The 226447-nt window shown below is 64.2% G+C and carries 213 protein-coding genes, 1 tRNA gene, 1 other RNA gene and 1 riboswitch (1 of these 216 cut by a window edge); of the genes, 96 read left to right on the top strand and 119 right to left on the bottom strand.

What is annotated here, in order from left to right; genetic code table 11:
* Positions 1–208: 208 nt before the first annotated feature.
* The 15 genes from GC1_RS15130 to ruvC form a co-directional block, all read right to left on the bottom strand.
* Complete coding sequence (locus tag GC1_RS15130; protein WP_019298087.1) at positions 209–784, bottom strand: MOSC domain-containing protein; 576 nt, start codon at positions 782–784, stop codon at positions 209–211.
* 163 nt (positions 785–947) lie between these two features.
* Positions 948–2861, bottom strand: coding sequence for an ATP-dependent zinc metalloprotease FtsH (gene ftsH / locus GC1_RS15135; RefSeq protein WP_019298088.1), 1914 nt, complete (start codon positions 2859–2861; stop codon positions 948–950).
* A gap of 78 nt (positions 2862–2939) precedes the next feature.
* Entirely contained in the window at positions 2940–4193 is a 1254-nt protein-coding gene (tilS, locus tag GC1_RS15140; protein WP_019298089.1) for a tRNA lysidine(34) synthetase TilS, read from the bottom strand.
* A complete protein-coding gene (gene ybgF, locus GC1_RS15145; protein WP_019298090.1) occupies positions 4190–5023 on the bottom strand; it encodes a tol-pal system protein YbgF in 834 nt (277 codons plus the stop codon). The genes tilS and ybgF overlap by 4 nt, the downstream gene beginning before the upstream one ends.
* A 4-nt stretch (positions 5024–5027) precedes the next feature.
* Positions 5028–5534: a peptidoglycan-associated lipoprotein Pal gene (gene pal / locus GC1_RS15150; protein ID WP_019298091.1), complete on the bottom strand. Its 507-nt coding sequence runs from the start codon at positions 5532–5534 to the stop codon at positions 5028–5030.
* Positions 5535–5625: 91 nt separating this feature from the next.
* Entirely contained in the window at positions 5626–6951 is a 1326-nt protein-coding gene (gene tolB / locus GC1_RS15155) for a Tol-Pal system beta propeller repeat protein TolB (protein WP_019298092.1), read from the bottom strand.
* Positions 6948–8075, bottom strand: a complete 1128-nt coding sequence (locus GC1_RS15160) for a hypothetical protein (protein WP_019298093.1) — start codon at positions 8073–8075, stop codon at positions 6948–6950. Before GC1_RS15160 ends, tolB begins: the two co-directional genes overlap by 4 nt.
* A gap of 15 nt (positions 8076–8090) precedes the next feature.
* Positions 8091–8582: a protein TolR gene (gene tolR / locus GC1_RS15165; protein ID WP_019298094.1), complete on the bottom strand. Its 492-nt coding sequence runs from the start codon at positions 8580–8582 to the stop codon at positions 8091–8093.
* Positions 8583–8586: 4 nt separating this feature from the next.
* The gene (gene tolQ / locus GC1_RS15170) at positions 8587–9282 is read right to left on the bottom strand and encodes a protein TolQ (protein ID WP_019298095.1); all 696 of its coding nucleotides are present in this window, start codon (positions 9280–9282) and stop codon (positions 8587–8589) included.
* 106 nt (positions 9283–9388) lie between these two features.
* Positions 9389–9772 (bottom strand): tol-pal system-associated acyl-CoA thioesterase, encoded by a 384-nt coding sequence (ybgC, locus tag GC1_RS15175; protein WP_019298096.1) that lies wholly within the window; start codon positions 9770–9772, stop codon positions 9389–9391.
* 62 nt (positions 9773–9834) lie between these two features.
* Positions 9835–10377 carry an RNA 2',3'-cyclic phosphodiesterase gene (gene thpR / locus GC1_RS15180; protein ID WP_019298097.1) on the bottom strand — a complete coding sequence of 181 codons (543 nt, stop codon included), beginning with the start codon at positions 10375–10377 and terminating at the stop codon, positions 9835–9837.
* The gene (locus GC1_RS15185) at positions 10377–11042 is read right to left on the bottom strand and encodes a hypothetical protein (protein WP_019298098.1); all 666 of its coding nucleotides are present in this window, start codon (positions 11040–11042) and stop codon (positions 10377–10379) included. Before GC1_RS15185 ends, thpR begins: the two co-directional genes overlap by 1 nt.
* Positions 11043–11277: 235 nt before the next feature.
* Positions 11278–12297: a Holliday junction branch migration DNA helicase RuvB gene (gene ruvB / locus GC1_RS15190; RefSeq protein WP_019298099.1), complete on the bottom strand. Its 1020-nt coding sequence runs from the start codon at positions 12295–12297 to the stop codon at positions 11278–11280.
* Between the two features lie 149 nt (positions 12298–12446).
* A complete protein-coding gene (gene ruvA, locus GC1_RS15195) occupies positions 12447–13136 on the bottom strand; it encodes a Holliday junction branch migration protein RuvA (protein ID WP_019298100.1) in 690 nt (229 codons plus the stop codon).
* Positions 13133–13630 (bottom strand): crossover junction endodeoxyribonuclease RuvC, encoded by a 498-nt coding sequence (ruvC, locus tag GC1_RS15200; protein WP_029205020.1) that lies wholly within the window; start codon positions 13628–13630, stop codon positions 13133–13135. The genes ruvA and ruvC overlap by 4 nt, the downstream gene beginning before the upstream one ends.
* A gap of 338 nt (positions 13631–13968) precedes the next feature.
* Between ruvC and GC1_RS15205 the strand changes: the two genes are divergently transcribed.
* Entirely contained in the window at positions 13969–14187 is a 219-nt protein-coding gene (locus GC1_RS15205; RefSeq protein ID WP_019298102.1) for a DUF1127 domain-containing protein, read from the top strand.
* A gap of 178 nt (positions 14188–14365) precedes the next feature.
* On the opposite strand, the gene GC1_RS15210 is transcribed toward GC1_RS15205, so the two are convergent.
* The 4 genes from GC1_RS15210 to GC1_RS15225 form a co-directional block, all read right to left on the bottom strand.
* Positions 14366–14710: a hypothetical protein gene (locus tag GC1_RS15210; protein WP_019298104.1), complete on the bottom strand. Its 345-nt coding sequence runs from the start codon at positions 14708–14710 to the stop codon at positions 14366–14368.
* 103 nt (positions 14711–14813) lie between these two features.
* The gene (locus GC1_RS15215; protein ID WP_019298105.1) at positions 14814–15686 is read right to left on the bottom strand and encodes a 50S ribosomal protein L11 methyltransferase; all 873 of its coding nucleotides are present in this window, start codon (positions 15684–15686) and stop codon (positions 14814–14816) included.
* Positions 15687–15822: 136 nt separating this feature from the next.
* A complete protein-coding gene (locus tag GC1_RS15220; protein ID WP_019298106.1) occupies positions 15823–17058 on the bottom strand; it encodes an MFS transporter in 1236 nt (411 codons plus the stop codon).
* A 203-nt stretch (positions 17059–17261) separates the two neighbouring features.
* Positions 17262–19457, bottom strand: coding sequence for a primosomal protein N' (locus GC1_RS15225; protein WP_019298107.1), 2196 nt, complete (start codon positions 19455–19457; stop codon positions 17262–17264).
* 81 nt (positions 19458–19538) lie between these two features.
* On the opposite strand from GC1_RS15225, the gene fsa reads away from it, so the two are divergent.
* The 7 genes from fsa (at position 19539) to GC1_RS15260 (ending at position 23838) form a co-directional block, all read left to right on the top strand.
* Positions 19539–20192 carry a fructose-6-phosphate aldolase gene (gene fsa / locus GC1_RS15230; RefSeq protein WP_019298108.1) on the top strand — a complete coding sequence of 218 codons (654 nt, stop codon included), beginning with the start codon at positions 19539–19541 and terminating at the stop codon, positions 20190–20192.
* Positions 20193–20195: 3 nt separating this feature from the next.
* Positions 20196–20735: a hypothetical protein gene (locus tag GC1_RS22505; RefSeq protein WP_152612247.1), complete on the top strand. Its 540-nt coding sequence runs from the start codon at positions 20196–20198 to the stop codon at positions 20733–20735.
* A gap of 130 nt (positions 20736–20865) precedes the next feature.
* Complete coding sequence (locus GC1_RS15240) at positions 20866–21573, top strand: DUF484 family protein (protein WP_019298110.1); 708 nt, start codon at positions 20866–20868, stop codon at positions 21571–21573.
* A complete protein-coding gene (locus GC1_RS15245; protein ID WP_019298111.1) occupies positions 21570–22490 on the top strand; it encodes a tyrosine recombinase XerC in 921 nt (306 codons plus the stop codon). Before GC1_RS15240 ends, GC1_RS15245 begins: the two co-directional genes overlap by 4 nt.
* A gap of 50 nt (positions 22491–22540) precedes the next feature.
* Positions 22541–22768, top strand: a complete 228-nt coding sequence (locus GC1_RS22970; protein ID WP_019298112.1) for a GDCCVxC domain-containing (seleno)protein — start codon at positions 22541–22543, stop codon at positions 22766–22768.
* A gap of 113 nt (positions 22769–22881) precedes the next feature.
* Complete coding sequence (locus GC1_RS15255) at positions 22882–23088, top strand: hypothetical protein (protein WP_019298113.1); 207 nt, start codon at positions 22882–22884, stop codon at positions 23086–23088.
* A 39-nt stretch (positions 23089–23127) separates the two neighbouring features.
* On the top strand, positions 23128–23838 hold the full coding sequence (locus GC1_RS15260; RefSeq protein ID WP_019298114.1) for a CDP-alcohol phosphatidyltransferase family protein: 711 nt from the start codon (positions 23128–23130) through the stop codon (positions 23836–23838).
* A 124-nt stretch (positions 23839–23962) separates the two neighbouring features.
* Here the strand turns inward: GC1_RS15260 and GC1_RS15265 are convergent, their stop codons facing one another.
* Positions 23963–24415, bottom strand: a complete 453-nt coding sequence (locus GC1_RS15265) for a methylated-DNA--[protein]-cysteine S-methyltransferase (protein ID WP_029205021.1) — start codon at positions 24413–24415, stop codon at positions 23963–23965.
* A gap of 179 nt (positions 24416–24594) precedes the next feature.
* On the opposite strand from GC1_RS15265, the gene GC1_RS15270 reads away from it, so the two are divergent.
* Both GC1_RS15270 and GC1_RS15275 read left to right on the top strand, forming a co-directional pair.
* The gene (locus GC1_RS15270) at positions 24595–24969 is read left to right on the top strand and encodes a hypothetical protein (RefSeq protein WP_019298116.1); all 375 of its coding nucleotides are present in this window, start codon (positions 24595–24597) and stop codon (positions 24967–24969) included.
* A 128-nt stretch (positions 24970–25097) separates the two neighbouring features.
* Positions 25098–25448 (top strand): hypothetical protein, encoded by a 351-nt coding sequence (locus GC1_RS15275; RefSeq protein WP_019298117.1) that lies wholly within the window; start codon positions 25098–25100, stop codon positions 25446–25448.
* A gap of 10 nt (positions 25449–25458) precedes the next feature.
* On the opposite strand, the gene GC1_RS15280 is transcribed toward GC1_RS15275, so the two are convergent.
* The 4 genes from GC1_RS15280 to ileS all read right to left on the bottom strand — a co-directional run bounded on the left by GC1_RS15280 (position 25459) and on the right by ileS (position 31648).
* On the bottom strand, positions 25459–26481 hold the full coding sequence (locus GC1_RS15280) for a transporter substrate-binding domain-containing protein (protein WP_019298118.1): 1023 nt from the start codon (positions 26479–26481) through the stop codon (positions 25459–25461).
* Between the two features lie 14 nt (positions 26482–26495).
* Positions 26496–27575 carry a transporter substrate-binding domain-containing protein gene (locus tag GC1_RS15285; RefSeq protein ID WP_019298119.1) on the bottom strand — a complete coding sequence of 360 codons (1080 nt, stop codon included), beginning with the start codon at positions 27573–27575 and terminating at the stop codon, positions 26496–26498.
* Positions 27576–27715: 140 nt separating this feature from the next.
* Complete coding sequence (locus tag GC1_RS15290; RefSeq protein ID WP_019298120.1) at positions 27716–28471, bottom strand: hypothetical protein; 756 nt, start codon at positions 28469–28471, stop codon at positions 27716–27718.
* A 234-nt stretch (positions 28472–28705) separates the two neighbouring features.
* Positions 28706–31648, bottom strand: a complete 2943-nt coding sequence (ileS, locus tag GC1_RS15295) for an isoleucine--tRNA ligase (protein ID WP_019298121.1) — start codon at positions 31646–31648, stop codon at positions 28706–28708.
* Between the two features lie 286 nt (positions 31649–31934).
* On the opposite strand from ileS, the gene GC1_RS15300 reads away from it, so the two are divergent.
* Positions 31935–32357, top strand: coding sequence for a group III truncated hemoglobin (locus GC1_RS15300; RefSeq protein ID WP_019298122.1), 423 nt, complete (start codon positions 31935–31937; stop codon positions 32355–32357).
* Positions 32358–32363: 6 nt separating this feature from the next.
* Here the strand turns inward: GC1_RS15300 and GC1_RS15305 are convergent, their stop codons facing one another.
* Genes GC1_RS15305 through GC1_RS15315 form a run of 3 tightly spaced genes read right to left on the bottom strand, consistent with a single transcriptional unit; the run spans position 32364 to position 35217 of the window.
* Complete coding sequence (locus GC1_RS15305; RefSeq protein ID WP_019298123.1) at positions 32364–33353, bottom strand: YcjF family protein; 990 nt, start codon at positions 33351–33353, stop codon at positions 32364–32366.
* Positions 33350–33805 carry a GNAT family N-acetyltransferase gene (locus GC1_RS15310; protein WP_019298124.1) on the bottom strand — a complete coding sequence of 152 codons (456 nt, stop codon included), beginning with the start codon at positions 33803–33805 and terminating at the stop codon, positions 33350–33352. The genes GC1_RS15305 and GC1_RS15310 overlap by 4 nt, the downstream gene beginning before the upstream one ends.
* The gene (locus tag GC1_RS15315; RefSeq protein WP_019298125.1) at positions 33802–35217 is read right to left on the bottom strand and encodes a YcjX family protein; all 1416 of its coding nucleotides are present in this window, start codon (positions 35215–35217) and stop codon (positions 33802–33804) included. Before GC1_RS15315 ends, GC1_RS15310 begins: the two co-directional genes overlap by 4 nt.
* Before the next feature lie 112 nt (positions 35218–35329).
* On the opposite strand from GC1_RS15315, the gene truA reads away from it, so the two are divergent.
* The 3 genes from truA (at position 35330) to GC1_RS15330 (ending at position 38042) form a co-directional block, all read left to right on the top strand.
* A complete protein-coding gene (gene truA, locus GC1_RS15320; protein ID WP_019298126.1) occupies positions 35330–36097 on the top strand; it encodes a tRNA pseudouridine(38-40) synthase TruA in 768 nt (255 codons plus the stop codon).
* Positions 36098–36291: 194 nt separating this feature from the next.
* Positions 36292–37026 (top strand): NYN domain-containing protein, encoded by a 735-nt coding sequence (locus GC1_RS15325; protein ID WP_019298127.1) that lies wholly within the window; start codon positions 36292–36294, stop codon positions 37024–37026.
* Positions 37027–37106: 80 nt separating this feature from the next.
* The gene (locus GC1_RS15330; RefSeq protein ID WP_019298128.1) at positions 37107–38042 is read left to right on the top strand and encodes an NAD(P)-dependent oxidoreductase; all 936 of its coding nucleotides are present in this window, start codon (positions 37107–37109) and stop codon (positions 38040–38042) included.
* Positions 38043–38059: 17 nt separating this feature from the next.
* Here GC1_RS15330 and GC1_RS15335 read toward each other — a convergent pair whose 3' ends face one another.
* The 3 genes from GC1_RS15335 to GC1_RS15345 all read right to left on the bottom strand — a co-directional run bounded on the left by GC1_RS15335 (position 38060) and on the right by GC1_RS15345 (position 40894).
* On the bottom strand, positions 38060–38776 hold the full coding sequence (locus GC1_RS15335) for a flavodoxin family protein (RefSeq protein WP_019298129.1): 717 nt from the start codon (positions 38774–38776) through the stop codon (positions 38060–38062).
* A gap of 135 nt (positions 38777–38911) precedes the next feature.
* Positions 38912–39271, bottom strand: a complete 360-nt coding sequence (gcvH, locus tag GC1_RS15340) for a glycine cleavage system protein GcvH (RefSeq protein WP_019298130.1) — start codon at positions 39269–39271, stop codon at positions 38912–38914.
* 174 nt (positions 39272–39445) lie between these two features.
* On the bottom strand, positions 39446–40894 hold the full coding sequence (locus GC1_RS15345; RefSeq protein ID WP_019298131.1) for a glutamine synthetase family protein: 1449 nt from the start codon (positions 40892–40894) through the stop codon (positions 39446–39448).
* Positions 40895–41108: 214 nt separating this feature from the next.
* Between GC1_RS15345 and GC1_RS15350 the strand changes: the two genes are divergently transcribed.
* From GC1_RS15350 to GC1_RS15360, 3 genes are all read left to right on the top strand, one after another.
* Positions 41109–41885 (top strand): IclR family transcriptional regulator domain-containing protein, encoded by a 777-nt coding sequence (locus tag GC1_RS15350; protein WP_036762673.1) that lies wholly within the window; start codon positions 41109–41111, stop codon positions 41883–41885.
* Between the two features lie 80 nt (positions 41886–41965).
* Positions 41966–42280: a hypothetical protein gene (locus GC1_RS15355; protein WP_019298133.1), complete on the top strand. Its 315-nt coding sequence runs from the start codon at positions 41966–41968 to the stop codon at positions 42278–42280.
* A gap of 121 nt (positions 42281–42401) precedes the next feature.
* Positions 42402–43385, top strand: coding sequence for a type I glyceraldehyde-3-phosphate dehydrogenase (locus GC1_RS15360; protein ID WP_029205022.1), 984 nt, complete (start codon positions 42402–42404; stop codon positions 43383–43385).
* A gap of 51 nt (positions 43386–43436) precedes the next feature.
* On the opposite strand, the gene GC1_RS15365 is transcribed toward GC1_RS15360, so the two are convergent.
* Positions 43437–44045, bottom strand: coding sequence for a hypothetical protein (locus tag GC1_RS15365; RefSeq protein WP_019298135.1), 609 nt, complete (start codon positions 44043–44045; stop codon positions 43437–43439).
* Between the two features lie 66 nt (positions 44046–44111).
* Positions 44112–44414, bottom strand: a complete 303-nt coding sequence (locus GC1_RS15370) for a hypothetical protein (RefSeq protein WP_029205023.1) — start codon at positions 44412–44414, stop codon at positions 44112–44114.
* A gap of 436 nt (positions 44415–44850) precedes the next feature.
* On the opposite strand from GC1_RS15370, the gene GC1_RS15375 reads away from it, so the two are divergent.
* From GC1_RS15375 to GC1_RS15390, 4 genes are all read left to right on the top strand, one after another.
* Positions 44851–46653 carry an autotransporter assembly complex protein TamA gene (locus GC1_RS15375; RefSeq protein WP_019298137.1) on the top strand — a complete coding sequence of 601 codons (1803 nt, stop codon included), beginning with the start codon at positions 44851–44853 and terminating at the stop codon, positions 46651–46653.
* A complete protein-coding gene (locus GC1_RS15380) occupies positions 46650–50279 on the top strand; it encodes a translocation/assembly module TamB domain-containing protein (RefSeq protein ID WP_029205024.1) in 3630 nt (1209 codons plus the stop codon). The genes GC1_RS15375 and GC1_RS15380 overlap by 4 nt, the downstream gene beginning before the upstream one ends.
* A 77-nt stretch (positions 50280–50356) precedes the next feature.
* Positions 50357–51394, top strand: coding sequence for a glycosyltransferase family 2 protein (locus GC1_RS15385; RefSeq protein WP_237754605.1), 1038 nt, complete (start codon positions 50357–50359; stop codon positions 51392–51394).
* Positions 51391–52341: a glycosyltransferase gene (locus GC1_RS15390; RefSeq protein ID WP_019298140.1), complete on the top strand. Its 951-nt coding sequence runs from the start codon at positions 51391–51393 to the stop codon at positions 52339–52341. The genes GC1_RS15385 and GC1_RS15390 overlap by 4 nt, the downstream gene beginning before the upstream one ends.
* 7 nt (positions 52342–52348) lie before the next feature.
* Here the strand turns inward: GC1_RS15390 and GC1_RS15395 are convergent, their stop codons facing one another.
* Positions 52349–53101 (bottom strand): WecB/TagA/CpsF family glycosyltransferase, encoded by a 753-nt coding sequence (locus GC1_RS15395; protein WP_019298141.1) that lies wholly within the window; start codon positions 53099–53101, stop codon positions 52349–52351.
* 193 nt (positions 53102–53294) lie between these two features.
* On the opposite strand from GC1_RS15395, the gene GC1_RS15400 reads away from it, so the two are divergent.
* The 8 genes from GC1_RS15400 to GC1_RS15435 all read left to right on the top strand — a co-directional run bounded on the left by GC1_RS15400 (position 53295) and on the right by GC1_RS15435 (position 72008).
* The gene (locus GC1_RS15400) at positions 53295–54758 is read left to right on the top strand and encodes a membrane protein (RefSeq protein ID WP_019298142.1); all 1464 of its coding nucleotides are present in this window, start codon (positions 53295–53297) and stop codon (positions 54756–54758) included.
* A gap of 261 nt (positions 54759–55019) precedes the next feature.
* Positions 55020–61469, top strand: a complete 6450-nt coding sequence (locus GC1_RS15405; RefSeq protein ID WP_019298143.1) for a type I polyketide synthase — start codon at positions 55020–55022, stop codon at positions 61467–61469.
* A 5-nt stretch (positions 61470–61474) separates the two neighbouring features.
* Positions 61475–62491 (top strand): glycosyltransferase family 2 protein, encoded by a 1017-nt coding sequence (locus GC1_RS15410; RefSeq protein ID WP_019298144.1) that lies wholly within the window; start codon positions 61475–61477, stop codon positions 62489–62491.
* A complete protein-coding gene (locus tag GC1_RS15415; protein ID WP_019298145.1) occupies positions 62488–67053 on the top strand; it encodes a MupA/Atu3671 family FMN-dependent luciferase-like monooxygenase in 4566 nt (1521 codons plus the stop codon). The genes GC1_RS15410 and GC1_RS15415 overlap by 4 nt, the downstream gene beginning before the upstream one ends.
* A complete protein-coding gene (locus GC1_RS15420) occupies positions 67050–67739 on the top strand; it encodes a 4'-phosphopantetheinyl transferase family protein (RefSeq protein ID WP_019298146.1) in 690 nt (229 codons plus the stop codon). Before GC1_RS15415 ends, GC1_RS15420 begins: the two co-directional genes overlap by 4 nt.
* On the top strand, positions 67736–68674 hold the full coding sequence (locus GC1_RS15425; protein ID WP_029205025.1) for a hypothetical protein: 939 nt from the start codon (positions 67736–67738) through the stop codon (positions 68672–68674). Before GC1_RS15420 ends, GC1_RS15425 begins: the two co-directional genes overlap by 4 nt.
* On the top strand, positions 68671–71175 hold the full coding sequence (locus GC1_RS15430) for a hypothetical protein (RefSeq protein ID WP_019298148.1): 2505 nt from the start codon (positions 68671–68673) through the stop codon (positions 71173–71175). The genes GC1_RS15425 and GC1_RS15430 overlap by 4 nt, the downstream gene beginning before the upstream one ends.
* Positions 71172–72008 carry a glycosyltransferase family 2 protein gene (locus tag GC1_RS15435; RefSeq protein WP_019298149.1) on the top strand — a complete coding sequence of 279 codons (837 nt, stop codon included), beginning with the start codon at positions 71172–71174 and terminating at the stop codon, positions 72006–72008. The genes GC1_RS15430 and GC1_RS15435 overlap by 4 nt, the downstream gene beginning before the upstream one ends.
* Positions 72009–72140: 132 nt before the next feature.
* Here the strand turns inward: GC1_RS15435 and GC1_RS15440 are convergent, their stop codons facing one another.
* Positions 72141–73349 (bottom strand): glycosyltransferase, encoded by a 1209-nt coding sequence (locus GC1_RS15440; RefSeq protein ID WP_019298150.1) that lies wholly within the window; start codon positions 73347–73349, stop codon positions 72141–72143.
* Between the two features lie 236 nt (positions 73350–73585).
* Between GC1_RS15440 and GC1_RS15445 the strand changes: the two genes are divergently transcribed.
* Positions 73586–74956, top strand: a complete 1371-nt coding sequence (locus GC1_RS15445; protein ID WP_019298151.1) for an oligosaccharide flippase family protein — start codon at positions 73586–73588, stop codon at positions 74954–74956.
* 65 nt (positions 74957–75021) lie between these two features.
* Here GC1_RS15445 and GC1_RS15450 read toward each other — a convergent pair whose 3' ends face one another.
* The 3 genes from GC1_RS15450 to GC1_RS15460 all read right to left on the bottom strand — a co-directional run bounded on the left by GC1_RS15450 (position 75022) and on the right by GC1_RS15460 (position 78039).
* Entirely contained in the window at positions 75022–76263 is a 1242-nt protein-coding gene (locus GC1_RS15450; RefSeq protein ID WP_019298152.1) for a chain-length determining protein, read from the bottom strand.
* A 116-nt stretch (positions 76264–76379) separates the two neighbouring features.
* Entirely contained in the window at positions 76380–77297 is a 918-nt protein-coding gene (locus tag GC1_RS15455) for a CpsD/CapB family tyrosine-protein kinase (protein ID WP_019298153.1), read from the bottom strand.
* A gap of 73 nt (positions 77298–77370) precedes the next feature.
* The gene (locus GC1_RS15460) at positions 77371–78039 is read right to left on the bottom strand and encodes a sugar transferase (RefSeq protein WP_237754606.1); all 669 of its coding nucleotides are present in this window, start codon (positions 78037–78039) and stop codon (positions 77371–77373) included.
* Positions 78040–78909: 870 nt separating this feature from the next.
* Here GC1_RS15460 and GC1_RS15465 point away from each other — a divergent pair.
* Positions 78910–79761, top strand: coding sequence for a 2-dehydro-3-deoxygalactonokinase (locus GC1_RS15465; protein WP_019298156.1), 852 nt, complete (start codon positions 78910–78912; stop codon positions 79759–79761).
* A gap of 63 nt (positions 79762–79824) precedes the next feature.
* Here GC1_RS15465 and GC1_RS15470 read toward each other — a convergent pair whose 3' ends face one another.
* Together GC1_RS15470 and GC1_RS15475 are read right to left on the bottom strand one after the other, a co-directional pair.
* A complete protein-coding gene (locus GC1_RS15470; RefSeq protein ID WP_019298157.1) occupies positions 79825–80625 on the bottom strand; it encodes a TIGR03084 family metal-binding protein in 801 nt (266 codons plus the stop codon).
* A gap of 98 nt (positions 80626–80723) precedes the next feature.
* Positions 80724–81842, bottom strand: a complete 1119-nt coding sequence (locus GC1_RS15475) for a THUMP domain-containing class I SAM-dependent RNA methyltransferase (RefSeq protein ID WP_019298158.1) — start codon at positions 81840–81842, stop codon at positions 80724–80726.
* A 267-nt stretch (positions 81843–82109) separates the two neighbouring features.
* Between GC1_RS15475 and GC1_RS15480 the strand changes: the two genes are divergently transcribed.
* The 9 genes from GC1_RS15480 to GC1_RS21985 all read left to right on the top strand — a co-directional run bounded on the left by GC1_RS15480 (position 82110) and on the right by GC1_RS21985 (position 91715).
* The gene (locus GC1_RS15480; protein ID WP_019298159.1) at positions 82110–83843 is read left to right on the top strand and encodes an ABC transporter substrate-binding protein; all 1734 of its coding nucleotides are present in this window, start codon (positions 82110–82112) and stop codon (positions 83841–83843) included.
* A gap of 157 nt (positions 83844–84000) precedes the next feature.
* Positions 84001–85065, top strand: coding sequence for an ABC transporter ATP-binding protein (locus GC1_RS15485; protein WP_029205027.1), 1065 nt, complete (start codon positions 84001–84003; stop codon positions 85063–85065).
* 7 nt (positions 85066–85072) lie between these two features.
* Positions 85073–86173: an ABC transporter ATP-binding protein gene (locus tag GC1_RS15490; protein ID WP_019298161.1), complete on the top strand. Its 1101-nt coding sequence runs from the start codon at positions 85073–85075 to the stop codon at positions 86171–86173.
* Positions 86173–87036: a carbohydrate ABC transporter permease gene (locus GC1_RS15495; RefSeq protein WP_019298162.1), complete on the top strand. Its 864-nt coding sequence runs from the start codon at positions 86173–86175 to the stop codon at positions 87034–87036. The genes GC1_RS15490 and GC1_RS15495 overlap by 1 nt, the downstream gene beginning before the upstream one ends.
* Positions 87037–87049: 13 nt before the next feature.
* Positions 87050–87847, top strand: a complete 798-nt coding sequence (locus GC1_RS15500; RefSeq protein WP_019298163.1) for a carbohydrate ABC transporter permease — start codon at positions 87050–87052, stop codon at positions 87845–87847.
* Positions 87847–88125: a DUF2160 domain-containing protein gene (locus GC1_RS15505; protein ID WP_019298164.1), complete on the top strand. Its 279-nt coding sequence runs from the start codon at positions 87847–87849 to the stop codon at positions 88123–88125. Before GC1_RS15500 ends, GC1_RS15505 begins: the two co-directional genes overlap by 1 nt.
* A 244-nt stretch (positions 88126–88369) precedes the next feature.
* On the top strand, positions 88370–88786 hold the full coding sequence (locus GC1_RS15510; protein WP_019298165.1) for a BlaI/MecI/CopY family transcriptional regulator: 417 nt from the start codon (positions 88370–88372) through the stop codon (positions 88784–88786).
* Entirely contained in the window at positions 88776–89918 is a 1143-nt protein-coding gene (locus tag GC1_RS15515) for a M56 family metallopeptidase (protein WP_019298166.1), read from the top strand. Before GC1_RS15510 ends, GC1_RS15515 begins: the two co-directional genes overlap by 11 nt.
* Positions 89919–90320: 402 nt before the next feature.
* Complete coding sequence (locus tag GC1_RS21985; protein ID WP_019298167.1) at positions 90321–91715, top strand: M10 family metallopeptidase C-terminal domain-containing protein; 1395 nt, start codon at positions 90321–90323, stop codon at positions 91713–91715.
* A gap of 33 nt (positions 91716–91748) precedes the next feature.
* Here GC1_RS21985 and GC1_RS15525 read toward each other — a convergent pair whose 3' ends face one another.
* The 10 genes from GC1_RS15525 to GC1_RS21995 all read right to left on the bottom strand — a co-directional run bounded on the left by GC1_RS15525 (position 91749) and on the right by GC1_RS21995 (position 103792).
* Positions 91749–92846, bottom strand: a complete 1098-nt coding sequence (locus GC1_RS15525) for a GNAT family N-acetyltransferase (protein WP_019298168.1) — start codon at positions 92844–92846, stop codon at positions 91749–91751.
* Positions 92846–93796, bottom strand: a complete 951-nt coding sequence (locus tag GC1_RS15530) for a sulfotransferase family protein (RefSeq protein WP_019298169.1) — start codon at positions 93794–93796, stop codon at positions 92846–92848. The genes GC1_RS15525 and GC1_RS15530 overlap by 1 nt, the downstream gene beginning before the upstream one ends.
* The gene (locus GC1_RS15535) at positions 93793–94845 is read right to left on the bottom strand and encodes a lipid II:glycine glycyltransferase FemX (RefSeq protein WP_237754618.1); all 1053 of its coding nucleotides are present in this window, start codon (positions 94843–94845) and stop codon (positions 93793–93795) included. Before GC1_RS15535 ends, GC1_RS15530 begins: the two co-directional genes overlap by 4 nt.
* A gap of 56 nt (positions 94846–94901) precedes the next feature.
* Positions 94902–96077, bottom strand: a complete 1176-nt coding sequence (locus tag GC1_RS15540; protein ID WP_019298171.1) for a GNAT family N-acetyltransferase — start codon at positions 96075–96077, stop codon at positions 94902–94904.
* A complete protein-coding gene (locus GC1_RS15545) occupies positions 96070–97233 on the bottom strand; it encodes a glycosyltransferase family 2 protein (protein WP_019298172.1) in 1164 nt (387 codons plus the stop codon). The genes GC1_RS15540 and GC1_RS15545 overlap by 8 nt, the downstream gene beginning before the upstream one ends.
* On the bottom strand, positions 97230–98453 hold the full coding sequence (locus GC1_RS15550) for a glycosyltransferase family 4 protein (protein WP_019298173.1): 1224 nt from the start codon (positions 98451–98453) through the stop codon (positions 97230–97232). Before GC1_RS15550 ends, GC1_RS15545 begins: the two co-directional genes overlap by 4 nt.
* Position 98454: 1 nt before the next feature.
* A complete protein-coding gene (locus GC1_RS15555; protein WP_019298174.1) occupies positions 98455–99897 on the bottom strand; it encodes an O-antigen ligase family protein in 1443 nt (480 codons plus the stop codon).
* On the bottom strand, positions 99873–101105 hold the full coding sequence (locus GC1_RS21990) for a polysaccharide deacetylase family protein (RefSeq protein WP_152612449.1): 1233 nt from the start codon (positions 101103–101105) through the stop codon (positions 99873–99875). The genes GC1_RS15555 and GC1_RS21990 overlap by 25 nt, the downstream gene beginning before the upstream one ends.
* A 70-nt stretch (positions 101106–101175) precedes the next feature.
* Positions 101176–102642: a hypothetical protein gene (locus GC1_RS15565; RefSeq protein WP_019298176.1), complete on the bottom strand. Its 1467-nt coding sequence runs from the start codon at positions 102640–102642 to the stop codon at positions 101176–101178.
* 85 nt (positions 102643–102727) lie between these two features.
* Positions 102728–103792: a sugar transferase gene (locus tag GC1_RS21995; RefSeq protein ID WP_162183417.1), complete on the bottom strand. Its 1065-nt coding sequence runs from the start codon at positions 103790–103792 to the stop codon at positions 102728–102730.
* A gap of 510 nt (positions 103793–104302) precedes the next feature.
* Between GC1_RS21995 and GC1_RS15575 the strand changes: the two genes are divergently transcribed.
* Both GC1_RS15575 and GC1_RS15580 read left to right on the top strand, forming a co-directional pair.
* Positions 104303–105868, top strand: coding sequence for a lipid II flippase MurJ (locus GC1_RS15575; RefSeq protein ID WP_019298178.1), 1566 nt, complete (start codon positions 104303–104305; stop codon positions 105866–105868).
* Positions 105865–106962: a DegT/DnrJ/EryC1/StrS family aminotransferase gene (locus tag GC1_RS15580; RefSeq protein ID WP_039498672.1), complete on the top strand. Its 1098-nt coding sequence runs from the start codon at positions 105865–105867 to the stop codon at positions 106960–106962. The genes GC1_RS15575 and GC1_RS15580 overlap by 4 nt, the downstream gene beginning before the upstream one ends.
* Before the next feature lie 7 nt (positions 106963–106969).
* Here GC1_RS15580 and GC1_RS15585 read toward each other — a convergent pair whose 3' ends face one another.
* Positions 106970–107737, bottom strand: coding sequence for a hypothetical protein (locus GC1_RS15585; protein WP_193748117.1), 768 nt, complete (start codon positions 107735–107737; stop codon positions 106970–106972).
* A gap of 85 nt (positions 107738–107822) precedes the next feature.
* Between GC1_RS15585 and GC1_RS15590 the strand changes: the two genes are divergently transcribed.
* Positions 107823–108986 carry a glycosyltransferase gene (locus tag GC1_RS15590; RefSeq protein WP_019298181.1) on the top strand — a complete coding sequence of 388 codons (1164 nt, stop codon included), beginning with the start codon at positions 107823–107825 and terminating at the stop codon, positions 108984–108986.
* 48 nt (positions 108987–109034) lie between these two features.
* On the opposite strand, the gene GC1_RS15595 is transcribed toward GC1_RS15590, so the two are convergent.
* Together GC1_RS15595 and GC1_RS15600 are read right to left on the bottom strand one after the other, a co-directional pair.
* Entirely contained in the window at positions 109035–110264 is a 1230-nt protein-coding gene (locus GC1_RS15595; RefSeq protein ID WP_019298182.1) for a polysaccharide biosynthesis/export family protein, read from the bottom strand.
* Between the two features lie 27 nt (positions 110265–110291).
* On the bottom strand, positions 110292–111422 hold the full coding sequence (locus GC1_RS15600) for a GNAT family N-acetyltransferase (RefSeq protein WP_019298183.1): 1131 nt from the start codon (positions 111420–111422) through the stop codon (positions 110292–110294).
* A gap of 321 nt (positions 111423–111743) precedes the next feature.
* Here GC1_RS15600 and GC1_RS15605 point away from each other — a divergent pair, with 321 nt between their 5' ends.
* On the top strand, positions 111744–111992 hold the full coding sequence (locus GC1_RS15605; protein ID WP_019298184.1) for a calcium-binding protein: 249 nt from the start codon (positions 111744–111746) through the stop codon (positions 111990–111992).
* A 117-nt stretch (positions 111993–112109) separates the two neighbouring features.
* Here the strand turns inward: GC1_RS15605 and GC1_RS15610 are convergent, their stop codons facing one another.
* From GC1_RS15610 to GC1_RS15630, 6 genes are read right to left on the bottom strand one after another with little or no spacing between them, the layout of a single operon-like run.
* Complete coding sequence (locus GC1_RS15610; RefSeq protein WP_019298185.1) at positions 112110–112334, bottom strand: hypothetical protein; 225 nt, start codon at positions 112332–112334, stop codon at positions 112110–112112.
* A complete protein-coding gene (locus tag GC1_RS22725) occupies positions 112331–112504 on the bottom strand; it encodes a hypothetical protein (protein ID WP_019298186.1) in 174 nt (57 codons plus the stop codon). Before GC1_RS22725 ends, GC1_RS15610 begins: the two co-directional genes overlap by 4 nt.
* Position 112505: 1 nt before the next feature.
* The gene (locus GC1_RS15615) at positions 112506–114386 is read right to left on the bottom strand and encodes a nitric oxide reductase activation protein NorD (RefSeq protein WP_019298187.1); all 1881 of its coding nucleotides are present in this window, start codon (positions 114384–114386) and stop codon (positions 112506–112508) included.
* Positions 114387–114390: 4 nt separating this feature from the next.
* A complete protein-coding gene (locus GC1_RS15620; RefSeq protein ID WP_019298188.1) occupies positions 114391–115185 on the bottom strand; it encodes a CbbQ/NirQ/NorQ/GpvN family protein in 795 nt (264 codons plus the stop codon).
* Between the two features lie 3 nt (positions 115186–115188).
* The gene (locus GC1_RS15625) at positions 115189–116532 is read right to left on the bottom strand and encodes a cbb3-type cytochrome c oxidase subunit I (protein WP_019298189.1); all 1344 of its coding nucleotides are present in this window, start codon (positions 116530–116532) and stop codon (positions 115189–115191) included.
* 13 nt (positions 116533–116545) lie between these two features.
* Positions 116546–116998 carry a c-type cytochrome gene (locus GC1_RS15630; protein WP_019298190.1) on the bottom strand — a complete coding sequence of 151 codons (453 nt, stop codon included), beginning with the start codon at positions 116996–116998 and terminating at the stop codon, positions 116546–116548.
* A 124-nt stretch (positions 116999–117122) separates the two neighbouring features.
* Here GC1_RS15630 and GC1_RS15635 point away from each other — a divergent pair, with 124 nt between their 5' ends.
* Together GC1_RS15635 and GC1_RS15640 are read left to right on the top strand one after the other, a co-directional pair.
* A complete protein-coding gene (locus GC1_RS15635) occupies positions 117123–117332 on the top strand; it encodes a hypothetical protein (protein ID WP_019298191.1) in 210 nt (69 codons plus the stop codon).
* Positions 117333–117573: 241 nt separating this feature from the next.
* Positions 117574–118986, top strand: coding sequence for a methyl-accepting chemotaxis protein (locus GC1_RS15640; protein ID WP_036762663.1), 1413 nt, complete (start codon positions 117574–117576; stop codon positions 118984–118986).
* A 30-nt stretch (positions 118987–119016) separates the two neighbouring features.
* Here the strand turns inward: GC1_RS15640 and GC1_RS15645 are convergent, their stop codons facing one another.
* On the bottom strand, positions 119017–119712 hold the full coding sequence (locus tag GC1_RS15645; protein WP_019298193.1) for a Crp/Fnr family transcriptional regulator: 696 nt from the start codon (positions 119710–119712) through the stop codon (positions 119017–119019).
* A gap of 241 nt (positions 119713–119953) precedes the next feature.
* Here GC1_RS15645 and GC1_RS15650 point away from each other — a divergent pair, with 241 nt between their 5' ends.
* The 6 genes from GC1_RS15650 (at position 119954) to GC1_RS15675 (ending at position 129557) form a co-directional block, all read left to right on the top strand.
* Entirely contained in the window at positions 119954–121186 is a 1233-nt protein-coding gene (locus tag GC1_RS15650; protein ID WP_019298194.1) for an NnrS family protein, read from the top strand.
* Positions 121187–121264: 78 nt separating this feature from the next.
* Entirely contained in the window at positions 121265–122266 is a 1002-nt protein-coding gene (locus tag GC1_RS15655; RefSeq protein ID WP_019298195.1) for a cytochrome-c peroxidase, read from the top strand.
* 25 nt (positions 122267–122291) lie between these two features.
* Positions 122292–124670 (top strand): ATP-binding protein, encoded by a 2379-nt coding sequence (locus tag GC1_RS15660; RefSeq protein ID WP_019298196.1) that lies wholly within the window; start codon positions 122292–122294, stop codon positions 124668–124670.
* 235 nt (positions 124671–124905) lie between these two features.
* Complete coding sequence (locus tag GC1_RS15665) at positions 124906–126993, top strand: peroxidase family protein (protein WP_019298197.1); 2088 nt, start codon at positions 124906–124908, stop codon at positions 126991–126993.
* A gap of 246 nt (positions 126994–127239) precedes the next feature.
* Positions 127240–129171 carry an acyl CoA:acetate/3-ketoacid CoA transferase gene (locus GC1_RS15670; protein WP_019298198.1) on the top strand — a complete coding sequence of 644 codons (1932 nt, stop codon included), beginning with the start codon at positions 127240–127242 and terminating at the stop codon, positions 129169–129171.
* Between the two features lie 311 nt (positions 129172–129482).
* Positions 129483–129557, top strand: a tRNA-Gln gene (locus GC1_RS15675).
* Positions 129558–129627: 70 nt separating this feature from the next.
* Here the strand turns inward: GC1_RS15675 and GC1_RS15680 are convergent.
* Positions 129628–130500, bottom strand: coding sequence for a LysR family transcriptional regulator (locus GC1_RS15680; RefSeq protein WP_019298199.1), 873 nt, complete (start codon positions 130498–130500; stop codon positions 129628–129630).
* 98 nt (positions 130501–130598) lie between these two features.
* Here GC1_RS15680 and GC1_RS15685 point away from each other — a divergent pair, with 98 nt between their 5' ends.
* The gene (locus GC1_RS15685) at positions 130599–130799 is read left to right on the top strand and encodes a hypothetical protein (RefSeq protein WP_019298200.1); all 201 of its coding nucleotides are present in this window, start codon (positions 130599–130601) and stop codon (positions 130797–130799) included.
* Here the strand turns inward: GC1_RS15685 and GC1_RS15690 are convergent.
* Positions 130780–130995 carry a hypothetical protein gene (locus tag GC1_RS15690; protein ID WP_019298201.1) on the bottom strand — a complete coding sequence of 72 codons (216 nt, stop codon included), beginning with the start codon at positions 130993–130995 and terminating at the stop codon, positions 130780–130782. The two genes, GC1_RS15685 and GC1_RS15690, sit on opposite strands and share 20 nt — an antisense overlap.
* A 40-nt stretch (positions 130996–131035) precedes the next feature.
* Here GC1_RS15690 and GC1_RS15695 point away from each other — a divergent pair, with 40 nt between their 5' ends.
* A complete protein-coding gene (locus GC1_RS15695) occupies positions 131036–131728 on the top strand; it encodes a DUF2270 domain-containing protein (protein ID WP_019298202.1) in 693 nt (230 codons plus the stop codon).
* A 6-nt stretch (positions 131729–131734) separates the two neighbouring features.
* Here the strand turns inward: GC1_RS15695 and GC1_RS15700 are convergent, their stop codons facing one another.
* The 5 genes from GC1_RS15700 to ccoN all read right to left on the bottom strand — a co-directional run bounded on the left by GC1_RS15700 (position 131735) and on the right by ccoN (position 136430).
* Positions 131735–132721, bottom strand: coding sequence for a calcium/sodium antiporter (locus GC1_RS15700; protein WP_019298203.1), 987 nt, complete (start codon positions 132719–132721; stop codon positions 131735–131737).
* Positions 132722–132992: 271 nt separating this feature from the next.
* Positions 132993–133862, bottom strand: a complete 870-nt coding sequence (gene ccoP / locus GC1_RS15705) for a cytochrome-c oxidase, cbb3-type subunit III (RefSeq protein WP_019298204.1) — start codon at positions 133860–133862, stop codon at positions 132993–132995.
* Positions 133859–134065, bottom strand: coding sequence for a CcoQ/FixQ family Cbb3-type cytochrome c oxidase assembly chaperone (locus GC1_RS15710; protein WP_019298205.1), 207 nt, complete (start codon positions 134063–134065; stop codon positions 133859–133861). Before GC1_RS15710 ends, ccoP begins: the two co-directional genes overlap by 4 nt.
* Before the next feature lie 11 nt (positions 134066–134076).
* A complete protein-coding gene (gene ccoO / locus GC1_RS15715; RefSeq protein ID WP_019298206.1) occupies positions 134077–134805 on the bottom strand; it encodes a cytochrome-c oxidase, cbb3-type subunit II in 729 nt (242 codons plus the stop codon).
* A gap of 14 nt (positions 134806–134819) precedes the next feature.
* Complete coding sequence (ccoN, locus tag GC1_RS15720; RefSeq protein ID WP_029205030.1) at positions 134820–136430, bottom strand: cytochrome-c oxidase, cbb3-type subunit I; 1611 nt, start codon at positions 136428–136430, stop codon at positions 134820–134822.
* Between the two features lie 205 nt (positions 136431–136635).
* Between ccoN and GC1_RS15725 the strand changes: the two genes are divergently transcribed.
* Positions 136636–137475, top strand: coding sequence for a universal stress protein (locus tag GC1_RS15725; RefSeq protein WP_019298208.1), 840 nt, complete (start codon positions 136636–136638; stop codon positions 137473–137475).
* A gap of 65 nt (positions 137476–137540) precedes the next feature.
* On the opposite strand, the gene GC1_RS15730 is transcribed toward GC1_RS15725, so the two are convergent.
* Both GC1_RS15730 and glyA read right to left on the bottom strand, forming a co-directional pair.
* Positions 137541–137798: a GlsB/YeaQ/YmgE family stress response membrane protein gene (locus GC1_RS15730; protein ID WP_029205031.1), complete on the bottom strand. Its 258-nt coding sequence runs from the start codon at positions 137796–137798 to the stop codon at positions 137541–137543.
* A 190-nt stretch (positions 137799–137988) separates the two neighbouring features.
* A complete protein-coding gene (glyA, locus tag GC1_RS15735; protein ID WP_019298210.1) occupies positions 137989–139308 on the bottom strand; it encodes a serine hydroxymethyltransferase in 1320 nt (439 codons plus the stop codon).
* Positions 139309–139425: 117 nt separating this feature from the next.
* On the opposite strand from glyA, the gene GC1_RS15740 reads away from it, so the two are divergent.
* Entirely contained in the window at positions 139426–140298 is an 873-nt protein-coding gene (locus GC1_RS15740) for a LysR family transcriptional regulator (RefSeq protein WP_019298211.1), read from the top strand.
* A 22-nt stretch (positions 140299–140320) separates the two neighbouring features.
* Here the strand turns inward: GC1_RS15740 and fnrL are convergent, their stop codons facing one another.
* Positions 140321–141061, bottom strand: a complete 741-nt coding sequence (gene fnrL, locus GC1_RS15745; RefSeq protein WP_019298212.1) for a transcriptional regulator FnrL — start codon at positions 141059–141061, stop codon at positions 140321–140323.
* Between the two features lie 61 nt (positions 141062–141122).
* Between fnrL and hemN the strand changes: the two genes are divergently transcribed.
* A complete protein-coding gene (gene hemN, locus GC1_RS15750; RefSeq protein ID WP_019298213.1) occupies positions 141123–142478 on the top strand; it encodes an oxygen-independent coproporphyrinogen III oxidase in 1356 nt (451 codons plus the stop codon).
* Between the two features lie 318 nt (positions 142479–142796).
* Here the strand turns inward: hemN and GC1_RS15755 are convergent, their stop codons facing one another.
* From GC1_RS15755 to GC1_RS15770, 4 genes are all read right to left on the bottom strand, one after another.
* Positions 142797–144389, bottom strand: a complete 1593-nt coding sequence (locus tag GC1_RS15755) for an ABC transporter ATP-binding protein (RefSeq protein WP_019298214.1) — start codon at positions 144387–144389, stop codon at positions 142797–142799.
* Between the two features lie 133 nt (positions 144390–144522).
* On the bottom strand, positions 144523–145629 hold the full coding sequence (locus GC1_RS15760) for an ABC transporter permease (RefSeq protein WP_019298215.1): 1107 nt from the start codon (positions 145627–145629) through the stop codon (positions 144523–144525).
* Positions 145630–145632: 3 nt separating this feature from the next.
* A complete protein-coding gene (locus tag GC1_RS15765; protein WP_019298216.1) occupies positions 145633–146718 on the bottom strand; it encodes a microcin C ABC transporter permease YejB in 1086 nt (361 codons plus the stop codon).
* A 10-nt stretch (positions 146719–146728) separates the two neighbouring features.
* A complete protein-coding gene (locus GC1_RS15770) occupies positions 146729–148642 on the bottom strand; it encodes an extracellular solute-binding protein (RefSeq protein ID WP_019298217.1) in 1914 nt (637 codons plus the stop codon).
* 216 nt (positions 148643–148858) lie between these two features.
* Here GC1_RS15770 and GC1_RS15775 point away from each other — a divergent pair, with 216 nt between their 5' ends.
* The gene (locus GC1_RS15775) at positions 148859–149095 is read left to right on the top strand and encodes a putative hemolysin (RefSeq protein ID WP_019298218.1); all 237 of its coding nucleotides are present in this window, start codon (positions 148859–148861) and stop codon (positions 149093–149095) included.
* A 99-nt stretch (positions 149096–149194) separates the two neighbouring features.
* Here GC1_RS15775 and GC1_RS15780 read toward each other — a convergent pair whose 3' ends face one another.
* Positions 149195–149704, bottom strand: a complete 510-nt coding sequence (locus GC1_RS15780; protein ID WP_019298219.1) for a c-type cytochrome — start codon at positions 149702–149704, stop codon at positions 149195–149197.
* Positions 149705–149822: 118 nt separating this feature from the next.
* Between GC1_RS15780 and GC1_RS15785 the strand changes: the two genes are divergently transcribed.
* The gene (locus GC1_RS15785) at positions 149823–150656 is read left to right on the top strand and encodes a prephenate dehydratase (protein ID WP_019298220.1); all 834 of its coding nucleotides are present in this window, start codon (positions 149823–149825) and stop codon (positions 150654–150656) included.
* 100 nt (positions 150657–150756) lie between these two features.
* On the opposite strand, the gene ffs is transcribed toward GC1_RS15785, so the two are convergent.
* Both ffs and GC1_RS15790 read right to left on the bottom strand, forming a co-directional pair.
* An RNA gene (gene ffs / locus GC1_RS22225) (signal recognition particle sRNA small type) lies at positions 150757–150855 on the bottom strand.
* A 63-nt stretch (positions 150856–150918) separates the two neighbouring features.
* On the bottom strand, positions 150919–152772 hold the full coding sequence (locus GC1_RS15790; RefSeq protein ID WP_019298221.1) for a 5'-nucleotidase C-terminal domain-containing protein: 1854 nt from the start codon (positions 152770–152772) through the stop codon (positions 150919–150921).
* 334 nt (positions 152773–153106) lie between these two features.
* Here GC1_RS15790 and nudC point away from each other — a divergent pair, with 334 nt between their 5' ends.
* Entirely contained in the window at positions 153107–154090 is a 984-nt protein-coding gene (gene nudC / locus GC1_RS15795; RefSeq protein ID WP_019298222.1) for an NAD(+) diphosphatase, read from the top strand.
* Positions 154091–154146: 56 nt separating this feature from the next.
* A complete protein-coding gene (locus GC1_RS15800) occupies positions 154147–154614 on the top strand; it encodes an SRPBCC family protein (RefSeq protein ID WP_019298223.1) in 468 nt (155 codons plus the stop codon).
* Positions 154615–154625: 11 nt separating this feature from the next.
* Here GC1_RS15800 and GC1_RS15805 read toward each other — a convergent pair whose 3' ends face one another.
* Positions 154626–155504, bottom strand: a complete 879-nt coding sequence (locus GC1_RS15805; RefSeq protein WP_019298224.1) for an alpha/beta hydrolase family protein — start codon at positions 155502–155504, stop codon at positions 154626–154628.
* A gap of 70 nt (positions 155505–155574) precedes the next feature.
* Between GC1_RS15805 and GC1_RS15810 the strand changes: the two genes are divergently transcribed.
* Both GC1_RS15810 and GC1_RS15815 read left to right on the top strand, forming a co-directional pair.
* Entirely contained in the window at positions 155575–156195 is a 621-nt protein-coding gene (locus tag GC1_RS15810; protein ID WP_019298225.1) for a TetR/AcrR family transcriptional regulator, read from the top strand.
* A gap of 18 nt (positions 156196–156213) precedes the next feature.
* A riboswitch (cobalamin riboswitch) is annotated at positions 156214–156435 on the top strand.
* A gap of 108 nt (positions 156436–156543) precedes the next feature.
* Complete coding sequence (locus GC1_RS15815) at positions 156544–156948, top strand: hypothetical protein (RefSeq protein WP_152612453.1); 405 nt, start codon at positions 156544–156546, stop codon at positions 156946–156948.
* Between the two features lie 54 nt (positions 156949–157002).
* Here GC1_RS15815 and GC1_RS15820 read toward each other — a convergent pair whose 3' ends face one another.
* A complete protein-coding gene (locus tag GC1_RS15820) occupies positions 157003–157518 on the bottom strand; it encodes a protein-tyrosine phosphatase family protein (protein ID WP_019298227.1) in 516 nt (171 codons plus the stop codon).
* A 180-nt stretch (positions 157519–157698) separates the two neighbouring features.
* Between GC1_RS15820 and GC1_RS15825 the strand changes: the two genes are divergently transcribed.
* From GC1_RS15825 to GC1_RS15835, 3 genes are read left to right on the top strand one after another with little or no spacing between them, the layout of a single operon-like run.
* Positions 157699–159552 carry a DNA polymerase III subunit gamma/tau gene (locus GC1_RS15825; protein WP_272946447.1) on the top strand — a complete coding sequence of 618 codons (1854 nt, stop codon included), beginning with the start codon at positions 157699–157701 and terminating at the stop codon, positions 159550–159552.
* Positions 159528–159926: a hypothetical protein gene (locus GC1_RS15830; RefSeq protein ID WP_029205032.1), complete on the top strand. Its 399-nt coding sequence runs from the start codon at positions 159528–159530 to the stop codon at positions 159924–159926. Before GC1_RS15825 ends, GC1_RS15830 begins: the two co-directional genes overlap by 25 nt.
* 10 nt (positions 159927–159936) lie before the next feature.
* Positions 159937–160281, top strand: coding sequence for a YbaB/EbfC family nucleoid-associated protein (locus tag GC1_RS15835; protein WP_019298230.1), 345 nt, complete (start codon positions 159937–159939; stop codon positions 160279–160281).
* A gap of 60 nt (positions 160282–160341) precedes the next feature.
* Here GC1_RS15835 and GC1_RS15840 read toward each other — a convergent pair whose 3' ends face one another.
* The gene (locus tag GC1_RS15840) at positions 160342–160845 is read right to left on the bottom strand and encodes a GNAT family N-acetyltransferase (protein ID WP_052260506.1); all 504 of its coding nucleotides are present in this window, start codon (positions 160843–160845) and stop codon (positions 160342–160344) included.
* A gap of 135 nt (positions 160846–160980) precedes the next feature.
* Between GC1_RS15840 and recR the strand changes: the two genes are divergently transcribed.
* On the top strand, positions 160981–161580 hold the full coding sequence (gene recR, locus GC1_RS15845; RefSeq protein ID WP_019298232.1) for a recombination mediator RecR: 600 nt from the start codon (positions 160981–160983) through the stop codon (positions 161578–161580).
* 72 nt (positions 161581–161652) lie between these two features.
* On the opposite strand, the gene ltaE is transcribed toward recR, so the two are convergent.
* Complete coding sequence (gene ltaE, locus GC1_RS15850) at positions 161653–162702, bottom strand: low-specificity L-threonine aldolase (protein WP_019298233.1); 1050 nt, start codon at positions 162700–162702, stop codon at positions 161653–161655.
* Positions 162699–163376 carry a hypothetical protein gene (locus tag GC1_RS15855; protein ID WP_019298234.1) on the bottom strand — a complete coding sequence of 226 codons (678 nt, stop codon included), beginning with the start codon at positions 163374–163376 and terminating at the stop codon, positions 162699–162701. Before GC1_RS15855 ends, ltaE begins: the two co-directional genes overlap by 4 nt.
* A gap of 137 nt (positions 163377–163513) precedes the next feature.
* On the opposite strand from GC1_RS15855, the gene GC1_RS15860 reads away from it, so the two are divergent.
* The gene (locus GC1_RS15860) at positions 163514–164401 is read left to right on the top strand and encodes a LysR substrate-binding domain-containing protein (protein WP_019298235.1); all 888 of its coding nucleotides are present in this window, start codon (positions 163514–163516) and stop codon (positions 164399–164401) included.
* A 103-nt stretch (positions 164402–164504) separates the two neighbouring features.
* Here GC1_RS15860 and GC1_RS22975 read toward each other — a convergent pair whose 3' ends face one another.
* Together GC1_RS22975 and GC1_RS15870 are read right to left on the bottom strand one after the other, a co-directional pair.
* Positions 164505–166649, bottom strand: coding sequence for an ATP-binding protein (locus GC1_RS22975; protein ID WP_082020137.1), 2145 nt, complete (start codon positions 166647–166649; stop codon positions 164505–164507).
* Positions 166650–166974: 325 nt separating this feature from the next.
* Positions 166975–167745 carry a DUF1013 domain-containing protein gene (locus GC1_RS15870; RefSeq protein WP_019298237.1) on the bottom strand — a complete coding sequence of 257 codons (771 nt, stop codon included), beginning with the start codon at positions 167743–167745 and terminating at the stop codon, positions 166975–166977.
* 146 nt (positions 167746–167891) lie between these two features.
* On the opposite strand from GC1_RS15870, the gene GC1_RS15875 reads away from it, so the two are divergent.
* The 3 genes from GC1_RS15875 (at position 167892) to GC1_RS15885 (ending at position 170143) form a co-directional block, all read left to right on the top strand.
* Positions 167892–168539: a ribonuclease T2 family protein gene (locus GC1_RS15875; RefSeq protein ID WP_019298238.1), complete on the top strand. Its 648-nt coding sequence runs from the start codon at positions 167892–167894 to the stop codon at positions 168537–168539.
* A gap of 75 nt (positions 168540–168614) precedes the next feature.
* On the top strand, positions 168615–169151 hold the full coding sequence (locus tag GC1_RS15880) for a hypothetical protein (protein WP_019298239.1): 537 nt from the start codon (positions 168615–168617) through the stop codon (positions 169149–169151).
* A gap of 134 nt (positions 169152–169285) precedes the next feature.
* Positions 169286–170143: a DUF2189 domain-containing protein gene (locus GC1_RS15885; RefSeq protein ID WP_019298240.1), complete on the top strand. Its 858-nt coding sequence runs from the start codon at positions 169286–169288 to the stop codon at positions 170141–170143.
* A 68-nt stretch (positions 170144–170211) separates the two neighbouring features.
* Here the strand turns inward: GC1_RS15885 and GC1_RS15890 are convergent, their stop codons facing one another.
* The 3 genes from GC1_RS15890 to GC1_RS15900 all read right to left on the bottom strand — a co-directional run bounded on the left by GC1_RS15890 (position 170212) and on the right by GC1_RS15900 (position 173003).
* A complete protein-coding gene (locus GC1_RS15890) occupies positions 170212–171195 on the bottom strand; it encodes an NAD(P)H-quinone oxidoreductase (protein ID WP_019298241.1) in 984 nt (327 codons plus the stop codon).
* Between the two features lie 138 nt (positions 171196–171333).
* The gene (locus tag GC1_RS22000) at positions 171334–172149 is read right to left on the bottom strand and encodes a methyltransferase domain-containing protein (protein ID WP_019298242.1); all 816 of its coding nucleotides are present in this window, start codon (positions 172147–172149) and stop codon (positions 171334–171336) included.
* 152 nt (positions 172150–172301) lie between these two features.
* A complete protein-coding gene (locus GC1_RS15900; RefSeq protein WP_019298243.1) occupies positions 172302–173003 on the bottom strand; it encodes a COQ9 family protein in 702 nt (233 codons plus the stop codon).
* 116 nt (positions 173004–173119) lie between these two features.
* Between GC1_RS15900 and rpsU the strand changes: the two genes are divergently transcribed.
* Both rpsU and GC1_RS15910 read left to right on the top strand, forming a co-directional pair.
* Complete coding sequence (gene rpsU / locus GC1_RS15905; RefSeq protein WP_005614280.1) at positions 173120–173326, top strand: 30S ribosomal protein S21; 207 nt, start codon at positions 173120–173122, stop codon at positions 173324–173326.
* 737 nt (positions 173327–174063) lie between these two features.
* Positions 174064–175251, top strand: coding sequence for a CAP domain-containing protein (locus GC1_RS15910; protein ID WP_019298244.1), 1188 nt, complete (start codon positions 174064–174066; stop codon positions 175249–175251).
* 67 nt (positions 175252–175318) lie between these two features.
* On the opposite strand, the gene ppk2 is transcribed toward GC1_RS15910, so the two are convergent.
* Positions 175319–176236 carry a polyphosphate kinase 2 gene (ppk2, locus tag GC1_RS15915; RefSeq protein ID WP_019298245.1) on the bottom strand — a complete coding sequence of 306 codons (918 nt, stop codon included), beginning with the start codon at positions 176234–176236 and terminating at the stop codon, positions 175319–175321.
* Between the two features lie 193 nt (positions 176237–176429).
* Here ppk2 and GC1_RS15920 point away from each other — a divergent pair, with 193 nt between their 5' ends.
* Positions 176430–177269, top strand: a complete 840-nt coding sequence (locus tag GC1_RS15920) for a CPBP family intramembrane glutamic endopeptidase (RefSeq protein WP_019298246.1) — start codon at positions 176430–176432, stop codon at positions 177267–177269.
* A 68-nt stretch (positions 177270–177337) separates the two neighbouring features.
* On the opposite strand, the gene GC1_RS15925 is transcribed toward GC1_RS15920, so the two are convergent.
* A complete protein-coding gene (locus GC1_RS15925; RefSeq protein ID WP_008556791.1) occupies positions 177338–177796 on the bottom strand; it encodes an Lrp/AsnC family transcriptional regulator in 459 nt (152 codons plus the stop codon).
* A 139-nt stretch (positions 177797–177935) separates the two neighbouring features.
* On the opposite strand from GC1_RS15925, the gene ald reads away from it, so the two are divergent.
* The 5 genes from ald (at position 177936) to GC1_RS15950 (ending at position 182339) form a co-directional block, all read left to right on the top strand.
* Complete coding sequence (ald, locus tag GC1_RS15930) at positions 177936–179054, top strand: alanine dehydrogenase (RefSeq protein ID WP_019298248.1); 1119 nt, start codon at positions 177936–177938, stop codon at positions 179052–179054.
* Positions 179055–179192: 138 nt separating this feature from the next.
* Positions 179193–179789: a LysE family translocator gene (locus GC1_RS15935; RefSeq protein WP_029205036.1), complete on the top strand. Its 597-nt coding sequence runs from the start codon at positions 179193–179195 to the stop codon at positions 179787–179789.
* A 193-nt stretch (positions 179790–179982) separates the two neighbouring features.
* Positions 179983–180876, top strand: coding sequence for a hypothetical protein (locus GC1_RS15940; protein ID WP_019298250.1), 894 nt, complete (start codon positions 179983–179985; stop codon positions 180874–180876).
* Between the two features lie 146 nt (positions 180877–181022).
* Positions 181023–181454 (top strand): large conductance mechanosensitive channel protein MscL, encoded by a 432-nt coding sequence (gene mscL, locus GC1_RS15945; protein ID WP_019298251.1) that lies wholly within the window; start codon positions 181023–181025, stop codon positions 181452–181454.
* A gap of 78 nt (positions 181455–181532) precedes the next feature.
* Positions 181533–182339, top strand: a complete 807-nt coding sequence (locus tag GC1_RS15950; protein ID WP_019298252.1) for a mechanosensitive ion channel family protein — start codon at positions 181533–181535, stop codon at positions 182337–182339.
* 98 nt (positions 182340–182437) lie between these two features.
* On the opposite strand, the gene GC1_RS15955 is transcribed toward GC1_RS15950, so the two are convergent.
* From GC1_RS15955 to GC1_RS15975, 5 genes are all read right to left on the bottom strand, one after another.
* Positions 182438–182974 (bottom strand): hypothetical protein, encoded by a 537-nt coding sequence (locus GC1_RS15955; protein WP_019298253.1) that lies wholly within the window; start codon positions 182972–182974, stop codon positions 182438–182440.
* A 175-nt stretch (positions 182975–183149) separates the two neighbouring features.
* The gene (locus tag GC1_RS15960; RefSeq protein WP_019298254.1) at positions 183150–183677 is read right to left on the bottom strand and encodes a GNAT family N-acetyltransferase; all 528 of its coding nucleotides are present in this window, start codon (positions 183675–183677) and stop codon (positions 183150–183152) included.
* Positions 183674–184123, bottom strand: a complete 450-nt coding sequence (locus GC1_RS15965) for a YtoQ family protein (protein ID WP_029205037.1) — start codon at positions 184121–184123, stop codon at positions 183674–183676. The genes GC1_RS15960 and GC1_RS15965 overlap by 4 nt, the downstream gene beginning before the upstream one ends.
* Positions 184114–184776, bottom strand: coding sequence for a phosphoribosyltransferase (locus GC1_RS15970; RefSeq protein ID WP_019298256.1), 663 nt, complete (start codon positions 184774–184776; stop codon positions 184114–184116). The genes GC1_RS15965 and GC1_RS15970 overlap by 10 nt, the downstream gene beginning before the upstream one ends.
* Positions 184777–184823: 47 nt before the next feature.
* Positions 184824–185459, bottom strand: a complete 636-nt coding sequence (locus GC1_RS15975) for a class I SAM-dependent methyltransferase (protein WP_019298257.1) — start codon at positions 185457–185459, stop codon at positions 184824–184826.
* 87 nt (positions 185460–185546) lie between these two features.
* On the opposite strand from GC1_RS15975, the gene GC1_RS15980 reads away from it, so the two are divergent.
* On the top strand, positions 185547–186440 hold the full coding sequence (locus tag GC1_RS15980) for a LysR family transcriptional regulator (RefSeq protein ID WP_019298258.1): 894 nt from the start codon (positions 185547–185549) through the stop codon (positions 186438–186440).
* A gap of 102 nt (positions 186441–186542) precedes the next feature.
* Here GC1_RS15980 and pheT read toward each other — a convergent pair whose 3' ends face one another.
* Positions 186543–188939, bottom strand: a complete 2397-nt coding sequence (pheT, locus tag GC1_RS15985; RefSeq protein WP_019298259.1) for a phenylalanine--tRNA ligase subunit beta — start codon at positions 188937–188939, stop codon at positions 186543–186545.
* An 89-nt stretch (positions 188940–189028) separates the two neighbouring features.
* Positions 189029–189844 (bottom strand): alpha/beta hydrolase family esterase, encoded by an 816-nt coding sequence (locus GC1_RS15990; protein ID WP_019298260.1) that lies wholly within the window; start codon positions 189842–189844, stop codon positions 189029–189031.
* Positions 189845–190023: 179 nt separating this feature from the next.
* On the opposite strand from GC1_RS15990, the gene GC1_RS15995 reads away from it, so the two are divergent.
* Positions 190024–191154 (top strand): DUF2652 domain-containing protein, encoded by a 1131-nt coding sequence (locus tag GC1_RS15995; RefSeq protein WP_019298261.1) that lies wholly within the window; start codon positions 190024–190026, stop codon positions 191152–191154.
* Positions 191155–191354: 200 nt separating this feature from the next.
* Here GC1_RS15995 and GC1_RS16000 read toward each other — a convergent pair whose 3' ends face one another.
* From GC1_RS16000 to GC1_RS16010, 3 genes are all read right to left on the bottom strand, one after another.
* Complete coding sequence (locus GC1_RS16000; RefSeq protein ID WP_019298262.1) at positions 191355–191858, bottom strand: hypothetical protein; 504 nt, start codon at positions 191856–191858, stop codon at positions 191355–191357.
* Positions 191859–192037: 179 nt separating this feature from the next.
* Positions 192038–193111: a phenylalanine--tRNA ligase subunit alpha gene (gene pheS, locus GC1_RS16005; protein WP_019298263.1), complete on the bottom strand. Its 1074-nt coding sequence runs from the start codon at positions 193109–193111 to the stop codon at positions 192038–192040.
* 124 nt (positions 193112–193235) lie between these two features.
* Positions 193236–194132: a LysR family transcriptional regulator gene (locus GC1_RS16010; protein ID WP_019298264.1), complete on the bottom strand. Its 897-nt coding sequence runs from the start codon at positions 194130–194132 to the stop codon at positions 193236–193238.
* A gap of 97 nt (positions 194133–194229) precedes the next feature.
* Here GC1_RS16010 and GC1_RS16015 point away from each other — a divergent pair, with 97 nt between their 5' ends.
* The 3 genes from GC1_RS16015 (at position 194230) to GC1_RS16025 (ending at position 195880) form a co-directional block, all read left to right on the top strand.
* Complete coding sequence (locus GC1_RS16015; RefSeq protein ID WP_019298265.1) at positions 194230–194682, top strand: PACE efflux transporter; 453 nt, start codon at positions 194230–194232, stop codon at positions 194680–194682.
* Positions 194683–194770: 88 nt separating this feature from the next.
* Positions 194771–195406 (top strand): DUF1326 domain-containing protein, encoded by a 636-nt coding sequence (locus GC1_RS16020; protein ID WP_019298266.1) that lies wholly within the window; start codon positions 194771–194773, stop codon positions 195404–195406.
* A 120-nt stretch (positions 195407–195526) separates the two neighbouring features.
* Complete coding sequence (locus GC1_RS16025; protein WP_019298267.1) at positions 195527–195880, top strand: GFA family protein; 354 nt, start codon at positions 195527–195529, stop codon at positions 195878–195880.
* A gap of 3 nt (positions 195881–195883) precedes the next feature.
* Here the strand turns inward: GC1_RS16025 and GC1_RS16030 are convergent, their stop codons facing one another.
* Complete coding sequence (locus GC1_RS16030; protein WP_036762705.1) at positions 195884–197050, bottom strand: sterol desaturase family protein; 1167 nt, start codon at positions 197048–197050, stop codon at positions 195884–195886.
* Between the two features lie 98 nt (positions 197051–197148).
* Complete coding sequence (locus GC1_RS16035; protein ID WP_019298269.1) at positions 197149–197916, bottom strand: AraC family transcriptional regulator; 768 nt, start codon at positions 197914–197916, stop codon at positions 197149–197151.
* A gap of 68 nt (positions 197917–197984) precedes the next feature.
* Here GC1_RS16035 and GC1_RS16040 point away from each other — a divergent pair, with 68 nt between their 5' ends.
* From GC1_RS16040 to GC1_RS16050, 3 genes are all read left to right on the top strand, one after another.
* Positions 197985–198587, top strand: coding sequence for a pyridoxamine 5'-phosphate oxidase family protein (locus GC1_RS16040; protein ID WP_019298270.1), 603 nt, complete (start codon positions 197985–197987; stop codon positions 198585–198587).
* A 150-nt stretch (positions 198588–198737) separates the two neighbouring features.
* Positions 198738–199787 carry a PAS domain-containing sensor histidine kinase gene (locus GC1_RS16045; RefSeq protein WP_237754611.1) on the top strand — a complete coding sequence of 350 codons (1050 nt, stop codon included), beginning with the start codon at positions 198738–198740 and terminating at the stop codon, positions 199785–199787.
* Positions 199788–199896: 109 nt separating this feature from the next.
* A complete protein-coding gene (locus GC1_RS16050) occupies positions 199897–201636 on the top strand; it encodes an adenylate/guanylate cyclase domain-containing protein (RefSeq protein ID WP_019298272.1) in 1740 nt (579 codons plus the stop codon).
* Positions 201637–201694: 58 nt separating this feature from the next.
* On the opposite strand, the gene rplT is transcribed toward GC1_RS16050, so the two are convergent.
* The 4 genes from rplT to pyk form a co-directional block, all read right to left on the bottom strand.
* On the bottom strand, positions 201695–202060 hold the full coding sequence (gene rplT, locus GC1_RS16055; RefSeq protein ID WP_008557989.1) for a 50S ribosomal protein L20: 366 nt from the start codon (positions 202058–202060) through the stop codon (positions 201695–201697).
* 15 nt (positions 202061–202075) lie between these two features.
* On the bottom strand, positions 202076–202276 hold the full coding sequence (gene rpmI / locus GC1_RS16060) for a 50S ribosomal protein L35 (RefSeq protein ID WP_019298273.1): 201 nt from the start codon (positions 202274–202276) through the stop codon (positions 202076–202078).
* A gap of 116 nt (positions 202277–202392) precedes the next feature.
* Entirely contained in the window at positions 202393–202614 is a 222-nt protein-coding gene (locus GC1_RS16065; RefSeq protein ID WP_019298274.1) for a hypothetical protein, read from the bottom strand.
* An 84-nt stretch (positions 202615–202698) separates the two neighbouring features.
* Positions 202699–204144 (bottom strand): pyruvate kinase, encoded by a 1446-nt coding sequence (pyk, locus tag GC1_RS16070; RefSeq protein WP_019298275.1) that lies wholly within the window; start codon positions 204142–204144, stop codon positions 202699–202701.
* Positions 204145–204264: 120 nt separating this feature from the next.
* Between pyk and GC1_RS16075 the strand changes: the two genes are divergently transcribed.
* From GC1_RS16075 to GC1_RS16085, 3 genes are all read left to right on the top strand, one after another.
* Positions 204265–205002, top strand: coding sequence for an N-formylglutamate amidohydrolase (locus GC1_RS16075; RefSeq protein WP_019298276.1), 738 nt, complete (start codon positions 204265–204267; stop codon positions 205000–205002).
* 157 nt (positions 205003–205159) lie between these two features.
* The gene (locus GC1_RS16080; RefSeq protein WP_029204690.1) at positions 205160–205399 is read left to right on the top strand and encodes a DUF6868 family protein; all 240 of its coding nucleotides are present in this window, start codon (positions 205160–205162) and stop codon (positions 205397–205399) included.
* An 80-nt stretch (positions 205400–205479) separates the two neighbouring features.
* Entirely contained in the window at positions 205480–205794 is a 315-nt protein-coding gene (locus GC1_RS16085) for a DUF1244 domain-containing protein (RefSeq protein WP_019294972.1), read from the top strand.
* Positions 205795–205903: 109 nt separating this feature from the next.
* Here GC1_RS16085 and GC1_RS16090 read toward each other — a convergent pair whose 3' ends face one another.
* The gene (locus GC1_RS16090; protein WP_237754612.1) at positions 205904–206392 is read right to left on the bottom strand and encodes a winged helix-turn-helix transcriptional regulator; all 489 of its coding nucleotides are present in this window, start codon (positions 206390–206392) and stop codon (positions 205904–205906) included.
* Positions 206393–206465: 73 nt separating this feature from the next.
* On the opposite strand from GC1_RS16090, the gene GC1_RS16095 reads away from it, so the two are divergent.
* A complete protein-coding gene (locus GC1_RS16095; protein WP_019294970.1) occupies positions 206466–207293 on the top strand; it encodes a dienelactone hydrolase family protein in 828 nt (275 codons plus the stop codon).
* Between the two features lie 34 nt (positions 207294–207327).
* Here GC1_RS16095 and GC1_RS16100 read toward each other — a convergent pair whose 3' ends face one another.
* The 6 genes from GC1_RS16100 to GC1_RS16125 form a co-directional block, all read right to left on the bottom strand.
* Complete coding sequence (locus GC1_RS16100) at positions 207328–208164, bottom strand: alpha/beta hydrolase family esterase (protein ID WP_019294969.1); 837 nt, start codon at positions 208162–208164, stop codon at positions 207328–207330.
* 170 nt (positions 208165–208334) lie between these two features.
* Positions 208335–208571, bottom strand: coding sequence for a hypothetical protein (locus GC1_RS16105; protein WP_019294968.1), 237 nt, complete (start codon positions 208569–208571; stop codon positions 208335–208337).
* A gap of 323 nt (positions 208572–208894) precedes the next feature.
* Complete coding sequence (locus GC1_RS16110) at positions 208895–209755, bottom strand: D-amino-acid transaminase (RefSeq protein WP_019294967.1); 861 nt, start codon at positions 209753–209755, stop codon at positions 208895–208897.
* A 10-nt stretch (positions 209756–209765) separates the two neighbouring features.
* Positions 209766–210731, bottom strand: coding sequence for an N-acetyl-D-Glu racemase DgcA (dgcA, locus tag GC1_RS16115; protein ID WP_019294966.1), 966 nt, complete (start codon positions 210729–210731; stop codon positions 209766–209768).
* Between the two features lie 152 nt (positions 210732–210883).
* On the bottom strand, positions 210884–211885 hold the full coding sequence (gene dgcN / locus GC1_RS16120) for an N-acetyltransferase DgcN (protein ID WP_019294965.1): 1002 nt from the start codon (positions 211883–211885) through the stop codon (positions 210884–210886).
* 110 nt (positions 211886–211995) lie between these two features.
* Entirely contained in the window at positions 211996–213267 is a 1272-nt protein-coding gene (locus GC1_RS16125) for an MFS transporter (protein ID WP_019294964.1), read from the bottom strand.
* A 174-nt stretch (positions 213268–213441) separates the two neighbouring features.
* On the opposite strand from GC1_RS16125, the gene GC1_RS16130 reads away from it, so the two are divergent.
* Positions 213442–214401 (top strand): L-malyl-CoA/beta-methylmalyl-CoA lyase, encoded by a 960-nt coding sequence (locus GC1_RS16130; protein ID WP_019294963.1) that lies wholly within the window; start codon positions 213442–213444, stop codon positions 214399–214401.
* 66 nt (positions 214402–214467) lie between these two features.
* On the top strand, positions 214468–215082 hold the full coding sequence (locus GC1_RS16135) for a hypothetical protein (RefSeq protein ID WP_019294962.1): 615 nt from the start codon (positions 214468–214470) through the stop codon (positions 215080–215082).
* Positions 215083–215519: 437 nt separating this feature from the next.
* On the opposite strand, the gene GC1_RS16140 is transcribed toward GC1_RS16135, so the two are convergent.
* Positions 215520–215972, bottom strand: coding sequence for an Lrp/AsnC family transcriptional regulator (locus tag GC1_RS16140; protein WP_019294961.1), 453 nt, complete (start codon positions 215970–215972; stop codon positions 215520–215522).
* Between the two features lie 73 nt (positions 215973–216045).
* Here GC1_RS16140 and GC1_RS16145 point away from each other — a divergent pair, with 73 nt between their 5' ends.
* Positions 216046–216642, top strand: a complete 597-nt coding sequence (locus tag GC1_RS16145) for a LysE family translocator (RefSeq protein WP_029204689.1) — start codon at positions 216046–216048, stop codon at positions 216640–216642.
* 88 nt (positions 216643–216730) lie between these two features.
* On the opposite strand, the gene GC1_RS16150 is transcribed toward GC1_RS16145, so the two are convergent.
* Positions 216731–217564 carry an AraC family transcriptional regulator gene (locus GC1_RS16150; protein WP_019294959.1) on the bottom strand — a complete coding sequence of 278 codons (834 nt, stop codon included), beginning with the start codon at positions 217562–217564 and terminating at the stop codon, positions 216731–216733.
* Between the two features lie 126 nt (positions 217565–217690).
* On the opposite strand from GC1_RS16150, the gene GC1_RS16155 reads away from it, so the two are divergent.
* Positions 217691–218653: an acetyl-CoA carboxylase carboxyltransferase subunit alpha gene (locus GC1_RS16155; protein ID WP_019294958.1), complete on the top strand. Its 963-nt coding sequence runs from the start codon at positions 217691–217693 to the stop codon at positions 218651–218653.
* Between the two features lie 107 nt (positions 218654–218760).
* Here the strand turns inward: GC1_RS16155 and GC1_RS16160 are convergent, their stop codons facing one another.
* Both GC1_RS16160 and GC1_RS16165 read right to left on the bottom strand, forming a co-directional pair.
* Positions 218761–219966 (bottom strand): tetracycline resistance MFS efflux pump, encoded by a 1206-nt coding sequence (locus GC1_RS16160; protein WP_019294957.1) that lies wholly within the window; start codon positions 219964–219966, stop codon positions 218761–218763.
* 93 nt (positions 219967–220059) lie between these two features.
* Positions 220060–220473: a winged helix-turn-helix transcriptional regulator gene (locus GC1_RS16165; protein ID WP_019294956.1), complete on the bottom strand. Its 414-nt coding sequence runs from the start codon at positions 220471–220473 to the stop codon at positions 220060–220062.
* An 89-nt stretch (positions 220474–220562) separates the two neighbouring features.
* On the opposite strand from GC1_RS16165, the gene GC1_RS16170 reads away from it, so the two are divergent.
* Complete coding sequence (locus GC1_RS16170; RefSeq protein ID WP_019294955.1) at positions 220563–221324, top strand: YdhR family protein; 762 nt, start codon at positions 220563–220565, stop codon at positions 221322–221324.
* Between the two features lie 31 nt (positions 221325–221355).
* On the opposite strand, the gene GC1_RS16175 is transcribed toward GC1_RS16170, so the two are convergent.
* The 4 genes from GC1_RS16175 to GC1_RS16190 form a co-directional block, all read right to left on the bottom strand.
* A complete protein-coding gene (locus GC1_RS16175) occupies positions 221356–223593 on the bottom strand; it encodes a tetratricopeptide repeat protein (RefSeq protein WP_019294954.1) in 2238 nt (745 codons plus the stop codon).
* 55 nt (positions 223594–223648) lie between these two features.
* Positions 223649–224305 carry a GntR family transcriptional regulator gene (locus GC1_RS16180; protein WP_019294953.1) on the bottom strand — a complete coding sequence of 219 codons (657 nt, stop codon included), beginning with the start codon at positions 224303–224305 and terminating at the stop codon, positions 223649–223651.
* Between the two features lie 53 nt (positions 224306–224358).
* Positions 224359–226215 carry an adenylate/guanylate cyclase domain-containing protein gene (locus GC1_RS16185; protein ID WP_019294952.1) on the bottom strand — a complete coding sequence of 619 codons (1857 nt, stop codon included), beginning with the start codon at positions 226213–226215 and terminating at the stop codon, positions 224359–224361.
* A gap of 84 nt (positions 226216–226299) precedes the next feature.
* Positions 226300–226447, bottom strand: the final stretch of a protein-coding gene (locus GC1_RS16190) for a M48 family metallopeptidase (RefSeq protein WP_019294951.1). Its footprint extends 539 nt past the window's final position; 148 of the gene's 687 nt are visible here — the last part of the coding sequence; its start codon lies off the right edge, out of view; it ends in the stop codon at positions 226300–226302.

Here is a 226447-nt window from a genome sequence, read left to right on the forward strand (position 1 = left end):
ATGTCACTCTTGTAGCTCATGGCAAGGTTCCTGCTGAGTTTGCATACAATCGCCGGCACGGGAATGCCGGTTTGGCGGTAGACTTAGCCAAAATGCGGCACAATACGCGCGTGATTTCCGACATTATCACGCCTTGATGCGGCGTGGGGTCTTTCGCAGGCCCTGCCAAGGTTCCTTAAAGGAAACGGAATTCCCCAAAACTAGCCGCCTAGGGCGCCCAGGCGCGCTGATCCGGTACAAAGAGCGCAAGTTCGCCGCCCAACTGCAGGGAGCCGGGACGTTCGACCCAGGCGGTGATTCCCCGGCGATTCTGTGCGGCGGGCTTGAAGCGCGCGCCAAAGCCTGTGTGGTCTTTCTCAATCTCGCGGCCCGGCAGCACGCAGGGACGGTTTTCCATGTCGACCGTCAGCGTTACCCCGTCCGGTCCCTGCAGACGCGAGGACGGCGGCACGAAGGTGAAGTCCGGGATGCCGCGCAGCACGATGGTTGCGCCCAGATGCGCAGGGTTAACGCTGTCCATCCCCATGTCCGCCGCGATTAGGGCCAGTTCCTCTTCCGACAGGATGGTCAGCTGGCGCACGTTGCGGATTTCGGTGCCTTCCGGGTACAGGTTCCTGACCCGCACGCAGGAGGGGCGGTTCCCGCCCTCGTGGCGCCCGCCGGCAATGCCGCCAAAGCCGAGGTCCAGATGATCTGCGGGCACCGCCTGCAGGCCGCTGTCCGCGGGCACATGGCCCAGCCAGGTAATCTGTCCTGTGAATTCCGTTTTCCGCAGCACCGGCATGCCCGCTCTCCCTCGCATAAATCTTTGACGTTGCAGTGAGCATACAGGCGGCGCGGACCGGCACCAGTGGTGCCGCGATGGTTTTTTGTGGTCCCGCAGTTCAGCGCCGGAAATGAAAAACCCCCGGAGGCCAGCGGCATCCGGGGGTCAAAGCCTTGGGTCATCAGGCGGAGGGCTCAGGCTCCATGCCGCCCTCTGGCGGGGTCTTTTTGGGCTTCGCCTTGGGGATCGCGGTGACCGAGGCGTTGCCCTGATCCTCGCTGTCGTCCTCATCGTCGCCGGCCTGCGGCGGCTCGCCGTTCATCACCCGCTTGATCTCGTCGCCGGTCAGGGTTTCGTATTCCAGAAGGCCCTGCGCCAGACGCTCCCATTCCTCGTTCTTGTCCTTGAGGATCTCCAGCGCCTGCTCATAGCCCTGCTGGATGAAGCGTTTGACCTCTTCCTCGATCAGCTCCTTGGTATTGGCGGACACAGAGAAACCCGCAGTGTTGCCGGAGTAGCCTTCGTGGGCCTCGGCATAGTCGATGTTGCCGACCTTGTCCGACATGCCCCAGCGCAGCACCATTGCACGCGCCAGCTGGCTGGCCTGCTGGATGTCGCCGGCCGGACCGTTGGAGACATGGTCCTCGCCATACTTGATGACTTCGGCTGCCTTGCCCGCCATGGTCATTGCCAGTTTCTGCTGGCACTCATCGCGGTGGTAGTTCAGCCGGTCCATTTCGGGCAGCGACACCACCATCCCCAGAGCGCCGCCGCGCGGGATGATCGTTGCCTTGTAGACTGGATCGCACAGCGGCAGGGCCAGACCGACAACGGCATGGCCGGCCTCGTGATAGGCGGTCTTTTCCTTCTGGTCCTGGGTCAGCACCATCGAACGGCGCTCGGCCCCCATCATCACCTTGTCCTTGGCGGATTCGAAATCCTCCATAGTGACAAAGCGGCGGCCGACACGGGCGGCCATCAGCGCCGCCTCGTTCACGAGGTTGGCCAGGTCGGCGCCGGAAAACCCAGGCGTGCCGCGGGCGATGATGCGCAGGTCCACATCGGGCCCGAGCGGAGTCTTGCGGGCATGCACGCCAAGGATCTTCTCGCGGCCCTTGATGTCGGGGTTGCCGACGGTCACGTTGCGGTCAAAGCGGCCGGGGCGCAGCAGCGCCGGGTCCAGCACGTCCTTGCGGTTGGTGGCGGCCAGGATGATGACGCCTTCGTTGGCCTCGAAACCGTCCATCTCCACCAAGAGCTGGTTCAGGGTCTGCTCGCGCTCGTCATTGCCGCCGCCATAACCGGCGCCGCGGTGACGGCCCACCGCGTCAATCTCGTCAATGAAGACGATGCAGGGCGCGTTCTTTTTGGCCTGCTCGAACATGTCGCGCACGCGGGAGGCGCCGACGCCGACAAACATCTCGACGAAGTCGGAGCCGGAGATGGTGAAGAACGGCACGCCGGCCTCGCCCGCAATGGCACGGGCCAATAGGGTTTTACCGGTGCCCGGAGGACCAACCAGCAGCGCGCCCTTGGGGATCTTGCCGCCGAGGCGCGAGAATTTCTGCGGGTTGCGCAGGAATTCGACGATCTCTTCCAGTTCTTCCTTGGCCTCATCAATGCCTGCCACGTCATCAAAGGTGACGCGGCCGTGCTTCTCGGTCAGCATCTTGGCCTTGGATTTGCCGAATCCCATGGCGCCGCCTTTGCCGCCGCCCTGCATCCGGTTCATGAAGTAGATCCAGACGCCGATCAGCAGCAGGAACGGCAGCAGCGTGATCAGGAAGGACTGGAAACCCGACTGCTGCTGCTTTTCAGCGCGCACCGGGATGTTCTTCTCGATCAGAAGAGCGGTGACTTCGGCATCGGCCGGTTTGATGGTCACATAGTTTTGCCCGTCCGAGGTCGTGTAGCGCACCTGTTCCCCATCCAGCGTGACAGTGCTGACCTTGCCGGTCTCCACCGAACTCACGAAGTCCGAGAAAGTGCGTTCACGGCTCTGCATCGTGCTGCCGGAACCGCTGAACAGATTGAACAGCGCCAGAATCAGCAGAAACAGAACAACCCAAAAGGCGATATTGCGAGCGTTGCCCAAGGAAAGTTCTCCCTATCAGTAAGGCGCACCTGTCAGGCCGCCTGCGTTGAGCTTAAAATAAGGATCATTCGGGCAGGTTCAATGCGATAAAAGGGATGCAAAGAACTCTTCTTCATTTGCCACCGGTTCGGCCGTCCAGCCATTACCCATTCCGGCCACCGGCGCAGCCGCCAGTTCGGCACCGCGCCACACCGCCGGCGACGACTCCAGCACGGTTCCCGGCACGCCGGTTGTCCGCCAGGACGGGCAGTCAAACAACCCTTCGCGTCCCAGGGGCCGTACTTCGCAACCCTTTGCGTCGCCTCCAAAAACCTTCCATCTGTCGTCCCAGATCTGGCCGGGAAGTGACGTGACGCCCGTGACCGCCTTGGCCTCGCGGCAGATCCAGATCTGCTTGGATGTTGTCAGCAGGTGGCAGCCGGACACCGTTGCCGCGCCGCCGCCGCGCGCGGCCAGGACCGCGATTTCCATCGGCACCCGGCGCGGCGGATAGGGGGCTCCCGAAACCCATTGAATCGCTTTGACCAGCAGGCGGTAGCCGGTTTCGCTGGGCAGAGTGCGGAATTTGCGCTGGCACAGGACCACGGCTCCCGCCTGCACATGGGCCATGTCGCGGGCGGCCAGAAACACGTACCAGTCCAGCGCCTCGCGGGCCTTGTTCATGTTTTCAGCAACCCGGGACAGCACCGTCGGCGTCAGGCCCAGCGGGGCCAGATCCGCCAGCGCGCGCCGGGCCCGGACCCGCTCATACCGCAAATCACTGTTGCTGGGATCCTCACACCATTCGATGCCGCGCTCCAGCAGGTACTGGCGCAATTCGGTGCGGGTGACTTCCAGCAGGGGCCGTACCAGGGTGACCCCCTTGTGCACCCGCCGTGCCGGCATGCCCGACAGCCCGGACACGCCAGAGGCACGGGCCATGCGCATCAGCAGGGTTTCGGCCTGGTCATCCGCCGTATGCGCCACACAGAGGGTGGTTATACCGTTGCGCCGGGCCCAGGCGCACAAAAGGTCATAGCGCGCCTCACGGGCCTGTTTCTGCAGGTTGCCCTTGCCGGGGCCATCCTCCCACTGGATCACCTCATGAGCGATCCCCAGCTCTGACGCGGCCTCGCCCACCCAACTGGCCTCAGCCGCCGATTCCGGCCGCAGGCCATGGTCTACCGTTGCGGCCATCAATTCGACCGGCTCACCCGCAAAGGCATCTTTCATCAGATGCAGCAGCGCCATGGAATCACTGCCGCCGGACACCGCAATGCCCAGTTTGCCGGTCAGCCCGGACTGGAACTGGCCGCGCAGCAGTCCCAGGATATCGCGCCGCAGCCCGGTCAAGAACAGCCCAGTTTGGCCATTTCTGCCGCGGCCTCAGCCTGCTGCGCAGCGCCGGGGAACCGCACTCCGACTTCAGACAGCGTGACACAGGCCTGATCGGTCTGGCCCAAGCGGCCCAGGGCCGCGCCCAGTTCGAACAGCGCCTTGGGGGCCACAGGCCCGGCGGAGTTTCCGGTAAACGCCGCCAGATAGGCCCGCGCTGCTTCGCGGGTGTCACCCAGACCGTCCAGCGCCTTGCCGCGGCTGAATTCGGCGGCGGGTGCCAGCGGGCTGCCTGGATAGGACTGGTTGAAGGCCGCGAATTTCTCTGCCGCGTCCTGATACGCGCCGTCCGCCAGAAGCTTTTCGGCGGCATCAAAGTCCGCCTGCTCGCCAATGGCCAGCTCTCCGGCCGCCGGTTCGGTGCCGGCCGTGCCGGCCACCGCACCCGAGCCGCCGGCGGCAGGCAATTCCCCGCCGCCCAGCGTGGTGGTTTCCTTCAGCGCGCCGACATCGCCGCCCTCCAGCTCAACCAGGCGGAACTCCAGGTCGCCGATCCGGTTGGTGCCATCAGTGACGATCCGGTCGACCCGGTGGCCCAGCTGCTCGGTCTGCAGCGTCAGCCGCTGCAGTTCGCTCTCGATCGCGGCAACCCGGTCCAGAACCGTGTCGCCTGACACATTCGCCGAGGGGGCGCCTGTCGTCGACATCTCGCGCTTCAGCCGCTGGATTTCGACATGCAGAACGGTCAGCTCCTGGCGGATGTCCGCCAGCGTTTGGCTGTCCTGCGCCGCCAGCGGCAGCGGCAGGGCCAGAACGGAGGCCAGAAGAACTGTGCGCAGGCGTTTCATCGCGTTACCCCGTCAGCCCGCCGGCCAGCACGGTGACCGCGCGGCGGTTCTTGGAATAGCAGGCCTCGTTTGAGCAGATCTCCAGCGGGCGCTCTTTGCCATAGCTGACGACCTTCAGGCGGTGGCCTGCAACCCCTTGCGAAATCAGGTATTCCCGCGCGGCATTGGCGCGGCGGGCACCCAGGGCCAGGTTGTACTCGCGGGTGCCCTGCTCATCGGCGTGGCCCTCGATGGTGACAACATAATCGGCGTTCTGGGTCAGCCAGCGCGCCTGGCCCTGAAGGATGCCTTGTGCCTCAGGCGTCAGCGTCGACTGGTCCACAAGAAACAGAACCCGGTCGCCGATGGACTGCTGGAAATAAGCCGGGCTTGCCGGATCCAAGGCCCCTGCCCCGGCACCCGCCCCTGCGCCGGCTCCGCCGCCGTTTGCCGTATCATCCCACCGGTTGTTGCTGCAGGCCGCAAGGCCCAGGACGGCAACAGCCGCAATTGCCAATTTCAAACCGCTCATGTTGTCTGCCTATCCCTTTGCGTTTCTTGACCGGAAATTAACATATGCCCGGTTCAGGTTCCATGCGGGTATCCCCGCCTTATAGATTCAATTAATTCTGCAATGGCGACCAGGCCGGGTCAGAGGCCCCGTCCGGTGTCTTCACAGGTTTAAGGTTGCGCCCGGTGATGTCCACCGAATAGAGCAGCGCCCGCCCGGCACTGCCCTGGCTTTCGCGGGTGAACATGATCACCCGGCCATTGGGCGCCCAGGTCGGCCCCTCGTCCAGGAAGGACGCTGTCAGCAGCCGTTCCTCGCTGCCGTCGGTGCGCATCACGCCGATGTGGAAACGGCCCTTGTTCTGCTTGGTAAAGGCAATCATGTCGCCGCGCGGCGACCAGACGGGCGTGCCATAACGGCCCTGGCCAAAGCTGATCCGCCGCGCCTCGCCGCCGCCTGCCGGCATGACATAGAGCTGCTGGCTGCCGGAGCGGTCGCTTTCGAACACGATCTGGCTGCCATCCGGTGAAAACGACGGCGCGGTCTCGATCGACGGGGCCGAGGTCAGCCGCGACTTGGCCCCGGTTTGGATATCCATCGAGAACAGGTCGGTATTGCCGCCCTGGGTCTGCGAATAGACGATGGTGCGCCCGTCGGGCGCAAACCGCGGCGCAAAGCTCATGGTGCCGTCTCCGCTGGACAGCACCTTGCGCTGCACCTGGCCCACGTCCAGCACATGGATCTGCGGGAAGCCGCTCTCATAACTGGTATAAAGCACCCGGTCGCCGGTGGGCGAGAACCGCGGCGCCAGCACGATCGAGGCGCTGTTGGTCAGGTACTGCACATTGGCACCGTCGTAATCCATCACCGCCAGCCGCTTGCGGCGGTCGTTCTTGGGGCCGCTTTCAGAGACATAGACCACACGGCTGTCGAAATAACCGCTTTCACCGGTGATCCGGCTGTAGATCGCATCCGCCACCTTATGCGCCATCCGCCGCCAGCCGTCGGTGGTGCCATTGAACTGCAGGCCGGTGCCCAGCTCTTTCTCGGCAAAGACGTCATGGCCGCGGAACCTGACCGTCAGCTGATTGCCGTTGACGCTGACTGCGCCGGTGATCAGCGCCTGCGCATTTACGGCTTTCCAGTCGGCGTATTTCACCGGATTGTCGAAGCCCGTCACCTTGGAGATATGGGCGCTGGCCGGCACTTCCCGGAACAATCCGGTGCCGCTCAGGTCCGCCGCGATCACCCGCGCGATCTGCGCCGCATATTCCGAGGCTGCCGGGGTTTCCGGCACGAAATCCGGCACCGCATAAGGCAAGGGTTCGATCACGCCCTGGTCGATCTCGATGCGAAGCGGGCCGTCCTGAGCCATGGCCGCGCCTGCGCCTGCCGCGGCTGCGGCTCCGATCAGAAGGGCTGCCAGTATTTTCCTCATTTGATCCGCATCCTTTCAGGATTGAATGTCATCTCAATATCGCGCCATTGCGCGTATTTTTCAGGGGGAAGCTGAAAGCCTGAGGACCCGCAGCGGATAATCGCCCGCCGGGCCGCCTCATAGGCCTGCTTTGCCGCCGCCGAAGACCCGCCGGTACTGGACAGCATCCGGATCGAGCCGGTGTCCGGCTTGCCGTCCTGGGACAGCGACACGCCAACTACCACAGTTGTCTTCAGCGCGTCGGTGGAGAGCGAACCGACGTTCCAGCAGCGCGACACCTCAACCCTCAGCGCGTCCTTTTCGCCCAGCGTCAGCGGCGGGCCGGAGGGTTCCGGCGCCTCCACATCGGCGCCGCCCGCCAGCGCCTCGGCCAGCGCATCCGCCACTGCATCGGCAGTATCCGTCTGCTCTGTTTCAACCGGCTGCGCCGCTTCTGTCACCTGCGGTTCCGGGTCCGGCTGGGGCCGGGCGGGCCGGGTCTTGGGCCGTTTGGAGACCGCCGGCGCAGCGGAGGCTGCCACATCCTCGCCCTCGTTTTCCTCGGTCACAATGCGGTCGCTGGCTGCTTCGCGCGCAGTGGCGTCCTGCACGTCCTGCTCAGTCTCGGCGCCTTCTTCCGGCGCCACCTCGGGCTGGACGATATCGTCGATCCTGGTGTCCGGTTCCGGCGGCGCAACCGGTTCCGGCGCCACCCGGTCCACCGGGCGCGGCGCCGTTTCGGGCCGGACCTGCGGTACCAGGGAGGCCACATCCGGCTCTTCCGCAGCAGAGGGCAGCTCGATCGGCACTTCCGGTTCAGGCGGCTTTTCCGGCAGCTCTGTTACCTGCGGATCCGGCTCTGCCGGGGCAATCGGTTCCGGCTGGGTGATTTCCGGTTCCGCATCCGGCTGCGGTGCCGGTTCCGGCGCGGGCTGCACCGCGGCGGGCTCGTTCAGCGGAGCAGGCTCCGGCGACACCTGCGGCGCCTCACGCTGCTGGCTCAGCTTCTCGAATTGCTCGGATGAAATCAGCGCGACCTGCTGCACGTTGGACGGCAAGGGTTCGGACGGAAACCAGGCACCGAAGACAACCCATGTCATCAGCACCCCGTGCCCGGCAAGTGAGATCTTGGTTCCGGTCTGCACCGTCCGCGTCCCCGCCTACTGCCCTGTGCTTTCAGCCCGCTGCCCGTCCAGCGCCGGGCCACCGGTGTCAGTGACCAGCCCCACGTTGGAAAAACCGCCCGCATTCAGCGCGCCCATCACCTGCATCACGTCCGAATAGGCAATCCGCCCGTCGGCGCGCAAGAACACCCGGTCCGAGGAGCGCTCTGCCGCAATCGCGCGCAGTTTGGCCACCAGTTCCTCGCGCGCGACCGGCGTGGTTTGGATTTCCACGCCGCCCTCGGCGGTCATGGTGACGGTCAGCGGTTCTTCCTCGTCGCCGGGCAATGCGCCCGCGGCGGTCTTGGGCAGTTCCACCGGCACGCCCACAGTCATCAGGGGGGCTGCCACCATGAAGATGATCAGAAGCACCAGCATGACGTCCACAAAAGGCGTCACGTTGATCTCGGACATCGGCCGGCCGCGTCCGCGGCGGCGGCCCCGGCGGCGGTTGCCGCCTCCCGAAGGCTGCTGGACTGCGGCGCCCATCGCCTCAGGAATCCAGCTGGCGGCTGAGGATGGTGGCGAACTCATCGGCAAAGGCCTCGTAGCCGCCAATGATGCGGTCGCTGTCCGCGCTCAGCTTGTTGTAGAAAACCACAGCGGGGATCGCCGCCAGCAGGCCCAGCCCGGTCGCCATCAGCGCCTCGGCAATGCCCGGCGCCACAACGGCGAGGTTGGTGTTTTGCTGTTCTGCGATCTCGATGAAGGCGGTCATTATGCCCCAGACGGTGCCGAACAGGCCAATGAAAGGCGCAGTGGAGCCAACAGTTGCCAGCACCGACAACCCGCCCTGCAAACCTTCTGTTTCCTTGGCAATCGCCACATCCATCGACCGGTCAATTCGCGCCTGCGCGCCGGGGATCAGCCCGCCGTCGCTGCGGTGGCTGCGCCGCCATTCGGTCATACCGGCCGAAAAGATGCGCGCCGCCTGGCCGGGCGGCTCTGCGCCCACTTGGTCAAACAGCTCATCCAGCGGATTGCCGGACCAGAAGGCGCGGTCAAAGGCGTCTGCCTCCCCGCGCGCTTTGCGGTAGTTTATCGTTTTCTGAATGATGATGCCCCAGGACCAGACCGAGGCCACGATCAGCATCAGCATCACCAGTTTCACGGTTACGGTGGCCCGCGCGAAAAGGCCCCACATGGAGAAATCAATCTCCTGCGCCAGCGCCAGAGTTTCTGCTTCCATTCGCCTGCTCTACGGTTTTCCCAGCCGTTTATCCGGCCTTATTTGGCAAGACGCTAGCGCAGTTCAATGGCAAAGGCCAATAAAACAGGCGGCCGGGCGCCAAATGTTACCGCAATGCGCGAATCTCTGCCGGAAGCCGGGCCGGTTTGCCGCCCGTGGTTATGCAAACAATGGTGACCTGCGCGCGGAACAGCACCTGGCCGTCCCGTGCGACCTCCTGATTCAGGACCATCCGGGCAGGGGTCACGTTGTGCATTGAGGTGATGACCAGCAACTCCTCGTCGAACTTGGCAGGTGCCAGGTAATCCGCCTCGATCCGGCGCACCACATAGATCAGCCCGGCCTCGCGCATGGCGTTCTGATCGACCCCGATGCCGCGCACCCAGTCACTGCGGGCGCGCTCGATGAAGCGCAGGTAGTTGGCGTGATAGACAATCCCGCCCATGTCGGTGTCCTCATAGTAGACCCGGACGGGAAATTGGTGGTTCATTGCCTGCTCTCCTGCGTTTGCCCGCGCACCCTATGGGCGGCGCCAAACCGCTGCAAGCCGGCTCATCCCTCTAGCGGATACTCCGCCAAGTTGTCATACCGCGCGCCCTCTGGCGCCAGCGTCGATTGGAACAGCGCGAAACTGTCTGCTTCGCATTCCAACCGGAACTCCGATGCCGCGGCCAGAAAACGGGCAATCTTCTGCACCTGCCCCGCCTCCATGTGCCGGGGAAAACGCGCCAGCGTCACATGGGGGCGGAAGCGTTCGCGGGACAGCTCGATCCCGGCAGTGCGGCAGGCGCTGCGGATTTGGCCGCGCAGATGGGTCAGTTGCGGCGTTTTCCACACCTCTGCCGCCAGCACCCGCGGCAGCTTGCCGCCAAAGGTGTCCAGCCCGTTGAAGGTCAGCTGCAGGGGCGGCACGCTGATCTCTGCCAGAAGCTGATGCAGGGCCTGCAGCGCGGCCTCCGGCTGGTCATCGAGGAAGGCCAGCGTCAGGTGCATGTTCTCTGCGGGGACTTGACGTCCCACGGTCAGCCGCTCCTGCACGCGTTCCAGCGCATCCAGGGCTGAGTCCGGCAGCGGCAGGCCGACAAAGGCGCGCATCAGCTCTGCGGCGGTTCCGCCGGCGCCTGAAGCCGCGCAAACAGCCGCAGAGCATGGGATTTATCCTCCGCCGCAACCGGCATCATCCGGTCGTAAGCGGCCGCGATTACTCCCGCGATTTCGGGCCGCAGGATGGTGGCGCCGGTCTCCGGCAGAACCGCCAGCGGCGAGGCCTCGGCGAAGGCGGAGTCGCCCCACATCAGCGCCACCTGCACCGCCTGAGTGAGCGCCAGCGTCTCGGCCGGCATCTGCGCCATTGGTCCTTTCATCCGCAGGAAAACAAACGCCGCCTTGATGCCGCCCTGATCGTCAAAGCGGAAGGCGCGGTACTGGCTGGCATCACCGTCTCTCAGCCGTGCGACCAGCGTCTGCAGCCCCGGGATCAGCCGGTCCAGGTCCGGCACCTCCAGCAGTTCCTCCCACTCGCGGAAGAAGAAGAACATCAGGTTGGAGCCCAGCTCCGGATCGGTTTCGGCCATCTGGTGGCCTGCCAGCGTCATCACTGCTTCCAGCGCGCCCTTGACGGTCTTCAGGGTCTCGTCCTGCACCCCGAACACAATCGGCGCCACCGGCCGGCCCCAACGGGCAAAGGCGTAGGCGCCGTCGTTGCGGGTGAACAGGGTTTCGATCTGCTCCGGCGTCAGGTCTGGCAGCTGGGCGGTCATGGGTGTCTCCTTGGTCCTGCCCCGTCTATGCCGTCTGTATGCCAGGACAGCAAGGGGAAGGCTCCCGCGCCTGGCCGGCCTCCTGGCTGCGCCAGGCCGCCGGCAGCAGCCTTGGGCCCGGCGCCGCAGGCGCGGCGCAGTGCATTCAGATAGGTCAGCAATATTGCCCGAATGTTTCGCGCGCGAAACATTTGAACAGAAAGACTGGCACAACTTATAGTGGCAAATCCCAGTTTTACCCGAACAGGTCGTTCTGGCTGCGCGGCGGTGGCATGCCGAGGTGGGTCCAGGCCTTTTGCGCCAGCATCCGTCCGCGCGGGGTGCGTTGGATCAATCCCTGTTGCAGGAGGTAAGGCTCGATCACCTCCTCCAGCGCATCGCGGCTCTCGCTGAGGGCCGCCGAGATTGTCTCAATCCCCACCGGTCCGCCGCCGTAGTTTTCCGCGATCAGCTTCAGATAACGGCGGTCGGCGCCGTCCAGTCCCAGCTGGTCCACCCCCAGCCGCGTCAGGGCACCGTCGGCCAGCTCCCGGGTGATGGTGCCGTCGCCCTCCACAACCGCGAAGTCCACCACGCGGCGCAGGAGCCGCCCGGCGATCCTGGGGGTGCCGCGGGCGCGCCGCGCGATTTCGCGGGCGCCGGCGTCATCGGCGGGGGCGCCCAGTTTGCGGGCGTTGCGGCTGACGATCTCAAACAGCTCGTCGATGGTGTAGAATTGCAGCCGGGTCGGGATGCCGAAGCGGTCGCGCAGTGGCGTGGTCAGCAGCCCCATGCGAGTGGTGGCACCAACGAGGGTGAAGGGCTGCAGTTCGATCCGCACGGTGCGCGCTGCCGGGCCTTCGCCAATCACAAGGTCCAGTTCAAAGTCCTCCATCGCCGGGTAGAGCACCTCCTCCACCGCCGGGTTCAGCCGGTGGATCTCGTCGATGAACAAGACGTCGCGGGCTTCGAGGTTGGTGAGGATCGCTGCCAGGTCGCCTGCCTTGGCCAGCACCGGGCCGGAGGTCATGCGGAAGTTCACGCCCAGCTCGCGCGCCACGATCTGAGCGAGCGTAGTTTTGCCAAGGCCCGGGGGACCGTGGAACAGCGTGTGATCCATCGCCTCGCCGCGGCGGCGGGCGCTCTCGATGAAGACGCGCAGGTTGGCGCGGGCCTCAGCCTGGCCGATGAACTCGCCCAGGCCCTGCGGGCGCAGGGCGCGGTCGTTGTCTTCCGGCAACGGCTCGGGGCGCAAGGCGGGGTCGGCGTCAATCATGTCAATGTTTCCGCAATTAGAGGGAACCCGGAAAGGGCAGCGCCCATCCCGGCGGGGCAGGAAGCGAAGCGCCCGCCCCGAGGGGGGCGGGACGGGCGCTGCCCGGCCTCTCGGCCGGGTCGGGCATCCGATATCCGCAACAACTTACATCACCCTTTCGGCGCCAGCAGGCGCAGCGCGGCGCGGATCAGTTCCGGCTCATCCGCATCCGGATAGGTCGCAGCCGCCTCCGCCACCGCAGCCGCGGCATCCGAGGGGCCGTAGCCCAGATTGCCCAAGGCCGACAGCGCCCCGGCTGAAGCAGCCGCCGCGCCCGAGGGTTTCTTGGGTGGCGCCTTGCGGGCCGGCTTGGCGGCGGGTGCGGGATCGGCATCCTCGACCACCTCCAGCCCTGGGCCGTCCATCGCGTCCACCACGGTGCCACCCATCGCCATCACGCCGGGCGCCTTGTCCTTGAGATCCAGCACGATGCGCTGCGCGGTCTTGGGGCCGACGCCCTTGGCGGCCTTTACTGTGGCCCAGTCCCCCAACGCAATCGCGCGGCTCACCCCGTCCGGCCCAAGCGCGCCGAGAATGGCCAGCGACACCTTGGCGCCGACACCTTGCACCGAGGTCAGCAGCCGGTGCCATTCCTTCTCCACCAGCGAGGTGAAGCCGTAAAGCTGCATCAGGTCCTCGCGCACCACCATGTCAGTGTAGAGCGCGATGGCTTCGCCCACACCCGGCAAAGCCGCCATGGTGCGGTCGGAGCAGTAGACGATGTAACCAACGCCGCGCACGTCGATCAGCACGTGATCCTGCGCCCGGTAGTCGAGCCGCCCTGTCAGCTTGCCGATCATGCGCGTTTCTCCCTTAGCTGGCGCTGCTGCGTGCCGCCGTAGTAGGCGTGGCAGATCGCAATCGCCAGCGCATCTGCGGCATCAGCGTTCTTGGGAAGGCACCCCGGCAACTGCAGCTTGACCATATGCATCACCTGCTCCTTCTCGGCGTGACCCACACCCACCACCGTTTTCTTGACCCGGTTCGGGGCGTACTCGCCCACCGGCAGACCCGCCTTGGCCAAGGTCAGCAGGGCCACCCCCCGCGCCTGGCCCAGCTTCAGCGTGCCGGCGCCGTCCTTGTTCACGAAAGTCTGCTCGATCGCTGCCTGGTCCGGGGCGAATTCGTCGATGATCTCGGAAACCTGGTTGTGCAACGACAACAGACGCTCGCCCAGATCGTCGCCGTCAGAAGTGCAAACACCATTGGCAACATGGCTCAGCCGGCTGCCGCGCGATTCGATTACGCCCCATCCAAGGTTCCGCAACCCCGGATCAATTCCCAAAATCCGCATGATCTGCCTGCCCTTGCCCGCGAGCCGGCCCGCTGGCCGGAAATTATTTTGACCCAGCACTAGCACAAAAGGCGAACATGTCCAATTGCTTTCATAGCTGATTGTTTCCGGGAATCCTGCAGCTGCGGCCTGGAAACGACCCTTCATACCGGCGGGAACGACATTTTCGGGCCCATTCGGAGCCTGGCCGTAAACCCCTTATTTACAAGGCAAACAGCTATGCAGTTAGCGCATATGACACATGCAATTTCAGGCCTTGCTGCGCTGATTTTTCGCCACTAGATGCCCGCCATCGCAATGACGCGACGGATGCTAACAGCTAATCAGAGGACACGGATATGGCCGCATTTGATACCACCCGCACCACCTATGGTTCCACCGGCCTGTTTGGCCGTTTCGGCGATCTGTTCGCCGCTGCAACCGGCGCCTTCGCCGCCTGGAACGACGCCCGCGTGACCCGCAACGCGCTGAACGGCCTGTCCGACCGCGAGCTGGCCGACATCGGCATGTGCCGCGGCGACATCGATGGCGTCGCCACCGGCAAAACCGTCTTCTGAGACATCCCAGATTTCCGCCCTGCCTCCTCCCTCGGGGCGATTAGGGAAACGCCGCGGACCTGCAATGGCCGCGGCGTTTTTTATTGGCGCGGCCGTGCAGCCAGCCGCCGGCACAGGAAAAGGCCGCCTGCCCCATGAGCAGCGGCCTTTCACACTTTTTCCTGCAGTTTGATCCGGGTCAGCGCAGCACTGGCCCGATCTTCTGAGCGATGTAAACGGAAGCAGGATCAGCCTGCATGATGAAGGCCCCCGCGCGCTCAAGCGCACTGCCTTCGGCAAGGGTCCTGACCCTTTCGTCATAGCTGCCAAAACCAAGCGCTGCCATCAGGAAGCCCTTGAACAGCAGGAAGGCCCCGGCAAAGATCACCACGGTGCGGGCCGAGATCCGGGACTGCACCCGGCGCGGCTGAATCACCAAGAGCCCGTCCGGCCGCATCTTCGCGGAAAAGCCTTCGGACATGGCCGTATGTTTGCGGTTGATATGCTTCAAACGCGATTGGAACGTATCACGATGTTCGCCCATCACTAGTCTCCGAACTGGCCCCCACCAGCGGATGGCCCATCATTGGCTAAAAATGCGGCAAAAGTGGGGCAAGCCCCTCAAATTTGCCGTAAACTTAGTTCAATCAGCCCGCTTTACGGAGAAGTAACGTTGTCCATTCACCAATTTCGTCCCGGCGCGCCAGATTGGCGCCGTTCTGTGCATAAACGCTGACCACGTCATCGGCCTGCTCGTTCAGGATTCCGGAGAGAATCGCATAACCGCCGGGACGCAGATTCGCCGTCAGATCCGGCGCCAGGGCCACCAGCGGGCCTTTCAGGATATTGGCGAAGATCAGGTCATAGGGCGCCTGCGCCTGCAATTCCGGGTTGTCGAAACCCGCTGCCTCTAGGCAGGTGACTTGGCCTTCCATACCGTTGGCCTTGAGATTGGCCTCAGCCACCTCGACCGCGACCTCGTCGATGTCGCTGGCCAGGATGGTGCCATCCCAAACGCGCGCTGCGGCCATTGCCAGCACCGCGGTGCCGCAGCCGATGTCAGCCACCTTTTCGCCGCGGAAGCCCTCGTCCAAAAGATGGTCCAGTGCCTTGAGGCAGCCCAGCGTGGTGCCGTGGTGGCCGGTGCCGAACGCCATTGCCGCCTCGATCAGCAGCGGGATCTTGTCTGCGGGCAGCTTGTCCGCGTCATGGGAGCCGTAAACGAAGAAGCGGCCGGCCTCGACCGGCGCCAGTTCGCGGCGCACATGGGCGACCCAGTCGGTTTCCGGCACCTCTGAGACCACAAAGGGTTTGGCCTCATGCATCGCAGCCAGCAGGGCGAGGCCTGCCTCGTCGGGGGCTTCGGTGAAATAGCCGCCAACCTCCCACAGGCCGGAGCCGTCCTCCATCTCAAAGACGCCGATGCCGGTAGGTTCCGGGATGAGCCGCTCCATGGCTTCGCCCAGCGCTTCGGCCTGGGCTTTTGCAGTGAGCGTGGTGAGGGCGGTGAATGTGGGCATGGCGTTGCTCCTGAAACTGTTGCCAAGCGCCTAGGCTGCCGCGCGGCCCGCGTCAAGCATCCGCCTGGCCTGAGGCCAGGCAGCGCCCGCGCTCACCCCGTGCGCGGGCGCTCCGCCCCTTGGCGGGGCGGAAGGGTCATTCCGCCGGCGCAGGCCGCGCGTATTTGCTGAAGATGGTCTCGTTCCCCGGTTCCGGGTGGCGCGGGATCAGCAGCGACAGGGACAGCGACACCAGCGCCATGGCGGCCGCCAACGCAAAGACCAGGCCCGGCTCATAGACCCAGAGGAGACCCAGCAGCACCGGCAGGAACACCGCCGCGATATGGTTGATGGTGAAGGCCACGGCGGCCGTCGGGGCGATATCGCCCGGGTCGGCGATCTTCTGGAAGTAGGTCTTGAGCGCCAGCGCCAGGGCAAACAGCACATGGTCCACCACATAGAGCACAGCCGCAATCACCACACCCCAGCCGAACCAGTAGATGCCGCCATAGGCCGCAAAGACGATGGCGAGCCCTGCGTATTCGAAAATCAGCGTGCGGCGCTCGCCAAAGGCGGCCACGGCCTTACCCAGAACCGGCGCAACGGTCATGTTGATCACCAGGTTGATCAGGTAAAGCCCGGTCAGCTCATGCACCTCAAAGCCGAACTTCTCGACCATCATGAAGCCTGCAAAGACCACAAAGATCTGCCGCCGGGCGCCCGCCATGAACTGCAGCGCGTAGTAGAGCCAGTACCGCTTGCGCAGGATCAGCTTCTTGGTCTGCGGGTGCGGCGCGTCGAACTGCGGATAGGCAAAGAGCGCAAATAGCGCGATGGCGGCGGTCAGCCCGCCTGCGGCCAGGAACACGGTGTTGTAGCTGAGGCCCAGGCTCTCCCAGGTCAGCACGATCAGCCCGTAGACCACCAGCGTTGCTGCCGAACCGGCCGCCACCAGCCAGCCCAGCGTCTGCGGCGCCCGGTCCTTGGGCAGCCATTGCAGCTGCAGCGACTGGTTCACCGTCTCGTAGTAGTGAAAGCCTATGGAGCTGAGAAGCGTCACCATCAGCAGGCCGCCGAGCGAGGGGAACCAGGCGGTGACTGCGGTGGCCACCCCCAGCATCACCAGCGAGATCAGCCCCAGCACCTGTTCGCGCACGAACAGGATCACCGCGATCACACCAACGGCCAGGAAACCGGGGATCTCGCGCACGGTATGCAGCAGGCCAATGTCGGCACCGTCGAAATTGGCGGCCTCAATCACGAAGTTATTGAGCAGCGCGCTCCAGGTGTTGAAGGCAATCGGCATCGCCAGCGCCATCAGGAACAAAAGCGTCACCGGGCGGCGCCAGAACGGGAGGCCCTGGGCCTCAGAAAGGGGCATCGGTTTGAACATGAGCAAGGGTTTACGCCTGTTCCGCCGGTCTGGCGAGGGGGAAAACCCGCCTGCACATTAAGCTCCGCATCAGCGCGCAGAGACTGGAAATGCGAGGCTCTGCCTCGCACAGGGATATGCCGGGCAAGAGAAAGGCCGCTTCTTTCTGGTCAGAAATACCCCGGGGGAGGCCGCAGGCCGGGGGCAGCGCCCCCTGCCCGGTCTCAGAAAAAGCTCTGCGGGTCGATGTCGATGCTGAGGCGCAAGTCGCCCTTCAGCCGCAGCGGCGCGGTCCAGCGGGCCAGCGCCTCCTGCAACGGCACGCCTTTCGGCGCCTTGACCAGCAGGCGCACCCGGTGGCGGCCGCGGACGCGGGCGATGGGGGCCGGGGCGGGGCCGAACAGCTGCGCACCGATCTGGCGCAGCGGTCCGTCGTTGCGGGCCATCGCATTGCCGAGGTCAAAGACCGCCGCCAGATCCGGCCCGGACAGGATGATCCCGGCCATCCGGCCATAGGGCGGCACGCCAGCGGCCTGACGCTCGGCGGCTTCTGCTTTCCAGAAGCTTTCCTCATCCCCAGACAGGATCGCCCGGATCACCGGGTGCTCCGGCTGGAAGGTCTGCATCAGGGCCTCGCCCGGGCGTTCGGCGCGCCCTGCCCGGCCCGCCACCTGGCGCATCAGCTGAAAGGTCCGCTCTGCCGCGCGCAGGTCGGAACCCTGCAGGCCAAGGTCGGCGTCAATCACCCCCACCAGCGTCAGCAAAGGGAAGTTATGGCCCTTGGCGACCAGCTGGGTGCCGAGGATGATGTCGGCTTCGCCTGCGGCGATTTCTTCGATCCGCAGCTTCAGCGCGCGGGCAGAGCCGAACAAGTCGGAGCTGAGCACCGCAATGCGGGCCTCGGGGAACAGGGCGGTGGCTTCCTCCGCCAGCCGCTCGATGCCGGGGCCGACCGGGGCCATCTTGCCCTCCACCTCGCAGGAGGGGCAGGCCTCCGGCACGGGTTTGGTCTCGCCGCACTGGTGGCACATCAGCCGCTTCATGAAGCGGTGCTCCACCATCCGCGCATCGCAATGGTCGCAGGCCACCTGCGCGCCGCAGGCGCGGCAGATGGTAACCGGGGCAAAGCCGCGGCGGTTGAGGAACAGGAGCGATTGCTCACCGCGTTCCAAGCGCAGTTTCATTGCCTGTTTCAGGGTTGGCGAGATCCAGGTGGAGGGCAGCAGGTCCTCTGACCGCATATCCACTGCGCGCATGTCCGGCAGCACCGAAGCGCCGAAGCGGGAGGTGAGGTTCAGACGGTTGTACTTGCCGGCCTCGGCATTGGCCCAGGTCTCAAGCGAAGGCGTGGCGGAGGCCAGCACCACCTGCGCCGAGCACATCGCCGCGCGCAGCACTGCCATGTCGCGGGCGTTGTACAGAACCCCGTCCTCCTGCTTGTAGGAGGTGTCGTGTTCCTCATCGACGATGATCAGGCCCAGGTCGCGGAACGGCAGGAACAGGGCTGAGCGGGCGCCGATCACCAGTTGCGCCGCGCCCTGCCCGACCATTTTCCAGACCCGGCGGCGTTCGGTCATGGTGGCGCCGGAGTGCCATTCAGCCGGTTTGGCGCCAAAGCGCGCCTCGACGCGGGTCAGGAACTCAGCGGTGAGCGCGATTTCGGGCAGCAGCACCAGCGCCTGCCGTCCAGCACGCAGGGCGGCGGCGACGGCCTCCAGATAGACCTCGGTCTTGCCGGAGCCGGTGACACCTTTGAGGAGCGTGGTGCCATAACGCCCGCTTTGGACGCCCTCGGCCAGGGCGGCGGCAGCCTTGGCCTGATCCTCGGTCAGCTGCTTGGAGGGCAGTTCCGGGTCGAGACGCGGATAAGGGGTGTCGCGGGGGGCTTCCTCCTCGCGCAGGGCGCCCTGCTTGACCAGCCCCTTCACCACCGAGGGTGTCACATCCGCCATATCGGCGAGTTCCCTGGGTGTGAAGGCAAGGCCGCCATACTCCTCCAGCACCTCCAGCACCCGGGTGCGGGCATCCGTCATCCGGTCCGGCACGCCCTCGCCCCGGCGCAGGATCTTGCGCATCGACGGCGGATCGGAAAGACCCGGCGCACGGGTGGCCAGCCGCAGCATCGCGGGCATGGGTGTCAGGGTGTAGTCGGCAGCCTTGCCAAGGAACTGGCGCATTTCGGTCCGCATCGGGGCCACATCCAGCACCCGGATCACCGCGCGCAGCTTGGCCGAATCGAAATCTCCGGCACCCGGCCCCCAGACCACGCCCAGCACCTTGCGCGGGCCCAAGGGCACCTCGACATAGGCGCCGAGGTAGCAGCCGCCCTCCGGCGCGCGGTAATCCAGCAGCCGGTCAAGGGGTTGCGTGGTCAGAACCCCAACCCTCTCGCCTGCCTGAAAGAACTCCTGCCCGCTCATACTGCTGCCTGTGTTGCCGCCCGTATTTCCATGAGGTAAAGGCTGTGGCGACCGAGGCCAACCCATCCAAAGGACTGCCCCATGAAATTCTTCGTAGATACTGCCGAGATCGGCGCCATTGCCGAGCTGAACGATCTGGGCATGGTGGACGGTGTCACCACCAACCCCTCGCTGATCAAGAAATCCGGCCGCGACATCATCGAGGTCACCAAGGAGATCTGCGATCTGGTCGACGGGCCGGTTTCTGCCGAGGTAACCGCCACAGATGCGGAAACCATGATCGCCGAAGGCCGCAAGCTGGTGGAGATCGCCGAGAACATCGCGGTGAAGGTGCCGCTGACCTGGGACGGCCTGAAGGCCTGCAAGACCCTGAGCGACGACGGCCACATGGTGAACGTGACCCTGTGCTTCTCCGCCAACCAGGCGCTGCTGGCGGCCAAGGCGGGCGCGACTTTCATCTCCCCCTTCATCGGGCGTCTGGACGACATCAACCTCGATGGCATGGAACTGATCGAGGACATCCGCACCATCTATGACAACTACGGATTCGAGACCCAGATCCTGGCGGCCTCGATCCGCTCCGTGAACCATGTGCTGGATTCGGCCCGTATCGGCGCTGACGTGATCACCGCTCCGCCTGCCGTGATCAAGGCGATGGTGAACCACCCGCTGACCGACAAGGGCCTGGACGCCTTCCTGGCCGACATCAAGGCGGCAGAGATCAAGATCCTGTAATCTGTGGCCGCCAAAAAGCCAAAGTTACAGCACAAACAAGCCTTTGCCATCCTATCTGACAGGCTGGCAAAGGCACTTTCGTCTTATGGCTATGTCCCGCACCCAGCTTGGAAGCCAGGCTGGGAACCACACAATCAGGAATATGAAGCTGATTTTCTGGGGCCGGTTCGTGAAGATGGCATCAGGATAGTGAAATGCCTGTATCTGCCGCACGGCAGGCAGCTTATTGTTGAAGCATGGCATTTTCACTGCGCGTCTGCTGAAAGTTCAGCTGCAGCTTTGGGTAGCGACCCGCAGAAGTGGGGGAAAGCGCTGATCTCTTTGCCTTGGCGGAAAGCCGAAACGCGGGACCACCTCGGCTTCTTATCTTTGCTAACCTTCCCCAAACAGGTGAAGTTCAAGGCGGACGGCAAGCCCTCCAATCTTGAACAGATTTGGAGTGCACACGACAAACTGTTGCAGCCGACTCTCGATCAGATTCATCAGGAAGTCAGGGATCCGGCACGATTCAATTCGCCACTCGCAGCAACGGCTGAAAATTAGCCGTTGAGCAATTCAAGCGCGCATCCATACAGCAATTTCCGTGCGCCCCGCATTTTTCCGCAGCATCAGGGAAATCCCGTGTTATAAACGGCACCAAACCCGTCAGAGGTCCGGAGCCGTAAGAGTTCACATGAGCACTTCAAGCAATACAGTCAGCCTGGAAGACCAGTTGCGCGAGGCGATCCTCGCCAAACCCGATGCGGTGCTGGAGGATCAGCACCTGATGAACGCCCTGGTTGCAGCCAATGAGCGGGCGATGGGGTCCAACGTGGTTGACCTGCGCGGCATCGCGATGGAACGGATGGCGGCGCGGCTGGACCGGCTGGAGGATACCCACCGCTCGGTGATTGCCGCGGCCTATGACAACCTGGCCGGCACCAACCTCATCCACCGCGCCGTGCTGCGGCTGCTGGAGCCGCGCGATTTCACCGCCTTTTTGGCCTGCCTTGAGCAGGACATGCCGGAAATCCTGCGCGTCCATGCGCTGGCGCTGGTGCTGGAGACCGCCCAGCCCGGCGGCGCCGAGGTGGAGCGCAAGTCCGGCGCACTGAAGCTGGCAGGCCCCGGCTTTACTGAAAGCTATGCCGGCCAGCCCGGCAGCGACCGCCCCGTGACCCTGCGCCAGACCCAGGGCGGCAGCCCGCGGGTTTACGGGGCTAAGGCCGAATGGATCCGTTCCGAGGCCTGCTTGATGCTGGATTTGGGCGAAGGCCGCCTGCCCGGTATGCTGGTGATGGGATCGGAAGACCCGCATCAGTTTTCGCCGATGCAAGGCACGGACCTCCTGACTTTCTTTGGCGGCGTCTTTGAACGCTCGATGCGCTGCTGGCTGTCATGACGCTGATCTCGCCTGCCTGCCGGGATGCGCTGCAGCTGTGGCTGGAGCGGCTGGGCGGGCTGGAGGACGCCTCAGAAAACACCCTCACTGCCTACCGCGGCGATGTGACCGCCTTCCTTGCCTTCATGACCCAGCACAGCGGCGGGCCGCAGGGGCTGGGGGCGCTGGCGCGGATCACGACTTCGGACATGCGGGCCTGGATGGCGTCGGAGCGCAACTCCGGCACCGGGGCACGGTCGCTGGCGCGCAAGCTGTCGGCGGTCAAGAATTTCTACCGCTGGCTGGCAGAGCGTGAAGGGTTTGAGCCGGCCGCGGTGCTGCTGGCGCGCTCCCCCAAGTTCCAGAAAAAGCTGCCGCGGCCGCTGGCGCCGGAGGCGGCCAAGGCCGTCCTCGAAACCGTTGAGCTGCAGTCGCAGCAGGATTGGGTGGCGGCGCGGGACGTCGCCGTGGTGACGCTGCTGTACGGCTGCGGGCTGCGGATATCCGAGGCGCTTGGGCTGACGGGTGCGGATGCACCGCTGCCGCCGGTCTTGCGCATCCTGGGCAAGGGCCGGAAAGAACGCGTGGTGCCGGTACTGCCCGCCGCCCGCGATGCAGTGGAGCGTTACCTGTCGCTGTGTCCGCATCCGCAGGAGGCGAAGGCCCCCCTGTTCCGCGGCGTGCGCGGCGGCGCGCTGAACCCGCGCCAGATCCAGGGGGTGATGGCCAGGACCCGCGCCCAGCTGGGCCTGCCCGCCACCGCCACCCCGCACGCGCTGCGCCACAGCTTTGCCACCCACCTGCTGGAGGCGGGCGGCGACCTGCGCGCAATTCAGGAACTGCTCGGGCACGCGTCGCTGTCGACCACCCAGGCCTATACTGCGGTGGACACCACCCACCTGCTGGAAGTCTACAACAAGGCCCACCCGAAAGCGTGACTTGACCCCGCCCGCCTTGCTGGCCTTTGCTGTCAGCAGGAGGGTCTGCCATGCCCGATGAACACCCCGCACAAGTGGAACTGACCAGTATCCTGACCTGCCCCGCCTGCGGGCATCAGGCGGCAGAGGAGATGCCGCAGAACGCCTGCCAGTGGTTTCATGAGTGCCCCGCCTGCAAAACCCTGCTGCGGCCAAAGCCCGGCGATTGCTGTGTTTTCTGTTCCTACGGGACCGTTCCGTGCCCGCCGGTGCAAAAGGGGGACGGCTGCTGCGGCTGACCGGTTTACCGCCCGGTTGAATAAAATCCGCACTAATTTCCGCAGCAGGCAGCAAGCCTCTGTTAAGGCGCTGCAGGCCAGATGGCAGAAACCGATCCAGAAAGGATTCTGCCATGACCCCCGCCGGCTTTGCCGTTTTGTTTGCCGATGGCGCCCCCGCCGCCCCTGCCCCGCCGCCTGATGTGCAGCCATGGCAGCGCGACAGGCCCGCACAATCCCCTTTCTCCTCGCCCGACATCACCGACCCGGCGCCGCATGGCCGCAGCATGGCGCGGATCCAGTTGGCGGCGGGTACGGAATTCCGCCCAATTCTGCACTGAACGGTTGCGGCTCCGGGGCAAATTCGCCATCACGGTCGCATGACACCTCAGATCCGCGCTCTTTCCGTTCACCTGCTCACCGCAACCGGCGCCGTATTTGCCATGCTGTCGATGCTGGCCGCCGCCGAAGGCAAATGGAGCCTGATGTTTCTGTGGCTCGTGGTAGCCTTTGCTGTTGATGGAATCGACGGGCCGCTGGCGCGGCACTATCACGTCAAGCGCTACTCGCCGGAGTTCGACGGGGTGCTGCTGGACCTGATCATTGACTACCTGACATATGTTTTCATTCCCGCCTTTGCCTTGTTCCAATCCGGGCTGATGGCGGGCTGGACAGGGTGGTTTGCGATCATCGTAATCACCTTTGGCAGCGCGATGTATTACGCCGACACCAGAATGAAGACCAAGGACAATTCCTTTTCCGGCTATCCCGGCGTGTGGAACATGCCGGTGCTGGTGATCTTTGCGCTGGAGCCGAGCCATTGGACCAGCCTGGTGCTGGTGACGCTGCTGTCGGTGGCGATGTTCCTGCCGCTGAAGTTCATCCATCCGGTGCGCACAGTGCGCTGGCGCAAGGTGTCGCTGCCGATGGCGCTGGCCTGGACCTTCTTTGCCGGCTGGGCCGCCTGGGTCGACTTCCACCCGGCCAGCTGGGCCCATTGGGGATTGGTGGTGACCTCGGTCTACCTGCTGTTTGTCGGCATCGCACAGCAGATTGTGCCGGAACGGCAGCGCACGTCCTCAAGGGCTTGAATACCGCTCTGCCACTTGAAGGGGCGCCGCCCCTCTGCGCCCTGCGGGCGCATTCACCCCGGGGTATTTTCAGCCAGAAAGAAGCGCCGCCGCGGCTGTCATAAAGACGCCTCTGCCGTAAAGATCAAATCAGCAGGCTGGCGGCGCCTTCGTGTTTCAGCAGAGCCACCTTGGTCTCCACCCCGCCTTTGCCGGAAAACCCGCCAAGGCCGCTGGCGCCCAGCACCCGGTGGCAGGGGATGATCACCGGGATCGGATTGCCGCCGCAGGCATTTCCGACCGGCTGCGGCGGTGCCCCCAGCTGTTTGGCAATATCGCCATAGGTGCGGGTTTCGCCAAAGGGAATCGCCAGCATTGCATCACAGACGGCGCGCTGAAAATCAGACCCGTCCACCTGCAGCGGCAAGTCGAACACCGTCAGCTCCCCCGCAAAATAGGCGCGCAATTGGTCCAGCGCCCGGGTCAGCAGCGCTGACTGCCCGCTGGCCTCCGCCGTCCAGTCCAGCCGCACGATGGCGCCGTCCCGCTCTGCCACGCTGAGCGGCCCGACGGGCGTCTCAAGACTTGCTGAATTCATCCTTCTCCTCCGGCCTGCTCCCGGCTGCATTCTCTGGTGCCGGTGCGCGGTCCGCAAGCCCGGACAGCGGCCTCGGGCAGCAGCATTAACGCTTTGTTAACCAGTGCTAACGGTTTACCGCCAGATTGCATCAAATTCGACTAAAGTGAGTTTCAAGAAGAGAGCTAAAGGTCAGTCACATGATTTCAGCAGTTTCCAACCCCGCCGGTTTCTACAACGGCATGAAGCAGATCCAGGCCCAGCGCCAGCAGGCACCGGCTTCGGGAACCACTGCACGGGAACCGGCTGATGCGTCTTTGATCAAAGGCATGACGCGCACTCCAGCGCGGGATGCCGTGCAGGCCGGCAGCCCTGCTGACGCCCTGACCGCCCAGTATGTCGGCCCGGCCCGGGAAATGGCGCGGGCCGAGGCGTTGGAACCGCGCCCGGCGAAAGGCATCGACATGGATGCCTACTATCAGGATCTGATGAATGGCTGCCAGGCAGGCCCGAAGCCGGTCAGTGTGCTGACCGCAGAGGCGAACTATGCCAAGGTGCAGCGCATCATTGGCTGACCCGCCAAACCAAGGCCCGTCTGCAAGGGCACATACCACGCCGCCTGAATGTGTTTACCTGCCGTTAAGCCTGTTGTGTTAAAACTGGTTAAAGAACGGTTCAGTGCCTCTGCGAAGGACCCTCTGTGATGTTTATACCAGTTTCGGGACGTATAGATCCCATCAGGCCAAACCGCGGTTTTCTGACCGCCCGCCCGGTTGTCCGCTCCGATGACCCGGACAAGAGCGAAACCGCCGACAACACGCCGCGCGGACAGGACGAGCATCCGCAGGATGCGCCGCATCCGGAAAACAGCGAGTTGTTCTGGGACGCCGCGGGACGCGAAACCGCTGCACCCGGAGATGAGCTGTTTCACGAAAACGCTGTGCTGGCAGAGCATCTGCTGATGCAGCGCGCCTGGCCGGCAGACCGGATCCCGCCCGGCGGGGCCCAGGCAGCCTATCAGGGCTATCAGGAGGCCAGGACGCTGACGGCCTGACCTCTCCGTCTTATTGCAGCTGTGCCCAGAACAGCTCCAGGTGCCGCGACATGATCTCTTCGAACCGGCCGCTGTCCCGCAGCTTCTGCAGTCCTGCGTTGATCCGGTAGAGATGGGTGGTGCCGCGCCAGTGGCGCTTGGAAATCACCACATGCAGGCCTTCTTCCGACAGCGGTTTTTCCAGCGGCACCACAGTGTCGCGCAGGTCCTCTGCCACGATGGTATTGGCACCCAGGAACAGGTTCACCGCCGCCGCGTCCACCTGCCCCTCTGCCACCATGCGGAAACAGTCGGCCGGGGTATCCGGTTGCACCAGGGTGATCTTTTCGCTGTCCAGCCAGCGCCGGTCCGCGCGGTTCAGGTCATGGGTGAAATAGCCCGCCGGGCGGCACAGGGTCTTGCCCTCGACATCGCTGTCGTCCTCATATTCAAAACCGCCGCCGGCCCGCACGAACAGCATGATGGGCATGGTCATGACGGGTTCGGAGAAATGGAAATTCGCGCAGCGCTCATTGCCAGGCTCTGCCGCGCAGTCGGGCTTGAGCCACGGAAATCCCATGTCGAACTCTTTCTTGTCCAGCATCGGGAACAGGTGCTTGGACCAGTCGTCCTCCCAGCTGACCGAATAGCTGACCGGTGCTGGTGCCAGCTCAAGTGCTGCGTTGATCAGCTCTGTCACCATGCCCTGCCCCGGCAGGCTGCGGTCGGTGAACGGGCCGTAGCCGCTGCCGGTCAGCAGCGTCAGCTCTGCCTTCTCCTGCCTGAGCGGCGTGGCATCCGGCGCGGTGGCGCCGGTGAGGCAGGGGATGAAAAGCTTGCGGCCCGGCAGCACCGTGGCACCCGCCAGCAGTTTCTGGTTGCGGTAGTAAACCATGGTCCAGCGGTTGCGGTCGCCGTAATGGGTCTCTGCGATGGAGAACAGCGTATCGCCGGGCTGCGCCACATAGTCCACGTCGCAGATCGCCCAGGCCGCAGCGGGTGCCATGGTGAACAGGGCGGCCAGCTGCAGGAGGCGTGAAAAAAGCCGTTTCATTCAGGCATCCCCCCTCAGAACCCGGCCCAGATCCGGGCCATGTGGTCTTCGACGATGGCCTGGTAGCTGCCGTCTTCCTGGATCGAACGCAGGCCCTTGTTGATCATTGCCAGCATTTCACCCGCGCGCGGATGGGTCTTGTGCACCACCACATAGATGCCCAGCACCGACAGCGGCTGCGGCAGAACCGTGAACTGGTCGGCAATGCCCGCCTCCTTCATCACGCTGCGGCCGGTGAATTCGTTGATCGCCACCGCGTCCGCCTCGCCCGCGGCCACCATGTCAAAACAGTCCTTCACCTTGTGCGGCTGTTTCAGGGTGATCTTCTTGTCGGCAATCCAGCGGCGGCCGCGCTCATCCAGATCAAAGGTCAGGTAACCCGCGGGGCGGCACAGGGTCTTGCCCTCGATGTCACTGTCGCTGGTGAACACAAACGGCCGGTCCTTATGCGCAAACAGCAGCATCAGGGTTTCGAACATCGGCTCGGAGAAGTGGAAATGCTGACAGCGGTAGCTGTCGGGCATGGTTTCGCAGTCAGGCTTGTACCAGGGGAAGCCCAGGTCCAGCAGCGCATTGGACAGCAGCGGGTCGAAGTGCGAGGACCAATCGTTGACCCAGTGGATGGCATAGCCCTCAGCCGGGGCGGCCTGGGTCATCGCTGCATTCACCACTTCGGTGATCAGGCCGCCGTTGTGGGACGCCTTGGAGGTGAAAGGCGCGTAGTCATCGCCAGTCAGAAGATTGATCTTCTGGCGCACCGCCGCGTTGCCCGGCGCCACCTTGACCGGCACCGCAGCAGCAGGCGCGGCGGCGGTGATTTCCTTGCCGCCCGGCAAGCCCAGAGGCAGCCCTTCGAGGCAGGCGAGAGACAGCTTCATGCCAACCCGGATCGCGCCAGGTTTAGGGCCAATCTGGTCGATGTTGCGGTTGTGGATGGCACTCCACTTGCCCGCGTCCTTGTAGAGTTTGTCGGCAATCACCGACAGGCTGTCGCCGGATTGCACGGTATAGATACCACCGCAGGTTTCGGCAGCGGCGGACGTGGCAAAGAGGCCGGACAGCCCGATGGCGGCGGCAGCGAAAAAGGTCTTCATGATCCCCCCGGAAGTGTGCAGCACCTGATCCGCAGAAATGGCGGGTGGCGCCTATTGTATTGATTTCTTGTTGATTGAGGTCCGCGGGCAGTGCGGCTGCCCGCGCGGCAGCGCCGTTCTGGCGCCGCAGCTGACGGGTCTTAGTTTCCGACGAACAGCGCCAGCAGCGTTGCGGTATCCACCCGCCCATCGGCGCCGATCAGGCTGGCCGGGACGGAGATTTCCTGACGCTCATAGGCGCCGTTCACCAGCTGGTCGATATAGGCCGCGGACTGGCCCTGCGCGGCAGCGGTCAGCACCATCTTGTAGAGCGCCGAGCCCTCTGCAGGCGCAGCCTGGACTGAAGCGGCGGGCTGAGCCTGCTTACTGCGCAGCGCTGCCAGCGTGCCTTCGGTGATCCGGGCGACCAGCGCGTCCTCGCCGCTGGCGGCAGTGCCCTCAAGCCCTGCCGCTGCTGCGGCACCAGCCGGGACCGCTTCCACGTTCTGCTCCACCGGCACTGCCACGGCCTGAACAGCCTCTGCAGCATCGCTGCCGCCGAACTGAAAATAGAGCAGCATCGCAGCCGCCACCGCAAGGCCGGCCGCCGCCAGACCCAGCTTGGGCAGCGCCGAGGGGCCTTCAGCCGCCACAGGCGCGAACTGCTTCGGTTCGGGAGCGGCTTTCGGCTCCGGCTTCGCAGGTACTGAGCTTTTGGCCGGCTGGCCTGACTTGGCGGCCTGGACCGCGCTGGCGGCGGCGCTGGAAGCGGGCTTTGCCTTGGCGGGCTCAGGGTGTGCCGCCACAAGCCCGATCTTGATATTCTTCGGAGCTGACACCCCGTCAATCCGCACTGCCTTGCCGCGCGCCTCACCCGGCTCAGCCGCCGGTTGCGCGTCCGCTTTCAGCTTCAGCATAGAAAACTGTCCCCCTGCCCCATGCCACTTATTGAAATGACGTTTTAAATCTACATGGAATTAACGAATTCTTAACCAATTGTAGAAAACCGGTCAACATCTAGAGGAATCCGATCCTGCAGGACACAAGGCATTTCCCGGAAAAAGTGTGAAAAATGCCATAACATCATCGCAAAAAGGACAACGCCCGGCGCGTGGCCGGGCGTTGCGTGCAATTCAGAGGTGAGGAGCGGCTTACCCCAGCGCGCTGTCGCAGCGGCCGCAGACGCCCTCATGCCCGTGGCTGCCGACATCCGGCAGGATCTTCCAGCAGCGCTGGCACTTGCCGCCGTCGGCCTTTTCAAACACCACCGACACGCCGTCCACTTCCGGCATCCGGAAGGCTTCGGCGGGGGCCGGGTCATTGGTCAGCGCGATGTCCGAGGTGATGCAGATATCAGCGAAATTCACCGATTTCAGCGCCGCCAGCGCCTCACCGTCGCGCACATGCACCACCGGAGCGGCCTCCAGCGAGGCGCCGATCACCTTGTCGGTGCGCTGCACCTCCAGCGCCGCGGTCACCACCCGGCGGGCCTGTCGGATCTTGGACCACTTGGCGGCCAGCGGCTCATTCAGCCAGTCGGCAGGCGTCACCGGGATGTCCTGCAGGTGCACGGAGCTGCCCTCACCCGGGTATTTCTCCAGCCAGACCTCTTCCATGGTGAAGACCAGGATCGGCGCCAGCCAGGTGGTCAGGCGGTGGAACAGGATGTCCAGCACGGTGCGCGCGGCACGGGCGTTCAGGGTGTCGCCGTCGCAATAAAGCGCATCCTTGCGGATATCGAAGTAGAAGGCCGACAGGTCGACGGTGGCAAAGTTGAAGACCGCCGAGAACACGCCCTGGAAGTCAAACGACTGGTAGCCGGTGCGGACCTTGTGATCCAGTTCGGCCAGACGGTGCAGCACCCACTGCTCCAGTTCGGGCATATCCGCAGGCTCAACCCGCTGATCCTCGCTGAAGTCACCCAAGGAACCCAGCATGAAGCGCATGGTGTTGCGCAGGCGGCGGTAGCTGTCGGCGGTGCCTTTCAGGATTTCCGGGCCGATCCGCTGGTCGGCGGTGTAGTCGGTCTGGGCCACCCACAGGCGCAGGATGTCGGCGCCGTACTGTTTGACGACCTCTTCCGGCACAATGGTGTTGCCGAGCGACTTGGACATTTTCATGCCCTTCTCGTCCAGCGTGAAGCCATGGGTCACCACATTGCGGTAAGGCGCGCGGCCCTTGGTGCCGCAGGCCTGCAGCAGCGAGGAGTGGAACCAGCCGCGGTGCTGGTCGGTGCCTTCCATGTAGACGTCGGCGATGCCGTCCTCGGTGCCGTCTTCGCGGTCGCGCAGCACAAAGGCATGGGTCGAGCCGCTGTCGAACCACACGTCCAGCACGTCGAATACCTGATCGTAGTCATCCGGGTCCACGGAGTTACCCAGCACCCGCGCTTTGAAACCATCCTGGTACCAGACGTCGGCGCCGTGCTCTTCAAACTCTGCGACGATGCGCTTGTTCACGTCTTCGTTGCGTAAGAGGAAGTCCGCATCGGTCGGCAGCGCACCCTTCTTCGTAAAGCACGTCAGCGGCACGCCCCAGGCGCGCTGGCGCGACAGAACCCAGTCAGGGCGGCTTTCGATCATCGAATGCAGGCGGTTGCGGCCGGTCTGCGGCCACCATTTCACCAGTTCGTCGATCGAGCGCAGGGCACGTTCGCGGATGCTGCTGCCCATCTCATCCATGCCGTCGTCCAGCTTGCGGTCGACGGAGGCGAACCACTGCGGCGTGTTGCGGTAGATGATCGGCGCCTTGGAGCGCCAGGAATGCGGGTAGCTGTGCTTGATCTTGCCGCGTGCCAGCAGGCCGCCAACCTCAACCAGCTTGTCGATGATGGTCTTGTTGGCATCGCCCTCGCCGCCCTTGCGGTTCAGGATATAGGTGCCGCCGAAGAACGGCAGGTCGGCCCGGAAGCCGCCGTCGTCCATCACGTTGTAGGTGATCATCTGCTCCAGCATGTTCAGATCACGGTAGAGTTCGAATTCCTCCATGCCGTGGCTGGGGGCGCAGTGGACAAAGCCGGTGCCTTCGGTGTCAGTCACGAAAGGCGCCGCGCGGAAGTCGCGGATACCGTCCCATTCGCCGATCGAGCCTTCGGCACCGTGCAGCGGGTGGGTCAGGCCGACGCCTTCGAGATCGGAGGCAGGAACATCGGCGACCCGGGTGTACTGGTCCTCGCTCAGGCGCGCGCGCTTGAACACCTCAGCCGCCAGATTGTCGGCCAGGATATACTTGTCACCCACGGCGGCCCAGCATTCATCCGGGGTGCCGGTGACCTCATAGAGGCCGTAGGCAATGTCTTTGCCGAAAACCACGGCCTTGTTCGACGGGATGGTCCAGGGGGTGGTGGTCCAGATCACCACCTGGGCGCCGGCCAGCTTGTGATCTGCAGGTTCGGCAACCTTGAACTTCACCCAGATGGTGAAGCTTTCCTTGTCGTGATACTCCACCTCGGCCTCAGCCAGGGCGGTCTTTTCGACCGGCGACCACATCACCGGCTTGGAGCCCTGATAGAGCGTGCCATTCATCAGGAACTTCATGAACTCGTCAGCGATAACCGCCTCGGCATGGTAGTTCATGGTGAGGTACGGATCATCCCAATTGCCGGTGATGCCCAGACGCTTGAACTCCTCGCGCTGGATCTCGACCCAGCTGTCGGCAAAGGCGCGGCATTCCTGGCGGAACTCGACAACCGGCACCGCATCCTTGTTCTTGCCCTTCTTGCGGTACTGCTCCTCGATCTTCCATTCGATCGGCAGGCCGTGGCAGTCCCAGCCCGGCACGTAACGGCTGTCAAAGCCCATCATCTGATGGGAGCGGACGATCATGTCCTTGATAGTCTTGTTCAGCGCGTGGCCGATGTGCAGGTGGCCGTTGGCGTAGGGCGGGCCGTCATGCAGGGTAAAGGGCTTGCGTTCCGCGTCGCCGCCCTTGGCCGCGACGGCCTTGTCGCGGAGTTTGTCGTAGACGCCGATCTGGGCCCAGCGTTCCAGCCAGGCGGGCTCGCGCTTGGGCAGGCCTGCGCGCATCGGGAAATCGGTTTTCGGCAGGTTCAGGGTGTCTTTGTAGTCAGGCGTCTGGGGCGTGTCGGCGCACATCGGGGGCGTCCTTTGGATGATCAAGGTCGGAAATTGGGATATTCGGTTCGGCGCGATGGCTCAAGCGCCTTTGCCCGGCGGCTCAAGGGTTTCAGAGCGCCGGGGATATAATTCGAATAATGATGGCCGCGAATAGGGACATGAAGCGCCTTATAGGACGGGCGCGCGGGAGGGTAAAGCGGCAGATGTGCCGCATTTTGATGAGGGCAGCGGCAGATACGCCTTCCCTCTTCCGCTTCCGCCGCCTTCACCCTATCTAGCGGATGATGGCAGGCCGGAGCAGACAATGACCGACACCGAAACACAGAACCCGCTGGCACGATTCGAGATCACCGCAGAGGAGATTTCCCGCGTGGTGGCGGTGTTCTACATGCAGGTTCGTGCGGACGACGTGCTGGGGCCGGTGTTTGCCGCCCATGTCACCGACTGGCCGGAACATGAAGAGAAGATTGCGGGCTTCTGGCGCAATGCGATCCTGCGCGAGCGCAGTTACAGCGGCAATCCGATGCGGGTGCATGTCTCACGTCCCGACGTGAAGGCAGAGCATTTCCCGCTTTGGCTTGGGCTGTTCCACCAAGTGCTGCGGGCGGAGCTGCCAGAGCGTACCGCGCTTCAATGGGGCGCCTTGGCCGACCGCATCGGCGAGGGCTTCCGCACTGGCGTGGTGGCCATGCGCCAACCCAAGAACCAGCCGCCTAAACTGTTCTGACAGCGCCTATTTTTCTTTTGAAAACAATCCCGTCAGCGCCCGCTGCACCACTTTGCGGGTGCTGGGTTTATGCTGCGCAGAGAACGGCATCGGGCGGCAGACCTCCATCGCGGCAATGCCGACACGGGCCGACAAGGCGCCGTTGACCAGCCCCTCGCCGAAGCGGCGGGAAAGCTTGGACAGCACTGACCCGCCCAGCACCGGCTCCAGCAGGTCATCGCCAGCGGCCACCGCGCCGGTGGCAGCCAGATGCGCCAGCACCGCGCGAGTCAGCCGCCAGGAGCTGAAGAACCCGGGGCGGCCGCCATAGATCCCCGCCACCCGACGGATCATCCGCAGCGAGGAGACCAGCGCCGTCAGGATATCCGCCAGCGCCATCGGCACCAGCGCCGTCACCGTCGCAACCTGCCGGGCTGCGGCCTCCACTTCGCGCAGGGCAATGGAGTCCAGCGGCACCAGCAGCTCTTCCTCCGCCAGCAGGAGGAGCGCGTCGCCATCCATCACCTCCACCTGCCGCTCTGCCAGCCGTGCCTGATGCCAGCTCAGGTCCTCGCGCCCGTTGTAGAAAGCTTCCAGCCGGGTGGTGAAGACGCGGGCGGCGGTCAGATCCGCAACCTCTGCTGCCTGATGGCGCAGCGCATCGACGCGGCGCAGCCGGGAGAGTGCGGCCAGTTCGCGCAAGACCATCGCCAGCGCCAGCAGCAGGAGCACCCCCAGCCCGGCTGTGACGGCCCAGCCCAGCACCGGCACCCGTGCAATCAGGCCGGCGGCAAAATCCCAGGCCGCGACCGAGGCCATGGCGCCAATGACGGCAACCAGCAGCGCCCAGAACCAGCGGGCCAGCCGCGAGGGGCGGCGCGCCGCAATGCGGGCGGCCTGTTCCATCGCGTTTGGCCGCGCTGCCATCGGTACGGGATCGGCCACCGGCGGCGCCTCTGCGACAGAGGGGGCGTCAGCCTCCTCCTCCAGATCAAACAGGACCGGCTTGTTACTCATGCCGCGGCCTCCTGTACTGCGCGCCACTCATAAGTGAAGTCAGGCAGGCCCTCTTCATTGCCAGAGCCATCGCCGCGGGCAACCTCGGCAAACCCCTCCCGCAGATAGAACCGCTGCGCCCTTGTATTGGCGGCAAAGGTGTTCAGCACCAGCCGCGGCGCTTCCGCCTTGGCCGCATCCAGCAGCATCTTACCCGCGCCTTGGCCGCAGGCACCGGGAGCGAGGTAGAGAGAGCAGACCTCCTGCTCCTTGCGGGCGAGGAAACCCAGAACTGCCCCGTCCCGCTCCGCCACGGTCACCCAGCCCCGGTCAATCATCATGCCGCAGAACATGATCGTTTGGGCCGATGAATAGAGCTTGGGCATCCAGGCGGTATCTTGCTGGAAGCGGTAGAGAATATCACCGGTCGCCCCCGCATCGAGAGGTGTGGCTGGGCGCAGGCAGAGGGTCACAGGGCATCTCCAATCAGGAAGTCTGCGGCGCGGTCGAGGCGGATATGGGGCGGGCCGCTGCCGTGTTTCAGGGTGAGCGGCGCGGGTGCAAATGCCATCGACTGGTAGTCGCCTTCCAGCCAGCGTTCAGCGCCTTGCCGCGCTGGGGTGAGCAGCTGGGCCGGGTCTTGCGGCAAAGCCCCAGGGTAAAAGGCCGCCTGCTTGCCGCTGTCCAGCAGGGTGCCGCGCACGCAGGGCAGTTCGCTGCCGTTGTGGGATCGCATCTCCTCCGTTGTGGTGCGCAGGGAGGCCAGCGCCAGCGCCGCGGTCTCAGCGCCGGCAAAACGCGCACGGTCCTGCGCCTCGCGGGTCAGGGCCTCGATGATGGCGGTCATCTGTGGATGCTGGGCGTGGTGCAAATGGTCGGCCTTGGTGGCGGCAAACAGGATCTTCTCCACCCGTTTGCCACCCAGAAGCCGGGTCAGAAAATGGTTGCGGCCCGGTTTGAAGGCGCTGAGGATATCCGTCATTGCATGGCGAAGATCCTCCACCGCCTGCGGGCCGGAGTGGATCGCCGAGAGCGCATCGACCAGCACCACCTGCCGGTCGATACGGGCGAAGTGATCGCGGAAGAAGGGTTTGACGACCTTGGATTTATAGGCCTCGTAGCGCCGCTCCATTTCCCGCCACAAGCTGCCGCGCGGCGGGCTGGCCTCAGCCGGAAGCGGGGCGAAGGTCAGCACCGGCGAGCCTTCCAGATCGCCGGGCAGCAAAAAGCGGCCGGGGGTGCAGTCATAGAACCCGGCGGTGCGGGCGGTTGTCAGGTATTCCGTGAAGGCGGCGGCGAGCGCCTGAGCTTGCGGCTCCTCATGTGTCCCAGCGGGGACAGCCTTGGATTCTTCGGCCAAGAAGCGGGTCGCCTGCGGGCGGCTGGCAATGCGGGACAGCACATCGGCAGACCACTCAGCGTAGGTTTTGTCCAGCAAGGCCAGATCCAGCAGCCACTCGCCGGGGTAGTCGACAATGTCCAGATGCAGCGTGCGCGGCCCCTGCAGGCCTGCCAAGAGGCCCGCGGGCCGCACCTTGAGACTGAGACGCAGCTCGGAGACCGCCCTTGTGCTATCCGGCCAATGGGGTGACGGCCCGGTCAGCGCCGCGAGGTGGTTTTCATAGTCGAACCGCGGCACGGTGTCGTCAGGCTGGGGCTGCAGGAAGGCGGCCTCGATCCGGCCCTCGCGCGCGGCGCCAAGCTGCAGCATCCGGCCCCGGTCCATGAGGTTGGCGACCAGCGAGGTGATGAATACCGTCTTGCCGGAGCGCGCCAGACCGGTGACGCCGAGCCGGATGGGCCGGTCGAACAACGCTGCGGAGAAGCCGCTTGTGACGCTCTCCACCCCGTTCATCACCCCGTCTGCAAGGGAGGTTATCACCAAGGCCCTGATCCTGCTCTGTTCTTGCTGAGCACAAGATAGGCAGCATCCCGCCGGGATACCAGAGCGCACGCGGGGCTTGCCCCGGCTCGGCCCTGTTGCTACTTGCCCGGCCATGCCGCGTTTTGCTTTGAAAGTCGAATACCACGGGAAGCCTTTTGCCGGCTGGCAAAGGCAGAAGGAACTGCCGTCTGTGCAGGGCGCGATCGAGGCTGCGCTGGCACGGCTGGAGCCGGGGGAGCACACCATTGCCGCCGCCGGGCGCACCGATACCGGCGTGCATGCGCTGGGACAGGTGGCGCATTGCGATATGGCCAAGGAATGGGACCCGTTCCGCCTGTCTGAGGCGCTGAACTACCACCTGAAGCCCGATCCGGTCGCCATCGTCGATTGCACCCGGGTGGACGACGACTGGCACGCGCGGTTCTCAGCTGTGGAGCGGCAGTATCTGTTCCGCATCCTGATCCGCCGCGCACCTGCCACCCATGACGCGGGCCAGGTCTGGCAGATCAATCACGATCTCGATGCGGAGGCCATGCAGGAAGCCGCCAACCATCTGATCGGAAATCATGATTTCACCACCTTCCGCTCCTCGATCTGCCAGGCGGCAAGCCCGGTCAAGACGCTGAATGAGCTGCGGGTGGAGCGGGTGCAGGGGTTCTCCGGGCCGGAGATTCACTTCCACGTCCGCGCCCGCAGCTTCTTGCACAACCAGGTCAGGAGCTTTGTCGGCACGCTGGAGCGGGTCGGTGCCGGAGCCTGGGAACCGGCGGACGTGAAGGCCGCGCTGGACGCTTGCGACCGCGCTGCCTGCGGGCCGGTCTGCCCCGGGCACGGGCTGTATCTGGCGCGGGTGGGATACCCGGACGATCCCTTCGGCTGAAGCTTGAAATCCGGGGGGGGTGCCATCCGTACACCCCCTGTGCACCCCCTGTGCACCGGGCCGCTGCCACACCCCTGCCATTCTATCGCCACACCCCTCCCTCACACTGACGCAGGACCTGACCAACCGGCAGCGTTCCTGCGGCGGCACTGCGCGCGGCGGGGCTGCCCAAATACACGAAGCAGAGACCCCGAATGCCCGCTACAGCCAAACCGCCCCTTCTGGCCGTCCTGATCGACGCCGACAATATCTCTGCCAAATACGCCGAGGCGATGTTCGAGGAGATCGCCTCCTTTGGCGAAGCCAGCATCCGGCGCATCTATGGCGATTTTGCCGGCGGCGGCCCGCAGGGCTGGAACAAGGAGAAGCTGGCGGCACTGGCGATCGTGCCGCATCAGCAGTTTGCCAATACCACCGGCAAGAACGCCTCTGACATTGCGCTGGTGATCGACGCGATGGACATCCTGCATTCCGGCCGCTTTGACGGCTTTGTGCTGATCTCCTCGGACAGCGATTTCACCCGGCTGGCCAGCCGCATCCGCGAACAGGGGGTGGATGTTTTCGGCATGGGGATGCGCAAGACGCCCGCGGCCTTTGTGCAAGCCTGCAAACGGTTCATCTATGTGGAGAACCTGCTGGAGGAGCCGGCAAAGACCAAGCCGAAGCCCAAGAAGGAAGAGGGCAACGGCAATGCGCCGGCGGAGTTGGCGGACCCGACCAAGCTGGTGGTGCGGGCAATGGATGCGATCGGCCAGGAGGACGAGTGGTTCACCCTGGGCCAGATCGGCCAGTATATCACCGCGGCGTTTCCGGATTTTGACACCCGCAGCTATGGCAAGCGCAAGCTGAGCGAGCTGATTGCAACGCTGAAGCTGTTTGAGACCAAGCGCGGCGAAGGCAACCAGATCCTGGTGCGGCGGTTGGACTGAGGTTGCGATTACCGTCTTTCGTTTGCGCGCAAACCGTGGCTTAGTCCCGTCAAAGGGACGCGGCGACGGGAGGAACGCGCATGGCAATGCTGATCAGCATCGGCCACGACGGCTGGTACACCGAGGAACAGCTGGCGGAGGAACTGCGGGCGATGGCGCCCGGCGCCGATATCCGGCCGATATCAGCCCCCGGCAATCTGGATGAGGTCACGGTGCTGGCAGTCTCCGCGCTGAAGGGAGATCTGCCTGCGCAATTGCCGAACCTGAAGCTGGTGCAGAAACTGGGCGCCGGGGTGGACACCATCGTGGCGCACCCCAGCCTGGCAGCGCATGTGCGCGTCGCCCGGCTGAGACCGCTGGAGCCGGCGCATGAGATTGCGGAATTCTGCCTGGCCTATGTGCTGCGCGATCAGCGCAACATGCTGGCCCATGCGGCCTCGCAATCCCGCAGCGCCTGGGAGCCGCGGGCGCCGGGGCGCCCGCAGGAAACCACGGTGGGTATTCTGGGCCTGGGCCATATCGGCGGCCTGACGGCGCAGCTAATGCGCGACTTGCGGTTCCGGGTGCTGGGCTGGAGCCGCTCGCCCAAGGAGATCGAGGGTGTGGACTGCTGCCACGGCGATACGGCGCTGGTGCAGATGCTGGGCGAATGCGACTATGTCTGTTCGATCCTGCCCTCCACCCCCGCCACCCGGCAGCTGATGAATGCGGACACACTGGCGGCGATGAAGCCGGGCGCGGTGCTGATCAACGCGGGCCGCGGCGATCTGGTGGATGAACCGGCGCTGCTGGCGGCTCTGGACAATGGCACGCCCGGCCATGCGGTGCTGGATGTGGTGAGCAAAGAGCCGCTGCCCGCGGACAACCCGCTGTGGTCGCATCCGCAGGTCACCCTTACGCCGCATGTGTCCGGCTGGCATCTGGGTGACGCGCTGAAGGACGTGGTGGAAAACCTGCGGCGGCTGGAGGCGGGCGAAGACCTGCTGCACGAAGTGGACCGCGAACGGGGGTATTGAGCCCTGGCAGGCTAGGGTCAGGATCGGTAATCCGGGTTCTCGTAGTCGAACCGGCAGCCCGCGGACCAGGCGTTACGGTCGTTGCCTTCGTTCGGGTAACCGCCCGCGTCGCGCAGCATTGCCGCCAGATGCATCAGGTTCCAGGTCATGATCGTGGTGTTGCGCTGGGTGAATTCATTTTCGGAACCCGCGGGCTTGCCCTCTACCTCGTCGCCATAAGACGGCCCCGGCCCGGCCTCGCCGATCCAGCCGCAATCGGCCTGCGGCGGGATGGTGAAGCCAAGATGGCTGAGCGCGTAGCAGATTGTCATTGCGGTGTGCTTGATGCCGTCTTCATTGCCGGTGATGATGGTCCCGCCGGTCTTGCCGTAGAAGATCGACTGCCCCTTATCGTTCAGCTCGCCGCTCATACCGTAGAGGCGTTCGATCAGGACGCGGCAGACAGAGCTTTCCTCACCCAGCCAAAGCGGCGTGCCGATCACAAGGATCTGCGCTGCCAGCACCTTTTGCCACAGATCGGGCCAGTCGTCCTGCGGCCAGCCGTGGCCTGTCATGTCCGGGTAGACGCCGGGCGGCACCGTGTGGTCGAGCATGTGCAGATGCTCCACCTCCACGCCGTTCTTTTCCATGATGGCGGCAGAGGCGTCCATCAGCAGGCGGGTGTGGCTTTTGCTGCCGTCTTTCTTGAGGGAGGTATTGATGAAAAGGGCCTTGAGGCCTGAGAAACCGGTCATTTCTGCTGCTCCTGTCCGGGCTGCGGGTTCCGCCCGGAGTGTAGAGCGGCGCCAGCCGCTGGACAGCGGTCTGGCGCAATTGTGACCATCTGTGCATTTTGCCCTGCGCGCACGTGGCGCGTCAGGGCAGCCGGATCAACTGATGAAATCCTTATACCCGGCCTCATCCATATAATCGTCCATCGGCGACAGGTCCGACGGCTTGATCTTGAAGAACCAGGCGTCGCCCTCGGCGTCCTCGTTCACTTTGCCGGGGTTGTCGGCCAGCGCCTCGTTCACCTCGACGATCTCGCCGTCCAGCGGGGCGAGAATGTCGGAGGCGGCCTTGACCGATTCAATCACCACGATCTCGTCATCCTTGGAGACTTCGGTGCCCGGCTCGGGCAGCTCGACATAGACCACTTCGCCCAGCTGCTCGGCAGCGTGGGCGGTGATGCCGACGGTGATCAGGTCGCCCTCGGGCAGCAGCCACTCGTGTTCCTCGGTGTATTTCATGGGGATGTGTTCCTTCGAAGAGGCGTGGGTTTTCAATGTCTCTGGCCGCCGGAAATGGCGCCGCACATGGCAAGGGAGCCCCTCGCATACGCGGGTATACGGTATCAACGGGGGGGCCGGGCGATCAAGACGGCAATTCACCCGGGGATGGAGAATTTGCTGCCCTGCCACGAGTCAGAACAGGTTGAAATACTCCGCCTGCTCCCATTCGCTGACGGTATCAAGGTAGCGTTCCCACTCAAAGGTCTTGAGCTGCAGCAGGTAGTCAGCAGTGTCCGCGCCCAGCGCCTCGCGGCAAAGCGTGGAGTTTGCGAACCCGTCCAGCGCCTGGCCCAGCGAGCGCGGCAGGCGGTCGGCGTCTTCGCTGTAGGGCGACAGGGTGGGTTTCGGGGCCTCCAGCCCCTCCCGGATGCCGGCAGCACCTGCGATGATCTGGGCGGCGAGCGCGTAATAGGGGTTGGCGGAGCTGTCGGGGGCGCGGTTCTCGATCCGACTGGCGGGGTCGCGGGGCTGCATCAGCGCGCGCAGCATGGCACCGCGGTTGTCCTCGCCCCAGCCGATGCGGCTGGGGGCCAGCTGGAACGGCAGGTAGCGTTTATAGCTGTTCACCGTGGGGGCGATCAGCAAGGAGGTCTCGGACGCGTACCTCAGCAGGCCCGCCATCCAGGCGCTGGCGGGCGGGCTGAGCATCCCGGCGGTTTCCGGCATGAACAGGTTGCGGCCCGTGGCCAGATCCTGCAGCGACTGATGCACATGCCAGCCGTTGGCCATGGCATTGTCCAGCCGCGGCTTGGCCATGAAGCTGGCGTGCAGACCGTTCCGGGCGCAGACCTCCTTGACCATTGTGCGGAACATCACCATCGCGTCGGCCTGCGCCATGGCGCCGTCGGGGGCAAAGGTGAACTCGACTTGGCTGGGACCCATCTCGATTTCCACCGAGCGCACCGGCAGGCCCAGTTTCTGGGCGTTGCGGCGCAACAGATCCAAGATGCCTTCCGCCTCGCCATAGCGGGTTTCGGTCAGATACTGGTAGCCCTGCGTCAGGTTACGGGTCTGCACCGGGGCGCCGGGGCGGGTGGCCTGGGCATGAGCGTCCGCCTTGTCGGCCAGCTCAAACAGGTGGAACTCCACCTCCAGCCCGAAGGTGGCGGCCATGCCTTGCCCCGCCAGCATCTCCACCTGCTGCTGCAGCACCGCGCAGGGGGCAAAGGGGATGGGCCGACCGTCCGGGTAGACCGGGGTGCAGAAGATCCAGGCGGAATGGCCGGACCAGGGCAGCGCGCGCCAAGTGTCCGGGCGCGGCACCAGCAGCACGTCGCCCGCCCCCTGCATCGGCCCGGCCAGATCGGCGCCCTCCTCCCACACCGGGAAGGCGGTGCGGTGCGAGGTGTCCTTGAGCAGCAGGGTTGCAGGCACGTTGAGGCCGCGGTCAAAGACGGAAGCAAAAGCTTCCGCCATCACCGTCTTGCCGCGCAGCAGCCCGTGCTGGTCGGGGAACAGCACCCGCACCGTCTCGATTCCGTCGAACTGGGCGCGGGAGGTGATTTCCGCCGCCTTGCGGCAGTCCTCAGGTGACAGCAGCCCCAGGCGGGCCAGTTTGCCGGATGTGAAATCTTGTGCCATGGGCGGCCTCTCGGGTGTGGAGCTAATTGAAATTGCACCGGAAACACCTGCACGTCCAGCCGGCGGCGGGATTTGCCGCAACCCGTTGCGCAATCTGGATATTGCGGAGGTTTTGCGCCTTGACAGCGTTCGCAAAGCGAACATTGTTGCCAGCATTCGCACAAAACTGCTGCAGCCAGCGGTGACTACAGGATCAGAACGGGACGGCCAGGTAATGACAGCGGCAGATCAGGACAGGAATATTTCGTCGAGCTTTGCCAAAGGGCTGGCGGTTCTGGCGGTGTTTGACGCAGAGACTCCCAGCATGACCCTGGCAGAGATTGCCCGGCGCAGCGGCCAGGACCGCGCCACCGCCCGCAGGGGCGCGCTGACGCTGGTACAGGCGGGCTATCTGCGCCAGGACGGTCGGATGCTGTCCTTGACGCCGCGGGTGCTGGCGCTGGCGGGCGGGTTCCTGCAGGCCAACCAGTTCGGCCGCCGGGTGCAGCCGGTTCTGAACCGCCATGCCCGGCAGATGCAGATCGAGGTGACGCTGGCGATGCTGGATCAGGGCCGGGTGCTGCTGCTGGCGCAATCCACTGTCGAGCACGGTCATGTCACCTATGGCTTCACCGCTGGGTCGCATATTCCGCTGGCCCACACCAGCCTGGGGCGGATGCTGCTGGCCGGGCTGCCGGAGGAAGAGGCAGCGGCGGGGCTGGCGGAAACGGACCTGCCGCGCCACACCGAGGCCTCCCTGACCGATCCCGCTGCCATTCTGGACCGCGTGGGTGAAGCCCGCGCGCAAGGGTATTGCCTGACGGACAGCGAGTTCGAGGCCGGGATCACCGGCTATGCAGTTCCGGTGTCACGTCCCGGCCAGACGCCGATTGTGGCTGGGTGCTCTGCGCCGCGGGGCCAGCAGCCGGAGGCGGATGCCGAGCGGCTGCTGCGCGGGCTGCAGCTGTGCGCGGCAGAGCTGCGCCAGGCGGAAGCGGTGGATCACCTTTAGGGTCCTGACCCGAAGCAGCACCTTGCAAAGCCCCTGCCCTGCGTTAGGCTGAGGCCAGTGATTTCCGCAGGAGCATTTCGATGATGAAACAGACTGCATTGGCAGCGGCCCTCTGCGCCGCGCTGGCCCCGGCTGCAGGCGCCAAGGGCGTGGAAGGCAAGCAGGTCACCGTGCTGGGCCGCGATTGGGTGGTGGCCCCGGTGGAAGACGCCCCGGGCCGCTACAGCGCCACCCGCACCAACCGGGAGCATCTGGCCTTCCGTCCGCCCGCGGTGCTGACCGCGCGCCAGGCGGTCCGGGCCATTCGCACCGCCACCGGCTGCAGCGTCAACTTGGACACGATGGTGCGCAACATCACCGGCACCTATTACGCCCAGGTGATCTGCCGCAAATAGGCACTCCCCTGACGCTTGTGCGGTTTAGCAGCGTTTTTCTGAAACATCCTCTTGGGAAATGTGATCATTTTCCGGGAGCCCATGGATTGAGCGGTGCCGGAGCGCCTGCCATAGATTGCGCATGAAACTTGCTATCAACGGATTCGGCCGCATCGGCCGCGCCATCCTGCGCCAGATTCTGACCACCTCGCGCGGAGACGGCATCGAAGCGGTGCGGATCAATGATATCGCGCCCTTGGACATGTGCGCCTATCTGTTTCAGTACGACAGCACCTTTGGACCTTTTGCCCATCCGGTAGAGCATTGCGATGACGCGCTGCAGGTGATGGGGCGGTCCATCCCGGTGAGCCACGAGCCCGATTTAACCAAGGTGGATCTGTCCGGGGTCGATCTGGTGCTGGAATGCACCGGTATTGCGCGGACGTCCGATGTGGCGGAACGCGGATTGAAAGCGGGCGCTGCCAAGGTACTGATCTCCGGCCCCTCCCCCGCGGCTGAACTGACTGTGGTGCTGGGCGCCAACGAGGAGACGCTGGGTGATGCGCGGATTGTCTCCAACGCCTCCTGCACCACCAACGGGCTGACACCGCTGGTCAAGCTGCTGGACGGGATCGCCGGGATCGACACCGCGCATATGACCACAATCCATTGCTACACCAACTCGCAGCCGATGGTGGACGCGCCGCGCGGCGATTTTGCGCGCTCGCGCGGCGGCGCGCAGTCGATGGTGCCGACCACCACCTCTGCCATGCATTTGATCGACGAAGTGCTGCCGCATCTGAAAGGCCGTGTGAGCGGCGCGGCAGTGCGGGTGCCGACGGCCAGCGTGTCTGCCATTGATCTGGTCGCACATCTGAAAACCCCGATGAACGAGGCAGAGTTCACTGCTGCACTGCGCGAGGGCGTTGCCGCGTCAAAGGTGCTGGGCTGGACCGATATGCCGCTGGTGTCCTCCGACCTCAGGGCGCGGCCGGAGTCGCTGGTGATTGCCGGGCCGGAAACCCGCATGGCCGGGGACGCCCAGGTGCGGGTGTTCGGCTGGTATGACAATGAATGGGGCTTTTCGGCACGGATGCTGGATGTGGCGCGGCTGATGGCCGGGTAGACCGGACGCTTTGCACCGCCCTTGCTGCAAGCCCGCCGCCGGCGGGCTTTGCTATTCCTGCGGGCAGCGCCGTTTGCCTGCCAGACGGATCCAGCGGAAGATCAGCGTCAGCGCCAGCATGCAAACGGCCAGGCCAATCAGATCGCCGGCGGCATAGACCGCCATCACCGGCAGCTGATCGCCGGGAAAGATCAGGCCGGAGAAGACCACCGACTGCCCCGACGAATTGATCAGGGAGGCCAGCGCGCCAACCGCCAGCAGGCTGGTCCAGGCAATCCGCCGCTGCTGGCCGGCGTACAGGTTCCACCCGAACATCCTGGCAATTTCAAAAGCCGCAAAGGCTGAAACCGCACTGACAGCGATGGATTGCAGCAGCACTGATTCCATAACCTGCCGCACACCGGCGTCGGTGAATATCAATTCAGAGAGGAAAGCGCCTGCGGCCAGCGGCAGAACCGCCCGCCAGCCCAGCAGCCAGACCGCCAGCACCCGCACCCCGTGCGGCAGGTAGACCAGGCTGGCAAAGACCGTCACCTCCGGCAGGAAAAGACCCTGCACAGGTGTGACCACCCAGGCGGTCAGCCCGTGGCAGATAACATAGGCGGCCGTGATCACCGCAAAACTTTGAAGGCCAGCAAACAGCTGAAAAACTCGTCTCATGCCGCCCCCTTTAGACAGGAGCGGAGAAACCTGCAATCCGTGGAATGTATGAATGACGCAGCGCCGTCACTTTGCCGCAGAATCGAAGCTCACCACATAGTGCTTGGCCTTGCTGCCGCCGGCCCGTTTGATCAGTCCCAGCTCGAGCAGCGATTTCAGCGTGCGGTGGAATGTGGCCTGGGCCAGCCCCTGGACCAGCCGGTGATTGCGGATCTGTTCGGATTGCACCGGCTCACCCGGCGTCCTTGTCAGCGCATTTGCCGCCAGCAGCACATCGCGTTCCGACCGGCTCAGGCTGTCCAGTCCAAGGTCACGCTCCATCTGGTGAAGCATGTCGCGAAGTTCGAATATTGGTCTTAACCGGTCCAAAACCGCTCTCCTGGGTCCTCAACACCTGCATCCCGGCCTGTCCCGGGAGAAATGATACCACGCAACTTTATCAAACTGACAATTATATGGACAGTAAAATCATGCGTGGTATCATTCCAGTCAGGCTGGCTGCTTTGTGAGTGGTGGCTGCGCCTGACGTTACTTTTGTTCTTTGTTAAACAGTGACAGCTCCGGCGGGCCTGCCCGCCGGAGCTGGTTTAATCTATCACACACCTCCTTTGGCTTGCCAATCCTCATTGCCCGCGAGGCCGGTAACACGGGGCAATGCGCGGCAATCCGCCATCGCGCGGGGCCGGCGGATTGCCGCCGCTTTGCCGGTTCCATCCGGCAATTTTCCCGTGCTAGGCTCACCTTCAAGGCGCCTGTGCCCCTGTTCGGGTCCAGGCGGATTTTTACGCCCGCTGCCGGAGCAGACATGAATTTTCCTTTCCGCCCCCGCCCCTTGGCGTGCGCTTTAGCCTTCAGCCTTCAGACCCTGCTGCCGCTGCAGGCCAGCGCCGCCGAAGCAACGCTGCAGGCGCCCGGTGCAGATCAGGCCCTGACGGAAAAATTGCGCGGCTCCTCCGCCTCGGTCGCGGCCAGCGGCGAAACCAATGTGCAGGAACTGCTGGCGGCGGCGCTGTCGGATTACCGCACGCTGGTGCAGGTCCTGTATGATGCCGGGCATTTCTCGCCGGTGGTAAGCATCCGCCTGGACGGACGTGAAGCGGCGCAGATCCAGCCATTGAACCCGCCAAGGAGCGTAAAAACGGTGGAAATCACCGTGAGACCCGGCCCGCAGTTTGCCTTTGGCAAGGCGGAGCTGGCACCGTTCCCGCAGAACAGCGATGTGGAGATCCCCGAGGGCTTTGCCCCCGGCAAGCCCGCCGGCACCGGGGTGATCCGCGATGCGGCCATTGCCGGCGTCCGGGCGTGGCGCCGCAGCGGCCATGCCAAGGCGGATGTGGCGGAGCAGAACATCACTGCCAACCACCTGCAGGCGCGGCTGGATGCCCAGCTGCGGCTGGCGCCGGGACCAAAGCTGCGGTTCGGGCAGATGCGGATCACCGGCGACACAGCCGTGAGCCAGGATGCGATCCGCCGCATTGCGGGTTTCCCGGCGGGGGAGGAGTTCCACCCCGATCTGATCTCCAAGTCCGCCACCCGGCTGCGCCGCACCGGCACGTTTTCCAGCGTGGTCCTGCGTGAAGCGGAGCATCCAAATCCGGACGGCACACTGGACTTTGTGGCGCAGGTGGAAGACTTGCCACCGCGCCGCCTGACCTTTGGCGCCGAGGTCAGCTCCTCCGACGGACTGGAGCTGTCGGGCAGCTGGATGCACCGCAACCTGTTCGGCAACGCCGAGAAGCTGCGGATCGAAGCGCGCATCAGCGGCATCGGCAGCAGCAACGACATCGACGGCCGCGTCGCAGTGCGGCTGGACCGGCCCGCGAAACTGGGGCCGGACGACCTGATCTTCTATCTTGCAGAAGCCGAGCGGCTGGACGAGGAGCATTACACCGCCACCCGCGTCTATGGCGCCATCGGCGCGCGGCGGACGTTTTCGGAGACGTTTTATGCTGAAGCCGCGCTGGGCGTGTCCTCCACCCTGGCTGAGGACGTGTTCGGCAAACGCAGGTTCAAATACGTGGCAGGCAGGTTCCGGGCCGAATATGACGCCCGCGACAGCCGGGTGAACCCCACCGACGGCTATTTCCTGCAAGGGACTGCCACGCCTTTCATCGGTTTTGGCGGCAGCAAGTCCGGCTTGCAGATGAAAGGCGACGGGCGCGCCTATTATGGATTGGGCGCTGACGACCGGATCGTGCTGGCAGGCCGCTTGCAGCTGGGCTCTGTGGTCGGCCCATCGCTGAGTGAGGTCTCCCCCACGCTGCTGTTCTTCTCTGGCGGTGCGGGCACCGTGCGCGGGCATGAATACCAGTCGCTGGGCGTGCCAGCGAATGGCGGCACCGCGGGCGGGCGCAGCTTTGCCGCCCTGTCTGCCGAAGTTCGCGGCAAGGTCACTGACAAGATCTCGCTGGTCGGTTTCTACGACCTCGGCTTTGTCGATGCGGACAGTTTCGTCTCCGGTTCATCAGCACGCCATGCAGGCGCGGGCATCGGTGTGCGCTATGATGTGGCCGGGATCGGCCCGATCCGGCTCGACCTTGCCTATCCGGTGGACGGCGGGTCCGAGGACGGGCTGCAATTCTATATCGGGATAGGACAGGCGTTTTGAGACAGGTTCTTGGCTATACGCTCGCATTGGGCCTGACGGCACTGCCTGCTGCGGCGCAGGAAACCACCGAGGAAGATGCTGGCGGGCTGCTGGTCGACTTCCTGGAGGACACCCTGTCCGGCGACAGCCGCTATATCAGCGTATCGGGGCTGGAAGGCGCATTTTCCTCTGAAGCCAAGATCAAGAAGATCACCGTAGCCGACGAGAGAGGCATCTGGCTGACCGTCGAGGGTGCGGTGCTGGACTGGAACCGGCTGGATTTGCTGCGCGGGCGGTTCTCGGTCAATGAGCTTTCGGCGGAGCGCATTGCAGTGGAGCGCGCACCGGAGCCGCTGCCGCCGGACCCGGAGCTGCCGGAGGCAGAGACCACGCCCTTTGCACTGCCGGAATTGCCGGTGGCCATCGAACTGGGCCAGATCAAGGCGGCCCGGATTGAGCTGGGCGAGGACCTGACCGGAACAGCCGCCAGCCTGCGGGTCGAGGGCACGCTGAAACTGGCGGACGGGGCGCTGGACACCAAGCTGGAGGCCGCACGGCTGGACAAGCCCGGCGACCACATCCGGCTGGAAGCGGGATATGCCAATGAAACCCAGCAGATCACCCTGGACCTTTCGGTTGACGAGGCCGCGGGCGGGCTGATCTCGCGCGGGCTGAATCTGCCGGGTAACCCCGACTTGCAGCTGACCGCCAAGGGCAGCGGCCCGGTCACGGATTTCACCGCCGATATCGCTTTCAGCACCAATGGCACCGAACGCCTTGGCGGCCAGGTGGTGCTGGCGGCCCGCCCCTTGCCTGAGGATGCCGCCCCCGAAACCCCGCGCGACATCGGGTTTTCTGCCGACCTGGGCGGCAATATCGACGTGCTGCTGCCGCCGGTGCACCGCCCGTTCTTTGGCCCCGGCCTGCGCCTGAACGTCAAAGGCCTGCGCGAGGGCAGCGGCGCCGTAACGTTGGATACGCTGGTCCTGCGCACCAATGCCCTTCGGATCACCGGCGCCGCAGCGCTGGATGCGGGCGGCAAGCTGGCCACCGCCAACCTGAAGACCGCGATCTCCCCGCCCGCAGGCCAGGCTGCGGTCACGCTGCCAACCAGCGACGGCCAGACCACGCTGGCCAAGGCCGACCTGCAGCTGCAGAAGACGCTCGAAGGCCGCTGGGTGCTGGACGGGGTGCTCAATCAGCTGAGCCATCCAGGCGCGCTGGTGGATACCGCCGAAATTCTGGGCCGCGGCACCTTGGATCAGAGCAGCGGCTTTGCGCTGGAAGGCCGTCTGACGGCCGGCCTCAGCGGCTTTCTGCCGCGCGACCCGGCATTGGCCAAAGCGACCGGCAACGAAATCCGCTTTGAAGGCACGCTCAGCACTGACGGCCCCGGTGCGCTGCATATCACGGACATGGAGCTGCGCGGCAGCGACTACCAGGCCGCAGGCGATGTCGCCTTTGATGGTCTGGAAGAGGGGTTGAAAGTCACCGCAGACCTGACGGCGGGTGCTGCGGATCTTGGCCGTTTTTCCGAGCTGGCGGGCCGCCCGCTGGGCGGTGCGGTTCAGGCCGTGGTCAAGGGATCCTTCATCCCGCTGACCGGCGGGTTCGACACCGATCTTTCAGTGCAGGCGCAGGACTTGTCAGCGGGCATCGCCCAGGCGGATGAGCTGCTGGCAGGCACCACCACCGTCGCCCTTAAGGCGGCGCGGGATGAAAACGGCATTGCCATCGACCGTTTTGCCCTGGCTGGCAGCGCGCTGGAAGCCGCTGCGGCAGGCACGCTCAGCAACCAGTCCGGCCAGCTGGACATCACGGCCCGTCTGAACCGGCTGGAGGTTTTGGTACCGCAAGCGCCCGGCACGCTGGAGCTGGCAACCACCCTCAGCCGCACCGGCGATACCTTCAGCGGCGTGGCGGAGCTGAAGGGGCCGCATACCTCCAGCGCCAAGCTGGACGGGTCGGTGACGCTTGAGGGGGACGCTGATTTCACCTTTGCGGCAGCCTGGAACGAGCTGGAACGCTTTGTGCCGCAGCTCGCGGGCCGGCTCAGCGCCGAAGGCATGGCGGAACGGCGCAGCGGCGAATGGCAGGCAACCGTCCAAGCCGAAGGGCCTGCAGGTATTTCGGTAGAGACCGAAGCCCGCTTCACGGAAAGCAACGGCAGCACCGATCTGAAGTTCGACGCGGTGATGGCTGAGCTGCAGCGGCTGGTGCCAGACCTTCCCGGCCGGCTGGCCGCCACTGGCACCGCAACCCGGCGCGACGGCACCTGGACCGTAGACAGCACCGCCAGCGGCCCGGCCGGCATCGACAGCCGCATCGAGGGCAGCTGGAACGAGGCGAAGGGCACTGCCGATGTGACGGCCAAGGGCACCCTGCGGCTGGAAGGCCTGAACCCTTTCATCTCCCCCAATCTCATGCAGGGGCCTGCGAATTTCGACATGGCGCTGCGCGGGGTTCCGGCGCTGGACGGGGTCAGCGGCACCATCTCCGTGCCAAGCGCGTCGCTTGCCATCCCGGCCGCGGCGCAGCGGGTGGACGATATCAACGCCACGGTCTCCATTGCCCGCTCCAATGCGCAAGTGCAAGTCTCGGCCCGCCCGCGCGACGGCGGCACGGTGCAGATCAGCGGCCCGGTCGGGCTGCTGCCGCCATTCAACGGAAACCTGCAGATCGCGATTGGCGACGTGGTGGTGACAGACCACCTGTCCTATGAGTCCCTGCTGAACGGCAGCCTGGCGATGTCTGGCGCCATGGCGGGCAGCAACCGGATTGCAGGCCAAATCAACGTGGGCGAGACCAGCATCAACCTGAATACCGCAGGCGGCTCTGTATCCTCTGCGCCGATCCCGCCGATCCGTCATGTGGGCGCACCGCAAGAGGTGCGCCGGACCCTTGCCCGCGCCGGGCTGACCGGCAGCGGCAGCAGCGGGGCGGGCGGCTCCGGCAGAACAGACCTGGACATCATGATCAGCGCCCCATCGCGGATCTTTGCCCGCGGCCGCGGGTTGCGCTCGGAGCTGGGCGGCCAGATCCATCTGCGCGGCACCACCGCGCGGCCCTCCCCCTCCGGCCAGATCAGCCTGATCCGCGGCACCTTCGATATCCTCGGCCGGCGGCTGGAGCTGGACGAGGGCCGCATTACCCTCTTGGGCGACCTGAAACCCTATCTGGAGTTCAAATCCACCGCCGCCACCGAACAGGGCACCGCGACGCTGGAAATTTCCGGCCGGGTCGACGCGCCGGAGATCAAGGTGACCTCCGACCCGCCCCGGCCCAGTGAAGAGGCCTTGGCACTGCTGCTGTTCGGCGACAACATCGGAGATATTTCACCGCTGGCGCTGGCGCGGCTGGCGGGCTCTGCCCTGACCCTCAGCGGGCGCGGCGGCGGCGCCCAGAGCAAGGTGCGGCAAGCCACCGGAGCAGATGACGTCGACATCGGCACCGACAACCTGGGCGCAGGACAGCTGGGGCTGGGCGGCTATGTGGCGGAGAACGTCTATACTGATTTCAACGTCAACACCCAGGGCGACAGTGAACTGAGCATCAACCTGGACGTCACCAAAAGCCTGACGGTTCAAGGCACTGTGGACAGCGAAGGGGAAACCGGCGTCGGCCTTTTCTTCAAACGGGACTACTGACAGGCAGGGCTTGCAGCGGAGGGAATATGCCGGCAAGCTGCAAGCAGAATTCCGGGCAACCGCAGATTGGGGACGCTGTGGGAAGAACACTCACCCAGAAACTGGCGGACCGCGCCAGCCGCATGGCACACAGGGTCAGATTCCGCGCCTCGCTGCGCCATCTGCACGGGCCGGCGGGGTGTTTTGCTGCGCCGGACCAGGTGGTTCTGATCGCCCTCGTGCGCGACGGCGCCTATTACCTGGATGTGTTCTTTGACCACTACCGGCGGCTTGGTGTCTCGGCGTTTGTGTTTTTTGACAACGGCTCTGCTGACGGCACAATCGAACGGATCCGGCAGGAGCCGGATACTGCGGTGCTGCAGTCCCCCCTGCCCTGGCTGGAGTTTGAAAACACCTTTCGCGCCTATGCAGCGGAACGCTATGGCCAGGATCGCTGGTGCCTGTTTGCCGACATGGATGAGCTGTTCGATTTCGAAGGCAGCGAAACCGCCGGGCTGGCCGGGCTGACCCGCTACCTGGCGCAGCAAGGGTACACGGCTCTGCAGGCCGAAATGCTGGAAATGTTCCCCAAAGGCCCGCTGTCCGCGGCGCGCGGACTGTCTTACGCCGAAGCGGTGCAGAGCTTCCGGTATTCTGACATCAGCACGGTGCGGGCGGTGGATTATACCTCCGGCGACACCGGCTTTGCCTATTACCTGCGCCAGAACACCCTGCCGCCCGGCGGCGCGCAGATGCTGTTCGGCGGTGTGCGCGGCAAGGTGTTTGGCGAGAACTGCTGCCTCAGCAAGCACCCGCTGGTGTTCAACGGGCCTGGCGTCCAGGCAGCAGCGCATCCGCATGCCTCGTCAGGTGTGCGGGTGGCAGATCTGGAAGGCCTGATCCGCCACTACAAATTTGCCGGCGACAGTCTGGCGCGGGATCTGCAGAGCCAGGCGGAGGCCGTGTCGGAACACGGCGAGGACCGCCAGCGCAGCAGCGCAATGCAGACGCAGCCGGACCTGAGCCTGTGGTCTTCGGACGCGGTAGAGGGCGCGGGGATTTCAGAGCTGCAGCGCCGGGGCTTCCTGCGCAGCTCGCCCGCGTACCGGGCTTTTCTTGCCGGAGAGGCCGCATGAGCGCGGCCGCCATCGCCGCGGTTGTCATCGGCCGCAACGAAGGAGAGCGGCTGATCCGCTGCCTGCAATCCCTGCGAGGCCAGGTGCAGCAGCTGATCTATGTCGACAGCGGCTCCACGGATGGGTCCGCAGCTGCCGCGCGGGATATGGGTGCGGAAGTGGTGGCCCTGGACCTCAGCCAGCCCTTCACAGCCGCCCGCGCCCGCAACGCCGGGCTGGCGGTGCTGGAGACCGGGATCGAGTTTGTGCAATTCGTGGATGGCGATTGCGAGGTGAACCCGGACTGGATCGCCACCGCCGCGGATTTCATGCAGGCAAATCCCAAGGCAGCGGTGGCCTGCGGACGGCGACGGGAGCGGTTCCCGGAGATGTCCGTCTACAACCGGCTGTGTGATGCGGAATGGGACACGCCCGTTGGCGAGGCCAAGGCCTGCGGTGGCGACGCGCTGATGCGGGTGGCGGCGGTCTATACCGCGGGCGGCTACCGCGATGGGCTGATCGCCGGGGAGGAGCCGGAACTGTGCCTGCGGCTGCGCCGGGCGGGCTGGCAGGTCTGGCGGCTGGACGCTGAGATGACCCTGCATGATGCGCAGATGCTGCGGTTCACCCAATGGTGGAACCGCAGCCGCCGCGCAGGCCATGCCTTTGCCGAAGGCGCCGCATTGCATGGCGCCGGGCCGGACCGGCACTGGGTGGCAGAGACCCGGCGCGCCCTCCTGTGGGGCGCCATCCTGCCAGCAGCCATCGTGATGGCCGGGCTGCTCCGCCCTGCTCTGCTGCTGGCGGCACTGATCTACCCCGCCCAGGTGCTGCGCCTGTCCCGCCGCATGGGGTTTGAACAGGCTCTGTTTTCGGTGCTCGGAAAATTCGCTGAGGCTGCGGGCGCGCTGGAGTTTTACTGGCGCCGCTGGCGCGGTTCTGCGCGCGGCATACTAGAATACAAGTAGCCCGCCGTCAGCGCGCCCGGATGCGACAGGCCTTAAGTGTCAGCCCGGGCAGAATTGCCAGGCATTTGGCATAACGCGGCAGCAGCCGCGTGGGGCTCGACAGGGCCCGCCAAAGCCATTCCATCGCCATGGCGCGGACCCAGGCGGGCGCGCGTTTCTGATGGCCGCCAAGGAAGTCCAGCCCGGCACCGACAGAGGCGAAGCCTGCCGCGGGCGACAGTTTGCGGCCGCGCTGGGCAAACCGCTCCTGCTTGGGCGCACCCAGCGCCAGGAAACACAGGCAGGGGCCGGTTTCATCCAGCCGGTGCAGGATCTGATCTGCCTCCTCCCCTTCCGGATCGAAGCGGCCGGAAGGGGCGTGGGTCCAGGCCACCTGCAGCCCCGGCACCGCCTCCGTCAGCGCATTTTCAGCGTCCTGCAACGCCTCTTCCGTGCTGCCCGCCAGCACCACCGGCACCTTGGCCTCAGCCGCCAGGCGGCAGAGCGGCAGCACCATGTCGGAGCCTGGCATCAGAGCCACCGGGCGGCGGGCAAGGCGGGACAGCCAGACGATGGGGCGCCCGTCCGCCACCACCAGATCCTGCGCCTGATAGGCTGACAGGAACGTCTCCGACGCCTCCATCTTGACCAGGTGATCCAGGTTCACCGTTGCCAGCGCAAAGCCTTGGCCCGCCTTGAAACGGGCGAGAATTTCTGCCTCTAGCATCGCACGCGCAGGAATGTTCACCGCAACCCGGCGGCCGTGGATTTCAAAAAACATGGGCGTCCCCGGTTCACTTCCGCCCATCTGATACCGCCGCCACCGTCGGCAGACCAGAACCAATGCGCAAGCCGGTCCTGCGCCGTGGCAAAGCTGCATCCTGTTAACCCGATATTGCAAATCCGCGCGACATCGCCGCCCGCAGCGGGTAAAGTTTGACGCAAATACCGGGGAATTGAGGGGGCACGGGGCTTTGCCCAACGCTTTGGCCTATCTGATGCTGCTGGCCTGGCCGCTGGCCAGCCTGATCCTGTTCCGGCGCCTGCCGCTGGAACGGGCGATCCTTTGGTGCATCATCGCGGGCTATCTTCTGCTGCCGCCGCTGGCCGAGTTCGACCTGCCGCTGGTGCCGGACATGGACAAGTTCGCGATCCCCTCGGTGATGGCCTTTGTGCTGTGTGCCTTCCTGCTGCGCAGGCCGGTGCCGCTCTTGCCGCGGCATCCGGCGGTGCGGCTGCTGGTGCTGCTGTTTGTCTTTGGGGTCATCCCCACCGTGCTAAGCAACGGTGAGCCGATCCTGTTCCGCAAAATCGCCAATTCCGACCCGATCATCTTCCTGACCGATCAGCTGCCGGGCCTGCGCTGGCGCGACCTGGGTTCGGTGATCATCAATCAGGTGATCGTGCTGATCCCTTTCCTGCTGGCGCGCCGGTACCTGTCCACGCCAGAGGCCCAGCGCGAGCTGCTGCTGGCGCTGATGACCGGCGGCCTCGCCTATACCATTCCGTCGCTGATCGAGATCCGCTTCAGCCCGCAGATCAACGTCTGGATCTACGGATTCTTCCAGCATGACTTCAGCCAGATGATGCGCCAGGGCGGCTTCCGTCCCATCGTGTTCCTGCCCCATGCGCTGTGGCTGGCGTTTTTTATGCTGTCGGCGCTGCTGGCGGCCACCGCGCTTGCCCGTGCCACCAAGGGCGGGGACCGTGTCCGGCTGGCGCTGGCCGCAGGCTACCTGTTTGCCGTGCTGGTTTTGTGTAAAAGCCTCGCCTCGCTGGCCTATGCGCTGGCCTTTGTGCCGGTGGTGGCACTGGCGCCGCTGCGCTGGCAGCTGCGGGCGGCCCTGCTGCTGGCGCTGATTGCCGTGGTCTATCCGATGCTGCGCAACGCCGGGCTGGTGCCAACAGAGGAATTGGTGGCCCAGGCAAGCACGATCAGCGCCGAACGGGCACATTCGCTGAACTACCGTTTTGAAAACGAAGCCCAGATGCTGGCGCGCGCCGCCGAAAAGCCCTGGTTCGGCTGGGGCGGCTGGGGCCGCAACCTGGTGCGGCACGAAGAAACCGGGCAGATCCTGTCGATCCCGGACGGCCGCTGGATCATCGTGTTCGGCACTTTCGGCTGGTTGGGCTATATCGCCGAGATGGGCCTGCTGGCGTCCCCGCTGGTGCTGCTGGCCCATGCCGCGGCCCGGGCGCCCCGGGGCAGTGTTTCGCCCTATGCGGCCCCGATTGCGCTGATTCTGGCAGCCACCATGGTGGATATGCTGCTGAATGCCACGCTGATCCCGATCACCTGGATGTGCGCCGGATCGGTTCTGGGCTACGCCGAGAGATTGCTCTACCCGGGCTTGTTCCAGAAGAAACCCGCACTATTTGGCGGGGCGCAGGCGCTTTTGCCTGACACCGCCGGGGCTAAGCAGCGCAGCATCCTGTGATGCCGCAATCTTTCCGCTTTTCCGGCCGAAATTGACACAATGCGTCCATAGGACAGCCGCATGGATTGACGAAAGTAAATTTGAGTTCACCCGGCCCCGCGGAACAGATGGGGATCCAAGCCGCCAGGCCGGGACAGCAGCCGGGGAGAACCCCGGCACCCGAAAATAAACCCGTCCGGCGGGCCCTGCCATCTTCGCAAAGCGGATTGGCTGCGGCGTGCCGGGCTGTTTGCGAAAGGCCAGTGGGGTCAGGTATTGACGATGCAGGATCGGACATCCGCAGCGGGGCGCGCCGCCGGGAATAATGCAGGTGATATTGCCATTGTCGGCCTGTCGGTAACTGTGCCCGGCGCCGGTTCTGCTGAGGCGTTTTGGCAGAACCTGCGCGCTGGCATCGAGTCGATTGAGGTTCTGGACCGCGAGACGCTGCTGAAAAACGGCGAGCGCGCCTCTGTCCTGGCGGACCCGAATTATGTCCCTGCCTCGGCCCAGCTGCAGGGATTTGACGAGTTCGACGCGGAATTCTTTGGCTTCAGCCCGAAAGAGGCCGCCATCCTTGATCCCCAGCACCGCAAATTCCTCGAGGTCGCCTGGGGCGCGATGGAAAACGCAGGCCATCCGCCCGAAAGCATCAATGGCCCCATCGGTGTCTACGCGGGCTGCGGCATGGGCAGCTATTTCTATTTCAACATCTGCTCCAACCTGGGTCTGGTCGATGACGTGGGCATGTTCCTGCTGCGCCACACCGGCAACGACAAGGATTTCCTGTCGACCCGCGTCAGCCATGTGTTCGACTTGAAAGGACCGTCGGTCAACGTGCAGACCGCCTGCTCCACCTCGCTAGTAGCGGTGCATTACGCCTGCAAGGCCTTGCGCGAGGGCGAGTGCGACATGGCACTGGCGGGCGGCGTCACCATCGAACTGCCGCAGGGGCGTGGCTATCTCTACAAGGAAAACGAGATCCTGTCGCCCGACGGCCATTGCCACGCCTTCGACCACCGGGCGCAAGGGACTGTGTTTGGCTCCGGCGCAGGTGCAGTGGTGCTGAGGAGGCTGGAGGATGCGATAGCCGACGGCGACCACATCTGGGCTGTCATTAAGGGTTCTGCCATCAATAACGACGGCGCGGACAAGGCAGGCTATCTCGCGCCTTCCGTCGGCGGCCAGTCGGCAGCGGTGCAAAAGGCACTGGTGGCCGCGGGCACCCCGGCGGACACCATCGACTATGTGGAATGCCACGGCACCGGCACCTATCTGGGCGACCCCATCGAAGTCTCTGCCCTGACTGACGCCTACCGGGCCACGACCCAGGACAGCGGCTTTTGCCGCATCGGCTCGGTCAAGACCAACATCGGTCATCTGGACACCGCGGCGGGTGTTGCCAGCCTCACCAAGACGGCGCTGGCGCTGCATCACAAGGAAATCCCGCCCTCGCTGGGATTTGAAGCCCCGAACCCGGCGATTGATTTTGAGACCTCGCCATTCCGCGTGAACGCGGAGCTCACCCCGTGGACTCCGCACAAGGGGCCGCGGCGTGCCGGTATCAACTCGCTGGGCGTGGGCGGCACCAATGCGCATGTGATCCTGGAGGAAGCGCCGGCGCGCGCGGCCTCGGAAGAAAGTGATTTTCCGTTCCAGATCCTCTGCGTGTCCGGCCAGTCCAAGGCGGCGCTGGACGCCAATACGCAAACGCTGGCTGAGTACCTGAAGACAAACCCGGAGGCCGATCTGGCCGATGTGGCCTATACCCTCAAGGAAGGCCGCCGCGGCTTTGCCAAGCGCCGGGTGCTGGTGGCAGAGACCGCCTCCGAAGCCATTGACCTGATTGAGGAAAACGACCCCCGCAAGGTCTTCACCCACGACCGGCTGGGCGGCAGCCCCGAGGTGGTGTTCATGTTCCCCGGCGGCGGCGCGCAATATGCGGGCATGGCGCGTGACCTTTACGAAACTGAGCCAGTCTTTGCTGACTGGATGGACCGCGGACTGGAGCATCTGCAACAGAGCCTCGACTACGATATCCGCGCGATCTGGCTGCCGGAGGACGGTGAGGAGGACGCCGCCAATGCCAAGCTCCAGCAGCCCTCGGTGCAGCTGCCGCTGATCATGATCGTGGAATACGCGCTGGCGCAGTTGTGGGTCAGCTGGGGCGTGCAACCTGCCGCACTGGTCGGCCACTCGATGGGCGAGAACACCGCCGCCTGCCTGGCCGGCGTCATCTCCTTTGAGGACTGCATTGATCTGGTCCTCTTGCGCGGACGGCTGTTCGACACCGTGCCTGCGGGCGGGATGCTGTCGATTGCCCTGCCCCTGGCTGAGGTTGAGGCCATCATTGGCGATGATCTGGATATCGCCAGCGTCAACGCGCCGTCGCTCACTGCTGTTTCCGGCCCGCAGGAGGCGCTGGACAGGCTGTCAGCCGACCTGACTGCCCGCGAGGTAGAACACCAGCGCATCCCCATCGACATCGCCGCCCACTCGCGGATGCTGGACGGCATACTGCAGGAATACGGCGATTTCATCCGTAAGCTGACCCTGTCGGCACCCGGTCTGCCGGTGATTTCGAACCGCACCGGCGCTGCCCTGACCGCGGAACAGGCCACCAGCGCCGATTACTGGGTCGGCCAGCTGCGCAATACCGTGCGCTATGCCGACTGCGTCGAAACCCTAGCCAAGACCCCGGACCGGGTGTTCCTGGAGGTCGGCCCCGGCAAGGCCCTCAGCGCCTTGGCGCAGATGTCGCCTGCGGTGAAACAGGGCCAAGTGCTCAGCACGCTGCGCCACCCGGATCACCAGGTGATGGACGACAGCTATTTCTTCGGCGTCATCGGCCGGCTTTGGGCCTGCGGGGTGGAGGCCGACTGGCCGCAGATTTGGGGCGACGCGCGCCGCAACCGCTTGCCCCTGCCCGGCTATGCCTTCCAGCGCAGCCGCTATTTCATCGAGCCCGGCAAACCGGCAATCGAAGAAGAGGCCCAGACCCCGGCGCGCCATGACGATCTGAGCAAATGGGGCTACCGCCCGGCCTGGCGCCAGCGGCTGGCAGATTGCGCGCTGGATGTCGCGCAAGAGCTGGCGCAGGAACCGCACAACTGGCTGATTTTCGAGGACGAATCCGGCCACGCCGCCCGCACTGCCGAAAGCCTGGAGGCCGCGGGCCACAGCGTTGTGCGCGTCCGCGCAGGCGACACCTATGCGCAGCTTTCACCCGCTTCCTATATCCTGCCGCCGGAACAGGGGCGTGCCGCCTATGGCGCGCTGCTGGCTGATCTGGCAGAGGCCGGGCTGCTGCCGGACCGCATCGCGCATTTCTGGCTGGTGACGGAGCGAGAGAGCTTCCGCCCCGGCTCCTCCTTCTTTGATCGCAACCTTGAGATGGGCTTCCATTCCCTGACCGCACTGGCGCAGGAGCTGGGCAATACCGATCTGCCCGGTCCAGCGCATCTGACGGTCTTTACCACCGGTGCCGCGCAGGTCCGCGGCGAGGCGCTGCCCTACCCGGAAAAGGCCATGATCGCAGGCCCCCTGGGCGTGATCCCGCGCGAGCTGCCGGGGCTGACCTGCTCGGCTGTGGACATTGAACTGCCGCAGGCGCCGCAAGGCCTGTTTGCCCGCCGCAATCCGGCGCAGGCCGGTATCACCTCCCGCTTGCTGGAAGAGCTGATGGCAGAGCCGGCCAGCAGCACCGCCGCCTGGCGCGGCGAAAAACGCTATGAGCTGAGCTGGCGCCCGCGGCCGCTGCCCGCGCCGGAAACGCCTCCTTTCAAACAGGGCGGCCACTACGTGATCACCGGCGGCTATGGCGGCATCGGCCTGACCATCGCAGGCCACCTGATGCGCGGCTACGCCGCCAAGGTCTCGCTGATCTCCCGCGACGGGCTGCCGCCGCGCGAGACCTGGGAGCGGTATCTGGCCAGCCACAGCCCGGCCAACCGTACCGCCCAGCGCATCCGCGCAGTGATGGCGCTGGAGGCGGGTAGCAAGGGTGCAGTACTACCGCTGGCCGCCGACGTCTGCAACAGCGGCGACCTGCGTGCAGCGCGGGAGCAGGCCGAGACGGCCTTTGGCCCCGTCACCGGGGTGATCCACGGTGCCGGCGTTATCAGTGATGGCCCGCTGCTGGCCAAGGACGAGGACCAGATCGCCCAGGTTCTGGCTCCCAAGGTCAGCGGGCTGCGGGCGCTGGATGCAGTATTCCCGGACGGCAGTCTGGAGCTGATGGTGCTGTTCTCCTCCTCCTCCACCGTGACCCGGCCTGCGGGGCAGGTGGATTACATCGCCGCCAACGAATACCTCAACGCCTGGGCCAAGCACCGCGCAGGCGGGCAGACCCGTGTGATCGCGGTGGACTGGGGCGTCTGGGCCGACACCGGCATGGCCGCTGACGCCATGGCGGGCCGCAACGCAAACGCAGGCGCCAGCACGCCCGAGCCCTGCCCGCAGCCGCTGCTGCTGCAGCAGGCTTTCGATGCCGCCGGAAACCGCATCTTCACCCCCGGCTTCAGAACCGCGGACTGGCTGCTGGATGAGCACCGCACCAAGGATGGCACCGCGCTGGTGCCCGGCACCGGCTATATCGAAATGGCCGCCGAGGCGCTGGCCGCCATCGGCGTGGAAGGCCCCTTCGAGATCCGGGACCTCTACTTCCTGCGCCCGCTGATCGCCGGCGAAGACAGCCCGCGGGGTGCGCTGGTAAAGTTAGAAGCTAATGAAAATGGTTATGAACTGTTTGTTTACTCGAGATTTACAAATGGTTACCGTCTGAATTGTCAGGCTTTGCTGGCCTTAGCGGCGGCGGCAGAACGCCCCGCCCCCCTCCCCCTCCAGACGATTTTCACCCGATGCCCGGAGGAGCAGGCGCCTGTGCGCGGGCGCCTGCGATCCCCGCAGGAGGCGCATCTGAACTTCGGGCCGCGCTGGCATGTTCTGGACCGCGCCGCACTGGGGGACGGCGAAGGCATTGCCGCCCTGTCGCTGCCGGATGCGGCGGCGGCTGACGGCTGCCTGCTGCACCCGGGCCTGATGGATCTGGCAACCGGCTGGGCCATGAACCTGATCCCCGGATATGAAGGCACCGCGCTGTGGGTGCCGGTGTCCTACGGGACCATCCGGGTCTTTGCGCCGCTGACACCGCAGGTCTTCAGCCATGTTCGCCTCTCCGAGGGCTCCGGCGGCGGCTCAGCGGCCTTCGATGTGACTCTGACCGGCCCGGACGGCACTGTGCTGGTCGAAATCGAGGGTTTCCGGATGCAACGCCTGGCGGGCGGGTTTGATGCGGCAGCGGAGCAGGGTGAAGCAGATGCCACCGCCGCCCAGCTGGGGCTGGAACCCGCCAGCAGCCCGCAGCCGCTATCGCCTGAGGAACGCCGTCTGCAGCTGAACATCTCCAATGGCATCAAGGCAGAGGACGGCGGCGAGGCCCTTGCCCGCGCCGTGGCCTCTGGCCTGCCGCAGGTGGTGGTTTCTTCGCTGGACCTGCCCGCGCTGATTGCCCAGGCAGACCAGAGCACACCGGCCGAGACCGAGGCCCAGACATTCGACCGCCCGCAGCTCGACACCGATTACGTGGCACCGCGCAACCCGGTGGAGGAGCAGCTGGCCAAGCTGTTTGCCTCCCTCCTGGGCGTCAGCCAGGTCGGGATCGAGGACAGCTTCTTTGACCTTGGCGGCCATTCCCTGATTGCGGTCCGGCTGTTCGCACAGGTCAAACGGGCCTTTGGCGTGGAATTCCCGCTGTCGGTGCTGTTTGAAGCGCCCAGCGTCGCCGCCCTGGCAGAGCGGATCATCGAACGCACTGGCGGCGGTGTTGCCGAGGAACCGGGCAGCGAACCGCAAGCGGCGGAAGATAAACCGAAATTCACCCATCTGGTGCAGTTGCATCCGGGCGATGGCACCGGGCGGCGGCCCTTCTTCCTGGTCGCGGGAATGTTCGGCAACGTGCTGAACCTGCGGCATCTGGCGCTGCTGGTGGGCAAGGACCGCCCGGTCTACGGCCTGCAGGCCAAGGGGCTTGTGGGCAATGATGCACCGCACGACAGGATTGAGGACGCCGCCCGCAGTTGCCTGAGCGAAATCCGCCAGATCCAGCCCGAGGGCCCTTATCTGCTGGGCGGCTTCTCCGGCGGCGGCATCACTGCCTATGAGATGGCGCAACAGCTGAAGGATCAGGGCCAGGACACCGCGGCGCTGATCCTGCTGGACACGCCGCTGCCGGTGCGCCCGGTCCTGAACCGGCAGGACAAGGCGCTGATCAAGCTGGCCGAGCTGCGCAGCAAGGGGATAGGCTACCTTGGCGAATGGGCCAGGAACCGCATTGCCTGGGAGTTCGAAAAGCGCCGCGCCAAACCGGCGGAAACCGGCGCCCAGCCGGAGTTCAACAACCGCAAGATCGAACTGGCCTTCCGCGCCGCGGTCGAAACCTACGGCCTGCAGCCATGGCACGGCCCGCTGACCCTGTTCCGCCCGCCGCTCGACCGCAAATGGCAGGTCTCGGGCGGCAATTGGGTCAGCAGCGAGCGCGAATACGTGTTTGCCGACAACGACTGGACCCGCATGGCGCCCGCCGTTGAGGTCGAAGAGGTGCCGGGCGACCATGACAGCATGGTGCTGGTGCCGAACGTCAGCGTGCTGGCGGCAGGCGTCAAGGCGCGGCTCGACGCAGCGGACCGGGCAGCGGCCTCCGCCCCGCCGCGCACGGTCCGGGCGGCGGAGTGACTACCATGGCCCAGCAGCGTATCCTCATCATCCTGTTGAATTTCCGCACTCCGGAAATGACCCTGCAATCCGCCGAGGCGGCGCTGCAGGAGCTGGAGGATTTGCCGGGGGAGCTGCTGATCATCGACAACGGCTCCGGCGACGGCTCCTATGAGCATATCCGGGCAGCGGCAGAAACCCGCGGCTGGCTGGACAGCAACCGGGTCCGGGTGATCGCCTCGCCGGTGAACGGCGGCTTTGGGGCCGGCATGAACATCGGCCTCAGCACCGGCTTGGCGGACGGCAGCGCGCCGGAGTTCTACTATCTCCTGAATTCGGACGCTTTTGTGCAAGGCAGCACCATCCGCACCCTGCGCAACTTCCTGCTGCAGCATCCGGGCGCCGGGCTGGCGGGCTCCTATGTGCGCGGCACCGACGGGACCCCGCACCGCACCGCCTTCCGCTTCCCCTCCATTGCGGGGGAGTTTGAGGCCAGCGTGCGCACCGGCATCTTCACCCGGCTGCTGAAACCCTGGGTGGTCGCCATGGAGATGCCGCAGGCAGAGGTTCAGGTCGACTGGACCGCGGGCGCCAGCCTGATGATCCGCCGTGAGGCCGTCGAAGCCGTGGGCGGCTTTGACGAGACCTTCTTTCTCTACTTCGAGGAAACCGACCTCTGCCGCCGCGCTGCCCGCGCGGGATGGCGCACCCATTATGTGCCGGCCAGCGAGGTGGCGCATATCGGCTCCGCCTCCACCGGCATGAAGGGCTGGCAGCGCACGCCCGGCTACTGGTTTGACTCGCGTCTGCACTACTTCGTCAAGAACCATGGCCGCGCCTATGCCGCCGCAGCCACATTGGCCCGCATCAGCGGCAGCGTGATCTATAGCCTGCGCCGCCTGATCCAGAACAAGCCGCAGGCTGATCCGCCGTATTTCCTGCGCGATCTCTGCCTGCACAGCCTGCGCGCGCTGTTTGCGCCGCGCCGCACAACACTTACGGAAACGCGCCTCCCTTCTCCGCTTGCAAAGGAGCAGAAATGACCGCATTCACCTGTGCCCTGATCGGCAATGAATCCCTTCTGATCGGCTGCGCCGATGCGCTGCTGGCGCGCGGCCACCTGATCCGGGCGGTGGTGTCCCAGGATGCGGACATTCGCACCTGGGCCGCAGGCAAGGACTTGGAACTGCTGGACACTCCTGCAGACCTCAGTGGCGGCTTTGACTGGCTGCTGTCGATTGCCAACCTGGCGGTGATCCCGGATGCGGTGCTGGCGCAGGCGGCCAAGGGCGCGGTCAACTTTCACGACGGGCCGCTGCCCCACTACGCGGGCCTCAACACCCCGAACTGGGCGCTGATCAACGGCGAGGCGCAGCACGGCATCACCTGGCACCTGATCGAAGGCGGCGTGGATGAGGGCGACATTCTGGCCCAGCGGCTGTTCGATGTGGCCGAGGATGAGACCGCCTTCAGCCTCAATTCCAAATGCTATGCCGCCGCAATGGACAGCTTTGGAGAGGTAGTTACCCAGCTGGAAACCGGTGAACTGAAGCGCCAGAAACAGGACCTGAGCCAGCGCCGCCTGTTCAGGAAGTCGGACCGCCCGGCGGCAGGCGGGATGCTGGACTTCACCCGCCCCGCTGCGGAACTGGCGCGGCTGGTGCGGGCGCTGGACACCGGCGGCTACTGGAACCCGCTGTGCGCAGCCAAGCTGCGTCTTGGCGGGACCGTGGTGCTGGCCGGTGCTGCGGATGTTGCGGAGGGCAACGGCGCGCCGGGCACCGTGCTGGAGATCGGTAAAGCCAGCGTAAAAGTCGCGACCGGCAGCGGTGCCCTTACACTGTCCCGCCTGACCACATTCGCGGGCCAGCCGCTGGACGTTTCAAAACTGGCCGCAGCCGGAGACGAGGTTCCCTCCCTGACCGCAGCAGAGGCCGAGGCACTCACCGCCCGTCTCGCTGCGGTCCAGGGTGGTGAAAGCCACTGGCGCCAGCGGCTCGCCGCGATGCAGCCGGTGCAGGTCCCGCTGACATCGGATACTGGCGGCAGCGGTTTCAACCGCTTGGACATCGCCCTGCCCGCCGGTCTCAGCGAGGAACAGGCCGCAGCTGCTGCCCTCGCCTTTGCCCTGCTCAGCAGCGGCGCGGAAACCGGCGATGTGGCGCTGGCGGTAGAGGGGATGGAGGGCCTGCCCGGCCTGATTTCCGGCTGGGTGCCGTTGCAGGCGCGCCAGCAGGACCGCGTTGCAGACCTCGTTGAACGCAGCGCGCAAGAGATTGCCAAGGCCCGCAAAACCGGCGGCTTTGCCGAAGACATTGTGGCCCGCGCGCCGGAGATTTCGGCGCAGGCTATGCCCGGTTTCGGTCTTATGCTGGGGTCCGATGCAGCGATTGAGGGTTGCGCTGCTACAGCCTCCCTGACCAATGACACCATGGTGCTGCACTGCGACGCAGCCGCTCTGACACCAGACTCCGCTGCTCTGCTCGCCGCGCGGCTGGAGCTGGTGCTGACTGCCATCGCAGAAGACGGCAGCTGCAACGTGGCAGAGCTGCCAATCCTGCCCGAAGCCGAGCGCAAACTGCTGCTGGAGGACTGGAACCAGACCGCCACGGACTACCCTGCGGACCTGACCATCCACGCCGCGTTCGAGGCCCAGGCTGCAAAGACCCCGAAGGCCACCGCGCTGGTTTTCGAGGACCAGAGCTTCACTTACGCTGAGGTCAACGCCCGCGCCAATGCAGTAGCGGGGCGCTTGCGTGAAATGAACGTAAAACCGGGCGTGCATGTCGGCATCCACATCCGCCGCGCGCCGGATCTGGTGTTTGCAGCGCTTGGGGTGATGAAGGCCGGCGGCGCCTATGTGCCGCTGGATCCCGCCTACCCCGCCGACCGCATCGCGCATTACATCATCGACAGCCAGGCGCAGGTGATCGTGACCCAAGGCGCACTGGCCGCCAGCCTGCCGGCCTCAGACGCGCAGGTGCTGAAAATAGAGGACGTCCCTGCGTGGACAGAAGGTGAAAACATTGATGGCGGTGCCACCGGCAGCGATCTGGCTTATCTGATCTATACCTCCGGCTCCACCGGCCTGCCCAAGGGGGTGATGGTCACTCACGACAATGTCGCGAACTTCTTTATCGGCATGGATCAGCGCATCCCGCACCAGCCCGGCGATGCCTGGCTGGCAGTGACCAGCCTCAGCTTCGACATCTCGGTGCTGGAGCTGTTCTGGACCCTCTCGCGCGGGTTCAAGCTGGTTTTGTCCAGCGATGAAAGCAGACTGGAGCTGTCCAAGGGGCCGGTGGCGCTCAGCGACCGGAAGATGGATTTCAACCTGTTCTACTGGGGCAATGACGACGGGCCGGGGCCGCAGAAATACCACCTGCTGCTGGAAGGCGCCAAATTCGCTGACCAGCACGGCTTCAACGCGGTCTGGACGCCGGAACGCCACTTTCATGCCTTTGGCGGGCCTTACCCGAACCCGTCCGTCACCGGCGCCGCTGTCGCCGCGGTGACGCAAAACATCGGGGTGCGCTCCGGCTCCTGCGTGGCGCCGCTGCACCATCCGGCGCGGATTGCCGAGGAGTGGGCAGTAATTGACAACCTGACCGCGGGGCGCGCCGGCATCGGCTTTGCCTCCGGCTGGCAGCCGGATGACTTCATCCTGCGGCCAGAAAATACCCCGCCCGCCAACAAGCCCGCGCTGTTTGAAACCATTGAGACCGTGCGCAAGCTGTGGCGCGGCGAGGAAGTGGGTTTTCCCCGCAGGGACGGCGGGGAGCACAGCGTCCTCACCCAGCCCCGCCCGGTGTCCAAGGAGCTGCCGGTGTGGGTCACCACCGCGGGCAACCCGGAAACCTGGCGCGAGGCCGGGTCGATCGGGGCCAACGTGCTGACCCACCTGCTGGGCCAGAGCATCGACGAGGTCGCGGGCAAGATCCGCATCTACCACGACGCCCTGCGCGAGGCCGGCCATGACCCCGCGGATTTCAAGGTCACGCTGATGCTGCACAGCTACCTGGCGCAGACCCGCGAAGAAGCCCGCAAGGTGGCGCGGGAACCGATGAAGGACTACCTGCGCTCTGCCGCAGGGCTGATCAAGCAATACGCCTGGGCCTTCCCCGCCTTCAAGAAACCCGAAGGGGTGAAGAACCCGTTTGAAATGGACCTCGGCATGCTGTCAGAGGAGGAATTGGAAGCCATCCTCAACTTTGCCTTTGAGCGCTATTTCGAGGACTCCGGGTTGTTTGGCACCATTCAGGACGCCTGCCAGCGGGTGGAGCAGCTGAAGCGGATCGGCGTCGATGAAATCGCCTGCCTGATCGACTATGGCATCGCGCCGGATGTGGTGCTGGAGGGGCTGAAACCGCTGGCAGAGGTTCTGCGCCTGTCGAACGCGCCGCAGGAACTGGCGGCGGATAACTTCTCGCTGGCGGCGCAGATTGTGCGCCATGGCGTCAGCCACATGCAATGCACGCCCTCGATGGCGCGGATGATTGCCGCGGACGGGGATGCCAGCGCCTGCCTGGGCCAGCTGCAGCATCTGCTGGTGGGCGGCGAGGCGCTGCCGGGGGATCTGGTGCAGGCCTTGCAGGACACCACAAACGCGAAGCTGCACAACATGTACGGGCCGACCGAGACGACGATCTGGTCGACGGTGGAGAAAATCAGCGCCGTCCCTGCGGGGACAGCCGGCATTGGCACGCCAATTGCCAATACGCAGGTCTATGTGCTGGATGAAAAACAGGCGCCTGTCCCCGCGGGGACTCCAGGCGAGTTGTATATTGGTGGCGCGGGTGTCACGGCGGGCTATTGGCAGCGGGAGGAGCTGACCTCTGAACGCTTCGTAAAGGCACCGTTCGCTGCAACACCCCTTTACCGCACCGGCGATCTGGTGCGCTGGAGCAGCGCGGGCAGTCTCGCCTTCCTGGGCCGCACCGATCACCAGGTGAAAATCCGCGGCCAGCGGATCGAGCTGGGCGAGATCGAGGCCGCACTGGTGGCGCAAGCCGGTGTGACGGGCGCCGTTGTGGTGCCGCTTGGCGAAGCTGGCGCAGAGCAGCTGGTTGCCTATATCACCGCCTCCGCACCTGTGTCCGGAGAGGCCCTGAAACAGGCGCTGGCGGCGCGGCTGGCTGAGGTCATGGTGCCGGCGCATATCGTCACCCTGGACGCCTTCCCGCTGACACCGAACAAGAAAATCGACCGCAAGGCGCTGCCGGACCCGCAGCCCGCGCAGGCCAATGCCGCCCCGGCAGTTGCGCTGGACGCAGGCGCGCAGGCCCGTATCGCCACGGTCTGGAGCCGCATTCTGGGGGTCAGCGGCATCGGGGCGCAGGACAATTTCTTTGCCCTGGGCGGCCATTCCCTGCTGGCGGTGCAGGCGCACAGGGAATTGCGCGAGGAACTGGGCACCGCGAAACTGTCAATCACCGACATTTTCCGCTTCCCGACCCTGGCAGGACTCGCTGCCCACATCGAAGGGCTTGCAGGTACCCCGGCAAATACGGAACAACAGCCTGAGGCAGCCGCAGCCCCAGACCGCAGCGACATGATGTCGAAACGGCGGGCGATGCGGGCAAACCGCAGGGCAAGAACCGGATGACAGACAGCAACAGCAAACTGGCAGAGCGGCTGGCCCTGGTCCGGCCGCTTTTTGCCGCCGATGTGGCATTGGCCGGGGCGGACCCGCTGGGCACGCCGCCCGCGCCGCTGGCGGAGGAAGCTGCAGGGCTGTCACCCAACGCGGTGGAGAAACGGCGCAACGAGTTTGCCGCAGGACGGTCCGCTGTGCATCAGGCGATGCGGCAGCTGGACGTGCCCCCTGCCCCAGTACAGGTCGGCAGCGACCGGGCGCCGGTCTGGCCCTCGGGGCTGGTCGGCTCCATCACCCATACCAAGAGCTGCGCGATGGCGGTGCTGGCGCGGGCCGGCGCGGTGCAGGCATTGGGGATCGACGTGGAGGAGGACACGCCGCTGAAGGACGAGCTGCTGCCCGCCATCTGCTCTGACCGGGAGCAGGCCTGGCTGAAGCGGCAGGACAATCCGGGGCAGATGGCCAAGGTGATCTTTTCCGCCAAGGAGGCGGCCTATAAGGCGCAGTACGGCTTGAGCCGGGCATTTTACGGCTTTGACGGGATGGAGCTGGAGTTTGATCTGGGTGCAAGCACCTATCAGGCGTTTTTCACTGCCGACCGGCCGCCTTTCAAGCGCGGTGAGGCGGTCGGCGGGCGGTTTGCCATTGGTGCGGGGCTGATCATGACCACGGCAGAAATCCGGGGGCGCGGATGATGGGGCGGCGCGGGCTTCTGGCCGCAGGCGCCGCCGCGGCCACGCTGGGGCTGATGGCGTTTGCCACCCGCAGCCGGTCTGTGCCGGTGCCGCCGCCGCTGGACCCGCCGCTGGGGCCGCTAACGGTGTTTCACCTCGGCCATTCGCTGGTCGGGCCGGACATGCCGCATATGCTGGCGCAGCTGGCACCGGAGGGCCACGGATACAACAGCCAGCTGGGATCGGGCACCTCGCTGAGGGGGCATTGGGAGCCAGACGAGGCGATCCTTGATTTTGAGACTGCCAACAAGGCGCCAGCCTACCGCGATGCGAAAGAGGCAATTGGGTCCGGTAATTACGACGCCGTGGTGCTGACCGAGATGGTCGAGCTGCGCGATGCGCTAAAGTATTTCGACGCTGCCAAGTATCTGGGGAAATGGGCTGATCTGGCGCGCGGGGCCTCGCCGGAGACGCGTCTCTACTTGTATGAAACCTGGCACCGGCTGGATGACCCGGATGGCTGGCTGGAGCGGATTGAGGGAGACCTTGAGGCCCTGTGGACGCGGCAACTGCTGGGTGCCGACAGCCGCCGCACTCCGCAGCAGCCGGTCTATCTGATCCCCGGCGGGCAGGTGCTGGCCGCAGTGGCACGAGCGGCGGAGGCCGGGGAAATCCCGGGACTGGCTTCACGTGAATCGCTGTTTGCCCGCACGCCTGAGGGCGATCTGGACACAATCCACATCAATGATCTGGGGGCATATGTGATCGCCCTGACCCATTATGCGGTTCTGTATCAGCGTTCACCGGAAGGTCTGCCGCACCAGCTGACCCGAGCGGACGGTTCCCCGGCGCAGGTATTCCGCCCTGAGGCGGCCGCCAAGGTGCAGGCTATCGTCTGGGACACCGTGCGCGCCCTGCCCCGCACAGGGATTGCTGCCGCGGGAGCGCCAGAATGAAGCTGGAGGCGCTGATCACCTCGGTTGTGATGATCGGCCATTCGCTGTTCGGGCCGGACAATCCGCAGATGCTGGAGCAGCTGCTGGACACGCAGGCAGAAGCCCGGGTGGAAGCGCAGATCATCAATGGCGCGCCGCTTAGCTATAACTGGCAGCACAGCGGCAGCGCCGAGGGTGTTGATTCACGTGAAAGGCTGAAGGCACCCGCGGATGCGGTGATCGTGACTGAGGCGATCCCGCTGGCCAATCACCTGAAATGGAGCGGCACGGAACAGGCGGTCACGCAGTTTTATGAGCTGGTGCGCACGGCCAATCCGGAGGTGCAATTCTACCTGCAGGAAACCTGGCACAGCCTGGACAGCGGCACCGGTGCCGATGTGCCTTTTGACGATGGGGCGGATGTACCGTGGAGGGTGCGGCTGGACCAGGATCTGCCGCGCTGGCAGGCGGTGGTGGAGGACGTGAACGCCGCCACCGGCGGCACCGTGAAACTGCTGCCAGCCGGCCAGGCAATGGCGCGGCTGGATGATGCGATCCGGGCCGGCACGATGCCGGGGCTCTCTAGCATCCGCGACGTCTTTGCCGATGACATCCACCCCAATGCCACCGGTTTTTATTTTATGGCACTGCTGCAATATGCGGTGCTGACCGGGGAAGATCCCGCGGGGCTGCCGCATCAGCTGAAGGACCGCTGGGGCAAGCCCTACCGTGCCCCCTCACCCGAACTGGCGGCACGGCTGCAGCAGATCGCCTGGGCCGCCGCCCAGGGGGACGGTGTGCGCACTGCGGCTTTGCCCGCAGATCCCGCGCCGCTGCCGCAGGACCCGCCTGAACCCGTGCTCAATGCCGCAGTGCTGGAAGATACGGTGGCGCCGGCAAGAACAGCCTCCCGTCAGCCCATTGCCGTCAACCTCGCGGGCATCGCGGACTGGAGCACCCAGGCCCCCTTCCTCGACCATTTCAAAACCGCGCGGCCCTGGATCGGCCATCTGCCCAGGCGCTGGGGCGGCGCGGATCATGGTGATCTGCTGGCGGCGGGCTATCTTGATCCGGCGGGCTGGCCCACCGCAATCCCGCCGGAGCTGAGCTCTATCGGGACGGTGATCCTGACCGATATGCCAGAGGAAGCGGTGTCGCTGGCCGGCCGCTATGTGCTGCGGTTCGAGGGGGAAGGCATCGTCGAGGTTTTGGGGCGGGCGGAAAACGTGCGCTATGGCAAAGGTGAGGTGCGGTTCGACTTTACTCCCGGCCCCGGCCCGGTGGAGATCCGCATCCAGCGGATGGGCCGCGACGGCGGCTATGTCCGCAATATCACCGTGGTGAAGGAAGAGCATCTGGAGGCGTTTGACCGCGGTGCGGTGTTCAACCCGCTGTGGCTGGACCATCTGGATGGATTCGCCGCGCTGCGGTTCATGGACTGGATGGCCACCAATGACTCACAGCAAACGGGATGGGAGGACAGGCCTTTGCGCTCGGACTACACCTGGGCGCAGAAAGGGGTGCCGGTGGAAGTGATGCTGGAACTGGCTAATACGCTGGGCGCCGATCCTTGGTTCAGCATGCCGCATATGGCAGATGACACTTATGTCCGGCAGTTCGCGCAGCTGGTGGAGCGCGGGCTGGACGAGGACCTGCGTGCCTATGTGGAGTATTCCAACGAGGTCTGGAACTGGCAGTTCCAGCAAGCCGCATGGGCCGATGCGCAGGCAAAGACGCGCTGGGGCGGCGACGGGCTGTGGATGCAGTTCTATGGCGGACGTGCAGCGGAGGTGGCGCAAATCTGGACCGGGGCGTTTGGCGAAGACAGCCCGCGGCTGGTGCGGGTGATCTCTTCTCAGGCCGGCTGGCTGGGGCTGGAGGAGCAGGTGCTGGCTGCACCGCTGTGGAAGGCAGAGCAGGCCGGGCGCCGGGCACCAGCCGCATATTTTGATGCCTATGCGGTGACTGGCTATTTCGGCGGCGTGCTGGGGCTGAAGGAACGCGCCGCGCAGGTGCGGGCTTGGATCGCCGGCAGCCGGGAACAGGCGCAGGCGGTTGCCGCCGGGCGCGGGCTGAGCGGTGCGGCCGCGGAGGAGTTCACGGAACAGCACCGGTATGATGCCGCAAGCGCCCAGGCCGGCGCTGAGCTGCGCGACGGGCTGATTTCGGGCGACCCAGCCGACACGCTGACCGACCTGCTGGGCCGGGTGCTGCCGTATCACGCAGAAGTTGCGCAACAGCACGGGCTGGAGCTGATCATGTACGAGGGCGGCAGCCATGTGGTGGGCATCGGCCCGATGGTCGAGGATGCGGCGCTGACCTCATTCTTCACCCATTTCAACTACACTCCCGAGATGGGCGCGCTCTATCAGGAGCTGCTGGCGGGCTGGCAGGCGCTTGGCGGCAGCTTGTTCACCGCCTATTCCGATGTCGGGGCGCCAGGAAAATGGGGCAGCTGGGGCGCATTGCGGACATTGAGCGACCAGAACCCGCGCTGGGATGCGTTGGAGGCCGTAAAATGAGCCTGCGGGTTTCTGTGCTGATCCCGGCCCACAACGAGGCAGACTATATCAAAGGCTGCCTGCAGGCGGTCTTTGCATCCGGCCCGTTGCCTGGTGCAATGACAGCAGAGGTGCTGGTGCTGGCCAATGGCTGCACCGATGAAACCGCAACGTTGGCCCGTGCTGCCACGCCCCCGGAGGGCTGGCATTTGCGGGTGCTTGAACTGCCCGAGGGCGGCAAGCTGGGGGCGCTGAATGCGGGTGATGCTGCGGCACGCGGGGATATCCTGATCTACCTGGATGCCGATGTGCTGGTTTCGCCCGGCCTGCTTCCTCAAATCGCCGTGGCATTGGACTTGGAGGCGCCGCGCTATGCCAGTGGCTGCCCCCAAGTCTCCCCTGCACGTAGCCCGGTGACACGGGCCTATGCGCGGCTGTGGATGCAGCTGCCGTTCTTTTCCAGCGGAGTGCCGGGGTTCGGTATCTTTGCCATGAACCGGGCCGGACGGCAGCGCTGGGGGAACTGGCCGGATATCATTGCCGATGACATCTTTGCCCGGCTGAAATTTGCGCCCGGCGAGCGGGTGCAGGTTCCGGCAAGTTACAGCTGGCCGATGGTCGAGGGGTTCCGCAACTTGGTGAAAGTGCGGCGGCGGCAGAATGCCGGCGTGTCGGAAGTGGCGGCGAAATTTCCTCAGCTGACGCGCAACGAGGACACCGTGAAGGCCAGTGCGGGTACTGCGCTGCAACTTCTGTTGCGGGATCCGTTGGGCTTTCTGGCCTACGGCGCAGTTGCCCTGGCCGTAAAGACACCGCTGTTCGCCTCCCGAACCCGCTGGACCCGCGGCCGCTAAACGCTGATTTGCCGGGGCGCTCCCGCGCCCGCAGGAAGGCTGGCTGTGCCAGACCACCCTTCGCGGCCTTGGGCCAGGCTCAGCGGGAGCGGTGCATCTTCAGATGCGCAGGCGGCGGGCGGGAGGTGCCGCTTATTGTTTGATTGCCTCGCGGAAATGCGCGGTCAGCTTTGCGGCTTCGATTGCACTGGCGTGGCGCTCCAACACCCGAATGCGCCCCGCCTGCCCCATGGCGGCCAGCTGCTCCTCGGGGGTTTCCGCCAGATCCAGTACTGCTTGAGCCAGTTCAGTCTCGTCCCCCGCAGGCACCAGCCAGCCGGTCTGCCCCGGCACCACCAGTTCCGGCGTGCCGGCGATATAGGTCGCAATTACCGGGCGGGCGGCGGCCATTGCCTCCATCACCACCATCGGCAGGCCTTCGGCAAAGGAGGGCATCACCAGCGCATGGGCGCGGGCCAGTTCCGCCCGCACGCCGTCCTCTGCCAGCCAACCGGTGAGGGTGATATTACGCTGCAGCCCAAGGTCGGCAAATGCCGCCTCCAGTTCCGGACGCATTTCACCATCGCCGATCAGCGCCAGATGCACATCCGGGATATGCTCCACCAGCTGCGCCATGGCGCGGACCAGCACCATTTGGCCTTTCTGTTCCACAAACCGCCCGATAGCCGCCAGCCGCAGCGGCCCTTGCGGCAGCGGTGCCGGGTCCGCGAAGTGTTTCGCTTCGATGCCGCAATGCACCACCTTCAGGCTGTCCCATTTGCCAAAAGGCGCCCATCGGCTCAGCTGGCTCTTGCCGAAACTGCTAACCGCCACGGTGAAGGCGGCGCGGCTTATCTTTTCGCCCAGTGACAGCGCATGCGGGGCATCGAATTCCTCCGGACCGTGAACAGTGAAACTGTAGCCGGGGCCGCCCAGAACATGAGCCAGCATCGCCACCGCCGCGGAATTGGTGCCGAAATGGGCGTGCATGTGCTGCACGCCTTCTGCCTGACAGCGCTGTTTCACATGGGCCGCTTCACCCAGATAGACCAGATGCCGCAAGACGCCCTTGTCCGAAGCACGCGCCAGTTTGAAAGCCAGCCTCAGCGCCTTTGTAAAATGGAGCGGGCCTGCCAAAGCCTCTCGCGTCAAGGCGGCCAGAAGACCGGCCGCGCCAGCCTTCAGCACATACTCTGTGCGAGCGGCCTCTGCCTGATCGCCCGGATCGGCCAGCGTTGTTTCGGAAGGGCGCATCGCCAGGCGCAGGACCTCCAAGCCCTGATGTTCCAGCGCATGCAGTTCACGGCGGATGAAGCTGTGCGAGGGCTGCGGATAAGTGTTCAGAACATAGGCGATTTTCAACGCAGCGGGTTCCCTGCAAGTGCATGTATCCGCGGCAGGTTAGCGCCGGTTTGGCAGCTTGCCCAGCACCCGCTGCCGCTTGTCCCGCGGGCGTGGAGAATGCGGCACAGGCAGCAGGATTGTCGCTGCGTTTCAGCCGCTTGCACGGTTCCCGGCCTCCGCAGCCCCCGCAAGATTGACGCCCCTTCCCTGCCCGCCTAGCCTGCACCGCAAGAGTTTTGGGGATTTGCGCCGGAATGCAGCGGGTTGCTTCGCTTTTTGCCGGTCAGGGGATGATGGCGCGGGTGCTGCGCTCGGCCTCCTGGCTAATGATCGGATACGGCGGCAGCCAGGCCTTGCGGCTGGCCTCCAACCTGATCCTGACGCGCATCCTGTTCCCCGAGGCCTTTGGCCTGATGGCGCTGGTCACGGTGGTGACGGTGGGACTGTCGCTGTTTTCCGACGTGGGTATCGGGCCGTCGATTGCCCAGAACAAACGGGGTGACGATCCGGCGTTTCTTGATACGGCCTGGACCATTCAGGTGATCCGGGGGTTCGGGTTGTGGGCGCTGACGGCTCTGCTGGCTTGGCCTGCGGCCGTGTTCTATGGCACTCCGGAGCTGCTGATCTACCTGCCCATCGCGGGAGCGGGGCTGGCGGTTGCCGGCTTCAACCCGACCCGGATCGAGACCGCACACCGGCATCTGCTGGCGGGGCGGGTCACGGTGCTGGAACTGGCGGGCCAGGTGATTGGGCTGGCGGCGATGGTCGGGCTGGCGCTGGCTACGCAATCGGTGATCGCGCTGGTGCTGGGCGGGGTCATTCAGGCCGCAGCCAAGCTGGCGCTGTGCCACTACGGCCTGCCGGGGGCGGCCAACCGCTTCCGCTGGGAGAAGGCCGCAGCGCGGGAATTGATCCATTTCGGCAAGTGGATTTTCCTGTCCACCGCGTTCTGGTTTCTGACCTCGCAAGGGGACCGGGCGATCCTGGGGAAATTTGTCAGCTTGGAAGTGCTGGGTGTCTACAACATCGGCTATTTCCTGGCGAGTTTTCCGATGCTGCTGGGCCATGCAGTGAACCAGCGGCTGATGATCCCTGTGTATCGCGACAAGCCCGCACAGGCGGCGCCGGAGAATCTGCGGCGGCAGCGGCAGCTGCGCGGCGGGCTGACCGGTGGTATCCTCGGGTTGCTTCTGGTGATGGCTTGGGCCGGGCCCTGGCTGGTTCAACTGCTGTATGATGACCGTTACATGCAAGCCGGGCCGATGATGGTGCTGATCGCGCTGGCACTGGCGCCTGCGGTGATCACCATGACCTATGACCAGGCGGCGCTGGCGGCGGGCGACAGCCGCGGGTTCTTTGTATTCTCCGCCGCGCGGGCCTGCCTGCAGACAGTCATGTTTCTGGGCGGGGTTGCCTGGTTCGGGCTGGCAGGCGGCATTACGGCGCTGGGTCTGGCAATGTTGGGGGCTTACCCGGTGCTGGTGCGGCTGGCGCGCAGGCATCACGTCTGGGATCCCCTGCATGATACTGGCTATGCGCTGCTGACACTGGCCGCTGGCGGGGCGGCGCTGCATTGGCATTGGGCAGAGGTAACTGCAATGGCGGGGGCGCTGGGAACACCCTGATCTCAATAACCAGGGAAAACTGACCCATCGGCCAGCTAACGGTTGCTGATTTCAGACAAAATTTCCTACGCCTTGCGCCGGAACCGCCCGCGGCGCGGCGGGCGCGTGTCCATTTCAGGGATGGACACCACCGGTACCAGGCCGGTCTCCCGCTCCATTTGTACGGCGGTGCGCAGCACCGGATGGCGCAGTTCCTGCAAGAAAGCAGCCAGCAGGGCAAGAATCGCACTGACCGCCGCGCCCATAAGCGCCTTCGTTTTACGGGCACCGGTCACCGGGTAGTCCGGCAGAGGTGCCGGCTCAATCACCGTCAGCCGTTCTGCCTGACGGCTGGTCTCCAGCCGGAACCCAACCTCAGCCTCGTTGCGGCGGGCCGTCATTTGCGCCAGCTCCCCCTGCAGCTGCGCCAGCCGCCGGTCATAGGCGCCCAGCTGGCGCTCCACCTCCGGGGTGGTCTGCAATGACGCCTCAAGCCCGGCCTTGCGCTGGGTCAGCAGTGCCTCCTGGGCGTCCAGCGTGGCCAGCTGCTGCTCGGCCTCTTCCTGCATGCGCCGCGCAGTGGCAGGGCGTTCGGTAGTCTGGGCCTGATCAGCAGCGCGGCGGATCTCGATCCGCTCGCGGGCGATTTCCAGGAGACCCTCGTTCATCGCGGCGATTTCGGCCCGGCGGAATTCAATTGTGCCAGGCAAGGTCACATCATTTGCGTTGCGAAAGGCGGCGATCTCATCCTCCAGCGCCGCGACCTGATCCGCAAGGGCCGCTTCCTTTTCTGCAAAGAAGCTGAGCGTTTCGCGGGCCTGGTCGATGCGGGTGGCGATGCTGAGTTCTATGGTGCGGCGCCCGAATTCGCTGGCGACCTGCTGGGCCTGCTCAGCCGTGGGCATCCGGGCGGTAATGGTCAGTACCGAAATAGTGCCGTCGTCGGCAAAACCTTCGCGAGCGGCTGCAACGCCCGTAATCTGCACGGAAGTCCGCAGCTGCACGACCTTTTGCAGATCGGTCAAGGCGTTCTGGTCAGCGTAAATGCCATATTTTTCGATGATTTCCAGCAGGGTGCCGCGGGCCATCAGACGCTGTTCGATCAGCTGCATACGGCGGGCAGAGGAGCCTTCGACGGTGGATTTGGCCAGCTCGCCGGCAATCTGCGGCTGAGTGATCTGAAGCACCTCGGCGGTTTCATATTCATGCTGTTGACTGGCGGCGAACCACAGTGACACCAGGCAGCCGAGGACAAAAACGCAGGCGATCATGAACAGCCTGCGCTGCACCATGTCCAGAAAATCACCCAGAGAATAAATCGGCCCCATCTGTCTGCTCTCATGCTGCCGGGGTGCCCGGTGTGTTCAAATGCCAGCCGGCCTCATACGGACCGCCGCCCGGTTTTACACCATAGCAAACAGGCGAAACTATGGCGTTTGCGTCTTCAGTGCAGGGGGCAGTCGGATTTGCGCGCCCGGTTCAGCACCACGCCCAAAAGCTGAGTATGTCCCACTAGCATTTTCTCGCAGGCGGCCAGCTGCGCGGTGGTTGTGCTGGTGCCGTCGGAGATCAGCAGCACCCCGTCGACCTGCGGCAGGACGGCGGCAGTGTCGTCATGCTCCAGCACCGGCGGCAGATCAAACAGCGCGGTATCGGCACCGCTGCGAAGCATCAGTTCGTCCAAAGCGGCGCTGCAACTGCGGCTGTGCAGGATTTCGGCGGCGTTCTGATCCGCCGCGCTGTTCAGGCCAACCGCCAGCGACGGCAGCGGGCGCAGCAAGTGGTCTTCCATTGGGGCAGCGCCGGACAAAAACGCGTTCATATCCGCCTGAACCGGTATCCCCATGGCTTGTGCCACCCCAGGGCGGCGGAAATTCATGTCAAGCAGCACGGTCCGGCTGCCCGGCACCCTTGCCAGGCTAAGCGCCAGGTTGACCGCCGAGAACGTGGTGCCGCAGCCCCCGGCAGGGGCCGTCACCGCCACCCGCTTCCAGCCGCGGGCCTTCAGAGTGTGCAGCAGCCGAGTGCGCAACAGGTCAAAGGACTTGGACGCGGGCGCAGTGCGGAAGCGGCTAACCAGAGGCAGGCAACGCGACCCGTCTGCCCCTGCATCAAACGGGACTTGGCGGATCCGGTCCCAAGGCTCCGGCAGGGTGGCGGGCAACTGGGCGGCAACAGATGAGGCGGGGGCAGATAAGGGACGTTCCGCCGCGGCAGCGGAGGGTGTGGCATCCGCCGGCGCGCGGCGGCGGAACCGCTTGAAACCTTGCTCGGTCATGACGTCCTCGTCGTCCTTCTGTGTCTTCTGCTGGCCGCGCACCGGGCTGGCGGTGACGGCTCCTGATGACGCAAAATGCTTCACAACCTTGCTCCCTGCAATGGCTGGCTGATCTGCTGCATGCGCCTGACGGCCCGGACAACAGATCAAACTGGCCTTAATATCCCGTGCCTTTCAGCACGACACCGACGGTCCGCCAGATCAGCGACAGATCCCCGGCAAATGACAGCCCGCGCTTGTAGCCGGCATCCGCCTGCGCGCGGCTGGCGAAGCTGCCCTCATTGCGAACCGACACTTGCCAAGCGCCGGTAATGCCCGGCCGCAAGGCAAAATAGGCCCGCGCATCGCCATATAACGGCAGCTGCTCCGGCATCATCGGCCGCGGTCCGACCAGGCTCATGTCCCCCTTGGCCACGTTCCAAAGCTGCGGCAGCTCATCCAGCGAGGTGGCGCGCAGAAACCGCCCGACCCGGGTGATCCGCGGATCGTTCTTCAGCTTTTGAGTTTCCTCCCATTCCCGGCGCAGAGCCGGGTCAGTGTCCAGGTAGTGCTGCAGCAGCTGGTCAGCATCCCGCACCATCGTGCGCAGTTTCAGAATGCGGAACACCTGACCACCGCGGCCCAGCCGTGCCTGAGTGTAGAAGGGGCGGCCGCCCTCCAGCGCCAGCGCAGCAGCGCAAAGAGCGATCAGCGGAAGAACCACAGGCAGGCTCAGCAGCACCAGCAGCACGTCCAGCCCGCGTTTACCGCCGCCGGCGTATGCTCCGCCGCCAGCGCCCTTTACGGCTTGCCGAGCCGGTGAAAGGCCGCTCAGCGAGGCATTCATGTTTGCTGCCTTCAAATGCATAGAATTGAACAGGGGAACGGCCGTTGCAGACCGTCCGCCTTCCGCATCAACGTGCACTAAAGACAGCCCCGCCCCTCCGGGAACCATGTCTTTCATTCCACACCCCTCGATCCAGCCAGTCGCCTGGCCGGGCCGCCGCTGAATGCGGCGGTCATTCAAAACTCACATTGACAGTCCGCAAGCCAATGGCCGCGGAATGCCGCTACTGATTTTCCGGTTCAAAACCGGGCACGCCCCCACGCGCCCGCGCCATTTTTTTAATGCCGCCCAATTCCCAGGCGGCGGTGCGTTGCAGCACTCCGCCCTAATTAGGACAAATTTAGGCAATTGCGCGCAAAATTTTCATTTTCCTGCAAAACGACCTCAAACTGCGCCTTGCACAGGAAGAATCAGGAAACAATGGAAGAAGACTGATTAGAATTGTTTCCGCAAGAGTTCGAACGTTTCCCGGAATCAATGTTCCGCTGCTTTCGGGAATTTTCCGGGCCGCGAAGCCGCGGGAAAATGTCCCTTGCCACCCTCAACTTATTCGGAACCGAGCGGAGTAAACCCATCCGCCAGAGACGGTACCAACTGCACAGCAGACTGAAAATCGGGGCCAACAGAAAGCACTCGCCTGCTGATAGCCTATTGCCGGTGGATATTGCAATTCCCCGGGAATGGGGAGGAGCGATTGAATGATCAATACCGCAATTGCCCTATTGAACAGCAACAGTGCGGAGCATGAATATTGCAGAAAGTCCCAGTATTCCTGCATCTCCTCGCTGTGAACCGGCAGGCCGCACACTTGCCGGAAACCGGAAACACAGCCATAAGCCTCAGCAAAGCGATGGCAGAAGGGGCGTAGCCATGATGCAATCTCCCAGCAGCGGCGCCAGCTGGCTGGCCGCCAACCTGGACGGAACCGCACTGACCGCCTGGACCATGACCGGCAGCACTGCAGGCCCGGCACAGCGGCTGCACCTGCCCGGCAACGGCCCGGATAAACTTGCTGCAGGTTTACGGCAGCTGCTGGCAGGCGGGGCACTGCCGGTAGTGCTGGGTGGCAGCACCCTGGTGCCTGTGCAGACGGTGCCCGCCGTTCCTGCAGACCTGCCTTTGACGGCAGCCCCGCTGGAAGAGCTGAACGTTCATGCCCTGCCAGGGCTGAGCCAGTCTGCGCCGTGCGGACTGATACAGGGTGCCGCAGCCCGGCTGAGCGGCTTCTTGCAGCTGAACCCGGACTGGGACGGCGTGGTCTGCCTGCCGGACACCGGTGTGACCCATTGGGTGCAGGTCAGTGCCAGAGAAGCAGTCAGCTTTCAAAGCGCGCTTACCGGGCAGCTGGCGGCTGCGGTTGCGCAGCCAATGGCGCTGGAAGCCGCAGGCAGCTGCAGCAAGGCAGCGCTTGCTGAGGCGGCAGCCGACGGCATTGCCAACCCGGAACTGCTGGCAGCGCGGCTGGCGTCTTTGCAGGCGGACGCCGCGCTGGGGCAGTTGCAGGCGGACACAGCGCGGGGACGGCTCTGGGGGCTCCTATTGGGGGCGGAGCTGGCTGCTGCCCGCCCCTACTGGCTGGGCCAGAACCTGGCGCTGCTGGCTGAAGCGCCGCTGCAGCCGCTTTATGCCGCGGCGCTGGAGGCCCAAGGGCTGCCGGTCACCGTGGCAGACCCGCTGCGCATGACGCTGGAAGGGCTGACCCGGGCCTGGGCCGCGAACTGATCGCGGCACCGGCTTGCGGCATGGGCGTACTTCGGGGCTTCCAGAACCCGCAGCGCCAAAACTTCAGCGGCCGGTCCTGAAGCGCGCACCCTTGCCGGGCGGGGTTTCCGGCGGTCCGGCAAAGCACTGTGCGATGCGCATCCAGTTTTCCGCTGCTGCACCAACGGCCTGCAGCCGGGTATCCTGGATATTGCGCACTTGAGTGACAACTTGTGCAAACTCCACCGCAGAGCCATTGATATAGTTCGCGTCCTGCGGGGCATTCCATTCCCAGAGCGCTCCCGAAGGCCCGGTCAGCTGGACAAAGGGCGCTGGCTCCGGCACGTCCAGCCCGCGGTTGCGGAAACTCCAGCCATATGTGGCTACCCCCAGATGCGCAATGTTGCGGATGCGGTCCTGCTCCTGCCGCTCATGCCCCAAGAGGTCGAACACTTCCTGCCCGTGCGCCCAGGTCTCCATCTGCCGTGCTGTGATAGAGCTGAGCGCACTCATGTCCGGCCCGATCCATTTCAGCCGCGCCTTGGGATCTGCCGCAGCGAATGCATCGGCGCAGCGCTCCGCCCCTTCACGCCAGGCCGCAAGCAACGCCCGGCCGCTGAGGCCGTCCAGCCAGGGAAACTGGCATTCGAGGATGGTACGCCCAGCTTGCATGTCCTGCAGGACCGGCGCGATGAAGGAGGTAAAGGCGCCCTCCCCTTTCAGCGAGGCCTCTGCCGCAGCGTTGAACAGGTGCAGATGCCCCAGCACATGATCAATGGTCCAGTCTTTGAATTGAGTTGCGCGGTGAAACTCCGCCTCCGGCAGTTCCTCAAGGATGGCTGCCAGGGTGCGGCTTTCGGCGCGGAAATCTTCAGCCTGCTGCATAGTTCTCCCCTAATGCTCCGCCTGGCAGGATAGCCGGGCCGGGCGCAGGCCGGAAACAGAGACCAAGCGTCACAAAATAAGCCGCCGGGGCGGCCGCCTCAGGGTAGCGGAGCGGTCTTGAACAGACGGATTTTCAGCCCGCCGTGGGCCACAGTCGCGCCGAACGGCAGGAACGGCAGGTTGGTCGCCTTGGCGAGGCTGGATTCCGAGGTGACAATGCCCACCCGCCAGCCGGAGAACCGCTCCGTCAGCACCTGCCCCAACGCGCCGTAAAGGGCATAGAGCAGTTTCTTGTTGCCGATCCGGGCGCCATAGGGCGGGTTGACGATGACTAGGCCCGGCGGGCCATCCGGGCGCTGCAGGTCGCTGACCGCGGCCTGTGCAAATCGGGTGCAATCGTCCACGCCCGCCCTGTCCGCGTTGGCAGCGGCCATCTCCACGGCACCCGCGTTGCGGTCCGAGCCGTGGAACAGGATGTCCGTTTCGCGCGCCTCGCCCTGCTGCTTCAGCTCTGCCCAGGCGTCTGCATCGAAGGTTGCCAGCTGCTCAAAGGCAAAGTTGCGGCTGCGGCCGGGCAGCAGGCCCTTGGCGATCTCTGCCGCCTCGATCACGAAGGTGCCGGAGCCGCACATCGGATCGACCACAGGCTCGCTGCCGTTAAAACCGCATTCGCGCAGGAACAGGGAAGCGAGATTTTCCCGCATCGGCGCCTTGCCAACAGCGGATTTGTGGCCACGCTTGTGCAGACCCTCGCCCGAGGTATCGACGCTGAAGACACAGAGGTTGTCCTCAATGCGCAGCTTGACCGTCAGCTCTGCGTCCTTGGTGACGGGGGCGCCGAGGGTCTCGGCAATTGCCTTTTCCACCCTCTGGGCAGCGGCGCCGGCGTGGTAGATCTTGGATTTCTTGTTGGTGGACACCTCCACCTTCACCGGCACATCCGGACGCAGCACGTCACTCCAGGGGAACTTGCGCGACCGTTTGTCGAGCTGGGCCAGATGGAAGGCGCGGAATTCGCCGATCCGCGCCAGCACCCGCGCAGCGCCGCGCAAGCACAGGTTTGCGCGCCAGACCTCGCGCCAATCGCCCTGCACCGTGACCCCGCCCGGGACAGCCTTGGGCGCGGCAAAACCCAGCTCCTTGGCCTCAGCCAGCAGCGCCTGTTCCAGTCCCGGCGGTGCGGTCAGGAAGATCTCGAATGTGCTTTCTTGCGTCATGCTGCCCTCCTTAGACGCAAAGCAGATCCGCGGCGACTGTTTTTTCCGGTCGCGCCATGAGAGAAACTGCCGTTGCGTTACAACCGTAGATGCCGCGCTGCGGCATAGCGTCGACGCTCAACAGAGGAAACAATTTCCAAATGAATTCAATACAATAAGCATTACTAAAAAATTAGTTTGACAATGCAATCCAACCTATGAAAGCTCTATGCCAGTCAGGTGCAGGCAACGCGCAGCTGGCCTCAAGAGACTTTCAGGGAGGAAGAGATGCGAAAGTATCTTCTCTCCGCAGCAGCCGTTTGTGCGGTGGTTGCGGGATCAATTGGCTATGCCGACGAAATGGCGGCCAAAAAATGGATTGATGAAGAATTCCAGCCGTCGGCTTTGACCAAGGATGAACAGCTGTCAGAGATGCAGTGGTTCATCAAGGCCGCGGAACCTTACAAAGGCATGGAGATCAACGTGCTGTCGGAAGGCATTCCGACGCATAGCTATGAATCCGAAGTGCTGACCAAAGCGTTTGAGGAAATCACCGGCATCAAGGTGAACCACCAGATCCTGGGTGAAGGCGAGGTCGTCCAGGCCGTGCAGACCCAGATGCAGACCAAGCGGAACCTCTATGACGGCTACGTCAATGACTCCGACCTGATCGGCACCCACTCGCGACTGCAGCTGGCGTACAACCTGACCGACATGATGGCAGGCGAGTTCAAGGACGTGACCAACCCCGGCCTCGACCTGGATGACTTCATGGGCACCCAGTTCACCACCGGCCCGGACGGGGATCTGTACCAGCTGCCCGACCAGCAGTTCGCGAACCTCTACTGGTTCCGCAAGGACTGGTTCGACCGCGAAGACCTGCAGGCCGCGTTCAAGGAAAAATACGGCTATGACCTGGGCGTCCCGGTCAACTGGTCCGCATATGAGGACATCGCCGAGTTCTTCAGCGAGCAGGTCAAGGAAATCGACGGCACCGCGATCTATGGCCACATGGATTACGGTAAGCGCGCGCCGGACCTTGGCTGGCGGATGACCGATGCCTGGCTGTCGATGGCCGGTGCCGGTTCGAAGGGTGAGCCGAACGGCGTGCCGATCGACGAATGGGGCATCCGCATGGAAGAAGGCTCCTGCAACCCGGCTGGTGCCAGCGTGACCCGCGGCGGCGCCGCCAACGGCCCGGCAGCGGTCTATGCGATCCGCAAGTGGGACGAATGGCTGCGCAAATACGCGCCTCCGGGTGCCGCGTCCTATGACTTCTACCAGTCGCTGCCGGCACTGGCACAGGGCAACGTGGCACAGCAGATCTTCTGGTACACCGCCTTCACCGCCGACATGGTGAAGCCGCAGTCCGAAGGCAACAACACGGTCGACGGCGACGGCAACCCGCTGTGGCGGATGGCGCCCAGCCCGCACGGCCCCTACTGGGAAGAAGGCCAGAAGGTCGGCTATCAGGACGTGGGCTCCTGGACCTTCCTCAAGTCCACCCCGCTGGACCGTGCCCAGGCGGCCTGGCTTTATGCCCAGTTCGTGGTGTCCAAGACCGTGGACGTGAAGAAATCGCACGTTGGTCTGACCTTCATCCGCGACTCTTCCGTGAACCACGAGAGCTTCACCGAGCGCGCACCCAAGCTGGGCGGCCTGGTCGAGTTCTACCGCTCGCCTGACCGTGTGGCATGGTCGCCGACCGGCATCAACGTGCCGGATTACCCGAAGCTGGCCCAGATCTGGTGGCAGCAGATCGGTGACGTGAACTCCGGCGCCTTCACGCCGCAGGAAGCGATGGACCGTCTGGCCGAGGAAATGGACATCACCATGGGCCGTATGCAGCGTGCAGACGAGCAGGCGAATGTCTATGGCGGCTGCGGCCCGCGTCTGAACGAAGAGAAAGACGCGGAATGGTGGTACGCCAATGGCGGCGCCAAAGCCCCGCTGGAAAACGAGAAGCCGCAGGGCCAGACCGTCAACTATGACGAGCTGGTGGCCCGCTGGGCAACCAACTAAGGCCTCCTCCCGGCCCGGCCAGCGATCCCCATCATCTGGCCGGGCTGTATCAGGCCCCGGAAGACCCTTTCCCGTCATCCGGGGCCATCTTCCCCAAGATCAGAGCGCGCCCCTGCCCCGCGCGCAAACAGGCCGCCTGCCAGAAAGTCAAAGCAAGATGGCACTCGAACTCAAGGGTGTGACCAAGCGCGTCGGCGCCATTCAGCACATCAAGGAAACCTCCCTGCTGCTGGAGCCCGGTCACTTTAACGTCCTCCTCGGCGCCACCGGCTCCGGAAAGACCTCACTCATTAAACTGATGGCGGGCCTCGACCCGATGGCCAGCGGCCAGGTGCTGATGGATGGCGAGGATGTCAGCCGTCTCAGCACCCAGAAACGCAACATCAGCCTGGTGCATCAGTTCTTCATTAACTACCCGCATATGACTGTGTATGAGAACATCGCCTCGCCGCTGAAAGTGGCTGGGATGGCGAAGTCGGAAATCGAAGGCCGCGTCGAAGAGGCTGCGGAAATCCTGCAGCTGAAACCGATGCTGCACCGCCGCCCGCACGAGCTGTCCGGCGGTCAGCAGCAGCGCTGCGCCCTGGCCCGTGCAATCGCCAAGGAAAGCCGCGCGGTGTTCCTGGATGAGCCGCTGGCCAACCTCGACTACAAACTGCGCGAGGAGCTGCGCGACCAGCTGCCCGAACTGTTTGCAGGCCGCGGCGCGGTGGTGGTCTATGCGACCTCGGAACCGGAAGAGGCGCTGCTTCTGGGCGGCAAGACCGCGCTAATGCGCGACGGCCGCGTGACCCAGTTCGGCCCCACCGCAGAGATCTATCGCAACCCCGGCAATGTCGATGCGGCGCGGGTGTTCTCCGATCCGCCGATCAACACCGCCGAGATCACCAAGCAGGGCAGCATGGCCCGCTTGGGCGCCGGCGTCACCTGGGAGCTGGCTGGCGACGCAGCCGGTCTGGCCGATGGCACCTATACCATCGCGATCCGCCCGCACCATGTGTTGCCGCAGCCCCGCAACGGCGCTGATGTGCAGCTGTCAGGCCAGGTGCAGGTGACAGAACTCTCCGGCTCTGAAAGCTCTGCCCATTTCGACATGGGCTCCGGCAGCTGGGTCTCGCTGGCCCACGGCGTCCACCCCTACCAGGTGGGTGAGCTGCACGACTTCTACATGGACCCCGCGCAGGCATATTTCTTTGCCCCCGACGGCAGCCGCGCGGCGTGAGGCATCAATGGCTAAAATAACACTCTCCAAACTGCGCCACAGCTATCTATCAACGCCGAAGTCCGACTCGGATTACGCGCTGAAGGAAATCGACCTCGACTGGACCGACGGCGGCGCCTATGCGCTGCTCGGCCCCTCGGGCTGCGGCAAATCCACCCTTCTCAATATCATCTCGGGTCTGCTGGTGCCCTCCGAGGGCCAGATCCTGTTCGACGGCAAGGACGTGACCGCCCTGCCCCCGGACCAGCGCAACATCGCCCAGGTGTTCCAGTTCCCGGTGATCTACGACACCATGACGGTGTACGACAACCTGGCGTTCCCGCTGCGCAACCGCGGCCGGGACGAGGCCACGGTGCACCAGCGGGTGATGGCGATTGCCGAGATGCTGGAAGTCACCGAAATGCTGGAGCAGAAGGCGGCGGGCCTCAGCCCCGACAACAAGCAGAAAATCTCCATGGGCCGCGGCCTGGTGCGCGAGGACGTCAACGTGGTGATGTTCGACGAACCGCTCACTGTGATCGACCCGCACCTGAAGTGGAAGCTGCGCTCCAAGCTGAAGGAGCTGCACCAGCGGGTGAAGGCGACGATGATCTACGTCACCCACGACCAGACCGAGGCGCTGACATTCGCCGATCAGGTGGTGGTGATGCAGCTGGGCGAGGTGGTGCAGATCGGCACGCCGGTGGAGCTGTTCGAGCGCCCCGCGCATACGTTTGTCGGCCATTTCATCGGCTCGCCCGGGATGAACATCCTGCCCTGCGAAGTGCAGCACGGTGCGGCCGTGTTTGCCGGTCAGCAGATTGCGCTGGAAGGCCCCGTACAGGGCGCCGCAAACGGCCGGACCGAGATCGGCATCCGCCCGGAGTTCGTGTCGCTGGCAGGCGACGGCTTGCCTGCCACGGTCACCAAGGTCTCTGACATCGGCCGCCACACGGTGGTGGAATGCGAGGCCGGCGGCTGCCGCATCAACGCCGTGACCGAAGGCGCCGCGCCGCAAAAGGGCAGCGCTGTGCATCTGGCCTTCCGCCAGGACATGACCCGGCTTTATGTGGACGGCTGGCTTGCCACCGCCCCGGCCAATGCCACCGGTGAACAAGGAGCAGCCTGATGAAAACCGAAAACCAGAAAGCCTGGTTCTTTGTCCTGCCAGTGCTGGCGCTGGTCGCCTTCAACGCGCTCATTCCGATGATGACGGTGGTCAACTACTCAGTGCAGGAGACTTTTGGCGACAACGTGTTCTTCTGGCAGGGCCTGGACTGGTTCCAGCAGATCCTGCGCTCTGACCGCTTCCACGCGGCGCTTGGCCGCCAGTTCCTGTTCACTTTCCTGATCCTGATCATCGAGGTGCCGCTGGGCATCGCCATTGCACTGTCGATGCCGCGCAAGGGGTTCTGGGTGCCGGTCTGCCTGGTGCTGATGGCGCTGCCGATGCTGATCCCGTGGAACGTCGTCGGCGCGATGTGGAACATCTTCACCCTGCCCGACATTGGCCTCTTGGGCTATTTCCTGAACCATGTGCTGGGCATCTCCTATGACATGACGCAGGATCCGGTTGCAGCATGGGTGACCATCGTCACCATGGACGTCTGGCACTGGACCTCGCTGGTGGTGCTGCTGAGTTATGCCGGCCTGGTGTCGATCCCCGACGCCTATTACCAGGCGGCCAAGATCGACGGCGCCTCCAACTGGGCGGTGTTCCGGTTCATCCAGCTACCCAAGATGAAAACAGTGCTGACCATCGCCATCCTCCTGCGTTTCATGGACAGCTTCAACATCTACACCGAGCCGTTTGTGCTGACAGGCGGCGGTCCCGGAAACTCCACCACGCTCTTGTCGATCGACCTGGTGAAAATCGCGCTTGGCCAGTTCGACCTCGGCCCCGCCGCTGCCATGTCGCTCATCTATTTCGCAATCACGCTCCTGGTCTCCTGGCTGTTCTACACGCTGATGACCAAGGACGATCTGAACTAAGGGAGGGATCCAGATGCAGAAACGATCCATCGTCCCCATCGTCTATATCCTGTTCCTGATGCTGCCGATCTATTGGCTGGTGGCGATGAGCTTCAAGACGACCAATGAAATCCTGTCGGGCTTCTCGCTGTTCCCGCAGACTTTCACGCTGGACAATTACGCAACCATCTTCACCGATCCCAGCTGGTACTGGGGCTATATCAACTCAATCGCCTACGTGTCGATCAACACGGTGATCTCCATCGCGGTGGCGCTGCCGGCGGCCTATGCCTTCAGCCGCTACCGGTTCCTGGGCGACAAGCAGCTGTTCTTCTGGCTGCTGACCAACCGGATGGCGCCTGCCGCGGTGTTCGCGCTGCCGTTCTTCCAGCTCTATTCCGCGGTGGAGCTGTTCGACACCCATCTGGCGGTGGCGCTGGCGCACTGCCTGTTCAATATCCCGCTGGCGGTGTGGATCCTGGAGGGCTTCATGGGCGGCGTGCCCAAGGAGCTGGACGAAACCGCATTTGTCGACGGTTATTCCTTCCCGCGCTTCTTCGCGACGATCTTTATCCCGTCGATCAAGGCAGGCGTGGGTGTGGCGGCCTTCTTCTGCTTCATGTTCTCCTGGGTGGAGCTGCTGCTGGCCAAGACCCTGACCGCCGTTGCCGCCAAGCCGATTGCCGCCACCATGACCAAGACCGCCTCCAGCGCGGGTTATGAACTGGGGCTGCTGGCAGCTGCGGGAACTCTGACAATCATTCCGGGCGCCATCGTGATCTGGTTTGTCCGCAACTACATCGCGAAGGGTTTCGCGATGGGGAGGGTGTAATGCTTTCATGGATGGCCTGGACCTGGCCCACTGCCCTGTTGTTCATCGGCATTTTCAGCGCCATCGGCGTGCTGATCATCGCCGAAATCCGCCACCCCGGCGGCGCGGCCCGCAAAGGCGTGCTCGGCCTCACCACGACCCGCGGCGACCGGCTGTTCATCAGCCTATTGGGCACCTCCTACATCTTCCTGGCCTGGCTGGGACTGGTGGGGATGCCCTTGTGGTGGCCGCTGGGGCTGTCGGTTGCCTGGGGCATCTTCTGCTTCTGGAAGGTTTGACCCGCGACCTCAAACAAAGTCGGGACAGGCCTTGAAGGCAAACCCGTCCTTCAAGGCCGTCTCAGCCAAGACCCCGAACGGATGCGCCAGGCACCATCGCGAATACTGGCCATCACCCTGCAACCTGCTGAGAAGACTCGCGCGGCAGCGCACATTGTGACAACAAAAGCCCCGCTGCCGCGCATCTTCTAAAAAAATAGTTTTCACGGAAGCCTGCTTCCCCTAGCATGACTGGAACGATCACATGAGCCGGACTGCCGAGGCGATGCGCAAGAAACACGACACTTCCCTGCTGACCGAGGTTGAGCTGGAATTCATGACCGTGGTCTGGGACATGGGCGGCGGCACCGTGCGCGATATCCTTGCCGAGCTGAACAAGATGCAGGAACGCGCCTACACTTCGGTGGCCACGGTTCTCAAGATCATGGAACAGAAAGGCTTTCTCACCAGCGAGCGCAAGGATCGCTCCCTGGTGTACCGCCCCGCCGTTCCCAAGGCAGAGTATCAGAAAACATCTCTGAAAAACCTTTCGAGCAAGCTTTTCAACGGCGCGCCCGCCGCATTGGTGGCGCGGCTGGTCGATGATGAGGATGTGACCGACGAGATGCTCGAGGAGATGCGGGCGCTCTTGGAGGAAAGGCTGGGGGATAATGAACGCTGATGTTCTGCTGAATGCCTATATTGATCTGAATATCCTGCTGCTGGCGGGCACCCTGTTGTGGTTCGCCGCCCGCAAGGCACTGGCGCGCAGTCCGCTGGGGCGCGCCTACCGGCCTCAGCTGCGGCTGCTGAACGGAATGACGGTACTGCTGGCGGCCTCGCCGCTGCTGATCCTAGCGTTTACCCGCTTTGTCATCGCCCATCCGCCTAATTTCTCTGACATGCTGGTTTCGCAGTATCTGCAGGGCAATGTCAGCATGAGTGCCGGAACTTTTGAGGCCACCCTCGGCCTGCGCGAAGATGCAGTGCGCGGCCTCACCAGCCTGCAACCCGGCTGGGCGCAGGCCGTTGCAGCGGCTTTTGCTGTTGGGGCGCTCATCTGCCTGGCGCATGTGGCGGCCTCTGTCTTCCGCCTGCGGCAAAACCTGGCCGGCTCCTTCCTTTGGAAACGCATTGGCCGGGTACAGCTGATGGTGTCCGATGACATCCGCGTGGCCTATTCCACCCGAGGGCTGCTGCGGCGCTACGTGGTGCTGCCCTCGGCATTGCTGAATGATCCGCGTGACCTGCGCCTGACCATCGCGCATGAGCTGCAGCACTTCCGCCAACGCGACATCGAATGCGAGTTTCTGCTGGAGCTTCTGCGCCCCGCCCTATTCTGGAATCCCGCCTTCTACCTTTGGCGGCGCGAGGTGCGTCTGTTGCGCGAATTTGCCTGCGACCAGGCGCTGATGGCGCGGCCTGCGTTTGATGTGCGCGCCTATTGCGAATGCCTGATCCGTGCCTGTGCCCTTGCCGCGCGCGGCCCGGCACTGTTCACCCGCCGCAGCCCCGCTGTGGCGCTGGTAGACCGCCGCGAAACCCGCCGCGGAGCCTCCCTGCAACGCCGCATCATTGCGGTGACAGCGGTTCAGCCGCGGGGGCCGAACTCCCTTGGCTGGGGGCTGGTCTCTTTGACGATGGCCGGGGTGGTGCTGGCGACGGCGGTGCTGCTGCAACGCCCCAGCGACTGGAGCCATGACCGCATCATGCTGTCGACGATCGTCAACCTGGAGCGCATGGCCAGCCGCAACAGCACTCCGGAGCTTGCCGTCAGTGCCCTGAACGGCGGCTTTGCTGTGCCAAGCCAGTAACTCTCCCGGCCAGTCGCCACCTGTGAACACAGTGATCTTGGCAGGTGGCACCGGGAGCTGCCACCAGTCAACTTAAAGACGCGATCTTGCGCAGACGATCCACCCTTTCAAGAAAAAAACTCCGTTGCTCCCCCCTCTGAGAGAGGTCAGCGCGGCGGAAAATGACTGCTTCAGCGCGGCGCGAAGCGGGAAACATGCGTTCTTAGCCCCCGAAAACTGACGCTAAACCGCTTCAACCCCAGGCGGTTAGCGCCTTAGTCAGCGGGTTTTCACCTTTCATCCGCATGTATTTGGCAGGTTCCCGCTGTGGCAGCAGCACGGCGGAGCCTGAGGGTTTTCTTTTGGTACATGCCAAGTCCACAACAAGCGCAAGTGTTAGCTTACGGGTAAAAGGTGACGGGCATGTACCAGACGGACTACAAACCGATTGGCGGATACGGCCAATTCAATACTATTCTTCAGCTTCAGGACGGCCGCATCGACATCTCGGAAGATGGCAGCGTTTCCCTGATGCGGGCAGGATCGGCAGGCGAAAAGGTTGGCAAGTCAGCCTATAGCACTGCAATCAATTCAACTGATGCCTCCGGTCTGATCACCGCCGAGTTTGAGTTCATGATCCCGGATGGCAATCCGCTGAGCCATATTTATCTGGCAGACCTTGAGAGCAACGCCTCTAGCAGCGGGTTCAACCCGGGTGTGCGAATTCAAGTCCGTGACGGGTTGATCCGGGTCGAACGCGGCAAGATCGGTATCAAAGAGTTGTGGCCGGCGGATCAGGATGAACTGCTGCAGACCGGAAAATGGTACACTTTGAAGATCGTCATGCGTCCCGGTGATCAAAACAGCGGAGAAATTCAACTGTATCTGGATGGTAAGCTCGTCGTGGACGAGCAGGGCCAGACCATGGACACGCGCTATGCCAATGGGGAAATCGACCGCGTTCAAATCGGCCTTACCGCCAACGTAAACGACTATGACGCGGCCTTGGCGGTTCGCAATGCCGAAATCACCGTTGACCATCCTGGCACTGGCAATGATGGCCACTACAGCCTGAACCCGCTGGATGCGCTTCAGCACTCGGTTGGCATTTACCGCAATGGCACCGAAGCTGACCCCGTATATGTCAGCGAAATCAATCCGGATCAGCCTTCAACACCCGAACCGCCGGTGGAAGAACCCGGTTTTAACACCATCACCGGCACCCCGAACGACGATGTTCTGAAGGGAACCGGCAATGCTGATGCCGTTCGAGCATTCAATGGCAGGGACTGGCTTGATGGGGCCGGAGGCAGCGATCTGCTTCGGGGCGGTGGTGGACTTGACACCATCTCTGGCGGCAGCGGCGATGATACAGTTTATGGCGGAACCCGTGGTGACAGGCTGTATGGCGACTCTGGCCGGGACGAAGTTCACGGAGGGAAGGGCTACGACCAGATTCACGGCGGAGGCGGTGAGGACAAGCTGTTCGGCGGCAACGGAAAGGACAAGCTTTTCGGAGGCAATGGCCAGGACGTGCTGTACGGCGGCGCCGGTGAGGACACGCTAAAGGGGGGCAGCGGTAATGATACCTTCACGTTCAAAACCGGGGCGGGCCAGGACATCATCACTGATTTTGCAGTGGGTTCCGACCAGGTGCACCTTGATTTCACCTCGGAGGAATTGAACGCACTACGTTTTCGGAATGTTGCAGGCGAAGACGGTGGAGTGCTGATTATACAGGGAGAAGACAGCCTTCTGCTTCAGGGGGTAAGCTACTCTGATCTGTCCAGCAGCGACTTTCTGCTGAACGGGTCCTGAGCAGGGGTTGCTGCCGTCCTGCCCGTCCCTGTTTCAGGTCCGCGGGCGGGGTTTTCCTGATCTGAGAGATTGACGCAGAAGCTGCAACTGGCTGGCAGTCTCCAGACGCAGACGCGCGCCCAGGCTGGCACGGCTGATACGCAGGCTGCAGGTTTGCATCCGGCTGTTTGCCATCCGCTTGAGGTTATGACGCGCGGACCAGAGATTGAAGGACACAGCCCCCTCATCCAAGCTGTGTTTGATAGACTTGAACATCAGGGCGGTACCGGCCCCCAGCTCGCCCCCGTTGGGCGTAAGGGCTGTGAAGTAACCGTGATGCGTTCCGCCCCGGTCTGCCAGATTGAAAACAAAGGCAACAGGCTGCCCCCGGAGTGAAGCCGACCAGAACCGCAGTGTTCCGTCCCTTGCGCAGCCGCGAATCTGGTCTTCGTATAGCTGTAAGCCGACGTGGCGCATGCGCGGGCAATTCTTCCAGCTGGCAGACACCACCGCCCTAAGCACGTTTACCGCGGCCTCCGGGTCATCGTCAGGCGGGCTCAGGCAGACTTCGCAGCTGGCTGCCAGTTTCCGCTCGGCTGAACGCAGGTTGCGGCGGTTCTTGCTGCTGAGCTGTGCCTCCAGCTCAGCGCCGCTTGCCACGCCTTCTACCAGGTAATAGCCCAAGCCGGCACGGTTCCCGACGCAGTACCCCCCCCGTTCAAATGCCTGAGCCAGACAGCGGCCCAGGCGGTTGCCCTCCGGCAAATTTTCAAAGGTAAGGTCCAGCCAGCGCATCTGTTCCAAGGCCTGAACCAAGGCCGAGGACAATTCCTGCTGGTCCAGCTGCGGGTCAAACAGCAGATCAAAAGCCGGGGATGACCCGTAAACAGGCGGCCCTGCGCGCCAAGCCAAGGCCGCTTTCCAGTCGCGCCGGCGGAACAGCGGCAGGAAGGCGGCCAGGTCCCCGCCCCGCCACAGACACAAGCACACAGGTCTTTGCCCTTCGGCAATTGCAGCACGTGCCCACGGCAGGAAAAAGCCTGGCCTGTCAAAGGCACCGGCGCCTGCCGCCGAAGACAAGGCCGTCAGCTGCCCGTCCAGCGCCTGCAGTTCAGGCAGGCTGCAAGCAACTTCAGCACGCAGTGTCGGCATTAAGGTTTCCTCCTTACTCTGCCGGATCCCGGGACCAGGCGTCCCGCGGGGGGGCCATTCACGGTTGCCGGCCAGACCCAGACAGGAAAGTCTGCCGGCCGCCGGCTGGCACGCCGCCGCTGAGCTGCTGCAAGCAGCGTCTGCGGCACGCCATAGGCAATCAATTGCGCGGCCTTTGCGACAGCCAGATCCGCCGCCGTCAGTGCCTGTTTGCGCTGGTCCCGGCTGGCAAAGCTGGAGTTCGGAGCATATTCCGGCTGCCGGATGCTGTCCGCCTCCAGCCCGGCGGCCGCGAGCACCGGTGCCAGTACCTTGCCCGGATCGGCGCGCAGGGTTTCATAGTCCGCCAAAAAGACGCGTTTCCTGCCCAGTTGCCGCTGCAGCTGGCGCATGCAGCGCTGATGAAACACATTCGAAGCACAGGCCCGCCCGATCAGAAGGGCGCGCCGCGGGTAAGATGGCGGACGGCGGCCATAGGACCACAGCCGCGATCTCAGGAAGCCCGGGTTGCCGCGGCTCACGCATAAAAACAGTGCTCTGGGCACAGCTTTGGCTATATCTGGCCCCAGCAGGGTGTGGTGCGGCGATTTCTCAACCCAGGCCATTGCGTTCTGCCTTTGCGACAGCGCTTCCATAACCCTGCAGAACAATTCTGCAGGGCTGGCGCTGGCTTCGGCTGCCTGCTCTCCCCACCTGCGCGATAACCCGCAAAGCTGGTAGTATTCGCTGCGCAGGAAATCCCCTGCTGCATCGGCGCGCCAGCCAGCACTTGGCCAAGGCTCCATGGCTGGTGCGAAGTGCGAGAAGAAAATACTTTCATGCACCCCGTGGTGACGCTCCGCCGCCACGGCGGCAACTCCGGGTTGCGCCGCCAGCAGATTGGCAGCCAAAGTGGTGCCGGAGCGCTGCAAACCCAGAACAAAAATGGGCATGGCACGATGCGTGGTCATACGCCCGCCCCCGCCTGCTGCCGCAACCCGCGGCACGCGCGGCGCAGGTTGAACAGCAGAGCATGGCTGGGCTGGCGCAGCGGCAGAACATAGGCCGGCACCAGCGGCACTGCTTCCGGCCTGAAAGCTGACTTGAACTGCGCGCGGTTTCTGGCCCCACCGGAAACTTCCGCGCCGCCAGCGTCAGGCACGCTCACAGCACCGGCCATGTCATATTGCGCAAACCCCTGCGCCTGGGCGGTTTTCATGGCCTCCCAGACGAGCGGATACCCTGCAGCCGCACTGGAATGCTCCTCACAACGCGCGAGGGCCAGCCAGAACGCCCGGCTGCCATCGGCAATCATGACATGCCCGGCCACAAGCTTTCCCCGCTGCCAAGCCAAAAGAAACGCGCCCTTGTTCCGCGTCATCTGCCATTGCGACTCTACCGGCGGCACAGATTCCAGACCCAATCCGCGCGCGCGAAAGAATGCCTTCATCAGCGGTTTGAACTGCAGGGCTTCTTCCAGGCTTGCAGCAGGGCGCACCTCAATCCCTGCCTTTTGCGCATTGCGGATCTGCCTGCGGCAGCGCTGCTTCAGCCTGGATTGCAAATCCTCTGCGGAGCCGTGCAATCCGACCAGCGCCGTTTCCGTGTGTTGAGATTGAGCACCAACTGGCAGCCGGACACAGCCTGCGGCCTGTAACATTTCACAGACTCTCTGGACTTCCACTTCACCGCTCCAGCGCGGGTTGAGCTGCATCGAGCAGCAGCCTTCGCGGCGCAAACGCGCTGCAAAGGCTGGCAGTACTTGCGCCAGCGCCTCCGGCGTCCTGGTAACAGGCCCGCGCCGGAAACTAGCAAAGTACCGCCCCGGCGCGAGCCATGATAGACGCGCGACGCCAAAGCCGGCGATGCCGCCATCCGGGTAGCATGCAGTCAGCACAAGATAACGGTGGCGCGGCGGCGGCGGGCAGACAGTGGCAAAATCAGGAGACTGCAGCCAGGTAGCGGGCGGGCAATCCTGGAGGAAAGCTTCGACACTGCTGCTGGCCGCAGATTGCGGCACCTGATCCAAACTGACATGGATTTCTGCATTTTCAAAGCTAAGGCGCTGCAGCATGATCAGGTCCTTCCCTTGCCACCAGCAAGGATGTCGGCCCGCCGCGGTTTGCGGTTTGGCAGCAGACCGCGCACCCCTGTCAGTTCCCGCAATGCATCCTCAAGCTTCAGCAGCCAATAGGCCGGGCTGCCCCGCCGTACCCCCCGAAGGCGCCGGACCTGATAGGATCCGGTTTCGAATTCACGCAGGTAGTGCGTCCTGCGGCCGAATTCAAAGCGTACAGGCCGCCCCTGGCTGATCACATCCCGCAGGCTTCGGTACATGACGCTGCGGCCTGGCGACAACTCGGAGAACTCCTCGTCAAACTCCGAGAACAGGCCATACCAGGTGTCTTGGCAGCGGACCGCGCAAAAAGAAGCAATGTCCTTCTCCCCGGCCCGCAACAGGATCAGGCTGCCGCGGCCTCGTGCGGCCAAGCGGCGCCACAGTTCATGCAGGAAAGTGCTGCCCCCTTGCAGAGCAGCCAATCCGGTTCCTGATGTTTGCTTCCAGCTGCGTTGCGACAACACGAGCATCCTTTGCACTGGCGCGGTGTCCTGCGACTGAAAAACTTCCAATTCCGCCTTGGCCTCTTGCAGCAGCCTGTCGCTGATGCGGACTTTCTTGCGGAATGAGCGGCTGCGGGTTTCACAGTAACTGTCCCAATCGGTGAGGTTCTCTGCGATTGAGCTTCCCTGGGCGCGATCCTGCCACAGCTCCAGCCCTCCAATACGCAGGCATCGGGTGGCAAACACGTCACGGGTGCAGACGCGGAACAGTGCCAGTTCAATGCCGGCCCGCGGCGCAGACTTGCATACGGCTTCCAGCAGCGCCCTCAGCGTTTCACGGCTGGTGGCGAGAAATTCGAAAAAGCCCGCGTAGTGGCACAGCCAGCCGGTCAGCACCCGCGGCCGAAAGAAGGGCAGCAGCTTGCTGAACCGTTTCCGGATCAGGCACATGGGTGCGGCCGCGACCATTTGGCTGGCCTGCCAGATTGTGATGACCCGCAACTCGCCCGGCGAGCCAAATCCAGCGTACTGTGCCGCCAGCCAGTCAAAGGAAGAAAACAAGCGCCCGCGGCAGCGTTCGTGCATGCGGCGCCATTCCGGCTCCAGAACGGCCAGGTCTTCCCAGCGGTTCAGGATGCGGGTTTGCAGCGGTTCCAGCGCTGCGCATCGCAGGGCCGCGCCATCACTCATCTGCCACCCTCCGCGCCGGAGCCCAGCGCACACTGTGCACCCCGGCCATCGCCCGCAGAATGCCAAACCCCATTGCGGCATGGCCCAGCACAAAGAAGCGGCAAAGCCCTGACCCAGGCAACCGGGCCAACAACGGCCACAGCAGCGATCCGGCTGCGACGCCGTAGATAACCATCTGCATCAGCAAGACCGCAGTATAAATTCCGCCATGTGCCGTTGCAGCCGCGAGGCTCAGCACCAGCAGCAGCGGCAACAGGAAGGCCACGATCCGCCGCAGACCCTTGTGCAAAAGCAACTGCAGTGCATAGAGCCCGTATTTGCCAGGGTTCATAAGACGGCGCATCCGCATCAGGCCGCGCCAGCCTCGTTCCGTGGAACGCACCCGCCGCATAAACTCCTCCCCGGTGCGGCTTGTGACCGCCTCCTGCGCGACCGCCCGCGGCTCAAACACAAGGCGCCGGTGCTGCGCAGGGGCCTGTACTGAGATGAAAAAGTCATCTGCAACATCGCCAGGCACCCGCTCAGGCACCAGTTTCCGCCGCATAGCGTAGAGCGTACCCTGAGCCGACACCGCACCGCCCAAACGGCTCTCTGCTGCTTTGAGGGCCGAGTCATACACCCAGAACAGGCGTTCTGCCCGCGCCAGCCAACCGCCGCGGCCCTTGCGGTGTTTTGGCCGCAGGCGGCCGCAGACACCGCCTGTGTCCGGCCGTGAAAATGGCGCCAGAAGATGCCGCAAGGCGTCAGGTGACAGCATGCTGTTGGCGTCGGAGAAAACCACCACATCCGCGTCGATCCGGGCCAGCCCCGCGGTCAGCGCTTGCGCTTTGCCGCCATGCTCCGGCGTCTGAAAGGCACGGATGCGGGGGCTGCCCAGCGACAGCGCCTGCTGCAGCGTCGCGTCCTCAGAACCATCGGAGACCACCAGCACATCCACCCTGTGCGGGCCGCAGTCCTGCGCCAGGACGGTCTCCAGCTTGGCCCGGATCGCGGCTTCTTCGTTGCGGGCCGCAATCAGCACCGTGGCCTTCAGCGGCTGTTCTGGCGGCAGCGGCGCCCGGCGCCCGAACACCGCGGCCAGCAGGCACCAAAGCAGCCCGTAGCCCGCTAATGAGAAGCAAATCATCCCAGCGCAGACCCAGAACAGCAGAGTCATTCCGCTGCCCTCCCCAAGGCCGAAGCTGAATAGGCGCGGAATAGATCGAACTGGCGGCGCGCATTGACCGCCAGCGAAAATTCCTCCTCCACCAGCCGCCGCCCTTGGCAGGCAATGGTGTAGGCCGCCACGGGATCTGCCTGCACGTCTTCCAGCGCCCGGACCAATTCGTCAACGGAGCCCGGTTCGATCAGGAAACCTGTCCTGCCCGGGCGGATCAGTTCCGGGATGCCGGACACATTGGTGGAGATCACCGGCCGCTGGAACGCGAGCCCCTCAATCGCCACGTTGGGGATACCTTCAGTGCGCCCGGAGGGCCCGATCACCGAAGGCACCGCGATCACATTGGCGCTTTGATAGAGCTTGCCAACTTTGGAAAAGTCCTGCTTTCCAAGGAACGCAACCCGCTCACCCAGGCCTAGTTCCGCCGCCAATGCCTCTAGCTGCGCACGCTCCGGCCCATCGCCTGCCAGCGAGCAGCGCCAGTCCGGCACCTCCATCGCAGCCAGCGCGCGCAGCAGCAAGTCCACGCCTTTCCGTATTTGCAAGGAGCCTACATAGAGCACGTGAAACGGCCCGTCCTGCGGTGGTGGGCCAAGCTGCGGGATCGTCTCCACATCGACGCTGGAGTGGATCACCTGAATTTCCCCCGCGCACAGGCCGCGGACATGTTCCGCCAGAAAATCCCGTCCGTAATTGCTGATGGTGCGGACAAAGGCGGCCTCGCCCAGCTTCTCCGCCAGCAACCGCTGGGTACGGAAAATGTCATGGGCGCGGCAGCTCACGGAATAGGGGATGCCTGTCAGCCGGTGGATCACCCACGCCGCGGTCGCCGGATGGCCTGCGAACTCTGCATGCACATGATCGGCGCCCCAGTCTGCCAGTTCCCGGGCTATTGCGCTGGCGGCAACAGACACCACGGCGGACTTCCCGGCCAGAACCGGCTTGCGGCCCTGTTGCGTGCCGATCACTGCCAGGGGCCCCGCCATATTGCCCAGCTGTGCCGTAAAGCTGGCCAGGGTAGCCGGGCTGATCAGCCCGACGTGACGGGCAATGGCGCGGGTTGGCTGCGCGAACTCATGCAACACTTCGGAGGTGTTATAGGGCGACAGATGGTACAGCCGGACCTCAGCCCCGAACTCCAGAAACTTCAGCACATCCCTCAAGATGAAGGTTTCAGTGAATTTCGGATATTCCGTAACGATAACTGCCAGCCGCATGTCAGTTTCCCCCACCCCCGTTGCCCGCCTGGCCTGTGCCGGCTGTCCCGGTGCCTCCCCCAAGGCATAGCGTCCGGGCCGCCACACAGAGTGCGGGCAGGATCCACATAAACTTAGTGTCTTCATTGGGCATGAACAGCGATGCGATCAAAAAGGCTGCAAAGCCGTAGGCCAACGCCTTGGCAAAAACCGACAAGCCTGGCACCGCGGCGCGCGCGGCCTGAACCGCCGATCTCATGGCGGTCAGCATCACCCCCATAAACAGCGCCAGGCCGATTAATCCAAGCTCTGCCGCAACTTCCAAATAGCTATTGTGCAGCTGCCGCGGTCCCGGCTCCCGGCCCGGATACCAGCGGAAATCATCCCCGGCATAGAAATGCGGGTAATTGCCGGGGCCGACGCCGAAAACCGGGTTCTCCCACAGCAGCTCCAACCCGATCAGGTTATAGGAAAACCGCCGCAGCAAGGTCCGGTCAGACCCCTGCTCAAAGATCGTACCCATACGCTCCCAATAGACCTCAGGCACAAACGGCAGCGCCGAGGCAAGGGCGGCGGCAAGGCATATCAGCATCAGCGGGAACAGCCGGCGGGTCCGGTTCTGCCACATGTAAGTCAGCGCGATCAGCATCAGGGCAATCGCCGCCGACCGGGCCAGCGTCAGCACCAGCGCAGCCATGCCCACCAGCACCACCGCGCCGCTGAACCACCTGTAAGGTTTGTGTTCGAAGAACAGAACCGCAGCAATCACAACGGTGCAGAGCAGCATATGCGCCGCAGTAGTTGGATTGTAATTGGAAGCGCCGGCGCTGCGGGCCTGGCCCTCGAACTGGGCGGTGGTGGCAGCAGCTTCGGTTGCCACCAGCCGCACGCCCAGCATACTTTCTGCCAGCACGAATAAACCCGATACCAGCCCGGTCCCGACCAGCACCCAGACCATAGCGCGCAGCCGTCCCGGTGTGTCAGCCAGGGCAACAATCAGGAAGAACAGCACAATCACGCTGGCAAAGCCAATGACATGCTCTTTGCCGGCTGCGCGGAACTCGCAGGTTAAAAACGAAATGCAGAGCCAGATCAGGAACAATACAACCAGAGACTTGATCCGGCTGGGCGGTCCCAAGCGCAGCGGACGCGGCTTGCGGTAGCTTTGAATCAGCATCCCTCCTACGGCTGCAACGCTGAGCAATTTGAACGCCGACAGCGGCAGAGCCTTGGACAGGAGGCCCGCCAGAGCATCGAGATGGGAAAAGACGACCAGCAGCAGCGCCGCGGCATAGGGGTTCAGAGTGAGTATTCCGCCGGCGGCGAGGCCGGGCACCAGCATCAGGCCCTTCTTTGGGGACTCGGCGGCATAGGCGACCAGCAGCAGCGCCAGAAAGCCAAGCCCGCCTGCCAGCAGCAGATATCCGGTCAACCGCCAGATCATGCCGCGGGTGCGCCCTGGCATTGCCGGCTGCGTTGCCGTCGCGCATTCACGCGCCTATGCAAGGCCTTGCTGACCCCCGCAGCCAGGATCACCAGATACCAGTATGCGTTGCCCTGAAAGCAGCGCACCGTTGCGTGGAAATGCCAGGTGTCAATCCAGGCACTTTCAAACCCAGCGGCGTTTTCCCCCGCATGCACCCGGCTGATCACCGCCGGATCCTCCCCCGCCCGGTTGCTTCCCTGTCCGGCCGTGGTCGCCCAATAGCCCTCCTGCGCGGCAATGCGGCGGGCGAGGCTGGAGGTGCGGTTCTGGGGCCAGCAGAACAGTTCGGGTGCTTTGCCAAGCCGGGCCTTGAACTCTGTCCGGCAGCGGGCCAGTTCGGCCCGAACCCGGGCGCCGTATTCCGCCGCCGTCTCCTGCTGCCCGCCTGTAAATGCCGGCGCCGCCAGAGCCGCATCGCTTTCAGGAATCGCCGTCCCTGCCGGGACCGCAGGCGGTTCCTCCGGCAGATACCAGTCGTGCTTGCTGCCGCGCATGGCCGCCCATTGCATCCAGGCGTGACGTTTCCAGTTTTCACGGGTGAGCCGCCCCACTGATCGCGGACCGACTGGCACCCGGATATGATCCACACCGTGCGGCTGCACGTCAAAGACCTTGTCCGGGCCAGCTCTGTCCAGCGCCCGGATCTCGCCCCAGCTAAGATACCCATCCCAGCGCGCCGGGCTGCTGGTATCGTCCAGGGATTGCGGTTCGGGGCGGTCGGGTGCCGCGAATTCCAGTGAGACAAACAGGGTCGCCTGCATGCGGTGGCGGCGCAGGATCGGCGCGGCGGCAACCCAATTGTCCAGATATCCGTCGTCAAAATGCAAAAGCACCGTGCCGGAGGGAACGGGCTTGCAAGCGCGGCGGCGGCGAATGAACTCCGCCGTGTTCATTACAGTGCAACCCATCTTCCGAAGCTGCGCAAGTTGCCGGTCCAGGGTTTCGGGCCTGACCGATGTCTCTGCCGCCCAGGGCAGCCAGGACGCATCCGCGCTGACGCTGTGCCAAGTAAGGCACGGCACGCCCCCGCGCCGCCGCATCCAGCCATCGGCGACCCACAGCCAGCCTCCCAAGGCTGCCGCCCCGCTCCATCCCGGCACATCTGCTGCGGAAAAAATGCCCGCGGCCAGCAGGGCCCAGGCAATCAGAATGAGAGTAACGCCGCCGCTCCAGAGAATAAGCGCCAAGCGCCGCTCTGACTTGCGGCGGCCGCCAGCCAACGATGTGTTGTGCTGTAGCACCCCCGGTCACCTCCTGTCAGCCTTTCAAGAAGACCCCAAAAATGTTCTCCACCCCCTGCGCCTGCAGACGGGCCGTCAGGCCTTGCAGTGCTTCCTCTGCCACGGCGCCGGGACGGATGCCGACCACCACCCAGTTGAATCCTCCGGCATTGCCCATTGAGAAGCTTTCATCAGCGCCGCCGAGATCAGTTACTTTGACACCGTTTACACGTGCTGCCCCGGCACGCCCGTCCAGCAACCGCCCAAGGTGAACAACCGACTCGCTGGTGTCGCTGGGCACCGCCCGAAGGGTTGCTGTACCGCTCTGAACCCCGACCTTGTCGGCCAGGGTTTCCAGGTGCGCCTCCCTCTGCTTTTGGCGGCCTTTGAGCCGGCGCAGGGCAACCTCGATCACTGCAGTCAGCCGGCGGCTTTCCTTGTCACTGCCAAGAGCCGTCACCGCTCCCTGCCAGGGAATGGCATTGCATTGCATGTTCATTTTCTTGGCGAGTTCCGCCAGTTTTGCCCGGTTGGGGCGATGCAGCGGTATTGTGCCCAGGACCCGGGGTCCGAACAATTGCCGCAGGTCCGCATCGGTTTTGACGGTGTTGGAGAATGTATCTGCGCAAATGACCAGAAAGGCCGATGCCATCACCCAGCCGGCTATGGCAAAGACAGTGTTGACGATCACCCGCGGAAAGGCCGGGTAGACTGGCGCAATTGCAGGATCAATGACGCGCAACGCGGCAAAATTGTTGGCACGCGCCAGCCGCAACGCGTTGATCTGATCCTCCAATTCGGAAAAATTGCCGTTGCCTTTGGCAATTTCCTGGCTCAGCACTTCCTCCATCTGCCGAGAGGCAGTTTCAGCCTGGGCGCGGGCATATGCTACATATTCGTCGGCCAGGAAGTTGGCGGCGGCGGCGGCCAGCTCTGGCTTGTTCCAAAACACCTTAATCTTCAGGATGTAGGTCCCTTCGATCATGTCGACTTTTATGGAATCCTGCAAAGACAGCACTGCGTCGGTGTAGGGGTCAAGCTGCACGTGCCGCCCCGAATTCAGGATGTTGTAGATCCTGCGGGCACTGCGCCGGAAGCTGGTGAAACGCTCCGCCACCTGCTGTTTGAGACGCGCCGGTTGCGGCTCTGCTCCAACAGGCCCGGCGGCTTCCTCATCTGCGGGCTGTTCAGGCGATGGACCTGCGGAAAGCTCCGCCGCCATACGGTCCACGGTCTTGGCTGCAATTTCACGGCTTAACAGATACTCGATATGAGTTTGGGCGAGCAGGTTTGCCGGGTTGATCGTGGTTGACCGGACGAAATTCTGGCTGAACGCCAGTTCCGTTTTCGTCGGCAGCAAGGAAACCTTGGCTGATGCCACGTAGGCTGGCGAGACATAGAGAAAAAAGGTGCTGATTGTGGCCGTGCCGCCGACCAGAATTACAAAGGCAAAGGCAACCAGCCCCCAGTAATAGCGCAACAGCTGGCGGTAATGGGCAATCATGGCCGGCCTCCCCTGAGATCCGCCTGCGGCCCGAAGTGCTGTTCTGATAAGCGGGCGGCGGCCCGCTGCTGCCGCCTGCCTAAGGTCATGACGAAATCACCGACGATTGCAATAAGTAGCGCTCAACAAAATGCCTGGCTCCCCTGGTTGTGGTGGAGTAGGTCGCATAGTTGGCAAATCCGCTGCGGCCGATACCAACAGGTTCGCAATGTTCGATTTTCGCCCGCACCTTCAGGCGGCATATGCGGCCGGACTTGCGGGTGCGCACCAGCATCACGAAATGCTCGCCCGCGGGAAAAGGGCGGGTTGAAACAAATTGCACAACCTCATCCGAAATACCGCAAATCGCTCCGACATGAGTGCTGTTGCCTGCCGACAGCTCAACCTTGCTGTCTGGCGGGCAATTGAAGCCAGCCCGCAGCCATTTGTGCGCGGCAAGCGGACGGAACTGGTCCGCGATCCCTGACAATGCGAGACGGGCTGATTTTGCCAGCACGCAAAAGCCGACATAAGCCAGAAAGCCGAAAGCAGCACGGTAGCGGATTGGCGTACGGCAGCACATGCGGTTGAACCGGGCCCGCAGATGCTTGGGGGTTTCGTGGGTCATCAGCGCCTGCGCAAAGCCGACCAGCCCCGGGCGGATGCGGAAGCGTTCCTCGTAGGCGGGTGCTTCTTCACGATAAAGGTCTTCAATTTCCGGGCGTATCGGCCGCGGGCCGACAAACACCATGTCACCGCGCAGAATGTTGATCAGTTGCGGCAGCTCATCCAGCCGCGAGCGGCGCAGATAAATGCCAATTTTTGTCTCCGTCATGGACCGGCGCGGCAGTGTCTGGTCGCGGGTCACCGTGCCGGCGTTGAAGCTCAGAGTGCGGAACTTCAGGATCTTGAATTCCTTGCGGTCCTTCCCAAGACGGCGGCCGGCATAGAACACAGGACCGCGCACCAGCAGTTTCTGCATCACGATGATCAGCAGCATGAGCGGACTGACAAGCGGCAGCAGCAGCAGCGCCAGCCCGCGGTTGATCACCGCATCCAGAAGCGGACTGGAAGGCATGTAGCCGGTACGCAGCTCGGCACCGCTCAGCAACCCCCTGGTTTTCGCCACCGGGGCGGATGCAAGTGCCGGTGCAGAGACAACGCCGGCCACACCTGCATCCTCTGCCGCCCCGGCGGCACGCCTTCGCTGCGGCTTAGGCTTGGTCCTGCGTTTTGCAACACTTGCCCTTTTTGCAGAAACGCTAATCTGGCCATCAATACGAGTTGCAGCGCCGCCCCCAACGGGCGGGCCGCGAAAGAAAACCCGGTTCATTGTATACCCCCATACAATTCCCAGTATTTGAGATAGTTCCGCAGGCCCGTTCACCAACCCCACAAAATAAAGGCCGGCGAAATCTGCGATGTCCCCTGTATCCGATGCAACGGAACGAGGCGATTCGTGTCAATTGACCAACCGGCATACGCCGAAGGGCTTACTGAACCGCAGACCTCTGCTTTTAAAACAAAATTGCTGACACACGCGATGTAACTTCAGGCCGTTTGGCTGCGGGTTCCGTTGCGGAAGAACATAAATGTTCAGCTAAGAGATGGCCGTTCCCCGGAATGAAACTAAGCTGAAGTAACGGGGGGAATTTTATTTGGTTCCAGGAAAGTGCCGCTGATGAAGCAGCGGGGGACACTGCAAAACATTATCTCTGTCACTTTCTGGAAAACCGCCGGAATGGGGCTGAGCCTCGTTGTCGCCTTGGCGATTGCAAATCTATTTGGCGCCGGGCTTGCTACGGACGCCTTTTTCTTTGCCCGGCGCCTGGTTTCAAATATTGCCGCAGGACTGGAACGCGCATTTCATCTGCTGCAGGTTCCGCCGCTGGTGCAGCTGGCGGAAACCAAAGGACTGGCCATACTGAAAGCACATCTGCGTAAGCGGCTTTGGCAAGTGTTCGTGGCCGCGTCAGTCTTCAGCGCAGCCGCCTTTGTTCTGTCGGAGGATATCATAACCTTTCTGGCTCCGGGGTTTTCGGAGGAACAGCGCCAGACGGCCGAAACCTATCTCCGGGTGCTGCTGGCAGTGCTGCCGCTCTCCGCCGCAACTGCGCTTGCAGGAGCAACTCTGAATGCGCTCAGGCTATTCAGGATGCCGGTGATTGCCCGGCTGATGCCGCGTCTGTTTGCGGCCGCGGCACTCGCACTGGTGCCTGTCTTCGCTTTTGGCCTGGGTGCCGTCGCAGCTGCCATTGCCGCAGGCACCGTGGCGATGGCGGGCATCTTTGCTCTTGGTCTGCGGCATGCGTTGTCCCGCACCTGGGAGCCGGTAAAATCTCCCAACTTGCAACCGCCCTATTCCCGGCGGCGCATCTGGGCGATGCTGCTGACGCAGTTTCATATGATTGGCGCGGGCTGGATTGACCTGGCCATGGCATCGCTGACCGGAGAAGGCGGCGTCGCCACGCTGGAATTTGCCCAGCGGATGACCAGCATGGCGCCCGGAGTGGTTACGAGCAGTGTGGTTATCGTCTATTACACCGAGTTCGCAAGCCATTTGGCTCAGGACAACCGCGACGCCTTCCGGACCAGCGTGCAAGACGCCCTGCGCGCCACCTTGCTGTTTGTGATGCCGGCCGCCGTGGCGATTTTCCTGCTGAACAAGCCGCTGGTTTCTGTGCTGCTCGGTCACGGCGCATTTGAGCCCTGGGCGGTTGCGCAAACGGCGGGCATAATTGCCTGGCTTGCTCCGCTGCTGGTGGTCAATGCAACACTGGGGACGCTGACATCGGCTCTGTTTGCAAACCCTGCGCTGCCGCATGTCAGGATCATCGCAACGTCGATCACCGCAGCTTTGGCGCTCCGCATTGTTCTCAACTGGCTGTTTCTCCCGGTTTTTGGCGTTCTGACAGTGCCAGCGGCCTCGCTTGCTTCGATGACCTTGCTGATGGCGCTGTTGTACTTCTGGCTGAGCCGCACGTTCGGCTCTCTGCTGCGGCTTCAGGAGCTGCGGCCCTTTGCTGCCATGGCGCTTGCGGCCGCAGCCGCGGCCATCGCAGTCAGGCTTGTGCAAGCCGCAGCCGGGCCCGGCATGACCAACCGGGGTGAGGAGATCCTGGTGATTGCGCTTTGTGTGCTCTGCGGCGGGGTGGCCTATGTTGGTGCTGCGACGCTTCTGCATGTACCGGAAACAGCGCGGATCCGCACGCTGCTGCGCAAGGCAGTGCGCGGGGGGGCGGCATGAAGCCGTCAAAGTATATCCAAAAGTCGCCTCCGTTGCCGCTGCGGCTGCACCGCAAAGCCCTGCCGTTTCCCTTTGACAGCCCGCAAACGCATCTTACCCGCAACGGGCGCTTTGCAATCCGCGAGGGCTTGCGCGCCCTTGGGCTGCCGCAAGGTGCCAAGGTGCTACTACCAGCCTGGCATTGCGGCTCGGAAACAGACGCGGTCCTCGCTGCCGGGATGCAAGTCGGCCTCTACAGGCTGCATCAGGACCTGTCAGCCGACTTGGACGACATCCGGCGCCAGCTGGACGGCGGAAGTATCGCGGCCATTTATGCCATACACTACTTCGGCTTCCCGCAGCCCGTCGAAGAGATGCAAGCACTTGCAAAGCAATATGGCACGGCAGTGATCGAGGACGCAGCCCTGGCGCTTTTCTCCCGCACTGCCGCGGATATTCCATTGGGCTGCCAGGGCGACATGTCCGTGTTCAGCCTGGTGAAAACCCTGCCGCTGCCGGATGGCGGCGCTTTGTGGCTGCGCCATCCGCAGCCACAAGCGTTGGAGCGGCTGTCTGCCGCCCCCTTGCGGCCTGCACTGGCCGGGCTGAAAGGCGTCTTGCGGCGCAGTTTCGGCAAGCCCCGTCCTGCCTTGCCGGCAGTGCCAGTCCCGCAGCGGCAATTGGAGGCGTGGCATCCGCGGGCGGGGATAGCTCCTGCGGACATGCGCGGGCGGATATCCCCCTTGTCCCGGCTGCTGCTGCGAATGCCAGAGGCCACGGACATCACCTCGGCCCACCGCGCAAATTTTCTGGTATTGCAGCAAGGTGTCCCGCTGCGCAGCGGCATGCGGCCGCTGATGCCAAACCTGCCCGCTGGCGCCTGCCCGGCCTTTTTCCCGCTGTTCACCCCAGACGCCGACCGGGTGCATGCTGCACTGCAGGCAGAGGGTATTCAGTCTGTGCGCTTCTGGCGGCAGTTCCATCCCTCCGTGGACCTATCCGGCCATCCCGAAGCGCAGCAACTGAAGCGGTCGGTGCTGCGGCTTCCGGTGCATCCGGGTTTGCGGCTGCAGGAACTGCAGCGGATCTGCGAGGCACTGCACAGGACTGTCTGACTTGCGGTCAAAGCTGGCAGAAGCTGACATCATCCAGCAGCATTTCCACTGCTTGCGGGTTCGAATTGGCGGTCAGCCCAACCTGAAAGCGGTCGGCCTGCTCCTGCACTGCGACGTCCATATGGCGGGAAACGATCTCCTGCGTCAGCAGCGTGGTGCCGCGAACATCGCTCACCCTTTCACCGTCCAGCATCACAACAGAGCGGCCTTGCTCGCCTGTGCCCAGGGTCACTTGCCAAGACACCTCGTGCCAACCCCCGGCCGCAACCATATGCGGTGCGGTTGGCAGAAACGCCTGTTTGATGCCGATCTTGGAGCGATCCACCCGCAACATACCGCGGCGCAGATACAGCCGTACACCGGGATTGGTCTCCAGCCCGCAGGACGCGCATTCCAGGTCCATCAGGATCAGGCTGTTGAGCGGTGTGCCCAACGGGAAATAGAACCTTGCCTGCATCAGGATCACGCTGCCGGCCTGCAGCGGTTCAAACCGGTGGATATAGTCTGCCTTGCCCACCTTGCCCTTCTGTTTGGGTCCTGCTGTCAGCCGCGCCACCTGGTTTCCCGGCTGCACCGGATCATTTACCAGAACTGCAGTGCCGCGCTGCAACTGCACATGAGCGAAGCCGCCATGCTCTCCGCCGCTGCCAAAGCTCCAATACCGGCCCTCGGACGGGCACACATCCTGCGCACTGCTGCCGCCCGCCGCCAGAGCAGCAGCAATAGTCAGGACAGGAAACACGCTCCTGCGCAGGCGGCACTTGAGCAATCGCATGGCGGACCTACTCTCAGTTGAACACAAACTAAGGATATAGGGCTCTTTTCCGGTTTGCCCGGAAACTGCCCTGGTGGGACAGGACATGAATGCCATTCAGCCGCAGACCCTCACCTTTGCCCTGCCGCATCTGAAAGCAGGCGGAATCGAAATGGTTGTGAAAGCGCTGCTGTGCAACCTAGACCGCAGCCGCTGGGCACCGGTCCTGATACTAAACCGCGCCGAAGGGGAGCTTCTGGCGCAATTGCCCCCCGACGTGCCGGTGCTGAATTGCGGCGGTAGGGGGCTGCTGCAGAGGTCCCGGGCATTGGCGCGGCTGCTGAGGAAACATCCCGCCGCAGTCTTATACTCCGGCACCAATGCCATGAATCTTTCGGCTGTCCTGGCGGTCTCCCTGCTGCCGCCGCACCTGCAGCCAAAGCTGGTGATTTCCGAGCACACGACAGCGGAAACCTATCTCGCCACAGCACGGCACCCCTTGCTGCGGAAATTGCTGATCCGCGCGCTCTATCCGCGGGCGGATCACCTGGCGGTGCCGCTGCACGCAATCGGCGAAGGATGGCAGGTCGCGCTCAACTTACCCGGGCCGCCGCTGGCCTGCCTGCCAAACCCTGTTCTGAACGAAGCCGATCTGGACCGGCTGCGACGCGACCCTCCGGCCCGGGTGCCGGGGAGGATCGTGGCTGCCGGGCGGCTGATACCGGACAAGGGGCATGACGTGCTGATCCGGGCCTTTGCCGAGGTGCGGCGGGCCACGCCCGGCGCTAAGCTGTTGATCTACGGTACCGGACCGCAGCATCCCAGTCTGAAGACACTCACACAGGACTTGGGCGTGGAGGACCATGTGCATCTGATGGGGTATTCATCGGATCTGCTGCGCGAATTTGCCCGCGCAGAGCTGGCCGTGCTGCCGTCCTTGCGCGAAGGTTTCGGAAATGTCGCGGTCGAGGCCTTGGCTGCAGGCACACCGCTGGTGGCGAGCCGCTGCCTGGGCCCCGAAGCAATCCTCCAGGGTGGCAAGCTGGGCGTGCTGGTGCCTCCGGGTGACGCAGGCGCGCTTGCAAATGCAATCCTCAAGGAGATGCAATCCCGGCCGGACGCAGAAATACTGGCCCGCGGGCAAGAGGCCGCTATTAAATACAAAATACCTTCTGCAGTAGCCGCGTTTGACAGCTTCGCCAGCGGGATTCTAAGAGCGGATGGAGCCGTGCCTTTGCAGCCAGCCCGCAAGGCCGCGGACATCCGGTAGCTTCGAGACAGCATTTGATGCGGGAACAGCGCTTCCGCACTCGCAGCTTCAGCCTGGCTCCAGCTCTGCAAACCCGCCGCGGCGCACCTCCACCAGGTCGCCTGGCAGGACCTGAGTGTTCAATGCGGCTGGCAGAACCTGCTCGCCCTGCCCGGTGTTTCGGCGAATGCGGTATTCCGGCGGCAGCAGCGGTCCGGTGGCGGGCACTTGCCCCAGCGCCGCAGACAGCGCCCGGATCAGCTCGCGCGAGGCGGTGACCTCCGCTTCTTCATTTCGGATGGACGCCATGATCGTTGCCAGCTCTGCGGTGATTTGCTGCGCCCGCACCCGGCGGGCATCCTCGACCGAGGAAAGCAGGTTAATTTCCGTCTGCCGTGCGCGGGCCTCATAACTGGCCGAGAGCATCAGCTCGATGTTCTCGTCGTTGTAGATTGACCGCAGCTGGCGCACCCGCTCGGTGCTGGTCAACCCGCGGTCAAGCAGGCTTTCCAGATCTTTCAGGGCTTTGGCACTGGCTTCAATCTGCTCGCGCAGGATCGTCTGCTGGCTGGACAAGGCGCTCGCTTCCTGGGCGGCCAGGTCCGCCTGGATCTGGACAGAAGCCGCCCGCACCTGGTCGCGTTCCGCCCGGGCCCGCAGGATCGCAATCTGCTCAGCAATCAGAGAATCCGCTTCTGGCCCGGCCAGGGCAGAGAAGGCGGCGTCCGGCTCCAGGGACACCACACCAGAGCTTTCGGCCAGCAGCCGCAACCGCTGCGCATGCAGGTCCACCATGGCGGATTGGCGCACGGCTATCTTGGAGCGTTCATCGGCGATCCGGATATCCAGCTGGCTGGAGGCCGCTTCGCTTTCGCGCGGAAATAACCCCCCGGACACTGCTAGAATGCGCCCGACCGTAAGGCCCTCGCGGTAAGCAACTTCGCCGGGTGTCACGACATCGCCAAGGGCATAAACCGGGCGCCAGCGGCTCACGCTGACGGCAACTGAGGCCGGCAGGCCGGTACGCTCGCTCAGCAGCGCTTCCAGGCTGGCTTCCAGTGCGGCCGGTGTTTGCCCCGCTGCGGGCACTTCGCCGACCACATGCAGGGACAGCCTGCCGTCGGGGCGGACCCTGTAGTCCCGGGTGAGGTCTTCGCGGTTCAGAACGGAGATATTTACCTCGTCCCCCGGCCCCAGCACCGGCGTTTGCGCAGCTGCGGTAATGGCGGCCAGACAGACCAATAGGACTGCCCCCGCCAAGCGGGCCTGCAGTCTTGTGATGAATGTGCGGCGGGCCATATGCGGTCCCTCCTTTTACCAGTTTGGTCAGCCCACGAAGGCGGACCGCTTTCGGGTACGCAGCTGCTTCATCTTGCGCGCTTTTTTTCCAACCGGGCGCAGAAGATCCTGGGCTGTCAGCATCAGGTCAGCCACGCCGTACCGGCGGCAGACGCGCAGCCGGTGGAAGGTTTCAAATTCATCCGCCAGACGGTCGAGGAACGGTGTTGAGCGCAGCGTGTTCGAGCTTTTGCAGCCTCGCGCGATAGCAGCCTCGACCCCCCTCCAGGCCATGATCCGTCCGGGTGAAATCTTGCTGTATGACTCGTCGAAATCCAGGATCAGCCCGTAGGAGGTGCCACCAGCCTCCACACACAGGCTGCTGGCGGCCGGACGGCCCTCGATGGTCAGAAGGTGCACAGCCATGGTGCCGCTGGCTGACATCCGCCGCCAAAGTTCCTGAAAGAAGTCACGGGTGCGCCTGCTGGAGCCGATGTCGGTGCCGAGCCGGGCTTTCCAGGTCCGTGCTGACAGGCTCAGTGCAGCATCCAGAATGCGGTCGGAAGCGTCGCCAGGACTGTCAGCAGTCAGCATCTCATGTTCCCGCAGATTCAGCGCCCTGTGGCCTGCGCGCAGCGAACTGCGGAACTTCCTGCTGCGCCGGGCCAGACAAGCATCCAGGCCGTCATCATGGCGGCAGACAGCCGCCCGGATCTCTTGACGCTGACGGCGGCGCAGACCGCCCTTGCCAGATGCTTCGCTGAACCGGCTGAGCGCCGGTGTTGTCCGCACAGGTGTCAGATCCGCGAAATCACACCCCTTTGCCGCCAGCATTTCCTCCAGAAGCGCACCAGCATCCGCCTCCTGCCCAGGTGCGGCCAGAATGTCGTGAAACCCTGCCCGGTCGCTGCACAGCATCATCAGCTTGCGCACCTGCGGCCCGCCTTGCCACAGCGGCACGCGTTTCACGCCCATAGGCAGTGCCGCTGTCAGCTGGCCATCACGCCAGACACAGCCAATCCGCGGTGCCGCCCCCTCGCCAAAGGCCCCGGCCCAGGACAAAATCCAGTCCATTGACGAAAACGGACCGCCGTCTGACGCGGCATGCAGCTCCGCCCAGGCAGGCTGCAGCGCGGCCAGTGCACCAATATCCGTTATGATTTCCGTCTTTGAAGCCAAAATACCCGCCCGTCAGAACACTTCTATGCAACCTAGATGGCATTCGGTGCTTGTCCACGCAGGCTTGTGAAATAGCGGCAGCCGTTGGAACTGGCAGATAACCGCAAGAAACGGCCAGCGCGTTAGGCGGAGAAAGGATCAGGAGGTTCCCGGGGCGGCAAAGCGCCGGGCGGATCAGGCAGTTCCGGCATACAGGTGCCGGAAACGGCCATCTTACACCGAGAGGATAGAAGCAGGCTCTGCATCGGCCTAGCACTTGCCCATGGCACGCGGAATTCCGTGGCCTCAGGAAGATCAATACAATTAGTTGGAGTGTCTCACATGAAAAAACTCGCACTGACCGCCACCGCCCTTGCTGCTTTGGCCGCTTCGCCGCTGGCGGCGATGGATTCCATCACTGAGGCCGATACCGACGGCAATGGCACCTATTCGCTGGAAGAGCTGCAGGCGGCGTTTCCCGACCTGACAGAGGAAACCTTTGCGACCATCGACGCCAATGCCGACGGCGAGGCGGATCTGGCTGAGGTGAAGGCAGCGGAGGAGGCCGGCCTGCTGGCAGCGGCTGGCTGACCCCGCGGCAAGGCGGCTCCCCCCTCAAAACCAGCCGCCTTGCCACTTGCGGTTCCCCCTGATGTTAAATGGTGCAAGGCCCTGCTCGGCAGGGCCTTTTTACGCGTCCATGAAGGATTAGCTGCCGTCGGCCTGCCGCTTCAGCCGCTCGATATGGCGGGCAAAAATGTAAGTTGCCGGCAAGCCGAGCAGCAGTCCCCAAGCCACTGACTCATACGGGGTCAGCACCTGCCAGCCGATCCAGCTGGCAATCAGCGATGCAAAGAAGATGTTGACGGCCGCCGCCCCCGCCCCGAATGGGTAAAGCGCTGCCAGCAACCGCCAGGAGGGCCGCGGTGTCATCGCCGGCTCACCAGGTATTGGACGAACCCCAAGCTGACGATCAGCGCGATGGAACCCATCAGAAACCAGAACTCCGCTGTTTCGGTCTGCGGCTGCGGGATCGGCCGTTCAAAACTGGTGGCAAATACGCTGGACGGGGCCAGCAAGGCCAGAGCGAGGATACGTTTCATCTCAGTGCTCCATGGTCAGGGATTGATAGATTTCCGGCAGCGCGCGCGGCAGCCGGTCAGGGTCAGGCAGCAGGGTGAACCCGGCGCGCCCGAAGATGCGGGCAAACCAGTCCTGCCCGTCGGCGTCGATCACAACGCCATGCACCGATTGGCCCAGGGCGCGCGCCTCTCGCACCGCCATGCGGCTGTCCTCGATGCCATGCACGCCTTCGTAGTGGTCCAGATCGTTTGGCTTTCCATCGGTCAGCACCAAGAGCAGGCGGCGTTCGGACCCTTCCTCTGCCAGTTGGGCAGAGGAATGGCGGATTGCTGCGCCGAGCCTTGTGTAGTGGCCGGGCTTGAAGCCGCCGATGCGGGCGGTGACCGCTTCTGACATCACGTCTTCGAACCCTTTGGCGCGGGTCAGGAACACCCGGTCGCGGCGCAGGGAGGAGAACCCCCAGATGCCCAGCCGGTCGCCCGCGGTGGCGATGCCGCTGGCCAGAGCCGCAAGCGACTCGCGGGCAGTTTCGATCACCGGGCGGTCGCCGACCGTCGCCTCGGTAGAGCGGGAGCAGTCCATCAGCACCGCCACGCTCAGGTCGCGGGCCATCGGGCGGCTGGCCTGCCAGACGCGGTCGCTGCCTTGCTGGCCGCAGGCCAGATCGACATGGGATTTGACCACCGCTTCCAGGTCCAGCTCGTCACCGTCCAGCTGCCGCGGCAACATCACCCGGCGCGGGTGCAGCGGCGCAAACTGGCGGCGCACGCGGCTAACCAGCCGCGGATCGGGCTGGAAGCTGTCTGCGGGGTTGCCCTCGGCCTCCAGCACGCAAGTATGGGCGGGCATGTGCTTGCCCAGCCGGTGGTTCCATTCCGGATAGGTGAACTGCCCCGCCAGCCGTTCATGCTCGGCATCCTGCGGCGACAGGTCCAGCGAGATCCGCAGCCGCGAAGCCGCACGTTTCATGTGCTGCGAGAGGGTGAGGTTGTCCTGATCCTCTGCCGCTTTCTGGGCGTTCTCGTTGTCGTCGTCATCGACCATACGGTTGATGTTCAGGCTTTCGGCCCAGGACAGGATGGATTCGAACCGGTGAACGATGAAACTGTCCTTGCGGGTGGTCTGGTCCTGATCCTGGCGCTTGGCCGTCTTGCGGGTGGAGACGGCAAGGCCTGGGGTTTTCATTTCCTCTTCCGCTGCGGGGGCCGCGCCCCTGCCCGCCTGCGGCACAGGCAGACGCAGCCAGAACGGCACCGGCTGATAGGTGCGGTAGCCGCGCGGCGCGGTGCAGGCGCAGGGTTCGGCAATGCGGCAATCAGAGCCGATTTGATCCAGCACCATCCGCTCGATCCGTGCCTCGAACCGCGGCAGGCCGTTGCGTTTGCGGGTCTCAGCAACATGAGCGCAGAAGGCTCCGTAAGCAGACCGCAGCCCTGGACAGGCAGCGAACACCTTGTCCGCGGCGCGGGCATTGGCAGCGATCTCCAGCTGATCGGCCTGATACCGGTCTTCGTTGCGCTCAGGCAATTCGATCGAGGCGGCCATTGCAGCCAGCCACAGATAGGCCTTGCGGTTCAATTCCAGGCTGGGAAAAACAGCCATCTCCGGCGGCAGGCGCAGGCGTTCGCCATCGAAACTGGCCATATGCGCCATCTCGCGCGGGGTGCCGATGCGGCGCAGCCGGTCCGGACGGTGATCCGACAGCACCGCGGGCGCCACCTGAATCTCCACGCCCCCGGCCCCGCCCAGCGCCCGGAACAAGGCCGCCACGCTGGCGCGCATGTCCTCGAACCGGACGGTGTGTTCGGTCCCATCTTCTGCGGCGCCGATCCGTGTGGCCATGCCGTGCCACAGGTTGCCAACCGTTTCTTCGGGTTCCAGAAGGTCGAGAGCGTGGATCATGGCATCACCCGTAGACGCTGGCGGCAAGGTCGCGCAGCGCCTGCTGCACATCAGCCTCGTCGCTGAGGGGTTCGATGATGGCGGCCTCCACCGCGCGCTCCACACCCATACCTTTGGCAATCAGTGTGGCGGCGTAGATCAAGAGACGGGTGGAAACACCTTCCTCCAGGTCCATGCCGGAAAGCTTGCGGATATGGCCCGCCAGCCGCACCAGCGCGGCGGAGCGGTCCTCGTCCAGCCCGCTCTCGGAAGCGACGACCGCAGTTTCGGCGGAGGCTTCCGGGAAGTCAAAGCCGATCGACAGGAAGCGCTGCCGGGTCGAGGGCTTCAGCTTCTTCAGGATATTCTGGTAGCCAGGGTTGTAGCTGGCCACCAGCATGAAGGGCTTGGGCGCCGCCAGCTCCTCGCCGGTGCGGTCGATGACCAGGCGGCGGCGGTCGTCGGTCAGCGGGTGCAAGACCACGGCCACGTCCTTGCGGGCTTCGACCACCTCATCGAGGTAGCAGATGCCGCCCTCGCGCACCGCGCGGGTCAGCGGACCATCGACCCAGACGGTTTCCCCGCCCTTCAGCAGGTAGCGCCCGATCAGGTCGGCAGCCGACAGGTCGTCATGGCAGGCAACGGTGTGGAGGGGCAGCCCGAGCCGGGCTGCCATATGTTCCACGAACCGCGTCTTGCCGCAGCCGGTGGGCCCCTTCAGAAGAAGGGGCAGACCGTTGGCTTGGGCCATCTCGAAGACGGTGCATTCATCGCCTGCGGGACGGTAGAAGGGCACGGAAGGCATGTTCATTGCGTTCATGGCTTACTCTCCCGGTACGGCCGCGGGGCCGGGTTTGATGACTTCGCGGCGGACCACCACAGTTGCATAGATGAACAGCAGCGCACCCAGGACCACCACAGCACCGGAACCGAGGCGCATCAGGTAGAACAGCCCCAGCTGGTCCTGCACGTCCATGAAGTACTCACCGACAATGCGTTGCATGTGGGTTTGGATGGTGCCGGCAAAGGTCAGCACGAAGGTCATGAAGGCCATGCCGCCGGTCATCAGCCAGAAGGAGGCCATGTTCAGCACTTGGTTATAGGGGTCGCGGTTGCGCAGTTGCGGCATCGCATAGGTGAACATCGCCAGGTTCATCGCCACATAGGCGCCGTAGAAGGCCAGGTGCCCGTGGGCGGCGGTAATCTGGGTGCCGTGGGTATAGTAGTTCACCCCGTGCAGCGTGTGCAGGAAGCCCCAGACGCCCGCGCCGAAGAAGGCAACGGTGGATGCACCCAGCGACCACAGCAGAGCCGCCTTGTTCGGGTGGTTCTTGCGGCCTTTCCAGACCATGACGAAGGCAAAGCTCATCATCGCGAAGAACGGGATCACTTCGAGAGTCGAGAAAATCGAGCCGATCCACTGCCAGTAACCGGGGGTGCCGATCCAGAAGAAGTGGTGGCCGGTGCCAAGGATACCGGAGAACAGAGCCAGCGCCACGATGACATAGAGCCATTTCTCCACCACCTCGCGGTCAACACCGGTCAGCTTCAGCATCAGGTAGCCAAGGATCGCGGCCATCACCAGTTCCCAGGTGGCTTCCACCCACAGGTGGACAACAAACCACCAGTACATCTTGTCAAGCGACAGGTTGTCCGGGTTGATGAAGGCAAAGATCCACAGGAGCGAAAGCAGCCACAGGCCCATCAGCAGGATGTTGGTGATCGCGGTCTTGCGGCCTGCCAGCACGGTCAGGGAGATATTCACGAGGAAGATCACCGCCGCAACCAGGATGCCGAACTTGACCCACAGGGGCTGTTCCAGGAACTCCCGCCCGCCGTGAATGCCTGCCAGGTAGGAGACCACCGCGCCGAGCGTGCCAACCACAAGGATGCCCAGCTGGATATAGGCCAGCTTGACCGAGAAGATTTCCCGCTCGCTTTCCTCGGGGATCAGGTAATAAGCAGCGCCGAAGAACCCCAGCAAAAGCCAGACCACCAGCGCATTGGTGTGCAGCATCCGCACGATGTTGAACGGCAGAAGCTCGCTCAGCGTGTTGGGCCAGACATAAATCCAGCCGGCCAGCAGACCGCCCAGAACCTGAATGGCGAACAGACCCATTGCCACCATGAAATAGGCATAGGCCACTTTTTGAGATTGATATTTCATTGTTTCTCTCCCCTCAGCCCGCGTCGTTCGGCGGCCAGTTCTGGGTATCGGTCTGATCCGCCCAGCGCAGGAATTCGGACAAGGCCTTGGTCTCTTCCTCGGTCAGGTCGAAGAACGGCATCTGGCGGCGGCCCTCGACTCCGGAGGGCTGCGACTTCATCCAGCCATCAAGCATTTCATAGGCGCCTTCCGGGTCGTCCAGCACGCCCCAGCGGGTCATCACATTGCCCACTTCCGGTGCGAAATAGGCACCCTCGCCGTGCAGCGTGTGGCAGTTGATGCAGGAATGGCGCTCCCACACATGCTTGCCCTGGCGCACCTCGTCGGTCAGCTCCATGCCAGCGGTGGATGTTTGGGTGATGTAGCGGTGGCTGTGCGCGGTCATGGCCACGAACACGACAACGAAGAACAAGGAGCCCCCGTAGAACACGTTCCTGGCCCGCGACTTGGTAAGTATCTCTGACATATCGCGGTCCTGAGTACAGTTGCGGATGGGTTCTGCCTAAACCCGCGCACCGCCGCGAATATTGTCGAAGCGCAAAGACCAGCCCCATTGCTGCACGCAAGATGCAGGAAAAGGAGGACACGCCATGCGCCGCCCCGATTTCGACGATCCCGACTTGCCGTTGTCAGAACTATTCCACCACTGGCCCGCCTGCGCGGGCGAGTTCATGCGCCGCCAGATGCTCTGCCCCGGCTGCCCGATCGCACCGTTCCACACGCTGATCGATGCCTGCGAGGAATACGGGCTGGAGGAGATGGCATTCAGGGAGGAGTTGCGGGGGGCCGCGTTAGTTTGAGACTAGCCGGGGCTGGATTGCAGGTCGCGAAGCATCCGCCCGCTGCTGACTGTCTTTACACCTGAGCTTGTACTTTCGGTGCCGTATGATTGGGGCAGGTTTATTGCCCGGAATGATTTGAAGCACTCATGTCTCGTCCTGCTCAGAAAGCGCCAACGGCGCATTAACTTTTTTATTCTGTTTTTACGATATGACTGGTGATCCAGAGGAGTGAGGCCCAGCAATCCTTGGAGTACAGCTAGTGTTTTTAACAAGAAAAAAGTCGAATACGACTGAGAAGGACGACACCTCTGCCATCATCGCCGGAATGGTTGACCGCACGCAGGCGACCATTCAATTCCACCCTGATGGCACGATCATCACCGCGAACCAGAACTTTCTGAGCGCATTGGGTTATGGCCTGGAGGAGATCCAGGGAAAACACCATTCCATGTTTGTCGCACCGGAACTGGTCGCATCCAATGACTACAAAACCTTCTGGTCGGATCTTGCCAGCGGCAAAGTGTTCTCGGACCAGTTTCCGCGAGTGACGAAGGCCGGTGAAACAATCTGGATCCAGGCGACATATGCCCCGGTGGAAGATGAAAACGGCAAGGTGGTGAGGGTGGTGAAAGTTGCCTCCGACATCACCGCGCGGCGCCGCGCGCTTGATGAGATCGGAGAAGGCCTTGAGGAACTCAGCGGCGGCAACCTGACCCACCGGGTCGCGGTTTCCGACCTTCCGGATGTCGGCGCCCTGGGCAAGACGTTCAATCACTCGCTTGAGCAGCTCAGCTCTTCTGTGAGGACGGTCAAGCAAGTGTCCTCCGCAGTTGGCCGCACCGCCCAGGAAATTTCGCAGTCAGCCGGCGACCTGTCCCAGCGGACTGAAAGCCAGGCCGCCACCCTGGAGGAAACGGCTGCGGCCATTGAACAGCTGTCAGCAACTGTAAAAGCTTCTGCCGAAGGCGCCCAGAAAGTGGACGGCATCGTAACAGAAGCCAAAACATCGGCAGAACGCAGCGGCGAGGTCGTGAGCAGCGCAATTGACGCGATGGCGCAGATTGAAAATTCTTCTGAACAGATCTCCAAAATCATTGGAGTGATTGACGACATCGCGTTCCAGACCAACCTTCTGGCGCTGAACGCCGGCGTTGAAGCCGCCCGGGCCGGTGAAGCCGGACGCGGGTTCGCGGTTGTTGCTTCCGAGGTCCGCGCGCTTGCCCAGCGCTCCGCGGACGCTGCCGGCGAAATCAAGCAGCTGATCGGTGAAAGCAACCGGCAGGTCGCGGCAGGCGTCGATCTTGTTGGCAAGTCCGGCGAAGAACTGCAGCAGATCATCAAGAGCGTCGCCACAATCTCAGAGCATATCCAGGATATCGCAACCGGCGCTTCCGAGCAGTCGACGGCACTGATTGAGATCAATCAGGGGGTTGCGCAGCTCGATCAGGTCACCCAGCAAAACGCGGCGATGGTCGAACAGACCTCAGCGGCGAGTCAGATGCTGACCAATGACGCCTGCCATCTCACCCAGGAGGTGTCCAAGTTCAAAGATGGCAGCGAGGGACCGGAACCGGCAGCAACGGCCCGCAAATCCGCACCGCCAGCTTCCTTCACGGACACACGGCCTGGACAGGAAGATCTGCCGATGGCCCAGGGTTGGGATAACTTCTGACCTCATCATTCGCTGCCACGGCGGAAGATACTACCCCTGCGCCCCGCTCAGGAGCACCAGCCTGTGCGGGGCCGTGACCACGATATGCTTGCGGGTGGAGTGCACAATGCCCTCCTTCTCCCAGGCCGACAGCAGACGGCTCACCGTGTGCAGCGTGGTGCCGGTCATCTCGGAGATATTGCGGCGGGTCACCGGGAAGGCGATCTCGATCCCTTCCTCCACCTTGCGGCCCGACTGGTTCACCATTCGCAACAGCGCCGCCGCCACCCGCTGCTCCACAGCTTGCGTCGCCAGTTCGGTTATCCGCGTCTGCATCTCCCCAAGCCGCTGGCCCAAGGTGCTGTAGCTCTCAGTAGCAAAACCTTGATACTTGGCGGTGAATTCCGCCCACAGCCGCACCGGCCAGGACAGCGCCAGCGATTCCGAGGCCGCCACCGCGGTCGCCGGATAAGTGTCGCGGTTCAACGCCGGCGCAATGCCGAACAGCTGGCCGGGCGAAATATGCAGCGCGATGATCTGCTCGCCGCCTTCGGTGGTCTTCACCACCCGGATGTAGCCATCCAGAAGCAGGTGAAACCTCTCGGCGTCATGGCCCTCATGAAAGATCTCCGCCCCCTCATCATACCGCTTGGGCAGCGCCTGATCGAGGATTTCGCGGATCTGGCTGCGCTCCAGGAGGCTGAAGGGCGGCAGCCCGGAGAGAAGGCTTTCGTCGAGCTTGGACAAGAATGCACCGCAAGTTTGCTGAAGGACAAAGAGGTCACTCCGCCGTTATCGCATAGTGGCAGCAGAGGAAACAACCGTGCGGGAAAAAACGGGAAACCGGATTTGCGGGAGCCTCCCTCCCCCTGCCTGCCGGAGCTGATCCACGGGGTTCGGCGAAAGATTGCGTCCCTTGCGCTGAACCGGCGGGCGGCACCTGACCAGTGCCGCCCGCCTGTCTTTGACCGGACGAAAGGAGGCCGTCATGGCTGCGCGAACCAACTATACCGGACCTGTTCTCTTTTCCTTCGGATTCCGGCCATTCTTTCTGGGGGCCTGCGTTTTTGCCGTGCTGGCGATCCCCGCCTGGCTGCTGATCTGGCGCGGCGATCTGGAATACAGCGGCGCGATGCTGCCAACAGACTGGCACATTCACGAGATGATCTTCGGGTACGGCGCCGCGGTTGTGGCGGGTTTCCTGTTTACCGCAGTGCCGAACTGGACCGGGCGGATGCCTGCGCGCGGGCTGCCCCTGGCACTGCTGTCCGGCCTTTGGCTGCTGGGCAGGCTGGCGGCTGCGGGCTGGCTGGGGCTGCCCGCGCTGGGGGTGATGGCTGTGGACTGCGCCTTCCTGGCCGCGGTGATTGCCATGATCGCACGCGAGATCATTGCCGGTGAAAACTGGCGCAATCTCAAGGTGCTGGTGCCGGTCACCCTGCTCGGCATTGCCAACGCCTGCTTCCACATAGAGGCGATGACTGAAGGCGCCGCGGATCTGTCCCGCCGTCTGGGCATCGCGGTTCTGATTTTCCTGATCATGCTGATCGGCGGGAGGATCATTCCCAGCTTTACCCGCAATTGGCTGGCCAAGCGCGGGGCTGGCAAAATGCCTGTGCCATTCGGCAGGTTCGACGCGGTGACGCTGGTCTTCGGCGCGGCCGCGCTGCTGGCCTGGACGGCAGCGCCCTGGGCTGCCGCCACCGGCGTCTTGCTACTGGCCGCGGGCCTGCTGCACACGGTACGGCTGGCGCGCTGGCGCAGCCTGGCCACCCTGCCGGATCCGCTTTTACTGATGCTGCACTTGGCCTATGCGATGGTGCCTGCCGGGCTGATTGCAGCAGGCGGCGTGCCCTTCGGCCTGATGGAGCCTCCTGCCGCGGTACATGTCCTGGGTATCGGTGCAATTGGCGGCATGACACTGGCGGTGATGATGCGCGCCACCATGGGCCACAGCGGCCGCCCGCTGGAGGCAGGCCCTGCGCTGACCCTTGCCTTCATGCTGCTGCTGGGCGCCGTTGCCGCACGTGTTGCAGGCGGCACGAGCCTGGTTGCAGGTCTGGACGGTATCACCGTCTCGGCTGGCCTGTGGACCGCAGGGTTCGCGCTAATGGTGTTGAAGGCCGGCCCCTGGTTGGTCACCCGGCGGATCGGCCCCAAGAAGGTCTCCGGGAAACCCGCCCAGCCACCTGCACAGCAGGCAGCAGCAGGACAGGCATAGCTCACCATATTTTAACGGCCTTCTCAGATGATGCCATTCCGGTTAACTAGGTTATGGAACGCGAAGAGGAGGTCCTGAATGCGGTGGAAAGCTGCTGCCGCTGCCGTAGTGCCGCTGCTGTTTTGGACTGTCCAGAGCCTGGCTGAAACGGCCGGGCTCGATGCGTTCCGGCGGCCGGCAACCGTTCCGTTTCCAGCCGAAGCCCCTTACAACCGCGAGATCGCAACACTCGGCAAGATGCTGTTCTTTGATCCGCGCCTCTCCGGCGGGCAGAACATCAGCTGCTCCAGCTGCCACAACCCGTCTTTCGGCTGGGAAGTCCCGGTCTCCAAGGCGATGGGCGCGGCCGGCACTCCGATCCGCCGCCACGCACCGACGATCCTGAATGCCGCATGGATCACGCCGCTCTTCTGGGACGGGCGCGTAACAAGCCTGGAAGAACAGGCTGCCGGGCCGATCACCGCACCGGATGAAATGAACGCCACCTTCGAGGAAATTACCAAACGTCTGTCGGCAGTGGATGACTACAGAATCTGGTTCGGCCGGCTGTTTCCCAGCCGCGGCATCCGCAAGGACACCGTGCTGACCGCGCTGGCCACCTATCAGCGGACCATAGTCAGCGGTGTCGCCGACTTTGACCGCTGGGTGGAGGGAGATGAAACGGCGGTTTCCGATGCCGCCAAACGGGGTTTTGCGCTGTTTACCGGTAAGGCAAACTGCATTTCGTGTCATACAGGCTGGATGTTCACTGACAACCAGCTGCATGATGTCGGGCTGCAATCCGGCGATCTTGGCGGTGGCGGCTTGGTGCCGCCCAATCCGGACCAGAACTTCCGCTTCAAGACCCCGGGCCTGCGCAATATCGTGCTGCGGGCGCCCTACATGCACGACGGATCGCTGGCATCGCTGGAGGAGGTGATCCGCCACTATGCCTCCGGCGGAGCAGCCGCGGCGGACCGGTCTCCGGATATTGATACCTTCACTCTCACTGCTGACGACACAGCCGATCTCATTGCTTTCCTCGAAACGCTGACGGACACAGAGACCAATGTGCCGACTCCAATCCTGCCGGCCAACTGATGCGTGCGGCTGAGGGACACCACGCATGAACATCAAACGGTCCATAGTCCTTCCGGTTCTGGTCATCGCGGTGGCCGCGCTGTTCGCCGCGCTGCTGGTTGGCGGCATGGCAATCTATGCCTCAGCCCGCAAAGACGCCGTTCTGGAGACCTCGCTGGAGGCAACCCGGCGTGCCAGCAGCGTCAGCGCCGGCATCACCACCGCAGAAGAATATGCCATGGACGTTCTGGCGATGACACGGCTGATCCCGCAGGAGGAGGTGGCCCGGCAGTTCCAGGCCTATCTAAAATCAATAAACGGGGATCTGGCGGCCCTTCTGGCCCTGCCGCTGCCGGAGTCATTGCGCGCAGAGGTCAAGGCGCTGGACACCGCCTTTGCGGATTGGTGCGTGAAGGCAGTTATCCTTCTTGGCATCAGATCAGAACGGGACATCCCAACCCTTAGCGCACTGACCATGAGCAGCGAGGCCGTTACTGCCCAGGCCGCGACTGTCACCGCGCAGGCCGCCGGTCATGCGGAACGTGCTGTTGCCGCGGCAAACGGGGCGCTCACCCGGATTCTAGTGCTGGGATTGACCGGAACCACCCTCCTGATGGCCGCAGCCCTGATGTTTGCCATGCGCAAGGCGCGCGGCTTTTCCGCGGCAATGCAGCTTGCCGCCCAGAAATTGCGGCGGCTCGCCACCCGGGAACAGCCCGCGGCGCCGGAAAGCGACAATGAGATTGCCGCGGTGTTCAGGGCACTCGACACCTTGGAAACCAGCTTGGAGGAAAAGAAGCGGATTGCCGACCGGCTGCTGCAGGAAAAAGCCCGTGCAGAAGCCGCGACGGAGACCAAGTCTCGTTTCCTCGCCACCATGAGCCATGAAATTCGCACCCCCATCAACGGCGTGCTTGGGATGGCCGAGGTTCTAAGTGAAACCAGCCTGACGCCAGAGCAGCAATCCTGCACAAGCACTATCCTGGCCTCCTCCGAGGCATTGCTGCGCATCGTCAACGACATCCTCGACTTTTCCAAGCTGGAAGCTGGCAAGACGCAGATGCTGGAGCAGCCCTTCAACCTGCGCGACGTGATCTATGATGTTGCTGCACTGATGTCCCCCAGCGCTACGGCCAAGGGGGTGGAAATCTGCATCGACATTCCGGAAGGCACCCCGGCGGTCTTTTCGGGTGACAGCGGCCGTGTGCGGCAGATCCTGATGAACCTGGTCGGCAATGCCGTAAAGTTCACGCTTGAGGGCCACATCAGCATCACCCTCAACTACGACGCCAGCCACAAAATTCCGCTGTGCATTGATGTGCGCGACACCGGCGTTGGCATCCCCGAAGACAGCATTGGGCAGATATTCCACGCATTCGAGCAAGTCGAGAGCACCACAGCCCGGCGGTTCGAAGGCACCGGCCTGGGACTGGCGATCTCGTCGCGGCTGGCCCAAGCAATGGGCGGCAGGATTGATGTGGTTTCGGTGTCCGGTGAAGGCTCCTGTTTCACCGTCTGCCTGACGCTGCCTGTGGCGGCCCCAATCCCGCACCCTTCACGCCCGCTTGCAGGCAAGAATGTGGCGGTCATTGCCGATCTGGCATTCTCCCGCGAGGTGCGCCTGCGCCAGTTGGAATACTGGGGAGCCGCGGCGAGTGCTCCGACCGGGCTCCCGGAACTGATGGCACAGCTGCAAACCCCGGCCGCTAGCGCCCCCCTGCCCGACCTCGTGCTGGTGGAAAACAGCCTGCCGCTGGCGCAGGCCAGGTCCCTGTGCCAGGATCTGCATGCGCTGCCTGGCTGCCGGGAGCTGCCCCTTGTCTACTGTACTGGCGGCCAGCTGCTTGCCGACTACCAGGCACTGCAAAGCTGCAAGACCGTGCATATTCTGATGAAGCCCGCTCGCGGCAGGCTTCTTCTCCGGACACTGCAGAAGGCGCTGAACACAGGGCCAGTTCAGGCCGCCGCCACCCGCCAGACAGGGTCCGGGCACTCAGCTGGCCAGTTCAGCGGCCTCCGGGTCCTGGCGGCAGAGGACAACCGCACCAACCAGTTGGTGCTGAAGAAGATGCTTGCCCCGACCGGCATTCAGCTTACCATTTGCAGTAACGGTCAAGAGGCCGTTGATACCTATGCCGCTCAGAACTTCGACCTGGTGCTGATGGACATGTCGATGCCGGTCATGGACGGGCTGGAGGCAACCCGGCGCCTGCGGGACTGGGAGCGGGAAAACGGGCGCAGCCCTTGCCCGATTGTGGCGCTTACCGCCAATGTCCTGAGCACCGATGAAGCCGCCTGCCGCGCGGCCGGAATGGTTGGGTTCCTGTCCAAGCCCGTGCGCAAGAAGGAACTGCTGGACCAGATTGCCAAATGGACGCAAAAACCGGCCGAAGAACAGCCAGAAACCCAGGCCAAACAGGCCTGAATCCGGCGCGGCACGCACAACTCAACTGATTATCAGGCTGTTATTTAAGCCAAAAAAAATACATCACGAAAACTCACAATCAGTCACAAAAATATGATAAACTGAAAGGTGATCCTGTGCTCCAGCAGTGTTTTTTCGCTTGGAGCCGGCAGGTGATAAGCCGCCGCTGCGCGCTGGGGAGTGTGCATGGCGCGGCGGCGTTTCTAGTGAAAGTAACGAGTGATTGGGGGATCACATGTCCAATTTGAAGATTGGGGCCGCGCGCCCCGCCGATGGCACTTCCGCAAATCCTGACCATCCTGACTGGGGCGCCACGAACACGGCGCTGATGCATATGGCACCCAGCGGCCTGGGACCAAACGGCGAGATGGCCGGTGAAGACCGGCCCAACCCGCGCGAAGTTTCGAACATTCTGTCACAGCAGCACGGCACCACGCACACTGCCGGCGGCGCCTCTGATTTCCTGTGGATCTGGGGCCAGTTCCTGGACCACGACCTGTCACTCTCCGGTGCGGAAAGCGAGATCACCGCACATATTGAAGTACCGGCAGGCGATCCGTTTTTTGACCCGTTCGGCACCGGCCAGGCCATCATTCCCTTTACCCGGGTCGAGCACCATCACGACGGCTATCACAACGAGATCACCGCCTATATCGACGCCTCGATGATCTATGGATCGACCGTAGAGATGGTCAGCGCAATGCGCGATGCCGGCGGCAAACTGAAAATGACCAAGGATGATCTTCTGCACCGTGACGGCGACGGCTTTTTAACCGGCGATGTCCGTGCGGCCGAAAATGTCGCCTTGACATCGATGCACACCCTGTTCACGCGCGAGCATAACAGGCTGGTCGACGAACTGGCAGCAAAAGACCCGATGCTGTCGGATGATGACCTTTTCGAAGCCGCCCGCGCCCGGGTGGAGGCTCTGGTGCAATCCATCACCTTCAAGGAATTCCTGCCCATTCTGATCGGCAAGGATGCCTTCGACGACTACCAAGGTTATGACAAGGACGTGAACCCGGGGATTGCGATCGAGTTTTCTACCGCTGTTTACCGTTTGGGGCACACTCTGCTGTCCTCCAATCTGCAGCGGGTCACCGAGAGCGGCAAAGAGCTGGATCCGCTGGCTCTGCGCGATGCGTTTTTCCAGCCGCATCTGGTCAGCCAGAAAAACATGATCGAAAACGTGCTGCGCGGCGCGGCCACTCAAACCTCGGAGGCCATCGACACCAAGGTGGTTGAGGACGTGCGTTCCTTCCTGTTCGGGCCGCCGGGCGCCGGCGGTCTTGACCTGGCAGCTCTGAACATCCAGCGTGGCCGCGACATGGGTGTCGCCAGCTACAACGACCTGCGCGAGGCCCTGGGCCTGTCGCGGGCCGAAAAATTCTCTGACATCACCTCAGACACAACGCTGGCAGCAAAGCTCAAGGAGGCCTATGGCGATACCGACCTGCTGGACGCCTGGATTGGCGGCCTGGCCGAAGATCCCCACGGTAAGGGCCTGTTGGGTGAAACCTTCACAATTGTGATGATTGATCAATTCACCCGGTTGCGTGACGGCGATCCTTACTGGAGCGAAGGGCGCGATGGCATTCCAAAGCGTGAGCTCGCAGATCTCTGGGACACCAGCCTATCGGACGTCATCGTGCGCAACACTGATGTCCAACTGCTGCAAAAGGACGTTTTTGCCGCGATGGAGCGCATCATCGGCACCAAGGGCGATGACGACCTGTTCGGCACCAGCGGGCGCGACTTCATGCACGGTCGCATCGGCTCAGATTTCCTGAAGGGGCGCGCCGGAGATGATGACCTGCAAGGCGGCGGCGGCAACGACACGCTGATCGGCAACAAGGGCGACGACTGCCTGGATGGCGGCGGCGGCCTGGACCTGCTTCTGGGCGGCTCTGGTGACGATTTCATCTTTGGCGGCTCCCATAAGGATACGCTCAGTGGCGGCAGCGGCAATGACGAGCTTGAAGGCGGCAACGGCCACGATCTTCTGCGCGGCAACAAGGGGAATGACACCCTGGACGGCGGCCGCCACAATGACGTGCTGGTTGGCGGTGAGGGCGATGACCTGCTCACGGGCGGCACCGGTGCCGACGTATTCCTGTTCAAGACATCCCACACCGGTGAGGACACCATCACGGACTTCGAACTTGGCAAGGACTTCATCAAAGCTGAAGGCCCGACACGCAATGCGCTGCAGATCACGGACCTGGGAGACGATCTTGAGGTTTCCGATGGCGGCAACTGGTCTGTGGTCCTGGAGGGCATCAGCCTGCAAGACTGGCAGAACTCCGGCTTCAGCCTGTTCTGAGCCTGTAGGACAGATAATCCCCAATGGGCGAGCGGCCGGTTCAGGCCCCTCGCCTTATCAGGCACATGATGACGCCAATCGGAAACTTCCCGGCCGGCGCTCCGGCCGGATGTCGTAACTCCCCAAAACGCTGACGCAATCGAAAGACAGCACGGAACCCCACCACGCCTAACATTCCCGACCAAACTGCCGCGTGGACATTGATCCCTACCCGGCGGCAAGCAGCTTCGGGGAGGAGGCGACGCCATGAAAGACAAGACAACCACGACCGAACAGGCAATGGCGCTGATCCGCGACGGCGACGTCGTGACAACCACCGGCTTTGTGCAAAGCTGCATACCGGAAATGCTGCACGCGGCGCTGGAAAAGCGCTTCCTGGCCGAAGGCGCCCCCCGCGACCTCACCCTGATCATGTGCGCGGGCGCCGGCGACAGCAAGGGGCTGGGCACCGGGCGGCTGCATCACGACGGCCTCTTGCGGCGGGTGATTGCCGGCAACTTCGGCCGCATGCCCAAGGTTGCCCAGGCCGCCCAGGAGAACAAGATCTGCGGCTACAACTTGCCTCAGGGGGTGATCTCGCAGCTCTACCGCGCCTGCGCCGCCGGCCAGCCCGGCCTGTTCTCCAAGGTCGGCCTGCATACCTATGTCGACCCGCGCCACGGCGGCGGCAAGGTCAACAAAGTGACCGAGGAGGACATCGTCCGCTACCACGAAGTCGATGGCGAGGAATGGCTGTTCTACAAGGCCACCAAGATCGACGTCGCCTTCATTCGCGGCACCAGCGCCGACCGCTCCGGCAACATCAGCATGGAGCGCGAGGCGCTGACGCTGGACTGCCTGGCCCAGGCGATGGCCGCCCACAACAACGGCGGCATCGTCATCGCCCAGGTGGAACGCATCGTCGAGGACGGCTCGATCAAGCCCAAGGATGTGAAGATCCCCGGCCTGCTGGTGGACTGCGTCTGCGTCGCCGACGACCCGGACATGCACCGGATGAATTACGGCGTGCAGCATAATCCCGCGCTTTCCGGCGAAATCCGGGTCCCGGTGGAAGGCATCGCCAAGATGCCGCTGGATCAACGCAAGATCATCGCCCGCCGCGCCGCGTTTGAGCTGCCGCCCAACGGTGCGGTGAACCTTGGCGTCGGGGCGCCCGATGGTGTGGCCGCCGTGGCAAACGAGGAAAAAGCCACCCCCTACATCACCCTCACCACCGAGGCCGGCGCCGTCGGCGGGGTGCTGGCAGGCGGCTCCAGCTTCGGCTCTTCTGCCAATGCCGACGCCATCATCGATCAGAACCAGATGTTTGATTTCTACGACGGCGGCGGGCTTGACCTCACCTGCCTCGGCATGGCCGAATGCGACGCCGAGGGCAGCGTCAACGCCTCCCGCTTCGGCGGCCGTCTGAACGGCTGCGGTGGCTTCATCAACATCTCCCAGAATTCCCGCGCCGTGGTCTTTGCCGGCACCTTCACCGCCGGCGGGCTGAAGGTTGCGGTGGAAAACGGCGAACTGCGCATTGTGCAGGAAGGCCGCAACAAGAAATTCGTGCGCCTGATCGAGCAGATCACCTTCTCGGGCCCTTATGCCTCCAAGCGATCGCAGCCGGTGCTCTACGTGACCGAGCGCTGCGTGCTGCAGCTGACCCCCAAGGGGCTGGAACTGATTGAGATTGCCCCCGGCATCGACTTGCAGCGCGACATTCTGGATCAGATGGAGTTCAAGCCGATCATTGAAAACGTCGCCCTGATGGATGCCCGCATCTTCCGGGACGAGCCGATGGGTCTGATGAACGACCTGTTGAACTTCAACCTTTCAGAACGGGTCACCTATGACGCCGCCCGCCACACCATGTTCCTCAACCTCGAAGGCTGGAGCGTCCGCAAGAAACAGGACGTCGAGGATCTGGACCGCGTTCTGCAGGATGCCTTTGCCAAAAGCGGCCGCGATGTCAGCATGGTGATGAACCAGAACGGCTTCCGCATCGCCGAAGATCTGCAGGACGACTACGCAAACTCTGTTGGTCAGACTCTGGAGGCGTATTCGTCTTCGATCGCCCACTACACCACCAGCGCCTTCATGCGCCTGAAGATGCAGGGTGAGCTCGCCAGCCGCGGCGTGCAGCCGCATATCTTCGAAAGCGGCGAGGAAGCGCATCAGGCGATCTGGGGCTCCTGACAGCGGCACCGTCAGGGCCGCCCCCGCAGCGGGCCGACCCTTGCTCCCCACCGCAGCTTCGCGCCTTTTCCGCCGTCATCCGCGGCCTCCGCAACGTCGCATTTCCGGGCCGCCCGCCCCCCGAAACCGCCTCCCGGATGATCGACCATCGCATTGAATCAACACTGTTTTTCAACATCTTTCAGCACCCGGCCCGGTACCTCAGCGCGGACAACGGGGCGATTTCCGGAGCCGCCGAAAGAAGATCTGCATTTTTTTTCAAAAACCCTCTTGCACCCCCCCGAAACAAACTTTAGACAGCGCCTCACCGATGGGGTGTAGCCAAGTGGTAAGGCAGCGGTTTTTGGTACCGTGTACCGTAGGTTCGAATCCTACCACCCCAGCCATCGGCCTCCTGACATAGCGAAACAAGGTAAAAATCGGCTTCAAAGAGCTGGTTCTTGCTCTGCACAGGCTTCAGATGCCAGCTTGGCGGCTGAGCCAGGCGGTGAAACTGCGGGCCTCCGGGCGGAGCACGCCTTTGCGGGTTGCAATGTGATAGCCTAAGTTTTCGCCTTCGGTGAACAGGGCCAGCAGGCGGCCGGTCTGCAGGTCCTCGGCGACAAATGCCTGCACGCTGACCGCAACCCCCTGCCCCGCACGGACCGCCTGCATCAGCAGGTTACCGGGCAGCCGGGTTCGAGGGCCGCGCAGACTGTCCTTGACGCCCCGCGATTCCAGCCAGCGCGAAGCCTCCGTCGTGCCCAGCTCCTCCAGCCAGGGCAGATCCAGCAAGTCCTCCGGTGCCGCCACCCGGCGCCCGCGCAGCAGGCTGTCCGCCGCGATCACAACCATTGGCGACTGGAGCAGCATCCGGGCCTCCAGCCCTGGCCACGCTCCACCGCCATAACGGATCGCAATGTCGATACCGCCGGGCTTCAGCTCGACGATCTCGCCTCTCGGGTCGAGCACCAGATCGATCTCGGGATGCGCCGCCTGAAAATCCGCCAGCCGCGGCATCAGCCAATGGGCCGCAAACATCGGCGTGCAGGTGACATGCAGCGGCCGGGCGGCGCCGGCGGCAGAGATATCCAGCACCGCCGCTTCGATCGCGCCGAACCCCAGTTGCAGCGCCCGCGCCAGATGCTCGCCGTCAGCGGTCAGCGCCAGCGCCCGGCCGCTGCGGTCCAAGAGCGCTGCGCCCAGATGCGCCTCCAGCGCCCGCAGCTGCTGGCTGATGGCAGCGTGACTCACATTCAGTGCAGCGCCCGCCTGCACCACATTTCCGGTCTCGGCAAAGGCAGCAAAGGCTCTGAGCGCCGCAAGCGGCGGCATGTGCATCCAATCCATATGTAACTGCACCTTACATAGCGACATTCTTCTTAACTCGCAGGAATCGCCTGTTCAGGCAAGAGTCAGGACCACACGCCAGAACAGGAGGCCGTGACATGCTGAATGATATCTATGCCCGCTCGATGATGACCGCCGCCCGCCAGGACTGTGTGCGGCTGCGCGATCTGCCGCCGGCAAAACCGCTGCCGCGCGCCTATCAGGCCCCGCCGCGCGCACCGGGGCTGCTGGCCAGGCTCGCTGCCTGGCTGCGCGGCCGACCGATGCAGGTCCGCTGCGTCAACCCGCAGAAGATTTGAGACGAAAAAAGCGCCGGTTTTCCAGGAAACGCGCGAACAGATCGGAAAACCGGCGCATGGCCCGTTTGGCCTGCACGTCGGCCTCGCGGGATTTCTTGCTGCCCAGGAGGGGTACTAGCCAAGCAGCAATCTCTTTCATCTGCGGTTTTACCCCGATTGCGGCATCTGCAGTTTGATGCGGATCAAACTGGCGCAAATAATTTGCCCGGCTGCGCCAAAAAACTTACCCTTGTTTCATGGACACGTCACAGCGCGAACAGACGGCGGCCGGTGCCCGCGCACCGCTGTCAGCGGATGAAGTCGGTGCGCTGGCGCATCTTTACCGCGGCGAGATTTACCGCAGCACGGTCTGGCGCACCCGGCTCGACACCACCACCAACTGGTCGGTGGTGACGCTGGGCGTGGCGCTGTCGATCTCCTATTCCTCGCCGGAGGCCTCGCCGCTGCCGCTGATCCTGGTGGGCGTGCTGATCATCTTCTTCCTGATGCTGGAGGCCCGCCGCTACCGCTATTTCAACGTGTTCCGCGCCCGTGCCCGCTGGCTGGAGACGCATTTCTACACCCCGATGCTGATCGAGGGCGACCTGCATCTGGAGGAGCACTGGCAGGACGTTCTGGCCGCTGATTATTTGCGGCCCGAGTACCATGTCGGCGTGATGACTGCGATCGGGCGGCGGATCCGGCGCAACTATTTCTGGATCCTGCTGATCCAGTCACTGGCCTATGCGGGCAAGCTGGCGGTGCACCCCACCGGTGTGACCTCCTGGCAGCAGGCCTTGGACCGTGCCGACATCGGCCCCTTCCCGGGGGAGATGGTGCTGGCCACAGGCGTCTTCTACGTTGTGCTCTGGGGCGGCATCGCCTGGTGGAGCGCCCGCTCAGACGCCGCCCGCGCCAGCAAACGCAGATCAATGACCTCGATGGGCTGAGGCCGCTCAGACGGGCCACAGCCACCAGACATAGGCACCATATCCTGCCAGCAGCACCGCCCCCTCGCGCCGGGACACTTGCAGGCCAGTCCAGGCCAAGGCCAGAAACGCCACTGTAACGCCCAGCATGACCACGTTGCCGAAACCGGCAATCCGCTCCGGCACCTCTGACGGGGCGATCAATGCAGTGGCGCCGCCGATGCCCATCAGGTTGTAAATGTTGGAACCGATGATGTTGCCGAATGCCATCTCTCCCTGCCGCCGCAGCGCGGCTGCAACCGAGGTCGCAAATTCCGGTGCCGAGGTGCCTACCGCCACAATCGTCAGGCCGATCACCGTTTCGGACACCTGCATCATCCGCGCCAGCTGCACCGCCCCGTCGACCAGCAGCCCGCCGCCGCCGAGCACCAGCACCAGCCCGCCCAGCGTCGTGGCAAGCGGGCGCCACAGCGGCAGTCTGGCCGTGTGTGCAGGTGAAACTGCCGGATCCACCCCCTCCAGCGCGGCGGCCTTGTCAAACAATGCTCCGTGCTCTGCAGCAGGTGCTGTCCGTTCCTGCCGGATGGCGAACCAGACATAGACCGCCAGTGCCAGCACAAAGGCCAGTCCGGCAGTCCGCGTCACCGGAACCGTTGCGGCAAGCGCAGCAAAGATCACCGTAGCCGCCAGCATGACACCGCCATCGCGCCGCAGCGCCGCCGACTGCACCGCTATCGGTGCGATCAGCGCCGACACGCCGGCAATCAGCAGTATATTGGCAATGTTGGAACCGGTGATATTGCCATAGGCGATCCCCGGCGCCCCGGCCAGCGCTGCCCGGACCGAGGTCACCAGTTCCGGCGCAGAGGTGCCAAAGCCCACCAGGGTCAGGCCAATCACCAGCGGCGACACCCTGAACCGCTCCGCCACGCGCACGGCGCCGCGCACCAGAAACTCGCCGCCAAGGATCAGCAGCAACATCCCGCCCAGAAGCGGCAGCCAGACTTCAAACACGAGAAACGTCTCCAAGGTCGGCCATGTCATGTCCAAGGCCGCACAGCCTGCACCGCTCACCTGCCGGTCCGGCGATGCCTGCGCCGGGCGCTTTCAGTGGGTGCCTGCGCAGAAAATGATATCGCACCCCATCCGGTTTCAAGGGGCTTGCAATAAATCCGCTTTCCCCGGCTCCCAGATCAGGATCCGCTCATCCTGCACCGCCGGCGCAACGAAAAAGGGCCGCCCTCGGGGGCAGCCCTTTCTGCTTTCCCGCCAATCCGGGCCTGGCTTATTCGCCACCGCCCAGCTGGTGGACATAGGCCGACACCGCGCGGATCTGCGCCTCTGTCAGGCGGGTATTCCAGGCCGGCATCACGCCATAGCGCGAGTTGCTGACAGTCTCGGTCAGCGTGCCGTAGTCGCCGCCATAGAGCCAGATCGCATCCGCCAGGTTCGGCGCGCCCTGCGCGCGGTCGCCGGTGCCGTCTTCCATGTGGCAGGAGGCACAGTTGTCGGCAAAGACAACCGAACCGGCTTCGACCTTGGACGCATCCTGAGGCTCGCCCGACAGCGACATCACATAGTTGACCACCTGAGAGATCTCTTCCTTCTCAAGCAGCTCGTCGCGGCCGAATGCAGGCATCTCGGAATAGCGCGCTTCGTCGCTGTCCTCGTTGCGGATGCCGTGGGTGATGGTGGCGTGAATATCCTCCACCGAGCCGCCCCAGAGCCAGTCGTCGTCCAACAGGTTCGGATAGCCCTTGGCGCCAGCCGCACCAGAACCGTGACACTGGGCGCACCAGGTCTTGAACACGGCAGAACCCGCGGATACCGCATAGGGACCCAGTTCCGCATCTTCCGCGATGGCGGTCAGCTCAGCCGCCTCCAGCTTGGCATTGACCGGCGCGTTGGCTTCTTCCACCGCAGTGATCTCCGCCGCGACATCGGCCCGGGTCGACCAGCCAAGCACCCCCGCGGTGGCGCCGTTGATCAGCGGCCAGGCCGGATAGGCGACGGTGTACAGAACGCCCCAGATGATGGTGGCATAGAAGGTCCACAGCCACCAGCGCGGCATCGGGTTGTCGAATTCCTCGATCCCGTCCCACTCATGGCCGGTGGTGTTCGGATCGCCTTCGAATTTCTGCGATTTCTTGCTCATGCCCTCGCCTCCTTAGTCGCGGCGGGTTGGTCCTGGCTGGGCGCAGGTGCGTCGTCATGCCGGAACGGAATGTTTGCGGTGTCCTTGTAGGCCTTGGTGCTGCCCGGGCGGAACGCCCAGACAATCACACCAATGAAAAAGGTGAACAGGAACAGCAGCATCCAGCTGTCGGCGAACTGCCTGAGGAGTGTGTAGAGTTCCATACCATCCTCCCTCAGCGGCTCGCGTCCGGGGTGAAGGTCGAGAAGTCGACCAGCGTGCCCAGCATCTGCAGATAAGCGATCAGCGCATCGGCCTCGGAGATCCCCGGCTTGCCATCAAAGTTACGCACATTGATGTCCTCGCCATAACGCTCCAGCAGCCCGTCATAGTCGCTGTCCGGGTCGGCCTGGGCGCGGAAGTCAGCCTGCGCAGCCTCGATCATCTCGTCGCTGTAGGGCGTGCCCAAGAGCGCGTTGGTGGCCATGATGTCGCCGATGTATTTGCCGTCGATCTTCTTCTCTTCGAGGAAGCCGTACTTCGGCATCACCGATTCCGGCACCACCGACTGCGGGTCGCGCAGGTGGTCTGCGTGCCACTCATCCGAGTAGCGGCCGCCGACGCGGGCCAGATCCGGCCCGGTCCGCTTGGAACCCCACTGGAACGGACGGTCGTACATCGACTCCGCTGCCAGCGAGTAGTGGCCGTAACGCTCGACCTCGTCGCGCATCGGACGGATCATCTGGCTGTGGCAGACATAGCAGCCTTCCCGGATGTAGACCTCGCGGCCCGCCATCTCGAGCGGGGTGTAGGGACGCATGCCCTCCACCTTCTCGATGGTGTTTTCCAGGTAGAACAGCGGTGCGATCTGCACCAGGCCGCCGATGGTCACGACCAGGAAGCTGAAGATCAGCAGCAGGGTCGCGTTGGTCTCGAGGATCTTATGTTTGTCGAGAATAGACATAGCTTCCTGGCTCCTTATTCAGCCGGGACCTGGACCGTCAGGCTGGCCTCTTTGGCCGGCGCCTTACGGACCGTCATCCACAGGTTGTAGCACATGATGATGGAACCCGCGAGGAACATCACCCCGCCCAAGCCCCGCACCACATACATCGGGAACTTCGCTGCCACGGTGTCGGCAAAGGAGTTCACCAGGAAGCCGTTGGCGTCCACTTCACGCCACATCAGGCCTTCCATGATACCGGTCACCCACATCGATGCGGCATAGAGAATGATGCCCATGGTGGCGAGCCAGAAGTGCCAGGAGACCAGGCGCAGGCTGTACAGGCTCTCGCGCTTCCACAGCGCCGGCACCAGATAGTAGAGCGCGCCGAAGGTGATCATGCCGTTCCAGCCCAGCGCGCCGGAATGCACGTGGCCAATGGTCCAGTCGGTGTAGTGCGACAGCGAGTTCACCGCGCGGATCGACATCATCGGCCCCTCAAAGGTGGACATGCCGTAGAAGCCCAGCGAGATCACCATCATCCGGATCACCGGGTCGGTGCGCAGCTTGTCCCAAGCGCCCGACAGGGTCATCAGGCCGTTGATCATGCCGCCCCAGGAGGGCATCCACAGGATCACCGACATCACCATGCCCAGGGTCGAGGCCCAATCCGGCAGCGCGGTGTAGTGCAGGTGGTGCGGACCGGCCCAGATATAGAGGAAGATCAGCGCCCAGAAGTGGATGATCGACAGCTTGTAGGAGAACACCGGACGCTCGGCCTGTTTCGGGATGAAGTAATACATCATGCCCAGGAAGCCCGCGGTCAGGAAGAAGCCCACAGCGTTGTGGCCGTACCACCACTGGATCATAGCATCCTGCACGCCCGGCCACACGATGACCGACTTGGAGCCCCAGATCGAAACCGGGATGGTCATGTTGTTGATCAGGTGCAGCATCGCCACGGTGACGATGAAGGACAGGTAGAACCAGTTCGCCACATAGATATGCGGCTCCTTGCGCTTGATGATGGTGCCCAGGAACACTGCCAGATAGGCCACCCAGACGATGGTCAGCCACAGGTCGACGTACCATTCGGGCTCGGCGTATTCCTTAGATTGGGTGCCGCCCAGCAGATAGCCGGTCGCCGCCAGCACGATGAACAGCTGGTAGCCCCAGAACACGAACCAGGCCAGGTTGCCGCCCCAAAGGCGCGCCGCGGAGGTCCGCTGCACCACATAAAAGGAGGTCGCAATCAGCGCGTTGCCGCCAAAGGCAAAGATCACCGCAGAGGTGTGCAGCGGGCGCAGGCGGCCAAAGTTGGCCAGGCCCTCGGCCCATTCGAAGTTCAGCGCCGGAAACGCCAGCTGAAACGCGATGAAGGTCCCCGCCAGGAACCCGACCACACCCCAGAAGGCGGTTGCAATCGTGCCAGCGCGGATCACGCTGTCGAAATACTCATTTTCCAGACCGGCGGGTGCCATTTTCGGCTCGTCGGTTCTGCGCAAAGTGTAGAGAAACAGGCCGCCAGCCACGATCATCACGATGATCGCGTGCACCTGGTAAGCCAGATCCCGCGCGTAATTGGTGCCGATCATCGCAAACAGCGTGACCAAACCAAGCGCTATCAGCTTGATATAATTAGACATCTTGCGTCCCTTTGCCATGCCCCCGCGATTCTTGCGAAACCGGAGACGTTATTAGACCGCGCCCTTCATGCAAAACGCGCCTTTCTGCCGCCTTGATCTGCATCAAGACATTTCCGGGCAACATGTGACACTTCTTCCCGAGCAGTGAAACTCCACGCACCAGCACCCGTCAGGATTGCGGTGCACTTTCCGCCGAGAGGTGTCAATGTCCTACAAGTCCTTACTTACCGTTCTGACAGCTGCGGACACCGCAGCGGCGCCTTTGGCGCAAATTGCGGCCCTGGCTGAGGAATTCGGCGCCCATGCCGATGCGCTCTGCCTCGGAGTGGACCGCACCCAGACAGGATACTACTATGCCGGCGCCAATGCGATGGTGCTGCAGGAAACCCTGGCCCGAGCGCAGGAAGAGGCCGAAGAGGTTCAGGCCCGGGCCGATGCGATCCTGCAGCAGGCGGGCGTGGCCTACGGCACCGACAGCGGCGTTGCCCAAATCGCAGACATCGGCCGCCATGTGGCGCGCCAGGCACGGTTCTCCGACCTGGTGGTGCTGGGCCAGCCCTATGGATCCGGCAAACGTGCCGAGGCAGAACCGATCGTCGAAGCCGCCCTGTTCGAGGGCCGCGCGCCGGTGCTGGTGGTGCCGGACAAGGGCGCGCCGCTGAAGCAGCCCAAGACTGTACTGGTCGCGTGGAACGAAAGCATCGAGGCAATGACCTCGATCCGCCGTGCGATGCCGTTCCTGCAGGGCGCGGAACTGGTCCGCATCGCGGTGATCGACCCGCCGCAGCATGGCCCCGAACGCTCCGATCCCGGCGGCATGCTGGCGCAGATGCTGGCCCGCCACGGGGTCAATTGCGAGATCGACGTGCTCAGCAAGACGCTGACCCGGGTGTCGGACGTGCTGAACCGCCACGCCGCCGACACCGCCGCCGACTTGATCGTGATGGGCGCCTATGGCCACTCCCGCTTCCGCGAGGCGATCCTGGGCGGCGCCACCCGCAACATGCTGGAGCAGGCCGCGGTACCGGTGCTGATGGCGCACTAGGGCCAGCCAGGTTACACAACAGAAAGGCGCTCCGCAGGGCGCCTTTTTTGTTTCCGCGGCTGGACCTAGCTTGCCTTGCGTATCAGGCCGATCAGGAACAGCAGGATCACCGCGCCGATGGTGGCGTGGATCAGCGACCAGAAAAAGCCGCCGCCCGCGGCAAACCCCAGCGCCGGAAAGATGGTGCCGGCCAGGAAGGCACCGACCACGCCGACAATGATATTGCCAAGGATGCCAAAGCCGCGCCCCTGCATGATCTTGCCCGACAGCCAGCCCGCCAGCGCCCCGATGATCAGCATCCCGATCAGACTTCCAAACTGCATTGCCGCCTCCATGTGTTGTTACCGCAATAGTAGAACACAACCGCGGCTCCGGGTCACCCGCTGCCGTCAGGTCCGTAAATCCAAGCTTCTCCCGCCCGTCGTCCGCCTTTCCTGCGAAAGGCGCCCTCCCGTTGGGCCGGGCACGTGCGGGCGCGGGAGAGCCCCGTTTTAGCGTCCCGCCTGTCTGGCCTCAGCGCACGTAGTGCATGCCCTGGAAGGCGGCGCGGAATTCGGCAACCTCTGCTGCCATGGCTGCCGGGTCCTCCGTCCGCAAGGCCCGGGTGATCAGCTCCGCCAGCTGGGGCGCATGCTTCACGGTGACGCCGCGGCGCACCAGTTCCGGCGTGCCGATGCGCAGCCCGTTCATGTCGCCCGGCACCTCCGCGATGGGCAGGCCGATGCCGCAGGCCAGGAAGCCCGCCTTGCGCAGATGCTTCGACGCCGCCTGGCCACCGCCGAACTCCGCCGCCTCCAGTGCAAACTGATGCGACTGGGTCATGCCGCGCGCAGCGGCAAAGACCGGCAGCCCCTGCCCGGCCAGCGCCTCGGCCAGGGCCAGCGACAGATCTGCCATTGCCTTGGCATAGTCCGCGCCATGCTCCACCCAGTCCAAGAGGCTCATCGCCAGTGCCGCCGATTTGGCCGCATCAAAGTTCGCGGTCATGCCGGGAAAGGCGATGGCATCCAGCCGCTCGGCGATGTCCGCATCGTTGGTGACGATCAGCCCGCCAGCCGGGCCGCCCAGGCTCTTGTAGGTGCTCATCGTCATCAGATGCGCGCCCTGCTCCAGCGGGTTGCCCCAATGGCCGCCCGCGATCATGCCGCACTGGTGGGCTGCGTCGAACAGCACCTTGGCGCCCACCTCATCCGCAATCGCCCGTATCTCCGGCACCGGATGCGGGAACAGATTGAGGCTGCCGCCGATGGTGATCAGTTTGGGCTGCACCTCGCGCGCCAGATCGCGCAGCGCGTCCAGATCGACGGTGTAGCCATCGCCGTCCACCGGCGCCGGATGGGTTTGCAGCCCGTAAAGCCCGGCACAGCCGCCCGCGTGATGGGTTACATGCCCGCCCACCGCGGCGGGCGGTGCAATGATTGCATCACCGGGTTTGGTCAGCGCCATGAAGCCATAGAGATTGGCCAGCGCGCCAGATCCCACCCGGATCTCCGCATAGCGCGCATTGAAGACCTGTGCCGCGACCTCAGCGGCGATCACCTCGATCTCCTCGATGGCTTCCAGCCCCATCTCGTATTTGTCGCCGGGGTAACCCAGCGACGGGCGGCTTCCAAGGCCGGTTGCCAGCAACGCCTCAGCCGCCGGGTTCATCACATTGGTGGCCGGGTTCAGGTTGAAACAGTCGCGGTCGTGGATTTCCGCATTGCGGTCCGCCAGCGCGGTCAGCCGCGCAGCGGTCTCTGCACTGGTGGCAGCGGCGGTCTTGGCGGCCACGGTCTGCACGTAGTCTTCGCAGGCGGCGGGCACCCAGTTGCGGCGGGCAAGCTCTGTCATGGTCTGTCTCCTTCGCGCAGTGGCGGGTTTCTCTCTGCCCCCATCAAACCGCCAATGCCCCCTTGCGCGCAAATCAGTTTTCCAGAAAACTAGGGCTAGAAAAATTGAGGCTAAGCCATGGCTGTTTCCCCGCCCCCTGCCCAATCGCTGCCGCTGACCGCCTTGCGCGCCTTTGAGGCCGCCGCCCGGCTCGGCGGGTTCTCTGCGGCCGCGCAGGAGCTGGGGGTGACCCCCGGCGCGGTCTCGGCCCAGATCAAATCGCTGGAGGACGCGCTGCAGGCGCAGTTGTTCCATCGCCGCCCCAAGCAGGTGACGCTGACGCCAATTGGCGCGCGGGTGCTGCCGGAATTCTCCGCCGCCTTCGACCAATTGAACGCCGCCACCCGCACCTTGCGCGAAGAAGCCCAGCCATGCACCGTCCACATCGCCACCCTGCCCGCGATTGCCCAGTTCTGGCTGTCGCCGCGCCTGCCTGCCTTGCGCGCGGCGATGCCGGAGATGGTGGTGTCGGTCACGGCCACCGAGGAGCCCCCGAACCTCAAGCGCACGCCCTATGACCTGTGCCTGTTCTTCGGCGGCGGCCAGGGCGAAGTGATAGACCAGGACGTAATATTCCCGGTCTGCGCCCCCGCGCTGGCAGAGCAGCTGCGCACTCCTGCGGACCTGCAGAACGTGCCCTGCCTGTCAGACGCGGTCTGGGTGCAGGATTGGGAATATTGGCTGCAGGCCGCCTGCCCCGGCGAGACCCTGCACCTGCGGGGGCCGGAATACTCGCTCTACTCGCTGGCAGTGGAGGAGACCGTCAATGGTGCGGGTGTATTGATCGGCCATCAGGCGCTGGTTGCGCCGCTGCTGGACAGCGGCAAGCTGGTGGCGCCGTTTGCGGTCAAAGCAGAGCTGCCCCGCGAATTGAGGCTATGGAGCCTGCGCCCCTCCGGCCCGCGCAGCCCGGCAGCAAGGGTGGCGCGCTGGCTGGCGGAAAACGGTTAGAGAGAACGCGGATTAAGCTGGGTCAGCCGAGGAAGCCGCCGTCGCTGTCGTCGCCCGCTTCTTCCATCAGGCGGCGCATATCCGGCACGGTCACATGACGCTTGCCTTCCAGCTCGATAATGCCGTCCCGCTTCAGCGCGGAGATCTGGCGGCTCACGGTTTCCAGCGTCAGGCCCAGGTAGTCTGCCATCGCCTCCCGCGTCAGCGGCAGGTCGAACACCATCCGGTTGGTGGCGCCGCCCGGCGTCAGCGTGGCATCACGCCGCGCGATGATTGCCAAGAGGCTCGCGATCTTTTCCCGCGCGGTCTTGCGGCCCAGCACCAGCATCCACTCGCGCGCGGCGTCGAGTTCATCCAGGGTCATCTCCAGCAGCCGGTGGGCGATATGCGGCGTGCGCTCCATCAGCTCCTCAAACGGCTTCTTGCGGAAACAGCACATCACCACATCGGTGGTCGCCGCCACATCGTAAGCCGCGCCTTCACGGCCCGGACGGCCGACAAAATCGCTGGGCAGCAGCAGGCCCACCATCTGGGTGCGCCCGTCCTCCATCGTCTGGGTCAGGGAAGCGATGCCGGAAACCACGGAGCCCACGAAGTTCATCACGTCACCGGACCAGATGATCGGCTGGCCAGCCTCATAGGTGCGGTAGTATTTGATCGCGTCCAGCGCTTCCAGCTCATCCGCGTTGCAGCGCGCGCACACGGCACGGTGACGGATCGGGCAATCGCCGCATCTGGATTGTGACATAATGGGAGCGTTCATTCGCTGGTCCGTTTGATCTGGGTCAAGGCTCTGGTTCGCGCGCTGCCATAACGGTAATTGAATGGAACAGAAAGCTCAATTGGCCGAACTGGGTTTGTTTGACGCCAAAGTGCCGCGCTACACCAGCTATCCCACCGCGCCGCACTTCGGCAAGGACACTGATTCCGCGCTGTTTTCCAATTGGGTTTCAAAGATTTCACCGGGCAGCAGCATCTCGCTGTATTTGCATGTGCCCTTCTGCCGCAGGTTGTGCTGGTTTTGCGCCTGCCGAACGCAGGGCACCCATTCCGACGCCCCGGTTGAGGCCTATGTTCAGGTTCTGAAAGCCGAGATTGCGCTCTTGAAGGCGCAGTTGCCGGAGGGCATCACCCTGTCGCGCCTGCATTGGGGCGGCGGCACCCCGACTTTGCTGAGTGCGGATATAATCCGTGAACTGGCGAGCACGATCGCCACGGCCATTCCTCTGGCGCCGCGGGCCGAGTTCTCGGTTGAGATCGACCCGAACGAGATCGGGGACCGGCGGCTGGACGCGCTGGCCGAGGCAGGCATGAACCGCGCTTCTGTCGGGGTGCAGGATTTTGACAGCACCATCCAGCAGGCGATCGGCCGTATCCAGAGTTTTGAGGCCACACGCGCCGCCATTGAGCAGCTGCGCGCACATGGGATCCGCAGCCTCAATGCCGATATCCTCTATGGCCTGCCGCATCAGACATCCGCGATCATGACCGAAAGCGTGCAGAAGCTGCTGTCGCTGACGCCGGACCGGGTGGCGGTCTACGGCTATGCCCATGTGCCCTGGATGGCCGGGCGGCAGACCATGATCCGCTCCGATGCGCTGCCCACCCCAGAGGCGCGGCTGGAACTGTTCGAAACCGCCCGCCAGCTGTTCCAGTGGGACGGCTACCGGGAGATCGGCATCGACCATTTCGCGCGGCCGCACGACGGGCTGGCGGTGGCGCAGCGGACCGGGCGCCTGCGCCGCAATTTCCAGGGCTACACCGACGATCCGGAAGAGGTGCTGATCGGCATCGGCGCCTCAGCCATTTCGAGGTTCCCGCAAGGCTATGCGCAAAACGCGCCTGCGACCTCGGCCTATGTGCGCGCCATCCGCGACGGGCAATTCGCCACCGCCCGCGGCCATGCCTTTGGCGGCGAGGACCTGTTGCGGGCGCGGCTGATTGAGGCGCTGATGTGCGATTTCCGCATCTGCCGCGAGGAGATACTGTCGCGGTTTGCCGTTGTCGAGGCGGACCTGGACCGGTTGTTTGCCGCGGCCGGCGCAGCCTTTCCGGGGATGCTGGAGGTCTCTGCCAAGGGGCTGGATATCCGTGAGGAAGCCCGCCCGCTGACCCGGATGATCGCCCGCAGCTTTGACGCCTATGACCTGAACCACGCAGGCCACAGCACCGCCATCTGATCCCTTTCTGCCGGGGAGGAGTTCTCCCGCCCGTCGCCGCCGCGCCTTTGGGCGCAGCGCTCCCGTTGGGCGAGGCTCAGCGCCCTGGGCGCTGAGCCTCGCCCAAGGCCGCCAAGGGGTCCTGGCGCAGCCGGGGCACTTGCGGGCGCGGGAGGGTTCCGGTGCTTTTCAACGGCCTCTTAATAGGTCAGCAATGCTGTCTAAATGTTTCGCGCGCGAAACATTTGGTCAACCGCGCTGCCGCAATTTCTGGGCGTTGCGTGAAGTGCGAACGCATAGATGCTGCAAAGCCTGCCAGAGGGTTAACTCGGGAGCGGTTCAACCCGCCGCGGCCAGCAGCCTGCGGGTATAGTCCTGTTTCGGGTTGGCAAACAGCTCCTCTGCCGCGCCGGTTTCCACCACGTCGCCCTGATTCATCACCACCACCTGATGCGACATCGCCCGCACCACGTTGAGGTCGTGAGAGATGAATAGATAGGCCAGCCCATAACGTGTCTGCAGATCGCGCAGCAGCTCGACAATCTGCACCTGCACCGTCATGTCCAGCGCCGAGGTCGGCTCATCCAGCACTACCAGTTTCGGGCGCAGCACCATGGCGCGGGCAATCGCAATCCGCTGGCGCTGGCCGCCGGAGAACTCATGCGGGTAGCGGTCCATCGCCGCGGGATCCAGGCCCACCTCCGTCATCACCTCCGCCACCAGTTCGCGGGTGTCGCGGTGCTGGTCCACCTTGTGGATCGCCAGCCCCTCCGCGATGATCTGGGCGCAGGTCATCCGCGGGCTGAGAGAGCCGAACGGGTCCTGGAACACGATCTGCATGTCCTTGCGCAAGGCGCGCAGGTCGCGGGTGGACCACTTGCGCAGGTCCTGGCCCTGGAAGGTGACCGCGCCCTCCGACGCAATCAGCCGCATGATGGCGAGCGCCAGAGTGGTCTTGCCGGAGCCACTTTCACCGACGATGCCCAGGGTTTCACCCGCCCGGACCGAGACCGACATCGGGTTCACCGCTTTCACATGGCCTACAGTGCGCTTCAGAAGCCCTCGCTGGATCGGGAACCAGACCTTGAGGTCCTTGGCGGCCACCAGTTCCTGCGCGTCCGGGGCCACCGGCTGCGGCTGGCCGGAGGGTTCCGCCGCCAGCAGTTTCTGCGTGTAGGGGTGCTGCGGGTTGGCGAAGATTTCGGCTGCCGGGCCTTCCTCGACGATCTCACCGCTTTTCATCACGCAGACCCGGTCAGCGATACGGCGCACGATGCCGAGGTCATGGGTGATGAACAGCAGCCCCATGCCCTCGCTTTCCTTCAGCTCCGCCAGAAGGTCGAGGATCTGCGCCTGGATGGTCACGTCGAGCGCCGTGGTCGGCTCATCGGCGATCAGGATGTCGGGTTTGTTCGCGAGCGCCATGGCGATCATCACCCGCTGCCGCTGGCCGCCCGACAGCTGATGCGGGTAGGAGGTCAGCCGGTTTTCGGCGTCGCGGATGCCGACCTTCTCCAAGAGTTCCAGAATACGCGCGCGGGCGGATTTGCCGGCCAGCCCCTGGTGCAGCGCCAGGGATTCCTCCAGCTGCCGTTCGATGGTGTGCAGCGGATTGAGCGAGGTCATCGGCTCCTGGAAGATGAAGCTGATGTCATTGCCGCGCACCTGCATCAAGTGGCGCTCGCTGGCGCCGACCATCTCGGTGCCATCATAGGTGACGGAACCGCTCACCATGGCGCTGTCGCCCAAGAGCGAGACGGTGGACAGGGCTGAGACCGATTTGCCGGAGCCGCTCTCGCCCACCAGCGCGACGGTTTCGCCGCGGCCGACAGAGAAGGAGACGCCGCGCACGGCCTCGGTCACCTTGCCGTCCTGGCGGAAGGAGACGCGGAGGTTCTGGACGTTCAGGAGGGAGGATGCGGTTTTGCTCATTCTTTTGCGGCTCCCTTGCCCCACTCTTTGCCCGGGACGCTTGCGGCCCGGGCTGTGCCTGCCTGCCCCCCGGCAGGCGCATTCGCGCCAGCCCAGGCAGACGCTGCCCTAATGTCAGGCAATCCCGTGCCAATCATGAAAACGTCTTCCGTGGATCAAAGGCATCGCGCACGCCTTCAAAGATGAAGATCAGCAGCGACAGCATGATGGCAAAGGTGAAGAAGGCGGTGAAGGCCAGCCAGGGCGCCTCGAGGTTCTGCTTGGCCTGCAGGGTCAGCTCACCCAAGCTCGGCGCCGAGGACGGCAGGCCGAAGCCAAGGAAATCCAGCCCCGCCAGCAGGCCAATGGTGCCGGTGATGATGAAGGGCAGCATCGTCAGCGTCGCCACCATCGCGTTGGGCAGCATGTGGCGGAACATGATTGTCAGGTTGCCGACTCCCAGCGCCTTGGCGGCGCGGACGTATTCCAGGTTGCGGGCGCGCAGGAATTCGGCCCGGACCACGTCGACCAGAGACGTCCAGCCAAACAGCACCATCAGGAACACCAAGAGCCAGAAACTGCGGCCCAGGATCGCAAACATGATGATGATGACGTAGAGCGAGTTGACCGACCGCCAGACTTCGATCACCCGCTGGAACATCAAGTCGGTGAAACCGCCAAAATAGCCCTGGACCGCACCGGCCAGAATGCCAATGAGGCTGGCCGCACCCGTCACCATCAGAGTGAACAGGATCGACAGGCGGAAGCCGTAGATCACCCGCGCCAGCACATCGCGCTTGGTATCATCGGTGCCCAGGAGGTTCAGCCCGCCGGGCGGCAGCGGGGCCGCGCCGGGGCGGTCCACGGTGGTGTCAAAGCTGTAGGGGATCGGCGGCCACAGGGTCCAGCCTTCGGCGAACCCATCCGCCGCATAGGTGCCAGCGGCGATCTCCTCCAGGATGGTGTCCGGCTCGTCAAAGCAGTCCTCGATGCCGCCGGAACGGATCAGGCATTCGACCTCGGGGTCGCTGTAGACGGCTTCGGTCTGGAAATCGCCGCCGAACTGGGTCTCCGGGTAGAACTTGAACACCGGCGCATGGATTTCGCCGCGGTAGCTGACGAGGATCGGCTTGTCGTTGGCGATGAACTCGGCAAACAGCGACAGTCCGAACAGCACCGCGAAGATCCACAGCGACCAGTAGGCGCGGCGGTTGCGGCAGAAGTTGCGCCAGCGGCGCTGGTTCAGCGGGGAGAGCTTCATCAATCAGCCCTCCCGCTTTTCAAAGTCGATGCGCGGGTCGACCACCACATACATCAGGTCGGAGATGATGCCGACCACCAGCCCCATCAGGCCGAAGATATACATGGTGCCGAACATCACCGGGTAATCGCGCGCCACCGCGGCCTCGAACCCGAGGCGGCCAAGGCCGTCGAGCGAGAAGATCGTCTCGATAATCAGCGAGCCGGCGAAGAACACGCCGATGAACACCGCCGGGAAGCCCGCGATCACGATCAGCATCGCGTTGCGGAACACATGGCCGTAAAGAACCCGGTTCTCGCTCAGGCCCTTGGCGCGGGCGGTCATCACGTATTGCTTCTTGATCTCGTCAAGGAAGGAGTTCTTGGTCAGCAGCGTCAGCGTCGCAAAGGCCGCGATAGTGGAGGCGGTGACCGGCAGCGCGATGTGCCAGAAATAGTCCATGACCTTGCCGAACAGGCTGAGGCTTTCCCAGTTGTCGGATGTCAGGCCGCGCAAAGGGAAGATCTGCCAGTAGGAGCCGCCGGCAAACAGCACCAGCAGCATGATGGCAAACAGGAAGCCGGGGATTGCATAGGCGGCGATGATCACACCGCTGGTCCAGGTGTCAAAAGGCGAGCCGTCGCGCATCGCCTTGCGGATGCCCATCGGGATTGAGATCAGATAGGCAATCAGCGTTGACCACAGGCCCAGCGAGATCGAAACCGGCATCTTCTCCAGCACCAGATCGGTGACGTCGATCTTGCGGAAATAGCTCTCGCCGAAATCAAAGCGGGCGTAGTTGCCGAGCATGGTCAGAAAGCGTTCCAAGGGCGGCTTGTCGAGGCCGAACTGTTCTTCCAGCTCCTTGATCAGCTCCGGCGGCAGGCCCTGGCGGCCGGCGTAATTGTCATTGGAGCTGATCGCCTCGGTGCCAGTATCGCCGCCGCCGCCGGCAAAGCCCTCGAATACGTCGCCGCCGCCCTCGAGCTGGGCGATGATCTGCTCCACGGGGCCGCCGGGCACAAACTGAACCAAGGCAAAGTTCACCACAAGGATGCCGAACAGCGTCGGGATCACCAGCAGCAGACGCCGGAGGATATAGGCTGCCATCTCAGGTCCCTTACCGCAGCGCGCCGGCGGCTTTGAGTTCCGCCTCGCGCGCCGCATCAATCCACCACAGGTCCAGCAGGCCGGTGTCATAGGGCGGCAGGTTTTCCGGCTGGCGGTACATGTCCCAATAGGCAACCCAGTTCACATCCAGATACCAGGTTGGCACCATGAACCTCTTGGCCCGCAGCACCCGGTCCAAAGCACGCACATTAGCACGCAGGTCTTCCAGGGTTTTGGCCTCGATAACGCCATCAATCAGCACGTCTACTGCCGGATCGGCCAGCCCGGCCGGGTTGAACACCGAATACTCATGCGCCTCCGAGCCGAAATACTGTTGCAGACCGGTCGACGGCTCCAATGACATCGGGAAAGCAGTGAAAATCATGTCGATCTCCTTTTCCCGGCGGCGGCTGGTAAACTGGGCGTAATCGACCCGGTTGACCACCGCATCCACACCCATGGTGCGCAGGTTCGCGACATAGGGCTGCACGATGCGCTCGATGGTGGGGCTGTCCACAAGGAATTCGATCTTCAGCGGTGTGCCTTCTGCGTTGCGGCGCATGCCGTCATCGCCGACGGTCCAGCCGGCCTCGTCCAGCAGCTTCATTCCCCGGCGCAGGTTCTTGCGGTCGCCGGGGCGCGACGCCTTGGAGGCATGCGCCATCACCGGCTCCGACGTCAAAATAGACGGGTCGATCTGATCGCCGAGCGCCTCCAGCAACTCTTTCTCGCGGCCCTCTGGCAGGCCGGTGGCAGCCAGTGGCGTGTCCTGCCAGAAAGAGGAGCGATGCCGGAACAGCCCGTATTGCAGGCTTTCGTTGGTCCATTCGAAATTGAACGCCAGCTGCATCGCCTCGCGCACACGGATGTCCTGAAACTTGGGCCTCAGCAGGTTCATCACGAAACCGGCGGCAGCAGGCACATTTCCGTCTGGAATTTCCGCTTTGATTACCAGACCGTTGTCAACCGCGGCAAAGTCATAAGCGGTTGCCCAGCTCTTCGAATTGCTTTCCGTACGCAGCGTGTAGACACCAGCCTTGAAGCCTTCCATTGCAGCGATTGCATCGCCGAAGTACTCGACCCGGATGCGGTCGTAGTTGTGGCGGCCGGTATTCACGTTCAGATCCTTGCCCCAGTAGTCCGGGTTGCGCTTGTAAACGATGCGTTGGTTCACATCAGCGCTTTCCAGCACATAAGGCCCGGAGCCGATGCCCGGATCGAGGCGTGGCTCGTCAATGCGGCGGTTTTCCGGGTCCGCCTCGAACCAGGCTTTGGAAAACACTGGCGTGCCACCAACCTGGGAGATCATCGCCCGGCGCGGAAAATCCGGGGAAAAGTGGAATTTGACCCGGTGCGGGCCCAGCGCCTCTGCCTTGGGGATGCGTTTGCGGACGGCCTCGGCATAAGACTTCAGCCCCTGATCCAGCAGGATGTTGTGGGAGAATACGACGTCCTCGGCGGTGACAGGTGTACCGTCGGAGAACCTGGCCTCAGGCCGCAGGTTGAAGATCACCCAGTCCTGGCTTTCGGGGTATTCCAGGCTTTCCGCGACCAGCCCGTAATATGAACCGGGCTCATCATAGGATTCAACCAGCAGGCTTTCGTAGTGGCTGGAGGCAAGCATCCCGGCGCGGCCCTTGCGGGTGAACGGGTTCATGCTGTCAAAGGTGCCGACTGCGGAAATCGACAGTTCACCGCCTTTGGGGGCTTCTGGATTGACGTAATCGAAATGAGCGAAACCTTCCGGGTATTTCAGCTCCCCGAACTCGGCAAAGCCATGCGCCTTGATGATAGTCTCATCCGCCCTAGCCAGCGTCGCGGCGGCCAGCGCCAGGATCATACCAAAAGCAAGCGCGGCGGCGGCCTGCAGCGGGGTCACTCTGTCCTTGGCGCGCACCCGCGCCGCTGCTCGAGCGGTGTTCATCTGCCATGACCTCCTTTTTCCGGAATTCGCGCCCGGATTTCTCGCCCCAAGCTAATGGCCGGGGGTGGTAACATTCAAGTTGAGATTAGGTGATATCCCCGGCTCTCTTGGCACAAAGCAGCCGAAAACCATGCTTTTTCAAGGCCGCGCTTGCCCGCAATAAAATTGCCTGCCAGCCTCATATCACGATTGCGTTATGAAACGAGGGAGTTTGCGATGCTGAAGTCAATGAGATTTGCCGCCCTTGCGGTTGCCGGGGCCGCAGCGCTCAGCGCCTGCGCCCAGCAGGAAGAGGAAGTCGTCTACACCAGCCCGGAAGAGGCCTATTGCGTGCAGACCGGCGGCAGTTACGTGCTGCGCAGCGGCAAGGCGGGCACCATCGGCGTCTGCATCCTGCCCGACGGCACAGAGCGCGACGCGCTGGCCTATTACCGGGAAAACAACCCGGCCTGATCCGGCCGCTCACGGAACACCACTCACGCGAACATCAAAAAAAAGCCGCTGCGGTTTGCAGCGGCTTTTTCAATTGGAGTGCTGGGACAGCGGTCCGGCTTAGCCGTCCAGGCTGTCCAGATAGGCGATGAGGTTCACCCGGTCGGCCTGCTTTTTCAGGCCGGAGAACGACATGGTGGTGCCGGAGGCATAGGCCGACGGCTTGGCTAGGAAGGCGTCCAGCTCTTCCGGGGTCCAGGCCTTGCCGGCCAGGCCGGTCAGCGCGCCGGAGTAGCCGAAGCCGGATGCGGAAGCGATATCGCGGCCAACCACACCGTAGAGATACGGGCCGGTTGCGTTGGCGCCGTCTTCCAGCTTGTGGCAGGCGGAGCACTTCTTGAATACCTTGGCGCCTTTGGCGGCGTCGGCGGAGGCCATCAGCTCTTCAAAGCTGACTTCCGGCTCGTCGCTGCCGGCATCTTCGGCCGAGGCGACTTCGATCACATAGGAAGCCTCACCGTGGCTGTCCATGTGATACAGTACTTCTGCGCCCCATTTGCCCAGAAGGAATACCAGGAACGCGCCGCAGATGCCTGCGGTCGCTTTGGTGAGGGTCATCGTGTCAAACATGATCGCGAGTCCATTTAGCTGTCTGCAGGGGTGTCTAAGGCTTCCCCTCCCAAGTGGCAAGGTATAGACAGCGCGACGAAACGCCCAATTCTTGAAGTTTTGCACGGGGAACACACCCATGAGCCGCAAAATCGCCATTCAGGGGGAGCTTGGCTCCTACAGCCACGAGGCCTGCCGCATTGCCCGCCCCGGTATGGAGGTGCTGCCCTGCCGCACGTTCGAGGAGATTCTGGAGGCGGTGCGCAGCGGCGAGGCGGAGCAGGCGATGCTGCCGGTGGAGAACTCCACCTACGGGCGGGTGGCCGACAGCCACCGGCTGCTGCCGCACAGCGGGCTGCACATCATCGACGAGGCCTTTGTGCGGGTGCATATCAACCTGCTGGCGGTGCCGGGGGCGAAACTGGAGGATATCCGCGAGGCGCATTCGCATCTGGTGCTGCTGCCGCAATGCGGAACCTTTCTGCGCGAACACGGCATCCGCGGCCGCGTCAGCCCCGACAACGCCCGCGCCGCCCGCGATGTGGCCGAGGCCGGCGACATCCACTCTGCCGCGCTGGCCAGCGAATTGGCGGGCGAGATCTACGGCCTGGACGTGCTGGCCCGCCATATCGAGGACAATGGCGACAACACCACCCGTTTTCTGATCATGGCCAAGGATATTGATTACACCCGCCGCGGCGCCCACAACATGATCACCAGCTTCGTCTTTCAGGTGCGCAACATCCCGGCGGCGCTCTACAAGGCGATGGGCGGCTTTGCCACCAACGGCATCAACATGACCAAGCTGGAAAGCTACATGGTGGACGGCTCGTTCACCGCAACCCAGTTCTATGCCGATATCGAGGGCCACCCCGATGACGCCAATGTGCAGCTGGCAATGGACGAGCTGAGCTATTTCACCACCAATGTGGAAATTCTCGGCGTCTATCCGGCAGACAACGGCCGGTTCTAGGCCAGCCGGAATTCGGCGCGAATTCCGGCCAGGAAAAATCGATTTTCCTGGCCGTTTTCCTCGCAGGAAAACGGTGCCTTGATCACAAAACGGCGGGGATAAGTGAGAGGCTGGACATCGACCCAAGCGGGGCTCGTTGTGGCTGCTTCCTTCCGGACCTGACCAGGTTGGCGAGGCGCTTGCCCGCGCCAACCTCTCGAATCCCGATATAAGGACCGCTGCCGGGATTGGCAAGGGCCACTCCGGCACCTCCTTTGGATGCTTAAAGCTGCAGCTCCAGCTCCCAGAATCCGCCGCTGTTGAAACCGCGCGGCGCGGCCAGCCCGGCGGGCAGTTCCTGCAGGTGCTCCGCTGCGCCAGGGCCGGTCACGGCCACTGCGCTGGTGCCCGGCACCGGCGCCAGCTGCCAGGGATAGGGCATCTCTGCCAGCGGCTCCGGCGGCAAACGCCCGGCAATGTAGTCGCGGATCGCCTGGCGGATACGGACCGGCGGCAGCGGCAGCACTTCCGCCTCCTCGAGCATCCGGAACCGGCCGCCGCCGCTGACCCGGTAGCTGTTGAGCGCAACCGCAAAGCGCTGGCCGGGGTCCACCGGACGGCCCTGCCAGCAAAGATCGGTGATCCGCCGGGCCTCAGGATTGAGAAGATCCCCTGATGCGGAATACCGCGGCGGCTGGGAGACGTCGATCCGGTAGCTGAGGCCGAAAATCACATCGAAGTTGTGCCCGGCCCGCAGCGGATCGGTCAGCCGCTGGCCGGAGCTGCCCGGCGCAATCCGGTTGAACAGCCCGGCTGACATTTCCAGCCAATCCCGCAGCTGTGCGCCAGTAACGGCCACCGCCCGCAATTCGTTCGGGAAGACCTGCAAATCCGCAATATTGCGGGCACAAAGCCCGCCGGCCGCAATGTCGGTGTAGGATTGCGGCCCGGAGCGGCCTCCGAATTTGCCCGGTGCCGCTGCGGACAAGAGCGGCAGGTCTTCGGCGGCAGTGCCGCGCAGCAGCACCCGCGCCGCGGCGGCCTGGGCGCAGGCAGCCAGTGTCAGGCCCCGGTCCGGGGCGAAGAAAGTGAAGTAGGAATGCATCGCGACCGGGCTGTGGCCCGCCGGTTCCTGCATCCGCTCCTGAGTGCAGGTATGATCCTCTGCCAGCGCCTGCACAAGGACAGGATCCTCTTTTGCCAGCGGAGTTGCGGTGCCGGCTGCGCCAGGCTGCGAGACCGGCTGCAAACAGGCAGAGCCGCCAGCCATCTGCCAGCCGCCAGCAGCATACTCCAGCTCCAGCCGGATCACCCCCAGATGCGACCCATGCGCACCGGGCATCACCACTGGCTTAGCAAAGGGGTGGTCCGGGTGCGGCAGTGTCAGGTGGGTGTGTCCGCCGACCACGGCGTCGATCTCCGCCAGGGCTGCCAAGTCTTCCAATGCGTTTTCGCTGCTGTCTCCGCCCGCCGCTGCCAGCCCGGTATGCGCCAGCGCCAGCACCAGATCGCAGCCTTCCGCCTTCAGCTGCCGCGCCCGCTCTGCTGCGGCTTCAATAATGCCGTCTGCCCGCAGCTGCCCCTCCAGCGCTTGCCGGCACCAGGCCAGCGTCTGCGGCGGCAGCACAGAGATCACTCCGATTTGCACCGGAGGCAGGTCCGGGCAGCAAGGCACTGTCCGCTCCAGCACGGCCGAGGCTGCAAAGGGCAGCGCGCGGCCGGGATCAGCCGCTGACAGGTTGGAGCACAGGACCGGACAGGGCGCGTCCTGCAGCACATTTGCCAGCGCCTCCAGCCCGGAATCGAAATCGTGATTGCCCAGGCCGGCGGCATCATATTCCAGAACCTGGAATGCACGCACCAGCGGATGCGGACCGGACGCCTGCGGCAGAACATCTCCCAGCGGCGCCCCCTGCAAACCATCGCCATTGTCGACCAGGATACAGGCCGCCCCGCTTTGCGCAGCCTCAGCACGCGCTTGAGAAATCAGGGTTGCGACCCGCGACAGTCCAATGGCCGGATCCGGCCTGTTGGCATAGTAATCATGGCTCAGCAGATTGCAGTGCAGGTCCGTGGTGGCCAGCACATGCAATTCCCCGGCACTGCGGGGCTTGGAGGCCGCCGGCCCGCCTGTCATGTCCAAAATACTGCTGACACCGCCTGCCCGCCGCTCCTCTCGCACCATTCGGCGCCATTCTTGTTCGGCGCTATTTGAATCAGCGTTTTCAGAATTTGCAAAGAATCCTTTTCTCTGCGTATTAACTTTTTCGTAGACGCCCTGAGGCGGCGGCGCGGATGCCCCTGTTCTGCTGCAAAATGACCCTACGTCAACGATGCCAGGTGTGGCGGCACTGCGACAGGCAAGCACAGATCGCAGGCAAATGCTGGCAACGGCTGCGGCACACTGTCATGCATTGCCGCATTTCCCCGTTGAGCGCGGCCAGACGTCCGCCAGCCATAGGAGAATTGCCATGAAACGCGCGGAACAGGTGACCTTTGGCGGCGGCGGGCTGGAGCGCGCGGCGCATCTGCGCACGGACACGGCGGCGCTGGAGGCGGCCTGGAACAGCTCTGAGGCGCAGGTGCTGCTGATGTGGCGCGGCAAGCCGCTCACGCGGCGTGCAGCGGAGGGAGATCTGCCCTGCGGCCTGGCTTGGACCCCGCCCTCGCATCCGCTGGCGGCGGACCGCAAGGGTGACGCAATTTACCTGGGCCAGGCCCCCGGCGGCACGCATTGCTTTGCCTGCGACATCAGCGATTGGCAGCCGCAGGACCTGGACCAGGATGCTCTCAACAGCTTTGCCGACGCCAGCGAGCAGCAGCATCCTGAGCTGCCGGACACACATGTATTTGCAGAGCTGCGCCGGATCATGACCCGCCTCACCCCGCTGGAGGCGGAACTGGCCACCACCGCCAAGGCACTCTTGGCATGGCACCGCAGCCACCGGTTCTGCGCATGCTGCGGCGCGCCCAGTGACATGGCGCAGGCGGGCTGGCAGCGCGTCTGCCCGTCCTGCAAGGCCCCGCATTTCCCGCGCACCGACCCGGTGGTGATCATGCTGATCACCCATGGCGACAGCGTCCTGATGGGCCGCTCCCCCGGTTGGCCTGAAGGCATGTACTCGCTGCTGGCAGGCTTCGTCGAACCGGGCGAGACGCTGGAGGCCGCGGTGCGCCGTGAGGTGCTGGAGGAAACCGGCGTGCGGGTCGGCCCGGTCAGCTACCTGTCCAGCCAGCCCTGGGCCTTTCCGATGTCGCTGATGTTCGGCTGCGCAGGCGAGGCGCTGAGCCGTGAGATCACCATAGACCCGGAAGAGATCGAGGACGCCATGTGGATCAGCCGCCAGGAGATGATGACTGTCTTTGCAGGCGAACACCCGGTTCTGAAACCCGCACGCAAAGGCGCGATTGCGCAGTTTTTGATCAAGAACTGGCTTGCAGACACGCTGGACTAAGGCGCATATTTGCCGGAAACGGCACCGATCCCAAGCCGCAGACGAGGCAGGCGAACATGGAATTTCACAGCAAGGAAGACATCGAAGCCCCGATTGCAGAGGTGTTTGCGGCGATCTCCGACTTCGGCACGCTGGAGCGGTCTGCCCTGCGGCGCGGCATCGAGCTGCAGCGCACCGGCGACCCTGCCCATCCGGGAAATGGCCTGGCCTGGGACCTGTCCTTCAGCTTCCGCGGCAAACCGCGCGCGATCAAGCTGACGATGGCCTCCTACACGCCGCCGTCAGGCATGGCGCTGGATGGCAGCGGCAGCGGGGTTGACGGGCGGATGGAAGTCGAGCTGCTGGCGCTGTCGCCGCAACGGACCCGGATGGCGGTCCGGCTCAAGCTGTCGCCCACCACCCTGACAGGGCGCTTGCTGGTGCAATCGCTGAAACTGGCGCGCAGCAACCTCAATCGCCGCTTCAAACTGCGGCTGGCGGATTATGCCCGCTTGACTGAAGAGCGTCTGAGCCGGACAGCCTGAGGAAGCCCCGGTCAGGCCTGCGGCAGCAGCCGCGGCCACAGCGCGGCATTGGCGCGGGCAAAGGCGCCCAGATGGCCGATTTTCTGGACGCCGGCCTGCTGCGGATCCAGCACAATCCGGCGCTGCGGCACATCTCCATAGGCATCGCTCAGCCGCCAGACCGCTGGCGGCGGCACCACGTCGTCATCCGCCATCGCAAACAGATCCACCGGGATGCCGGTTTCCGCCCAGCGGGGCTGCGGCAGCGTGGTGCCGGTCTCCGGCAGGTAGCTGCCCGGCGTGGTGCACCAGCGCCGCCACTGCCAGTAGACACCAGCCGGCAAGTCGGCCCCGACCCCCACCGCGCGCCCGGGCAGATAGCCCAAGGCACGGACCAGCGCCGGCACATGGCCGAACCAGAAGGCCAGCGCCAGCGCGCGGTAGGGCCAGGGATGATCGTGGTGATGCACCAAGCCGCCCGCAACCACGATCATGCGGGCGACGTCCGTCAGGCCTTCCTGCAGGGGCATCAGCATCGCCCCCAGAGAATGGCCAATCACATACATCGGCACGCCCGCATAGTGCCGCTGCATTTCTGTCCGGGCGGCTGGCTGATCCGCCAGCGCCCAATCACCCATGGTGGCCTGTGACCGGCGCGGGTGCATGCGCGCCGAGGCCCCGAAGTCCCGGTAATCGTAGGTTAGGCAAGCCATCTGCCGCTCTGCCGCCAGCCAGCGCGCGAAATGCCGGTAGTAGCCCTGCGGCACCCCGGTTGCGCCATTCAGCACCACCGCTGCCCTGGCAGGTCCCGCAGGGTGATAGAGCCGCCCGGCCAGCGCCGCATCTCCGGCAGCAAAGCGCACGTCCTCCACCCGGATATCCGCGCTGTGTTCTGCATGGCTGTCGAGCATGGCACCCTCCTAGACCGATTGGTCTATTCCACCTCTGGACCATTCGGTCTAATGCTGTCAACCTGCCGCCATGACTGACGTGACGACACCCTCTGCCGCCCCGGACGGCCCCGTCCCAACCCGCGAGCGGCTGCTGCGGGCGGCCGCCGGCCTGTTCCGCAACAAGGGCTACAGCGGCACCGGCCTGGCGGAATTGCTGGCCGCGGCGGAGGCGCCGAAGGGCTCGCTCTACCACCATTTCCCGAACGGCAAATCCGATCTGGCCCTGGCAGCGGCGGACTGGGCGTCGGAGCAGATGCTGGTGCTGATCGACGCGTCTTTCACTCCTGCCCCGACGTTTCAGGAAGGCGCCAAGACGGTCTGTTACAAACTGGCGAAACTCTTTGACAAACAGGGCAAATGGAGCGGCTGCCCGGTCTCCGCCACTCTGTTCGAGGGGCCGGAAAACGAGGCGTTTCACCAGCACGCCGCCAAACTGTTTGAAGGCTGGATCACTGAAACTTCGACCCACGCCCAGCGCCTCGGCCTGGCAGAGGCAGAGGCCCGCGCGGCCGCTGAGAACTTTTATATCCTGCTGCAGGGCGGCTGGCAGCTGGCCCGGGTGCGGCGCGATTCGGATGTGATCCGGGGGCTGCACCTTCAGATGCACAGGCCCCTCCCCGCCCATGTGCAGCCGCAGAAAAACGATTGACGACTCGAGGCGGAAGCCGCTACCGCTTGTGGCGATGGTTCCCGCGCCACAGAATCTTGTGTCCGGGATGAAAAGGGAACACGGTGCGGCCCGCCTCCGGCGACGCCAATTCCGCGACTGCCCCCGCAACTGTAAGCGGCGAGCGACCCCGATAGAGCCACTGGCCCTCTAAGAGGCCGGGAAGGATCGGGAAAGCTGCGACCCGCAAGTCAGGAGACCTGCCATCGAATGTGAAACTCGAACCCGGGCGGGGTGTCCGGACAGGGTCTGATGGCACCGCGGGCTTTCCGCTTTTTCATCCGGTCTCTTGTCCCCAAAACCCCCGCACCACGCGCGGAGGGCGCAAACATGATGTGGACGGACAAGACGCATTTCTATGCGGCAACGGATTGCAAATACCTGGGGCGGCCCTGCCCCGCAGCGGAGCGGATGATCGCCAAACTGGCCGAGGCGATGACCAAGGCCAAGCCGCTGACCCAGGAAGATTTCGAAATCACCGGCACCAGCGCGCTGGACGGATGCCCGCGCAACTGCCCGGCGCAGTTCGTGGCCAGCCATGACCGGATCCGGCTGTTCTGCGGTGTCGGAGAAGAGGCCCCGCGCGAGGGGCTGGACCGGTTTGCCGATGCGATCCTCAGCCGCGACGGCACCGGTTTTGCAGCGTCAAAACTGGACGCCCGCCCCTGCGCGCTGATGGAGGCGCTGCCGAAAACGGCAAAGGCGCATCAGGCAGAGCAGATGCTGGCGCTTTAGGCCAGCAGTCAGGGCACAGAAACAAGGTTCGGCAGGCCGCACTGGGCTGCCGCCTTATTGCGGCCGGAACCCCGCGGAACGACCAGCGTAGGCCCATTCCATCTGAGCCTGCGTCTCCACCGCGCAGGGGCGCACGGCCCGCAGCCGGGCCAGCGCCTGCGCGGGATCTTCGCCGCTTTCAATCATCAGCCGCAGCACCGCCATGCCGGAGCGGCCGCAGCCGCCTTTGCAATGCACCAGCACCCGGCCGCCGCCCTCCAGCGCCATCCGCGCCGAAGCGCTGGCCTTGGGCCATTTCATTGCCACCTGCCGGGATGGCACGTCGAAATCCGGCACAGGCAGATGCACCCAGCGGCAGGCCATGCTTTGAATGTCGCAGCCCAGCCGGTGACTGCCCGCTGCCGCGTGTTCCTCAGCCGTGGTCATGGAGATCACGAGCCCGGGTTTCCAGGCATTGATCCGGCCCATGTCGCCAGGGTAGTCGCCGCCCTTGCCAGGCAAGGGGCACAGCGCCAGCATCCCGCCCGCGACGGGCACCTCGTATATGGAAATGTTCACAGGCACAGGCATCTCCTGCGCCGCAGTCCCAGAGACTTCGTCAGATCGCATGCCGCCTCCTCGCGTTGCGTTCCAATTCCCACTCCCGCCCAGGGTCTTGCAAGGGGATTCTAACCGCCAAACCCGCCAAATCCAAAACCTTTTCTTGGCTGGCCGGCACTTGCCCATCAGCGGTGGACGAACCGGCTGCGCTTGAATACCCTGCGCGGAACGCGGGACACCCGCACATCGAATCCGGCACGAGACATCATGAACGATACCCCCAGCGGCACCACCCCTTCCCAATACCAGGTTCTGGCCCGCAAATACCGGCCAGAGACCTTTGCCGATCTGGTGGGCCAGGACGCCATGGTGCGGACGCTGAAAAACGCCTTTGCCGCCGACCGGATTGCCCAGGCCTTCATCATGACCGGCATCCGCGGCACCGGTAAGACCACCACCGCCCGGATCATCGCCAAGGGTATGAACTGCGTCGGCGAGGACGGCCAGGGCGGCCCCACCACCGATCCTTGCGGCAAATGCGAGCATTGCACAGCGATCATGGAAGGCCGCCATGTCGACGTGATGGAGATGGACGCGGCCTCGCGCACTGGCGTCAATGACATCCGCGAGATCATCGACTCGGTGCAGTACCGCGCCGCTTCGGCCCGCTACAAGATCTACATCATCGACGAAGTTCACATGCTGTCGACCTCCGCCTTTAACGCGCTGTTGAAGACGCTGGAGGAGCCGCCCGCGCATGTGAAGTTCATCTTCGCCACTACGGAAATCCGCAAGGTGCCGGTGACGGTGCTGTCGCGCTGCCAGCGGTTCGACCTGCGCCGGATCGAGCCGGAGGTGATGATTGCCCTGTTGCGCAAGATCGCCACTGCCGAAGGCGCCGAAATCGCAGAGGATGCGCTGGCGCTGATCACACGCGCCGCCGAGGGCTCTGCCCGGGATGCGACCTCGCTCTTGGATCAGGCGATTTCACACGGCGCTGGTGAGACCACTGCCGATCAGGTGCGCGCCATGCTGGGCCTTGCGGACCGCGGCCGGGTGCTGGACCTGATGGACATGATCCTGCGCGGCGATGCGGCGGCGGCGCTGACGGAACTCAGCGGCCAGTATGCCGAGGGCGCCGACCCGCTGGCGGTGCTGCGCGATCTGGCAGAGATCACCCATTGGGTCTCGGTGGTGAAGATCACGCCTGATGCGGCCGAGGACCCCACCGTCAGCCCCGATGAACGCGCCCGCGGCAAGGCGATGGCGGATGCGCTGGCAATGCGCGTCCTCACCCGCATGTGGCAGATGCTGCTGAAAGCGCTGGAGGAAGTGGCCGCCGCCCCCAACGCAATGATGGCCGCGGAAATGGCGGTGATCCGGCTGACCCATGTGGCCGACCTGCCCTCGCCCGAGGAGCTGATCCGCAAGCTGCAGGACACGCCCCCGCCGCCCCCCGGCCCGGGCGGCCCCGGCGGCGGCGTGCAGATGCAGGGCATGGGCGCCCAGGCGCTTGGCGGTGCTGCACCGCAAAGCGGCCCGGCAGGCGGCGCGCCCGGCGGTTCACCCGTGGCCCATAGCGGCGGCGGCACGGTGACAGCGCTGGCGCCGCAGGTCAGCTCTGCCCTGGCCCGCTATCCGTCTTTTGAACATGTGGTTGAACTGATCCGCACCAACCGCGACGTGAAACTGCTGGTTGAGGTGGAAACCGGCGTACGCCTGGTCTCCTACCAGCCCGGGCGGATCGAATTCACCCCCTCGGCCCAGGCGCCGCGCGATCTGGCCGCACGGCTCGGCTCGGCGCTGCAGAACTGGACCGGCGCCCGCTGGGTGGTCTCCATCGCGCCAGACGGCGAGGCGCCCACCATTGCCGAGATCCGCGACGCGGCTGAGAACGCTTTGCGTGAAAAAGCCACCGCGCATCCGCTGGTGCAGGCGGTTCTGGAAAGCTTCCCCAAGGCCAAGATCACCCGCATCCGCACGCCCGAGGAACTGGCCGCCGAAGTCGCCGCCGAGGCCCTGCCCGAAGTGGAAGACGAATGGGATCCCTTCGAGGACGGGTGACGGCGGGCCTGACGGCGCCCTTGCTCACATTGCCGGCAACTGCCTTCGCCACCACTTGCTTTGCCACAGGTGAAGCACATGAAAGCGCGTGGGATGTGCTTCTGCGGCTCTCGGCCAAACCTGTTGTTTTGGCCCTCTTCGCCCTTGCCGGATTCGCGCTCTGCAGCAGAAAGCGCGTGCCGTTTGCAATTTCCGGCGCACTTTGGGGCCTGCTGGCGCTGCTGATTGCCGTGGATAACCATGAACTTTTCTTTGATGATAAGAAGGCCTTGGGCATAATCGAAGACTGCACGGCCTCCCCCCACTTGTTCATCGCGCTCGCAATTGCGATATGTGCCGGGATGACTTACGGCGCCCTGCGCCCCCGCACTTAGGAGAAGACACATGCTCAAAGGCCTCGGCGGTCTTGGCGACATGGCCAAGATGATGAAATCGGCACAGGAACTGCAGACCAAGATGGCGCAGATGCAGGAAGACCTGCACAACGTCATGGTGACCGGCGAGGCCGGCGCCGGCCTGGTCAAGGCAACCGCCTCCGCCAAGGGCGACCTGAAAGCCCTGGACATCGACCCGTCGATCTTCAACGGCGACGACAAGGAAGTGGTCGAGGACTTGATTCTGGCCGCGATCAAGGACGCCCAGGCAAAAGCGGCGGAAAAGGCGCAGGACGAGATGGCCAAGCTGACCGAAAGCATGGGTCTTCCCAAGGACATCAAGCTGCCGTTCTAAGAACCGGCAAGCAGATAGCGAAAAGGCGGCCCGTCAGGTGCCGCCTTTTTCTTTTCCGCCTCAGCCCGTCTCGAGCCGGAACTTCAAAAAGCGCCGGCCCTCGTATTGCACCTCCCCGGTCAGCACCGCCCCCAGCCGCATCAGCGGCCGCAGGTGCCGCCGCGTCGGCGGCAGCAGGAAGGTGACAAAGGGAATGCGCGGATCCTGGCGGGCAAACGCCAGTGCCTTGCGCGCGATGGCGGGGCCAAGGCCAAAACAGTCCGCCCGCAGCACCAGCCCGAAATCCCACTCTGCGCCTTCTTTCTGGAACCCGCCCCAGCCGAGGTAATCTTCCCCGCGCAAAAACGCCCAATGGCCCAGCCCGTCGCGCTGCCAGCAGGCCTCCTTGGCCGCCACGAAACCCTTGGCCGCCTCCTCATCCCACGCCCCTGTCAGCAGCGGCATATGCTCGGCCATCCGCGGGTCTGACATGTGGCGGGCAATTTCCTGCGGCGGCACCTCCGTCAGCCGGGCAAAACGCAACTGGGGAACGTCTCCTGCGTCTCGCGCAATCCTGCCGTCCATTCCGAACCCTCCGCCTTTGCAGGCAAGGCATAGCGCCGCGCGCCAGAAAAACAAACCCCGAACATTTTGCCGCCCTGCCCTTGCGCTTCCCTGTCCCGATCAGCCTATATGGCTGGGAAGCAAAGGGCCCAAGGCATGATCAAGAACTCCACCACCGGCATCGAAGACCTGATTGACCTGATGGCCAAGCTGCCGGGGCTGGGGCCGCGCTCGGCGCGCCGCGCGGTGCTGCATCTGATCCGCAAGCGGGCGCTGCTGCTGACCCCGCTGGCTGACGTGATGAGCGAAGTGGCGGCGACCGCCCGCGAATGCCTCAACTGCGGCAATGCCGGCACCAGCGAGATCTGCCCGATCTGCACCGACGAGGTGCGCGGCAACGGCGAGCTGTGCGTGGTCGAGGATGTGGCTGACCTCTGGGCGATGGAACGCTCAGGCGTGTTCAAGGGCCGCTACCATGTGCTCGGCGGCACGCTCTCCGCGCTGGACGCGGTGGGACCAGAGGATCTGCGCATCCCGCGGCTGGTGGACCGGGTGGCGACGGAGGGCATCCGCGAGGTGATCCTGGCGCTGAATGCCACCATCGACGGCCAGACCACGGCGCATTACATCGCCGACCAACTGCAGGGACAGGTGAAGCTCACCTCCCTGGCGCAGGGCGTGCCGATCGGCGGTGAGCTGGATTATCTGGACGACGGCACAATTTCCGCCGCGATGCAGGCCCGCAAGGAAATCTGACGCCGCGGCCGGGCGCAGAAAATTCTTGATAAGAATTTTGGCCGGAAAATTCGAATTTTCCGGCGCCCGCAGCTAGCCGTAGAAACGCCGCAACCCCTGCACCATCTGCGCCAGCGCGGCGTCATCCACATTCTTATGCAGCACCATGCGGATGGCACCGGAATTGCCGCCGCCGATCACCAAGCCCTCTGCCGCCAGGTGCATCCGCAGATCATCGTTGCGTCCGTCACCCGGCGTGAAGAACACCATGTTTGTGGCCTGGGACACGTCACCCGCGCCCAGGCCCCGCAGCACTCCGGCCAGTTCCGCCGCCCGCGCGTGATCCTCCGCCAGCCGTCCCGCGTTGTGCTCCAGCGCGTAAAGCCCGGCCGCCGCCAGCACGCCCGCCTGCCGCATGCCGCCGCCCAGCATCTTGCGCCAGCGCCGCGCCTTGGCGATCAGATCCGCTGGCCCGACCAACACTGATCCTGCAGGCGTGCCCAATCCCTTGGACAGGCAGACCGACACCGTATCCGCCAGCCCGGCCAGATCTGTTTCCGAACACCCCAGCGCGGTGACCGCGTTGAAGAACCGCGCCCCGTCCAGATGCACCGACAACCCGGCAGCCCGGCCCGCCTCTGCCGCCGCGGCCATATCCGCCAGCGGCACCGCCAGCCCGTTATGGGTGTTCTCCAGCGACAACAGGCGGCTGATGGGCAGGTGCGGATCATCCTCCTTCACCGCAGCCCGGATCTCTGCCGGGTCCAGCGCCCCGTCCGCGCGCACCGGCAGAGGGCATAGCGCAATGCCGCCCAGCACCGAGGCGCCCGCCGCCTCATAGGCGTTCACATGATAACCCCTGCCGCAGATCACTTCCTCGCCGCGCTGGCAATGCGCCAGCATGGCAGTAAAATTGCTCATCGTGCCAGTAGGAAGGAAAAGGCCGGCCGCCTTGCCCAGACGCTCGGCCAGCGCAGCCTCCAGGCGGTTCACCGAAGGGTCCTCGCCAAAGACGTCATCGCCCAGTTCCGCCGCAGCCATCGCCCGCAGCATGCCCGCATCGGGCCGCGTCACCGTATCGCTGCGCAGATCGCACAGGGGTGCATCGCCCCCTGCCCCCGCCAGCCCTGTGTATTGGCTCATTCTGTCACCTGCTCATAAGCCAGCGCCGCCACGATGTGGACGCGCCGGGTTTCGCCTCCGTTCAATGCGGTGTGGTAGCCGCGGGTGTCAGTGAAATAGACCGAACCGTCCGCTGGCAAGTGGGTGACGTGATGATTGACGATGAACAGGGAACCGGGGTTTGTGACAACCGGGATATGCAGCCGCGGCTCCGGGTCGCGGTGCCAGGAGTTGCAGTTATAAAGGCCCTTGGACAGCACCCGCGTGCGCCCGATCGGAAAGCGTTTGGCCAGCTCGGCATGCACATGCTCGAAATAGGTGCCGGCGAACTTCGGATTGAACTCAGAAAAATCCACCTCCGGCACCAGATCCTCGCGCGGCTCCTCGACATAGCGGTCGTCGGCGCGCAGCCAGTAACGGCCCGACAGGTCGTTGGCGGTCCACTCCGTCTGCCCGGGTCTCTGGGTCAGCGGCAGCGCGGCAAACCCCTGGTCTTGCATGCCGCCCATGAAGTCCTCGCGGCGCAGGCATTCCTCCAGCGCCTCTTGCAGCAGCTGGATGTCGAATGTCAGCTCCAGCCGCTGGATGCCCGGCCCCGGCACAAACTCCGCCACAGAGGCGGAGTCGGGCATGGTTTGCATGGCCCGGGCCACGGCCCCGGCATCAGCGTCGTTGATTTGCGGAACAAATGTCATGCCGCGCGCTCCCAAATTTCGTGCTGTACGTGAGTGGTGATGCATTCGGCGCCATCGTTGCAGGCAGATACGTCTGAATAAAGCCGGGCTTTCGCAAATAGTATTGCAAAAAATGCAACAAGTGGCAGGGTACCCCCATGCGCCGCAAGATCCCGCCCATCTCCGCCCTCTTGTGTTTCGAGGCCGCCGCCCGCTCCGGCAGCTTTGCCCAGGGCGCCCGCGCAATGAACCTGTCGCAAAGCGCCTTCAGCCGCCAGATCCAGGGGCTGGAGGCACAGACCGGCCAGACCCTGTTCAAGCGCGAACGCCAGCGGGTGCAGCTGACCGGTGCGGGCGAAATGCTGCTGCAGGAGCTGGCGCCGCAGCTGGAGGCGCTGGAGGCCACGTTTTACCGGCTGCGCACCCGCGACAACCCCTATGGCGCGCTCAACATCGGCACCTACCCGACACTGGGCAGCCGCTGGCTGATGCCGCATCTGGCGCGGCTGGCGCAGGATCAGCCGCGGCTGACGGTCAACACCATCACCTATCTGGACAATGCCCAGGTGGATGCCAGCCTGGTGGACCTGGCCATCGTGCAGGGTGATCCGCCCTGGCCGGGTTTCCGCGCCGACCTCCTGATGCCGGAAACCCTGGTGGCAGTGGCGGCGCCCGGCCTGCTGGAGGCACCACTGCAGGACGCCGCCCGGCTGCTGGATCATCCGGCACTGCAGCACACCACCCGCCCGCTCAGCTGGCAGATCTGGTTTGAGGATCTGGGCGAGGCGCTGCCCGCCCGCCCCGCCGGACCGCTGTTCAGCCAATTCGAAATGCTGATCGACGCGGTGAAGTACGGCCACGGCGTGGCGATCCTGCCGGAGCTGCTGGTCCGCCGCGAGCTGGCCGAAGGAACGCTGATCCTGGCCCACCCCCACCGCTGCACGCCTGCCAGTGCCTATTACCTGCTGACGCCGCAGGCCAAGGCCGGGACCAGCCGGATCGAACGGGTCCGGGCCTGGCTGCTGGAACAGGCGCCTTCCGGCTAGACGCTGGCGCGCCGCGCATCCGCGCGGCGCCACGCCCAAGGCTGCCAAGGGGGCCGCAGGGGCACCTGCAGGCGCGGGAGGCCACCACCCGAACCTTTTATCCCTAGCGGAACAGTGCCTTGTAGAGTTTTTCCTTGGTAAAGGGCTTATCCAGCACCTGCACGCCGTTCAGTTCCGGAAACCCCGCCTCCGCCGCGCTGAAGGCAAAACCGCTCATCATCACCGCGTTCAGCCCGGGCTGGACCTGCAGCAGCCGCGCCAGCGTCTCCCAGCCGCCCCGGCCCGGCATGCTCATGTCGATCACCGCGCCGTCAAACGGTCCCTGCGCCTGCAGCTGCGCCAGCGCCGCGTCATAGCCGTCAGCCTGCACCACCTCGCAGCCGCGCAGCTGCAGCAAACCTGCCACGGCCCGGCGCACCGTTTCCTCGTCATCGACCACCAGGAACCGCCGCGCCTGATCCCTGCGGAGAACCGGCCTGGCAGCGGCGTCAGGCGTCCGCTCCGCGTCTGCCGTGCCCGCCGGGAAATAGAAGCGGAAAATGCTGCCGCCGCCCTCCCGGCTGTCCACGGCCAGCCCGCCCCGGTGGCTGCTGATGATGCCCATGGCCGCCGCCAGCCCCAACCCGCGGCCGCCGGGCTTGGTGGTGTAGAACGGGTCGAATATCCGCGCCATCGTGTCCTGCCCCATGCCGCCGCCGGTGTCGCGCACCTCCAGCAGCAGGCAATCGCCCGCGGGCATCTTCCGTCCCTTCAGCAGCCGCCGCCGCTCCGCCGCACTCAGGCTGATGCGCCGGGTTGCGACCGTCACGGTGCCTGCGCCGGGGCCGATCGCCTCCACCGCATTCAGCACCGCCTGCATCAGCAGCTGGCCTGCCTGCGCCGGGTCGATCTGAGCAGTCAGCTCCCCGCCCGCCAGATCCAGCACCACCGCCTTGCCCAGCTTGCACTCTGACGGCACCAGTGCCAGCGTCTCACGTACGATCCGGTTCAGATCACAGGCCTCCGGCTGCGGCGTGCCGCCACCCCGGGCATAGCCCAGCAGCTGCCGCATCAGCCGGGCCGAGTCGCGCAGCCCGTCCCCCACCATCTGCACATGCGCAACCGCCGGGTGGGCCGCCTCCAGATGCGCCAGCGCCAGTTCGCTGCCACCCTGCATCGAGGCCAGCAGATTGTTGAATTCATGCGCGATGGTGCCTGCCAGAAGCCCCAGGCTTTCGGTCTTGTGGCGCAACAGCAGCGCCTGTTCCGCCTGGCGCCGCCGCAGTTCGGCCCGGCGGCGCTGCAGCACCAGGCCGGCCCGCCGGGCAAACACCCCGATCAGAGGGTCCTTGCTGATATCTTCCCCGATTTCCCGGTCGTGCAGCAGCGCAAAATGCCCGGCCAGCTGCCCCTCGGCATCCCGCAGCGGCACGCCCAGATAAGAGTGCAGCCCCGGCGCCCGCATGTGCGCCTGCGCCGGAAACACCTCCTGCAGCCCCTCCGGCACCAGGAACGGCTCCCCCTCCCGCAGGAAACTGCAGGGGGTGCCCTGATAGGGCACAACGGCATCCTCAATCCCGGCCACGGTCGTCCCGCCCTCGCAGGCGGCCAGCACCCGGTAACCGTCAGAGCGGTCCGCATTGAATTCAGCTATGAAGGCAAACCGCACCCGGAAGGCCTTCTGCAACTGCTCCGCCAGCTGCTGCAGCGCCGCCCGCAGCGGCAGGCTGCCCGGCCCCTGGGCAAGCGCCGTCAGCGCCGCCACCTGCTGCAGCCCGGCCAGCTCCGCCCCCAGGCGCGGGGCAAACTGCTGCATGTGAGCCACAGCCTCCGCTGCCAGTGCCTCTCCCGGCTCCTGCCGCCAGGCCGCCTGCACCAGGCCGACCACGGCGCCAGCGGCATTTTTCAGCGGCACCCCGGCATAGCTGTTGATGTTTTCCTCGATGAACATCGCGTCTTCGGGATACAGCTGCTGCACCCGGTCCGGAACAACCTGTGCCGCACCGCTCAGCACCACATCGTGGCACGGCGCCCCGCGCGCGTCATATTCGAAGTCCCCCAGCTGCAGCCCGTCAAACCAGCTGGCCACCACCTTCAGGTAGTCGGCCTCCGCGACCTGCAGCAGGCTCACCGTGACCAGATCCGCGCCAAATCCCAGCGCCATCTGATCCGTGAATGCCTGGCAAAACTCCCGGCCGCTCAAGACCGACAATTGCCTTAGATCCAAGCGGCCGCTTTCCCCAAGCGCCGCACCCCCGGATGCGTCCATAACCAATACTCCTGCCATCCCTGCACGGACCGGCCCAAGAGACCGGACCTTTGGCATAACTCGCTAACCACTGTCCCTTTCACATCGCGCAACGGCCCCTTTTCCAGAGACCTGCCCCGCAAACAAAACACCCCGCAGGCGGCCTGGAACACGGCCGCACTGCAACATCATGCTGCGCGAAAAACCAGCGCGCAGTCAACATCTTGTATGATTGAGACTCAATTCTAACAGAAAAAGCCGCAAATCCGGAGCATCGGATCTGCGGCTTTTTACAGATTTTCCGTTTGCCGGGCAGCCCGGCTGCCCTAGGCCGGACAGATCCGGATCAGAAGCGGTTGTCCTCTTCGTCATCCTCGTCATCGCCGCCGGACGGCAGGTTGAAGAAGCTGTCGGCGTCCAGGACGTTCTCTTCCTTCTTCTCTTCGTCGTCGTCGTTGAGGCCGCCGCCCAGGGTGAAGGTTTCCAGCCCCTCGATGGCGCTCGGGATCTTCGGTTCGGCATCCATCTCCAGCGACTGCTCGGTCGACACCAGCTTGCGGCGCTCGTCGTCGCTCATCACGCCGCCTTCGGCTGCCTTCTTGGCCGCGGCCTTCTGCACGGCAGAGTCCAGCTCGGACTGTTTGCACAGGCCCAGCGCCACCGGGTCGATCGGCTGCATGTTGGCAATGTTCCAGTGGGTGCGCTCGCGGATCGACTGGATGGTCGGCTTGGTGGTGCCCACCAGCTTGGCAATCTGGCCGTCGCTGAGTTCCGGGTGGAACTTGACCAGCCACAGGATCGAGTTCGGACGGTCCTGACGCTTGGACAGCGGGGTGTAGCGCGGACCGCGGCGCTTTTCCTCGCCGGCCGCGGCCGGGTTGAACTTGAGCTTCAGCTTGTGCAGCGGATTGGCCTGCGCCTTGTCGATCTCTTCCTGGGTCAGCTGGTTGTTCGCCATCGGGTCGAACCCTTTGACGCCGACCGCCACTTCACCGTCGGCGATGCCCTGGATCTCCAGCTCGTGCATGCCCACGAAATCCGCGATTTGCTTGAAGCTGATCGTGGTATTGTCCACCAGCCACACGGCGGTTGCCTTGGCCATCAACGGTTTTGCCATGTGCTCATCTCCTTAAAACACCTTTGATCCCCGGATACATCTCTCCCGCCGCCTGAAATGGCGTCCCCGGCGTTCCGGGGCAGGTTTCCGTTGTCGGGGAACTTCCGCCCTATATAGTCGGCATCATTGCATAAGGAAAGAGGCCAATGCGCAAGTTGTTCACAGGTGTTTTTGCGGCCCTTCTTGCCTTGCTGCCCGCCCTTGCCGCGGCAGACGGCGAAACTGCGGGCGACTTCGACTATTACGTGCTGTCGCTCAGCTGGTCGCCGAACTGGTGTGCGCTGGAAGGTGATGCACGCAATGCGGACCAGTGTGACGCCCGCCATGACTACGGCTGGACCCTGCATGGCCTCTGGCCGCAATACCACCGCGGCTGGCCCAGCTACTGCCGCACCGCAGAGGCGCCGCCCAGCCGTGCAATGAGCCGGGACATGGCCGGCATCATGGGCAGCGCCGGCCTCGCCTGGCACCAGTGGAAAAAACACGGCACTTGCTCTGGCCTCAGCGCGCGGGACTATTACACAGCCATGCGCGAAGCCTACGGGCGCATCACCCGCCCCGCAGCCTTCCGCAGGCTTGAGAAGCCCGTGACCCTGCCCGCCTCTGTCGTTGAACAGGCGTTCCTGCAGGAAAACCCGGACCTGACGCGCGACAGCCTGACCATCACCTGCCGCGACGGCGCCATCCAGGAGGCCCGCATCTGCCTGTCCAAGGCACTGGAGCCGGTGCCCTGCGGGCGGGACGTGATCAAGGACTGCACGCTGAAGAACGCCCGCTTTGCTCCTATGCGCTGAGACCACCTGCTGTTTTCGGGGGACCGATGACACACTCGCGCCAGTTTGCTAGACTGTTGCGCAGGAGAAATTACGATGAGGGTCCTCTTTGCGCTTCTGCTGACAGTCGCTGCGGCGCCATCCTCTGCGCAGGACAGGCTGACTGCAGGCCGCATTTCCTGTCTTGCGGTCGGCAGCGACTATGTTGCCACGGACGGACCCCGGCCCGGCGGAAAAACCGGGCACAGCAGGATAATTCCGGCAGATACCTCCCTGATCTTTGAGTACCTGCTCGATCATTCCGGTCGCCTGGACGTCTTTTTCAGAGAAGAAAACCACGAAGCCGTGTATTTTGAGGATCCATTTCTGGCTCAGGGGTTCGAAGGCTTCTTGCCCTTTGCCGGGGTGGCGGAGTTCAATTCAAACTACCGTGAGTTCTCCTTGGGGCGCCACCACATCAACTACAGCGGCAACGACCAGCTCTTTCTGAAAAGATGCTCCGGAACGGGCTGGCGCGGCCACTATGTCCAGACGTTTTTCGGGGGCCATAGCACGCAGGTCACCAAACTGCTGTGCGAAACCGAAGTGGAGGCAATTGACGAGGTTCTCGCCCGCCTTGGAGCATTGAACTGATCCAAGACAATTTTACCGGCAGTAAATAGCCTGTGAAGCGGAAATCGCCGCATTTCGTGCTACAATTACCCTTGTGCCGCGCCCGGCCCTGCCTGAACGGCACTCCGTTTTGGTCAGCGAGAAGGAGGAAGCGCATGGCAAAAACAATCGGTAACCCGCTCAGCTGGCTTCTGCAGGGTGCAGAGACCACCTCCCACCACGTTGGCCAAACAGTCGGCGAGATGCGCAGCACCGGCGCCGCGGCAATGCCCGAAGCACGCAAGCTCAGCATGGACGACATCATCCATTCGCTGGCCGCCGGGCTGGAGGATTTTGCCGCCTGCCGCTCCGACGCGATGTTCCTGGTGCTGTTTTACCCAATCATCGGCATCGCGCTCATCGTGATGAGCCTGTCGATGAACCTGCTGCCGCTCATCGTGCCGATGATCATGGGCTTCGCCATTCTCGGACCCGTCGCAGCGGTCGGGCTTTATGAAATGTCCTCGCGCCGCGAGGCCGGGCTGGAGACCCGCTGGATGGACGCCTTTGCGGTGATCCGCTCGCCCTCCTTTGGTGCTATCCTGGTGCTGGGCCTGTATCTGGCAGCCCTGTTCATCATCTGGCTTGTGGCGGCGGACATGATCTACAGCCGCACCCTGGGTCCGGAGCCGCCGGCCTCGATCATGGGCTTTATCGGCGATGTGCTGACCACCCGCGAGGGCTGGATGATGTCGATCAGCGGCGGCATCGTGGGCGCGGTTTTTGCCTTTGCCGCATTGGCGATGAGTCTGGTGTCCTTCCCGCTCCTGATGGACCGCCATGTCGGCCTGCCGGTGGCGGTGGCAACCTCGATCAAGGTTCTGCGCAAGAACCCGATGGTCTGCATGGCTTGGGGTGTGATCGTCGGCGTTTCGCTGATCGTCGGATCAATCCCCTTCCTGGCCGGGCTGATCATCGTAGTGCCGGTGCTGGGGCATGCAACCTGGCATCTGTACCGGCGCGCGGTGGAGTGAACATGTGACGCCAAAAAAAACAAGGGCCGGCGCATCCGCCGGCCCTTTGCTGTGACTGATTGAGGCCGTCAGGCCACCTTCAGGACGATCTTGCCGATATGGCCGGAGCTTTCCATCCGGGCGTGGGCCGCAGCGGCCTCCTCCAGCGTAAATTCGCTGTCCATCACCGGCGCCACCTTGCCCGCTTCGATCAGCGGCCAGACCGCCTCCGCCAGATCCTGCGCAATCTGCGACTTGGCCAGGTCGCTCTGCGGGCGCAGGGTAGATCCGGTCAGCGTGAGCCGCTTGACCATCATCAGGGCAAAATTCAGCTCCACCTTGGGGCCTTGCAGAAAGGCGATCTGCACCAGCCGCCCGTCCTCGGCCATCGCCTTGATGTTGCGCGGGATGTAATCGCCGCCGACCATGTCCAGCACCAGATCGGCGCCGCCTTCCTCCCGCATCACCTTGACGAAGTCCTCGTCGCGGTAGTTGATCGCCCGCTCCGCGCCCAAGTCCAGGCAGGCCTGGCATTTTTCATCCGAACCCGCAGTTGCAAACACCCGCGCCCCGAACGCCCTGGCCAGCTGGATGGCGGTGGTGCCGATGCCGGACGAGCCGCCATGCACCAGAAACCGCTCCCCGGCTTTGAGACCACCGCGGGTGAAAACGTTGGACCAGACGGTAAAGAAGGTCTCTGGCAAACACGCTGCCTGTTTCAGGTCCAGCCCTTCCGGCACCGGCAGGCAATGCGCCGCAGGCGTAGCCACATATTCCGCGTAACCGCCACCGGGCAGCAGCGCGCAGACCAGATCGCCCACCGCAAGGCCGCTGACGCCTGCGCCCACCGCCACCACCTCGCCGGAGGCTTCCAGCCCCGGCAGGTCGCTGGCGCCCTTGGGCGGATCATAGGCGCCTGCGCGCTGCAGCGCATCGGGGCGGTTCACGCCGGCGTAGGCCACCTTGATGACCACCTCGCCGTGGCCCGGCTGCGGCACCGGGCGCTGGCACAGCTGCAGCACCTCCGGCCCGCCGGGTTTGCTGATCTCCACCGCGCGCATCATCTCTGTCATCGGCTGATATCCTCCTGATCCTTGCCTCCTGCCTAGCATCCGGCCCGATGCGCGCAAACAGCAAAGGCGCCGCAGTTGGGGCGGAATGCGGACAGCGCCATCCCGGGGCCTTGCAACAGCAGGGCGGATTCCCCGTTGTCAGGGCTTGCGCAGGATATAGGACACGAAGTTGCAGGACCCGAAAAAGGTTCCCGCGGCTGAGGCTGCATGATGCGTCTCCGACCACTGCCGCGCTGCCGCTTCGCTGATGTGGCCCGCCGCCACCATCGCGGGCCTGTAGCTGTCCAGCATGCTCTCGAAAAACTCCGCCTTACCGGCCTCGGCGAGAATCTCAGGCAGGAAATCCGCCAATTCCAGGCCCGACCCGGCAACCAGTTCAGGGAACTGGCGCATCGCCCGCGGGTGGGCCACAACGGTTTTCAGCAACGCCTGCAGCGCTTCGTCATTCAGAGCCGGATCGCCTGCGCCGAGTGTGATCGAGGCATAGTCGCCGTCAAAGACCACCACATGGCCACCCGAGGCAGTGACACGGGCGGCCTCCTTCAGAACCTGGGCGGGGCTGGTGACGTGGCTGAGCAGCGTATGCAGCACAACCAGGTCGTATTGGTCCTGATTTGCCTCGGTGCCGTGACTATCGGCAACGTCAAATGAGATCCGGCCGTCAAGACCCTCCTCGGCAGCCAGCCGCCGGGCCACCCCGATCAGCTCTGCGGAAAAGTCGGTTCCCGTCAAACGGGCCTCCCCGGGCAGACGCGCCGCCAAGGCTCGGGTGACAACGCCGGTTCCGCATCCCATATCGAGCACCTCGCGGCAGCGCTCCAGCGGCAGCCGGTCAAAATACCGTTCCCGCATGGCAACAAAAGGCGGGTAGGTGCCCCGGTACTCCAGGCGATCCACGACCATCTGCAGTTTTTCACTGTCGAGCGTATCGAGCGACTGAAAGATATCCGCCATCGTGTTTCCTCTCCAACCGGAATACCAAGTAAAGGGAACTTGGCACCAATTCTGGAATCACATCGGCATTCTGTCTACACCCGGTGCCCGCGGGCGGGTGAACCGGATTTCTCAATCCAGCGGGAAGCAGCAAACCGGGCCAGCCCGCTGCCCTACCGCCGGGGATCAACCGACCCCGGCAGATCATCGCGCCCCTTTGGCGGCTTGATCTGTTCGGCCAGCCAGTTCGGTCCCACCAACAAGGGCTTCAGGAGCGGGTTCTTCTGCAGACCGGCCTTCAGCTTCTCGAAGTCCATCACATTATCAATGCGCCGCTCCAGAAAATCCCAGGTCGCCTGATGCTCCAGGCTGTCATCACCCAGCCAGTACAGCACGGTGGCGGAATAGACACCGGCCAGCGAGGCGCGCTTGGTGTACCAGTTCAGATCGTCCGATCCGTCGCCCAGCGTGTCCCAGATCAGATCGCAGGTGGTCCAGATCGCCTTGACGCCATCGCCGGCATACTGCGGCAGCGCCAGCAGCGTGGTGCCGCGGCGCACCGCTTCCTTGTCCTCGACCGCCTCCAGCCGGTACCGCACCGCCGCCGCCACCTTGTCACGGAAGCGCATCCCGGACAGGTCTTCTGCCTGCAGCCGCGCCAGCATCCGCGAATCACCGCGGGCGTGAAACGCCAGCGCCAGGTCGACCCCGCCGCGCGGGCAGACCGCGTGGGCCAGCACCTCCGGCACATCCGCATCCTGGCAGGCGGCGCGGAAGGTCACCTCCGACCAGCCGTCAAACGGCACATGATTCAGCGCCGCATCCAGCAGTTTATCCTTGATATCGTCCTGTGCGTGATCGTGGTCTTCGGTCATCTCACCCTCCCGCTTGCGGCGTGCTGACACCCTACTAGACAAAATTTGCGCGCTTTGCTATACGGCCACCTCCTGCAAATCCTTGCAACTCAACTTAGAAAGGTGGTGAAAACCACATGCAGGTTAGTGTTCGCGACAACAACGTCGATCAGGCGCTCCGTGCCCTGAAGAAAAAGCTGCAGCGTGAAGGCGTCTTCCGCGAAATGAAGCTCAAGCAACATTTCGAAAAGCCGTCCGAGAAAAAAGCGCGCGAGAAAGCTGAAGCGATCCGCCGTGCCCGTAAACTGGCACGCAAGAAAGCCCAGCGCGAAGGTCTGCTCTAAGCATACCCTTGCTCTCCAGCTTTGGACAGCACTACGGCAGATCCCCGGATCACGCCGGAACATACGTTCAGACGACCCCCGCGGCCCTGCCCGGGGGTTTGTCATTTGCGGCACCCCTTTCGGATAGCCCAGCGCCCCGGCAGGCCGGTCTGCCTCCTTTGCGGCACACGTAAAAATATCAAATTGATTACAAATACATCTTTAGGGTGTATTTCCCTGCCACCTTCTGCTATACAGGGATCACGGCAGGGCAAGTCAGTTGCGTTTCCCTAACCATTGCCCCGCCGGCCGGGCTTGGAACTCCCGGTTACCCGAAACCCTGGGCAGACGGCGCTTCCCCCCGATTACCGGCGCTGGTCTTGGTCCCTGCAAACAAGGCTCGTCTCTCCCGGGTTTTCAATTTTACCGGACGCTGCCACCCCCCGGCAGCGTCCGGACCGTTTCCAGGCCTCTGATTCCATCCTCGCCGCCTGCCTGCTGCCCGTGCGCCAGGGCGAATCCCCCGCCCCCGTCAAGTGGCCGGCAAGGCAGCAGACAATTGCCGCCGGCCTCCGTGGCGGGGCCGCAACGGTCCAAACCGGCAAAACGCGCAGAAATCCGCGTACCGTCCGCCGCTCAACGGGCAGGCCTCCGCCGTAAAACCGCAAAACCGCCCCGTCCGACTTTCGGCGGAAACAATTTCCTTTAACCGGATGGCGCACCGCCGGAGGTCCGGCACACTCATGGAGCAGTTAACGATGTCACAGGCAAGCGAACTCGAGCGGCAGATGCTCGAGCTGATCAACGCCGAGCGCACTTCGCGCGGGCTTAACCCGGTACAGCTGGAGCTGCGGCTCAATGATTCCGCCGAGGATCACAGCGAATGGATGCTGCAAGCGGATGTGTTCTCGCACACCGGTTCGGGCGGCTCCAGCGCCGGCGACCGGATGAAGGACGCGGGCTTTGTCTTCTCCGGCAGCTGGACCTGGGCGGAAAACATCGCCTGGCAAAGCGAGCGCGGCGCGCCCGGCCTGGCCGATGACGTGATCGACCTGCACAATTCGCTGATGAACAGCCCCGGCCACCGCGCCAACATCCTGAACGCCAATGTCGAAGTGATCGGCATCGGCATCGAGCAGGGCAACTTCAAAGGCTGGGATGCCGTGATGGTCACCCAGAACTTCGCCAAGACCAGCGCCGAACTGCAGCTGGACACCGGGTCGGGCGGCGGCTCCGGCGGCGGTGGCGGTGGCGGCGGCACAAGCCAGCCCACCATGGGCGACGATGTCCTGACCCTGGGCAGCGCCGGTACGCTGGACGGCCTGGACGGCGACGACAAGCTGACCGGCAGCGGCGGCAACGACAGCCTCAAGGGCAACGAAGGCAATGACACCGTCTATGGCGAGGGCGGCAACGACAACCTGCGGGGCGGCAGCCAGGGCGACCGCATGTACGGCGGCACCGGACGCGACACCCTGCTCGGCGATGAAGGCTACGACAAAATCTCCGGGAACGGCGGCGATGACTCCATCGGCGGCGGGGCCGGCTACGACCGGCTTTGGGGCGGCAGCGGCAACGACACCATGCGGGGCAGCTACGGCAATGACAAGCTGTGGGGCGGCACCGGCAATGACATTCTGTATGGCGGCAGCGGCAAGGATACCCTGGACGGCGACGACGGCAATGACCGCCTGACCGGCAAGAGCGGCGCTGACCTGTTTATCTTCAGCAACGGCAATGACACCGTCACCGATTTCAGCGTGAACACCAGCGGCGAGCGGATCGACCTGGGCGATGCCGACGGTATCACCAGCTACAGCGACCTGATGAACAACCACACCACTCAGACCGCTAACGGCCTGCTGATCACCGACAGCGATGGCGACAGTATGCTGCTGGCCGGCATCACAGAACAGCAGCTGAACTCCGGCGACTTCCTGTTCTGATACTCCCACCGGGCAAACAAGAAAGGGGCGCGCCTAGGCACGCCCCTTTCTGCTGTTCCGTCATGTCTCAGTAGATCTTCGGCACATACAGCTCATCCGGCAGCACCTGGCGCTCGTAATCCGGATTGTACTTGCGGTCCGGCAGCTCGACCTTCTCGTGCTGCACCTCTTCATAAGGAATCTTGGTCAGCAGGTGCTCGATGCAGTTCAGCCGCTCGCGCTTCTTGTCGTTGCCCTCGACAATGTACCAGGGCGCCTCGGGGATGTTTGTGCGCTTGAACATCGCCTCCTTGGCCTTGGTGTACTGTTCCCAGCGGATCCGGCTCTCCAGATCCATCGGCGACAGTTTCCACTGTTTCATCGGGTCGTGGATGCGCATCAAAAACCGCAGCTGCTGTTCCTCATCGGTGATCGAGAACCAGTACTTCAGCAGGATAATGCCAGAGCGCACCAGCATCCGCTCGAATTCGGGAACGTCCTGAAAGAACTGTTCGACCTGGTCTTCGCTGGCAAAGCCCATCACCCGCTCAACGCCGGCCCGGTTATACCAGGAGCGGTCGAACAGCACGATCTCACCGCCTGCGGGCAGATGCGGCACATAGCGCTGGAAATACCACTGGCTTTGCTCGCGGCGGTTCGGCGCCGGCAGTGCCACAACCCGCGCCACCCGCGGGTCCAGCCGCTGGGTGATCCGCTTGATTACCCCGCCCTTGCCGGCGCTGTCGCGGCCTTCCATCAGAATGCAGACCTTGGCGCCGGTGTGCTGCACCCAGTCCTGCACCTTAATCAGCTCCGCCTGCAGCCGCAGCAGGTTGCGGAAATAAACCTGCCGGTCCAGCATCTCCGGGTGCTGCTCGCGGTAGACCTTGCGGATCTCCTGGCTCAGCATCGGCTCGGAAAACTCGATCTCGATGTCCTCGTCCAGCGTGTCCTGCAGTTCCGCTTCCAGCCAGTCGAGAGAGGCGGTCTCAAATTCGCGGGTCACGGGCGGGTTCCTTCCTTGTCAGCTGGTGCAAGTGCTGCTGTCTAGCGGCTCTATATGACGGCTTGATGTCACCCGCCCGGCTGCAGCTTCCTTTAAGGCAAGCGGAATTCCCGGGCAGGTTCAAGCGCAAAAAGAGCAATGCCCCTGCGCCACCTGCTGGAAACCGGGCAGATGAGCGTTTTATGTGCACGCCATGAGCTTTGTTCTATCCTCCCTGCCCCAAACCTGGCCCTGGCTGATCCTGATGGCGGCGCTTGCTGCCGGCTGGAGCGGCCAGCGCGGACTGGCCTTTGCCCTGCTCGCGGTCTTCGGCGGCGTTGCTTTGGCCCTCGGGCATCTGGAACCAATCGCGCTGATGGCGCTGGCCACCGGGCTGCTGTTTGCCGCCTTCATCCCCCGCACCCGCGGCCCTGCCGGGCTGATCGGCCACGCGGTGCTGGTGCTGTGGTCGCTGGCGCTTGGCGCACATCTGCTGCCGGGAGTGCGCAACCTTCTGATCCTGGACCAGGTGCAGGCCGGTCCCGCCAGCGCGCCGTACTCCCTGCACCTGAACCTCGACAAGCCGCTGGTGGTCTTCGCTCTGCTGCTGGCCTGGCCTGCCCTGTTGCAGCGCAATGATCCGGCAGGCAGGCGCGCCTTGATCTCCGGCCTTCTGATCCTCGCCGCCCTGCTGCCGCTGGCCCTGCTCACCGGCGCGCTGGAACTGGAGCCATCGCTGCCGGACTGGCTCCCGCTGTGGATGGCCTCAAACCTGCTGCTCACCTGCCTGGCAGAGGAAGCCTTCTTCCGCGGCTACCTGCAGCAAGGCCTCAGCCGCCGCTTCGGCCCGGCGGCAGGCATCGCCGCCGCCAGCCTGCTGTTCGGCCTCGCCCACATCGGCGCCGGACCTGCAGTGGCCGCATTCGCCGCGCTTCTGGGGCTGGCCTGCGGGCTGGGCTATTGGGGCGCGGGGCGGTTTTACGTGCCGGTGCTGATGCACTTCGCCTTCAACCTCACCCACCTTTTGCTGTTCACTTACCCCGGCCCGGCCTGAAAATCCGCCTCCCCGGTGCACAGGGGGTGCACAGGGGGTGCACGCATGCCACCCCCCAATATCCTGCCTCAGACCGGCAGCGCCGTGGTCTTGAACACCGTGCGCAATGCAAAACTGGACTGCATCTGCGCCACCCCCGGAAGCCGCGCCAGGTGCTGGCGGTGGATGCGAGCGAAATCCTCGGTGTTCTCCGCCACCACCTTGAGAATGTAATCCGCCGTCCCCGCCATCAGATGGCACTCCAGCACATCCGGAATCCGAGACACCGCCTTCTCAAACGCGTCCAGCACTTCATCCGCCTGGCCGGACAGGGTGATCTCCACAAACACCGTCGACGGCACGTTCATCTTGCGCGCATCCAACAAGGCAACATAATCGCGGATATAGCCCTCCGCCTCCAGCCGCTGCACCCGCCTGTGGCAGGCCGAGGCCGACAGGTTCACCCGCTCCGACAAGTCCGCGTTGGAGATGCGCCCCTGCTTTTGCAGAACCGAGAGAATGCGACGATCTGTTTCGTCCAGCGACATTTTGCGAAGATCCTTGCTGTGTCCTGCCATATTACGCGAAGAATCTTCGAAACGCATGTTTTTATTCTGCCCAAATAAGCAGCACATTCCGGGCTGCCTGCGGCATTATGACCGCAGAGAGTTTTGAGGAGATACTCAGATGAAAATCGGCTGCCCCACCGAAATCAAACCGCAGGAATTCCGCGTCGGCATGACCCCGGACGCCGCCCGCGAGGCCGTCCTGCGCGGCCACGAGGTTGTCATCCAGCAAGGCGCCGGCCTGGGCGCAGGCTTCACCGACGAGGACTATGTCTCCGCCGGTGCCGTGATCCTGGACACTGCCGAGGAAATCTTTGCCACCGCCGACATGATCGTCAAGGTGAAGGAACCCCAGGCGGTTGAGCGCAAGATGCTGCGCGAAGGCCAGCTGCTGTTCACCTACCTGCACCTGGCACCCGATCCGGCACAGACCCACGACCTGCTGGAAAGCGGTTGTACCGCAATCGCTTACGAGACCGTCACCGACGACCGCGGCGGCCTGCCGCTGCTGGCGCCGATGTCGGAAGTGGCCGGCCGTCTGGCACCGCAGGTTGGCTCGTACACCCTGCAGAAGGCCAACGGCGGCCGCGGCGTGCTGATGGGCGGCGTCCCCGGCGTGGCCCCGGCCAAGGTGGTGGTGATCGGCGGCGGTGTTGTCGGCACCCACGCAGCCAAGATCGCGGCTGGCATGGGCGCGGATGTCACCATCCTCGACCGTTCGCTGACCCGCCTGAAGTATCTGGACGACGTCTTCGGCCGCACCTTCAAGAACCAGTACTCCACCGCCGGCGCCACCGCCGAGCTGGTGCGCGACGCCGACATGGTAATCGGCGCGGTTCTGGTTCCCGGTGCGGCAGCGCCGAAACTGGTGTCCCGCGCACAGCTTTCTGAGATGAAGCCGGGCGCAGTGCTGGTGGACGTCGCCATCGACCAGGGCGGCTGCTTCGAGACCTCCAAGGCAACCACCCACGCCGACCCGATCTATGAGGTCGACGGCATCATGCACTACTGCGTGGCCAACATGCCGGGCGCCGTGGCACGCACCTCGACCCAGGCACTGGGCAACGCGACCCTGCCGTTCATGCTGAACCTGGCCAACAAGGGCTGGCGTCAGGCCTGCGCCGACGACCGTCACCTGCTGAACGGCCTGAACGTGCACGCCGGCAAGCTGACCTATGCCGCGGTCGGCGAGGCCCTGGGCCTGGACTGCATCTCTGCGGAAGACGCAATCAAGTTGTAACTTCCCGCTGTACGGCAGGAAATCCAAAGAAAGCCCCGCCAAACCGGCGGGGCTTTTTCTGTGCCCCTTTGCGCAAGAACCGGATCGACCGGACCTGCGGAAATGGCGTTTCTGGAGCCGCACCAAGAGGTTTTCCAGATGCTCCAGACCGCCGCCGCTCTGATCGTGTTTCTGTTTCCGCTGGCCTACAGCCCCGGTCCCGGCAACCTGTTCTTTGCCGCCAATGCCGCGCGCTTCGGCTTTGCTGCCACCGTTCCGGCCAATGCAGGCTACCACCTGGCGACCTGGATCGTGACAGCTGCGATCGGGCTGGGCTTCCTGACAGTTATGGACCAGGCGCCGCAGCTGTTTGCGGTGCTCAAGACCGCAGGTTCTCTCTATGTCCTGTGGCTCGCCTGGAAACTGGTCCGGGCCGGGGTGCTGAGCGGCGCACAGGAGCCGCAGCCGGCCGGTTTCACAGATGGGGCGGTGCTGTTGGTGCTGAACCCCAAGGCCTACGTGATCATCGCGCTGATGTTCTCGCAGTTCCTGGCCCAGGAGGAGGACGGCCGGCTGCTGCCGGTGCTGCTGATCACAACCGTCTTCACTCTCAACAACCTGCTGGCCTTCACGGTCTGGGCCCTGGCCGACGGCAGGATCGCCAAGCTGTTCCGAACCTCCGCCGGCGCCCGCCGGCTGAATGTGCTGTTCGGCGCCGTTCTGGCGGCGGTTGCGGTCTGGATGCTGCTGCCCTGAAGACCGGAACGACTCATTTGCCGTTTACCCAATGGAGACAATCAGCCAGCTTTGTTCCCGCAGAGGTGGTTTTTAGTTCACCCCAATTTTGTTAAAAATGAGGCAAATTTGTGAAATTGCGGCATGTCCGGACAGCAGCGGCCGGCAGGGCAAGCCCGCGTAATCATTTCCGGTCACGAGTGAAAGCAAATCAATGCCCGAGACTTCCAAGATCTTTACCTACGCGGTGGACGGCCTTGCCTACACCGTCACCGTTTACGAGGAAAACGGCGAATTCTTTGCTGACATCACCGTCGACGAAGGCGCCATGGACGTGAACGCCATCTATTTCGGGGATGATGATTTTTCCGGCTCCAGCGAGTCTCTGAGCGGCCCGCTGAACATGAACGGCACCCGCCTGGACGGCGAAAAGGTGCAATGGGACGAAGCCACGGAGCTGAGCGACCCCGGCCTGGGGCCGGAGGGCGAAGATAAGGAAACCTACCTGCAGACCGGTGACACGATGACGGTCTCGCTGGACATCGAAAGCCTGGACGAGATCGACATTTTCGGCATCCGCGCCACCTCCACCACCAATGACGCAGGCTCCATCAAAGGCGTGAGCGGCGATCCGGAGGAGCCGGAAGAGCCCGAGGACCCGGAAGAGCCCACTTATGAGAAGGTCTTCTTCGGCGAGGTGTTCTCGGACTCCGGCGACCCGCTGGGCGGCACTTTCATCCTGGACGAAGAACCGGACCCGAACCCCTACAGCATCCCCGCCCTGCCCGAAGGCACGGAACCGACGTTTGACAACTACCTGTCCTACTTCCTGTCGGAAGATATCGGCGGTGACCTGTCCGCTGTGCAGTCGGTGGTGTTTTACGGAACCGGAGAGGACGGCGCGCAGGAAGAGCTGCACCGCATCGACGCGCCGGAGGGCGGCTTCCAAAGTGCGGACGACCTGCTGGCCGCCTATGACGACGCTCTCGAAGCCACCGGAGACCTGGCCGGTCAGGACCTGATGGCAGCACTGAGTTTGGAGGATCACGCAGAGGCAGATCCGGAGGCTGAAGAGGATCTGGGTGCAGACGAATTCGAGCTGCTATGATCTCCCCAGGGGCGGCCCGGCGGCCGCCCCTTATGCCGCCCTGCGGTTGAGGCGTTTCCAGCCTGATATTCCCCGTTTACAGAGTGAAACGCCGCTCCTAGCCTGAAGCGCATAAACAGCGCGGCAGGGATGGAAAGGAAACGGATATGCTGGACGAGTTCAAGGCCTTCATTGCCAAGGGCAATGTGATGGATATGGCGGTGGGGATCATTATCGGTGCCGCTTTCACCGCGATCGTGAAGTCCATGGTTGATGATCTGATCAACCCGATCATCGGCCTGTTCACCGGCGGGGTGGATTTCACCAACAACTTCGCCGTGCTGGGTGGCGATGGCGCCAGCTACAGCTCGCTGGAGGCCGCGCGCGAAGCCGGTGCCTCGGTCTTTGCCTACGGCTCCTTCCTGATGGCGGTGCTGAACTTCCTGATCATCGCCTGGGTGGTGTTCCTGCTGATCAAATCCGTGAACCGCGCCCGCGACGCGATGGAGGGGCAGGAAGAGGCTCCGGCAGAGGAAGCGCCCGCCGGGCCGACAGAACTTGACGTGCTGCTGGAAATCCGCGACTCGCTGAAAAAATAACGCCGGTGCACCGGCATCAAGGAATTGCAAAGGGGCGGGCTTCCGCTCCTTTAGCGCGTTTGCAAGGGATTGAAACTGATGGAACAATTGATTGAACAGGCCGGGGCCTACTGGCCGCTGCTGGTAAGCGGCGTCAAGGCGCTGGTGGTGCTGATCCTCGGCTGGATCGCCACCGGCTGGATCAGCGGCGCGGTGCGTAACCGCATCAATAGGACACCGCAGATCGACCCGACGCTCGGCAATTTCGCTGCCAGCATGATCCGCTGGGCGCTGCTGGCGGTGGTGCTGGTTGCCATCCTCGGCATCTTCGGCATTCAGGCCACCAGCCTGGTAGCGATGCTGGGCGCCGCCACACTGGCGATCGGCCTGGCGCTGCAGGGCACGCTTAGCGATCTGGCGGCGGGGTTCATGCTGATCCTGTTCCGCCCCTACAAGATCGGCCAGTATGTGGACATCGGCGGCACCGCCGGCACGGTGAAGGACGTGAACCTGTTCGTGACCGAGCTGGCAACACCGGACAACGTGCAGATCATCGTCCCCAACGGCCAGGCCTGGGGCTCGGTCATCACCAACTTCTCGCACCACCCTACCCGCCGTGTCGACCTGGTGTTCGGCATCGACTATGGCGACAGCGCCGACACCGCCAAGGCGGTCATTCTGGCACAGGCCACCGCAGACGCACGGGTTCTGCAAGATCCGGAACCCTGGGTGCGGGTCACCAACCTGGGCGACAGCTCGGTCGATCTCACAGCGCGGGTCTGGTGCAAGGCGGATGATTACTGGGAGGTGAAATTCGCCCTCACTCAGGGCGTGAAGGAAGCCTTTGATGCCAAGGGCATCTCCATCCCCTACCCCCATGCGGTGGAAATCAAGAAAGCGGGCTGAGGCGCTCCCGCCTGACTTTGGCCCCTGCCGGGGCCGCACCCCGTTGGGCCTGGCGCCCCGCCTTTGGCGGGGCGTTTCCGCGTTCCGGGTTCAGCGGATCAACGTTCCCGCGCGGCCTGCATAGCGCGAACAGCCGCATTCCGGGCTCTGGCCTCCCGCGCGCGGTCCTGCACTCTGTTTTCAGGTTCTGCCGGCGGCCAGCCGGCCAGCACCTTGTACCCCTCAAGATCGGTAAACGCCCACTGCGCCGCAATAAGCTGGTAGCTCTTCACTTCCCAGCCGGAAGCGTCTGGCTGAAACCGGAAGCGCCAGGTGCCACGCACCTGCACCGGCAGCCGCAGCTGGCGGATCTGCATCATCGCCTGATGGCCGTTCAGGGCGGCACGCGCGCCCTGTGCCCGCAGCTTTCTCATCCGCTCCACCAGGCTGGCCGCTTCGCGCAGGCGGCGGCCGGCAAAGATCACCTCAATCTCGGCGCCCGGGCTGACCAGCCCCTTCACCACCAGATCGCCGCGGTTGTTACGGCTGAACACCGGCACCAGCTCCACCGGCACATCGCGCACCTCGCGCTTGAACAGCCCCGCATCTTCGACCAGCGGGGTGACTTGCATGGGAGGGCGGCGGCGGTTCGTCATTCAGCAGTCCCGATCACCGCCCTCCGGAGAGAGCGGTGCCATTTCGATCTATTATTTGTCACGGGAAAACTAGCCCGCTCCCGTTAAAGAACCGTTGCTCCGTTCCAGCGATCACAGCTTTTCCAAGTGCAATTCGAACACCGCAAAACATTGAAATACAGGAATGTTTCCAGCTTCACCGGCTGACAGGCCGTTTCATGACCAAAGTTGGGTTGCCCCGATACAGGGCCTCGCCCGCAGGTGCATACCCCAGCTTCAGCGCCACCCGGTGCGACACCGTATGGGCCGGATCGAAGATGCAGGCGGTTTCCGCCCAGTCCGTGGCCTCTGCCGCCCACTCGTGGATGCACCCAACCGCTTCGGTAGCCATTCCCCGCCCATGCACTTCCGGCGCCAGCACCCAGCCCGCTTCCGGCACCCCTGCCAGCGGCGGCTCCATGCTGCGCTGGTAGTCGGCAAAACCCACCTCGCCGATGAACCGGCCGCTTTCCCGCAGGGTCACCGCCCAGTAGCCATAGCCCAGCGCCTGCCAGTGACCGATGTAACGCAGCAGCCTTGTCCAGCTTTCCTCCGGCGCCGAGGGTGTCCCGGAGATGAAACGCACCACCTCCGGCTCCGCCCAAAGTGCCGCCACGGCTTCGAAATCCTGCACCCCGTGCGGGCGCAGGATCAGCCGTTCCGTCTCAAGCACGGGAGGTGTCATGCAGGCAGCTTGCCGGTCAGCACATAGGTGAGGATTTCGACCACCTGGCGCGGCTCCTCTGCCACCGCCAGCGCAGCGGCATGAACCTCTTTCAGCGCATGCTGATGCTCCGGCGGGCTCAGGACGATGATCGACTTGCCCAGCGCCGCGGCATAGCCCGCGTCAAAGGCCGCGTTCCACTGCTTGTACTTGTCCCCAAAGCGCACGACCACGACATCGGCGTCCGCAATCCCCTTGCGGGTGCGGATCGCGTTAACCATCGCGCCCTTGTGGTCGTGCCAGTACTTGTTCTCTTCGGCCCCCAGCACCGCCACGCCGCAATCATCGCTGGCGTCGTGATCCGTCACCGGTGCGCTGAAGCTCACCTCCAGCCCTTTTGCACCCTCAACGATCTGTTCCCGCCAGTCCGTGTGAATCTCGCCCGAGAGATAAACATTCAATGCCACGTCTTGTCCTTTCCTGCGCCAGCGTCCGGGGCCGCGGCCAGTGCGGCCATGACCTCGTCATCGCTGGTTTGCGTAAAATCCCTGTAATGCGCGCCGACCGCCCAAAACTCCTTGGGGCTCAGCAAACAGACCAGAGTATCCACCAAGGAGCCCAGTTCGTCCACCGCTTCCGGCGGTGCAACCGGAACCGCCAGGATCACCCCTGCGGGCTTGCGTTCCTTGAGCCAGAAATGCGCCGCCATAAAGGTCGCGCCAGTGGCAATCCCGTCGTCCACCACGATCACAGTGCGGCCTTCCAGTTCCACCGGATCGCGGCCTTGCAAGTAGCTGGCACGGCGGGCGGCGTTCTCTTCCCGGGCCTGCGCGACATGGGGTGCAAAATCTTCCGGCTTCATGCCGGTGGCCTGCAAGAGCGCGCCATTGAAAATGGGATTGCTGCCTTCGGCCAAGGCCCCCGCAGCCAGCTCCGGGTTGGAGGGCATGCCGATCTTGCGGATCAGGATCAGATCCAGAGGCGCGCCCAGCTGCTGCGCAATGGGAAGTGCCACAGGCACCCCGCCCCGCGGCAGCGCCAGCACCACGGGGTCCGTCATCGGCAGCTCAGCCAGTTTACCCGCCAGCTGAAGCCCGGCAGAAATCCGGTCCTCGAACATGTCGGCCTCCACCCCGTTACCTAGCGCGGAAGCTGCAAAGGCAAACCTCAGCGCCGCCGCGCCACCAGATACCGCCCGGGGGTATCGGCCGGGTAGTTCCCGGTCTCGATGATCTCGAACCCTGCCCTTTGCACCGCGGCCTCCAGCCTGCGGATATCGATGAAGTCCACAAAGCTGGGCGCCTTGCCTGCCAGCCGCATCAGCGGAATGGCGGCCGAAAACAGCCAGTATTTCCAGCTGCCCCGCATTTCGCCCAAGCAGGGAGTCTTTGAGATGAACAGCCCGCCGGGCTTCACCCGTGCCGCGACGCCGTCCAGGACCTCCTCCAGATCCGGCAGCAGATGCAGCAGGTTATGCGCCAGGACCGCATCAAACGGCCCCTCAGGCGCCTGCCCGGCACTGCAGCATTGAAACTCGACATTGCCGGCACCTGCATCCCAAGCCCGCTCTCGGCCGACCTCCAGCATCGCCTCAGACAGATCGGTTGCAAGAATTTTGGAGACGCCGCTGGCCAGCTCAATGGCGGTGGAGCCGGTGCCGCAGCCCAGTTCCAGCACCGTATCATCCGCCTTGAGATAGGACCGTGTCCGCTCCAGCGCATAGCGGTAGGCGTCCATGTCGCGGATCTTGGACTTGGCGTATTTCGGGGCGATCTTGTTCCAAAAGCGGGCATCAGCGGTCATCGCATGTCTCCTTGGCTGCCCGCACCCTATCTATACATTAACCACGGATAAATTGCCGAAATCCGCAGGGGTGTTATACGTATTTGCATGATTAGCCCCGACTGGAACCATATCCGTGCCTTTCTCGCCACTGCTGAAACCGGCTCACTGTCGGCAGCAGCACGCAAGCTTGGTCTCACCCAGCCGACATTGTCGCGCCAGGTTGCGGCACTGGAGGCAGAGCTGGGCGTGCTGCTGTTCGAACGCCTTGGCCGGTCACTGGCCCTCACCGAAGCCGGGCGGGAACTGCTGGCGCACAGCCGCAGGATGGGCGAGGCCGCCGACGGTCTGGCGCTGGCCGCGACCGGCCAGGCGCAGACCATCGAGGGGCTGGTGCGCATCACTGCCAGCGACGGCATCTCGGCCCATATCCTGCCCGGGGTGCTGGACCGGCTGCGCCAGCAGGCTCCGCGGCTGCGGATTGAGATTGTTGCGGCGGACGACATCCGCGACCTGCAACGCCGAGAGGCCGATATCGCGGTCCGCCACGTCCGCCCGGAACAGCCGGAGCTGATCGCCCGCAAAATGCAGGACACCACTGCCCGCTTCTATGCCGCCCGCAGCTATCTGGAACGCCGCGGCACCCCGCGCAGCCGCGCCGACCTCAGCACCCATGATTTCGTGTCCTTCGGCGACATTCCTCAGTTCCTCGGCTACCTGGAGCCGCTCGGCATCCGGCTGAGCGAAGGGAACTTCCCTGTCGGCTCCACCAGCGGCCTGGCGGCCTGGGAACTGGTACGGCAGGGATTCGGCATTGTGCCGATGCTGGATGCCATCGCCCGCAAAAGCCCCGACGTGGAGCCCTTGGACCTGGAAGATTTGCCCACGCTGGAGTTCCCGTTGTGGCTGGCCACCCACCGCGAGCTGCACACCAGCCGCCGCATCCGCCTGGTGTTCGACATTCTGGCCGACTACCTGACTGGGCTGAAGATGCGGTTCTGAACCGCCGCCGCAAAGGAAAAGGGCGGCCCCGGAACCGGGAGCCGCCCAAAAGTTTTCCTCAAAACTTTTGCCAAGGCTTTTCAAAAAGCCTTGGACCCGCCGTCACCCCCGCAGGGTGCCGCCGGTAGCCTTGCTCACTTTGGCAATGATCTTTTCGCTCACCGCTTCGATGTCCTTTTCCTTCAGCGTCTTGTCGCTGGGCTGCAGCCGCACAGTGATCGCCAGCGATTTCTTGCCCTCGCCCAAGCTGCCGCCGATGAACTCGTCAAAGACGCGCACACCCTCGATCAGCGCCTTATCGGCACCTGCCGCGGCATTGACCAGGGTCAGCGCTTCGACGCTATCATCGACGACAAAGGCAAAGTCCCGCTCCACCGCCTGCAGATCGCTGATTGCCAGCGCCGGGCGGGTGGCAGAGGATTTGCGCGGCAGCGGAATCTCATCCGGGAAGATGGTGAAGGCCACGGCGGCCCCCTTGATGCCCATCTCCTTCAGCACCTTCGGGTGCAGCTCGCCAAAGACGCCGAGGGTCTTTTTCGGCCCCAGACAGATGCGGCCATGGCGGCCCGGGTGCCACCAGGCGGCACCTTCGCGCAGGACCTGCACCTTGGCCGGGGCGCCGATGGCCGCCAGAACCGCCTCGATGTCGGCCTTGGCATCATAAAGATCCACTGCGCGCGAGGCCCCATGCACGTCCTTGGGCCCGGTGCGGCCAACCAGCAGGCCCGCAATCTGATTGACCTGCTCGCCCGGCTCACCGCCGGTGAAAGCAGGGCCTGCCTCGAACAGCGCCAGGTCCATGAAGCCGCGCGCCTGGTTGCGGGCCGCAGCCTGCAGCAGGCCTGCCAGCAGGTCCGGGCGCATATGCGACATCTCGGAAGAGATCGGGTTGGCCAGCATTGTGGCATCATCGCCGCCGCCGAACAGCGCAGCAGAGGCCTTGTCGATGAAGCTGTAGCTGACAACTTCGTTGTAGCCGAGGCTGGCGCAGGTGCGGCGTGCCATCTGCTGGCGGCGCTGCTGCGGTGTCATCACCGGCTTCGGGATGCCATCGGTCAGCCGCGGCAGCGGCTTGCCCACCAGCTTGGTCAGCGAAGCAATCCGCGCGACTTCTTCCACCAGGTCGGCCTCGCCCTGCACGTCCGGGCGCCAGCTGGGCACATGCGCCATGCTGCCCTCCAGACGGAAGCCCAGGCGGGTCAGGGTCTGGCGCTGGTCGCTTTCCGGAATTTCCATCCCCACCAGCGATTGCACACGATCCGCATCCAGCTTGTACGCGCGGGAATGATCCGGCACGTCGCCCGCGATCACGACCTCGGACGGCTCGCCGCCGCACAGGTCCAGGATCATCTGGGTCGCGCGGTGCAGGCCCTCGATGGTGTATTCCGGATCGACACCGCGCTCAAAACGGTAGCGCGCGTCGGAGTTGATCTTGAGCGCCCGGCCCGCCATGGCGATCTGCACGTGATCCCAGAACGCGCTCTCCAGGAACACATCCACGGTTTCCTCGGTGCAGCCGGTCTCCTCGCCGCCCATGATGCCGCCGATGCTCTCGGGACCATTGGCATCGGAAATCACCATCTGGCCCGCGCCAAAGGTGTATTCCTTCTCATCGAGCGCCTTCAGCGTCTCGCCGCCAGCCGCGCGGTGAACGCGCAGATCGCCCGCGACCTTGGCGGCATCAAACACATGCAGTGGGCGGTTCTGGTCGAAGGTGAAGAAGTTGGTGATGTCCACCAGCGCCGAAATCGGGCGCAGGCCGATCGCCTTCAGCCGGTCCTGCAGCCACTGCGGGCTGGGGCCGTTCTTCACGCCCTTGATCACCCGGCCCGCAAACAGGGGGCAGCCATCCAGCGTGTCGGCGTCGATGGTCACCTTGATCGGGCTGGCAAAGTCGCCCGGGATCGCCTCAAACGCACGGGTCTTGAGTGTGCCGAGGCCGCGCGCTGCCAGGTCGCGGGCAATACCATAGACGCCCAGCGCATCGGGGCGGTTCGGGGTGATCGCGATTTCAATAACTGGATCGACCTTGGCCGGATCATTCTCAGCCAGCCAGTCCACGAACTTGTCGCCAACCGCGCCGGAGGGCAGCTCGATGATACCATCATGCTCTTCCGACAGCTCCAGCTCGCGCTCGGAGGCCATCATGCCGAAGCTCTCAACGCCGCGGATCTTGCCGACGCCGATGGTGATGTCGAGGCCGGGGATATACATGCCCGGCTTGCAGACCACCACGGTGATGCCTTCGCGCGCGTTCGGTGCGCCGCAGATGATCTGCAGCTCGCCTTCGTCGGTGTCCACCTTGCAGACCCGCAGCTTGTCGGCATCCGGGTGCTTCTCGGCGTGTTTCACATAGCCGAGGGTAAAATCCTTCAGCGCGTCCGCCGGATTGACGACCTCTTCGACCTCAAGACCCAGATCGGTCAGGGCATCAGTGATCTCTTCCACCGAGGCGTCGGTGTCGAGGTGGTCTTTCAGCCAGGAAAGCGTGAATTTCATCGGTCGGGGACCCCTTGGCAGACATGCGTGTTTGACCTGAGGCAATGGCAAAGAATGCGCCAAGGTTCAAGGGTTCAGCACGCCAGCACTCAAGGATAGCTGGGAGTGAGGTTCAAAAGCTCATCCAATTGCCGCCCGATCCAGCCATGCGGGATGAAATGACCGCCGGGATGGGTGTCCAGCACCACCTGCCCTTGCGTGCAGCCCGCCCAGACCGTGCGGTCCAGCTTGAGGAACTCCACCACCTGCCATTGCCCCAGCGCCCGCGCCGCGCCGCAGCCCAGCCGCGCCCGCCATAGCGCCACCGGATAGGTCCGCTCGCCGCCGGGGCCATAGGGGAAATCCATCACCCTGTCCTTCAGCCCGTGCACATGGCGCACCTCATGCGGGGCCTCAGGGCAGTCCTCGCTTTGCTGGATGGTTCCGGCCACCGCCAGAAGTGCGGCGACATCGTTGCCGCTGTGGCAGACATAACGCCAGGCCATGGCCGAGCCATAGGAATAGCCGGAGACGTAAATGCGATCCGGATCAACCGGGTAGCGTTTGGCGACGTCCGCCAGCACCCGGTCGGCAAAAGCTACGTCATCTGTTTCCGCGGACCAGAAATCCCAGGTCTTATTGCGCCCGTTCGGCGTCACCAGTAAGACACCCCGCCGCTTGGCAGAGACCCCCACCCGCTCGCTTTTCTGCGCATGGCGCCCGGTGCGGGACCAGCCATGGAAGTGCAGCAGCACCGGCAGAGACGAGGTCCCGTCCCAGCCCTCCGGCTCCATCACATGATAGGAGCGGTCACCCAGTTCGCAGGGCGTTGCGCCAAGGCATTCAGCGGGTTTTGACGGCCCCATGGCGGCAGCGGCAGTAGCCCACAGCAGGGCGGCGGAGAGAGAAAGAACTGCTCGGATCATTCGCCCTAGGGTAGCCACAACGCCGCAGCTGTCACGTCACAAGTTTGTGGGGCCTGTGCGGCGGCGCCGATGCCTGGCCGCAAACTGGCAGCCCACCCCTCAAACATTCCCGGCACGCGATGTTTTGAGATTCCCCCATCTTCGCGCATACTGATCCCCTCACTGCCAGGGAGACACCGATGACGGATCAGCATTCCGGGGTTCAAAACGCCTTCTTCGTCATTGCCGACCTGTCGGGCTACACCAAATTCATGGCCGGCACCCCGCTGGAGCATTCCAAGGGCATCCTCGATGCGCTCTTCGGCAGCCTGATCCCCGCTATCCGCGCACCGCTTCAGATCTCCGGCCTGCAGGGCGATGCGGTCTTTGCCTATGCCTTCGAAAGCGAGGTGATGACCAAGCAGTTCATCCTCGACTTTGCCGAAAGCCTTTACTGCATTTTCGCCCGCGAGAAGGAGAAAATGATCCTCAACACCGGCTGCACCTGCGATGCCTGCAGCAAGATCGGCGATCTGGAGCTGAAACTGGTGGTGCATCACGGCGAATGCATCCTGCAGGACACAAGGGGCAGCAACGAGCTGGCCGGCCCCGACGTGATCACCGCCTTCCGGCTGCTCAAGAACTCGGTCACCGAACGCACCGGCCTCACCGCCTATACGCTTATTTCCTGCGATGCGCTGCGGGCGATGGATCTGGTCGATTTCTTTGAGGAGAGCGAGTTTCACAGCGAGGACATCGAACACATCGGCCCGGTTGAGTACGTGGTGCGCGACATGCGTGTGGCCTGGCAGCGCCGCCGCTCAACCGAGCGCAGCTTTGTCGGCGCCACGGATGACCTGCTGTTTGACGAATGGATCGTCCCGCTGGCCGTCTCGCCTGAGATCGCCTTTACCATCTGCACCCGCCCCGATCTGCGCACCGAATGGCTGGGCGCCGACAAGATGGACCTGCTGAACACCAACAAGGGCAAGATCGAACCCGGCACGATGTATCACTGCTACCACGGCGACGCGCTGTTTCCTTACGAAGTGCTGGACTGGAACCCCGGCGAATATGTCACCGGCCGCTACAACCTGCCGATGGGCCTGATGATGTATGAAACCATCGAGATGGAGGAGGTCGGCGGCGGAACATTGGTCAAGCTGCGCTATGCCAAGACGCGTTCCCCCAAGCTCCTGGGCAAGCTGATGGCCGGCATGATCAACCGCAAGCTCCGCGGCTTCATCATTCCGGACAAGGAAAACCGGGTGTCCAAGATCAAGGCACTGGGAGAACGGCTGGGCGGCGCACCAGCAGCCGCGCCTGCTTGAAGTGTCACGCTCAAGCCTCGCCACCGCCTGACCGCGGGGAGACGAACCGGCATTGGCGTTTGGCAATTTATGTCGGCCTAGTCCGTAGAACGTCCAGCCGTTTCGCCTGCGTCACCAAATCGCCTGCCCTTGCGGGCAATCGCCGGGAGGCAAGCGATGGCGCGGCGGCCTCCCGGCCTTGTTCCGCGCTGGGGCTTCATTCAAAAATCTGTGCCGATTTCTCGCCTCATTGCGTCAACCATTCGGTCACTCGCAAACAAAACATTTTCGTCCAGGCTTCGCTCTAAGCCGTCTAAGGAAGTGACCCGTGGTGATACTTCTTCGAAAAGGGTTTCAAGAGCAGCAAGAACGGCCTGACTGGTCTCACTTGACGCGATTGAACCAACCAGCACAATTTCTTTTTGCAGCGCCCAAAGCTTCCTTACTTCCGGGTTCAAATCCCAACCATCAGCATCGGCTTCATGCTTTACTCTAGCAGCTTTTCCGATTTGACGAATAAAGTTGCGGTATAGCTCTCTCTTTTCCCGTTTTAGCTCCAGCTCGAACGCCAACTTCGTTTGCATTCGCCAGATCGCCAGAGAGATCAAGCCTCCAAGAAACAACGCCCAAACGGGGTTACCTGCTATTTCTTTTAGCCAATCAAACAGCCACCCAAAATCCCCGCACACATTCTCGCAGGCGGTCATCACTTCAGCAGAAGCCATTCGCTCAAAACCCTCAAATCAAACTTTTTACAGTATCGAGGGGAGCATAGCGCCCGTTGCGTGCAAAGCGCAATTGCACCTGCACAATGCGTCACCGAGGGCAGCGCCCGCCCCGTGGGGGGCGGGGCGGGCGCTGCCCGGCCTCTCGGCCGGACGGAAGGTCTGAAACTATGGGCGGCTTACCGCGACAAACCGCCATGCAGCGCCGGCATGTCCAGGCTCTGGAAACCGTAGTGGCGCAGCCAGCGCAGGTCGCTGTCGAAGAAGGCGCGCAGGTCCGGGATGCCGTATTTCAGCATCGCCAGGCGGTCGATGCCGATGCCGAAGGCAAAGCCCTGGTAGATCTCCGGGTCGATGCCGCCGGCGGCGATCACCTTGGGGTGCACCATGCCGGAGCCGAGGATCTCCATCCAGTCGTCGCCCTCGCCGATCTTCAGCGTGCCGCCCTCCCAGGAGCAGCGGATGTCGACCTCTGCCGACGGCTCGGTGAAGGGGAAATGCGAGGCGCGGAAGCGCAGCTCGACGTCATCCACCTCGAAGAAGGATTTGACAAACTCCTCCAGCACCCACTTGAGGTTCGCCATCGAGATGTCCTTGTCCAGCGCCAGGCCTTCGACCTGGTGGAACATCGGCGTGTGGGTCTGGTCGTAGTCGGCACGGTAAACGCCGCCCGGGCAGATGATGCGCAGCGGCGCGCCCATCTTCTCCATCGAGCGGATCTGCACCGGCGAGGTATGGGTGCGCAGCACATGCGGCGGGCGGTCGTCGCCCTCGGCACGGTGCATGTAGAACGTGTCCATCTCGGCGCGCGCCGGATGGTGGCCGGGAATGTTCAGCGCATCGAAGTTGTACCAGTCGGTGTCGATCCGCGGCCCTTCGGCAACCGAGAAGCCCAACTCAGCAAAGATCGCGGTGATCTCTTCCTGCACCTGGCTGATCGGATGCAGGCTGCCATGGCGGGTCGGGCGTGACGGCAGGGTCACGTCCAGCCATTCGGTGCGCAGGCGCTCATCCAGTGCGGCATCTTCCAGGCCGGCCTTCTTGGCTGCCAGCGCCGAGTTGATCTCATCCTTCAGCGCGTTCAGCGCGGGACCGGCCACCTGGCGTTCTTCCGGGGTCATCTTGCCCAGCTCGCGCATCTTCAGCGCCACTTCGCCCTTCTTGCCGACGGCGGCAAGGCGGATCGCCTCCAGCGCCGACTCGTCGGCGGCCTCTGCAATCTGACCCAGGTATTTGGCTTTAAGATCGTCCATCACGGCCCCTCGAATTCTGCTTGTGCCCTGCTACCACAAGGGCGCGCGAAAGCAAGAGGGCGGGGACCGATGCGTCAGCGGTGTGTCACCACGGCGCGCCGCGACGGACCGGAGCCAGAAGCCGTCACCCCCGCCACGCCTCCTGCGGCAGCCTTAACAGGTGCTGCTGCAGCCATTGCCCGGCCTGCCCCAGCACCCGCTGCGACGTCCAGACCACGTCGATGCCGGCCAGCGCATCGCTCTGCTGGAATCCATAGCGCAACCGCACCAGGGCGCCGCTGTCCAGATGCGGCTGCACCGCGGGCAGCGGCAGTTCGGCCCAGCCCAGCCCCTGCCGCAGCAGCTCGATAATCATCCCCGGGCTTTCCGCGCACCAGAGAGAGGCGCTGTAGGCCTCACCGATCAGCCAGCGGGCCTCCTGCGAGCGGCTTTGCAGCACCAGCTGCCGGTGCGCCCGCAGGTCGCGGTGCGCGAGGGGGCCAAGGGCAGCCAGCGGGTGATCCCGCCCGCAAACCGGCACCGCCACCGTGTGGCCAACGCCGCGGAACTGGAACCCCTCCGGGTAGCTCTCCTGCTCCGTCATCAGCCCCAGATCGGCGCGGCCTTCCTTCAGCAATGCGGCCGTATCATTGGGTCCCGCCGACAGAATCTCCACCGCCACATGCGGAAAGGCCTCGGCAAAGCCGCGCAGCGCCTCCAGCAGCGGCGCCTGGTTCAGTCCCTGCTCCACTGCCAGGCACAGGCTGTCCTCCACCCCCTCGGCCATCGACGCAGCTTTGGCGGTAAACTCCCGCTGACCCAAAAGAATGCCGTGCGCATGCGGCAGCATCTCGCGGCCCGCCTTTGTCAGCGCAGGCGACCGTCCGCTGCGGTCGAACAGCTGCAGGCCGCAGTCGATCTCCAGATTGGCAATTGCAGTGGACACCGCCGACTGCGCCTTGCCCATCCTGCGCGCCGCGGCTGAGAAGGAGCCCAGTTCGGCGGCCAACACAAAGGCCTGCAGGGTTTCCGGAGACATCATGGACCACCCATCTGATTTTCAGATACATACTGACTGGAAGCATCATGAAATAGGGATAGAACAAAGACAACGCCCAGACTTCAAAAGGAGGCACAGAATGGCAGGCAAAGTTGCAATGCGTACCGCAAGGGACCGGCTGCGCTATACCTTCAGCTTCGAAATCCTGCTGATGGCAATGCTGGTGCCCGTTGGCGCAGCATTCTTTGACAAACCGCTCAGCGACATCGGCCTCCTGGGCGCCTTCCTGTCCGTGAAGGCAATGCTGCTGAACCTCCTCTACAACTGGATCTTCGATCACGCGGATGCCAGAGCAGGCCGGGTCGCCAGCGACCGCTCGCCGCTGGGCCGCCTGCTCCATGCCGCAGGGTTCGAGGCAACGCTGCTGCTGACCTCGCTTCCGGTCTATATCTGGTGGCTGAACCTGGGCCTGCTGCAGGCGCTGGCCGCAGACCTGACGGTGACCTCCTTCGTGGTGGTCTACACCTACGGTTTCACCCTCGCCTATGACCGCCTGTTCCCGGTCGCAGCGGCGGAGAACAGCAGCGCCTGACCTGCCGCCCGGCAGAGCCTGCGGTTTTATGCTATACTTGCGGCGCGCGGCACAGCGCATCCCATTCAGCAGCAACCGGAGGACAGCCATGGCACATGTGGATTGGTATATCGAAGGCCCCAGCTTCGGGAACTGCAACTGCAACTACGGCTGCCCCTGCCAGTTCGAGGATCTGCCCACCCATGGGCATTGCACCGGGTTCGAGGTGATCCGTATCGACAAGGGCCATTTCGGCGGCACCGACCTGACCGGCACCCGCGCAGCGCTGTTCTACGCCTGGCCCGGCCCGGTTTTCGAGGGCAAGGGGGCGCTGCAGGCGATCATCGACGACCGCGCCACCGACGCCCAGCGCGCGGCGCTGGAAACCGTGATGCTGGGCGGCGAAACCGATGAGGAAGCCACCCACTGGTGGGTGTTCCGCGCCATGTGCGACACCGTGCACGAGACGCTGATCAAGCGGATCGACTACGAAGTCGACATTGAAAACCGCACTGCCAAACTGGACATCGAAGGGCTGGTCACCTCAACCGGCCGGCCGATCCAGGCCCCGCATGGCGGCGGCGAGCACCGGGTCCGGATCGACATCCCCGGCGGCATCGAGTTCACCCTGGCCGAGATCGGCAGCGCCAGCACCAAGTCTGACGCGGCGATCAAGCTGGACCTGGATGACAGCTATGGCCAATGGGCCATCATCCGCCACGGTCCGCACGGAATCGCGGCCTGATATGCCCGCTCCGCTGGTGTAACAGGCGTTTCCAGACCTGTCGCTGTCGCCCGCAGGCCTGCACAGTGTGCATCCTGTTGCATCTTATCTGCGTATTCCACTCAACTTATGAGGCCAGTGATGGAAACCTACTCCGGGACCTGCCATTGTGGCGCAGTCCGCTTCACCTTCCGCACCCGGGAAATCTCCAGCGCCATGCTTTGCGACTGCTCGATTTGCTCCCGCAGAGGGGCTGGCTTGACACCGGAAACCATCCCGCCCGCCGATATGCACATCACGGCTGCCCCCGGCACCCTGAAAACCTACCAGTTCGGCACCAAGACCGCGCAGCACCATTTCTGCGGCACATGCGGCATCCACACCTTTGTGGAAACCCGCCTCAACCCTGGGCACTACCGGGTGAACCTCGGCTGCATCAAGGGACTGGATGCGCTGCGGCTGCCATCAGAAATCTACGACGGCCAAAACCTCTGAGCCTCAGCCCTTGCCACCCTCATCCGGCTTCTTCTTCCAGCGCTTTTGGTTGAACGGGTACAGGAATTGCCGCCAGTAGCCGTTTGGCACCGTGTCACCGGCCACCCCGTATTTCGACGGCCATTCCTTCTCCGGCAGGTGGTGGGTGCCAAACAGCCAGTCATAGAGCGGGAAATGCGAGGCATAGTTGATGTCGATCGCCGCCCGCTCGCTGCCATGATGCCAATGGTGATAGCGCGGGGTGACCAGGAACCGCTCCACAAAGCCCAGCTTCCAGCCGATATTGGCGTGGATGAAGCTAGAGTAGAAATAGACGATCAGCAGATAGCCCTGGATCGCCTCCGGCTTGAAGCCGAGCGTAAACATCGGCACTGCAGTCAGCCCGCGCAGCACCGCGATCTCGATGAAATGCATCCGCGCCCCGGCCAGCCAGTCCATCTTCTTGGCCGAGTGGTGGATCGCATGAAAATGCCACAGCGCCGGAAAGGTGTGAAAGGCGCGGTGCACCCAGTACTGCACGAAATCCGTTGCTGCCATGATGATCAGCACCTGCACCGCAAAGGGCAGATTGGTGATATGGGCGCGGATCCCCTCCAGGTCGAACTCGGTGTTCACATAGTTCGCGGGCGCCATGGTCAGGAACGTCAGCACCTGCACCAGCATGGAACTGATCAGATAATAGAACATGTCCTCGCGCCATTCGGTGCGGAACACGGTCTGCTCGCGCCGCGCCGGAAAGACCCGCTCCAGCGGCACGAACAGAAAACCCACCAGCAGCACGTTCACGACAAAATAGTCGAGCCCGAAATACAAGCTCTGCGGGGCCTCGCCCGCGTGCTGCGGCTGCGCCGTGGCCATCAGCGAGGCTACTACAGACAGACCCAGCGCCGCCCAGCCCAGGCTTTTCTGGCGGCTCAGGATCAGGCTCAGCAGCGACAGCGCATAGCCCGCCAGAAGCACAAACCGCAGGAAGGCGGTCACATAGCCGCTGGAATGCACAAATGCGATCTGCGGATAAGAGAACGTCTCAGGGTACCAGCGCAGCAGCACCAGCAGCAGCCCGGTAATGGCCGCCAAGAGCGCCATCGAGCCCGACAGCCAGCCGCTGCCCAGCGGCCGAACCTCGCGCGGGGATTCCAGTTGCGCGATCACATCCCGGATGAATTTCATGCCTGCCTCATTGCCGCCGTTCCGGCGCAACCTGCCACAGATAGCAGCGGCCTGCGACTACGGAAATCATGACACCGGCCAGCCGTCCTCGCCGGGCGTCACACCAGCCGCCGCATCATCGCCAGCAGCGACTGGCGGCTGGCATAGCCCAGCCTTTGCGCCACCTGGTCCAACCGCGCGCCGCGCGCCGCTTCCCGCAGTGCGATCTGGCAGCGCAGCCGGTCGCGCCAGCCACCGAAACTCAGCCCCGTCTGCTGCTGGAACCGGCGGGTGAAGCTGCGGCGGCTCATCCCTGCCAGCGCCGCCCAATGGTCCAGCGTGTGCGGCGCGCCCGGTGCGCCGATCAGCGCATCGCAGACCCGCTGCAGCCGCGCGTCCGCAGGGTACGGCAGCGCCAGCGGGGATTTCGGCGCCGCCGCCAGTTCTATCAGGATCAGCTGGCTCAGATGGTGTGCCCGCGGCGGCAGCGGCCAGGGATTGTTCATGGCGCACAGCGCCGCAATCAGCCCCGCCAGCAGCGGCTCCACGGTCACCGCCCGGCACTCCGCCATCATCTCCGCCCCTGGTGCCGCCGGATCGATATAGAGCGACTGCAGCTGCACTTCGCCCGCCATGCGGATCTCATGCAGCACCCCTGCAGGCACGATCAGCCCCGACCCCGCAGGCACCGCCCAAGTGGTGCCGCCGGCCTCTGCCATCATCAGCCCGGCCACCGCATAGACCAGCTGGTGGCGCGGATGATCATGCCAGGCAGAGACATAGCCGTCCGCATAGGTGCGCGCATAGGATGCCACCCCATGCGGCAGCATCTGCACCGCATCGGAGGAGGACGGTCCCCGCCGCCGGATATCCGCATTCTGGCCCATTTGCGCAAAAACTGGCCCCATCGCCGCGAAAGGGCAAGCTAAAACGCAACCAAAAGGAGGCCGGCCCCATGCAGACCATCACCAGCACCAATGAGCTTGAAGAGATCTACGGCGCCCCGGTGCCGCAATCGCTGACCAAGGTCACCACCCGCCTGACGCCGCTCTACCGCGACTGGATCGGCGCCTCGAGGTTCCTGGTGCTGTCCACCGTTGGCCCCGAGGGCACAGACGCCACCCCGCGCGGCGATGACGGCCCTGTGGTGCATATGGCGGACGAGCGCACCCTCTGGCTGCCCGACTGGCGCGGCAACAACCGCATCGACAGCTTGCGCAATATCGTCCGCGACAGCCGCGTCAGCCTGATGTTCATGGTGCCTGGCTGCAACAACGTGGTTCGGGTGAACGGCACCGCCGTGCTGACCGCGGACGAGGCCATTCGCTCCCATTTTGCCCGCAAATCCCTGCGGCCCGCGACTGTGGCGGTAATCACGATTCAAGAGCTCTATTTCCAATGCGCCAAGGCGCTGATGCGCTCCCGCCTGTGGGACCTGGAGGCGAACCGCCCCGCGGTGCCCACCGCTGGCCAGTTCCTGAAAGAGCAGGAGGAGAGCTTTGAGGCAGAGGCATATGACGCAGGATATGCGGAATACGCCAAGTCCCGCATGTGGTGATGGCGTTTCCGCGGCTGCCCGTCTGGTCCAGCGAGGCAAACGCATGCCGCAGCAGACAGTTTTTCCCGCAAGTGCGGCACCTTAGCGCTTGCCAGCAGGCAGGCAACCTGTGCAAGTTGCAGACCTGCCGTCCCAAAGAGATGTACTGCCGTGCCCACACAAATGGACCGCACCAGCCAGACCTGGAAGGTCACGCCAGACCTGCTGGGCATCATCGACGCCTCCGGCATCTTCACAGACACAAACCCGGCCTGGTTCACCACGCTGGGCCTGCTGCCGGAAGAGATCGAAAGCCGCCAGTTCTTCGACTTCCTGCACCCCGACGACATGTCCCGGACCGAGGCCGCCTTTGAGCGCGTCAAGCAGGGCAAGCCGGTGCTGCAGTTCGAAAACCGCTACCGGCACAAGGACGGCAGCTATCGCTGGCTGTCCTGGAACGCGGTTCCGGAAGGCGAACGCTTTTACTGCAGTGCCCGGGATGTAACCAAAGCCAAGGAAAACGCCGCCAATCTGGCCTCCCGCGAGCAGGAAGCCCATTTCCGCGAGCAGTTCATCGCTGTGCTGGGCCATGACCTGCGCAACCCGCTGTCGGCGATCGGCGCCACGCTGCGGCTGTTGGAGAATGAACCGCAATCAGCCAAGGCGCTGGAGATCCTGGCGCTCGGGCGCCAGTCCGTCACCCGGATGTCGGCGCTGATCAACGACATTCTGGACTTTGCCCGGTCGCGCCTTGGAGAAGGCATTGAAATCACGCGGTCGGACAGCGCGGAGCTGCGGCCGGTCCTGGCGCAAACGGTTGAGGAAATCCGGCTGGCAAATCCGGGCACCCCGATCACCGAGAACTACAGTTTCACCGACCCGCTGAACTGCGACACGGACCGCATTGCGCAGCTGGTCTCCAACCTTCTGTCCAATGCAGTGACTCACGGCGCCCAAGGCAAACCGGTCATCGTGACAGCCCGCGAGGACGGCAGCGATTTCACTCTGTCCGTCGCCAACCAGGGGGATCCGATCCCCGAAGCAACCATGGCGCTGCTGTTCGAACCCTTCACCCGCACCGACACCCGCGAGTCGCAGAACGGCCTGGGCCTCGGCCTCTACATCGCCCAGCAGATCGCCAGGGCGCATGGTGGCCTGATCGTGGCAGCGTCGGATCGCCAGCAGACCATCTTTACCCTGCGGATGCCGCGCCAAGGCTGAGCACGGCAGGGGTCAGCAAATATTCGGTGCTGTTTTCTGCACCTCAGCACTGGGAACTGGTTTTTCACCACCTCTCCCGCTACCCTGACACAGTGGGGAGGGCCAGCTGATGGAGCGCCGCCTGGCTGCAATTCTGGCAGCCGATGTCGTGGGTTATTCAAAACTTGTCCAGGCGGACGAGGCGGCAACGCTCAAACGGATGAAGGAGATTTGGGACGAAATCTTCTTCCCGCTGGTGACCGGAAACAGGGGCCGCATCTTCAAGACCATGGGCGATGGCGCCCTTGCCGAATTCGCCAGCGCCGTGGATGCGGTGGAATGTGCGGTTGCGCTGCAAAACGCTCTGCGCGCAAGAAATTCTGAAAACGCAGATCTGGACCCGATTGATTTCAGGATAGGCATCAACCTGGGCGACATCGTTGTCGAGGGCGACGACGTGCTGGGTGAAGGCGTCAACGTCGCCGCCCGGCTGGAAGCCGCCGCGCCCTGCGGCGGCGTTCTGACCTCCGACTACGTGCACAGCCAGGTCCGCGGCAAAGTGGGCGCCACCTTCATCGACGCCGGCCAGATCAGCCTCAAAAACATCGACGGCCCCTTCCGGGTCTGGCGCTGGGACGGCGGCACGTCCACAGCCAAACCTGCAGCCCGGAAACGGGAAAAACTGTCCATCGCTGTGCTGCCGTTCACCAACATGTCCGCCGACCCAGAGCAGGAGTTTCTTGCAGACGGGCTAAGCGAGGACATCATCACCGGGCTGTCGAAAATCCGCTGGTTCCTGGTGATCGCCCGCAATTCCACCTTCACCTACAAAGGCCAGGCCGTCGACATCAAACGCGTCGCCGCCGAACTTGGCGTTCGCTACGTGCTCGAGGGCAGCGTGCGGCGGGCCGGCAGCCGCGTCCGCGTCACCGCGCAGCTGATTGATGCGCCGACCGGACTGCATGTCTGGGCGGAACATTACGACCGTGAGCTGCAGGATATTTTCGATCTGCAGGACGAGATCACCCGGACCATCGTCGGCCGGGTGGAGCCGGAAATGGCCGCTGCCGAACGCGAGAAGGCAATCAGCCGCAGAACAGAAAGCCTGGATGCCTGGGCCTGCTACCAGCGCGGCCTCTGGCACATGTGGGACTACAGCCGCGAGGACCACCAGAAGTCTCTGGACCTTCTCCGGCGGGCAACAGAGCTTGATCCGGAGTTTTCCACCGCGCACGCGTATCTGTGCTACGCCTACTATGAGGGCGTGGTAATGGGCTGGCCGGACGACCCGGAGCACCATCTGGAACTGGGCATGGCGTCCGCACGCCGCGCCTTGCAGATCGACGACACCGACCCGGTGGGTTATTTCGCCATCGGCCGGATCCACATGATGCAGGGCAGCCACGACTTGTCGATTGCAGCGCTGCAGCGGGCGATCCAGCTCAACCCCAGCTTCAGCCAGGCGCACCACGGGCTGGGCATGGTGCTGACCCTGGCCGGCCGCCTGGACGAAGCGCGCGCCTGCGAAGAACGTGTCGAGCCGTTGAGCCCGCGCGATCCGATCCTCTGGGCGACGACAATTACCCATGCGCTGGCGGATGTGCTGGCCGGAGATACAGAGGCCGCCCTGGCCTGGGTGGACAAGACAATGCAGCTGCCCCGGGCAACCGGCTATTGGCCGCATGCGGTCAAGGCAGCCGCCCTGGTGCAGGCCGGGCGGCTGGACGAGGCCAGGGTCTCAGTACAGGCCGCGATTGGCGAACTGCCGAAACTATCCCTCAGCTACCTGGCCCGCAGCCTGCCGGTCAAACATCCCGGCGGCCTGGATCCCTATCTGAACGCGCTCCGTACGGCAGGGTTGCCGGAATAGCGGCAACAAAAAAGGCCGCCCCGATGGGCGGCCTTCTCTGAATTCGAACTCTGGAACCTTAGGCTGCCAGCGCGTCCTGCGCCTGACGGACGATCGCACCGAAGGCTTCGGGCTCGTGCACGGCCAGGTCGGCCAGAACCTTGCGGTCCACTTCGATGCCGGCCAGGGTCAGGCCGTTGATGAAGCGGGAGTACGTCAGCGCTTCGTCGTGCGAACGCACAGCAGCGTTGATACGCTGGATCCACAGCGCGCGGAAGTTGCGCTTGCGGTTCTTACGGTCGCGGGTTGCGTACTGGTTGGCCTTGTCGACGGCCTGACGGGCAACCTTGAAGGTGTTCTTGCGGCGGCCGTAGTAACCTTTGGCTGCCTTGATGACCTTCTTGTGACGGGCGTGAGTTGTGGTACCACCTTTAACGCGGGACATATCTCAGATCTCCTCTTAGCGGTCGTAGGGCATGAAGCCCTTGACGATCTTTGCGTCCGGTGCGGACAGGGTGGTGGTGCCGCGGGCGTCACGGATGAACTTGGTGGTGCGCTTGATCATGCCGTGGCGCTTGCCGGCCTGACCCGCTTTCACCTTGCCGGTGGCGGTAATCTTGAAGCGCTTCTTGGCGCTCGACTTTGTCTTCATCTTGGGCATTTCCGTCTCCTTCAATGCAGGTTCGCTAGACGCGCGACTCGGCATGCCTCGACGGCCGGCCGCGCGGAACAGAGCTGCCCTTTAAGCAATGCTGGCAGGATGGGCAAGCGGATTCTCTAAAGAAGGCGCCCGACGACCCTGAAAAACACGTCCGGGATCTCATCAATCGCATATCCGCCAGGTTTCTGCACCACGGCATAGGCGATCAGCGAGATGGCGATCAATATGGTGAGAATTGACGCCCGCGGCGGGCGGCGTTCACTCAGGGAGGACATGACCGATGGCACCGTGAATGCCGCAATCACCAGTCCCAGGATCAACGCCAGATCCGTATCCATGAACCATCTCCCCCATGACCTCAGCAGCCTGAGAGATGGTAGGGGCAGCCGGAAGCATTTCAATCGCCGCCGGCCGCCTTGGGGTCATTCCGGATCGGTGCTGTAGATCAGCCGCTCGTCGCAGGGGGCGATGCGCAGGATGTTGGTGGTGCCTGGCACGTTGAAGGGCACGCCGGCAGTCACCACGATCTGGTCGCCCTCGGAGGCGTAGCCGCCCGACCGCGCCGCCCGCGCGGCGCTGACCACCGCGCCCTTGAACCGGTCTAGCTCCGGCGTCATCACGCATTTGCAGCCCCAGCTGAGGCACAGCCGGCGGGCGGTGGCGCTGACCGGGGTCATGGCGATGATGGGCACACCAGGGCGTTCCCGCGCGGTCAGCAGCGCGGTGGTGCCGGACTGGGTGAAACAGCAGATCGCCTTGATCTCGGTCTTCTCCGCAATCTCCCGTGCTGCGGCGACGATTCCGTCAGCCACCGTGGTGCCCTTGGCTGAGCGCGAAGACGCGATGATCTGGGTGTAAGTCGGGTCAGCCTCAACTTCGACCGCCACCTTGTCCATGGTCTGCACCGCTTGCACCGGATACTGGCCCGCCGCGCTCTCGGCGCTCAGCATCACCGCATCGGCGCCCTCATAGATGGCGGTGGCAACGTCGGAGACCTCGGCCCGGGTCGGCATCGGGCTTTCGATCATGCTTTCCAGCATCTGGGTTGCCACGATCACCGGCTTGGCCGCGGCCCGGCACTTGCGCACCAGACGTTTCTGGATCGGCGGCACCGCCGCCACCGGCAGCTCGACGCCCAGGTCGCCGCGCGCCACCATGATGCCATCAGAGGCATCCAGAATGGCCTCGAAATCCTCCACCGCCTGCGGCTTTTCAATCTTCGACAGCACCGCCGCGCGGCCATCGGCCAGTGCGCGCGCCTCATAAACATCCTTGGCCCGCTGCACAAAGGACAGCGCCAGCCAGTCCACCCCCAGGGAGCAGACAAATTCCAGGTCCGCACGGTCCTTCTCGGACAAGGCCGCCAGCGGCAGCACCACGTCGGGCACATTTACGCCCTTGCGGTTCGAAATCGTGCCGCCGGTCTCCACCGTGCAATCAGCAAAGTCCGGGCCGCAGTCATCCACCACCAGGCGGATCTTGCCATCGTTCACCAGCAGGTGCGCACCCGGCTCCAGCGCCTGGAAAATCTCCGGATGCGGCAGGCACACGCGCGACACGCCGCCCTCCGCCTCATCCAAGTCGAGGCGGAACTTCGCCCCCTCCTCCAGGTCTTCGGCACCATTGGCAAACACACCCACCCGCAGCTTCGGCCCCTGCAAGTCAGCGAGAATCGCAATCGGGCTGTCCAGGTCCTGCTCCACCTGGCGGATGATCTTGTGCTTCTCGGCGATCTCCGGGTGGCTGCCGTGCGACATGTTCAGGCGGAACACATCTGCGCCCGCCTCATGCAGCGCGCGGATGGTCTCGTAGGTCTCCGAGGCCGGCCCCAAAGTGGCGACAATCTTCACATTGCGCGATCGTTTCATTGGGGTCCTCTCCTTCGGATCTCGTCTTCATGTTACCGCAAACAGCTCGGGGTGCTTATCCCCCAATTCCCATTTCCGCGCAACTCCCGTAAAGAGAATGCGGCAAAACATATCAGGCTCATGACATACACACCGTTTTTTGTTCACGGCGCAGACCGCCCCGCCCGCTGGCTGATCACCTGCGACCACGCAACCAACCATGTGCCGGAGTTTGCCGGCGGCGGCGACCTCGGCCTCCCGCGCGAGGACATGGAACGCCACATCGCCTATGACGTCGGCGCCTATGAGGTGTCCAAGCTTTTGGGTGAAATGCTGGACGCGCCGGTGGTGGCCTCGAATTTCTCCCGCCTGGTGATCGACCCCAACCGCGGCGAGGACGACCCGACCCTCTTGATGAAGCTCTATGACGGCACCATCATCCCGGCCAACCGCCACGCGGGCGAGGCAGAACTGAAGGAGCGGCTGGAAAGCTGCTACCGCCCCTACCACCGGGCGCTGGCCCGGCTGGCAGAGCGGCCGCGCACGGTGATCGTCTCGGTCCACAGCTTCACCCGCCAGCTGCGCGGGCGTGCGCCGCGGCCCTGGGAAATCGGCATCCTGTTCCCCGAGGGCGAGCGGTTCTCGCCCTTCGTCATTGAGGAGCTGAACCGCGAGGACGGCCTGTGTGTGGGCGTCAATGAGCCCTACACCGGCTATCTGCCCGGCGACGCGATCGAAACCCATGCCACCAAGCCGGGCCGCCCCAACATGCTGGTCGAGCTGAGGAACGATCTGATTGCAGAGCACGAAGGCCAGCACGAATGGGCCGAGCGCCTCGCCCGTATCCTGCCCAAGGCACTGGACGCCTCCGAGCTCTGACCTGCCGGGCACCGGAATTCGGCGCGAATTCCGGCTCGGAAAACACGTGTTTTCCGGGCCGTTTTCCGCGCCGGAAAACGGCGCTGACATTGCAGAACGGGCCGCGCGCACCCATATTTGTAACGGAAACGCGGGATTTTCGGGGAAAGGAGCAGTCATGACCCAGGAAACCCTCTCTGCCTTTTTCGGATGGCTGACCGTTTTGCATATCGGACTGTTCACCCTCTCTGCCGTGCTTCTGATGCTGATGCGGGACTGGGTGGCTGGGCTGCACGCCCGCATATTCGGGCTGGCGCCCGCGGATGTCAGCCTGACGGTCTACCGCTGGCTCGGCACCTATAAGATCGTGATCTTTGCCACCGCGCTGGGGCCCTGGCTGGCGCTGCAGCTGATCTGACCAGCCGCCCGCGCCCATTGCCCGCCCCCGCTGCGGCTGCTAGGCCTGCGGGGACGCAAGACAACTCCGGAGCCACCGCCATGGACAAGCAAACCGAGATCGAAATCCAGGCTGCCGCCTTCCGCCGCCTGCAAAAGCACCTGATGGAAGACCGCACCGATGTGCAGAACATCGACCTGATGAACATGGCCGGCTTCTGCCGCAACTGCCTGGCCCGCTGGTACCAGGAGGCCGCCAACGAGCGCGGCATCGAGATGGGCAAGACCGAAGCGCGTGAAATCTACTATGGCATGACCATGGATGAGTGGAAGGCCAACTACCAGACCGAGGCCAGCGCCGAGAAACAGGCGGCCTTCGAGGTGGCGTTCAAGGAAAACGTGACCGACAAGCAGTAAGCAGCTGCTCCGCTAAACCGGAACAGAGGGGCGCTGCCCCTCTTGGCCGTGCGGCCAATTCACCCCGGAGTATTTGCCCAAAGGTGAAAGAACCGGGTCGGCCGCAGCCTCAGCCTCTCAGCCGCAGGGCCGCGCGCGCTGGATCAACCGGCGCACCATCCGCATCCATCAGCCCCACCCGCAGCGGCGCACCGCTCTCCCGGTCCACCACCCCGACCGGTGCCGCGCCGCCGGTGACATGCGCCTCCCCCCATTGCGCCAGCGCCAGAAAGGTCAGCGCCAATCCGCGCCCGGCTTCGGTCAGCACATAGGCCTGGCGCACCCGGTCGCCCGCCTCCTGATAGGGCTGCTTCTCCAGCACCCCGCGCGCCACCAGGCTGTTCAGCCGGTCCGTCAGCGTCGAGCGCGGCGCCTTCAGGTCTTCGCGCATGTCGTCATAGCGGCAAACGCCATAGAAAGCCTCCCGCAGGATCAAGAGCGTCCAGCGGTCGCCGAGGATTTCGGCGGCCAGCGCCATCGGGCACTGCTCCTTGGGCACCAGGGCGCGGCGGCGGACGGCGGGCAGGGTTTCACGGGAATCAGAAGCTGGGTTTGACATACGGACCCAGATAGGGGATTTCTACCTGAGTTCAAAATTTAGACTCAGATTCGCATTCGAAAGGACAGCCCCGATGACCCAGCAGCGCCCGATGGACCGCGACGATACGCTCGAAGACTTCGAGCCGCGCCGAATCACCCTCAACGATGCGGAGAAAACCGTGCATGTGTCCGGCAACGGCCCGGCGGTTATCGTGATGGCGGAAATGCCCGGGATCAGCCCGCATGTGGCCCGCTTTGCCCGCTGGGTGCGTGGTGCAGGCTTCACTGTCTACATGCCCTCGCTGTTCGGCAAGGACGGCGCCGTGGCCACCGCAGAGGACGGCGCAGAGGTGTTCCGCCGCGCCTGCGTCAGCGCCGAATTCCGCGCCTTTGCGGGCAATGGCGCCAGCCCGGTCACCCAGTGGCTGCGGGCGCTGGCACGGCTTGCGCATGAGGAATGCGGCGGTCCCGGCACCGGTGCCATCGGCATGTGCTTCACCGGCAACTTTGCGCTGTCGATGATGCTGGAGCCCGCCATGCTTGCTCCGGTTCTGGCGCAGCCCTCTCTGCCGCTGGACAACCCGGCGGGTGTCGAAAGCCCGCCAGAGGAACTGGCCGCCGTGCGTGAGCGGCTGGAGCGCGAGGACCTCACGGTGCTGGCCTACCGGTTTCAGGGTGACGACTTCTGCCAGGCGCAGCGCTTTGCGGCTTATGCCGAAGCCTTGGGAGAGCGCTTTGACGCCCGCACCCTGCCGGACAGCGCCGCCGCCGCCGAAGTGCCGCCGTTCTTTGCCAAACACGTCCCCACCCCGCACAGCGTGGTCACCGCGCATTTGGTGGATGAGGCAGGCAGCCCGACCCTGACCGCACGGGATGAGATCCTGGCATTCTTCAGGCAACGGCTGACAGCAGGCAGCTGATCTAACGGGCGGCGGCGCTGCCTCGCCCGCCGCCTCAGCGCTCCAGGCTTTCAAACCAGTCCAGCGCCATAGTGCTCCATCCCTTGGGCAGGCCATGGCCACCCTTGTGCAGGATCAGCTCAAGCCCGCCGGCTTCACAGTCCCAGCGCTTGCGCCAGATGCCATCTTCGATCTGATGGTCAGCAGCATTTCTGCGGCAGCTGTTTTCGCGCCGCCACAGCTGCAGACCTTCCCAGATGTCAGCCTGTATGATCTCGGCCACCGAGCCCTGAATTACCCGGCCTTCCAGCGGCACCACCTTGTCGGTAAACCCGTGAATGTGCAGCAGCTTCACCGGCCCCTTGCAGTCCCGTACCATAGGCAGCCAGAAGCCGCCGGAAACCGGAACATAGGCGGCTGCGAACTCCGGCATCTGGCAGGCCGCATCCCAGACCATAGAGCCGCCGCGGGAAAAGCCGCTCAGCAGCAGCTGGTCCGGCTCTACCCCGGCACGCTCCGTGGCATCCGCCAGTACATCGCGCAGGAATACCAGGTCACGGCGCGGATAGGTGTTCCAGCCGTCACGCACCGACCAGTCGGCGGGTTTGCCCTCTGCCCAAGGCAGCCCGCTGGGGGCAATCACCGCATAGCCGCGACGGCTGAAAGCCCCCACCAGCCCGGTATTGGCAATCACCTTGGCACCGCTGCTGCCGTAGCCATGCAGGAACATCACTGCCGGCCCGCCCTGCCAGCCCTCCGGCAAAGCCAAGTGGTAGTCACCGCCATCTATCGGGCACGGCGTCTCCCCGCCGCACGGCGCGGCCTCTTCCGCTGCTCCTGTTGGCGCGGCCAGCAGCCCCGCTATCAGCAGCATCCATATCCGGCTCAGCATCTGCGCCCCTCCCCCATACGGTACAGAACCGAGGCTAGCACAATCCGCAGGCGCTGCAGCTGACAGGAACAAGAAAAAGGCCGCCCGTTCTGGGCGGCCGCTGCAAAATGTCTTACTTAAATTCCCTGGACCACCGGTCCGCAGCAGGGCGCGCACCCCCGATGGCGCGCCTAGCCGCGGAAGCGGCCCAGAAGCCGGGAGGCCAGTGCACCAGAGGCCGGACGTTCCCGCGCCAGGAGCTTGCCAGCCAGCCACCCCCGGCTGGCAGGCGCCTCGGCATAGTCGGGATGCTCCACCACTTCCGCGGTCAGCACCTGACGGACAGCGGCCAGAATTTCCGCGTCGCTCGGCTCTGCGGCCTGGCTGTTCACGGCTTCCCCGATCTCTGGCTGATAACACTGTTGCATCTGGCACCTCCACGGTCTGCGGCTCTGGCTGGCGGCCCCCCTGGCCGGCTCCTATCACCTGAAATCAGGTTACCGCATTCCTGACGCGACGGGGTCATTTTGTGTAAAATTAGTTAAAATCCTGAGCCGAAGCAGGGGTTTTCCGGGACAGTCGTTCGGCCAGCCGCCCATTGTTGCCAGAGGCTGGAAAATACGCAGTCTCACTGCTTTCAAGGCCTCGCTTTCCGGACCAGCCATACGGCCCGGAACAGCCGAATTGATTCTCTTTTGAACAAAAAGACCGCCCCGAAGGGCGGCCTTTCGTAACAGTGCGGCAAGCAGCCTCAGACGGCTTTCTTGCGGCTTTCTTCCAGGTAGATCTCGCGCAGACGCTTGGCGATCGGACCGGGGGTGCCGTCGCCGAGCTGCACGCCGTCGATCTCGACCACCGGCATCACAAAGGCGCTGGCGGAGGTGGTGAAGGCCTCATCCGCCTCCTTGGCTTCCTCGATGGTGAACAGACGCTCCTCGATCTCCATCTGAGCCTCTGCCGCCAGACGCAGCACCGCGGCGCGGGTGATGCCGTGCAGGATATCGTTGGACAGCGGACGGGTCACGATCTTGCCGTTCTTGACGTAATAAGCGTTGTTGGAGGTGCCCTCGGTCACATAGCCGTCTTCGATCAGCCAGGCATCATCGCAGCCTGCCTTCTTGGCCATCATCTTGCCCATCGACGGGTACAGCAGCTGAACGGTCTTGATGTCGCGGCGGCCCCAGCGGATGTCCTCGATCGAGATAATCTTGGCGCCTTTGGCAGCGGCCGGGCTGTCCGCCAGGCCGGGCTTGTTCTGGGTGAACAGCACCAGGCTCGGCGGGGTGTCTTCGGACGGGAACACAAAGTCCCGGTCACCGTCAGAGCCGCGCGAGACCTGCAGGTAAACCAGCCCTTCTTCGATGCCGTTCAGCTCCACCAGCTTGCGGTGGATCTCCAAGAGCTCCTCCTTGGAGCAGGGCGACGCCATGTCCAGCTCTTTCAGCGAGCGGTCCAGGCGCACGGCGTGGCCTTCAAAGTCGATCAGCTTGCCGTCGAGGACCGAAGTCACCTCATAAACCGCATCGGCAAACAGGAAGCCGCGGTCAAAGATCGAAACCTTGGCTTCACCCTCGGGCAGGTATTCGCCATTCACATAAACGGTACGGGTCATCTTGGTCTCCTCAACCCCAAAGTGCCGGTTTCGGCGGGTGCACGCCCTCGGCATCAAACAACAATGGTTCCTCGCGGTCTTCGGCCAGAAGCAGCGGACCGTCAAGATCCGTAACCGCCGCACCCTGCGCCACAAGCGTCGCAGGCGCCATCGCCAGCGAAGATCCGACCATGCAGCCGACCATCACCTGGTAGCCCTCGGCCAGCGCCTGCTCACGCAGTTTCAGCGCCTCGGTCAGGCCGCCGGTCTTGTCCAGCTTGATATTGACCACGTCATATTTGCCCTTGAGCTTGGGCAGGCTCTCGCGGTCATGGCAGCTTTCGTCCGCGCAGACCGGCACCGGGCGCTCCATTCCGATCAGCGCCTCGTCCTCACCCGCGGGCAAGGGCTGCTCTACCAGTTCCACGCCGAGGCGCACCAAATGCGGCGCCAGTTCGGCATAGACTTCTGCCGACCAGCCCTCGTTGGCGTCAATGATGATCTTGGCGTCCGGCGCACCGGCGCGGACCGCTTCCAGGCGGGGCATGTCGTCGGGGGTGCCGAGTTTGATCTTCAACAGCGGCCGGTGAGCGTTCTCCGCCGCCTGCGCTTGCATCTTTTCGGGCGTATCCAGCGAAAGGGTGTAAGCGGTGATCTCAGGCCCCGGCGCTGGCAAGCCTGCCAGCTCCCAAACCCGCTTGCCGGCCTGTTTCGCCTCCAGGTCCCACAGCGCGCAGTCAACCGCGTTGCGGGCGGCACCGGCAGGCAGAAGCGATTGCAGTTCTTCGCGGGTGAAATCGGCAGGCAGCCCTTCGATCTCTGCAGTCACGCTCTCCAGCGTCTCGTTATAGCGGGCATAGGGTACGCATTCGCCCCAGCCGGTGACGCCGTCCTTTTCCACCCGCACGGTCAGCACCTTGGCCTCGGTGCGCGAGCCGCGAGAGATGGTGAAGACCTGCGCCAGTTTGAAGACGTCCGGGGTGACGGTGATGTTCATGAAACTGCCCTTTCCTGCGGCCCTGCGCGCGCAGCAGCGGGCCTTGGCACGATGCCCTTCATCCGGGGCACCTGCTCTTTCATCTTGCTAAAAATACTCCCGCCGGAGGCTTCCCAGGCTGCGCCTGAGCACCTCCGGCGGGGGCTGTTAGATCAGACCGCGGCCAGCGCGTCCACCAGGCGTCCGGCGCCGTGGCGGTAGGGGTCGACGGCGGGCAGGCCCATGCGCTCTTCGACCTCGGCCAGGTACTTCACCGCCTCATCCTCGGACAGGTGCTGGGTGTTCACCGAGATGCCCACGATCTGGCAGGCCGGGTTGGAGCGCTGTGCCAGCGGCAGGGCGACGTCGCGCAGCTCTTCCAGGGTCGGCACGTCATATTCCGGCAGGCCGCGCATATGGGTGCGGGTCGGCTCGTGGCACAGGATCAGCGCATCCGGCTGGCCGCCGTGCACCAGCGCCATGGTGACACCCGAGTAGGAGACGTGGAACAGCGAGCCCTGGCCTTCGATCAGATCCCAGTGGTCGTCATCGTTGTCCGGGGTCAGATACTCGATAGAGCCCGCCATGAAGTCGGCGATGACCGCGTCCAGCGGCACGCCGTGGCCGGTGATCAGGATGCCTGTCTGGCCAGTGGCGCGGAAAGTCGACTTCATGCCGCGCTCGCGCATCTCGTTGTCCATCGCCATTGCGGTGTACATCTTGCCGACCGAGCAGTCGGTGCCAACCGCCAGGCAGCGCTTGCCGCTGCGCGGCTTGCCGTTGGCAATCGGGTAGCCGACGGTGGGCACGCGCACGTCGTGCAGGGTGCCGCCGTGGGTCTGGGCCGCGGCCACCAGGTCGCCTTCGTCGCGCAGCAGGTTGTGCAGGCCGGAGGCCAGGTCATAGCCCATTTCCAGCGCTTCGATCAGAACTGCCTTCCAAGCGTCGGAAATCACGCCGCCGCGGTTGGCAACACCAATCACCAGCGTCTTGGCGCCGGCTTCCTTGGCCTCGGCCAGGGTCATCTCCTTCAAGCCCAGGTCGGCACCGCAGCCCGGCAGGGAGATCTGGCCGACGGCGTGGTCGGGGCGCCAGTCACGGATGCCGATGGCAACCTTGGCAGCCAGCATATCGGGCACGTCGCCCAGGAACAGCAGATAAGGGGTTTCGATCATGGCGGGTTTCCTCTTCACTCTTGCCGGTGAGTTTGCGGAGATTCCCGCACAAGTTCATGCCTAATCCGCTGCGCAGCGCGCCTGGAGCGCAAGATTATCCGTCACTTTTGTCAATTTGCCGAAGATTCCCGCGGTATGTCACCATTGCTGACATTATTTTCCTCCTCCAGCCAAGATTCGGCCTGAAGCACCCCGGTTTGGGGCGCTCCAAGCACCGCTATGGCCTGCTGGGAGCCGGTTTCCTCTGGCGCATCGGCCTGCGTCCGCCGCAGCGCAGCAACCCCCGCGACCATAAAACACAGGGCTGCAAGCAGGATCAGCAATCCATTTCCGTCAGCAATGCTGACCATATTTGGGGCCGCCAGCGTGCCGCCAAACTGGCCGACGTTCAAAAGGAACACCATCGCGCCGCTGGCCGGCACGATCTGGGAGGGTTTCAGTTGGTCGTTGGCATGGGCAGAGCAGACCGCGTACATCGGCAGGCTGGCGCCCGCGAGCACCGCAAAACCGATCACCAGCGCCTGAGGTGTGGGGGTCGCCAGCATCCACAGGCAGGCCGCGGCGCCGATGACGCCGAGCCCCATCAGCACGAGCCGCCGGTCGGTCTTGTCGCTGATCCAGCCGACCGGGTATTGCACCACAGCGCCGACAACCATCGCCACCACCAGCGCACCAGAGGCCTCTGCCGGGCTCATACCGCGCGACAGCGCATACAGCGGCAGCGCGATGAACCAGCCGGCCACCGCGGTCGCACTCACCAGATTGCCCAGCACCGCCATCGGCGACACGCGGTACAGTTTACGCACCGGCATCCGGTCCGGCACCTCATACTCCGGCGCCTTGTTGCCTGACAGCAAGAGCGGAACGATCGACAGCGAGATCAAGATCGAAACCGCCCCGAACAGAAGGTTGCCGCTGGGATCGGGCAGCGCCACCAGTGCAGTGCCGATGGCCGGGCCTGCCATCCAGATCATGAAGTAGATCGACAGGATCTGCGCCCGGTTCTTGTTTTCCGATTTTGCCTGCAGCCAGCTTTCGGTGATCACATACATGCCGGGATAACAGACCCCGGCCAGGAACCGCATCGCCGACCAGGAATAGGGATCGGAGGTCAGCAGGTGCAGGATCGCCGAGATCGACACCAAAGAGGCCAGCGCCGAAAACGCCCGAATGTGGCCCACCTTGGCCACCATCCCCGGCGCCATCACGGTGCCCAGCAGGGCGCCGGCAGGATAGGCCGCCTGCATGATCGAAATGGTGAGGTCGGAGAAGCCAAGCCCCGCACCCCGGATTGTCAGCAGGGTGACCAGAAGCCCGTTGGCCACCATCAGCATCAGCATGCCCAGAAACAGGGCCCAGTTTTCAATAAATGCACGTTTCATGCCCGGGTGCTCGCACGGGTGCCCGTCGGGTGCGCGTCTGTTTGCGGCAATGTTTCCGGCGCCGCATCGCAGCGGCACTTTCTGCATGTGCAAAATTCCCTTGCACATGCTCGCGCAACTTTCTAACACTTCACCCCAGCAGAATTGAAATGTCATTACCCGGAGGATTGCCCCATGAGCTTCCGCATCCAGCCCGCCGCCCCGGCGCGCCCCAACCGTTGCCAGCTGTTCGGCCCCGGCTCCAAAGTGAAGCTGTTCGAGAAGATGGCGGCCTCGGCGGCGGATGTCATCAACCTCGACCTGGAGGATTCGGTGGCGCCGGATGACAAGGATCAGGCCCGCGCCAACGTGATCGAGGCGATCAATAGCGTCGATTGGGGCAATAAATACCTGTCGGTGCGGATCAACGGGCTCGACACCCCCTACTGGTACCGCGACGTGGTGGACATTCTTGAGCAGGCCGGTGACCGGCTCGACCAGATCATGATCCCCAAGGTGGGCTGCGCCGAGGATGTCTATGCGGTGGATGCGCTGGTCACGGCCATCGAGCGCGCCAAGGGCCGCACCAAACCGGTATCCTTTGAGGTGATCATCGAGTCGGCAGCTGGCATCGCCCATGCTGAAGACATTGCCAAATCCTCCCCCCGCCTGCAGGCGATGAGCCTGGGGGCTGCGGATTTTGCAGCCTCGATGGGAATGCAGACCACCGGGATCGGCGGCACCCAGGAGAACTACTACATGATCCGCGAGGGCCAGAAGCACTGGTCCGACCCCTGGCACTGGGCGCAGGCAGCGATTGTCGCGGCCTGCCGCACCCATGGCATCCTGCCGGTGGACGGGCCGTTTGGCGACTTCTCCGACGAGGACGGCTATATCGCCCAGGCGAAACGCTCCGCGACGCTGGGCATGGTCGGCAAATGGGCGATCCACCCCAGCCAGATTGACCTGGCCAATCAGGTGTTCACCCCGTCGGACGAGGCGGTCGCAGAAGCCCGCGAGATCCTGGCGGCGATGGAGGAGGCCAAGGCCTCCGGTGCCGGTGCAACCGTTTACAAGGGCCGTCTCGTGGACATCGCCTCGATCAAGCAGGCGGAAGTGATTGTGGCGCAGGCCGAACTGATCGCGGGCAGCTGACGCCGGTCCGCGACGAGAGGTTCCAAGGGCGTCCCCAGGGGGCGCCCTTTTTGATTGGAGGAAGAGATGCCGGATTTGACCTTGCTGCATACGGCTGAGGTGCATGTGGAAACCTTTCGCGCGCTGGCGCCTGAGGCTGATCTGGACCAGCATGTGCGCGCCGATTGGCTGGAGCGGGCGCAAGGCGGGATTGATGCCGCGCTTAAGGCCGAGATTGCCGAGACCGTTGAGGCCGCGGACGGGTTGGTCCTGTGCACCTGCACCACCCTTGGCCCGGCGGCGGAGGACGCGGGCGCCATCCGCATCGACTGGCCGATGATGCAGGAAGCGGCGCGCACCGGCGGGCCGGTGCTGATGGCCTATTGCCTGGAGAGCACCGCCGGGCCTTCGGAAGCGTTGCTGCGCCGCGCCTTCGGGGCGCGTGACCCGGAGCTTACTTGCCTTGAACTGGGCCAGCACTGGCCGCTGTTTGAAGCCGGAGAAGGAGCGGGTTTTGCAGCTGCCATCGCAGAGGATGTGGCCGAGGCCCTGGCGGCAATGGATTTTGGCTGTGTGGTGCTGGCGCAGGCCTCGATGGCCGGGGCGGCTGAGCTGCTGCGAGAGCAGACACGGGTGCCGGTGCTTGCCTCTCCGGAGATTGCAGTGCGGGCTTTGCTCGCGGAGCATAAGGCAGGCGCCTGACCTAGGAGAGGCGAGCAGCGGCATGGCATGCGGTTTTCCCGGCCAAGGCCCCTGCCCCGCCGGTGTGCCTGATCCGTTTTTGCCTGTATCCATGATCTGCTTCAGCGAAGGCGTTATGGACTGGCGGCGCCGCCAGAATGGCGGAGATGGACGGGCGTATCCGCCCGCGTGCTAAACGTTGTCTCTGCACGGCCCCGCTGCCAGGCAGGGGTCCGGTTCCAAAGATGCCGGGGAGCCAAGCCCCGGCGGGTGATCGCGACCGGGAGCAAGACTGCCAAAAGCGGCTTAAGATCCGGTGAGAGCAGCGTACGCAGGGTGCGCAACACCTGCAGCCGCGCGCCGGTGGATACCGTAGTGCAGTGAGTATTTGGGGAAAGATGAAGCGCATCAGCCTTTCATCTTTCCCCAAATACTCAAAATCCAGCCTCAGCCAAAGTTCACGCCCGCAGGTCCTTGGGCGAGCCCATCACCACATAGGTGGTGATCGCGGTGACATAAGGTGAAGTGCCGAGGATATCGGTGTGGAACTTCTTGTAGCTTGGCAGATCGGCGCATTCGACTCGCAGCAGGTATTCGATTGTGCCGGTGATATTGTGGCACTCCACCACCTCCGGTGCCGTCTCCATGGCACGCTCAAACGCCTCTTGCGCCTCCTTGGTGTGCTCGCCCAGACCGACGCCGATATAGGTGGCAAAACCCACCCCCAGCTTCTGCCGGTCCAGAACCGCGCGGTAGCCGGTGATGACGCCTGCGCGCTCCAGCTCCTGCACCCGGCGCAGGCAGGCCGAGGGCGACAGGCCCACCCGCTCAGCCAGTTCCAGATTGCTGATGCGGCCGTCGCGGGTGAGCTCCTGCAATACCTGCTGGTTTATCTTGTCATTTTTCGCCATTAGTTGTGAAATTACGCGCAAGTAATGGCAGAACGCAATTTCATTTGGCGCGTTTGGCGCAATGATTTTGCGCATGACCTATGAACTCCTCACCGCGCTTGCGCTCTTCGCCTTTGTCTCCTCGATCACTCCGGGGCCAAACAACCTGATGCTGATGGCCTCGGGCGCCAATTTCGGCTTCCGCCGCACCATCCCGCATATGCTGGGGGTGGCGCTGGGGTTCGTGTTCATGGTGCTGCTGGTCGGCGCCGGGCTGGTGCAGGTGTTTGATGCCTTCCCGGTCAGCTACACAGTGCTGAAGGCGGTTTCGGTTGTGTATCTGCTGTGGCTGGCGTGGAAGATCGCCAATGCGGCACCGGTGCAGGCCAAAGGCGCGGAAGGCCGCCCAATGACATTTTTGCAGGCGGCGGCGTTTCAATGGGTGAACCCCAAGGCCTGGGCGATGGCCCTCACGGCAATCAGCGCCTACACGCCGGATCAGACGCTGGCGGCAATCCTGCTGGTGGGGGCGATTTTCGGCGCGATCAACCTGCCCTCGGTCGGCTCCTGGACGGTGCTGGGCCAGCAAATGGCGCGGTTCCTGACCAGCCCGCGCCGCCTGGTGCTGTTCAACTGGACCATGGCGGCGCTGCTGGTGGCCTCGCTCTACCCGGTGATCTGGCCGCAGTAACGCGAGCGGCGCTCCCGGCCTGAAGGGAGGGAGCGCCCGCCCCCGCGCAAGAGGGCGGGCGCTGCCCGGCCTGATGCCGGGCGGGACGTCATTTCAGGGGCAGGCAGATCTCGGTCAGAAGATCCTCCGGCGCGGTGTCGCGGGGGTTGTTCAGGTAGACCTCGTAACAGGGCTGGTCGGCCGGCTCCTCCCCCGATCCGGGCAGCCAGTTGCCGAACAGGCTGTGATAGGCGGCGTGGATGCCGGAATACGGCCCCCTGTAGGTGAGGACCGCAACGCGGCCGCCGGGCAGGCTCACTTCCTCCATGCCGTCCGGCAGTGCATCGCCGCACATCTCTGCGCCGGCAAAGCTGCTCAGCTCGGCCTCGGCCACCTCATCCGGGCTGTCGAAATAGACCCCGAGCACTGCGCCCAGCTGCGGCCACAGCTTGCGGCTTTCACAGATGGCGCCGAATGCCTCAAAGCTCTTGCCGATTTCGTGGTAGGCGCCTTTGTGCGGCAGGCCGGCCAGGCGGCGGGCGGGGTCGGTGCGGGTGATCACATCATACATGGGATAGCTTCCTGTTCTGAGGGCTGGGTTGGGCAGCCGCACCTGGCCGTCGCGGCGGAAGGCCGCCGGGCTGCTGCCATAAGACTCAGAAAACGCACGGGAGAAGCTGTTCTGGTTCGGGTAGCCGGCGCGGGCGGCCACCTGCGCGATGGGCATGTCGTCCTTCGCCAGCCAAACCGCGGCCCGATGCAGCCGGATGCGGCGCACCGCCTGGGCGCAGGTTTCGCCCGTCAGGGCGCGGAACACCCGGTGCCAGTGGAACCGCGACATCGCCGCCACGTCCGCCAGCCTGTCCAGCGACAGGTCTCCATCCGTGTTATCATGGATATGGGCCAGAACCCGCAGGATCCGGTCTTCGTAGCTGGCTGCCATTTGCGGCGTCTCCTTCGTGTCTCTCTGCTCTCAGGTGATGGCATAAGCCTAGATCACAAATCTTGCTGAGTTGCATCTTGGCGCAGCTAAGGCCATATAGCTGCAAACCTGCAGAGCAGAGGCAACATGACCCAGTATCTGGAATTCGAAAAACCGCTGGCCGAAATCGAGGGCAAGGCGGAGGAGCTGCGGGCGCTGGCGCGCGCGAATGAGGAAATGGATGTGGCGGATGAGGCCAAGGCGCTGGACGCCAAGGCCGCCCAGCTGCTGCAGGACCTCTACAAGAATCTGACGCCCTGGCGGAAGTGCCAGGTGGCGCGCCATCCGGAGCGCCCGCATTGCAAGGATTACATCGAGGCGCTGTTCACTGAGTACACGCCGCTGGCCGGCGACCGGAACTTTGCCGATGATCTGGCGGTGATGGGAGGCCTTGCGCGCTTCAACGACCAGCCGGTGGTGGTGATCGGCCACGAGAAGGGGTCCGACACCAAATCGCGCATCGAGCGCAACTTCGGCATGGCGCGGCCTGAGGGCTACCGCAAGGCGATCCGGCTGATGGAGATGGCCAGCCGCTTCAAGCTGCCGGTGATCACCCTGGTGGACACTGCCGGCGCCTACCCCGGCAAAGGCGCCGAGGAGCGCGGCCAGTCCGAGGCGATTGCGCGTTCGACCGAGATGTGCCTGAAGATCGGCGTGCCGCTGATCTCAGTCATCATCGGCGAAGGCGGATCCGGCGGTGCGGTGGCCTTTGCCACGGCAAACCGTGTGGCGATGCTGGAGCATTCGATCTATTCGGTGATCTCGCCCGAAGGCTGTGCCTCGATCCTGTGGAAAGACGCCGAGAAGATGCGCGAAGCCGCCGAGGCGCTGCGCCTGACCGCACAAGACCTGAACAAGCTGGGCGTCAACGACCGGATCATCCCGGAACCGCTGGGCGGCGCCCACCGTGACCCGAAGGCGGCGATCAAATCCGTTAGCGGCGCAATCCAGGAGATGCTGGATGAGCTGAAGGACATGGACTCTGCCGCGCTGGTCAAGGACCGGCGCCAGAAGTTCCTCGCCATCGGCTCCAAGGGGCTGGCCGCGTAAGCGCCGGTATCAGCGAAAGACAGATAACCCGGCTGAGAGGCCGGGTTTTTTTGTTGTGCCCGAGAGTTGTGCGTGCGGGCTGAACCAACAGGTTGGTCACGGCCCTGTCAGGTGGAGGCATGGCCTTTCAAGCGGACCGCCAAGGGCATCATCGCGATGACCAGAACCGCCGCGAACAGGAAGGGCGCGCCCGGCAGATAGAGGCCATCCGCATCGACGGAGGCCTGAAACAGAGAGGTCATCGCAAGCGGCGACAGGATTGCAGCCACCGAAGACAGCGACGCAATCACGCCCTGCACCACGCCCTGACGGTCCTCATCTGTCTGGTTGGAAGCCATGGCCGTCATCAGGGCCGGCACCAGGTCCGAAAGGGCAGCAAGCACAAGGAACACCGTCAATCCTGCAATAGATCCTGTGAAGCCAAAGCCGATCATGCCAATCAGGGCAGACGCCATCCCGAGCATCAGGGTGGGGAAATCCCCGAACCACCTGATGAGGTTGGGCAGCAGCCCGCCCTGAACCAGCGCCAGTAGCACGCCGTAGGCTGCCAGTGACAGGCCGATGTAGAGAGTCGGCCAGCCGAACACTTCGCGGGTCCAGAAGGCCCAGATCGTCGGGTAGACCATATTGGCAAACTCGAACATGAAGATGCACAGCAGCGGCACTGCAAGGCCCGGCAGGCGGAAGGCATCGAAGATCGACTTGAAGGGATTAAGGTCGCGCTTGCCGAAGGGGCGGCGCTTGTCCGGTGCCAGGCTTTCGGGCAGCACGAGTATCCCGAACAGTGCGTTGGCCGCCGACAAGCCTGCCGCGATCCAGAACGGCGCCGCGAGGCTGATCTCCGCGGCGAGACCGCCGATTGCCGGACCCAGCACGAAGCCGATCCCGAAAGCCGCGCCGATGAGGCCGAAGTTCGCCGCCTTTTCCTGGGGTGAGGAAATGTCGGCAATATAGGCGGTTGCGGTGATGTAGGTTGCACCGGCGAGCCCCGCGAGCGTGCGCCCGAGCAGCAGCAGCCAGAAGCTGCCGGCAAGCGCCATGATCACATAATCCAGTGCCAGCATGGCAAGCGCAGCAATCAGCACCGGCCTGCGCCCGGCCGAGTCAGAGATGCTGCCGACAACGGGGCCGCACAGAAACAGCGCACCTGAATAGGCGGCCATCAGCAGCCCGCCCCAAAACGCCCCCTGCCCGGTTCCGCCCGCTCCGACCCGGTTCATCAGGTCCGGCATGATCGGGAACACAATGCCGATGCCGATGGCATCAATCATCAGCGTGATCAGAATGAAGGTAATGGCACGGTTCTTGAACATACTGCCCTATCGGACGGGGACCGGGCAAAAGCAAGTCTTGTGAAAGCTGCGGCCAGCGGCCCTGTTGCCGTTGCCGAAACCAGGAGACCAGCCTCAGGGCAGCTCCCCTGCCCGCATCCTGGCCTCAGTTCCGGGCCGGTCGGCCTCGATCTTGTCCAGGAAACCGGTCATGGCGTGGGCGGCGGGGTTGTGGCGACCGCTCCACAGGGCAATCTCGATCAGCACCGGTGCTAGGCCGCGGCCCTTTTCTGTCAGCGCATAAACGTAACTGCGGCCATTGTCCGGATCCTTGGCCTTGGTGACGATGCCCGCCTCTTCCAGCTGCTTCAGCCGCTGCGCCAGGATGTTGGTGGAGATCCCCTCCCACCCTGCCAGCAGCTCGCCATAGGTGCGCGCGCCCTTCACCGCCATGTCGCGGATCACCAGAAGGCTCCAGCGGTCGCCGAAAATGTCCAGCGCATAGGCGACGGGACAGCCGGAGTCGTATTTGCTGCGCGATTGGGTCATACAGCCTGCCTAAAGTTTTCACTTGCAAAGTGCAAGCACTCATGCGAGCCATTAAATCACTTGCAAAACGCAAGCAATCAGGAGTGACCATGAATAAGACACCAACGAACGCGGAATCCCGCGAACGATCGCGGCTGTCCCGCCGCCAGCTGCTGGCCGCCTCAGCGGGCGCGCTGCTACTGCCCTCACTTGCCAAAACACAGGAAACCGCCATGACCCCCAAAGCCTTTGTCTATACCGAAGTTGCCATCTCCGTGCCGTTCGGCCAGGCGCCCTGGCAGCAGATCAACGAGCAGATCCGGCAGCAGCCGGGGTTCCTGAACAAGACCTGGCTGTCGGGCCACGGCAACAACTCGCTGGGCGGTTTCTATGGTTTTGACAGCATTGAAAACGCACGCGAATTCGTAACCGGTTATTTCCCGTCAGAGCCGCGCGTCTTTGGCGTCGCGCATAACACTCGGGTGTTTGATGCAGAGGTGACCGAGGCTGCCAGCCGCGACATGGGCGCGGTGCATTACGGCGGCCCGGCAGCAGCCCCCGGCGCCTTTGTCTATACCGAGCTGCAATTGTCGGTCCCGTTTGAAGACGCGCCCTGGCAGGCCCGCAACAAGGCGCTGAAAATGCTGCCGGGGTTGCAGAACAAGGTCTGGCTGAGCGGACTGCAAACGCAGACGCTGGGCGGCTTCGATGCCTTCGCCACGCTGGATCAGGCGCTGGATTTTGCGGTGAACATGTTCCCGGAAACGGCCGCAGAGCTGGGCTGTGCCTTCTATACACGGGTGTTTGACGCGGCGCTGACGGAGACCGCCAGCCGGGCGATGAATTCACCCTACTACAGCCCGGCCGCCTGACGCCCGGCCGGGTTCACAACAGCCGCCCCTGTCAGAGGTCCTTCTCAGCAAGGCTGCTGCGGATTCGTTCCGCAGCCAGGGCCGCACGTTTACCGGCCAGACCCGTGCCAGCGAGGGAGTCCAGAGCCGCCAAGGCCGGCTCAGCCGCTGCGCCAATACTGCCGAGGGCATTGGCGGCCTCCTTGCGCACAAAGGCGGAGGGGCTGTCCAGAAGCGCGGTCAGCTCCGGCACCGCCGGGGCTGCCGCAGCGCCGAACAAGCCCAGCGCCCGCGCCGCCTGGCGCTGGGTGCTGGCATCGGACAGCGACAGTTCCGCCCTCAGGCTGGCGACTGTTGTGCCCGGCGGCAGCGCCGCCAGCCGCAGCCCGTCTGACAGCCGCCGGTTCAAGTGCTGGCTGGCGCCGGTCCAGCGCAGGATGAAGAAATAGTCCTGCACCGCGGCCGGCAGCGAGGCGGTGCTGCCGCCGCTGTGCCAGCGCTCCACCATTTCACGCGCAGCCCGAAGATCCCCCTGCAACGCCAGCACAGAGGCCGCAACCGGCATCAGCTCGCTGGCATGCGGGTTGCGGTCCAACTCCGCCTGCAGCACGTCGGCGGCCTGCAGCAGATCATCCATTGCAAAAAGGGCTGCCGCCTCGAACAGCGCGTAGTGGCTGGGATGCTTGGGATCAAGCCGCATGGCGGCGCGGACAAAGGCCAGCCCCTGTTCCGGCTCGCCCGCGGCAATCAGCGCCCAGCCCATTGTCAGATGAGCCTCAGGATCGCTGGGCTGGAGGGCAATCGCTTTGGCCGCTTCCTGCCGGGCCTCGATGGTGCCGCGGCTGCCGCCATAGACCCCCTCCCAGTCCGGCAGGTTCAAGAGCACCATCGCCCGGATCACGTGCCGGAGCGGCGTGTCGTGCCGGACAGCTTCGCGCAGGTGTTTGTAGAACTGGCCGATGTGCGTCTGGCCGGTGGCCGGGGTGTAGCCCCGCCAGTGGTGCAGGATATGCGGGCGCAGATGCGCCATTGCCAGGACAGCCCAGGCGCGGCCATAGCCCGGATCCAGCACCACCGCCTGTTCGAAATGCGGGATTGCGGCCAGATTGTCCTGCTCGTTGAACCGCGCGTACAGTTCCCAGCCCTGCTGGAAGGCTTTGCGCGCGGCGATAGTGGCGGTGTCCTGCTGTTCGATGCCGCTGCGCTCTTCAGCGTCCAAGGACAGGCCAAGCGCCTGGGCGATGGCCAGAGCGATGCGGTCCTGGAGCGCGAAGACATCCTCCAGCGGGCCATCGAACCGCTCTGCCCAGACCAGCTGGCCGCTGGCCGTGTCGGTCAGACGCACAGTGGCCCGGAACGCCGCGCCGGTGCGGCGCAGACTGCCGTCGACCACATAGCGCACGCCCAGCTCCTCGGCGAACTGGGCGGGACTGATCTGCTGATCCTGATAGGCAAAGGAGCTGTTGCCGGAGATCACGAACAGGCCGGAAATCCGCGACAGGTCGGTGATCAGGTCTTCAGAAAAACCATCCGCCAGCATCGCGTTGCCGCTGTCACCGGTGGTGTCGGCAAGCGGCAGCACCGCAATGGAGGGCAGATCCGGCAGCGGGAAGGCCATCCGCGCCGCCACCGCCTGGTCCGGGTTGGGCTGCCAGGGTGCAATCCACAATACCGCCACTGCTGCAGCGGCGGCGAGAAGGCCGGCCCAGGCGGCCAGCCGGGAGCGCAGGGCCTTGGACCCGGATGCCGGCCGCGGCGCCTGCCCGGCCTTTTGGACCCGGTAAGCCTCCACCGGCTCCGGTATATTCTTGACCTTTTGCGGGCCCATCGGGATGTAGTCCGCAGCGATGCTTTTGCGGGCATAGCTGACCGCGGCCTGCGAGGCGGTGATGCCACCCGGCTCTGCCAGGGCTTCCAGCCGGGCCGCCACATTGACGCCGTCGCCCAGGATGTCCCCGCCGTTGGAGATGACGTCGCCCACGTTGAGGCCGATGCGCAACAGGATGGCGCGGTCCGCTGCCACCCCGGCATTGCGGGCCTGCAGCCTGTCCTGGATGCTGAGAGCCGCGCGCAGGGCATCAACAGCGCTGCGGAACTCGATCAGGAAACTGTCGCCCGCGGTATTTGCGATGCGGCCGCCGTGCTGCTCTGTCAGCGGCTCGACCACCTCGCTGCGGATGGCGCGAAGGGCGGCAACCGTGCCTTCTTCATCCGCGGCGGTCAGCCGGGAATAGCCCGCCACATCAGCAGCCAGGATCGCTGCCAGGCGGCGATTTGAAGGGCTTTTCATAGGCTTGGAGTGTACCAGTTCACCCGCAGCCTGGGAACCGGTTTCACAGACCGGCTTAGCTTGCCAGCAGCCGCAGGCCCTGGGTGACGTCGGAGCGCACCGCCAGCCGCAGGCCAGGCTCATCCCCCGCCTTGAGTGCGGCGATGATCAGACGGTGGTTCTGCGGCGGATCGGTGCGGCGCAACCGGCCATAGAGAGCACGCATCGTGGGCCCCAGCTGCAGCCAGACGGTTTCCGCCATCGCAAGCATCGCGGGCGCCTGGGCGCGCAGGTAGAGTGTGCGGTGAAACTCCAGATTGGTGCGGATGTAACCGACCGCATCGCGTTTCGAGACCATCTCAGCGACGTTGGAATTGATCGTCTGCAGCCGGTCGATCAGCGCCATGTGCGCGCGCGGCAGGGCGCGGCTGGCCAGTTCCACCTCCAGCAATGCGCGCAGGGCAGCCAGTTCCTCGATCCGTTCGTTTGTCAGCTCCGGCGTCGTCACCCTGCCTGAGGAAGACAGAAACAGTGCACCCTCGGCAGCCAGGCGTCGCACCGCTTCGCGGGCGGGTGTCATCGAAACGCCGAATTCACCGCCGATTCCGCGCAGGGTCAGCGCGGCGCCGGGGGTGATCTCGCCATGCATGATGCGAGTGCGCAGGGCGCGGTAAACACGGTCATGAGCGGGCGCTGAGGCGGCTTCCTGGGCGGGGCGGACAGTCTGGTTCATACCATTCATGTGATCACAAATCCCGCTGCGGTCAACCGCGCAAATTGCGCGCGTCAGGGGCGGCCCGCAAGTCCGGCCAGGCTGAGACCGGTGCGCAGCGCCCGCCGCGGGGCCGCGGCAGAATAGGGAAAGGCTGCTGCCGCCTGATCCAGCGTCAGCGGCGCGCCTTTGAGCCCGGCGCAGGCGGCGGCGGCCTCGTCAAAACTGCCCAGTGCAGCCAGGCTGGCGCAGAGCAGCACCCGCGCCTGCTGCGCCGCAGGCTCCAGCGCCAGGGCCTCGGCCGCCGCCGCTGCGGCTTCCGCGTCCTGCCCGGCCGCAAGGTGCATCGAGGACTGCAGTGTCAGGGCCATTGGCTGCGGCAGCGGATCCAGTTGGCGGACAAGGCCGAGAACTTTTTGAGCGCCGCTCCCTTGTCCGGTCAGATGAAGCAGCCAGGCACGCAGCAGCTGACCTTGAGCGTCGTTGGGGTAGGCCTCAGCCGATTGTTCGGCCAGCCGCAAGGCTGCGTCGGGTTCACCGGCAAACTGCGCCGCCAGCGCCCGCAGTTGCAGGACGCCAGCCTGTGGCGGCAATCCGGCCGCGATCTGCGCCGCCTCTGCCGCGCGCTGCGGCAGTGCGGCCACCGGGCCGGTCAGCATATCGAGGTGCCAAAGCGCCGCCAGCGCCTGTGCCTCCGGCCAGTCCGGAGCCATCTGCAGCGCCCGGCGCAGGGCCAGCTCCGCCCCGCTGCGGCTGCCTTGCTCCCTCAGGCTGCGGGCAGCCAGCAGCTGCACCACCGCGTCGTCAGGCACTTCCGGGCGGACAGGCTCCGGCAAGGGTTTTCCGAAGTAACGGACAATGTTTGCCGCAAGCTGCGGGGCCAGTGGCGCCGCAGCTGCCAGCCGCTGCGGCGGCAGAATGCTGAGCGGTTTTGCCCCGGCCTCGCCGCCGCTGCCAGCCGCTGCCTGCAGGATCTCTAATCGCACCCCGTCATGGAGGGTGCCGGGCAAATGGCCCGTGACCACGAAATCCGCCCCCAAGAGCGCCGCAGCCTCGCCCGGCAGCAGACCTGCAGCGGCACGGCTGCTGGACGGCGCAATAATGCGGACATCGCTGGCGGCAGCCAGGCTGCGGGTCACGTCCTGCGACAGCATCCGCGCGGTTTCCGGCTGCAACGTCTCGGCTGTGAAAGGCAGCACCGCAATCACCGGGCGGCCCTCAAATGCCGCGGCAGCGGGCTGACCGGGCACGGGTGCGGCGCTGCCCTGGCGGCCCGCTTGCTGCCAGCCCCAGATCCCGGCCACAGCTGTGGCCGCCCCCAGGCAGCCTGCCAGCAGCAGCACCGCGGGGCGCATGCCGGCGCGCTGCGCAGGCGCGGGCGGCCTGGGCGGCTGGGTGCTGCGGCGCAAGGACGGCAGCGAGGTCAGTTCTTCTCCAAGGACAAAGACCTGCACCGGATCGGGAATATTCTTAACCTCATGCAGTCCGAAATCCTCGAAGTCGTAGGGAATGCGGTTGCGGACTTGGTCATAGGCGGCGGCCGACAGCGCCACCCCGCCGGGCTGCGCCAGGCTTTCGAGCCGGGCAGCGATGTTCACCTCGTCGCCGAAAACGTCGCCCTGGGCGATTAGCACCTCGCCCAGATTGATGCCGATGCGCAGCTGCAGATGCCGGGTGCGCGCCGCATCCGACTGGATCTGCGCTGCGGCCTCCACAGCCGAGATCACGCTGGGAAACAGCGCCAGCACCCCGTCGCCCATCAGCTTGACGATGCGGCCGCCATGGCTGCGGATGGCGGGCGCAATCAATGTCTGCTGCTGTGCCAGCACCTGGTTCAGGGTGCCGGCCTCGTCCTGGGCCATCATCCGGCTGAAGCCGGAGACATCCAGCATGAAGATGGCGGCAAGGCGTCTTTGCGGCTTGTCTGACACGGGACACGGGCCTTTTGACCGGGAACTGGCAACTGCAACTGGTGTCAGCTTAGCCCGCGCGCCCGCCGGCTCAAAGCCCTGATTCTATTCGCCGAAACGGAAGCGGTGCAGGCTGGCGCCGTTTTCGCGCAGCCAGGCGCGAGGTTCCTGCCAGCGGCCGTGGATGCGCTCCACCGTGTCCCAGAAGGCCTGCGAGTGGTTCATTTCCGCCAGATGCGCCACCTCATGGGCG

Origin of the sequence: Leisingera sp. ANG1, from assembly GCF_000203975.2 — a bacterium.
GTDB lineage: Bacteria > Pseudomonadota > Alphaproteobacteria > Rhodobacterales > Rhodobacteraceae > Leisingera.

Bases quoted from the DNA above. Each gene is read 5' to 3' on its own strand.
- GC1_RS15130 (WP_019298087.1), bottom strand. From the start codon at position 784: ATGCCGGTGCTGCGGAAAACGGAATTCACAGGACAGATTACCTGGCTG.
- ybgF (WP_019298090.1), bottom strand. From the start codon at position 5,023: ATGAAACGCCTGCGCACAGTTCTTCTGGCCTCCGTTCTGGCCCTGCCG.
- pal (WP_019298091.1), bottom strand. From the start codon at position 5,534: ATGAGCGGTTTGAAATTGGCAATTGCGGCTGTTGCCGTCCTGGGCCTT.
- tolB (WP_019298092.1), bottom strand. From the start codon at position 6,951: ATGAGGAAAATACTGGCAGCCCTTCTGATCGGAGCCGCAGCCGCGGCA.
- tolR (WP_019298094.1), bottom strand. From the start codon at position 8,582: ATGGGCGCCGCAGTCCAGCAGCCTTCGGGAGGCGGCAACCGCCGCCGG.
- tolQ (WP_019298095.1), bottom strand. From the start codon at position 9,282: ATGGAAGCAGAAACTCTGGCGCTGGCGCAGGAGATTGATTTCTCCATG.
- ybgC (WP_019298096.1), bottom strand. From the start codon at position 9,772: ATGAACCACCAATTTCCCGTCCGGGTCTACTATGAGGACACCGACATG.
- thpR (WP_019298097.1), bottom strand. From the start codon at position 10,377: ATGCGCGCCTTTGTCGGCCTGCCGCTGCCGGACTCAGCCCTGGATGCG.
- GC1_RS15185 (WP_019298098.1), bottom strand. From the start codon at position 11,042: ATGACCGCCCAGCTGCCAGACCTGACGCCGGAGCAGATCGAAACCCTG.
- ruvB (WP_019298099.1), bottom strand. From the start codon at position 12,297: ATGATTGACGCCGACCCCGCCTTGCGCCCCGAGCCGTTGCCGGAAGAC.
- ruvA (WP_019298100.1), bottom strand. From the start codon at position 13,136: ATGATCGGCAAGCTGACAGGGCGGCTCGACTACCGGGCGCAGGATCAC.
- ruvC (WP_029205020.1), bottom strand. From the start codon at position 13,630: ATGCGGATTTTGGGAATTGATCCGGGGTTGCGGAACCTTGGATGGGGC.
- GC1_RS15205 (WP_019298102.1), top strand. From the start codon at position 13,969: ATGGCCGCATTTGATACCACCCGCACCACCTATGGTTCCACCGGCCTG.
- GC1_RS15210 (WP_019298104.1), bottom strand. From the start codon at position 14,710: ATGGGCGAACATCGTGATACGTTCCAATCGCGTTTGAAGCATATCAAC.
- GC1_RS15215 (WP_019298105.1), bottom strand. From the start codon at position 15,686: ATGCCCACATTCACCGCCCTCACCACGCTCACTGCAAAAGCCCAGGCC.
- GC1_RS15220 (WP_019298106.1), bottom strand. From the start codon at position 17,058: ATGTTCAAACCGATGCCCCTTTCTGAGGCCCAGGGCCTCCCGTTCTGG.
- GC1_RS15225 (WP_019298107.1), bottom strand. From the start codon at position 19,457: ATGAGCGGGCAGGAGTTCTTTCAGGCAGGCGAGAGGGTTGGGGTTCTG.
- fsa (WP_019298108.1), top strand. From the start codon at position 19,539: ATGAAATTCTTCGTAGATACTGCCGAGATCGGCGCCATTGCCGAGCTG.
- GC1_RS15240 (WP_019298110.1), top strand. From the start codon at position 20,866: ATGAGCACTTCAAGCAATACAGTCAGCCTGGAAGACCAGTTGCGCGAG.
- GC1_RS15245 (WP_019298111.1), top strand. From the start codon at position 21,570: ATGACGCTGATCTCGCCTGCCTGCCGGGATGCGCTGCAGCTGTGGCTG.
- GC1_RS22970 (WP_019298112.1), top strand. From the start codon at position 22,541: ATGCCCGATGAACACCCCGCACAAGTGGAACTGACCAGTATCCTGACC.
- GC1_RS15255 (WP_019298113.1), top strand. From the start codon at position 22,882: ATGACCCCCGCCGGCTTTGCCGTTTTGTTTGCCGATGGCGCCCCCGCC.
- GC1_RS15260 (WP_019298114.1), top strand. From the start codon at position 23,128: ATGACACCTCAGATCCGCGCTCTTTCCGTTCACCTGCTCACCGCAACC.
- GC1_RS15265 (WP_029205021.1), bottom strand. From the start codon at position 24,415: ATGAATTCAGCAAGTCTTGAGACGCCCGTCGGGCCGCTCAGCGTGGCA.
- GC1_RS15270 (WP_019298116.1), top strand. From the start codon at position 24,595: ATGATTTCAGCAGTTTCCAACCCCGCCGGTTTCTACAACGGCATGAAG.
- GC1_RS15275 (WP_019298117.1), top strand. From the start codon at position 25,098: ATGTTTATACCAGTTTCGGGACGTATAGATCCCATCAGGCCAAACCGC.
- GC1_RS15280 (WP_019298118.1), bottom strand. From the start codon at position 26,481: ATGAAACGGCTTTTTTCACGCCTCCTGCAGCTGGCCGCCCTGTTCACC.
- GC1_RS15285 (WP_019298119.1), bottom strand. From the start codon at position 27,575: ATGAAGACCTTTTTCGCTGCCGCCGCCATCGGGCTGTCCGGCCTCTTT.
- GC1_RS15290 (WP_019298120.1), bottom strand. From the start codon at position 28,471: ATGCTGAAGCTGAAAGCGGACGCGCAACCGGCGGCTGAGCCGGGTGAG.
- ileS (WP_019298121.1), bottom strand. From the start codon at position 31,648: ATGTGCGCCGACACGCCCCAGACGCCTGACTACAAAGACACCCTGAAC.
- GC1_RS15300 (WP_019298122.1), top strand. From the start codon at position 31,935: ATGACCGACACCGAAACACAGAACCCGCTGGCACGATTCGAGATCACC.
- GC1_RS15305 (WP_019298123.1), bottom strand. From the start codon at position 33,353: ATGAGTAACAAGCCGGTCCTGTTTGATCTGGAGGAGGAGGCTGACGCC.
- truA (WP_019298126.1), top strand. From the start codon at position 35,330: ATGCCGCGTTTTGCTTTGAAAGTCGAATACCACGGGAAGCCTTTTGCC.
- GC1_RS15325 (WP_019298127.1), top strand. From the start codon at position 36,292: ATGCCCGCTACAGCCAAACCGCCCCTTCTGGCCGTCCTGATCGACGCC.
- GC1_RS15330 (WP_019298128.1), top strand. From the start codon at position 37,107: ATGGCAATGCTGATCAGCATCGGCCACGACGGCTGGTACACCGAGGAA.
- GC1_RS15335 (WP_019298129.1), bottom strand. From the start codon at position 38,776: ATGACCGGTTTCTCAGGCCTCAAGGCCCTTTTCATCAATACCTCCCTC.
- gcvH (WP_019298130.1), bottom strand. From the start codon at position 39,271: ATGAAATACACCGAGGAACACGAGTGGCTGCTGCCCGAGGGCGACCTG.
- GC1_RS15345 (WP_019298131.1), bottom strand. From the start codon at position 40,894: ATGGCACAAGATTTCACATCCGGCAAACTGGCCCGCCTGGGGCTGCTG.
- GC1_RS15350 (WP_036762673.1), top strand. From the start codon at position 41,109: ATGACAGCGGCAGATCAGGACAGGAATATTTCGTCGAGCTTTGCCAAA.
- GC1_RS15355 (WP_019298133.1), top strand. From the start codon at position 41,966: ATGATGAAACAGACTGCATTGGCAGCGGCCCTCTGCGCCGCGCTGGCC.
- GC1_RS15360 (WP_029205022.1), top strand. From the start codon at position 42,402: ATGAAACTTGCTATCAACGGATTCGGCCGCATCGGCCGCGCCATCCTG.
- GC1_RS15365 (WP_019298135.1), bottom strand. From the start codon at position 44,045: ATGAGACGAGTTTTTCAGCTGTTTGCTGGCCTTCAAAGTTTTGCGGTG.
- GC1_RS15375 (WP_019298137.1), top strand. From the start codon at position 44,851: ATGAATTTTCCTTTCCGCCCCCGCCCCTTGGCGTGCGCTTTAGCCTTC.
- GC1_RS15390 (WP_019298140.1), top strand. From the start codon at position 51,391: ATGAGCGCGGCCGCCATCGCCGCGGTTGTCATCGGCCGCAACGAAGGA.
- GC1_RS15395 (WP_019298141.1), bottom strand. From the start codon at position 53,101: ATGTTTTTTGAAATCCACGGCCGCCGGGTTGCGGTGAACATTCCTGCG.
- GC1_RS15405 (WP_019298143.1), top strand. From the start codon at position 55,020: ATGCAGGATCGGACATCCGCAGCGGGGCGCGCCGCCGGGAATAATGCA.
- GC1_RS15410 (WP_019298144.1), top strand. From the start codon at position 61,475: ATGGCCCAGCAGCGTATCCTCATCATCCTGTTGAATTTCCGCACTCCG.
- GC1_RS15415 (WP_019298145.1), top strand. From the start codon at position 62,488: ATGACCGCATTCACCTGTGCCCTGATCGGCAATGAATCCCTTCTGATC.
- GC1_RS15420 (WP_019298146.1), top strand. From the start codon at position 67,050: ATGACAGACAGCAACAGCAAACTGGCAGAGCGGCTGGCCCTGGTCCGG.
- GC1_RS15425 (WP_029205025.1), top strand. From the start codon at position 67,736: ATGATGGGGCGGCGCGGGCTTCTGGCCGCAGGCGCCGCCGCGGCCACG.
- GC1_RS15430 (WP_019298148.1), top strand. From the start codon at position 68,671: ATGAAGCTGGAGGCGCTGATCACCTCGGTTGTGATGATCGGCCATTCG.
- GC1_RS15435 (WP_019298149.1), top strand. From the start codon at position 71,172: ATGAGCCTGCGGGTTTCTGTGCTGATCCCGGCCCACAACGAGGCAGAC.
- GC1_RS15445 (WP_019298151.1), top strand. From the start codon at position 73,586: ATGCAGCGGGTTGCTTCGCTTTTTGCCGGTCAGGGGATGATGGCGCGG.
- GC1_RS15450 (WP_019298152.1), bottom strand. From the start codon at position 76,263: ATGGGGCCGATTTATTCTCTGGGTGATTTTCTGGACATGGTGCAGCGC.
- GC1_RS15460 (WP_237754606.1), bottom strand. From the start codon at position 78,039: ATGAATGCCTCGCTGAGCGGCCTTTCACCGGCTCGGCAAGCCGTAAAG.
- GC1_RS15465 (WP_019298156.1), top strand. From the start codon at position 78,910: ATGATGCAATCTCCCAGCAGCGGCGCCAGCTGGCTGGCCGCCAACCTG.
- GC1_RS15470 (WP_019298157.1), bottom strand. From the start codon at position 80,625: ATGCAGCAGGCTGAAGATTTCCGCGCCGAAAGCCGCACCCTGGCAGCC.
- GC1_RS15475 (WP_019298158.1), bottom strand. From the start codon at position 81,842: ATGACGCAAGAAAGCACATTCGAGATCTTCCTGACCGCACCGCCGGGA.
- GC1_RS15480 (WP_019298159.1), top strand. From the start codon at position 82,110: ATGCGAAAGTATCTTCTCTCCGCAGCAGCCGTTTGTGCGGTGGTTGCG.
- GC1_RS15485 (WP_029205027.1), top strand. From the start codon at position 84,001: ATGGCACTCGAACTCAAGGGTGTGACCAAGCGCGTCGGCGCCATTCAG.
- GC1_RS15490 (WP_019298161.1), top strand. From the start codon at position 85,073: ATGGCTAAAATAACACTCTCCAAACTGCGCCACAGCTATCTATCAACG.
- GC1_RS15495 (WP_019298162.1), top strand. From the start codon at position 86,173: ATGAAAACCGAAAACCAGAAAGCCTGGTTCTTTGTCCTGCCAGTGCTG.
- GC1_RS15500 (WP_019298163.1), top strand. From the start codon at position 87,050: ATGCAGAAACGATCCATCGTCCCCATCGTCTATATCCTGTTCCTGATG.
- GC1_RS15505 (WP_019298164.1), top strand. From the start codon at position 87,847: ATGCTTTCATGGATGGCCTGGACCTGGCCCACTGCCCTGTTGTTCATC.
- GC1_RS15510 (WP_019298165.1), top strand. From the start codon at position 88,370: ATGAGCCGGACTGCCGAGGCGATGCGCAAGAAACACGACACTTCCCTG.
- GC1_RS15515 (WP_019298166.1), top strand. From the start codon at position 88,776: ATGAACGCTGATGTTCTGCTGAATGCCTATATTGATCTGAATATCCTG.
- GC1_RS21985 (WP_019298167.1), top strand. From the start codon at position 90,321: ATGTACCAGACGGACTACAAACCGATTGGCGGATACGGCCAATTCAAT.
- GC1_RS15525 (WP_019298168.1), bottom strand. From the start codon at position 92,846: ATGCCGACACTGCGTGCTGAAGTTGCTTGCAGCCTGCCTGAACTGCAG.
- GC1_RS15530 (WP_019298169.1), bottom strand. From the start codon at position 93,796: ATGACCACGCATCGTGCCATGCCCATTTTTGTTCTGGGTTTGCAGCGC.
- GC1_RS15540 (WP_019298171.1), bottom strand. From the start codon at position 96,077: ATGAGTGATGGCGCGGCCCTGCGATGCGCAGCGCTGGAACCGCTGCAA.
- GC1_RS15545 (WP_019298172.1), bottom strand. From the start codon at position 97,233: ATGACTCTGCTGTTCTGGGTCTGCGCTGGGATGATTTGCTTCTCATTA.
- GC1_RS15550 (WP_019298173.1), bottom strand. From the start codon at position 98,453: ATGCGGCTGGCAGTTATCGTTACGGAATATCCGAAATTCACTGAAACC.
- GC1_RS15555 (WP_019298174.1), bottom strand. From the start codon at position 99,897: ATGCCAGGGCGCACCCGCGGCATGATCTGGCGGTTGACCGGATATCTG.
- GC1_RS15565 (WP_019298176.1), bottom strand. From the start codon at position 102,642: ATGATTGCCCATTACCGCCAGCTGTTGCGCTATTACTGGGGGCTGGTT.
- GC1_RS15575 (WP_019298178.1), top strand. From the start codon at position 104,303: ATGAAGCAGCGGGGGACACTGCAAAACATTATCTCTGTCACTTTCTGG.
- GC1_RS15580 (WP_039498672.1), top strand. From the start codon at position 105,865: ATGAAGCCGTCAAAGTATATCCAAAAGTCGCCTCCGTTGCCGCTGCGG.
- GC1_RS15585 (WP_193748117.1), bottom strand. From the start codon at position 107,737: ATGCGATTGCTCAAGTGCCGCCTGCGCAGGAGCGTGTTTCCTGTCCTG.
- GC1_RS15590 (WP_019298181.1), top strand. From the start codon at position 107,823: ATGAATGCCATTCAGCCGCAGACCCTCACCTTTGCCCTGCCGCATCTG.
- GC1_RS15595 (WP_019298182.1), bottom strand. From the start codon at position 110,264: ATGGCCCGCCGCACATTCATCACAAGACTGCAGGCCCGCTTGGCGGGG.
- GC1_RS15605 (WP_019298184.1), top strand. From the start codon at position 111,744: ATGAAAAAACTCGCACTGACCGCCACCGCCCTTGCTGCTTTGGCCGCT.
- GC1_RS15610 (WP_019298185.1), bottom strand. From the start codon at position 112,334: ATGACACCGCGGCCCTCCTGGCGGTTGCTGGCAGCGCTTTACCCATTC.
- GC1_RS22725 (WP_019298186.1), bottom strand. From the start codon at position 112,504: ATGAAACGTATCCTCGCTCTGGCCTTGCTGGCCCCGTCCAGCGTATTT.
- GC1_RS15615 (WP_019298187.1), bottom strand. From the start codon at position 114,386: ATGATCCACGCTCTCGACCTTCTGGAACCCGAAGAAACGGTTGGCAAC.
- GC1_RS15620 (WP_019298188.1), bottom strand. From the start codon at position 115,185: ATGAACGCAATGAACATGCCTTCCGTGCCCTTCTACCGTCCCGCAGGC.
- GC1_RS15625 (WP_019298189.1), bottom strand. From the start codon at position 116,532: ATGAAATATCAATCTCAAAAAGTGGCCTATGCCTATTTCATGGTGGCA.
- GC1_RS15630 (WP_019298190.1), bottom strand. From the start codon at position 116,998: ATGTCAGAGATACTTACCAAGTCGCGGGCCAGGAACGTGTTCTACGGG.
- GC1_RS15635 (WP_019298191.1), top strand. From the start codon at position 117,123: ATGCGCCGCCCCGATTTCGACGATCCCGACTTGCCGTTGTCAGAACTA.
- GC1_RS15650 (WP_019298194.1), top strand. From the start codon at position 119,954: ATGGCTGCGCGAACCAACTATACCGGACCTGTTCTCTTTTCCTTCGGA.
- GC1_RS15655 (WP_019298195.1), top strand. From the start codon at position 121,265: ATGCGGTGGAAAGCTGCTGCCGCTGCCGTAGTGCCGCTGCTGTTTTGG.
- GC1_RS15660 (WP_019298196.1), top strand. From the start codon at position 122,292: ATGAACATCAAACGGTCCATAGTCCTTCCGGTTCTGGTCATCGCGGTG.
- GC1_RS15665 (WP_019298197.1), top strand. From the start codon at position 124,906: ATGTCCAATTTGAAGATTGGGGCCGCGCGCCCCGCCGATGGCACTTCC.
- GC1_RS15670 (WP_019298198.1), top strand. From the start codon at position 127,240: ATGAAAGACAAGACAACCACGACCGAACAGGCAATGGCGCTGATCCGC.
- GC1_RS15680 (WP_019298199.1), bottom strand. From the start codon at position 130,500: ATGGATTGGATGCACATGCCGCCGCTTGCGGCGCTCAGAGCCTTTGCT.
- GC1_RS15685 (WP_019298200.1), top strand. From the start codon at position 130,599: ATGCTGAATGATATCTATGCCCGCTCGATGATGACCGCCGCCCGCCAG.
- GC1_RS15695 (WP_019298202.1), top strand. From the start codon at position 131,036: ATGGACACGTCACAGCGCGAACAGACGGCGGCCGGTGCCCGCGCACCG.
- ccoP (WP_019298204.1), bottom strand. From the start codon at position 133,862: ATGAGCAAGAAATCGCAGAAATTCGAAGGCGATCCGAACACCACCGGC.
- GC1_RS15710 (WP_019298205.1), bottom strand. From the start codon at position 134,065: ATGGAACTCTACACACTCCTCAGGCAGTTCGCCGACAGCTGGATGCTG.
- ccoO (WP_019298206.1), bottom strand. From the start codon at position 134,805: ATGTCTATTCTCGACAAACATAAGATCCTCGAGACCAACGCGACCCTG.
- ccoN (WP_029205030.1), bottom strand. From the start codon at position 136,430: ATGTCTAATTATATCAAGCTGATAGCGCTTGGTTTGGTCACGCTGTTT.
- GC1_RS15725 (WP_019298208.1), top strand. From the start codon at position 136,636: ATGTCCTACAAGTCCTTACTTACCGTTCTGACAGCTGCGGACACCGCA.
- GC1_RS15730 (WP_029205031.1), bottom strand. From the start codon at position 137,798: ATGCAGTTTGGAAGTCTGATCGGGATGCTGATCATCGGGGCGCTGGCG.
- glyA (WP_019298210.1), bottom strand. From the start codon at position 139,308: ATGACAGAGCTTGCCCGCCGCAACTGGGTGCCCGCCGCCTGCGAAGAC.
- GC1_RS15740 (WP_019298211.1), top strand. From the start codon at position 139,426: ATGGCTGTTTCCCCGCCCCCTGCCCAATCGCTGCCGCTGACCGCCTTG.
- fnrL (WP_019298212.1), bottom strand. From the start codon at position 141,061: ATGAACGCTCCCATTATGTCACAATCCAGATGCGGCGATTGCCCGATC.
- hemN (WP_019298213.1), top strand. From the start codon at position 141,123: ATGGAACAGAAAGCTCAATTGGCCGAACTGGGTTTGTTTGACGCCAAA.
- GC1_RS15755 (WP_019298214.1), bottom strand. From the start codon at position 144,389: ATGAGCAAAACCGCATCCTCCCTCCTGAACGTCCAGAACCTCCGCGTC.
- GC1_RS15760 (WP_019298215.1), bottom strand. From the start codon at position 145,629: ATGAAGCTCTCCCCGCTGAACCAGCGCCGCTGGCGCAACTTCTGCCGC.
- GC1_RS15765 (WP_019298216.1), bottom strand. From the start codon at position 146,718: ATGGCAGCCTATATCCTCCGGCGTCTGCTGCTGGTGATCCCGACGCTG.
- GC1_RS15770 (WP_019298217.1), bottom strand. From the start codon at position 148,642: ATGAACACCGCTCGAGCAGCGGCGCGGGTGCGCGCCAAGGACAGAGTG.
- GC1_RS15775 (WP_019298218.1), top strand. From the start codon at position 148,859: ATGCTGAAGTCAATGAGATTTGCCGCCCTTGCGGTTGCCGGGGCCGCA.
- GC1_RS15780 (WP_019298219.1), bottom strand. From the start codon at position 149,704: ATGTTTGACACGATGACCCTCACCAAAGCGACCGCAGGCATCTGCGGC.
- GC1_RS15785 (WP_019298220.1), top strand. From the start codon at position 149,823: ATGAGCCGCAAAATCGCCATTCAGGGGGAGCTTGGCTCCTACAGCCAC.
- GC1_RS15790 (WP_019298221.1), bottom strand. From the start codon at position 152,772: ATGACAGGCGGGCCGGCGGCCTCCAAGCCCCGCAGTGCCGGGGAATTG.
- nudC (WP_019298222.1), top strand. From the start codon at position 153,107: ATGAAACGCGCGGAACAGGTGACCTTTGGCGGCGGCGGGCTGGAGCGC.
- GC1_RS15800 (WP_019298223.1), top strand. From the start codon at position 154,147: ATGGAATTTCACAGCAAGGAAGACATCGAAGCCCCGATTGCAGAGGTG.
- GC1_RS15805 (WP_019298224.1), bottom strand. From the start codon at position 155,504: ATGCTCGACAGCCATGCAGAACACAGCGCGGATATCCGGGTGGAGGAC.
- GC1_RS15810 (WP_019298225.1), top strand. From the start codon at position 155,575: ATGACTGACGTGACGACACCCTCTGCCGCCCCGGACGGCCCCGTCCCA.
- GC1_RS15815 (WP_152612453.1), top strand. From the start codon at position 156,544: ATGATGTGGACGGACAAGACGCATTTCTATGCGGCAACGGATTGCAAA.
- GC1_RS15820 (WP_019298227.1), bottom strand. From the start codon at position 157,518: ATGCCTGTGCCTGTGAACATTTCCATATACGAGGTGCCCGTCGCGGGC.
- GC1_RS15830 (WP_029205032.1), top strand. From the start codon at position 159,528: ATGGGATCCCTTCGAGGACGGGTGACGGCGGGCCTGACGGCGCCCTTG.
- GC1_RS15835 (WP_019298230.1), top strand. From the start codon at position 159,937: ATGCTCAAAGGCCTCGGCGGTCTTGGCGACATGGCCAAGATGATGAAA.
- GC1_RS15840 (WP_052260506.1), bottom strand. From the start codon at position 160,845: ATGGACGGCAGGATTGCGCGAGACGCAGGAGACGTTCCCCAGTTGCGT.
- recR (WP_019298232.1), top strand. From the start codon at position 160,981: ATGATCAAGAACTCCACCACCGGCATCGAAGACCTGATTGACCTGATG.
- ltaE (WP_019298233.1), bottom strand. From the start codon at position 162,702: ATGAGCCAATACACAGGGCTGGCGGGGGCAGGGGGCGATGCACCCCTG.
- GC1_RS15855 (WP_019298234.1), bottom strand. From the start codon at position 163,376: ATGACATTTGTTCCGCAAATCAACGACGCTGATGCCGGGGCCGTGGCC.
- GC1_RS15860 (WP_019298235.1), top strand. From the start codon at position 163,514: ATGCGCCGCAAGATCCCGCCCATCTCCGCCCTCTTGTGTTTCGAGGCC.
- GC1_RS22975 (WP_082020137.1), bottom strand. From the start codon at position 166,649: ATGGACGCATCCGGGGGTGCGGCGCTTGGGGAAAGCGGCCGCTTGGAT.
- GC1_RS15870 (WP_019298237.1), bottom strand. From the start codon at position 167,745: ATGGCAAAACCGTTGATGGCCAAGGCAACCGCCGTGTGGCTGGTGGAC.
- GC1_RS15875 (WP_019298238.1), top strand. From the start codon at position 167,892: ATGCGCAAGTTGTTCACAGGTGTTTTTGCGGCCCTTCTTGCCTTGCTG.
- GC1_RS15880 (WP_019298239.1), top strand. From the start codon at position 168,615: ATGAGGGTCCTCTTTGCGCTTCTGCTGACAGTCGCTGCGGCGCCATCC.
- GC1_RS15885 (WP_019298240.1), top strand. From the start codon at position 169,286: ATGGCAAAAACAATCGGTAACCCGCTCAGCTGGCTTCTGCAGGGTGCA.
- GC1_RS15890 (WP_019298241.1), bottom strand. From the start codon at position 171,195: ATGACAGAGATGATGCGCGCGGTGGAGATCAGCAAACCCGGCGGGCCG.
- GC1_RS22000 (WP_019298242.1), bottom strand. From the start codon at position 172,149: ATGGCGGATATCTTTCAGTCGCTCGATACGCTCGACAGTGAAAAACTG.
- GC1_RS15900 (WP_019298243.1), bottom strand. From the start codon at position 173,003: ATGACCGAAGACCACGATCACGCACAGGACGATATCAAGGATAAACTG.
- rpsU (WP_005614280.1), top strand. From the start codon at position 173,120: ATGCAGGTTAGTGTTCGCGACAACAACGTCGATCAGGCGCTCCGTGCC.
- GC1_RS15910 (WP_019298244.1), top strand. From the start codon at position 174,064: ATGTCACAGGCAAGCGAACTCGAGCGGCAGATGCTCGAGCTGATCAAC.
- GC1_RS15920 (WP_019298246.1), top strand. From the start codon at position 176,430: ATGAGCTTTGTTCTATCCTCCCTGCCCCAAACCTGGCCCTGGCTGATC.
- GC1_RS15925 (WP_008556791.1), bottom strand. From the start codon at position 177,796: ATGTCGCTGGACGAAACAGATCGTCGCATTCTCTCGGTTCTGCAAAAG.
- ald (WP_019298248.1), top strand. From the start codon at position 177,936: ATGAAAATCGGCTGCCCCACCGAAATCAAACCGCAGGAATTCCGCGTC.
- GC1_RS15935 (WP_029205036.1), top strand. From the start codon at position 179,193: ATGCTCCAGACCGCCGCCGCTCTGATCGTGTTTCTGTTTCCGCTGGCC.
- GC1_RS15940 (WP_019298250.1), top strand. From the start codon at position 179,983: ATGCCCGAGACTTCCAAGATCTTTACCTACGCGGTGGACGGCCTTGCC.
- mscL (WP_019298251.1), top strand. From the start codon at position 181,023: ATGCTGGACGAGTTCAAGGCCTTCATTGCCAAGGGCAATGTGATGGAT.
- GC1_RS15950 (WP_019298252.1), top strand. From the start codon at position 181,533: ATGGAACAATTGATTGAACAGGCCGGGGCCTACTGGCCGCTGCTGGTA.
- GC1_RS15955 (WP_019298253.1), bottom strand. From the start codon at position 182,974: ATGACGAACCGCCGCCGCCCTCCCATGCAAGTCACCCCGCTGGTCGAA.
- GC1_RS15960 (WP_019298254.1), bottom strand. From the start codon at position 183,677: ATGACACCTCCCGTGCTTGAGACGGAACGGCTGATCCTGCGCCCGCAC.
- GC1_RS15970 (WP_019298256.1), bottom strand. From the start codon at position 184,776: ATGTTCGAGGACCGGATTTCTGCCGGGCTTCAGCTGGCGGGTAAACTG.
- GC1_RS15975 (WP_019298257.1), bottom strand. From the start codon at position 185,459: ATGACCGCTGATGCCCGCTTTTGGAACAAGATCGCCCCGAAATACGCC.
- GC1_RS15980 (WP_019298258.1), top strand. From the start codon at position 185,547: ATGATTAGCCCCGACTGGAACCATATCCGTGCCTTTCTCGCCACTGCT.
- pheT (WP_019298259.1), bottom strand. From the start codon at position 188,939: ATGAAATTCACGCTTTCCTGGCTGAAAGACCACCTCGACACCGACGCC.
- GC1_RS15990 (WP_019298260.1), bottom strand. From the start codon at position 189,844: ATGATCCGAGCAGTTCTTTCTCTCTCCGCCGCCCTGCTGTGGGCTACT.
- GC1_RS15995 (WP_019298261.1), top strand. From the start codon at position 190,024: ATGACGGATCAGCATTCCGGGGTTCAAAACGCCTTCTTCGTCATTGCC.
- GC1_RS16000 (WP_019298262.1), bottom strand. From the start codon at position 191,858: ATGGCTTCTGCTGAAGTGATGACCGCCTGCGAGAATGTGTGCGGGGAT.
- pheS (WP_019298263.1), bottom strand. From the start codon at position 193,111: ATGGACGATCTTAAAGCCAAATACCTGGGTCAGATTGCAGAGGCCGCC.
- GC1_RS16010 (WP_019298264.1), bottom strand. From the start codon at position 194,132: ATGATGTCTCCGGAAACCCTGCAGGCCTTTGTGTTGGCCGCCGAACTG.
- GC1_RS16015 (WP_019298265.1), top strand. From the start codon at position 194,230: ATGGCAGGCAAAGTTGCAATGCGTACCGCAAGGGACCGGCTGCGCTAT.
- GC1_RS16020 (WP_019298266.1), top strand. From the start codon at position 194,771: ATGGCACATGTGGATTGGTATATCGAAGGCCCCAGCTTCGGGAACTGC.
- GC1_RS16025 (WP_019298267.1), top strand. From the start codon at position 195,527: ATGGAAACCTACTCCGGGACCTGCCATTGTGGCGCAGTCCGCTTCACC.
- GC1_RS16030 (WP_036762705.1), bottom strand. From the start codon at position 197,050: ATGAAATTCATCCGGGATGTGATCGCGCAACTGGAATCCCCGCGCGAG.
- GC1_RS16035 (WP_019298269.1), bottom strand. From the start codon at position 197,916: ATGGGCCAGAATGCGGATATCCGGCGGCGGGGACCGTCCTCCTCCGAT.
- GC1_RS16040 (WP_019298270.1), top strand. From the start codon at position 197,985: ATGCAGACCATCACCAGCACCAATGAGCTTGAAGAGATCTACGGCGCC.
- GC1_RS16050 (WP_019298272.1), top strand. From the start codon at position 199,897: ATGGAGCGCCGCCTGGCTGCAATTCTGGCAGCCGATGTCGTGGGTTAT.
- rplT (WP_008557989.1), bottom strand. From the start codon at position 202,060: ATGTCCCGCGTTAAAGGTGGTACCACAACTCACGCCCGTCACAAGAAG.
- rpmI (WP_019298273.1), bottom strand. From the start codon at position 202,276: ATGCCCAAGATGAAGACAAAGTCGAGCGCCAAGAAGCGCTTCAAGATT.
- GC1_RS16065 (WP_019298274.1), bottom strand. From the start codon at position 202,614: ATGGATACGGATCTGGCGTTGATCCTGGGACTGGTGATTGCGGCATTC.
- pyk (WP_019298275.1), bottom strand. From the start codon at position 204,144: ATGAAACGATCGCGCAATGTGAAGATTGTCGCCACTTTGGGGCCGGCC.
- GC1_RS16075 (WP_019298276.1), top strand. From the start codon at position 204,265: ATGACATACACACCGTTTTTTGTTCACGGCGCAGACCGCCCCGCCCGC.
- GC1_RS16080 (WP_029204690.1), top strand. From the start codon at position 205,160: ATGACCCAGGAAACCCTCTCTGCCTTTTTCGGATGGCTGACCGTTTTG.
- GC1_RS16085 (WP_019294972.1), top strand. From the start codon at position 205,480: ATGGACAAGCAAACCGAGATCGAAATCCAGGCTGCCGCCTTCCGCCGC.
- GC1_RS16090 (WP_237754612.1), bottom strand. From the start codon at position 206,392: ATGTCAAACCCAGCTTCTGATTCCCGTGAAACCCTGCCCGCCGTCCGC.
- GC1_RS16095 (WP_019294970.1), top strand. From the start codon at position 206,466: ATGACCCAGCAGCGCCCGATGGACCGCGACGATACGCTCGAAGACTTC.
- GC1_RS16100 (WP_019294969.1), bottom strand. From the start codon at position 208,164: ATGCTGAGCCGGATATGGATGCTGCTGATAGCGGGGCTGCTGGCCGCG.
- GC1_RS16105 (WP_019294968.1), bottom strand. From the start codon at position 208,571: ATGCAACAGTGTTATCAGCCAGAGATCGGGGAAGCCGTGAACAGCCAG.
- GC1_RS16110 (WP_019294967.1), bottom strand. From the start codon at position 209,755: ATGACCCGTACCGTTTATGTGAATGGCGAATACCTGCCCGAGGGTGAA.
- dgcA (WP_019294966.1), bottom strand. From the start codon at position 210,731: ATGAACATCACCGTCACCCCGGACGTCTTCAAACTGGCGCAGGTCTTC.
- dgcN (WP_019294965.1), bottom strand. From the start codon at position 211,885: ATGATCGAAACCCCTTATCTGCTGTTCCTGGGCGACGTGCCCGATATG.
- GC1_RS16125 (WP_019294964.1), bottom strand. From the start codon at position 213,267: ATGAAACGTGCATTTATTGAAAACTGGGCCCTGTTTCTGGGCATGCTG.
- GC1_RS16130 (WP_019294963.1), top strand. From the start codon at position 213,442: ATGAGCTTCCGCATCCAGCCCGCCGCCCCGGCGCGCCCCAACCGTTGC.
- GC1_RS16135 (WP_019294962.1), top strand. From the start codon at position 214,468: ATGCCGGATTTGACCTTGCTGCATACGGCTGAGGTGCATGTGGAAACC.
- GC1_RS16140 (WP_019294961.1), bottom strand. From the start codon at position 215,972: ATGGCGAAAAATGACAAGATAAACCAGCAGGTATTGCAGGAGCTCACC.
- GC1_RS16145 (WP_029204689.1), top strand. From the start codon at position 216,046: ATGACCTATGAACTCCTCACCGCGCTTGCGCTCTTCGCCTTTGTCTCC.
- GC1_RS16150 (WP_019294959.1), bottom strand. From the start codon at position 217,564: ATGGCAGCCAGCTACGAAGACCGGATCCTGCGGGTTCTGGCCCATATC.
- GC1_RS16155 (WP_019294958.1), top strand. From the start codon at position 217,691: ATGACCCAGTATCTGGAATTCGAAAAACCGCTGGCCGAAATCGAGGGC.
- GC1_RS16160 (WP_019294957.1), bottom strand. From the start codon at position 219,966: ATGTTCAAGAACCGTGCCATTACCTTCATTCTGATCACGCTGATGATT.
- GC1_RS16165 (WP_019294956.1), bottom strand. From the start codon at position 220,473: ATGACCCAATCGCGCAGCAAATACGACTCCGGCTGTCCCGTCGCCTAT.
- GC1_RS16170 (WP_019294955.1), top strand. From the start codon at position 220,563: ATGAATAAGACACCAACGAACGCGGAATCCCGCGAACGATCGCGGCTG.
- GC1_RS16175 (WP_019294954.1), bottom strand. From the start codon at position 223,593: ATGAAAAGCCCTTCAAATCGCCGCCTGGCAGCGATCCTGGCTGCTGAT.
- GC1_RS16180 (WP_019294953.1), bottom strand. From the start codon at position 224,305: ATGAACCAGACTGTCCGCCCCGCCCAGGAAGCCGCCTCAGCGCCCGCT.